Origin of the sequence: Sphingobium sp. TKS (assembly GCF_001563265.1) — a bacterium.
Taxonomy (GTDB): domain Bacteria; phylum Pseudomonadota; class Alphaproteobacteria; order Sphingomonadales; family Sphingomonadaceae; genus Sphingobium.
The window spans coordinates 120001-350686 of sequence record NZ_CP005084.1 but is presented as its reverse complement, the minus strand read 5'-3'; the positions used below and the strand labels follow the sequence as shown (position 1 = coordinate 350686).

Here is a 230686-nt window from a genome sequence, read left to right as displayed (position 1 = left end):
ACCGGAAAAGGTTTCTGGTGGCTGCGTCGACAACTGCCAGGCGGAAAGAAGCGTGAATGAAATGCGTCAACCTTGCGCGAGAGCATAAAAGACGGCTCGTGGCCTATTTGGGCGCCATGCGGATGGCGCCGTCGAGGCGGATGGTTTCGCCGTTCAGCATGGGGTTGGCGATGATCGATTCGACCAGCATCGCATATTCCTCCGGCTTGCCCAGGCGGCTGGGATGCGGAACCTGCTTGCCGAGCGAATCCTGCGCCGCCTGAGGCAGTCCCGCCAGCATCGGCGTCCAGAAAATGCCCGGTGCGATGGTGACGACGCGGATCAGCGACTGCGCGAATTCGCGGGCGAGGGGAAGCGTCAGGCCGACCACGCCGCCCTTGGATGCGGCATAGGCGGCTTGGCCGATCTGCCCGTCGAAAGCCGCGACCGACGCGGTGTTGACGATGACGCCGCGTTCCTCACCGATCGCTTCGGCCCGTTGCAGCCGGGCGGCAAAGCGCGAGGCGATCAGGAATGTGCCGGTAAGGTTGATTTCCACCGCCTTGCGGAAACTGTCGATCGGATGGGGGACGAATTCGCGCCCGACCGCCTTGATGGCAGGGGCCACGCCCGCGCAATTGACGGCTATGCGGGCAGTGCCATGGGCGGCCTCCGCCGCGTCGAGGCCGGCATTGACGCTGTCCTCGTCGGTGACGTTGACGCGCTGGAACAGGCCGCCAATGTCGGCCGCGATTTTCACGCCTTCCTCTTCGTTGAGGTCGAACAGGGTGACGCGGGCGCCCCTGGCGGCGAGGGCGCGAGCGGTGGCGGCGCCCAGGCCGGATGCGCCGCCGGTGACGATGGCGGCCAGTCCTTCGATATTCATATCCGTTCCCCCTTACAGGACTTCCAGGGCGACCGCCGTGGCTTCGCCGCCGCCGATGCAGAGCGCGGCGACGCCTTTCTTCAGGCCGCGAGCCTTGAGAGCCGCGATCAGCGTGGCGATGATACGCGCGCCGCTCGCGCCGATGGGATGGCCCAGCGCGGTGGCGCCGCCATTGACGTTGATCTTGTCATGCGGAATGCCCAGGTCGCGCATCGCGATCATGGCGACGGCGGCGAAGGCTTCATTGACTTCGTAGAGATCGACATCCCCGGCTGACCAGCCCGCCTTTTCCATCGCCTTGCGGATCGCGAAGACCGGGGCGGTGGTGAACAGCGCCGGAGCGTGGGCGTGGGCGGCGGTGGCGACGATGCGGGCTTCCCGCGTCAGGCCCAGCTTCTCCGCCACATCGGCACGGGTCAGCACCAGCGCCGCCGCGCCGTCCGAAATCGAGGCGGAGGATGCGGCCGTGATCGCGCCATCCTTGGCGAAGGCAGGTTTCAGGGACGGGATTTTCTCCGGCCTCGCATTGCCCGGCTGTTCGTCCTTATCGATCTGGACTTCGCCGTTGCGGGTCTTGACCGTGACGGGCGCCACTTCCCCCGCGAAGGCGCCGCTGCTGATCGCGGCATTGGCGCGGGCGAGACTCTCGATCGCATAGGCGTCCATCTCTGCGCGGGTGAACTGATAATCGCGGGCCGTATCCTCGGCAAAGGAACCCATCGGCTTACCGCGATCATAGGCGTCCTCCAACCCGTCCATCATCATCGTGTCGATGACCCGGTCATGGCCGATGCGCGCGCCGGACCGGTGCTTGGGCAAGGCATAGGGCGCGTTGGTCATGCTTTCCATGCCGCCCGCGACGACGACGTCGACGGAGCCTGCGGAGAGCGCTTCGGCCGCCATGATCGCCGCCTGCATGCCGGACCCGCACATCTTGTTGACGGTGGTGGCCTCGACCGATTGCGGAAGGCCCGCGCCCAATGCCGCCTGGCGTGCAGGAGCCTGGCCCAGAGCGGCGGGGAGGACGCAACCCATATAGATGCGGTCGATGGCTTCGGGCGCGACCCCGGAGCGTTCGACGGCCGCCTTCACCGCGACGGCGCCCAGTTCGGTAGCGGACACGCCGGAGAGCGCGCCCTGAAAACCGCCCATCGGGGTTCGGGCATAGCCCGCGATGATGATGTCCCGGTCGTGTATATCGGTCATATCTTTCTCCTCAACGGGTGCCCGGGCCACCGACCGCCTTGGGCGGGGTCATGCCCATGAGGCCGAGTCCGGCCATGCCCCGAATCGCAATCTGGATTTCCGTCGGCATCGTGCAGCCTCTTCCCCTATCGCGGAGGCACGTGCAACGGTCAGCGCTCTTGATCCCGGGCAGCGGAACCGCGGCGGTTGGGCATGGCGAGACAGAGGCGGATGAGAGTGGTGACATAGGACGTTGGCCAACATGGCCATAATATCCGCCAGAGGCGCCGCCGTTCCATCGGGAGCGCCAAGCGGCGCGAGAGACACCCAGCGCGGGCGGCTCAGCGGTCGTTGGTGTCGGAAGGGATGTGCGCGATCAACCTGTTGACCCGCATATCGTTTTCCGCCGTGCAGGCGAACAGCCGACAGATCCAGTCCATCCAGCGCGTCAGAATAGCCATGACCCTCTCCCTTATTTTGTCGGATGATAGCAGTTTGGGGAGGTGAAGAGAAGTCTAACCATGGTAGCGCCGCCGCATATTTCCGTGCCGCGGCGTCAGGAAAGACCATGCCTTTCTACCCCCCTTGCGATGGGACGACGGGGTCTTTATCAGCATCGGCGCGACAGGTTCCCCGAAAGGGGATGAAAAGGGAAGTCGGGTGGAAGGCTCGCGCTGCCCCTGCAACTGTAAGCGGCGAGCGATCCGGCCATCACGCCATTGGGACAAGGTTCCGAGAAGGCGGCCGGGAAGCATCGACCCGTGAGCCAGGAGACCTGCCTGACGCAGTCGTTCTTCGACCGGACAGGGTGCGCCGGCCGAACGGGGTTTTCCCTCGCGAAGCGACAGCCATCGCCTTGCCGGCGTGATCGAGCAGGGGGGAGTTTTGTCGCCTGTCCGGTGTCGGCCTGTCCTCCTCTGCCTGGTTTCCTGGCCGGGCATTTGCCGTCGGGCTGGAGGAAGCGGAATGACTGATATGTGGAGCTGTCGCTGATGTTGCGGGCCGTCGGGCGCGGGGCGTCGGTGGTGGTCTGTTCGACCTGCCGTCTGTCGGCGGAGAGCAGGGAGGATGAGTATGGTCGGCGTGGCGGCGCATTGCTGACCGAGGCGCTCCAAAAAATGCAGGAGAGCGACCCCGCCTATGCGGCGGTCGCGGTGCAGGACATGCCCTGCCTCTTCGCCTGCCAGCGCCATTGCACGGTGCATATCCGGGGAACCGGCAAGATCGGCTATGTGCTGGGCGACTTCACGCCGGACGAGGAGGCCGCCCGCGCCATATTGGATTATGCGGTGCGCCATGCCGCAAGCGAGGAGGGCGTGGTGCGCTATGCCGACTGGCCGCAGGGGGTGAAGGGGCATTTCATCGTCCGTACGCCGCCCGAAGGCTTCGTCTGCTCATGATCCGTTTCGATGATCGTGCGGCCTTTGCCGCCGCGCTGGCGGATTTGCCCGTGCGGGACGAAAGCGCCGTCGCAGCGGCGGCGGCGCGGCAGGCGGTGCTGACGAAGCCCGCCGGATCGCTGGGGCGGCTGGAAGAGATCGCCCTGTTCATGGCGGGCTGGCAGGGCCGGGAGCGGCCCCGGGCCGAGCGCATCCGCGCCGCGATCTTCGCGGGCAATCATGGCGTGGCGGCGCGGGGGGTCAGCGCCTTCCCGGCAGAGGTCACGGCCCAGATGGTCGCGAATTTCCGCCATGGCGGCGCGGCGATCAATGCTTTGGCGCAAGCCTGCGGCGCGGAGCTGACCGTGGTGGCGCTCGATCTGGAACGGCCGACTGGAGACATTTGCGTCGAAGCGGCGATGAGCGAGGCGGACTGCCTTGCCGCGATCAATGCCGGGGCGGCGGCGGTCGAACCAGGCCTCGACCTGCTGCTGCTGGGCGAGATGGGCATTGCCAACAGCACGCCAGCGGCGGCGCTTTGCGCGCAGGCCTTTGGCGGCGCGGCGGCGCATTGGGTCGGGCGCGGCACGGGCGTGGACGGCGATGGACTGGCGCGCAAGGCCGAAGCGGTGGCGCAGGCGCTGGCCCTGCACGGGGCGCATTGCGCCGACGCGTTCGAAACGCTGCGGCGGCTGGGCGGGCGCGAGATCGCGGCGCTGGCCGGTGCGGTGCTGGCGGCGCGGATGCTGCGCGTGCCGGTGATGCTGGACGGCTTCATCGGCTGCGCGGCGGTCACTCCGCTGGCGAAGGACAGTCCGGTGATCGTCGGCCATTGCCTGGCGGCGCATATGTCGGCCGAGGCGGGGCATGAGCGCCTGCTGGCGGCGCTGGCGCTGGACCCGCTGCTGCGGCTGAACATGCGGCTGGGCGAGGGCAGCGGCGCTGCGGTGGCGACGCAGATCGTACGGTCGGCTCTGGCTGCCCATGCCGGCATGGCGACCTTTGCGGAAGCGGCGGTGGCGGGCGCCTTGTGAGCACTTTCCCGCTCCACCTGATGCGCCATGGCGCGCCGCAGCTCGCCGGGCGGTTGCTGGGGCATCTGGACGCGCCGCCGGAAGCGGAGGGCATCGCGCTTTGCGTCGAGCGCGCGCGAGGATTGGACTTTGCGCGGGTGGTGACGTCCGACCTTGCCCGGGCGCGGGCGCCGGGCGCGATCATAGCGGCGGAGCGGGGCGTCGGCCATGGCGTCGACAGCCGTTGGCGGGAACTGCATTTCGGACGTTGGGAGGGGGCCGACCCGGCGACTCTTCCTTCTGCCGATCTGGCCCGCTTCTGGGACGATCCGGACGGCTTTCCACCGCCGGAGGGCGAAAGCTGGACCGATCTTTGCGGCCGGATACGGGACGGGCTGGGCGACCTTGGCGAGCCGGTGCTGGTGATTTGTCATGCCGGAGCGATGCGGGCGGCGCTGGCTGTCCTGTGCGGCTTCGACGTGTGGCAGGGTTGGGCGGTCGACCTGCCCTATGGCGCGGTGCTGAGTCTGCAGGTCTGGCCCGGCGAGCAGCCGTCGGCGCAGATTACAGGGCTGATGCCATGAAGCGGCTGGTGCTGGCCCTGCAATTGATGACGCGCTTGCCCTTGCCCGCGCTGGACGTCGATGAAGCGGATTTCGCTGCCGCGATCCGTTGGTTTCCCGCCACGGGGATCGCCGTGGGCCTGATCGTCGCGGGTGCCACCGGTCTTGGCCTCCGGATCGATCCATGGGCGGGCGCCTTGTGCGGCCTGCTGGCCTGGGTCACTGTTACTGGCGCGCTGCATCTCGACGGATTGGGCGATATCGCGGATGCGGCGGGCGCCGCGCATGGCGACCGGTCGCGCCTGTCCGCCGTTCTGGCCGATCCGCATATCGGCAGTTTCGGCGTGGTCGCCATCGGCCTGCAATTGCTGGCCAAGCTGGTGCTGCTGCGGCTGTGGGTGGAAATTTTCCCGCTGTGGATGCTGGTTCCCGTGGCGATGGCGGCGAGAATCGGCCCGCTGGTCTGGACGCGATGGCTGCCGCCACTGCACGAAGGGCTGGCGAGCCGATTTCGAGCAGGCTGGCGGGCGGCACCCCTTATCCTCTGGATGGCGCTGGGGCTGCTGCTGGGTTTCTGGGTGCCTGCCTTATGGGCGGCAGTCATATTGATTCCGCTCTGGGGGCTGTGGCTGCGGTCGCGGATCGGCGGCATTTCCGGGGACGGACATGGCGCTGGCATCGAACTGCTGGAAAGCGGCATGCTGGCCGTTATGGTGCTGGCGCGATGAGCGGCTTCACCTGGCATGGCGGACGACTGGCCGAGGCGCGGGCGGTCTATGGCGGTGCGGACTGGATCGACCTGTCGACGGGGATCAGCCCTCTGACATGGCCGGGGGCCGATCGCATCTCCGTGGATTGGCGATGCTTGCCCGACCCGCATGATCTGACGGTGCTGGAAGCGGCGGCGGCGGCGCATTTCGGCGTCGATCCCGATCATCTCTGCACTGTGCCGGGCAGCGAAGCGGGTTTGCGGCTGGTGGGCCGGATGCTGGACATGCCCGGCCGTTGGCGGATGCCGAGCTATCGCACCCATGGCGAGATTTTCGCGCAGGGCCGCCCGATGGCCGCCGGGGAAGATGCGTCTCGGGAAGCGGTTGCGCTGCTGTTCGCCAATCCCAACAATCCCGATGGCCGCATCCTGCCGCCTGCCCGTCTGCTGGAATGGCTGTCGGGATTGGAGCGGGCCGGGGGATGGCTAATCATCGACGAAGCCTATGCCGATGCCATGCCGTCATGCAGCCTGGCGGATGCGGTCGGGGACGAGCGGCGGCTGATCCTGCTGCGATCCTTCGGCAAGTTCTTCGGGCTGGCGGGCGTGCGGCTGGGCTTTCTCATCGGGCCGCGGGCGATCGTCGCGGAGGCGCGGCGGATGCTGGGGGAATGGCCGGTCTCTGCTGCGGCGATCGCGTTCGGGCGTGCGGCCTATGATGACCGGGCATGGATCGAAGAGGCGATTGCGGCTTTGGCGGAACGCGCGGCGCAACTGGATGAAGTGCTGGCGCGGCACGGACTGGCGGCGCGGGGGGAATGTCCGCTGTTCCGGCTGGTGGAGGTGGAGGATGGACCGGCCCTGTTCGACCGGCTGGCGCGGCGGGCGATCCTGACACGACCTTTTGAGGAAAATCGGCGCTGGCTGCGGCTTGGTCTGCCGGGCGATGCGGCTGCGCTGGCGCGGCTCGACCGGGCCTTGGCGGATGGCTGAGCCGGTGGCGCTGGCTGCGCTGATGCTGGACGTGGCTCTGGGCTGGCCGGTCTGGCTATATGCGCGGATCGGGCATCCGGTGGGTGGTTTTGCGCGGATCATCGGCGCGGTGGAACGGCGGTGGAACCAGGAAGCCTGGAGCGATCCGACCCGGCGATGGGCCGGAATTGCCCTGCTGTTGCTATTGCTGGGCGTTGCGGGAGGTTCCGGTCTCGCGTTGGAATGGGCGATCCGCAGGTGGGCCGGGGATATGGCGTGGATCTGGCTCGCGCTGGCGGCCTGGCCGGCGCTGGCGCAGCGCAGCCTCTATGCGCATGTGGCGCCTGTGGCGCGCGCGCTGGCGAGGGGAGAGCTGGATGCCGCGCGGCAGGCGGTGGGCCGGATCGTGGGACGCGATACGGATTCGCTGGACGAAGCGGGCGTTGCCAGGGCCGGGATCGAGAGCCTGGCCGAAAGCTTCTGCGATGGAATCGTCGCGCCGCTGTTTTGGCTCCTGCTGTTGGGGCTGCCGGGAATCTGGGCCTATAAGGCCGTGAACACCGCCGACAGCATGATCGGGCACAAGGAGGCGCCTTTCACGGATTTCGGCTGGGCGGCAGCGCGATTCGACGATCTGCTGAACTGGGCGCCGGCGCGGCTGGCGGCCTTTGTCCTTTGCATCGCGGGCGGCGGAGGATGGGCCGTGATGTGGCGGGACCATGGACGCCATGCCTCGCCCAATGCGGGTTGGCCCGAGGCCGCCATGGCCGGAGCGCTGGGGATAAGGCTGGCCGGGCCGATCCGCTATGACGGCGTGCTGCATGACAAACCATGGATCGGGACGGGTGGCGAAGCGGATGTCCGTGCCCTGCGGGCCGCGCTTCGGATCTATTTATGGGCCTGCCTGATGTTGTGGGGTCTGGCCGCGATCGGGGAGGGAATCGGATGACGACATTGCTGGTGCTGGGCGGATGCCGCTCCGGCAAGAGCCGCTATGCACAAGAGCGGTGCGAAGCCGTTTCAGACGGCAGCCTGGCTTATATCGCAACGGCGCAGGTCTTCGATGCGGAAATGGAGGAGCGGATCGCGCGCCACCGGAGCGAACGCGGCAGCCGCTGGCTGACCATCGACGCGCCCATAAACCTGGCTGAGGCGCTATCCGAAGCCGCAGGGAGGGCGGACGCGATCCTAATCGACTGCCTCACCCTCTGGCTTTCCAATCTCATGCTGGCGGAGGCGGATATTTCGGCGGCCCGGGCCGCTTTGGCGGGTGCTGTCGTCGCTTGTCCCATCCCCGTCACATTGGTGGCCAATGAAGTGGGACTGGGCATCGTGCCCGACAACGCCTTGGCCCGGCGATTCCGGGACGAGGCGGGGTGGCTCAACCAGCAGATGGCGACCCTGTGCCGGGAGGTCATATTGCTGGCGGCGGGGTTGCCCTTGACGTTGAAAGCTTAATATTGCACCATGGTATAGAATTTTAGTGATCCACCGATGGAATTGCAAGCTGATCGCCATTCTGTGGGTGAACAGAAACGCGACCTAGACGGGGGGATAAGAAAACTTCGTTGCGCAAAATGCCGGTGTAATATTTGGGTTCGTGCGTCTTGCCTGCTGCCATCCGAGGCAATAAGGGCGGAGACGGCTGAAAAGCTGTGGAGGGGTTTATGGAAGGCGGCTGGTCCGGCAGGGGGCATGAGTGTCGTAAACGCTACCACCAATTATTATTGGCTGAATATGATGGGCGGCATTTTCGCTCGGTTTCATGCCTGCTCAATCAGGGGGATGGTCTGTGAGTTCGCTTAATCCCGATTATTTGTTCGTGTTCATATTGGCGGCCTTTGTGGGTTTTCAGTTGATCAAGAAGGTATCGCCGCTGCTGCATTCGCCGCTGATGTCGCTGACCAATGCGATTGCGGCGGTGGTGGTCGTGGGCGCAATCACGATCACGGGGGAGGAAGGCGCGACGCCGCTGGCGAAGACGCTGGGCTTCATCGCGGTGTTCTGCGCCACGGTCAATCTGGTCAGCGGTTTCATGATCACCGACCGCATGCTCAAGATGTTCAAGCCGCGGGGGAAGTGAGATGAACGCATTCGTGCCCTTTGCGGCGATCCTCTCGTCCTCGCTGTTCATCCTGGCGCTCATGTGGATGAGCCACCCATCGACCGCGCGCCGGGGCGTGCGGGCAGGCGAGATCGGCATGGTCGTGGCCATTATCGGCGCGCTCGTGCAGCATGAGGTGGTCGATTATAATCTCATCATCATCGCGATGATCGCGGGCGCGGCCGCCGGTATCCCGATGGCGCTGCTGATGCCGATGACCGCGATCCCGCAGCGGACCGCGATCAGTCACGCTTTCGGCGCGCTGGCGGTTGGTCTGATCGGTGCGGCGGAATATTACAAGCATGCCCATGCCGAATATGCCGGCGGCTTCATCATGTGGGCGCTGATGTTCGAGATGCTGCTGGGTTTCCTGACCTGCACCGCATCGGTCATCGCCTTTGCCAAGTTGCAGGAGATCATGGGCAGCCGACCGGTGTCCTTCGTCGGTCAGCGCGTGCTGAACGGCGGCGTGGCGCTGGCGACGGTGGTGATCGGGGTCATGCTGGCGATCGATCCGACGCAGACCTGGCTGTTCCCCGCCTTCGTCGCGCTGGCTCTGCTGTTCGGCGTGCTGCTGGTGATCCCGATCGGCGGCGCGGACATGCCGACCGTCATCGCGCTGCTCAACAGCTATGCGGGTCTGGCGGCGAGCGCCATGGGCTTTGCCCTGGGCAACAAGCTGCTGATCGTGGCGGGCGCGCTGGATGGGGCGTCGGGCTTCATTCTGGCGGTCATCATGTGCAAGGCGATGAATCGCAGCTTCGCCAACGTCATGTTCGGCGGCTTCGGCAAGGTCGTGGCGGGCGCGGCGGGCGGCAAGGACGACCGGGTGGTGCGCTCCGCCTCTGCCGAGGAAGCGGCGATGCAGCTCGAAAATGCCAGTGTCGTGGTGATCATCCCCGGCTATGGCATGGCCGTGGCGCAGGCGCAGCATAAGGTGAGCGAGCTGTATCAGGCGCTGACCAAGAAGGGCGTGGACGTGAAGTTCGCGATCCATCCCGTGGCGGGCCGCATGCCAGGGCATATGAACGTGCTGCTGGCCGAGGCCAATGTGCCCTATGAGCAGTTGATCGAGCTGGACGACATCAACCCTGAACTGCCGCAGGCGGATGTCGCGCTGATCATCGGGGCGAACGACACGATCAACCCTTCGGCCCGCGACGATCCGCAGAGCGCCATTGCGGGCATGCCGATCATCGAGGCGGATCGCGCCAAGTCGGTGTTCGTGATCAAGCGCTCCATGAATGCGGGCTTCGCCGGGATCGACAATCCGATCTACTATAACAGCAATACCCAGATGCTGTTCGGTGATGCCAAGGACATGGTCGGCTCCATCGCCAAGGAACTCGCAGGCGGGGGCTCAGGGCTGCATTGAGGGCAAGTTGACAGAAGCTTGAACAGAAAAAGCCCGCCGGACATGTTCGGCGGGCTTTTTTGTGGACGGCGGCCTATCGTCCGCTCGCGAAATCCGCGCCAATGACCCGGTAGAGCAGGATGCGGTTCCGGATCAGTGTCAGGTTCGTCGCGATGGCGCTTTGTTGAGCATTGTAGAGACTGCGCTGGCTGGTCAGGCTGTTGAGGAAGGTATCGATGCCCGCGCGATAGCGTTCCTCGGCCAGTGTGTAGCTGCGCTGGCTGGCAAGGACCAGACGTTGCTGGGCAGCCTGCTGGTCGTCGATCGTGCCTTCGCGGGCTAGGGCGTCGGACACTTCCTGAAAGGCCGTCTGGATCGCCTTTTCATATTGGGCGAGGCTGATGTCGCGCTGCGCCTTGCTATAGTCAAGATTGCCGCGTGCGCCGCCACCGAAGATCGGCATGGTCGCAGATGGCGCCGCGGACCAGGCAAAGCCCCCGCCGGTGAAGAGCGAGGACAGCGCCGAACTCGCCACGCCGATGGCCGCGGTCAGGCTGATTTTCGGAAACATCGCCGCCCGCGCTGCCCCGATATCGGCATTGGCGGCCTTTAGCTGATGTTCGGCCTGCAACACGTCCGGGCGCTGGAGTAGCACGTTGGAAGAAAGGCCTGCGGGCACCTTTGCGACGCTGCCGGTCAGCTCTTGCAGCGATTGGGGCAGCAAGGCGTCCTCGACCGGGGCACCGACGAGAAGATCAAGCGCATTCCGATCCTGAGCGACCTGAGTGATTGTCGCGGCAATATCGCTGCGCGCCTGCTCCACCGTGGTTTCGGCCTGATGCACGTCGAGCTTGCCGATCAGGCCCGCACTATTGAGAGACCGGGTGAGGGCCAGCGTGCGTTCCGTGCTGGTCAGTGTCTGGCGGGAAAGTGCCAGCAATTCCTGGTCGGCGGCCAGGGTGGCATAGGCGCTGGCCGTCTCCGCGATCAGGGTGATGCGGGTCGCCCGCGCGCCCTCCTCCGTCGCGAGATAGGATTCGAGCGCCGAGCGGGTGAGGTTCTTCACCCGGCCGAACAGGTCGATCTCGAACGCGCTGAAACCGATGTCGGCACTGTAGCTGTTCTGGCGGTCATCGTTTCGCCGGACGAAGCTGGCCGCCGCCTCGCCCGTGACGGCGGGAAGCTGGGCGGCGCGCTGGACCCGATATTGGGCGCGGGCAGCCTCCACATTGGCGAGCGCGGCGCGCAGGTCGCGATTATTGGCGAGGGCGCGTTCGATGACCGTCCTGAGGCGTTGGTCGCCCACCAAGGCGGTCCAGGGCAGGCCGGGCTTTTCCGTGGCGACCGTCGGCGCATAGGCCTGGCCGCTGGGGAAGCTGGCGGGCACGGGCGGCGCGGGGCGGACATAGTGGGGCGCCATGTTGCAGGCCGACAATGCGGCGGCCGAGGTCAGGGCGAGGAGGGCGCGCTTCATGCCGGAACCTCCGTAGCGGGGACGGCAGCGGGCGGCGGATTCTCGCGGTTGAAGATGCGCATGATCGTCAGGAAGAAGAGAGGGACATAGAAGATGGCGAGCACGGTCGCGGTCAGCATGCCGCCGACCACCGCCGTGCCGATGGCGATGCGGCTCTGCGCGCCCGCTCCCGTGGCGATGGCCAGGGGGATGACGCCCGCGATGAAGGCCAGCGAAGTCATCAGGATCGGGCGGAAGCGCAGGCGCGCGGCCTCCAGAGCGGCGGCCGTGGCGTCCTTGCCCTGCAGATAGGCGAGTTCCGCGAATTCGACGATCAGGATCGCGTTCTTGGCGGCCAGACCCATGGTTGTGAGCAGGCCGACCTGGAAATAGATGTTGTTCTCCAGCCCGCGCAGCGTCACCGCCAGCACCGCGCCGATCAGGCCGAGCGGGATGACCAGCAGCACCGCGAGCGGGATCGACCAGCTTTCATAGAGCGCGGCGAGGCACAGGAATACCACCAGCACCGACAGGCTATAGAGCAGCGGTGCCTGCCCGCCGGAAAGCTGCTCCTGATAGGACAGGCCGCTCCAGGCATAGCTGGTGCCGGGCGGGAGCTGCTTTTGCAGCTTCACCATCTCGTCCATCGCTTCGCCCGAACTGGCGCCCGGCGCGGCCTGGCCCTGGATTTCATAGGAGGACTGGCCGTTATAGCGCGAAACGGTGGTCGGCCCCATCGTCCAATGGGTGGTGGCAAAGGCGGAAAAGGGCACCATTTCGCCGGTGGTGCTGGACCGCACCTGCCAGTTGTCGAGGTCCGTCGGCAGCGCGCGATATGGCGCGTCGGCTTGCATATAGACGCGCTTCACCCGGCCACGGTCGACGAAATCGTTGATATAGGTGCTGCCCCAGGCGGCGCTCAGCACATTGTCGACGCTGTTTTGGGTAAGGCCGAGGACGGCGAGTTTCTCGGAATCAACGTCGACCTTGAGCTGCGGCGTGTCCTCCAGCGTGGCGGCGCGCACGCCCGCCAGCTTCGGGTCGTTTGCCGCGGCCTTCATGAGCTGGTTGCGCAGCGCTAGAAAGCGCTCGCGGCTGAGGCCGCCGGTGTTCAGCAGCTCGAAGGTGAAGCCGTTGGACTGGCCCAGGCCGCGAATGGAGGGCGGGGTCATCGCCAGCGCCTTCGCATCGCGGATCGCGGCGAGCTGCTTGGTGGCGCGGTTCGCGATCATCGTCGCGCTGTTGGCCGCCCCCTTGCGCTCGTCCCATGGGGCCAGGTTGATAAACCCTTGCGCGGTATTTTCGCCCTGTCCCGCGAAACTGAAGCCCTGGGTGACGAAGGCGAAGGCGACATTGTCCTTTTCATCGCTCATGAAATAATTCTGGACGCGCTCCACCGCGGCAGCCGTGCGGGAGGATTTTGCGCCGGCGGGCAGGGTGATCTGAACCATCACCTGCCCCTGATCCTCCACCGGCAGGAAGCTGGTCGGCAGGCGGACGAACAGCAGCCAGAGCAGGGCGAGGATGACGGCATAGCCGATCCAGAAAAAGGTCCGGCGGCCGATGAAGCCGTTGAGCCGCGTCATATAGCCGTTGGTGACGCGGCTGAACCAGCGGTTGAACCTGCCGGTCCAGCCGCGTTCGCGATGCTCCTCGGCTATGGGTTTCAGGATCGTGGCGCAGAGCGCGGGGGAGAGGATCAGCGCGACCAGCACCGAAAGCAGCATCGAGGAAACGATGGTGATCGAGAATTGGCGATAGATGACGCCCGTCGACCCGCCGAAAAAGGCCATGGGCAGCAGCACGGCGGACAGGACAAGGGCGATGCCGATCAGGGCGTTGCCGATTTCCTCCATCGACTTGATGGTGGCGTCACGCGGGGAAAGTCCTTCCTCCTCCATGATGCGTTCGACATTTTCGACCACGACGATGGCGTCGTCGACCAGCAGGCCGATCGCCAGCACCATGCCGAACAGGGTCAGCGTGTTGATCGAATAGCCGAACAGCGCCAGCACGCCGAACGTGCCGAGCAGCACCACCGGCACGGCGATGGCGGGCACCAAAGTGGCGCGCCAGCTTTGCAGGAAGAGGAACATCACCACCACGACCAGCCCGACCGCTTCGATCAGCGTCTGAACGACTTCCTCGACCGATAGCTTGATGAAGGGCGTGGTGTCGCGGGGATAGGTGACGGTGTAGCCGTGCGGCAGGTTGGTCGACAGCTGCGCCACTCTGGCCTTGACCAGCTCCGCGGTCTTGAGCGCGTCGGCGCCCGGCGCGAGCTGCAGCGCCATGCCTGTTGCCGGATGGCCGTTCAGGCGGGCGGAGGAAGTGTAGCTTTCATTGCCCAGTTCGACCCGAGCCACGTCGGACAGGTGGACGACCGAACCGTCGCTCTGCGTCTTGACGATGATATTGCGGAACTGCTCGGGCGTTTGCAGGCGGGCTCGGGCGGTGACGGTGGCGTTGAGTTGCTGCCCCTCCGGCGCGGGATCGGCGCCGATCTGGCCTGCCGACACTTCGACATTCTGGCTGGCGATGGCGCTTTGCACGTCGGACGGCATCAGCTTGACCGTCGCCAGCTTATAGGGGTCCAGCCAGATGCGCATCGCATATTGCGATCCGAAGATCTGCGAGGAACCCACGCCGTCGACGCGAGCGATGGGATCCTGGAAATTATTGACCAGATAGTCGGCAATATCAGCCTGAGACGCCGTGTCGGTCCGGTCGTAGAGGCCGACCACCATCAAAAAGTCGTTCTGCGATTTGGTGACGGTCAGACCCTGTTGCTGCACGGCGTTGGGCAGGCGACTCAGCGCCTGCTGCACTTTGTTCTGCACCTGCACCTGCGCGGTGTCGGGATCGGTGCCCTTCTTGAAGGTGACGGTGATCCGCGCCTGACCGTTGGCGGTCGACGAGGAGGAGAAATACATGAGGCCGTCTATGCCGGTGAGTTGCTGCTCGATGACCTGGGTGACGCTGGTCTCGACGGTTTCGGCGGAGGCGCCGGGATAGTTGGCGCTGATATTGACCGACGGCGGGGCGATGTCGGGATATTGGGCGATCGGCAGGGTCAGCATAGCGCCCAGGCCCGCCATCATGATGCCGATGGCGATGACCCAGGCGAAAATGGGCCGTTCGATGAAAAAGCGGCTGAGCAAGGTCTCGACCCCTTATTTCGCGGCCTGATCGACGGGCACGGGTTTCACAGCGTCGCCGGGCTGCACCTTGTCGGTGCCTTCGACGATCAGCCTGTCGCCCTTTTTAAGCCCGCTGGTGATCAGCCATTTGTCACCCACGGCTTGCGCGGCGGTGACGATTCGGCGTTCGACCTTGCCCGACTTGTCCACGACCAGAGCGGTGGCGTTGCCCTTGGGGTCGCGGCTGATGCCCTGTTGCGGCACCAATATGGCGTTAGGAACGACCGATTGCGGGGCGACGACGCGCACGAACATGCCGGGCAGCAGCAGGCTGTCGGGATTGGGGAAGCGGGCGCGCAGCGTGACGGTGCCGCTGTCCGGATCGACGATCGGCTCGGCAAATTCGATGCGGCCTTCGAGCGGATAGTCGGTGCCGTCGTCCAGTTTCAGCCGGATCGTGGCGCTGGCGGGCAGCGCGTTGCCGGCGGCGAGGGCGCGGCGCAATTGGAGCAGCTTTGCGCTGGACTGCGTCACGTCCACGAAGATCGGGTCAAGCTGCTGGATGGTGGCGAGCGCTGTCGTCTGGCTGGCGGTCACCAGCGCACCGGGCGTGACTGAGGATCGGCCGATGCGCCCGCTGATCGGGGCACGGACCTGGGTGAAATTGAGGTTGATGCCCGTGGTCTGGAGCGTGGCGCGGGCTTGGCTCACGGCGGCAGCGGCCTGGCGGGCGGTGGCGATCACATCGTCGCGATCCTGCGCGCTCACTGCCTCGCTCTGGCCAAGGGCGCGGTAGCGATTGGCCCTGGCCTGGGCGGCGGCGGCGGTCGCCTGCGCGCTCGCCAGGGTCGCCTGCGCCTCGTCGCGGGAGGCGCGGTAGAGCGAGGGATCGATCTGGTAGAGCGGCTGGCCCGCCGTCACATAGGAGCCTTCGGTGAAGAGGCGCTTCTGGACGACGCCTGCCACCTGCGGCCTGACCTCCGACATCATGGTGGAGGCGGTGCGGCCCGGCAATTCGGTGGACACCGTTACATTCTGCGTCGTCAGCGTCACCACGCCGACCTCGACCGGCCCTTTTTTCGGCGGTTCCCTGTGACCGCAGGCGGCGACCAGCGCACAAAGCGCGATGGGGGCGATCCGGAGGGCAGAAAGGCGGCTGGGCATGGTCGGCGGACGGGTCCAAATGACGAGAGGGATCTTCGCCCGGCGCAGGGGGAGGGGAGGGACGCGCCGGGCGAAGGTCGGCTCCGTCATCCGGCGCCGACCTTGCCCTCATGATCGCTTGGCGCGCATCATTCCAGCGCGACTTATTGTCCCGATGGTTCAATCTGTAGCGGATTGTATCTTTATGTATCTGCGCGGGCGGCAGGCGCAGACTTGGCGCGAAAATGCGGCTAGAAGACGCCCATGCCCGATCCGTCCCGTCCGCCCCGCGTGATTGTCGTCGATGATGATGAGGATATCCGGGATCTGATCGTCGGTCAGCTTGCGCAGGAACGCTATGAGGTGCTGGCGGCAGGGAGCCTTGGCGAACTGCAAGCGCTGATGGCGACGCAGGCGGTCGACCTGATCGTGCTCGACCTCAACCTGCCCGACGGCGACGGGCTGTCGCTGTGCCGGGAATTGCGGGCGCAGGGCAGCGGCGTTCAGATCATCATGGTGACGGCGCGGGGCAGCGCCATCGACCGGGTGCTGGGGCTGGAGCTGGGCGCCGACGATTATCTGACCAAGCCGTTCGAGCCGCGTGAACTGCTGGTGCGTATCCGCAACCTGTTGCGGCGATCGCGGAACGAAGAGCCGGCGCGGCAAAAGACGGCGCGGATCGTGCGTTTCGGACCCTGGCGGCTGGACCTGTTCCAGCGCCGCCTGATCGCCAGCGACGACCGGCTGATCATGCTGTCCTCCGCCGAATTCCGCCTGCTCTCCCGCTTCATCGAGGAGCCCAATATGGTGCTTTCCCGTGAGGCGCTGGTGCCCGAGCGGCGGGCGACGGCGGCGTTCGATCGGTCGATCGATCTGCAGGTCAGCCGGTTGCGGCAGAAACTGGCCGACAGCCCCGGCGGCGACGGCCTGATCCTGACGGTGCGCGGCGAAGGCTATGTCCTGGCGAGCACGGTGACATACGAATGATGGTTCCGGTCGTGGCGCGGGCGCGCAATTTCTTCCGGTCGCTGGTGGGGCAGATCTTCCTGTTGCTGACGGTCGGCATGATGACCGCCGCTATCCTGGCGCTGCTGGTCGCGGAGCAGGCCCGGCATCTCGATTTCGAACGCTGGCGCCTGCAGCGCGTGGTGGCGAGCGCCGTCGACATCGCGCAGCGCCTCAGCCACGATCCCGTCCGGATCGAGGCGATGCTGAGCGACCAGCAGATCATGGGCGCCAGAACGGCGCCAAGTGGAATCGCCCTGACCGATCCGGACCCGGCCTTGGCGCACGCGCTGGAGGCGCGTTTCGGGCCGCATTCCAACCCGGAGGCGGGGCAGGTGCCTGCGGGGCTTTGCTTCCCTGCGAGCAAGGCTGATCCGAACAACCGTGCGGCCGGACTGATCGGCGCGCCCCGTCCCGATTGCTGGGTCGTCCGCTTTACCGATAGCACGGGCGAGCGGCGGTCGCTCGCGCTCTATCTGCCGCGCCTGGTCAAGCCGCCCAGCAATCTCGCCAAGCCGGTCTATCTGCTGCTGATCTTGCTCTCTTCGGCGGGCCTGGCGATCGTCGTCGCGCGCTTCGTCGCCAAGCCGCTGCGCCGGCTGGAACGGGCGGCCGAGGCCTTCTCCGTATCGATCGACCCGGAGGAAATTCCCGAACGCGGGCCGGAAGAGGTGCGGGCGGCGCTATCCACCTTCAACCTGATGCAGCGCCGGGTGCGGGCGGGCTTTGCCGAGCGGACGCAATTGCTTGCCGCGATCAGCCATGACCTTCAGACGCCGCTCACCCGCCTGCGCCTGCGGTTGGAACTGGTCGAGAATGAGGAATTGCGGGCGCGGCTGTTGCAGGATCATCAGGCGATGATGACGCTGGTGCGCGAGGGGCTGGACTTGGCGGCGAGCACGGAAGCGCAGGAGGACTGGTCGGTGATCGACATCGATTCGCTGCTCACCAGCATGGCGGAGGACGCGCAGGATCTGGGATCGCCGGTCCGTTTCCTGGCGGGCTGTGGCGGGACCGTGCGGGTCAAGCCGAATGCGCTCACGCGCTGCATCAGCAATCTGGTGAACAATGCGGTCAAATATGGCGGCAGCGCGGACATCAGTTGCGCACGGCAGGCGGGGCGCGTGCTGATCGAGGTGCGCGACCATGGGCCGGGCATAGCGCCCGATCAACTGGATCAGATGTTCGAGCCCTTCACCCGTGGAACGGCCGGTCAGCCGGGCGGCCGGCCGGGGACGGGAATCGGCCTCACCATAGCGCGGTCGCTAGCGCTGAGTTTCGAGGCGTCCGTGCGGTTGGCCAATGCGCCGGATGGGGGGCTGGTGGCTAAGATCGATATGAAGGCCTGAGAGTCTGTTTGGAAATGCGCCTTTGGACGCATAGCCGCACCGGCGCTAAAATGCGCTCTTCCGCGCGTTTCCAAACAGACTCTGACCGATCGACCCGGACTCAGGGCGGGAGAGCGCAATGGAACCAATGCAGCCTTGCCGAGATTATCTCCATTACCCTCTTCCCTCTCAAGGCCTCAGGTGACACTATGCATTAGATCGCGGCGGGGGAACGTCGCGCCGATTTGAAGATGCTGCATGACGGCGGCGCGGTAAGGTCTTGCCGGTCGCAGGATGACCGTCGTGCAAATGCCGGAAATGCTTTCGCGTCGCCGGACGAGCATCGTGCGTTCTTTTTTATAGAACTATGCAGATTAACTTTCGGACAGATTTGAATTTTTTACTCTATCATCCTTCTATTACACTGTTTTTACGGACCATATGGGTCTATATACATTCCATGGCTACTTTAGCGGGAGTCGCCAGTGACAAAAAATGAGCTGTTTTCCAGCTTTACGCGGAAGTTCGATGATCGGCGTCAGGCCGAAATGTCCGTCGAAGATTATCTGCTGGGGTGTCGCAACGATCCATTGATGCATGCATCAGCGCCGGAGCGATTGCTGGCGGCGATCGGTGAGCCGGAGATCATCGACACCTCGCGCGATCAGCGGCTGGGCCGGATCTTCATGAACCGGACGATCCGACGCTATAAGAGCTTCACCAATTTCTATGGCATGGAAGGGACGATCGAACATATCGTCAGTTTCCTGCGCCATGCCAGTCAGGGATTGGAGGAGCGCAAGCAGATACTCTACCTGCTGGGTCCGGTCGGCGGCGGCAAGTCGTCGCTGGCGGAACGGCTGAAGGCGCTGATGGAGGTTCATCCCATCTATGTGCTGAAGGCGGGGGACGAGATCAGCCCGATCTTCGAAAGCCCGCTCGCGCTGTTCGATGCCGAGCAGCATGGCGATTTCATCGAGGAAAATTACGCCATCCCCCGGCGGCGGCTGACCGGCATGATCAGCCCCTGGTGCCGTAAGCGGCTGGACGAGTTTGGCGGCGACATCTCGCAGTTCAAGGTCGTCAAGATGATGCCATCGCGCATGCGGCAGGTCGCCATTGCCAAGACCGAGCCGGGTGACGAGAACAACCAGGACATTAGCTCGCTGGTCGGCAAGGTCGACATCCGCAAGCTGGAGATGCTCTCTCAGAACGATCCCGATGCCTACAGCTATTCGGGTGGCCTCAACCGGGCGAACCAGGGGATGCTGGAATTCGTCGAGATGTTCAAGGCGCCGATCAAGATGCTCCACCCGTTGCTGACCGCGACGCAGGAGGGCAATTATATCGGCACGGAGAATATCGGCGCCATTCCCTATAACGGCATCATCATGGCCCACTCCAATGAATCGGAATGGGCGAATTTCAAGAATAACAAGAATAATGAAGCCTTTATCGACCGCATCTATGTCATCAAGGTGCCTTATAGTCTGCAGTCCACTGAAGAACGGCATGTTTACGAGAAATTGCTGAGGGAATCCGATCTCAGCAAGGCGCCCTGCGCGCCGGGGACTTTGGACATGTTGGCGCGCTTTTCGGTGCTGACCCGGCTGCGCGAACATGAGAACAGCAATCTCTATTCCAAGATGCGCGTCTATGACGGTGAAATGCTGCGGGAGATCGACCCCAGGGCCAAGAGCTTGCAGGAATATCGCGATGCCGCGGGCGTGGATGAGGGGATGTCAGGCATTTCGACCCGCTTCGCCTTCAAGGCGCTTTCCGCCACGTTCAACCATGACACGATCGAGATCGCGGCCGACCCGGTGCACCTCATGTATGTGCTGGAAGGCATGGTGCGGCAGGAGCAGTTCCCGGCCGAGGTCGAGGCGCGCTATCTGGAGTTCATCAAGGGCGAGCTGGCGCCGCGCTACGCCGAGTTCATCGGCAATGAGATTCAGAAGGCCTATCTTGAATCCTACCATGATTATGGGCAGAATCTGTTCGACCGCTATGTCGCCTATGCCGACGCGTGGATCGAGGATCTGGACTTCAAGGATCCCGACACCGGGCAGTTGCTGGACCGGGAAATCATCAACCAGGAACTCTCCAAGACCGAGAAGCCCGCAGGCATCGCCAATCCCAAGGATTTCCGCAACGAGGTCGTGAAATTCGCGCTGCGCATGCGGGCGAGTAATGACGGGCGCAATCCGTCCTGGACTTCTTACGAGAAGATCCGCGAAGTCATAGAAAAGCGGATGTTCAGCCAGGTCGAGGATTTGTTGCCGGTCATCAGCTTCGGGTCGAAGAAGGATGGCGACACCGCGAGCAAGCATGACGAATTCGTCGCGCGGATGATCGAAAGAGGCTATACTGAGCGGCAGGTCCGGCGGCTTGTCGAATGGTATATCCGCGTGAAACAGGCCGGTTGATGGAGGGCGCATAAGCCACCATGCACATAGTCGACAGACGGCTGAATCCAGGAGGCAAGAGCCTGGTCAACAGGCAACGCTTCCTGCGGAGGGCAAGAGCCTATGTGCAGCAGGCGGTGCGCGATAGTCTGAAGGATCGCAGCATCAAGGATCTGGACAAGGAAGGCCAGATTTCGATCCAGCGCGACGTCATCCACGAACCGACGCTGCATCGCGCCGCGCAGGGCGGCAATCGCGAACGGGTGTTCCCCGGCAATCACGACTATATGGAAGGCGACCGGATCAAGCGGCCCGATGGCGGCGCGGGTGCGGGATCGAAAGCCGGGCAGGGCGAGGGGAATGACGATTTCCAGTTCGCTCTCAGCCGGGAAGAATTTCTGGACCTGTTCCTGGACGATCTGGAGCTGCCGGACCTGGCCAAGCGGCGGCTGATCGGCGGGGCGGTCGACGGAATTCGGCGCGCTGGCTATTCGACGGCCGGCAATCCGTCCAACCTGTCCGTGCCGCGCACCATGCAGAAGGCGATGTCGCGGCGGCTGGCGCTGCGTCGTCCCAAGGGCGCCGATCTTGCGCGGATCGAGGAAGAGATTGCGCTGATCGAGGCACGCGATCCCGCCTTGCCCGACGACGCCGTGCGGCTGGAGGCCTTGCGGGAGGAGCGCTCGACGATCATCCGGCGGCGCAACCTGATCGCCTATATCGATCCCGTCGACCTGCGCTACCGCCGGTTCGAAACGGTGCCCAAGCCCGTGGCCCAGGCGGTGATGTTCTGCTTGATGGATGTATCCGGCTCCATGACGGAGCATATGAAGGATCTGGCAAAGCGCTTCTTCGCGCTGCTGCATCTGTTCCTGACGCGCTGCTACGAGCATGTCGAGGTGGTGTTCATCCACCATACCGACCGGGCGGCGGAAGTGGACGAGCAGACCTTCTTCTACAGCACGGTGACGGGCGGGACTTTGGTATCGAGCGCGCTGGAAAAGCTGATCGAGGTGGTGCAGGAACGTTTCCGGCCGGACGATTGGAACATCTATGTGGCGCAGGCGTCGGACGGCGACACCATGCAATCCGACAATGGCCGGGTGGTCAGCCTGATGCAGCAGGAAATCCTGCCCTTCAGCCAATATTTCGCCTATCTGGAGGTCGGGCGCGAGGAATTCGCGGATATAGAGACGGTCGGCACGGCGACGGGGCTGTGGCAGGCCTATGCGCCGGTCAGCGAGGCCCACCGCAATTTCGTGATGCGCAAGGTGCATCACCGGCGCGAAATCTATCCCGTTTTCCGCGAATTGTTCCAGCGCAAGGGCGTGGCGGAGCGGAGTTCATGATGGTGGAGTTGGCATGACGGGCGCTTTGGCACCGGCCCCGCTGTTCACGGGGAGCGATTGGGACTTTTCGCTCATCAACCGCATCCATGATACGATCGAGCCGATCGCGCTCAAGGATATGAAGCTGGATATCTATCCCAACCAGATAGAAATCATCAGCGCGGAACAGATGCTGGACGCCTATTCCTCCATAGGCATGCCGCTTTTTTACAAGCATTGGTCCTTCGGCAAGCAGTTCGTGACCAATGAAATGATGTACCGCAAGGGGCTGCGGGGCTTGGCCTATGAACTGGTCATCAACTCCGATCCCTGCATCAACTATCTGATGCAGGAAAACAGCGCGACCATGCAGACTTTGGTCATCGCGCATGCCGCCTTCGGGCATAATCATTTCTTCAAGAATAATTATGTCTTCAAGCAATGGACCGATGCGGAAGGGATTCTCGACTATCTGGAGTTCGCCAAGCGCTATATCGCGCAATGCGAGGAGCGCTATGGCCAGTTGCCGGTCGAGCGGGTGCTGGATGCCGCCCATGCGCTGATGAACCAAGGCGTGCACCGCTATCCTCGCGTCCGGCCGAGAGACCTCAAGGCCGAGGCAGCGCGGGAAGCGGAGCGTCAGGCCTATCGCGACCGGATTTATGACGATCTGTGGCGCACGGTGCCCACAGGAGCCAAGGCCGACGCGATCCCCAGCGACGCAAGGCGCGCAGCCCTTGGGCTGCCGCAGGAGAATATCCTCTATTTCCTTGAAAAGACCGGCCCCCGGCTGGAAAGCTGGCAGCGGGAAATATTGCGGATCGTGCGGCTGATCGCGCAATATTTCTACCCTCAGCGCCAGACCAAGGCGATGAATGAGGGATGCGCCACCTATACCCATTATCGTATCATGACGACACTGCATGAACGGGGTTGGATCACCGACGGTTCATTCATGGAATTCCTGCAATCCCATACCAATGTCGTCTATCAACCTACTTATGATTCAGGACATTTTGGTGGATTCAATCCTTATGCGCTGGGTTTCGGCATCATGTCGGACATTGAGCGCATCTGCCGCGAGCCGACGGAGGAGGACCGGCAATGGTTCCCGGAAATCGCCGGATCGGGCGACGCGATGGAGGTATTGAAGGATATCTGGGCCAATTATCGCGATGAAAGCTTCGTTTCGCAATTTCTGAGCCCCCATCTGATCCGGCAATGGCGGCTGTTCAAGATTCTCGACCGGCAGGGCGAGTCGGAGTTACGGGTCGACGCCATTCATGATGAGCGCGGTTATCGGCGGATTCGGCGCTCTTTGGCGCGGGAATATGAAATCGGGCGGCAGGAACCGGACATCCAGGTGGTCGATGTCGACCTGGCCGGCGACCGCAAGCTGATCGTGGAGCATGCGGTGCTGGATGGCGTGCAACTGGACGCGGGCGATGCTGCCATGGTCTTGCAAAACCTCGCAAATCTCTGGGGTTACGAAGTGCTGTTGACGGAGGTCGACTCCGAAACGCGCAAGGCGTTGAAGAGCCACAGCGCGCAGCCCACCGCAGGGTGGTTGCGCTAAGCCGGTGCGCGGGGCGGACGGGTGCTGGGCGCAGGCAAGATTCCGTTTCCAATCCGTGTTAGGAACGGCTAAGTTGACCGCCGGTTTTTCGTGGGCGAAGTTTGATCTGTCGCTCTGCCAAGGCGATGGAGAGGATGAGCCCCCGCGACAGGCAGGAGTTCGATTCATGACGAATGCTCTTACATCAGAAGAGTGTCTTGACCGGGCAAGGATGCATGAACAACTGGCGGCGACGACCGCCGATGCCTCGGCGCGCATGATGCATCAGGCCATGGCCGCTGAATTTCGCCGCCGGGCCGAAATGGCGGTCGACGGCGTGCGCCAGGTAGCCAGCAGGCCCATCATCGAATTGATGCCCAACGTCGCTTGATGGCTTCAGGGCCGTTGGGCTCGATCGCGCTTGCGTAAAAGATAGATATCCATGATCCAGCCCTGTTCCTTGCGGAGCATGGCGCGGCGTTGGATGATATCTGGTCCGGTCATGGCCAGCGGGCCATGTGCCAGCGTCTCTTGCGGCATGCCCAGATAGGCGCCCCACCATATGTCGATGCCTTCGGCCGCCAAGGTCTGGAAGGCGCAATCGCCGTCCAGCATGACGACAAGGCTGTCGGCACCGTCCGGCCAGCCCTGTTCGCGAAGGCGGCGGCCGGTGGTGATCAGCACGGGCTCTGCCAGATCGTTGAGGCAGATGCCGTGGGCGGCGGTCAACGCCTGGATGCTCGTGATGCCGGGGGTGACGCGGACCCTGACGTTCGGCAGGCGCGCGGCGATGCGAAGGCTGCTGTCGTAAAGCGATGGATCGCCCCAGACCAGCAGCGCAAGCGTGCCGCCGTCGGGAAGGTATCGGGCGATCTGCTCCATCCAGAGCGCGGCGATAGCGTCGTGCCAGTCGAGGACGGCGTCGACATAATCCTGTCGGTCAGCGCGCCGGGGCATATCGAATTCCACGATCCTGACCGGATTGGTCAGCAATTCGGCACAGATCGTCCGGCGCAGGTCGATGAGGTCGGATTTCTCCTCGCCCTTGCGGGGCAGCAGGATGAGGTCGGCCGCGTTCATCGCCTTCACCGCCGCGAAAGTCAGATGGTCGGGATTGCCCGTGCCGATGCCGATGAGGTGGAGGGTGATCATGTCAGGCTTCCGATGCGGGGGCGATGAGGTGGAAGAAACTGCCCGTAACGAGGCCGCGATGCGATCCGCTGGATGCGACGGTGTTACCCTCCGCATCCGTCACGCGCGCCAGCGGGCTGTCGGGCTGCTCGACGATGGTGGAATAGTGAAATTCATGGCCGTTCAGCATCGCATCGGTGGGCATGCCGCCCATAGGCGCGAGCAGGCGTGCCCGGCGATAGCCCAGATGCAGGCGCCGCTCCGCAAAGCTGGTAACCAGGCCGAGCAGGCCCGCCATGGCGTGCGCCTGGCTCTGTGCATCGATCAGCGCTTGGCCCAAGACCATATAGCCGCCGCATTCGCCATGGACGGGCCGGTCTTGCGCATGGCGGCGCAGGCCGGACAGGAAATGGTGCGCATGGGCGATGCGGGCGGCGTGCAGTTCAGGATAGCCGCCGGGGAGCCAGATGGCGTCGGCATCGGCGGCGGGCGCTTCGTCGGCCAGAGGGGAAAAGGGCAGGATTTCCGCCCCCGCGCTTCGCCAGTCCGACAGGAGGTGCGCGTAGGTGAAGGAAAAGGCCTCGTCCTGGGCGATGGCGATGCGTTGGCCGGGGGGCATCGACCGGACTGCGCGACGGTCTTGTATCGCCGGACAGGCAGCCTCGCGGATCGCGTTCAGGTCCACATGAGCGGCGACGATGTCGGCCATGCGATCGATGATCCGGTCGAGATCGGTCTGTTCGCTGGCCTGGACCAGTCCGAGATGCCGTTCCGGCAAGCCGAGTTCGGCGGAGCGTGGGATGGCCCCGAGGGCGACTATGCCTGCCTGCGCCATTGCTGCGCGGATCAGCCTTTCATGGCGCTCGCTGGCGACATGGTTGAGGATCACGCCTGCCATGGCGATATCGGAACGCAGGCTCCGGAAGCCGCTGGCGATGGCGGCGGCGGACTGGCTCTGGCCCGACACGTCCATGACGAGAACGACCGGCCAGCCGAGCAGGGCGGCGATGTCGGCGCTGGAGCCCGTGCCGGCTTCTCCGCTGGCGGGCGCTCCGTCGAACAGGCCCATCACGCCTTCCGCCAGGATAAGATCGGCATCCGGCCCGGCCGCGATGGCGGCGATCCGCGTGCGGGACATCGCCCAGCTATCGAGGTTGAAGGACGGGCAACGGGCGGCGGCCTGCTGAAAGGCGGGGTCGATATAGTCGGGGCCGGACTTGAACGGCTGAACCCTGAGCCCCATGCGAGTGAAGGCGCGCAGCAGGCCGAGCGTGACGGTCGTCTTGCCCGATCCGGATCGAGGTGCGGCTATGAGCAGGCCGGGCGTCATGGCTTGTCGATGAAGACGGAATCGGCGCTGGCCGGACGGAACCGGCGGTCATAGCCGGGCGCGTAGAGGCTGCTTTCGATGAAATCCCCGTTACCCAGTACCGGGCCGACCAGAATGATGGCGGTGCGTTCGGGGCCATCGGCGGCGGCTTGCGCGATGGTGGCGAGCGTGGCGTGGACGATCCTCTGGTCGGGCCAGCTTGCGCGCCAGACCACGGCCACGGGGCATTCGGCGCCATAAAGAGGCATCAGGTCGCTCACCACCTGAGCGAGATTGTGGATCGAAAGGTGGATGGCGAGCGTGGCGCCGGTCGCGCCGAAGGCGGCAAGGCTTTCGCCGGGCGGCATGGCGCTGGCGCGACCGGGGGTACGGGTGAGGATGAGGGATTGGCTGAGTTCGGGCAGGGTCAGCTCAGCACCGATCGCGGCGGCGGCGGCGGCGAAGGACGGGACGCCGGGCGTGATGCTGGTGGGGATGCCGAGTGCTTTCAGGCGCCGGAGCTGCTCCCCCATGGCCGACCAGACCGACAGGTCGCCGGAATGGAGGCGGGCGATGTCCTGCCCTACTTCATCGGCCTCAGCCATGATGGCGATGATTTCGTCCAGGGTGAGTGGCGCGCTGTTCACGATCCGCGCACCCGGCGGGCAGTGATCGAGCAAGGCGGCGGGCACCAGCGATCCGGCGTAGAGGCAGACAGGGCAGCTCGCGATCAGGTCGCGCCCGCGCAGGGTGATGAGGTCGGGCGCGCCGGGGCCTGCGCCGATGAAATGGACGGTCATGGGAGGAGGCTTTCGGCAAGGGCGCAGCTCGCCCGGCGGTCGGGCGAGAAGGCGCGGGGGGCAAGAAGGCGCGCATTGGGGGCGAGGGCGGCGAGAGCGGCGGCTTCGGCCACGCTGCCGGTGCCATAAGCGGCGATGCTGGCGGGAGATCGCGTGAGCGTCCGTTGATTGGCCAGACGGTCCGCTGTGATGGCGATGAGGGGGAGGGACAGCTTGTGCGCCAATGGGGCGAGCTGGTCGGCTTTGCGATCCAGCGTGGCGAGCGCATCCACGGTAATCTTGGCGCCCGTCGCCTCTTCCAGCGCGGCTTCCAGTGAGGCGAGGGAGGCGCTGGTCCGGAAGCCGAAGCCGGCGACGATCATAGCGTGACGCTCCACTGCACCAGCGGATAGGCGGAACGCCAGCCGCGACGGGTGCCGAGGGGCGCTGCCTGCGCGAGTTCGATGCGGAGCAGCTCGCCGCCCTTGGCGGCATGCCATTGGGCGAGCAGCGTTTCGGATTCCAATGTAACGGCGTTGGCGACGAGGCGCGTGGGTCCGCCGGGCAGGGCGAACAGCGTTTCAAGCAGAGCTTGGCTGAGACCCCCACCGATGAAGACGGCGTCGGGGCGGGACCGGCCGCCCAGAATGTCCGGGGCTCTGCCTTCGATGACGGTCAGGCGGTCCACCCCCAATGCCAGGGCATTGGCGCGGGCGCGTTCGGCGCGTTCGGGATCGGCTTCGAAAGCGACCGCATTCGTCAAGGAATGGGCGAGCAGCCATTCTATGGCGATCGAGCCGGACCCTGCCCCTATGTCCCAAAGCGTTTCACTGGGGCGGGGCGCCAGCGCGGACAGGGTCAGGGCGCGGGCGGGGCGCTTGGTGATCTGGCCGTCATGGTCGAACCAGTCGTCGGGGATACCGCTGGAGCGGGGGAGTGTCCGGCCTTCGCCCGTCATCGACAGGCCGACCGCGACGGGATGGGCGATGTCGGCAAAGTTCAGCGTTTCCGCCGTGCTTTGGCGGATGCGCTCGCGCGGGCCGCCCAGCGCTTCCAGCACATGGATCGTCGAGGTGCCGAATCCTTGCTCTTTCAGCCAGGCAGCCAGTTCACTCACCGCCGGGCCGTCGCGCAGCAGCAGGATGGCGCGGCGGCCCGGCACGAGGCTTGGGCGCAGCCGTGTCAGCGGCGCGGCATGGAGACCGTGGCATTCCGTATCCTGAAGCGGCCAGCCGAGTCGGGCGGCGGCGAGGGCAAAGGTGGACGGTGCGGGGTGGGCCGTCCATTCCTGCCGCTCCAGATGCCGCGTGACGCTGGCGCCCGCGCCGAACCAGAAGGGATCGCCCGAGGCCAGCATGACGGTGGGTTTGCCACGCCGGGCCAGCAACGCCCGAACGCCCTCTTCGAACGGGACTGGCCAGCTCAGGGTTTCCGCCTTAAAGGCAGGCAGCAGCGCGAGGTGGCGCGGCGCTCCCATGATGAGCGCGGCGTCCTCCAGCGCGTCGCGGGCGGCGGACGACAGGCCATCCAGGCCGTCTTCCCCGATCCCGACGATCGTCAGCCATGGACCGTCAGGCCAGTGACCTTCAGGAGCTTCGGGCATTTCCAATATCCTCATATTGGGCGGGACGACCGAGGCCAGCGCACTCGCTACGGCACTGGCCGAGCGACGCGCGCCCGCTGTGTTGAGCTATGCCGGGCGGACGGACAAGCCACGGGCGCAACCGGTGCCGGTGCGCGTCGGCGGCTTTGGCGGCATCGCGGGGCTGGTTCGCCATTTGCGGGACGAGGGCATCACCCATCTGGTCGATGCGACCCATCCCTTCGCCGCGACGATGAGCGAGCATGCCGTGACGGCTGCGCGAGAGGCCGGAGTGGAGCATATCATGCTGACCAGACCGCCCTGGGTTGCGGCGGAGGGGGATCGCTGGACGCATGTACCGGACATTGCCGGAGCCGTGGCGACGCTGAACGGCCCCGCCCGGAATGTGATGCTGGCGTTGGGACGAATGCATGTCGACGCTTTCGCCGTACAGCCGCAGCATCATTATCTGTTGCGCTTTGTCGACAAGCCGGAACACCCACCGGGACTGCCGCGTCATAGTCTGATCGTCGACCGGGGGCCTTTCACCACCTATGGAGACATAAGGTTGATGCGCGATCATGGCATCGACTTCGTCGTTTCGAAAAATGCGGGGGGCAGCGGCGCGCAAGCGAAGCTGATCGCGGCTCGGTCGCTGGGGCTGCCGGTCGTGATGATCGACCGCCCCCCCTGTCCCGCCGCGCGGGTGACGCATGAGGTCGTCGGGGTGCTGGAATGGCTGGGTCATGCGGCAGAGCGCGGGGTGTAGAGGATGGGCTGGCCGGGCCGCTCGATCAGGCGGGTGCGGCTGGACCCGACGATGACGATGGTGCGCATGTCGGCCATGTCCGGGGTGGCCCGGCTCAAGGGGACGATATGCAGGCTCTCTTCCGGCGTCGAGACGGCGCGGGCGAACAGGATGAGGCGATCCCCGCCGCATTCCTCGCGCAAGACATTCAATGCGCGTCCGAAGCCTTCAGGGCGAGACCTGGAGCGCGGATTGTAGAAGGCCATGGCGAAATCGGCCTGTACAGCGAGGCGCAGGCGGCGCTCGATCAGCGGCCAGGGCTTCAGATTGTCGGACAGGTTGATGGCGCAGAAATCATGGCCGAGCGGCGCGCCCGCCTTCGCGGCGGCGGCGAGCATGGCGGTGATGCCGGGGAGAACGCGGATGTCGAGCGTGCGCCATTCCTTCGGGCCTGCTTCGAGCGCCTCGAACAGGGCGGAGGCCATGGCGAAGACGCCGGGATCGCCAGAGGACACGATCGCAACCCGCTTCCCTTGCGCGGCGAGGGTCAATGCGTGGGTGGCGCGATCCAGTTCGACGCGGTTGTCCGTGGCATGGAGCGTCAGGCCGGGACGTTCCGCAATGCGGGCGACATAGGGGATATAGCCGATAACGTCGGTCGCCTCCGCCAGTGCATCCGATACCTCCGGCGTGATAAGCGCGTCCGCTCCTGGGCCGAGGCCTGCTATAGCGATCCAGCCCGTCATGGACGGCGGCCCTGCCCGTGGATCAGCAGGATCGAGAAATAGGCGGTGACGTCGGTTGCCTCCGCCAAAGGCGTGATCCGCTGATCGGCCATGGTCGCATATTCCACCAGCCAGGCGCAGCCCTGCTTGCCGGCCGCTTCGACGGCGCGGCGGAGCTTGGGGAGGTTGCGGCCGATCTTCATGACGACCAGCGCATTGGTGTCATGGATGCGGCGGGCCAGTTCCTCTTCGGGCAAGGTAGCCATCAGCACCGTCGTCACATCGTCGCCCCAACTGATCGGTATGCCGCTGGCGGTCCAGGCGCCGGACATGCCGGTGATGCCGGGGACGATCTTTACCGGCGCCGAGAGACGGCTGTGCAGGTGCATGAAGCTGCCGTAGAAAAAGGGATCGCCTTCGCAGAGGACCACCACATCCTCGCCAGTGGCGGAAAGCCCGTCCAGATGGGCGGTGCAATCGGCATAGAAGCCGGACAGGACTTCATTATATCGCGGGTCGGACAGCGGGATTTCCGTCGTCACCGGATATTCCATCGGATATTCGATGGCGTCAGGACGCAACATGCCCTCCACGATCCGGCGGGCATGGCCGGATTTTCCCCTTTTGCGGAAATAGGCGACGTGGCTGGCTTCGCGGATCAGGCGGTCGGCGCGGACGCTCATCAGGTCCTGCGCGCCGGGGCCCAGGCCTACGCCATGGATGATGCCGTTGGTCATTCTGCCGGGCTCGCTATCGCATTGATCGCCGCGACTGTGATGGCGCTGCCGCCCAGACGGCCCTCCACGATGCAGCAGGGGACGGGCTGGCTCTGCCAGAGCGCTTCCTTGGACTCCGCCGCGCCGACGAAGCCGACCGGGCAACCGATGATCGCGGCGGGGCGGGGACAGGCGGGATCTTCCAGCATATTGAGCAGATGGAAAAGTGCCGTGGGCGCATTGCCGATGGCGACCAGCGCTCCCCCCAGATGTGGACGCCAGAGTTCGAGCGCAGCCGCCGAACGGGTGTTCGACATTTGCGCCGCCAGCGTTGGAACCTGCGGATCGTTCAGCGTGCAAAGGATTGGGTTTTGGGCAGGCAGGCGCCTTGTGGTGACGCCTTCGGACACCATGCGCGCATCGCACAGGATCGGCGCCCCTGCCTCCAGCGCAGCGATGGCGGTCCGGGCGAAGGTGGAGGAAAAGCGGATGTGGGAAGCCAGGCCGACCAGCCCCGCCGCGTGGATCATGCGGACCGCGATGCGTTCCTCCTCCGTCGAGAAGCGAGCGAGATCGGCCTCGGCACGGATGGTGCGGAAGGATTGCCGGTAGATGGCGGCGCCATCGGTTTCGTAGATATGGGGCATTAGTGGCTTCCGAAGAGGGCGAGAATCTGGTCGGGGGCAAGACTGGCCTGGTCGGGCGGCGATCCGGCGCGGGCCTTGCGGGAAAGGTCGAAGCGGCCCCGATTGCCGGTGAGGACGATGTCGGCGGGCCTTGGACGCGCGCAGCCCTTGGCGCAGCCGGAAACATGCAGCGAGCCGTCGACAAGGGGTGCAAGCCGGGTGGCGAGGCCGCGGGTCGCGACGCTGGCCTGCGGACAGGCTGGTGCGCCGGGACATGCGTCGATGCGGAGCAACGGGTCGGTGAAGGCGTGATCGGGGCTGGTCGTGCCGCCTTCGAGAATCAGGCCGCGCCATGGGGTAAGGCGCAGCGCGACAACGCCTTGCTGTCCGGCCAGAGCGGTGAGGCCGTCGGCGTCGAGCCGCCCGAAGGGGATGCCGTGAAAGGGACCGGGAGCCTGGGTGAGAAGCTGCGGAATCGGGCGTGCCGCAGCGGGAGCGACCTTGGGATGTGCTGGCAGCGAGGCTTTGTGCCGCGCCATGCGGCCGGAGGTGGCTCCGTCTGTTGCGAGGAACCAGCGGGTGAGCGCGATCAGGTCCTGGACGGCCGTTTCCGCAGTGGTGGGCGTGCCGAGGGCGTGTCCTTCGGCGCGGAGCAGCAGGGTGCCGGCTGAGCTGCGTTCGAAACGGAAATCGGCCGGTACGAGGGTCAGGCAGGGAGCAGGGCCGGTGTCGATGGCAATGCCGATCTTGGGAGGAAGGTCGGGCAGGTCGTCGAGACGGGCAAGCAGATTTTGGGCGATGTTTTCCGTGCCGTCTCCGGCGGACCAGTCGGGAGCGAGCAGGAAATTGCGGCGCGCCTCGCGGGCCGGATCAGGATCGGTGAGGCCGAGTGCGACAAGCTGCCCGAGCAATGCGGGGTGGCTTTGTTCCGTCACGCCCCGGACCTGAAGCGCGGCGCGGTTGGTGAGGTTGATCTGGCCGTTGCCGTGGCGGCGGACGGCATCGCTGAGGCCGATAGCCTGGGCCACCGTCATGCGGCCGAACGGAGGGCGCACGCGCACGAGCAGGCCATCGCCCGCCATCATCGGGCGCCATGCCGTCGGACACCAGCCGCGAATGGCGGCGGATGATGCGCTCTGCGCGTCTGGCACCGGACTTCACCTCCCACGTCGCAACGACGACTGGAGGATGCTTCCCCAGCCGCTTATCCGTCGCTCGTGCGGAAAACCGAGCCGCGACCATCCCCTGGGTCATGGCTAGAGCGACCTTTGCGTTCGGCAGGTCTCCTGGCTTGCGGGTCATAGCCTTGGCAGGGGGCCTTCCCGGATTGCTCCAGTGGCTGGCCGTCCCGGGTTGATGGGGGTTGGCCGGTCCTTGCCTTGCTCGCCGCTCACAGTTGCAGGGACAGCCACGGATTAGGGAGTTTCATCCCGCACCGCGTTCCCATTTAAGCCCCTTGCGGGGCACCGACGCGATCGATGGAGCGAACATATGCCCGCTCCGGATGCGGTTCATACGCGCAGAGTGGGGGAAAGGGAAGTGGGGAGAATTTGCTCCCTTACGCGGGCGGGAGGGGAATGGTCAGCGAGTCACGATCGCGGAATGCCAATCGGTGCGATGCTCCCAGCCGCGCCGTTCCAGTTCCGGCGTCGCTTCCTCGCTCACCGGATAGCCGAGGCACAGCAGGCCGAGGCAGCGCCAATTTTCCGGAATCTCCAGCATCGCATCGACTGTGGGACGATCCAGGATCGACACCCATCCCATGCCGATGCCACGCGTGCGGGCGGCCAGCCAGACCGTGTGAATCGCCATCACGCAGCTATAGCGGCGTGCCTCCGGCATGGTGATAGCGCCCAGCTTATGGCCGGTTTCGGTGCCTTCGTCGCAATAGACGGCGAACAGCACCGGCGCCTCGCGCAGACCGTGCAGTTTCAGGCTGCGGTAGAGCCTGTCTTCATCGCCTTCATAAATCTTGCCCGCCTTGATGATCTGGGCGTCGACATGGACGGCGAGATCTTCGCGCAAGGCGGGCGTGGCGATCCGGACGAAGCGCCAGGGTTGCGACAGCCCCACCGAGGGAGCGCTGTGCGCGAGGGCGAGGAGTCGTTCGACCTCATGTTCATCCAGCGGATCGGTCAGAAAATGGCGCACGTCGCGACGCAGGTGCACCAATTCCTCGAAAGCGGCGATGTCGAAGGCAGTGTGTGTCAGAATTCGATTCCTGGCTGAGCCTTCACGCCGCTGCGGAAGGGATGTTTGACAAGGGTCATTTCGGTGACGAGATCGGCCGCCTCGATCAGCGCTTCGGGCGCGTTGCGGCCGGTGATGAGGACGTGTTTCATTTCGCTTCTGGCGGTCACGGCTTCCAGCACCTCTTCGACCGGCAGATAGTCGTAGCGCAGGACGATATTGAGCTCATCGGCAAGGACCATATCATAGGCCGGGTCGGCAATCATGCGTCTGACTTCATCCCATGCTTCACGGGCAAGGGCAATGTCCCGCGTACGGTCCTGCGTGTTCCAGGTAAAGCCTTCACCCATGGACTTGAACTCGACATGGTCGGGAAACGCATCGAACACCGTTTTTTCTCCGGTGGTCATGGCGCCCTTCACGAATTGGACGACGCCCACTTTCCTGCCATGGCCGATGGCGCGGACGACCATGCCCAGAGCTGCCGTCGTCTTGCCCTTGCCCTTGCCGGTGTGGACGATGAGAAGGCCCTTTTCCTGGGTCTTGGTCGCCATGATCTTGTCATGGGCGGCCTGTTTCTTCTTCATCTTTTCGGCATGTTGTTCGGGAGTGCGTTCGATCATTTCTAGGCGTCCTTGAGTTGGGTTAGGAGCATGGCGGCGCTGTTCGACCTGGGTTTCCAAAGCGCGCGGTCGAGCGCTTCGTGGAGGCGGGCGGCGGTTTCGCGCAGGGCTGCCGGATTGGCCTCCGCCATGAAGGCGCGAACCGTCTCGTCCTCAATGAAGGCGGCGTGGACGGCGTCGAAATGATGATCCTTCACCGCATGGGTGGTGGCGGCGAAGGCGAAGAGATAATCGACCGAGGCGGCGATCTCGAACGCGCCCTTGTAGCCGTGGCGCATTATGCCCGCGATCCATTTGGGGTTGGTGACCCGCGCTCTCACGATGCGGCCGATCTCATCCTCCAGCGTGCGGATGACCGGCCGTTCCGGGCGGCTGTGGTCATTGTGATAGCTGAGCGGCTTCCTGCCGGACAGATGTTCGACGGCGGCGGCTATGCCCCCTTCGAACTGGTAGTAATCGTCGCTGTCGAGCAGATCATGTTCGCGATTGTCCTGGTTCTGAATCAAGGCGTCGGCCTGAGTCAGTCGCTCCGCGAAGAGGTTGCGCTCGGCTTCGCCTTCCACGCCGCCGCCATAGGCGTAGCTGCCCCAGTCGAGATAGACGTTCGCAAGGTCGGCGCGGTCGTGCCAGATCTTCTCGTCGATCATGGCTTGCAGGCCTGCGCCATAGGCTCCGGGTTTTGAGCCGAAAACGCGGCTTCCAGCGCGGCGCCGGGCAGCTTTCTCCGGCGTGCCCTGCGCGATCAGGGCGGCGGTTTCGGCGCGGTGACGGGCAGCAGCGGGATTGTCTTCCTCCGGCTCGTCCAGCGCCATGACGGCGCGGGCGGCGCTGTCCAGCAGGTCGATCTGTTCGGGGAAGGCATCGCGGAAGAAGCCGGAGACGCGGAAAGTGACGTCCACGCGGGGGCGGTTCAGTTCCGCGATCTTCATCACCTCGAACCCGATGACCCTGCCGGAAGCCCAGTCCCAGCGAGGGCGCACTCCCATAAGGGCGAGGGCCTGCGCGATGTCATCCCCGCCGGTGCGCATATTGGCCGTGCCCCAGGCGGAAAGCGCGATGGCGCGGGGATAGTCGCCCTCTCGCTGGAGATAGTCCTGCACGATGAGATCGGCGGAGCGCTGGCCGAGATTCCAGGCGGCGATCGTGGGCACGGCGCGGGTGTCGATCGAGTAGAAATTGCGGCCCGTGGGGAGGACGTCCGGGCGGCCTCTCGTGGGCGCGCCGGAAGGACCGGGAAGGACGAAATTGCCGTTGAGGGCTTGGAGGAGGGCCGTCTTTTCAGCATCGCCGCAGGCGGTGACGCGGGGGGCGAGGTCGGTTTCGATAGCGTTCAGGACAGCGGCGCTTTGCGGGCCGGGAGCTGGATCGCCGCTGTCGAGCAGATGGATGGCGTAGAGTTCGAGGCGCTCCACCGTGTCGCCGGTGGTGCGCCATGGGGCTTGGGTCAAGCCTTGGAGCGGTTCCGGGCGGGGACCGGTCCAGGGGGTGCCCATAATGCAATCGAGCGGGTCGAAATTCAGGGCCAGGTCAGCGGCAAGCGCGCGCAGGAGGGATTGCTGGCTTTCATGATCCATGCCTCTGGGACAGCGGGCAAGGGCTATGAGCAGATCACGGCGGAGGTGACCTTCAGGGCTTTGGGTAAAAATATGCAGGCCATCACGGATCTGCATTTCCTTGAGGTCGCACAGATAGTTATCGATCGCAGCTAAAGCATCTTCTCCACTGCCTTGAGCGACTGCATCCTTATCCAACCCCTGAGAAGCGGCGAGCGCGAGTATGTCCTTGCGCAGCGTTTCCAAACGGCGCGGGTCCATGCCGGCGGCGAGATAATATTCGTCGACCAACGCCTCCAGTTCCTTGAGCGGACCATAGGTTTCGGCCCGGGTAAGGGGTGGCGTCAGATGGTCGATGATGCAGGCGCCGATGCGGCGTTTGGCCTGCGTGCCTTCGCCGGGATCGTTGACGATGAAGGGGTAGATTTGCGGGATCGGCCCGGCGCAGATTTCGGGGAAGCAGTTTTCGGATAGCGCGATGGCCTTGCCGGGGAGCCATTCGAGATTGCCGTGCTTGCCGACATGAACGACGGCATGGGCGCTAAATTCCTGCGCCAGCCAGATGTGGAAAGCGAGATAGGCGTGCGGCGGCGGCAGGGCCGGGTCGTGATAGCTGGCCTTGGGATCGATATGATAGCCGCGCGATGGCTGGACCGCGACGGCGATGTTGCCGAAGCGGTGGACCGGGAGCCGGAAGGCGCCCTCCTGGAAGAAGGGGTCGGCTTCGGGCATGCCCCAACGGGTCTGAATGGCTTCGCGAGCGGCTTCGGGCAGGACGGCGAAGGCGGATTGATATGCGTCGAGGAGGAGCGAGACTTCGGCGGGACGATCGGGGGAGGCGTTCGTGATGCCTCCCGTCATGAGGCGCATCAGGGTGGCCCCATCGGCGGGAGCGTCATGGGTGGTGTAGCCGGATTCCCGCAGCGCGTTCAGGATAGCGGTGGCACTGGCCGGCGTGTCGAGACCGACGCCATTGCCGATGCGGCCATCCTTGTTGGGATAGTTGGCGAGTACCAGTGCAACGCGGCGATCTGCAATGAGGGATTTACGAAGTTTTGCCCAATTAACAGTGAGTTGGGAAACGAATCTAACACGATTTTCCAATATGCGGGGCACGATGATGCTGCATTCCGTGCGCTCGTCGAAGCGGGCAGCAGCCTTGAAGGCGACGGCGCGGGTGAAGAGGCGGCCATCCACTTCGGGAAGCGCGATATGCATGGCGAGGTCGCGGGGGCCAAGGCCACGAGCGCTCGCTTCCCAGGCGCCTTGTTCGGCGCTGGCGAAGATGGTTTGCAGGATCGGGCAGTCCGCCTGCTCCAGGATCGAGCGCGTGCGTGGTTCTCCCGGCGCGCTCGCGGCAAAGGCGGTGGCGTTGAGGATGACGTCAGGCGCGGTCCCTTCCATCAGGCCTTGCAGGAAATCCTTGGCGAAGGGTTCGCGCAGGGCGCGAACATGGACGGGGAGGACGTTGAGGCCTGCTGCTTCGAGACCTGCGATCATCGCGTCGACGGCTTCGAGTGTGCCCGCAATCAGCAGGGCGCGGTAGAAGACGAAGAGCGCTGTCGGTTGGCCTGCGGCCCAGCGGGCCTTGACCTGTTCCAATGTCGGACGGTCGGTACAGGGAAGGTAGAGACCGGCGTCGGCTATCGGAATCGGGGCATCGGGCATTCCTGCATCGAAACCCGCGAGACGAGCGGCGGTCTTGAGGAAGGCGATGGCATTGGGAATGCCGCCTTGCCGGAGATAGTCGCGCAGATAGTCGCAGGTTTCTGCGGGCAGGGTTGAGGCGGCGCGCAGTTCCGGATCATCCTCCCGACCATCGGCCAGGGCGGCAAAGGCTATGCCTTTTTCGCGGGCAATATTGGCAATTTCATCAATGCCATAGGGCCAATAGCTCTTACCGCCCAGAAGGATCACGCAGACGAATTTGGCGTGGGCGATCACCTTTTCAACATAGAGATCGACGGAATAGGGATGCTTGAGCTGGAGGAGATTGGCGAGGCGGATTGTTGGGCCTGCCTCGCCCAAGGCTGCGGCGGCGCTGGCGAAGCAGGCGAGTTCGCTGTCCGCCACGGTCAGCAGCACGATGTCGCCCGGCGACTGGCCAAGGTCGATCGCTTCGTCGCCGTTGGAGACGGTGCCGGGCGTGGCGGTCAGCAGGTGCATCAGGCGGGGACCGTCTGCACCTTGAGGGTGGTTTCGATGGCGGCGCAATCCAGGCCCGTCTGGCCGATCACGACAAGGCGGGAGGAGCGTTGCTCGCTTGCCTGCCATTGGCGGTCGTAATGATGCTGGATGCGTGGACCGACGGCCTGGACGACCAGACGAGCCGGGCGGCCTGCGATGGCGAGGAAGCCCTTCACCCGCAACAGGTCGTGGGTGGCGATGGCGTCCGCGAGCGCCGCCAGCAACGGTTCGGGCGTGCCCAGTTCGCCAAGATTGATGATGAAGCTCTCGAAATCATCATGATCATGCTCCTCCTCATTGTCGTGATGGGAGGGGCGGGCATCGATCTGATCTTCCACGCCTGAGTCCAGGCCGAGCAAGACAGCGGCATCGATTTCGCCCTTTGACGTGCGGATGATGCTGACGCCGGGACGGGTTTCCCGGGCCAAATCCCGTTCCAGACCCGCCAGTGTGGCGGCATCGACCAGATCGGTCTTGTTGAGCAGGACGAGGTCGGCGCAGGCAAGCTGATCCTCGAACAATTCCTCGATCGGGCTGTCATGATCAAGTGTCGGGTCTGCGGCGCGGGCGGCGGCAAGCGCGACCTCGTCATGGGCGAAGCGGCCTGCCGCCAGTGCATCGGCGTCGATCAGCGTGATCACCCCATCCACCGTGGCGCGGGTACGGATGTCGGGCCATTGGAAGGCCTTCACCAACGGTTTGGGCAATGCAAGGCCCGAGGTTTCGATGATGATGTGATCGGGGGGCGTCGGGCGGTCGAGCAGCTTTTGCATGGTCGGCAGGAAATCGTCCGCGACAGTGCAGCAGATGCAACCGTTCGCCAGTTCGATAATGTCCTCGTCCGGGCAGGCTTCGTCGCCGCAGCCCTGCACCAGCGCGCCGTCGACGCCGACATCTCCGAACTCGTTGATGATGAGGGCGAGGCGGCGGCCGCCTGCATTTTCGATCAAGTGACGGATCAGCGTCGTCTTGCCCGCGCCGAGGAAGCCGGTGATGACAGTGGCCGGAATTTTTGAGGCGGGAACCTTTTTCATGCGGGATTTCCTTGCGGTTCGAGAGTGACTTCGATCTCGTCGAAGCGTTTCCAGCGGTAGATGGCCCAGCTCGCCAGCCAGCAGGCAGCGAACAGGCCGATGATGAAGAAACCCAGGCTGTTGAAATGTTCGCCAAGGTCGGCGGCAAGTGTCCAGATGCCGCCGGTCAGGCCCAGCTTGTCGCCCAGCAGCGCCGCAGCCTCGATCCCGCCGATGAGCAGCGCGACCAAGGCGGACACCAGCGTGATGGTGATGTTGTAATAGAGCTTGCGGATCGGCTTCACGAAGGCCCATTGATAGGCGCCCATCATCAGCGCGCCGTCCGCCGTGTCGATCAGCGCCATGCCCACCGCGAAGAGCAGCGGGAAAATGAGGACGGTCGATATCGAAAGGCCGCTCGCCGCCTGGCCAGCCGACAGGCCGAGGATCGCGACTTCGGTGGCAGTGTCGAAGCCAAGCCCGAAGAGAAAGCCGAGCGGGGCCATATGCCAGCTCCGCGTTATCAGCCGGAAAAGCGGGCGGAAGATACGGGCCAGAAAACCACGTGAACCAAGCAGGATATCCATATCTTCATCGATATAGAGCCCACCGTTGCGAACATGATTGAAGGTCTTGAGAACCGATCTCAGGATGATCAGGTTCATCGCGGCGATGGTGAAAAGGAAGGTCGCGGAGGCGATTGTTGCAATGGTGCCGCCGATCGCGCCCGCCGCTTCGACACGGCTCAGAGCATTGGCGGCAATGGCGATGGTGACGGCGGCGATCAGAACGATGCCGCTATGACCGATGGCGAACCAGAAGCCGACGGTCAGTGGGCGCTGGCCGTCCTGCATCAATTTACGGGTCACATTGTCGATGGCGGCGATATGGTCGGCATCAACCGCATGGCGCAGGCCCAGGCTCCAGGCCAGCAGCGCTGTGCCCAGCATGACCGTATCGCCCGCGAAGATCGTGAAGGCCCATGCCCATGCGGCCAGATTGGCGGCGATCAGCGCGGCGAACATGGCCGTGGCACGGCGGCGCAGCAGGCCGGCCGATTCCATCGGGCTGGAACGGGCCAGTGCATTCAAAACAGGTCTCATCAGGGCGATCCCCCGTCGGCGTCAGCGAAACCGGACGGGACCTGCCTTCATGCCGGACGGACGCGCTTGCGCCCGGCATGCGGACAGCAGCTCCCGCTGCGTAAAGCGTCGCTCAGACGGAGTACCGTGCCGCGGCCATCCCCTGGACCAAGGCAAGAGCGACCAGACGCAGGCAGGTTTCCTGGCTCACGGGTCTCGGCTCGACGCATGGCCTTCCCAGGCCTCGCAGGATTTAGCGTCCGGCCCAGTGGCTGATTCTCCGGCGGTCCGAAGAATCGATATGCGTCTCGCTCACCGCTTACAGTTGCAGGGACAGCCGCGGATTCATCACCGCATTCCCTATTAAGCCCCTTGGGAGGGCACCGGCGCGATCAGTGAAAGCTGGCCGAGGCTGGCTTTCGCCGGACTGCATAGAGGCTGGCGTGGAGAATTGGAAGGGGGCGACGCGCTATGCCGGCTCAGGCGCCGTTCCGGTCTCCGCCGCCATGCGTTCTTCGAGCAGGGTCTTGAGGAAGGCCTGGCCGGTCGGCGACAAATCCTCATTGTGGATCAGCCAGAGCGAACTCATGACCGGCACGTCGAAAGCACGGTGGATCACATTGTCGACGTGCAGCCGCGCCATGGACTGAGCGATCACAGTGGGGCCGAAGCCCGCCGCGACCAGTCCAAAAAGGGTCGCGAGGCTGCGGGCCTCATGGGAGATTTTGGGTGCGAAGCCCGCCTTCTCGCACAGGGCGAAGAAATGCTCGGTAAAGCCCGCGCCATTGGGCGCGCCGTACAGCACCAGCGGTTCGTCGGCCAGGTCCGCAATGCTGGGCGGGGCCGACCGCAGCGCCAGCGGATGATCGGTGCGCAGGGCCAGCACCATCTCTTCCGTGAGCAGGCATCGCGACACCATGCCTTCGGGCAGGACCGGCGGCTCGTAGTTGCGCACGATGCCGAGATCGAGCTGTCGACTACCGACGCTTTCGACCTGCTCGTCACGGCCCTGTTCGCGCAGGATCAGCTCGACATTGGGATAGGTTTGGCGGAAGCGGTAGAGCGCGCGCGCCACAGGGGGCACGAAGGGGCCGGACGTGGTGAAGGCAAGGCCAAGATGACCGATCTCGGCCCGCTGCGCCATGCGGGCGATCTGGGCGGCGCGTTCGGCCTGGGCGAGGGTCTGGCGGGCCTCCGGCTCGAACAGCCGGCCCGCTTCGGTCAGGCGTACACGGCGGCTGGTGCGGTCGAACAGGCGGACGCCAAGCTCATCTTCCAGAGCGCGGATCTGCTGGCTGAGCGGCGGCTGTGATATGCCAAGGCGCAGCGCGGCGCGGCCGAAATGCATCTCTTCAGCGACGCAGAGAAAATAACGCAGATGGCGCAGGTCCATAAGATCATGTCGTTCAAGCTATCGATCATGCCATATTATATATTAGACGCAGAATGTCCAAGGGCGCATGGGCAAGTTCGAATGTGGCGGTATCTCCATAGTCCTTCGGTGGATGTGCGCGGGTTATGCCCCCTCATTGCCGCAGCACTCTGCTCAAGGCCGGAGACGCCGTCGCATTCTAGAGTATTTTCAAGTTGACCTTTAATGGTCAACGGCTCCGAAAATGCTGCAACCAAAAGGAGCGCATTTCCTGGCGCGCTTCGTCTCTAGTCCCAGGCGGCGAAAGAGGCGGCCTGGAGGGTCTGAGGCGGTCCCTGTTGCTGCGAAGGAAGGAACTTAGTTCACACATGAGAACTGGGCTCCTGCCTTCGCAGGAGCACGCTACTTTTCAGTTTCGGCGGATGATCAATGCACCTCCGCCTTCATCCGTTCGACCAGCTTTTCGATCTCCCAGGGTTCCAGCACCCAGGTTCGCGTCTTGCGGCCTTCGCGGTGGACGGGCTGGGTGAGGAGGATGCGCGCCTGTTCCTTCGCATGGGGCTTGAAGATCGCGAAATGCTGGGCGCAATCGCGGATCGTGCCGATGAGCGGCGCCTTGCCGTCAAGGTCGATCATGGTGGCGGGCTGGTCCCAGGGGATATTGAGCATGACGTCTTCCCGTTATTGAAATTCAGCGGCCCGGTTCGCGGATGATGCAGCGGAAACCGATATGGCTGGTGGAACTATCCACCGCCTGCGGGTGGCGGGCGGCGGGGCGGTAGCGCTGGCAATAGCTTGGCGCGCAGAGATGGGAACCGCCCTTCAGCACTTTTCTTGGAATCGGCACATGCGGACTGACGGGATCAAGGCTTTCCCGCTTCGTGCCGCCGCGTGGGTTGGATGGGACGCAGCAGCTTCCCTTTGCCTTGCGCTCGACCCTGGGCTGGGCATACCAATCAGTCGTCCATTCCCAGACATTGCCGATCATGTCGAACAGGCCATAGCCATTGGGCGCATAGGTTCGCACCGGCGAGGTTCGCTCATAGCCATCCTCCAGCAGATTGCTGTAGGGGAACATGCCCTGCCAATAATTGGCGAGCATGGCTCCCTTGGGCGCCAGTTCATCGCCCCAGGCATAATCCGCGCCGTCAAGCCCGCCGCGCGCCGCAAACTCCCACTCCGCTTCGGTCGGCAGCGCCTTGCCCGCCCATTTGGCATAGGCCTCCGCATCCTGAAACACGACATGGACCACCGGATGGTCCCAAAGCTCATCCAGATGGCTGTCGGGGCCATGGGGATGGCGCCAGTCCGTGCCGAAGCTGAAATGCCACCATTGGCTGAAATCGCTGAGGTCGACGGGCGTCGCCGTACGCTGGAACAGCAGCGAACCGGCCCGCGCCATTTCGGGCGGCATGCCGGGATAATCTTTGGGGTCGGGCGCAATCTCAGCAAAAGTGCGGTAGCCGGTCGCCTCGACAAATTCCGCGAACTGGCGGTTGGTGACAGGCGTTTCGTCGATCCAGAAGCTATCCACGCGGACTTGCCGCAACGGGGCTTCCTCCGGATAGAAGCGGTCGGAGCCCATGGTGAAGGCGCTGCCTTCGACGAAGCGCATCTCTTGCGCGATGGCATTCTCGGTCTCGATCACCGGGCGACCATAGCGACGGATCGGCCCGGTGTATTGCCCAAAAATAAGGACGCCGGAAGCGGTTTGGCTTCCGGCGTCCCGTGTGATTGGGCTTTAGAAGTCCTTGCGGACGGTCACGCCGATCTTGCGCGGGGTGCCGATATTATAGCCGAGCCGGCCCCGGCCGCCGCGCTCGCGGTCCAGCGAATAGAGCGCATTTTCGTCGAACAGATTGTTGACGTAGAGTGTGACCGACAGACCGCTGTCCCAGCTCACGCCCGTCGACAGGTTGACCAGATTATAGGCGCCAAGCTTGTAGGAGCCGAAGTTGAACGCGCCGGTGCCATAAGCGCCCGTGGCCGGGTCATAATAGATGGAGTTGGTAAAACTGCCCTTGCCCGGCTCCTGATCGTCCAGTTGGGTATAGCGGTCGCCCACATGCTGGTAGCTGGCGGTGAAGGACCAGTCGGTCTCCGCCGCGATCTCCATCGTATAGGTCGCTGCCGCCGCCATCTGGAACTTCGGCACGGTGGGCAGGCGGTTGCCCTTGCGGATGCCCGCGATGATCGCGCCGCCTCCGTCGGTGACGTTGCTATCGATCTTCGAATCGATATAGCTGCCGCTCAATGACAGATCGAGGTTGGGGGAGACGCGGGCGCTCAGTTCCGCTTCCAGGCCCGCCGTATGCGCCTTCGGCACGTTGAAGAGGATGCGCGAGGAACAGCTTCCCGCATCCGCCGTGACCTGAAGATTCTTGATGTCGTTGTAGAACACCGCCGCGTTGAAGGTGATGCCGCTGCCCGACGCCTTCACCCCGGCCTCATAGTTCCACAGCGTTTCGTCGTCGAAGGTCGGACGGTTGCCATAGGTCGCCGCGTCCGGCCCGGTCGCGCCGCCATTGCAGAGCGGCAGGTTTAACGGATCGTTGACGCCGCCCAGGCGGAAGCCCTTGGACGCCTGAACGTTGAAGGTCAGATCGCGATTGGCTTCATAGCTGGCTATGAAGCGGGGGGAGAAGCCGGTCGACCCGGTCTTGTCGCCCACGCGGTTGTCGCCATTGGGGAAGACGCCGCCGGTCTTGAAATCGCGCTCTTCCTTGAAGTCATAATAGCGCCCGCCTGCGGTCAGTTTGAACTGGCCGAGCTTGTAGCTCGCCTCGCCAAAGGCGGCGTATTGCTTGATGATATAGGGAATGTCGGCATTGTAAGGCGAGTTGAGCGGGAAGCCGTTGGCGGCTCCAGCCGACGCGCCCGGACCGAACGGCGCGGGTGCCGCGTCGATGAAGGCGTCATAGCCGGGGGTCGGCAGACGCTGGGCATAATCGCGATCGACATGGCTGTAAAAGCCACCGAACACCCATTGGAACGGCCCCGCGCCGGTCGAGGCGAGGCGCAATTCCTGCGTCCATTGCTTGAGCTTGGTCGTATCGCGCAAGTTCGATGGCAGATTGGCGATGGCGGGGTTGACGCCGAAGGTCATGACAAAAGGCGTCACCGAAACCGATCCGGTCAGCGCCGAAGCGTCGCGGCTGACCAGAATGTTGCGGTGGATATAGGTGGTGATGGAGGTCAGCGCGACGTCGGACCCGATATCGATGTTGGCCGTGAAGTCCGCCAGCGTGGTCTTGTCGCGGAACTCCTCGCGCAGTTTCAGATATTGGGTGCGTTCGGGCAGAATGTCGAAGGGGCTGATCAGCTCGTTATAATAGAGATGATAGCTGTCCTCCCGGTTAAAGCCGTTGGTGCGGATATCCTGATAGATGATGCGCGGCGTCAGCTTGATGCCCGGCGCCGGTTCCCAGAGCAAGCTGAGCCGTCCGCCATAGCGGCGGCCGTCATTGATGTTCTTGCCAGCGGCCGGGCCGATGGCGTCGATGAACCCGGCATAATGTTCGGCATAGCCAACCGCGCGGATCGCCGCCGTTTCGCCCAGGGGCAGGTTGATCGCACCCTTGCCCGAATAGCCGACATCGCCGCCCTTCAGGACATTGGCGCCCGCCTCCACCGTGCCTTCGGTCTGGCCGAGCTTGGGCTGCTTGGTGATGTAGCGGACGGTGCCGCCCTCGGACCCGGAGCCGAACAGCGTGCCCTGCGGCCCGCGCAGCGTTTCCACGCGGTCAAGGTCGAACAGGTCGAAATCCGGCGTGAACAGCGACATGGAGATGACGGATTCGTCGAGATAGACGCCGACCTGTTCCTTGACGCCCGGCTGGTCGCGGACCACCTGGCCCGCCGACACGCCGCGCACAGACACCTGGCTCTGGCCCGGCCCCAGATTCTGGACGGTCAGGCCAGCGACGCTGCGCGACACGTCCTCGATCGAGGTGGCGCCCATGCGCTGCATCGCTTCGGCGGTCTGCGCATTGATGGAAAAGGGAACATTCTGGATGGATTCATTACGCTTAGTCGCAGTGACGATGATTTCGTTGCCAGACCAATCGGACGCGCTGTCGGTTACTTGAGCGGAAACACCAGTAGAGAGGCCCGATAACGCCAAAACAAGGCATGACGCGGACAGGCGCAATACGGAATCGTAGCGGGGAAATCGGTTCATTTCATCCTCCCTGTAGTGAACTTCCTGTTATGTTTATTCGGATAAGCTGACGTTTATCTTGTCTTATCGGTCGGTATTCACTCAAGGCTAATCTAGATCATGTCTTTTGCCCGATGCAATGAAAATTGCGTGCAAGAGATTGAATCTTACTCAACTGTAGCTTCCTTGCCTCACTCGATTGGGGAGCGAAGGCTTCGGGAATCCGTGATCCGCGCCTTTCGCCTTGCGGCGCACCATCGGGCGGCGTTATGACTGCGCCGGGTTATGGCTAAGGGGAAGCTTTGCACGGAAAAATCCGGCAAGCTTTGGGGGATAAGCCTTTGAACGCTTTGGGGAAGTTGGTTTTCAGGCTCGGCGGTTGGGGCGTCTTGAGTCTGTCCGTCGTGGCGCATGCGCAGGGTGTGGATGACCGCCCGCTGCTCAGGGACAGTTTTCGCATCGGCAGCGAGGGCGGCGCCCTGTGTCAGGCGCAGAGCGCGAGCGGAGATCCCACCGCGCGCACCATGTTCGATCGCGCCTGGACGCTGGTATGCCGGGATGCGGCGCGTCCGGTCGGGCAGATCTATGCGTTGCGGCGCGGCTCCGGCGATCAGGATGCCGCTTTGCTGGAACGGTTGGCGGCTTCGCGCAAGACGGCGGTCGAATGCGGCGTGCCGGGGGGCGTCAGCCTGCCCGACATCGGCGCGGCGGTCATGCGCAACTGTACCGGCGCGGTCGGCGCCTATCGCATCCTGACCGTCGAGCGCGGCAAGACGATCTACGTCGCCCAGGGCTATGCGGCTTATGCGAGCGCCCTCGACCTGGGGTTGCGGTCCGTCATGTTGGGGCGAACGGTGCCGGGCAAGGTCGACATCGCGACGGTCGGCACTAACGAGGCGGGCTTTGCACGGTTGCAGGCCGCGACGCTGGACCCGCAAACCGTGCTGGCCGAGGGCTATCGGCGCAATGCGTCGGGCAATTATGCCGAAGCGGCGGAATTTTTCGACAGCCTGACCGACCGGCTGGCGCGCGATCCGGACGTTGCAAAGCTGACGCCGGCGGAGCGGGCTGGGCGGGCGCATGAATATCTGGTCAATCGTGGCCTGCAGCTCTCCAATCTGGGGCTGTTCGATCAGGCCGATGCGGCTTTTGCCCAGGCACGCGGTATCGCGACCGCCGATCCCGTGCAGCTCCGCCTTCGCCGCAATTTCGAGGCGATGCATCATATCAACCGGCAGGATCTGAGTGGGGCGCTGGAGATACTGGATCGTCCCCTGGGCGGTGACACGGGCGCGGTGACCGGCGAAGACGGCGCGCTATTCCTGCCGCCCGAGGTCGCCGCCGAAATGAGCAGCGCGGCGTCACCGGCCCGCGCTCTGGGCGTGCGGCAGGATACGAGACTTGCCCCTGCCGAGCGGGCGGCGATCATCGACGCGCAGGCGCAGCAGTTGCGGGGAACGATCCTGCGGCTGTCGGGGCAGCCGGGACCGGCGCGGGACATACTGTCGCAGGCGTTGGCGAGCGCGGTCGCGATCCGCGACGGGCGGGTCACGTCGATCACCCGCCTGCGCGCCCAATTGCTGGGCGAGATCGCGCTTACCTATGAAGCGCAGGGCGATTTCGGGCAGGCCGAGCGCAATCTGAATCAGGCGCTGGTGCTGCTGGGCGCGCAATATCCCGAAACGGTGGCGCTGAACGGGGCGCGGGCGCGGCTGGGCGCCTTCCTCGTCCGGCGTGGTCGCAATGAGGACGCGCTGAAAATCTATCGCGGCATCATGGCCTCGACCATGGAAAATCGCGCGACGCTGACCGGGATGGCAAACCAGCTTCAGCCTTATTTCAACCGGTTGGCGCAGGAAATTCCCAATCGGCCGGAACTGACGGCCGATCTGTTCGCCGCGTCCCAGATGCTGCTGCGGCCCGGCGCGGCCGACACGCTGGAACAGTTGAGCCGCGAACTGTCCGCCGGCAATGGCGAGGCGGCGCGGCTGTTCCGCCAGTCCGGCTCCCTTTCCCGCGACATCGAGCGCGGGCGGATCGCGCTGGCGCAGTTGCGGCAGGCGGCGGAGGTGCAGAAGGCGTTGCTGCCGGACGTCATGCAGGCGCAGGCGGACATCGACCAACTCGCCGCCGACCAGGCGAATACGCTGGCGGCGCTGGCGGCCTATCCGCAATATCGGGCCGTTAGTCCCCAGGGGCTGACGCTGGCCGAGATGCAGGCGACGCTGAAACCCGGCGAGGGCTATTATAAGCTCGCGCAGCTTGGCGACGCGCTTTACGCCCTGTGGATCGACGGCGCGGGCGCGACCGGATACCGGCTGACAGCCAGCGCGACCGAGGTGGCACGAAAAGTGGCCGCTCTGCGCGAGACAATCTCCATCGACGTGAACGGCGCGCAGACCACCTATGCGCTGGACGTGCCGGTGGCGCGCAGCCTCTATCTCGAGCTGTTCGGGCCGGTGGAGCAGCGGCTGGCGGCGGTGCGGCATCTGATCTTCGAACCTGATGGCGCGATGCTGCAACTGCCGGTCAATCTGCTGATCGCGGGTCAGGCGGGCGTCGATGCCTATGAGGCGCGCGTGGCCAAGGGTGGCGACGAGTTCGATTTTCGCGGCATCGACTGGCTGGGCCGCGACCATGCGGTGAGCACCGCCTTGTCGGCGCGAGCCTTCCGTGATGCGCGGGCGGCGGCGCCCTCCGGCGCGGTGCAGAGCTATATCGGCTTTGGCGACAATGCGCCGCTGGCCGGGCCGGTGCTGGCCGCCTCCACCCGCGGAACCCTGGCCAATGGGGCGGTGGATGATTGCGGCTGGTCGCCCCTCCAGTGGAACCGGCCGATTCCCGCGACCGAATTGCGGGAGGCCGCGCAGGCCATTGGCGGGCAGGGCAGCGAACTCATCACAGGCGCGGCCTTTACCGACGAAGCGGTGATGGCGCGCAGCGATCTCGACAAATTCCGCATCCTGCATTTCGCGACCCATGGTCTGGTGACGCCGCCGCATCCGGGATGCCCGGCGCGGCCTGCTTTGCTGACCAGCTTCGCGCCTGACAGGGCGTCGGACGGGTTGTTGCAGTTCAGCGAGATTTTCGATCTGCGCTTGAATGCCGATCTGGTGGTGCTTTCGGCCTGCGACACGGCGGGCGCGGCAGGCGCGGAAACGACGCGGGCGGCGGGCCTTTCGGGCGGCGGCGGGGCGCTGGACGGACTGGTGCGCGCCTTCATCGGTGCGGGAAGCCGGGCCGTCATCGCCAGCCATTGGCCCGCGCCGGAGGATTATCACGCGACCGAAAGGCTGATGAGCGGTCTGTTCGCGGCTGGGCAGGATCAGCCCGTGGCCGAAGCGCTGCGGGAGGCGCAGGTCAAGCTGATGGACGATGCGGAGACTTCCCATCCCTTCTACTGGTCCGGCTTCGCCATCATTGGTGATGGTGCGCGCCCGCTGATCGCGCGCCGCTGAACGCCATGCCGACGCGGGGCCTGCTGCGCCGCGGTGCGCGTCTGGTGCGGGATACGGGGCGCTGGCGGCTGGCTGCGACCGGCGTGCTGCTGCTGGTGGCGCTGTTCCTGGCGGGGTGGGACTGGAACCGGCCGCTTGGCAGCGGCGCGGCGCGTGAAATCCCGACTGCCGACGCGGAGCGGGGGCTCTATGACTGGCGGGCCGCGACCTTCGCGCCGCGGGTGGGACAGGACCAGCGCATCCTGATGGTGGTCTATGACGACCAGACGTTGATCGCCACGCGCAAGCGGTCGCCATTGGACCGTGGACTGCTGGCGCGGGCGCTGCGCAATATCGACGCCATGGGGGCCAAATCGATCGGCATCGATATATTGTTCGATCAGCCCCAGGATGAGGACGGCGAACTGCTGTCCACCCTCCATGCGATGCGGACGCCGGTCTGGCTGGGTTACGCCAATCTGGGCGACAATCAGGAACAGATCATCTTCGAACAGCAGCAATTTCTCGACCGTTTCATGAAGGAGGCGCGGACGGACAGGGTGCGTCCGGCAAGCATCCGGCTGGAAACCGATGCCGACAATGTCGCGCGGAGCTGGCCCGCGCCAACGCCCGGCCAGCCGCCGCTGCTGACGCTGGCGATGCAGCCGTCTCCGTCTTTCAACGGCTATCGCGGGGCGATCCGTTTCCGTCTGCCGCTCCGCCAGGCGGATGGGTCAGAAGAGCCGGTGATCCCCAGTCTCCAGATCGATACGCTGGCCGATCCCGCCATGGCGTCCGCTCTGGCGCCGATGGTGCGCGGGCGGCATGTCCTGATCGGCGGCGATATCGTCGATATCGATCAGTTCGAAACCCCACTGTCGGGGCGGCAGGCGCGATCGACCATGATCGGGCTGGAAGTGCATGCGACGATGCTGGCGCAACTGCTCGATGGAGCGCGGCTGCCTTCGGTGCCCGAAGTGTGGCGCTGGCTGGCAGCCTTGCTGGTGGTCGGCGCGGCGGGGCTCACCAGCCTGGCGGAGTTGCGCTGGTTCGCGCTGGTTCCCGCGCTGGCGGTGCAGGTGGGGGCGATCGCCGGTCTGCCGATCTGGCTGCAGGCGCGGGGCTGGGATAGCAAGGGTTTGCCCGCCGTGGGATGGGTGCTCGGCTGGGTGTTGGCCTTCACCGCCATCGGCGTCGCGGCGCGAGCGGTGACGTCGCAGCAGCGGCGCTTCGCACAGGCGGCGCTGGGCAAATATCTGCCCCGCGACATCGCCGCGCAGATCCTGGCGGAGCCGGAGAAGTTGGCGCTGCATGGCGAAAAACGGCAAATCTTCACCCTGTTCACCGACCTGGAAGGTTTTACCAAGCTCAGCCACGCCATCTCCCCGGAAATGGTGGCGCAATTGCTGAACCGCTATCTCGACATGCTGAGCGATGTGGTGCTGGCCCATGGCGGGACCATCGACAAATTCGTGGGGGATGCGGTGGTGGCCTTTTGGGGCGCGCCGATCGCGCGGCCCGATGACGGGCGCAATGCGGCGCTGGCGGCCTTTGCGATGTGGCAGGCGGGGGAAGCGTTTCGCCGTGACCTGCCGCCCGGCGTGCCGCCGATCGGGCGAACCCGCGTGGGGCTGCATCATGGCGAGGCCATTGTCGGCAATTTCGGCGGTGAGGGGCGCATCCAATATACCGCGCTGGGCGACAGCATGAACACAGCATCGCGGCTGGAGGCGGCGAACAAGGCGCTGGAGACGAGCGTGCTAGCGAGCCGGGAGGCGATGCTGCTGTCCGGGCTGGACTGGTGGCGGCCGATGGGGCGCGTGCGGCTGCGAGGGCGATCCACGCCGGTCGACCTCTTCGAGCCTGCACCCGATTTCCCGGCGGAGGACGCGGCGGCTTTAAGCGAGATATTGGCAGCGTTCGACGGCGAGGATGCCGGTGCGCAAGGTGCGGCACGGGAACGTCTCAAAGAGATGATTAACCATCATCCAGATGATGCGGCGATCGCCAATCTACTATATCGTTATGAGTATATCGGGGAAGGAGGAACCTATGGTCTGGGTTAAGCTTGCCGCGCGGTGCGCGCTGGCCGGATGGATGGTGGCTGGCTTTGGCGCGCAGGCCTGGGCCGAAACCATGGTGGTCCGTGCGACCGGCCCTTCCGCCGCCACTTACAAACCGGGGAGCAAGTTGGCCGATGGCGGGGCGCTGGTCCTGAAGGCGGGCGACGTGGTGACCCTGCTGGATGCGAAGGGCACGCGGACCTTGCGTGGGCCGGGAAGCTTCAGCGTGGCGGCTTCGGCCAGCGCCGTGCCCGCCAATAGCGTGATGCTGTCCGCCCTGCTGGATACCAAGCGGGTGCGGCGTGCCCGGACCGGGGCGGTACGTGGGAATGTGGGCGAAGCGCCTGCCGCGCCGCCGCGCCGGCCCAATCTCTGGATGGTGGATGTCGCGCAGTCCGGCACACTCTGCGTTGCCGATCCGGCTGCGGTTCGCCTGTGGCGCGCCGATGCAGCCAAGCCTGCGACGGTACGGATCAGTGGCGAGGGCTTCCAGGCTACAGCGAATTTCGGACCAAACGAATCAGTGGCCGCCTGGCCCGCCGCCGCGCCGGTGCGCGAAGGAGCGGCCTATCGCCTGAGCGACGGGGCGCATGCCGTCGATGTCCGCTTTGCGCTGGTCGGCACGGTGTCGCCGGGGCTGGACGGCATGGCATCCAGCCTGTTGGCGCATCAATGCACGGCGCAGCTCGATCTGCTGGTGGAAACGGCGGCGCTGACGGACGGGCCAGCGCGGAATTGATTGTGGCGGCGCCTGTGCGCTGTTAACCGCAGCGGGTCGCGCCGAAGGGAATGACGGGCCAAAAAGGCCTGCATGTCCGAAAAGACAGGGAATGGTGGCCTTGGAATGGGCCGTCTGACGGATTGGGGACGTCTATGGGGGTGAAGGGGCAGGTGCGGGCTTCCGGTTTCGGACGATCGTCGGCTTTGGCGCTGGCGATGCTGATGCCAGTGGCCGCCATGGCGCAGGTCACGCCGCGTGCGCCGACGCGCGAGGAATTGTCGCCCGGCCAGGTGGCGGGCGATGCTGCCCGGCAAAGCAGCCGCCTGACGGTTGTCGGCGGGGTCGAACGCGCGCCGTGCCCGCTTGCCGATCCGCGCTATGCCGGTGTGACGGTCAATTTTGCGGATGTCCGGTTCGACGGGCTGCGCATCGTCGATCCCGCGGTGCTGGAGGATAGCTGGCGCGAGTTCGCGGGGCATGAAGTGCCAATCGCCAGCCTGTGCGAAGTGCGCGACCGGGCGGCGACGGCGCTGCGGCAGATGGGCTATCTGGCTGCCGTGCAGGTGCCGCCTCAGCGTATCGAGAAGGGCGGGACGGTCCGCTTCGACATCTTCATGGCGCGGCTGGTCGCGATCGAGGTGCGCGGCGACGCAGGCAATAGCGAAAGGCTGATCGCCGCCCATATGGAGGCGCTGAAAGGTCAGCCGGTCTTCAATGTGCGCGAGGCGGAACGGCATTTGCTGCTGGCCCGCGACCTGCCGGGCTATGATGTCCGGCTGGCGCTGCGTCCGGCGGGGACGGCGCCCGGCGAAGTGGTGGGCGAAGTGCAGGTGGTGCGCCAGCGGGTCGAGCTGGACGTCAATGTCCAGAATTTCGGCAGCAATGCGGTCGGGCGCTTCGGCGGGCTGGCGCGGGTGCGGTTCAACGACATGACCGGGCTGGGCGACAGCACGGTGTTCAGCATTTTCAACACCGCGCAGCCCAGCGAGCAGACGGTGCTCCAGGTCGGGCACAGCATGGCGTTGGGCAGCGACGGGATGCGGTTGTCGGGCGACCTCACCTATGCGTGGAGCAAGCCGGGGATCGATGGCGTGCCGCTGTCGTCCGAAACGATGATTGCGACGGCGGCGCTCGCCTATCCGCTGGTGCGACGGCAGGTGCATACGCTGCTGGCCACCGGCGGGCTGGATGTCGTCAACCAGGATCTGCGCTTCGGCACGGGGACGCAAAAGGTGCCGTTGTCGCGCGACCGGCTGCGCGTGCTGTTCCTGCGGCTGGAGGGGGAACTGATCGATCCGGACAGCGTCGTCAGCACCACCGGCTATTCGGGGATAGAGCCCAAATGGCGCCTGGGCGGCATGGTGGAGCTGCGCCAGGGCATAAATGGGCTGGGCGCGAGTCAGGCTTGTGGGGCGGCGTTTGCCAACTGCGCCTTTCCCGCCGTGCCGATCAGCCAGTTGGACGGCGATCCCTCAGCCTTTGTTGTCCGGACGGGCGTGCAAGCGGAATATCGGCCAGTGCCAAACGTGACCTTAGCCCTGTCGCCAAGGGCGCAATATAGTCCGGACGTGCTGCTCTCCTATGAGCAGATGAGCGCGGGCAATTACACGGTCGGGCGCGGTTATGATCCGGGCGTACTGACCGGCGACAGCGGCGTCGGCGTCACGGCGGAGCTGCGTTACGGCAGGATCATGCCGCGTGGACCGGGGGGCTTCGCCTTCCAGCCCTTCATCTTCTTCGACGCGGCATGGATGTGGCACGAAAGCGCCAATTTCGCCGGGCTCGATCCGCAGAAGCTTTATTCGGCGGGCGGCGGCGTGCGCGCGGCCTGGGACAATCATGCCCGGCTTGACCTGACGCTGGCGACGCCGCTGCGCAAGGCCGGTTTCCAGACCGAACGGGGCGGCACGCGGCTGCTCTTCTCGATCACCACGCAGCTTATGCCGTGGAGGCGATAATGATGGACAAGTCCCGCACCCGTTCGACGCCAAACCGCTCCGCCCTGGCCCTGCTGGGCGGTTGCGCCAGCGTGATCGCCCTTGGCTGGAGCATGCCCGCCGCCGCGCAGACCGGCTTTCAGGGCAATTATTCGGTGGTGTTGGGGTCGGCATCGATCACGCGGGGTACGACCGACACCATCGCGGTCGACGGCCCGGAAACCGTCATCAACTGGACGCCGAGCGACACCAGCGGAACGGGAGCCATCGACTTCTTGCCGACGGGGCGCACCGCGCAATTCACCGTCAATGTCAGCGCGCCGCTGACCGATTATACGGTGCTGAACCGCATCCTGCCGGTCGACGGCAGCGGCCTGCCGGTGTCGCGCATCGTTGCTCTCAACGGCACGGTCCAGTCCGACCTGTTCGGCAGCACCGGCGGGAAGGTCTGGTTCTACGCGCCCGGCGGGATCATCGCCGGGCCGACCAGCGTCTTCAATGTCGGGTCGCTGGTGCTGACCAGCAATGATATCGACCTGAGCGGCCCTAATGGCGGCAGCCTCTACGGACCCAAGGGCGAAATCCGCTTCCGGGGCGTGGCGGGCAGCAGCGCGGCGGTCGAGGTTCAGGCGGGCGCGCAGATCAATGCGCTGGCGGCGGGCAGCTATGTCGCGCTGGTGGCGCCGCGCGTGGTGCAGGCGGGGACCGCGACGGTCGATGGTTCGACGGCCTATATCGGGGCGGAAGCGGCCGACATCACGATCAACGGCGGGCTGTTCGACATATCGATCACCGCCGGAACGACCGATGCCAATGGCGTGGTGCATAGCGGCACGACGACCGGACCGACATCGACCGGAAGCGGAGATCCGCAGCGCATCTTCATGATCGCGGTGCCGAAGAACAACGCGCTGACCATGCTGCTCTCGGGCAATGTCGGATATACGCCCGCAGGGACAGCGACGCCTGACGGGAGCGCGATCATACTCTCGGCGGGCTATGATGTCGCGGGCGGGAGTCTCGTCCCGACGCGCAACACCACGGCAAGCGCGGACGCCGGTTTCAACGTGGGATCGGGCGACTGGCAGAACGACCTGACCGGCGCGGCGACCGGCGGCATCGTGGTCCGGCCCACCGCCACCACGCATTTTCTGGGCAATGTCGCGCTCTCCGCAGATCGGAGCATCGCGTTCCAGGCCGACCAGTCGGGCGCGATCACCGCCGACAAGGATGTAAATCTGACCGCCGGGATGGGCGCTGTGGGCGGTCGTATCGACTTGCTGGCTTTTGGCGGCAGCGGGGCAGCGGCATCCAACGGACTGATCGACGTCACCGGCAATCTGACGCTGAGCGCCATCGGCAATGGCGAGGCTGGCGTCAGCGCGCCGCCGCTGATCGGCGCGGACGCCAGCGGCGGCACGATCAACTTGATCGCCACGGGCGGCTCGATCGAGGCGGCGAGCCTGATCGCCAATGCCGCGGGCTATGCCGGTTATGGCAGCGACCGTTCGGGCAATGCGACGGGCGGCGCGATCACCCTGTCGGCGCTGACCGCCGCTGGACCGTCCGGGACGGAAGGGGGGACGCTGCGCTTCGGCAGCACGTCGCTCGACGCTTCGGCGGGCAGCGCCTTTCAGGTTTCGGTGCCGCCTGTCGATGGCGGCAATGCGCTGGGCGGCAGTATCTCGATCACCGGGACATCGGGCGTCGCGATCATGGGCGGGCTCGATCTGGGGACGGTCAGCGCCAGCGCGCAGGCGACGGCCGGTGTGGCGAGCACCGGCACCGCAGGCAGCGCGACCGGCGGCAATATCGGCGTGACCATATCCAGCGGCACGCATCAATGGGCGAGCCTCTTTGCGGACGTCAGCGCAGCCCCCGGCTACGCGACCGAGGGCGGCAGCTATGGCGCGGTGATCCCCGGCGCGACCGGCATCGACATTGATATCGGCGGAACGGGCAAGCTCGACATATTGAGTTCGGTTTCGCTCTATGCTGATTCGCGGGCCTATGGCGGCGGCGCTACGGGCGGCGTCTTGCGAGGCGGGCGGATCAATGTCTCCGCGCATGACGGGGGTAACTTCTCGATTGCGCAGGATCTGTTCGCCAGCGCGGATGCCTACAGCTATCCGGCTTTTGCGGGGACGACCTTCCTCTCGCCCCGAACGGCGGATGTCATTGGCGGGACCATCAGCATCGGCGCGGCGGGCGGCAGCTTCAGCGCTGCCGGGCTTTATGCCAGCGCCAGCGGTTCGGCAGGCGACGCGCCCGGCGTGGCGGGCAGTGGATCAGGTGGCAGCGTGACGCTGTTCGCCAGCGCATCGGGCGGACAGCGGGGCAGCTTTTCGCTGACCGATTGCGTCAGCTATCTTTGCCGCGTCTATGCCGATGGCCGGGGTGCTGCGGGCGCTGACGGTTCGAACGGCACGGGCGGCTCAGTCCTGCTCTATGCAAGCGACGCTGATTTTTCGGCGGTGGCCGACCTTTCACTGCATGCCGACGGCACGGGCGGCGGCGCGGCTTCCGACGGGATTGCGGGGCGTGGCGGCGACGGGCTGGGCGGGACCGTGACGGTGGAAAGCCGCCTTGGCGCGGCAGGAACTGGCGACCTCGCATTCGGCAATCTTTTCCTTTCGGCGGAGGGAGGTTCGGCCCCTTCGATCGACGGCATGTTCTTCAATGGCGGCGATGCCGGCAACGGCACGGGCGGCACGGCCAATATCAATATATTCGGCGGCACGCTGACCGCCGGGCTGGTGGATGCGCGCGCGACCGGCTTTGGTGGAGCGGCTGGTGAAAACTGCCTGACCTGCGAAGGTGGCGGGACGACGCCGTTCCAGGCGGGCAGCGGGCAGGGCGGGTCTGCCGGTTTCCTGATTTCGGGCGGGATGGCGACCGTCGGCACGTTGACGCTGGACACGCAGGGGACAGGCGGCGAAGCGGACGGAGCGAACGGTCCCCAATCGGTTGCGGCGCTTGCCGGTGCCGGGTTGGGCGGCAGCGCGTTGCTGGAATCGCGTGGTGGGACGCTGCAACTGGCGACGCTTACCATCGATGCGAGCGGCGCGGGTGGTGCGGGTTATCCGGTCTTTCAGGCGGACGGCGCCGATGGCGGGACGGGCACGGGCGGCAATGCGGCATTGCTGATGACCGCCGGGGGCAGCGGGCAGATCAGCATCGATGGAGACGCCATCGTCCGGGCACTGGGCAAAGGCGGCAATGGGGCGGAAACAGGTTCCGACGGCCCCGGCAATTATCGCGCCGGTTCAGGTGGCGGCGGCACAGGCGGCATAGTGGATGTGACACTGGCCGGGGGCCGGTTGAGCGCGCCTTCGCTGCTGATTTCGGCGGAAGGCATTGGCGGGGCAGGCGGCAATAATGGCAGTGACGGCGCGGGCGGCAATGCCGGCGACGGCACGGGCGGTTCGGCGCGCTTCTCCTATCTGTACGAAGGCCATGCGATCGACGCGATCCTGGTCAAGGCCGATGGACAGGGTGGTCAGGCGGGCCATAGCGGCTTCAGCAGCTTCGACACCAACGGCAATCCGACCTTCTTCTATGGCACGGGCGTTGGCGGGACAGGGGGCCAGGGTTTCGGCGGCAGCGCCTCCATGCTGGTCGATGTCGACCCGGTTTTCGCGAGCCTGACCGTCAGCGCCGATGGCATCGGCAGCATGGGTGGCGGGGGCGGCACCGGCAGCGCGGGCGGTACGGGAACGGGGGGCACGGCGACGCTCAACCTGGCGTTCGGGGCGACGACGGTAAGCGGCGCCTTGCGCGTGACGGCCTCCGGTTTGGGCGGCCTGGGCGGAACGGGCTATGACAATAGCGGCGGACGGGGCGGCGATGCCTTGGGCGGCATCGCGACATTCGGCCTGGCGGGATCGTCGACCGTGCTCGATGCGGGCGATATCGGCGTGCTCGCCGAAGCGCTTGGCGGCGCGGGCGGCCAGAGCGGCCTGCGTAGCGGTGCGGGGCTTGCCGGTGCGGACGGCGGCCATGCGACCGGCGGCACGGCGCTGTTCGACCTCAGCGCAGGCGCGAGCGCGATAACGGGCGCTGCCTTGCGGGTCAGCGGCAATGCAACGGGCGGTGACGGAGCTATTGGTACGGCTGGGCCGATCGGTGGCAATGGCGGTGCGGGCGGCAATGCCGTCGCGGGCTCCGCCACCCTGCGGATCAACGACGCGCATATGGCCTTCAACAGCGGCCTGCCCAAAGCGCCCGGTTACAGCATCACGGCGGTTGGCCAGGGCGGGCTTGGCGCCGATGGCAGCACGGGCAGCAATGCAGGGCTGAGCGGCGGGCTTGGCGGTCGCGGCGGCGACGGCGCGGGCGGGGTCGCGGCGTTCGATGCGATCAATGGAGACTATGTGCTCGGCGGCATCACGCTGCTGGCGGATGGGCTGGGCGGCCTTGTCGGGATAGGCGGAACCGGGCCGGGTGGCGCTTCGGCCGGGGGAGCGATTGGCCTGGGCAGCGGCGACACCGCCAGCTTCGGCAATGGCGACAGCGGGGCGCTGTTGCCGGGTGCACAGCGGCTGATCGACTCGCTCTTCATGAGCGCGAGCGGCGACACCAGCGGGCGCGTCCTCTTTACCGACAGCAGCACGGCGGTTGGCGGCGGCCTGCGCGTCAGCGGATCGATCGCGCTGGCCAGTCTGGGTACGCCGGTTGGCGGCTTCTCCGGGATTTCCGTCGCGGTGAGCAATGGCGTGCAAATTGGCGGAGGCGCCGACTTCACCAGCGACGGGCCGCTCTCCTTCGCCTTTGCCGGGGCGGGCGGCATATCGGTGACCGGCGCGCTGACGGGCCTGTCGGGCACGCGCATCGACCTCAGCCATAGCGGGCGGCCTGCGGGCACCGACAGCCTGTCCGCCGACAGCATCATGTTCACGACGCCAGGGGATGTCAGCCTGCTCTCCGCAGGTGCGCTGCGGGCGGTGGGCGCCCTCACGATCCTGAGCGCGGGCGGCAATATCAACCTCGCCAGCGGCAGCGCGCTGAATGCGGGCGGCGACGTGCGCCTCTTCGCGCAGGGCAGCCTCAATGGAACGGGCGCTGCCGTGCGGGCGACCGGAACGGCGGCGATCGGCCTGGGTGGAGCGGGCGATATCCTGCTCGGGGATCTGGCGTCGGGCACCTTGCTCGACATGGTCGATGCCAGCGGCAATCTCCTGGGGACGGGTGGAATTGCGATCGGGGGCGACTTCGCCGTCTCGGGCTTGCTGGACATCGGCGCGGGCAGCGGCACCCTCTCCGCCGCTACGATCGACATCGGCACCCTGGCTGCCGACACCCAGCAACTGACAGCATCCAGCGGCACGATCCGGATCGGCACCGCGCTGATGAGCGGCGACCTGATCGCCCATTCCAGCCTGTCGCTGGGCAATGCCGATATTGCCGGGCTGTTGCAGGTGCGCGCGCCCGGACCAGCGGGTCTTGCGCAGCTTACCGGCGCGGTGGCGGCGGGTGCGATCGACATCGACGCCGGAGCCATCGCCAGCAACGGACTGACGGCGCGCAATGGCGGCATAGTGCTGCAATCCGCCACCGATCTGGCGGTGATCGATGCGCGGGCGACCGGGGCGGTCGTCATGACCGCCAATGGCGGGGCACTGACGATCGGCAATGCCGTGGCGGGTGGCAACCTGACTCTGTCGGGGCTGGGGATCAATGCCCAAAGCCTGACAGCCGGTGGCCAGAGCCTGTTGAATGCGGGTGCGGGCAGTCTGGTGGTGAGCGACATCGCATCGGCGGGCGCGATCACGGCCAATGGCGGCCTTGTCAGCCTCGGCGCTACTGGCGGCATGACCATCGCGCAGGCCAATGCTTCGGCGGGACCGCTGACGTTGAATGCGGGCGGGGCTCTTGCCATCGTCGATGCGAGCGCCGCGGGCGACATGACGCTGAACGGAGGAACGATTGCAGCGACGACGCTCAATGCTGGAGGATTGCTGACCGCCACTGCGACCGGGGATGCAAGCTTCAATAGCGTGACATCACAGACGGGCGGCATCATATTGAATGCGGGAGGTGCGCTCTCCGTCTTCAACGCCAATGCTGCGGGCAGGCTGACGCTGAGCGGCGGCGCGATCACCGCAACAACGCTCGATGCGGTGGGATCGCTGACCGCCACTGCGGCGGGAGGCGCCAACTTCGGCACCGTGACTTCGCGAACGGGCGATATCCTTTTGAATGCCGGTGGCCTGCTCGGTCTGTCGGGTTCGGCCAACGCACGGACGATCACCATCGGGTCCGGAGATATCGTCATCGGCAGCGCAGCGCAGATCGGCAGCCTGACCGGGACAAGCAGCATCACCTTCAATGCGGCGAACCTGCAACAGCCCGCTTATATCGGCGGCAATGACGTGGCCGGAACTTACAGCTTGTCGGCAGCGGAACTGATGCGGATTGCGGCGGCGGGTATCGCTGTCAACGCCCCGGCGCGCGGTATAGCGGGGATACCGGACATCATCGTGCAGGATCTGACGCTCGGCACAACCAATCTGGCGAGCGGCGGCGTGCTGGCGATCGGCACCGCCGGGCATCTACGCGTTCAGGGCGCTGTAAGGCTGACCGGTCGTTCCGGACAGGGTGGACTGACCCTGTCGGCGGGCCGGGCGCTGGAAATCATCGCAGGCTCCGGTCTGATCGACATCAGCGACGGCAATGGCGGCCTGGGCGGCGTTCTGACGCTCGACAGCCCCAGCATCATCGCAGCGACCCTGTCGGCCATCGCGGATGTCGCGGCGGCCGGTTCACTCAACGCACGTGAATTGCGCCTGGCGCAGAATGACGGGCTGGTGAACGATGCGGGCATATTGCGCGCTGGGTCGATCCGGGCGAATGCAGCCCAGGCCTTCTTCATCCAGAATAGCGGTATTTCCAGCACGATCCTGGAACGGCGCGGCTTTACGGCCGCTGATCTGGTGATCGGCTCGCAGGGCACGGCGCTGCAGATCGCCATCAATGGGCAACTGGCTCTGTCGACCGGGAGCTTTGCGCGGGGATTGGAAACCATACCGCTGGTCGCGGTCAACGGCTCCTATGCCTTGGGATCGAAGGTCAACGGCTGTTTGATCGGCAATCCCGCCGCCTGCCTCAGTTCCGGTCTGGACAGCCGGGATACGTGGAACGGCGTGCTTGACCCTTCGGTGCAGGTCCGGCGCATCTTCACCCTGTCCCTGATCGAGTTGCGAGACATCGTGGCGCAGGGCTATCCGCCGCTGATCGACGAGCCGGTGACGGGCGCGGGCAATGAGGATTTATGGGAACGGTCCTGCGGCGGCCCTGATGAACCGGGCTGCGACAGGCCTTGATGAATGATCTCAGGCAAAACGGGATTGAAACAACGGGTTGAACCCGTAGAGAGAAACGCGCGGTGGACGCAGGGGAAAGCGTCCGAATCAACCGGCACGGGGGCGTGACGAATGGGGGGCGGTAAGGGCAGGGCGATCGGCAGATCCTTGGGCGGCATGGCATTGGGTGTCATGCTGCTAGGGGTGCTGTTGCTGTGCGGCTTGCCCGGCGGCGGATCGGGAGCGGCGGATGCGGCTCCGGCGGCCAGAACCTATGTCGGCGTCGCCTCTTGCGCCGGATCGACCTGCCATGGACGGATGGAGGGCGACGGCAAGGTCGTGCGTCAGGACGAGCTGATGCGCTGGCAGGAGCCTTCGACGCCGGGCGGCGCGCATAGCCGGGCCTTCGCGGTGCTGAACGGCGCCCGCGGGCAGCAGATTGCAGCGACTTTGGGGCTGGGCGATGCGGCTTCGGCGCCTGCCTGCCTGGGTTGCCATTCCACTCCGGCGGGGGCTCGCGGGGCACGTTTTCTGACGCAGGATGGCGTCGGTTGCGAAGCCTGCCATGGCGCGGCGAGCGGCTGGATCGCCTCGCATTATGCCGTCGGGGCGAGCCATGCCGCCAATGTCGCGGCGGGCATGACGCCGCTCGACCGGCCGCAGGCGCGCGCATCGGTCTGCCTCGACTGCCATTTCGGCAGCGCGCGGGACGGGCAGTTCGTCACCCACCGGATCATGGCGGCGGGGCATCCGCGCATTTCCTTCGAATTGGACCTCTTCTCCTCGATGCAGGCGCATCATGACGAGGATGCCGACTATGCGCAGCGCAAGGGGCGGACGGATAGTCTGAAGCTCTGGGCCGTGGGGCAGGCCATGGCGGTGGAGCGGGCGCTGACCCTTTATGCCGGGAGCAAGGGGACGGAGGGGGCTTTCCCCGAATTTTATTTCTTCGACTGCCAGAGCTGCCACCGCCGCATCTATGACCAGGCGGAACGCAGCAAGACTTGGGAAGCCAATCCGGGGCGGCCGATCCCGGCGGGCATGCCGCCCTTCAATGACGAGAATATGATCCTGCTGTCGGCGGCGGCGCGGGTGGCCGCGCCGGGGCTGGCGGGGCGCTTCGATGCCGACAGCCGGGCGTTCCATGCGGCGATCGCAAGGGATCGGCCTGCGGCGATCGCGGCGGCGGGCAAGCTTGCGCAAAGCGCTCGCGCATTGGCCGACGGTTTTGCGGCGGGCGGGATGCAGGGCGGCATGGCCTTTGCCATCGTGCGCGAGATAGCGGGGAGCGCGATATCGCCCCGCTTCACGGACTATGAAGGATCGGTGCAGGCGGTGATGGCGGTCGACACGCTACTCAACAGTCTCGTGAAATCCGGGCGCGTGACCATAGGGGCGGCGGCGGGCATCCGGGCGGACATCAATCGCGCTTATGCGGCGGTCAAGGAGCCGAACGGCTATCGGCCCGGCGATTTCCGTTCCGCCTTGGGCAGCGCGGCGCGCAGCATCGGAGCGCTCCAGTGAGAGGAAGACACCACCGGCTGAGCGCGCTGACGGTCAGTGCAGCGCTGATCCTGTCCTCCTGCGGCGGCGGGGGAGGGAGCAGCGGCGGCACGCCGACGCCCAGCCCGACGCCGACACCCACCCCGACCAGCCTTTATACGGCGCCTGCGCAGGAATCGCTGACGGTCGCAGATGTCGAAACGGTCGTCGCCCACGCCGTGGCGGAGGCCCGCGCGCGGAATCTACCCGCCGTCATCGCGGTCACGGACCGGGTGGGCAATGTGCTGGCCATATTCCGCATGACTGGCGCGCGGGCGAACGCGATCACCAGCGCCGCGCCCAATGGCGACAATATCGACGCCCAGAACCTGACCGTCCCGGCCGAGGCCGGCGCCATCGCCAAGGCGATTACCGGCGCCTATCTGTCGAGCGGCGGCAACGCCTTTTCGACGCGCACGGCGAGTATGATCGTGCAGCAACATTTCCCGCCTGCGCCGACCACGGCGGGGCTGGAGAGCGGGCCGTTGTTCGGCGTGCAGTTCAGCCAGTTACCCTGTTCCGACCTGGCGGCGCGCTTCGTTTCATCGGGCGCGACGGCAATGATCGGGCCGAAGCGTTCGCCCCTGGGGCTGGCGGCTGATCCGGGCGGTTTTCCGCTTTACAAGAACGGCGTGGTGGTGGGCGGCATCGGCGTGATGGCGGATGGAGTCTATGGTTCCGACACCAACGTCCTCGACGATGACAATGATCCCGAGGAATATATTGCGCTCGCCGGGACGCTTGGTTTTGAGGCGCCCGAGGGCATTCGCGCCAATCGCATCACCGTGGACGGCACGTCGCTGCGCTATTCCGATGCGGTCTATTCTGGTCTGATCGCGACGGGTCCGGTGAGCTTTGCCGCCATCAACGGCAGCGGGGGGGCGCTGGTCGCGGTGCGCGGCTATTATGGCGATCCGGCGCCGATGATCCTGGCGGGGGTCGCTTATGGCACCGAAGCATCGGGCGTACGGCGGGCGCGAACCGCCGAATTTTCCAAATCCGACGCCTTCGTCCTGACTGACGGATCGGGCAATGACCGTTTTCCGATCCGCGCCGCGACCGATGCGGGCGATGTGGCGCAGCCGCTGACGGCGGCGGAAGCGACCGCGATCCTCGAAGAAGCCTTCACCATCATGAGCCGGGCGCGGGCGCAGATTCGACAGCCGTTAGACAGCCGGGCGCAGGTGACGATCAGCCTGGTCGACACGCGGGGTCAGACATTGGGCATCGTCCGCTCGCCGGACGCGCCGATCTTCGGCACGGATGTGAGCTTGCAGAAGGCGCGGACGGCGGCCTTCTTCTCCGGCTCCCATACTGCATCCGATCTGCTGGCGAGCAGCAGCGCCGATGTTGCGGCTTTCGTAGGCAAGGCCAGGACTTTCCTCAACGATCCTTCGGCTCTGACCGGGCGTCATGCGTTCAGCGACCGGGCAAATGGCAATCTGTCGCGGCCCTATTTCCCGGATGGAGAGGTGGGGCGACCCAATGGCCCCTTCTCGCGACCCATCGCGCAGTTCAATCCCTTCTCCACCGGATTGCAATCGGCGCTGGTGGTGGGCGATCTCGCCGCGCATCTCGCCTATGTGACCGGCGCCAGCGCGGCGGATACGCCGCAGCGTTGCTCGGCGGTGCCGACTGTCTCCAATCAGAACCGGGTGCAGAACGGCATTCAGATCTTCCCTGGTTCCGTGCCCATCTATCGCAGCAATATGTTGGTTGGCGCGATCGGCGTGTCGGGTGACGGCATCGATCAGGACGACATGATCAGCTTCCTCGGGCTCAACAATGCCGGGGCGCGCGTGGGTGGGATCGGCAATGCGCCGGCCGCGATCCGGTCCGACCAGATCGTCGTCGACCTGGGCAATGCGACGGTGCGGCTGCGCTATGTGAGCTGCCCCTTTGCGCCTTTCCTCGACAGTTCGTCGCAAAATGTCTGCGCGGGGCTGTAGGCGATGGGTCTGGTTTCACTCCTGCCGCTGTTCGCACTGGTCCAACCGGGCGAGCCGGTTCCGCCGCCTCCGCCGGAAAACTGGCAGCAGATATTGGACGCCGACCAGCAATCCATAGAGGGCCGCCGCCGTCCCGGCTATGAAGCGCCGCTGCCGGACGCCGTGACCCAGGACAATAAGGGCGCCGTCCGCGCGCCCCCGCCCGAAGCATTTCCGACCGACCAGGTGCCGATCCCGGATCGCTGGCGCTTGATCGAGAGCCTAGGCGTGGTGAAGGAGCGCTGGTTCGATCCCTATGGCCAGAACACGCTGAAGGGCGACCGGCCCATCGACCGCGAGAAGGTCAAATGGCTGCCGATCAAGGGCGAGGATTGGTTCTTCGTCGCCAATGCGGTGAGCGACACGGTGCTGGAGCCGCGCACCTTCCCGATCCCGGTCGGCGTGCAGACGACCGAGCGGCCCGGCAGCCTCGACGTCTTCGGCAAGGATGCGAGCGTCGTGCTGAGCCAGACTTTCATCGGCGGCGTGGCGCTGATCAAAGGAGCGACCGCGTTCAAGCCGCCGGAGATCGAATATCGGCTGACGCTGGCGCTCAACGTCAATCATGTGAATGTGCCCGAACGGCGCGTGCTGTTCGTCGAGCCGTCCAAGCCCTCGCACCGCACCGACCATTTTCTGGGCGTGCAGGAAGCCTTTGTCGACTATCACCTCGCCAACACGTCGGACCGCTATGATTTCCGGTCGGTGCGGGTGGGTATCCAGCCGTTTCAGTCGGATTTTCGTGGTTTCCTGTTCAACGACCAGCAGCTTGGCATCCGACTGTTCGGCAATCGCGACAATAACCGCTTCCAGTTCAATCTGGCGGCCTTTTGGCGATTGGAGAAGGATACCAATAGCGGGTTGAATTCGGTCGTGCAGTCGCCGCGCAACGATTGGGTATTTATCGCCAATCTTTATCGGCAGGATTTTCTGGTTCCCGGCCTCACCAGCCAGATCACGGCCGTCTATAATATGAACCGCGAAAAGCGGAACGTGGAGATAGACGATAACGGCTTTCCGGTGCGCCCTGCCCTGCTTGGCGACTTGCGGGGGCGGGAATATGATGTCGTCTATCTTGGCTATAATGCCGATGGGCGGGTCGGGCGGCTGAACCTGACGGCTTCGCTCTATGGCGCGCTGGGGGAGGACCGGAACAGCTTTTTTACGTCGAAACCCGCGCAAATCCGGGCTTTTTTCGCGGCGGCGGAGGCGAGCTACGACAAGGACTGGATGCGGCTTCGCCTGTCGGGCCTTTATGCCAGCGGCGATGGCAACCCTCATGACAATCGCGAGAACGGGTTCGATGCGATTTTCGAGAATCCGGTCTTTGCGGGCGCCGATACGAGCTATTGGATCAGGCAGTCCATTCCCTTTGCCGGGGGCGGGCGGGTGATCGGCATCAACGGCCGTAACGGCATTTTGAACTCGCTGCGTTCGTCCAAGGAGCAGGGGCAGTCGAACTTCAACAATCCCGGCACGATGCTGTTGGGGGCGGGGGCGGATTTCGACCTGATGCCGCAACTGCGCCTGTCGGCCAATGCCAATCATCTCTGGTTCCAGAATACGGCCACGCTCCAGGCACTGCGCAACGAAGGCAGTATAGCCAAGTCGATCGGCTGGGATTTGTCGACGGCGGCGATCTGGCGACCGCATGCGACGCAGAATATCGTCTTTCGCCTGTCGGGCGCGACTTTGCTGCCGGGGGCAGGATTTCGTGACCTCTTCACCAATAGCGAGCGCAACCGGAATTATTATTCGGTGCTTGCCAATTTGATTTTGAGCTATTGATGCGCGCGCTCTTCAACACTCTTTCGTCATTCCCGCGAAGGCGGGAATCCATCTCCGACGGTGCGTCTAGGCGAAAGGCTGGGAGATGGATTCCCGCCTTCGCGGGAATGACGATCTTGGGCGTCGGCATTTTGGTGCTAGCGGCGTTGCTGTTGCCCGTCGCCATCCTCCACGCCTCCGACGCGGAAAAGCCCGTCGAGCGCCATTACACCCCCGCGCCGCCCGCGCCGATGAGCCAGACCGCCGATCAGGTCGCGGCCAAATCCGACGGCTGCTATAGCTGCCATACCAAGACCGACGAGCCATCCATGCATGCGACGCCGGCGGTAATGCTGGGCTGCACCGACTGCCATGGCGGCAATGCGGCGGTGCGCGGCGATCCGGCCCTGGGTTTCGACGACCCCGCCTATGTCGCGGCGCGGGAGAAGGCGCATGTGCTGCCCCGCTATCCCAAAAGCTGGCACTATCCCTCCTCCGCCAATCCGCAGCGGACCTATACGCTGCTCAACCGGGAGGCGCCCGAGTTCGTCCGCTTCGTCAATCCCAGCGACTATCGCGTAGCGCGGGACGCCTGCGGTTCCTGCCATATGCAGGTGATCGAAGCGGCGGAGCGCTCGCTGATGGCATCGGGCGCGATGCTGTGGGGCGGTGCGGCCTATAATAACGGCATCGTTCCCTACAAGAACTACATTTTCGGGGAAGCCTATACCAAGGACGGCAAACCCGCGAAGATCGTCTCGCCCGGCAGCCCGCCCGGCACGCTGACCGCCGAGCAGAAGACACGCGGCGCGTTGGCCGAGCTTTATCCACTGCCGCAATGGCAGGTGGTGCCTCCAGGCGACGTCTTCCGCGTGTTCGAACGCGGCGGGCGCAATATCGGCACGCAGTTCCCGGAAATCGGCCTGCCCAATCCAACCGGCTCCATCCAGCGGCTGGAGGAGCCGGGCCGCCCCGACCTCAAGCAATCGAGCCGTGGCCCCGGCACGGGCCTGCGCGTCGCGATCCCGGTGCTGAACCTGCACAAGACCCGCCTCAACGATCCCTATATGTGGTTCATGGGCACCAACGATCAGCCGGGCGACTATCGCCATTCGGGCTGCTCGGGCTGTCATGTCGTCTATGCCAATGACCGCGAGCCGCGCCACAGCCTGATCTATGCCCAATATGGCCGCGACGGGCAGACCGCCACGGTCGATCCCACCATCGCGAACAAAGTCAGCCATGGCGGGTTGAAAGGCTCCCATGGCGAAACGATCGAGCCCGATCACTCTGTCGGCGCCGTCAAGGAAAGCGGTCATCCGATCCGCCACGCATTCACCCGCGCGATCCCGACCGCGCAGTGCATGAACTGCCACATGCATCAGCCCAATATCTTCCTGAACAGCTATCTGGGCTATACCATGTGGGACTATGAGTCCGACGCGCCGCTGATGTGGCCGGAAAAGCAGAAATATCCCACCGCCGCTGAAGTTCACCAGACTTTGGAACGCAATCCCGAAGGGGCGGGACCGCGCGGCAAATGGTCGGACCTGGATTTCCTGCGCAATGTCTATGATCTGAACGACAAGGCCAAGGATACGCAGTTCGCTGACTATCACGGCCATGGCTGGAACTTCCGCGGCGTCTTCAAGCGGGATCGCGAGGGCAATCTGCTCGACGCCGACGGCAAGGTCGTCTCGCCCGATGATCCGGAAAAGTGGCGCAAAAAGGGGGAGGGCAAGTTCGTCCAGCCCGGCGCCAACCCCGGCAAGGCCGTGCACCTGATGGACATCCACGCCGAAAAGGGTCTGCAATGCGCAGACTGCCATTTCGCGCAGGATAGCCACGGCAATGGCTTCATCTATGGCGAGGTGGCGAATGCGATCGAGATCGGCTGCAAGGACTGCCATGGGACGGCGGATGCCTATCCGACCCTGCTGACATCCGGTCCGGCGGCGCCGCCCAAGGGCACGAACCTGGCGCTGCTCCGCAATCCGGATGGCAAGCGGCGTTTCGAATGGTATTTCGACGCCAGCGGCCGGCAGCGGCTGATCCAGCGGTCGATTGTCGACCCGAAGCTGGAATGGGAAGTCAGCCTGGTGAAGGATTCGGTCGATCCGGCCAATCCGCACTTCAACGCCAAGGCGGCGCGGGCCAAGCTGATGAGCCGGTCGGGCGCGGAGGATGGCAGCTTTACCTTCGGTCCCGGCGTCGCGAAGGAAGATCGCGCCCATGGCGACGACAATATGGCCTGCTTCACCTGCCATTTGAGCTGGACGACCAGTTGCGGCGGCTGTCACTTGCCGATCGAGGCGAACTGGAAGACGACGCTCCACCATTATGACGGGGAGGAGACGCGCAACTTCGCGACCTATAACCCGCAGGTCGCGCGCGACGAGATGTTCCAACTCGGCAAGCATATGACCACCAAGGGCAATGAAACCGCCCCGGTCCGGTCGACATCGGCGCTGATCTTGTCCTCCACCAATATCAACCGGGAGCGCATCTATATCCAGCAGCCGCCGGTGTCCGGCATCGGCTTTTCGTCTCAGGCGTTCGCACCCCATTTCCCGCATACGGTGCGCCGGACCGAGACGAAGACCTGTTCCGACTGCCATTTGTCGGCAAAGGATGACAATAACGCGATCATGTCGCAGTTGCTGCTGCTCGGCACCAATTTCGTGAACTTCGTGGGGCTGAATGCCTGGACCGGCCTGGAAGGCGGGTTCGAGGCGATCCGCGTCACCGAATGGGATGAGCCGCAGGCGGTGATCGGCAGTTATCTCCAGAAATATGCCTATCCCGACTATTGGAAGCTGCATGTCGATCAAAACAAGCGCGAACTCAAGAATTGGGTGCGCGGAAAGTTCTTCGACAAAAAGGCTTCGGGTGAAACGCATGCCGTGGAAGAATTCCGCAATGTCGTGAAGGGCACGGCGGATCGCGTCGGCTGCCTGCAACTGCGCGGCGAATATATGTATGTGGCGGAGGGGAAGGGCGGTTTCCGCGTCTATGACGTGGCGTCCATCGCAAACAAGGGTTTTTCAGAGCCGATAGTGAGCGGGCCGTTCTCGAAGCTCGGCCATAATGCGGGCGTCCCTTCGAAAAACGCGACCTGCATGGCGCTGGCCACGAACCAGCCGATCAATCCGCTCCGCAACACCAAGGAACTACGCGAGATCAACCAGGAGCAGCCGTTCCTGCCGATCTACAGCTATGCGGCGGTGACGGACAGTGTCGAGGGTCTCATCATGGTCAATATCGAGACCATGGCCGATGGCGAGTTCCGCAACAATTTCCTGAAGCGGGCCGTCACCTGGAACCCCAATGGCGTGCTGAACGGCGCGCGGCATATCCAGTTGGCGGGGCAGATCGCCTATATCACCGCCGATGCCGGGCTGGTGGTCGTGGACCTTGGCGATCCGTTGCATCCGCGTCTTGCCGCCGTGCGTCCGTTGAAGGATGCACGGGCAAGCGCGATCCAGTTCCGCTACCTGTGGGTCACGGACGCCGAAGGGTTGAAGCTGTTCGACGTGACGCGCCTCACCGATCCGGTGGCAGTGCCTTCCGCGACCGTGAAGCTCGCCGATGCGCGGCGCATCTATCTGGCCCGCACCTATGCCTATGTCGCGGCGAAGGCGGAGGGGCTGGCGATCATCAATATCACCAACCCGCTACGACCGTCCGTCTATGCCAAGGAGACGTTCGGTGGGCAGATGACCGATGTGGAGGATGTGATCGTCGGCACGACCAATGCGTCGCTGTTCGCCTATGTCGCGGACGGGCGCAACGGGATGAAGGTGATCCAGCTCACCAGCCCGGCGAGCCAGCCCAATTTCTACGGCTTCTCGCCCGCGCCCAAGCCGGAACTGATCGCCTGGGCGCGGACGCCTTCACCGGCGCTGGCCTTGTCGAAAGGGCTGGATCGGGATCGGGCGGTGGATGAAACGGGTGGACAGATGGCGGTGTTCGGACGGCTCGGCTCACGGCCCTTCACCCGGCCGGAGATGGAACGGCTGTTCCTGACGTCCAAGGGGATTCCCTACAAGGTCAGTGACGAAGTGGATATGAAGGGATGGCGCCCGCCCCTGAAGACGCCGATGCGGTAAGATCCCGGATTCTGTCGCCCGGATGACCTAAAATTCATTGGCGTTGCGCATTGATCCAGCCCAGATCTGCCTGACGTTCAAAGGGTCGTCCGATGGAACTCGAAGTCAGTGCCGAAGCCAAGGACAAGACACTCAACCGTCGGGTGGCGATGACTGTCGTCATCCTCTCGGTCGCCATGGGCCTGTGCAACATCAAGGACGGCAATATCGTTCAGGCCATGCAGCAGGCCAAGGCTGACTCTGTCGACCGCTGGAGCGAATATCAGGCGACCAGAACCAAATGGCATATCGCCAGGACGGCGCAGTCCGAAATTGCCCTGATCTTCGATGGAAAAACTTCCCCCATGGCCGCGACGACGCTGGTTTCACTTCAGGGAGAGATTGTCAAATATCAGGCGGCGGCGCCGCTTCTTGCCCGGCAGGCGCAGCAATTTTCGGATCGTTATGACGCGCTCAATGTGCATGACGATCAGTTTGATGCGAGCGATGCGCTGATATCGACCGCGATTTCGATCGCCGCGGTTGCCGCGTTGGCGGAAAGTTCAGGCGCGCTGATCGCGGCATGGCTGTTCGGCGCGATGGGGCTTTTCATGGGCCTGTGCGGCTTTGCGGGCTGGGCCTTCCACCCCGATATCCTCAGCAACCTCCTCGGTTAGCACGGGCGGACCGTTCAAGACGGTCGTTCGTCGATCAGCGTTCGCACCAGCGGTTGCATGGCCGCATCGAATTTGGCGAGCATCACATGATCGTCCGCCGTTTCGAAATGGGTGATAAGGCCATGGTCGGTCCAGCGATGCAGCGCATAGGCGGGCGGGTCCGCGACGATCATCGGGCGGTTGTCGGGTGCATCGGGGTCCATGGGCCGCATATCGAGCGCGAGTTGCGGCGCGGTCGATGAGCAGATGGCGATGGTCGTGCCGTTCCACGGTGCGGTGATGGCGCGGTGAATATGACCGCAAATGATCGCCTGAATATTGGCCCGGCCCGCGACAGTCGCCGCGAAGCGCTGAACCCAGGGTTCTTCGGGATGGGTGTTCATCCAGTCGATGCCGACCTCGACCGGAGGATGGTGCATGACGATCAGCGTGGGCGTGGCGGCATCCTCGTCCAGCCGGGCGGCGAGCCACGCCGCGCGGCGCTCGCAAAAGGCGCCGCCGTGGCGATCTGGCTCCAGCGTGTCGAGCATGATGATCCGCCGTCCCTCCAGCGGGATCACATAATGGACGAAGCCGTCTTCCTGCGGAATGTGCGGGAAATGCTGGGCGAAATTGGCCCGGCCGTCATGATTGCCCATACAAGGCCAGACCGGAAAATCGCACTGGCTGAAGGCATTGGCAAGGCGGCGATAGCTGTCGGCGTCTCCCCGATCGGTCAGGTCGCCGGTCGCCAGCAGCAGGTCGGGCCGGTTCGGGCCGTCGTTCAAGGCCCGAAGCACCTGGTCCAGCCGCTTGCGGTTGAACTCCGCGGGATTGTCGGGATCGAACCCCAGATGGATGTCCGTGACCTGCGCGATCAGCATGGCCTTTGCTCCCCCTTTATATTTCGCGGCCCGTTCCTGGAGCACGTTGTGGACTGAGGCGGTCGAGTTCCTTCGGCCTGTCTGCCCCATCCCTTTTAACCGAGCGGTCGGCGGGCATCCATGGGGCGCCGTCACCGACATGATAGCTATGGCACATGGCGCAGCCCGACGGCACGTCCGCCTTTGCCTTTTCCCCGCCATGGCAGGTGCGGCAACTGTCGATACCCGGCAGCAGCAATTGTTTGGCGTCATGCGATTTCGGCGCGGCGTGGCAGCTTTCGCATTTTTCCGTGCGGTGCGCGGCATGGTCGAACCAGCCGTTCATCATATAGCGCATCGGCTGATGCACCGGCAGAACCTGCCAGTTCGCATTGCCGTCCGCGCCGGGCGGCGTGACCGTATGACAGTCGTAGCAGGCGCCGCCCTTGGAGAAGGCCGCGCGAACGGCCTCGTCCGCGCGCGAAGGCCGGGCCGCCACCGCGCCGAAATAGGCATGGTAGATCTGGCCCTGCGCATAGTTGCCGGGCCGCCGCCGGGCTATGCCGCCCAGAGCGATGGGTTGGGCCGGGCCGGTCGAGCGGTAATAGGCGCGCAGGTCCGCGATCACCTGATCGGGGCGGCCGTGGCGCAGCGTACGCAATGTGCCGCCGATCGTCTCGAAGGCAAGGCTGTGGCACATCTGGCAATCGCGCTCCATATTGACCGGCAGGAAGCGGACGCCATCGGCGGTCGGCTTGTGGCAATCCTTGCACGCGAGAGTGTCACCGAAACCATATTGCGTCTTCATCGTCCGTGCCATTTTGGCGACGCCGCCGGTTGCGGACAAATGCATGTCGTGCGGGAATTTGAGGCCGCTATCGTCCATGGGTTTGCCGTCGAGTGAGGCGTAGGAGAAGCGGGGATGCCTGCCCGGCACAGTCTGGACCAGGGCCGAGAATTGCGGATGGCTGGTGCCGAAATCAGCGGCATTGCCGAGTTTGCTATCCTTCAGGCGATCCTTCAATGTGCCGTGGCAGTCGGTACAGAAGGCTTGCGGGGCGGGCTGCATCGGGCCTGCGCCTTCATGTTCGCGGTGGCAGTCGACGCAGGCGCCCTCGGGCGGCTTGCCGAAAGCCGATGCGACTCCTGCCAGCAATTTGCCGCCAAGGCCCGGTTCGGCGCGCGCCATGGCGATGCGGGCGGCTGGCGCGTGGTCGTGCACGTCCTTGTGACAGGTCTGGCAGGCAGAATCGCGGACCGAGACGAAAGCCTTCTGATGGCAGGTTTCGCAGCGGCCTTCGAGCGCATGGTGCGCCTGACTGAGCGGACCCGACGACCAGGCCTTGTCGCCCACCATTTTGTAGATGCTGCGCGTGTCGTTCGCCGGGCGGCCGGCATAGCTCCAGATCGGGATAGCGAGAAAGCCGATCAGGATCGCCAGCGCCATGCCCCAGGCCGTCAACCGCTTGCCCGGCAGCAGGCCGCGCAAGGAGAAAACCTTGGTCTCCTCCTTTTCCTCCGAAGCCTCCGACACGGCGTCGACACGGCGGATGGAGAGGATGGTCGCGCCATCCTCCCCCTGCGACACGGTGATGCGATGGCCGCCGAAGCGCAGTTCCGCGCCGTTGGCAGGGTGGATTTCGGCCCGCAGGACGGTGCGGCCTTCAAGATCGAAACCCAGCGTGCCGGTGGCGCGGACGCGGATGGTGCGTTCGTCGACCTGCTCTATCCGGGCGTGGTCCGGCTCCAGCGCGAGGTCGGGGAGGTGGATGTCATTCTCCGCCGCGCGGCCCAGCGAAAGCTGGGGCTTGGGCAAGGTCGCGGCGCGGACGATTTCGCGGCCATCGGCGGTGAGGCTGATCTGACGGACTAGGAAGCTCATCTCATGCTCACCAGTAGAAGAAGACGCTGACGATATGCGCGGTCAGCGCGGCCAGCAGGGCAAAGGTGGCGGGCACATGGACGTAGAGCCAGATTTCCAGCAGCGCTTTCAATCTCAGATGCCGCCGCAGCCGCGCCAGCATCGCCTGCTTGCGTTCCAGCAGGGCGTCGATGCGTTCCAGCGGATCGTTGCCGGTGTCGGGCTTGTCCCCGGTCCAATAACGTAACGCCGCCTGTGCCCTGGCCGTGGCGCAGCGGGGGTAACGGCCAGACAGGCGGGCGATCAGGCTGCCGCCGAACGGATCCTGCTCCAGCGACTGGCGCACCAGGGCGGCCTTGTCGTGGGGCAGGGGCTGGGCGGCATCGTGCAGTTGCCGGTCGATGGCGCGCACGGCGTCCAGCATCTGCACCTGGGTCATTTCGGCGCGATTGTTGCTGAGCGCGGCGGGCAGGGTCGCATAGACGGTGATGCCGAACAAACCGGAAAAAATCACCAGCATCATCAGAACATAGGCCAGCGTATGGACATTCCATCCGAGCTGGAACCCCGTGTGCAGCGTGGCGATGACGATCAGGCTGATGCCGAGATAGACATGGGCGGAGGTCCAGGCCTTGAGCGACCAGCGGCCCCGCGTCATCGCCCGCTTGCGCAAGCCGAGCAGCGTCAGCCACAGGATCAGCAGCACGCCGATCGTGCCCATGGTATAGCCGTACCAACTGCCGCCATTATGATGCGGGGTGACATCCACCAGCATATAGCTGGCGATCGATAAAACGCAGATCAGCGTGGCGATCTTCAGCCAGCGGAAACCGGCATGGCGCAGGAAACCGTCGTGCAGCACTTCGCCCTTGGCACGGCGGGTACGGACAGGCGCGCGCGTGGCCATCAGCGCGCCTCCTCATCGAGGCGGGCGACGGTCAGGAAATCTTCCGGCGCGACGCGGATCGCGGCGCCGGTGGGGCAGGCGCGCACGCAGGCGGGGCCGCCGTCAATTCCGGAACACATATCGCATTTGATCGCTCTTTTGGGCTTCTCGACGCCGGGTTCAGCGTTCTTGTACCGCCATTTCTTGGATGGTTCGCCAGGACCCGGGCCTGCACCCAGGAACATCCAGCTCAGCAGTCCCGGCTTCTTGGGCGGTACGCTGTCCATGCGGATCACGCCATAGGGGCAGTTGCGCTGGCAATTGCCGCAGCCGATGCAGGTGTCGTCGATGAAAACCTCGCCGTCCGGGCCGCGATGGATGGCGTTTGGCGGGCAGTCGGCCATGCAGTGCGGATGCTCGCAATGGCGGCAGCTCGTCGGAACGTGGAGATGGGCGTAGGTGCGTCCTGCTTCCCGGTCGAGGCGGGAGAGGCCGTCATGGCTGTCGGCGCAGGCCTTTTCGCAATTGTCGCAGCCGACGCACAGATGCTCGTCGATCAGCAGTACGTCGGTCGCTTCGCCAATGCCGTTGTCGATCAGGAATTTCGCCGTCTCCGAATACATGTCGACAACGGTGGAGAAACTATCCTTGCGGCTTTCGATGAAGGCGTTGACGTCCTGCCGGGAGGCCATGTCGCGGCGCGCGCGCTCCAGCAAGGCAGGCTTGGCCGCCATCAGCCGGGCGAAGGCCTCGCCTTGCAGCTTGATGACTTCGGACTTGACGGTCGCCTTGACTGTGGCGGTGCGCGGGCCGCCAGTGATCAGCGCCATTTCGCCCACATAGCTGCCGGCGGGAAGATAGGATAGGAAGACATTCTTCCCGCCGATCTTCTTCTCCACGATCATGGAGCCGACGCGAATCACATAGATGTCGTTGCCCAGGTCGCCTTCGGTGATGACATGCTCGCCCGCCTTGACCGTCTGGATTTCCGCCGTGTCGAGAACTTCGCTGAGGTCCGCCGGAGTTAGGCCCGCGCCGAAGAGTTGCAGCAATTGCCGTTCGGTCGAGATGCGGGTGATGGCGCGCTTGGCCGGCGGGTTGGAGGACATGAGCTTCAGCGCCGCCGTGCGCGACACTTCCACCATGATCGAATCCGCGCCCGCGCGGACCGTGGCGCCACGGCGGCGGCCGGAGATCAGGCCGACCTCCCCGAAGATCGAGCCCCGGTCGATGGGGACGTCGAGCGTAGGGCTGACCTCCACCAGCGCCTGGCCCTGCGCCACACCGAAAAGGGATGAGCCGGAATCATATCGCTCGAAGATCAGATCGCCCTTGCGATAGGGGCGCACTTCGCTGTCGAGCATGAACTCGCGCATCTGGAGCGGCGAGAGACCTTCCAGGATAGAGACGTTGCTGCGGAGGAACTCCAGCCACTCCGCGACGCTCTTCTTTTCCGGCAGGCCTGCGAATTTGGCGGCCAGGATCGGTTCGTCGGCAGGTTTCAGATCCCGATTGCCATTGATGAACTCGACGACGTCATAGCCCTGGTTCATGCAATGCTTGATCAGCGGATAGCCTGCCAGCGCGCCGATGACGAAGATGCCGGGCGCGGTGCTTTCAAAGACCGGCGACAGCTTGGGAAAGGCCAGCCGGTCGCCGCTGGTGAACTCGATGCCGCAGCTTTCCACGAAGGCGCGGGGCGGGGCGGAGCCCATGCGCGCAATGATGCGGTCGCATTTCAGCTTCACCTCGCCGTCGCGGCTGTCGAGTGTGATGAACCCCGGCTCGATCTTGGCCGTCGTCGCCTCCGTCATGATGGAGAGGCGGCCCGTTTCGGCGGCGGTCATCAGCGCCTTGACATTTGCCGCCTTGGCGCTGGCGAATTCGGTCGAGCGGTTGAGGATGGTGACGGCATTGCCCTGCGCCTCGTCGGCGGCGAGGCCGAGGGCGTTTTCGATGCCCGCATCGCCGGTGCCGACGACGAAAATATGCTCGTCATTATAAGCGGCTGGATCGTCCAGTTGATATTGGACATGAGGCAGATCGGCGCCGGGCACGCGCATCAGATTGGGGTTGCCCTGCGTGCCGATCGCCATGATCACAGCGTCGGCTATGACCTCGCGGCCGTCGCTCAGCGTCAGGCGATAGGGCGGGGCGAGGCGCTGCATTTCCTTGGTATCGGTCGTGCCGTCACGCTTGCGCTCGACGATCTTCTGGATGCTGCCGGGGATGGGATCGCCCGTGCCGGTAATCGCCTTCACCTCCGCCTGATAGGCGACGTTGACGCCCTGTTCGGCCGCCTGCGCGTTCCAGCGGTCGAGAATCGATTCGCGCTTCCCTGCCTCGAAATCGCAGTCGGAACGGAGCACGAGCTGGCTGGGCGTGGCCATCACATGCTTGCCCTTCTGATATTTGAAGATGGTGTCGGACAGATGGTCCGTCTTCTCTATCAGCAGGTGGGAAAGCCCCAGTTGCGCGGCGCGCGCAGCCGCACTCAGCCCCGCCGGCCCCGATCCGACGATCGCGATACGCACGCGGTCAGTCAATGATTATCCCCCAAAATACCCCTGTGCTCCGGATCTTACCGGATGCCTGTACCGGACGGCACTCTATCATTTCCGCAGCGTCACGCTAGAGAGGATCGGCGGAGATAAGCCGGGGAGTGAAAGAATAATGGGTTGGAGTTGGGGGCGTGTCGTGTTGATGGGCGCAGTCGGCATTGCCGCCGTGTCGATCGGCTATAATATGACGCACAGGCCCGACGAGGCGAAAGCGCCCGCTGCTCCACCAACGCTGACGGGCGATCAGGCGAACGATCCGGAAGCGGTCATTCGCGCGCTTCAGGACCGGGTCGGCGCCAATCCCAACGACGCCGAAGGCTGGCAGAGGCTGGGCTGGGCCTATTTCGAAGGCGGGCGCCATGCCGATGCGCTGCGCGCCTATCGCCATGCGACGAAGCTGGTGCCGGGCAATGCGACCTTCTGGTCATCGTTGGGCGAAGCCGCGGTGATGGCGAGCGAGCATGATCCCATGCCCAAGGAGGCTTCCGACGCTTTCGACAAGGCGATCGCGCTTGACCCGAAGGAGCCGCGGGCACGCTATTTCCTGGCGGTGCGCAGGGATCTGGCCAAGGATCATGAAGGCGCGATCCGCGATTGGCTGGCGCTGCTGCGCGATACGCCGCCGGGCGCGCCGTGGGAGGCCGATCTGCGCCGGACCATCGAGCAGGTGGGGAAGATTAACAAGATCGACGTTGCCGAGCGGCTGGCGGCAGTAAAGCCTGTCGCACCGCACCCGCCAATGAGTGATGGCATGTCGGTCGCGGCGGCGGCGATTCCGGGGCCGAGCCGGGAGCAGATGCAGGCGGCGGCGCAACTTCCCAAAGGGCAGCAGGATGCGATGGTCGAGGGGATGGTTTCCGGGCTTGAGGCGAAGCTGAAGGCCAATCCAGCCAATGTCGACGGGTGGATCATGCTGATGCGCAGCCGAATGACGCTGGGCGAAACGGCAAAGGCGGGTGCAGCTTATCAGGAGGCCAAGGCGGCCAATCCGGCGCAAGCGGGGCGGATCAGGGATGAGGCGCGGATTTTGGGCGTACCAGGGGCTTGAAGTGCACTTGCCGTTGAGCGATTCCGTGCTTCTGGGAAGGCACAGGAGCGAAACGAGCAGTTCGCGAATGTCATCTGCGACACTTTACCGGTTCGCGCTAAAGTGTCACGAGTGAATCTTTGCAGGATAGGGTTCCACTGACTGGAATCAGCGGCGCCTCTTGCTTCAACCATTCGGCTGGTCCTTCACCGCCTTACCGGGCGTGAACATCAGCTTCTTCGATGCTGGGACTTGGAAAACCGTTCAGCGACACTTTCTGGCCTTTGGCATATGCTTCCTCTGTTAGAGTGCGATGCGTAGGACAGAAAATGGCTGGCCGGAAAACGGCATTTGCCCCGAAAACCCTCGCTCCGGCTCGGTAAAGTGTCATCCGTGCTTTTTGTTAGAAGCGGCTGCAAAGGGGGATTCACAGAGACTCAGCATGTGCTAGATTCCTGATATGTTCTATCAACCTGATCTTTTCGAGCAACCGCAGATGCCACGGATGGTGGCGGCCGAACTCCCCGACCTGGTCGAGCGGATTTCGATCGTGTCGAAGCGTCCTCGCTATGCATTGTTGGTTCTCAAACTGATCGCCCAGGAAGCGGGCAACGATGGCAGCGTTGGACCTTATGTCCGGAGCGCGAAGGGGAGGGTGCCTGTCCGTGACTGGCTTTGCCAGGCGCTGGCGCCGCTGGCGCACCGGGATTGCCGGCGTCGCGCGATGATCGAAGCCGTCCGCTCTGGACTGGTGTCGAATGCGGACAGTGCAGACGATCCGGAAGAAATGGAACGGCGGCTTGAAGCGGAAGTCCAGTCGCGGATATTACGGTCCGGTCGGACGAATGTGAGCAGGGTTGTCTCGGACCTGGTCCGCGCTGGACTCCTTCGCCGTCATTATCAGGGCTACCGGATCGACCATCTCAATCGTGGTGCGCAGCGAGAGGCGGTTTATACGATCACGCCCGAGGTCAAGCGGGCACTCCAACGCCATTAACTGACGTTGGAGTGGATTTTGTTGTGGAAATCTCATTGGCAAGCGCTTCAGCCGTGCGCTAGATGAGGCCGGTGATCACCCCCAGGCCGCCGGTATTGGAGACACGGACGCGAGTTCGGCTAGGTGCATGCCGCCCTGAATGAACGGCGTGTCGATGGCGACGAGTTTGAGGAATCTGGTCGGCGACACGCCCCACCCTGGATGGCAAAATCTATCCGGCCTTGAGAATGGCGATTTGCGAGGCGTCCGGTTAAGGCGATCAACCACCTTGTCCGATAGGAGCCCGATGTACCCAGGGCGCCACCAACCGATAAATGTACCGCCGCTCGTCTAAACCCAGATGCTGACAGCCGTTCATCGCGTGCCTTCCTGGAAAGGGGATCAAACCCCTATAAATACTAGGATTTCGTATTTCGATCTAAATCCACCGCCAGGCATCCGTGTTCCTGCCGGATAGAGAAGACACTTTCTGTCCCCGATAGAAATGACACCCTTTGAGGACAGCAGGGGCTGCGTGGAGCCATCGGCTTAGCGCAGCGCAGACCCTGCTGATGGCGTGACATGGAGGAGAAGGGCATGGACCCGCTGCGCAGGCAGCGGGCTCGGTCAAAACCGGTCGAACAGTCTCAGCGGACTTTCACAAACTCCAGCGTGCCGCGCGCTTGCAGCTCGGCCCGGCTGAGCCGTGGACCGCGCTTGAGTTTTGGGCCGCCCAGGCGACGGCGATCAACCTTTACCGGCGCTTCGGGCTCGGGAAAGAGATGGGCGGGCTGATCACGGCGGGCAGGGGCATTATTGTTGCGCTGCCGGTGATGCGGCGCAATCGCCTGGATCTGCTTCGCCAGCAGCAGCGCTGCGTCCAGATGCTTGTTGTCGACAATGGCCGGTTGATTGATCCGGGGCATCTTGTCGAACAGGCGATAGGGAAGGACCTGCCCCTCATGACGGATCTCGATCTTGCCGTCAGGATATTCGCAGATGTGGACACGCTTACCTACCAGAGCCTTGCTGATCGCAGTAGGCTCCAGAATGAACAGAACCTTGTTGTAATGCAGCGTCAGTGCCTTTGAAATCTTCCGCTTTTCGCGCCAGACCATGATCGCGCGTAGATCGTCCTGCGGTGCCAGAGGGCGATGCAGATCACGACTGTCTGCCGCTGGGCGGGCAAAGCGCCGATTGTGCCGAACCATATAGCTTGGCAGAAAGACGTTCGCTTCTTCGATCGACGAGATGCCCTCCAGCCGCATCGCCTTGACCAGCCGGTCCTGCAATGTGCCGTTGGCTCGTTCGACCCGGCCTTTGGCCTGTGGCGAGTTGGCGCAGATGATCTCGATGTTCAGCGCATCCAGCGCGCGGCCGAAATGCGTCATGCCATCGCCCTTCGCCGTCGCCTTGGCGTTGCGGAAGACCGAGTGCTTGTCGGAATAAAAGGCCACCGGCTTGCCGTGCCGCTCGATATACTCGCGCGTCGCTTCCATATAGGAAAAGGTGCTTTCGCTCTCGACCATCTGGAGATGCAGCAGCTCGCTGGTCGCGTCGTCAATGTAGACGAGCAGCGTGCATTTCGGGCCACGCTCCTCGAACCAATCATGCTTCGAACCGTCAATCTGGACCAGCTCCCCACGACAGTCCCGCCGGTGACGCGGTTGATAGGGGCGAGAACGACGGGCGGCGCGATCCTGCCAGATTCCCGCCTCGATCATCATCTGCCGCAGCGTCTCACAGCCCACCGAAATGTCGTGACGTTCCGCCAGATATTCTCGGGCCAAGGTCGGTCCGAAATCCGCATAATGCGTGCGGACGATCGTAAGGACGCGCTCGCGAAAGGCATCGCTGTGACGCCGGTTGCTCGGCCGACCACGCTTGCGCGACACCAGGCCTGAAGCGCCTTCGGCGCGCAGACGTTCCAACAATCGGAAAATCTGCCGGCGCTTCAAGCCCAGCAGCGTGACCGCATCCTCAACCCGAAGCGCGCCGCGCTCCACGCGCATCAATGTGTCAAACCGCGAAAGCTCGCCATGGCTCATCGCCACCACCGTCATAAGCGCGTCCTCCCGAACTGCCAGGAGGACCATGCCACCGAGCTCTGCTAAGGACGCCCAAGGGTGTCATTTCTATTCAGCAGAGGGGTGTCATTTCTATCCGGCGCTTACAATCCGATAGTTCGATAATAAGGATTATGTTAAATTCAATGCCGCAATTGTGCATGCTTGGCATCGTTTCCCGAAGATCGGTGCACGCAGAGACCTTGAGACGCTTCCCTTGGCTACGCCACCTGTTTGATGATGGCAGCTATTCGGGCAGCAAATTCAGGGATGCCTTGAAGCGCAGGAATGCATGTGGACGGCGATTTCCGGCAACGGCAGCTCCGGCCGGGCGAACATCGCGTCAAATTCCGGATTTTTCCGGTGATCCGCGAACAGGGGACGAATCCAACGGGCATCCTTCATTTCGTGCAGCGTCTTCGCATTGGCCAGCGGATGCCCCTTTCGGCCTATAAGGTCGAAGCGATTATCGAACAGCTTCTCGATCAAAAGCGGCGACTTGACCGGAAAATCATGGACCGGGCCAACATAGAAGTCGATTTCGCCCGACAGTATTTGAGGTTCGATCGGAGCGAAAAGCAGGCTCTCGGCGAATTTCAAAACAATCTTCGGATATTCCGCCTGAAATGTGCGCAACATCGTGGGCATCAGCGCGATCGTTGCCGCAGTCGACATCGCCACCGAAATCTGGCCGGTCGCCTCGCCCTTCTCCTGTTCGATCGCTTCGAAAATATGACGGATTTCGGACTGGATGGCCGTCGCATGCTGCACGAAGACCTGGCCCATGCGCGTCAAGGTCACGCCATGGCCATGGCGGGTGAACAGTGACACGCCGAGTTCGCTTTCAGTGTCGCGAATGCTGCGGCTCATCGATGGCTGCGTGATGCCGAGCTTGCGGCTTCGGCAACCGCCAATATATCCCGGATGTTGCTCAGTTTCATGCGAGACACGGTCCTGACATCAAAGGGCTGGCGGCCCCCGCATTCCCGGTGTAGGATGACATCATTGGCCATGAGGCGCTCCCTCATGCCGAGAGATGCTCGCCCCGAAAAGGCGCGCATGTCCCGACAGAGGACCAAAGCAGAGCAAAGCGCATTATGGCGTTCGGTCAGGAGGGCGAACCATGGCAATTGCTCACCCGTCCCAGGCGGCGTCCGCGGGGCAAGATATTTCCATCCGCACTATCGGTTTCGACGATCTGCGTATCGCCCTGCGTCAGGGCTGGGACGATTTCCTCGCCAAGAGGGGCGATCTGGTGTTCATCGGCTTCATCTATCCGGTCATCGTCGCGCTGGCGATTATGTCGGCCGGCCAGATGTCGATCCTGCCGCTGATCTTTCCCCTGGTGGCCGGTGCGATCCTGCTGGGACCGGCTTTCGCCAGTGGTTTCTACGAACTGGCCCGGCGACGCGAGGCGGGACTGGATGCCCGCTGGCGCCATTTCCTGGACGTGATCCGCAAACCGGGCGGCTCTGCCCTGTTCGACCTGACCTGCGTGCTGGCGTTGCTGTTCATGGCATGGATGGCGACGGCCTGGTTCATCTATCATGTGACGCTGGAAAATATACCCGGGTCGACCGCCTCCGTGGGCGCTTTCTTCTCCGCGGTGTTCGGCACGTCCGAAGGCTTGCAGATGATCGTGCTCGGCAATCTGGCGGGCTTCTGCTTTGCCCTGCTGACGCTGGCAGTCAGCGTCGTCTCCTTCCCCATGGCGGTCGACAAGCCGGTCAGTTGGGGTGTCGCGCTGCGGACATCCTGTCGTGTGGCTTGGCATAATCCGGTGACGGTCGCGGCCTGGGGTCTGATCGTCGTGGCGTTGCTGGTGCTTGGCTCGCTCCCCGCGCTGGTGGGTCTTGCGGTGGTGCTGCCGGTGCTGGGATATGCGACCTGGCATTTGTACACGCGGGCCGTGGTGCGCTGACATCCATGTCATGCCCGTAAAGGCGGGGCACCAAGCTGCGCCTAAGGCAATCCATCCCCTGAGCGCTCCACCCGGAGCGACTTAGGGGAGTTGGATTTCCGCCGGCGCGGGATCACGCTTTCAAGGCGATCCGTAAAAGCGCGCGCAGCGTCGGCTCCTCATCCGCGCGACGCCAGGCCAGCCCGGTTTCCAGAACCGGCACGGCGTCGGCCAGCGGCAGGTAACGCACGCCGGTCCGCGCCAGATTCTGGAGCGAGGCCGGCACCAGCGCCATGCCCATTTCCGCCGAAACCAGGCTGATGATGGTCTGCATCTGGATCGCCCGCTGGCGGATATGCGGTGTCCGCCCCTTGGCCCGATAATGGTCGAGAACCAGGTCGTGAAAAGTCGGAGATACATGGCGCGGAAAGAGCAGCAGCGGCTGGTCCAGCCAGCTTTCGCCCGCCAGCTTGCCCTGTTCCATGTCGAGGACTCCCTCCGCGACCCAGGCTTCCGGCACGGCCGCGACCAAAGGCTCCCGGAGCAGCGGCCGGTAATCGATCACCGACGGCAGGCCCGAAGCCGGAGGGATCAGGATACCGGCATCGATCCGCCCTTCGACCAGCGCCTCGATCTGAACATCGCTGGTGGCCTCGGCCAATGTCATCTCGACATCGGGAAAGGCGATGGAATAGCGCCGGACCAGCGACGGCAGGATGCTGTAATCGGCGGAACTGACGAAGGACAGCGCCAGCCGTCCCGCCGTCCCTTCCCGCAGGCGCCGCGCCATGGGGGCGAGGTCCGCGATCGCACCCACCGCCGGGCGGACATGCGCCAGCCATTGCTCGCCAAAAGAGGTGAGCGCGACATGGCGCTTGGTCCGCGTAAAGAGCGGCGCCCCCAGTTCGCGTTCCAGCGCCATGATCGACTGGCTGAGCGGCGGCTGCGTCATGCCCAGCCGTTCCGCAGCCCGACCGAAATGCAATTCCTCCGCGACGGCAAGGAAGTGATTGAGTTGCCGCAGGTCCATCACTTATTCGTAATACGACCTTATTGAACGCTTTCAATATATTTCACAACCTGCGTGCAAAAGCGTAGAGAGCTTCCGAGAGGAATTGAGGAAATATCATGCCCCATTATCGTTCACGCACCAGCACCCATGGCCGCAACATGGCGGGCGCGCGCGGCCTGTGGCGCGCCACCGGCATGAAGGACGAGGATTTCGGCAAGCCGATCATCGCCATCGCCAACAGCTTCACCCAATTCGTGCCGGGGCATGTGCATCTGAAAGATCTCGGCCAGCTCGTCGCTCGCGAGATCGAGGCGGCAGGCGGCGTCGCCAAGGAATTCAACACCATCGCGGTCGACGACGGCATCGCCATGGGCCATGACGGCATGCTCTATTCGCTGCCCAGCCGCGATCTGATCGCGGACAGCGTCGAATATATGGTCAATGCCCATTGCGCCGACGCGCTGCTGTGCATTTCCAACTGCGACAAGATCACGCCCGGCATGTTGATGGCCTCCATGCGGCTCAACATCCCGACCATCTTCGTGTCCGGCGGGCCGATGGAAGCGGGCAAGACCGTGCTGCGCGGCAAGACGGTCGCGCTCGATCTGGTCGACGCCATGGTCGTCGCGGCGGACGAAAATTACACCGACGAGGAAGTGAAGACGATCGAGCAGGCCGCCTGCCCGACCTGCGGCAGCTGCTCGGGCATGTTCACCGCCAACTCGATGAACTGCCTGACCGAAGCTTTGGGCCTGTCGCTGCCGGGCAATGGCTCGACGCTGGCCACCCATGCCGACCGCGAAAAGCTGTTCCTGGAGGCGGGCCGCACCATCGTCGACCTCGCTAAGCGCTGGTATGAACAGGAAGACGCCTCCGCCCTTCCCCGCAACATCGCCAGCTTTGCCGCGTTCGAAAACGCCATGAGCCTCGATATCGCCATGGGCGGTTCGACCAACACAGTGCTGCACCTGTTGGCCGCCGCCTATGAAGGCGGGGTGGACTTCACCATGGCGGACATCGACCGGCTGTCGCGCCGCGTCCCCTGCCTCTGCAAGGTCGCGCCCGCCAAGCAGGACGTCCATATGGAGGATGTCCACCGCGCCGGCGGTATCATGTCGATCCTGGGCGAGCTGGAGCGCGCCGACCTGATCGACGCCAGCCTGCCGACCGTTCATGCGCCAACGCTGGGCGACGCGCTCAACCGCTGGGACATTGGCCGCACCAATAGCGAAGAGGTCCGCAATTTCTTCCGCGCGGCCCCCGGCGGCGTCCGCACCACCCAGGCGTTCAGCCAGAATGCCCGTTGGGAGGAACTGGACACCGACCGCGAAAACGGCGTCATCCGCAGCGCGGAGCACCCCTTCTCCAAGGATGGCGGCCTCGCGGTTCTGTACGGCAATATCGCGCCCGAAGGCTGCATCGTGAAGACGGCTGGCGTGGACGAATCGATCCTGACCTTCCACGGCACGGCCCGCGTCTATGAAAGCCAGGACGCGGCGGTCGCGGGCATATTGGGCAATGAGGTCAAGGCGGGCGACGTCGTCGTCATCCGCTATGAAGGGCCGAAGGGCGGCCCCGGCATGCAGGAAATGCTCTACCCTACCAGTTATCTCAAGTCGAAGGGGCTGGGCAAAGCCTGCGCGCTGATCACCGACGGGCGCTTTTCGGGCGGCACGTCGGGCCTTTCCATCGGCCATGTCTCGCCCGAAGCGGCGGAAGGCGGACTGATCGCGCTGGTTGCGACAGGCGACCCGATCGTCATCGACATCCCCAACCGCGTCATCAAGCTGGACCTGGACGACGCGGTCATCGCGACGCGCAAGGCGGAGATGGAAGCACGCGGCGTCAAGGCCTGGAAGCCGCTCGGCCGCAAGCGCAACGTCTCCCCCGCGCTGCGCGCCTATGCGGCGCTCACGACCAATGCCGCGCGCGGTGCGGTGCGCGATGTGAGCCAGATCGAAAAGGATTGATTCTTACAGGGCGTGCCGCGTTCAACGGATGCGGCGCGCCCATTCGGACGCTCGTGGCAAGAGCGAATCAGTTGAGCAGGAGGTAAAGCGTGCCGGTCAACGCCAAGGCCGACGCGCTGCACAAGGTCAGCAGCCCGATGCTGCATTGACACATGCTGTAATGCATACGCTCCATCACACACTCCCCTGCCGCCGGGCTTATGCCGGTCGACCGGGCGATAATAACAGAGAAAATGGCGCGAATCAAAAGGTCAGCCGTTCGCCATCCTCTTCAGCAATTTTTGCAGCGCAGCATGAAAATGCTCCCGCTCGGACGCGTTCAAGGCGCCCAATGCCTGTGCCCCGAGCTGACGGCGCAGGGGTTCAGTCACGGCCACCGCGGCCTCCCCTGCGGGGGTGATGGTCAGCCGCTTGACCCGCCGATCTTCCCTATCCGGCATCCGTTGAATCAGCCCATCGCGCTCCAGCCCGTCCAGCGCCTCCGTCACCGTTCGCGGCGCAATCCCCATTATTTCGGCAATATCCGCCGCCCGCGCCGTTCCCGGCAGCTCCTTTATGCACATCAGAACCTTTGTCTGCGCCAGCGAAGCGCCCTGCTCCGTCATCGCCCGGTCGAAGAAACGGCGCATCAGCGTGATGACGCGAAACAGGTCCGTCAGTAGCTGCTCGTCGGAGATATCCATGAGGTTCCTCAATAAATGGTATTGCGCCATAGTGCAAGAGCGAGCATAGGAAGCAGGATTGAGATCAGCGGTTTTTTCATGAGTTCAGACGATATGGCCTCTTCCTCCGCATATGCCGACGACTCGGGCCAGCGCCGTTCCTCCCCGCTCAAAAACCCGCGCGTCCGCCTGATCCTGTTGCTGGGGGCGTTGGCGCTGATCGTTGGCGGCGTGCTGTGGTTCATCCGCTTCGAAAGCTTCGGCAAATTTCAGGAATCGACCAACGACGCCTATATCCAGACCGATTCGATCACCGTCGCGCCGAAGGTTTCGGGCTATGTCGACCGCGTCTTCGTCGATGAGAATCAGGATGTGAAGGCCGGGCAGCCGCTGGTGCAGATCGACCCGCGCGATTATCGGGCGCAGGCGGCCCAGTCCGTGGCGCAGATCGACGTGGCCAAGGCCAATGTCGCCGGGGTGACAGCCCAGATCGCTGAGCAGCGCGCCGCCATCGACCAGGCGGACGCAGAGTTGAGCGCCGCCAAGGCCAACGCCGCCTTCGCCGCGAGCGAAGTGGAGCGCTATCGCCCGCTGGCGGCCAGCGGCGCCGAAACCCGCGAGCGCTTGTCGGAGCTTCAAAATCTAGCGGTGCAGGCGAGAGCCAGGGCTGCCGCCGCCCAGGCGACGCTGGCCAGCGCGCAGAAGCGGGTCGCCACATTGGAAGCGCAGGTCAGGCAAGCGCAGGCGCAGGGAGAGGCCGCGCGCGCCCAACTATCCGCCGCCAATACCGACGTGGAGGCCACCATATTACGCGCCGCCGTCGATGGGCGGATCGGTGACAGGAGCGTGCGGCAGGGTCAGTTCGTGCAGGCGGCGGCCCGCCTGATGACGCTGGTTCCCAAGGCCAGCCTCTATGTCGAGGCGAATTTCAAGGAAACGCAGTTAGGCCTGATGCGCGTCGGCCAGCCCGTGAGGATCGAGGTGGACGCGCTGCCCGGCGTCGATCTGCCCGGCCGGGTGGCGAGCATCGCGCCCGGCACCGGCGCGCAATTCTCCGTCCTGCCGCCCCAAAACGCCACGGGGAATTTCACCAAGATCGTCCAACGCATCCCCGTTCGCATCGCCGTCAGCGCCGGCCCTGAAACCCGCAAGCTGCTGGTCCCCGGCATGTCGGTCGAAGTGTCCGTCGACACCCGTTCGGCCAAGGACGCCGCGGCGCAAATCCGCCGGGAGCAGGAGCGGCATAACGCGCGGATCGGCCAATGACCGCTACCGCCTCTTCGGCCCCGGCATCCATGCCGGAACGCGCCGACACCGCCGCCTGGCTGGCGGTCGCGGCGGGCAGCCTGGGCGCGATGATGGCGACGCTTGATATTTCCATCGTCAATTCGGCCCTGCCCACGATCCAGGGCGAAATCGGTGCCAGCGGCACGGAGGGAACCTGGATCGCGACATCCTATCTGGTCGCGGAAATCATCATCATCCCGCTGGCGGCGTGGCTGGAACGGCTGCTGGGGCTGCGTACCCTGCTGCTGGCCGCGGCTTTTCTGTTCACCGGCTTTTCGATGCTGTGCGGCGTGGCCGACAATCTGACCACCATGATCATCGGCCGCGTCGGCCAGGGCTTTACCGGCGGCGCGCTGATCCCGACGGCGATGACGATCATCGCCACGCGCCTGCCCCGTTCGCAGCAGCCGATCGGCAATGCGCTGTTCGGCGTCACCGCGATCCTTGGTCCGGTCCTGGGCCCGCTGGTCGGCGGGTGGCTGACGGAGAATATAAGCTGGCACTATGCCTTCTTCCTGAACCTTCCGGTGGGCATCATCCTGATCACCCTGCTGCTGGTGACGATGCCGCATCAAAAGCCGCTGCTGAGCGAATTCTGGCAGGCCGACTGGCTGGGCATTGCAGGCATGGCGCTGGGGCTGGGCGGCCTCACCATCGTGCTGGAGGAAGGGCAGCGCGAACAATGGTTCCAGAGCCGGGAAATCGTCCTGATGTCGATCGTCTCGGGCATCGGCTTCATCCTGTTGTTCGCCGGCCAATATTTCGCGAAAAGGCCGGTCATCCGGCTGAAGCTTCTGCTCGACCGCCAGTTCGGCGCGGTCGCGATGATGGGGCTGGTGATCGGCATGATGCTCTATGGCACCGCCTTCGTCATTCCGCAGTTCCTGGCCGCGATCGCCGGTTATGACGCGCTGCAATCGGGCCGGATCGTCCTGCTGTCGGGCATTCCCAGCCTGATGCTGATGCCGCTGACGCCGCTGCTGATCCGGCATCTGGACATCCGCATCGCGGTCGGCGCCGGGCTGCTCGTCATGGCGACGAGCTGCTGGATCGACACGGTGCTGACCAACCAGGCGGTCGGCCATGATTTCATCGAATCGCAATTGCTGCGCGGGGTCGGCAGCGTGTTCGGCTTCCTCTTCCTCAATCAGGCCGCCATCGCTTCCGTCCCGCGTGAGGATGCGGGCGACGCCGCCGGACTGTTCAACGCGGTCCGCAATCTGGGCGGATCGCTGGCGCTGGCGGGCATCGCCACCATTCAGGACCAGCGAACCTGGTTCCATAGCCGGCGCATGGAAGAAAGCCTGAGCGCCAATAGCGGCCAGGTGCAGGACTATATCGGCGGGCTCAGTCATTCGCTGGGCGGTCATGAAGCCGCCCTTCGGTCGTTGGCGGGCACGATCCAGAAAGAGGCGCTGGTGATGACCTATAACGATATTTTCACGATGCTGGCGGTCGGCATCATTGCCGTGCTGCCGCTGGTCCTGTTCCTGCGTCCCTTGCCCCATGGGCAAGCCGTCGCGATGCATTGAGGCCGGTTTCCATGCGTTTCCCCTTGATTGCCTTCCCCCTGCTTAGCCTGGCCGCCTGCACCGCCGGGCCGGATTATCGCGGACCGGAAACGTCCAAGCCGGTCAGCCCCGGCGCGCAATTCGCGCGGGCACCCGACGACACCCGCGCCCAAGCGCCAGCCGCAGCCGCATGGTGGACGGCCTTGGGCGATCCGGTGCTGGATGCGCTGGAGACCCGCGCGCTCGCGGCCAATCCGGGCGTGGCGGTGGCCGAAGCACGGGTCCGGCAGGCTCGCGCCTCGCTGCGTTCGGAACGCGCCAATGCCCTTCCCAGCGCCAATGCCTCCGCCCTTTTTGTCCACGCGACTCTGCCCGGTGTCGACCTTGGCAATTCCGATGAGAGCGACCAGTCCGGCGGCGGCAGCCAGTCGCTCAACTTCTACAATCTGGGCTTCGACGCCAGTTGGGAGGTCGACCTGTGGGGCGGCAAACGGCGGGGGGTCGAGGCGGCACGCGCCCAGTTTGACGCGGCGCAAGCCAATGTCGCGGACGCGCAGGTCAGCCTGACGGCCGAAATCGCGCAGGCCTATGTCAATCTGCGCGACCGCCAGCAGCGCATCGTCTTGGAGCAGGAGGCGCTCACCCGCCAGCGCGAGATGCTGCGCCTGACCGAACAGCGCCACGCCCAGGGCACCGCCTCCGCACTGGAGCTGGAGCAGCAGCGCAACCAAGTGGAGCAGGGCGAAGCCGCCCTGCTGCCGCTTAGCGCCGAGCGCGACGCCTATCTGAACGCGCTGGCGACGCTCGCCGGGGAAGCGCCCGGCGCGCTCGACGCGATGCTGACGGCGCCCGCTGCCGTGCCGCTGCCGCCGGCGGAGGTCGCGGTGGGTGATCCCGCCGCGCTGCTCAAACGCCGCCCCGATGTCCGCGCGGCGGAGCGCCAGTTCGCCGCCGCCACCGCCAAAATCGGCGTGGCGGAGGCGGCGCGCTTCCCCAGCCTCAGCTTCATGGGCCTGATCGGTATCGGCGGCACCAACCCCGGCGATCTGGTCGATCTCGACCAACTGGCAGCCATCGCCATGCCCCGCCTGAGCTGGAGCTTCCTCGATTTCGGCCGTAACGCCGCCCGCGTCGAGCAGGCGAAGGGCGCGCAGGACGAAGCTGCAGCCCAATATCGCCAGGCCGTCCTCACCGCCCTGCGCGACAGCGAGGACGCCCTGTCCCGCTTCGGCGCCCGGCGGCTGAGCGTCGCCAGCGCGGCCCGGTCCAAGGCTTCGGCCGACCGCACCGCCGCGCTGATGCGCCAGCGCTTCGAGGCGGGCGCCGCCACCCGCATCCAGCTTCTCGACGCGGAACGGCAGAGCCTGTCGGCGGCACAGACGCTCTCGCAGGGGACGGCGGCCATGACGGCGGACTATATCGCCTTGCAAAAGGCGCTTGGCCTGGGCTGGCGATAAGGGCCGCGACGATCCCGTTTTAACCTTTTTGCAAGGCTTTGGGGGCGAGATGCAGCCTCTATTCGGGGCCGCAAAATGTTGAAAAGAATCCGTACCCAGGACGTCGAGTTGGGCATGTTCCTGCACAAGATGGAAGGGTCGTGGTTTTCCCATCCCTTCTGGAAAAGCAAGATGTTGCTGGAGGATGCCGATCAGTTGGAAACGCTGAAGGCCAGCAAGGTCGAATGGGTCCAGATCGACACGTCCCGCGGCGTCGATCTGAAGCCGAAGGAAGAGCCTGCTCCTTCCCGCGCTCCGGACCCGCGTGATCGTCCGTTCGGCCGGGCCGGAGCCACGATCGCCCGGCGCGCGGCGCCCGCCCCCGTCAGCCGTCCGTTCGACCCGCTGTCGAAAGACAGGCTGCCAGCCAAGGCCGAGATGGTCCATGCGAACCGCCTGGCCCGCAAATCCGTGCGCGCGATGCAGAAGATCTTCGACGATTCCCGCCTGGGCAACGCGATCAAGCTCAAGAAGCTAGAACCGATGATCGAGGAGATTTCCAGCTCCATCCAGCGCAATCCCCATGCTTTCATGGCGGTGACGCGGCTCAAGAATACGAATGAATATCTCTATCTCCACGCCCTGTCGGTTTGCGCGCTGATGATCAGCCTGGCCCAGCAGCTCCGCCTCTCCCCGGAGGAGGTGCAGCAGGCCGGGCTCGCCGGGTTGCTGATGGACGTCGGCATGGGCCATGTGCCGCAGGAAACCTGGGACAAGGACAGCCCGCTCACCCCCGAAGAATGGGAGGTGGTGAAAAGCCACACCACGCTGGCGCATGAATTTCTGGCGCTGGGCGGCGAAATGCCCGAGGCGGTGCTGGACGTCTGCCTGCATCATCATGAGCGGCTGGACGGCAGCGGCTATCCCCATGGGCTGAAGGGCGAGGAGATCGGGCTGTTCGCGCGCATGGCGGCGATCTGCGACACTTATGACGCAATGACTTCCAACCGCATCCACCGCCATGGCGAAGACCCGTCCCGCGCCCTGCTGATGCTGGACGAGGCGCAGACGCTCTACGACCCGGAGATTTTCCAGGCGTTCCAGCGGGCCGTGGGCATCTATCCGATCGGATCGCTGGTGCGACTGCGCTCGCATCGGCTGGCGATCGTGGTCGAGCAGAACAGGGACGATCTGACCCTGCCCGTGGTCCGCCCCTTTTATTCGCTGGCCGACCGCGCCTTCGAAAAGGGCGAGGATATCGACCTTTCCAACTGCTTCGGCGCGGACCAGATCATGACCCGCGAAACCCCCGAAGGCTGGGACATGACGGAGTGGCCCACGCTCAGCGCGAGGTTGCTGGCGGCAGCGGGTTGAGAGCCGATACTCCTGCGCAAGCCGGAGCAGGTATCACCAAAACCGTTTGCCACCGAAGGCCAATCGACCGATAAAGCCGCATGATCGTGCCGAAGCTTCCCCCGACCGCGGCGGACGTTGCGGTTCATTATGACGAACTGGACCTTGCCTATCGGCGGATATGGGGCGAGCATGTGCATCATGGCTATTGGCGGACCGGCCGGGAAAGCCCGGCGGAGGCGGCCGATGCCCTTGTCGCGGAAGTCGAAGCGCGGCTGGCGCTGGAACCGGGACAGACGCTGTGCGACATAGGCTGCGGCTATGGCGCGACCGCTGCACGGATTGCGGCGCGGCATGATGTCGGCATCATTGGCCTTACCCTTTCCGCCGCGCAGGAAAAAATCGCCAATGCCCGCCCCTCGCCGCGCTTCACCTGCCTGCGCCGGGACTGGCTCCACAACGACCTGCCCGACGCCAGCTTCGATCGCGCCTATGCCATTGAAAGCTCGGAACATATGGTCGACAAGGCGCGCTTCTTCGCGCAAGCGGCGCGCGTGCTGCGCCCCGGCGGGCGGCTGGTGGTCTGCGCCTGGCTGGAGGGAGAGGGCGCGCGCGCCTGGGAAATCCGCCATCTGCTCGAACCCATTTGCCGCGAGGGACGGCTGCCCGGCATGGGCAGCCGGGCGGATTATGTGAACATGGCCGCCGATGCCGGCTTTTCCCTGCGCGACTCTGAGGATGCCAGCGCCCGCGTCCGCCGCACCTGGACGATCTGCCTGCGACGCTTCGCCGGAGCCATGATCAGCGATCCCGCCCTCCGCCGGCTGGCGCTCAGCCCCAGGACGCGGAACCGCAGCTTCATCCTCAGCTTGCCGCGCCTGATCCTTGCGCTTCGCACCGGGGCGATGCGCTATGGGATTTTCCTGTGGGAGAAGGCCGGTCCGCTATAGCGGTTTGCGATCTGATTGCATCAGATCAACCGCTCTATTCCTTTGTTTTACCGCGATTTCTTAACCAGCGATCAATTCAGATCGCTTGGAAATCGCTCTATTGCACCCGCGTCCAACGCTGCGACTGGCAGATGAACAACACGCACCCCGTCACCTTGAGCGACCCGTCCGGGTTCAATCCCAATGTCGCCCGATAACTTCGCCCCGATTTGGGATCATAGGCCCGCCCGCCCTTCCATGCCGCGCCAGCCCGATTGAAACCCCATAAGGTCAGCAAACCCAGGATCGGCTGCCCACGCAATTTCGGATCGGGATTGTTGATGTCGGTCGTCGGCACGTCAGGCCCCTTATTGAGTACCCGCACGATCCGCCCGCACATCTGCCCTGCGCAGGGCGCGATCCGCACCACACCCTTCCGGTCGTCGGTCAGCCAATAGCCCTCTACACCCGCCGATGGCGCACCGGCCGCCAGCAACAGGAGCGCGGAAAAATATCCCATGGCGTCACCTCTTTGGGCACGAGAATAACAAGCCTGCCATGCTATGAGGATAGGAAAGAAGGGAGTGCATCATGGCCGACCTTTCAATCCGATCGCGGCAGGAAGAACAGATGGACGCGCCGGGGCTGGACCCGGCCATCTATGAGCGCGTGCTGCACGACCTCGCCCGGGTCAATCGCTGGACCTTCACCGCCTGGCCCGCCATCGCCTTCCTCAACCGCGCCATCGGCTCGGCCCGGCATTTCCGGCTGCTCGACGTGGGCTTCGGAGACGGCGACATTTTGCGCGCCATCGCCCGCTGGGCCAGGAAACGGGGGATCGAGGCCGAACTGATCGGCGTCGACCTCAACGAGAAAAGCCTTGCAGCGGCCCGCCATGCCACCCCGCCGGACCTCCGCATCGACTATCGCGCCGGGGATTATCTCGACCAGCCGGAACGGTTCGACTTCATCATTTCCAGTCAGGTGACGCATCATATGACCGACGCGCAACTGATGACCTTCCTGCGCCATATGGAGGCGAATGCGCGCATGGGCTGGCTGATCTGCGACCTGCATCGTCATGGCTTTGCCTATTGGGGCTTTCCCCTGCTGGCCCGTCTGCTGCGCGTCCACCGCATCGTGCGGGAGGATGGCCAGCTCTCCATCGCTCGCGCCTTCCGGCCCGGCGACTGGGAGGCGCTGTTGCCGCAGGCGGGCATCAACCCGGATGACGTGCGGATCGTGCGCCGCTTTTCCTTCCGCCTGTGTGTCGAGCGGATATGCGGGTAAGCAGCGCGGCCTGCGCGCCAAGCCCCGGCATCCAGCGCAGCAATTGCATCAGCAACCCTCGCCCCACCGGCCCCGCCGCGCCATGGCGCAGCGCCTCGGCCACGCCCAGCGGGCGGCGGCTCCGGCGGCGCATGTCCCTTTGCCAGTCTATCGCCGCGTCGGGGCCGCCGCTGAGATAGGCCTGCGCCGCGCTCATCCCGCTGCTGAGCGCGATGGCAATCCCATCCCCCGCCAAAGAGGCGATCACCGCCCCCTGATCGCCCATGCGGAAGATGCCGGGCAATGTGCTGTCCGCCCGCCAACCATAGGGTACACCGGCAACCGCCTCGAAATTTGCGGGGATGTCACCCTCCATCCGTTCAGCGAGACATGGCGCCTCCGCCATGATCTGCGCCATCAGCGGCGTCACGCCTTGCCCCAACCGCTCCCGGTCGACGGACAGGCAGAGATTTGCGGTTCCATCCTCCTGCAACAGCAGTCCCGCATATCCCCCATCGAACAGATGCAGCTCGATCATTCCAGCCAGATCGCGCGAGCGGACCGCACTGGCGGGCAACACCGCCCGCAAGCCGGCCGAAGGCGCCTCCTTCCGCCCGCCAAGATCACGCGCAAGCCCCCGCAACTCATGCTTGCCGGTCGCGAGGAACAAGGCCTCGCCCGCCCATTGCTCGCCATCGTCGAAGCGAACGGACCGGCCCGCCGGATCGGCGGCCCGCACCGCCCGCCCCCGCATGAGAACCGCGCCGGCATCCTCCGCCAGCCCGATCAGCGCTTCATCCAGCACCCGCCGTGACAGCCCCGCGGCCCGATGCGGCAGCGCCAGTTCGACACGATGCTCACCCGCCACCAGTCGCAGCCGCTCGATCGGCCGCGCTCCCAAAGCCGCCACGTCAACACCCAGAACATCCAGTTCCGCCAGCGCATCCCAGCCCAGAAAGCCGCCGCAGACGCTATCATGCGGCCCGGCATGCCGATCGACCAGATGCGCCGTCACGCCCGCCCGCCCGAGCATGATCGCCGCCGCCGCACCGGCTGGCCCGCCGCCGACGATCAGCGCTGGTACGCTGCGCATCATGCGATCCCTTCGAACCGGAATCCTTCCGCCGCCAGCCCCGGCCCAAAGGCCAGCGCCACCCCGCGCCGCGCCTGGCTCAGCATGTCGCCCAATATGAACATCAGCGTGGACGAGGACATGTTGCCGAAACGGGCCAGCACGCGCCGCGAGGGCGCCAGCGCGGTTTCGTCCAGCCCAAGCCCATGCTCCACCGCATCCAGGATCGACCGACCGCCCGCATGCACGGCCCAATCGTCGATCAGGCCGGGATCGTCACTCCCCCACATACGCTGCCTGATCTGCGGATCGCTAAGCGCCGCCTGGATACGCCCGGGCACCTCACCCGACAGATGCATCACGAAACCGCTGTCGCCAATGTCCCAGCGGATCAGCTCCGCCGAATCCGTCAGGTTGAACGAAAAGGGCCGGTCGATCGCCACCCCGCCGCCCTCCGCCGTCACCAAAGCCGCCGCCGCGCCGTCCGCGAACTGGAGCATCATCAACAGGCGTTCGATCTGCCGCTCCGGCTGAAAATGGAGGGAGGACAGCTCGACCGTCACCACCAGCACCCGCGCCTCCGGCTCCGACCGCACGATATGCCGCGCCGTGCGCAAGGCCGCGACCGCCGCATAACAGCCCATGAAGCCGACCAATGTCCGCTCGACATTCTCCAGCCCCAGCCGTTCGGCAATGATCTGGTCGATGCCCGGCGCGACGAAGCCGGTGCAGCTCGCCACCACCAGATGGCTGATCCGGTCGATCGCGACCTGCTCCTTCAGCCGCGCGATCGCCTCCAGCGCCAAAGCCGGGGCATAATCGGCATAGCGCCGCATCCTGAGCGAAGTCGGCGGCATCTCCCCGGCATAGAAACCGCCCGGATCGACCGGCGATCCGCCTTCGACAGTCGATGGCAGCACGCACCAGCGATGGTCGATGCCCGACCGTTCGGCCATGCGCAGGAAAAGCTGGCGGTGGCGTGGATCGTCCAGTTGCCGGGCCGCCCATTGGATGAAGGGAGCGTGCATGTCCTGCTCGGGAACGGCGCAGCCGATGGCGTTGATGCGAGCGCGCGTATCGGTCATCGGGTTCCTTATCTCATCGGCCTTATGAAACGTCCCAATCATGGGAAATGATCCTGAACCCAGGCTTGCAGTTTCAGTGCCTTAACAAATGCAAATGGTTCAAGGGGTGGACGCCAAAATCTCTAGAGCGTTTTCTAAGCAGATAGAAACGGCAGTTCGGCGAAGCCAATCATCTGCTGACTCGGAAAACGCGGCAAAACAAAGGTCTAGAGCAGCCGATCCGATGCAATCGGGTAGGATTCTGCTCTAGTCCCAATTCATACGCAAATACTATGGCTTACCAATCCCCCGTCTCTCGCATTCAAACGCGCCGCTGCCCTAATTGACGAGCGGCAGACGAATCGTCCCGCACCCCGCGCGACATCCTCGCCTGCGGGAGTTTTCATATGCAGGACATCTTCTGGATCGGCCTGATCCTCATCCTGTTGACGGCCAGCCTCGGCTATGCCGCGCTTTGCGACCGGGCATGAGGGGGGCTGTCATGACCATCGATCTCTGGCTCGCCGCGCTGACCATGCTTGGCCTTCTCCTCTATCTGATCGCCGTGCTCGCGCGGCCTGAACGCTTTTAGAAAAGGCTGTCCATGACCTTTCAGGGATGGCTGCTGATTGCCGCCTTCACCGGCATCCTGTTGGCCCTCGTCAAGCCGGCCGGCCTCTGGCTGTTCGCGCTCTATGAAGGACGCCGTACGCCGCTTCATTCCATATTCGGACCCATCGAGCGCGGCTTCTACCGCCTCTCCGGCATCGATCCCGAAGAGGAGCAAGGCTGGCGCCGCTATGCGGTGCATATGCTGATCTTCAACACGGCGCTGCTGCTTTTCACCTATGCCCTGCTGCGGATGCAGGCCGCGCTGCCTTTCAATCCCCTGGGCGATGGCGCGGTCGGCGCGCATCTCGCCTTCAACACGGCGGTCAGCTTCACCACCAACACCAATTGGCAAAGCTATGCCGGGGAATCGACCCTGTCGAACCTCAGCCAGATGCTGGGGCTGACGATCCATAATTTCCTCTCGGCCGCGACCGGCATCGCGCTCGCCTTCGCGCTGTTCCGGGGCTTCGCCCGGCGCAGCACGACCGGCATCGGCAATTTCTGGGCCGACATGACGCGGGTGACGCTCTATCTGCTGCTGCCGCTCTGCATCGTCTATGCGCTGTTCCTGATCGCCAGCGGCGTGCCGCAGACGCTGGCGGGATCAGTCGACCTCACAACTCTGGAGGGAGCAAAGCAGACCCTCGCCCTCGGCCCGGTCGCCTCGCAGGAAGCGATCAAGATGCTGGGCACCAATGGCGGCGGTTTCTTCAACGCCAACAGCGCCCACCCGTTCGAAAATCCGACCGGGCTCACCAATTTCGTGCAGATGCTGTCGATCTTCCTGATCGGCTTCGGCCTGACCTATTGCTTCGGCAAGGCGGTCGGCAACGTCCGGCAGGGCTGGGCCATCCTGGCGGCGATGCTCACCATCTTCCTGATCGGCGTCACCGTAACCTACTGGCAGGAAGCGGCGGGCAACCCCATCCTCCACCATCTGGGCGTCCCCGGCGGCAATATGGAGGGGAAGGAAGTCCGCTTCGGAATCGCCCCCTCCGCCCTTTTCGCGGTCGTTACCACGGCCGCGAGCTGCGGCGCGGTCAATGCCATGCATGACAGCTTCACCGCGCTGGGCGGCATGATCCCGCTCATCAACATCCAGTTGGGGGAGGTCGTCGTCGGCGGCGTGGGCGCGGGCATATACGGCTTCCTGCTGTTCGCCATCCTCGCCGTCTTCGTCGCTGGGCTGATGGTCGGTCGCACGCCCGAATATGTCGGCAAGAAGATCGAGAGCCGCGAAGTCAAGCTCGCCGTCCTCGCCATCGCCGTGCTGCCGCTCATCATATTGGGCTTCACCGCCATCGCCTCGGTGCTGCCCGCAGGGCTTGCCGGGCCGCTCAACAAGGGGCCGCATGGGTTCAGCGAAATCCTTTACGCCTTCACCTCCGGCGTCGGCAATAACGGCTCGGCCTTTGCGGGCCTGACCGCCAACACCCCCTTCTACAACGGCATGCTGGGGGTCGCGATGTGGATCGGGCGGTTCTTCATCATCATTCCGATGCTGGCCATAGCGGGCAGTCTGGCGGCGAAGAAATACACGCCGGAAACCGCGGGAAGCTTTCCCACGACGGGGCCGCTCTGGACGGGCCTGCTGGTCGGCATCGTGCTGATTATCGGCGGCCTCACCTTCCTGCCCAGCCTCGCCCTTGGCCCCATTGCCGATCATCTCGCGATGATCCGTGGCCAGCTTTTCTAAGGATCACGACATATGGCTCGATCCGCCCAGAAATCCCTCTTCACCGCCGATCTGATCGTTCCCGCGATTGGCGATGCCTTTCGCAAGCTCAACCCCAGAGAACTGATCCGCAATCCGGTGATGTTCACCACCGCCGTCGTCGCGACATTGCTGACAGTCCTGCTGGCAGTCGGACAGGACCAACTTGGCATGGGGTTCAAGCTGCAACTGGTGATCTGGCTCTGGCTGACCGTTATCTTCGGCACCTTTGCAGAGGCTCTGGCTGAAGGGCGCGGCAAGGCGCAGGCCGCCTCGCTGCGCGCCACCAAGGCGGAACTGACCGCCAGGCGGCTGAAGGGCGACAGTTTCGAAACCGTTCCCGCCAGGGCGCTCAAACTGGGTGACGTGGTGCTGGTCGAAACCGGAGACCTCATCCCTTCGGATGGGGATGTCGTCTCCGGCGTCGCCTCGGTGAACGAGGCTGCCATCACCGGCGAATCCGCCCCGGTAATCCGCGAAGCGGGCGGCGACCGTTCGGCGGTGACGGCGGGCACTCGCGTCATATCCGACCAGATCCGGGTGCGGGTGACGGTCAATCCGGGCCATGGCTTCCTCGATCGCATGATCGCTCTGGTCGAGGGCGCAGAGCGGCAGAAGACGCCGAATGAAATCGCGCTGACCCTGCTGCTGGTCGGCCTCACCATCATCTTCCTGATCGCGGTCGGGACCATTCCGGGCTTTGCCAGCTATGCGGGCGGCGGCGTGCCGGTGGCGATCCTCGCCGCCCTGCTGGTCACGCTGATCCCGACGACCATCGCCGCGCTGCTGTCGGCCATCGGCATTGCGGGCATGGACCGGCTGGTGCGCTTCAACGTCCTCGCCAAGTCGGGCCGAGCGGTGGAGGCGGCGGGTGATATCGACACGCTGCTGCTCGACAAGACGGGCACCATCACCGTAGGCGACCGGCAAGCGACGGAGTTCCGTCCCGTCGGCGGCGCGAGCCCGGCCGATCTCGCCGAAGCCGCCCTGCTCGCCAGCCTGGCCGACGAGACGCCGGAGGGGCGCTCCATCGTCCTGCTCGCCCGCGAGAAATTCGGCCAGACTGCGACCGCTTTGCCGGAAGGTGCGCAGGTCATCCCCTTCACCGCCCAGACCCGCATTTCCGGCGTGCAATGGAACGGCAGCATCATCCAGAAGGGCGCGGTCGACAGCATATTGCGCGCCAATCCCGGCCTCGACAAGGACGCGCCCACACAGGAATTGCGCCGCATCACCGACGAGATCGGGCGCGCAGGCGGAACCCCGCTGGCGGTGGCGAAGGACGGCAGACTGCTCGGCGCGATCTTCCTCAAGGATATTGTGAAAGCGGGCATCCGGGAACGCTTCGGGGAACTACGCCAGATGGGCATCCGCACGGTGATGATCACCGGCGACAATCCGCTGACCGCCGCCTCCATCGCCGCAGAGGCCGGGGTGGACGATTTCCTGGCGCAAGCCACGCCGGAGGACAAGCTGGCCCTGATCCGCAAGGAGCAGCAGGGCGGACGGCTGGTCGCCATGTGCGGGGACGGAACCAATGACGCACCTGCCCTTGCTCAAGCCGATGTCGGGGTGGCGATGAACACCGGCACGCAGGCGGCGCGCGAAGCAGGCAATATGGTGGACCTCGACAGCGATCCGACCAAGCTGATCGAGGTGGTGGGTCTGGGCAAGCAATTGCTCATGACACGCGGCGCGCTCACCACCTTTTCGGTCGCCAATGACGTCGCCAAATATTTCGCGATCATCCCGGCCATGTTCGTGGCGCTTTATCCGGGGCTGGGCGTGCTCAACATCATGGGCCTCGCCAGCCCGCAAAGCGCGATCCTGTCCGCGATCATCTTCAACGCGCTGATCATTCCCTGCCTTGTGCCGCTGGCGCTGAGGGGCGTGACCTATCGGCCGATCGGCGCCGGGCCGCTGCTGGCACGGAATCTGGCCATTTACGGGCTGGGTGGGCTGGTCGCTCCGTTCGTGGGGATCAAGATCATAGACCTCGCAGTCATCGGGCTTGGCCTCGCCTGATCTGCCAACGGAAGGAACAGTCATGTTCAACGACCTCAAAACCTCGCTGCGTCCAGCGCTGGTCATGACGCTGCTCTTCGGCCTGCTGCTGGGCATCGCCTATCCGCTGGCGCTCACCGGCATCGGGCAGGCGATCTTCCCGTCCCAGGCCAATGGCAGCCTGATCGAGCAGGACGGCAGGCCCATCGGCTCCGCCCTCATCGGCCAGAGCTTCGCCAGCGCCCGCTATTTCCATTCCCGCCCCTCGGCGGCGGGCAAGGGCTATGACGGGCTCGCCTCCTCCGGGTCCAACCTTGGCCCCACCAGCAAGGCGCTGGCCGACCGCGTGACCACGGACATTCAGTCTCTGCATTCACCCGGTCGCCCCGTTCCGTCCGATCTGGTGACAGCCTCCGCATCGGGGCTCGATCCCCATATCAGCCCCGATGCGGCCTTTTATCAGGTCGACCGGATCGCCAGGGCGCGCGGTCTCTCCCCAAACCGGGTCCACGCGCTGATCGAACGGAGCATAGAGCAACCGATCCTCGGCTTTCTGGGCGAACCGCGCGTCAACGTCCTCGAAATCAATCGACGGCTGGATGGGATCAGCGCTAATCAAAGCCGATGAACGAGCCGGACCGCCGCGATCCCGAAGCCTTTCTGCGTCAGGCAGCGCAGGAAGGCCGCGGCCGTCTGAAAATCTTCCTCGGCGCGGCACCAGGGGTCGGCAAAACCTATGAAATGCTGACCGACGGCATGCAGCGGCTGAAATCGGGCGTCGACGTGGCGGTCGGAGTGGTCGAGACCCATGGCCGCCACGAAACGGACGCTTTGCTCTCCGGTCATGAAGTCATTCCCCGCCGCGAAATCGACCATCAGGGCCACAAGCTGGCCGAAATGGATATCGACGCCATATTGGCTCGCCATCCCCAACTGGTTCTGGTGGACGAACTCGCCCACACGAACGCGCCGGGCAGCCGTCATCCCAAGCGCTATCAGGACATAGAGGAGCTGCTGAACGCCGGGATCGACGTCTATTCGACCGTCAACATCCAGCATGTCGAGAGCCTCAACGACATAGTCGCCTCCTTCACCCGCGTCCGGGTGCGCGAGACGGTGCCGGACTCCGTGCTCGAAATGGCGGAGATCGAGGTCGTCGACATCCCCCCCGACGAGCTGATCGAGCGGTTGAAGGAGGGCAAGGTCTACATCCCGGCCGAAGCCAGCCGGGCGCTCAACCATTTCTTCTCCAAGTCGAACCTGACAGCGCTCCGCGAAATGGCGCTGCGCCGCGCAGCGCAGGCAGTCGACGCGCAGATGCTGGACTATGTCCGCGCCCATGCGCTGGCCGGGAGCTTTGCGGCGGGCGAACGCATCGTCGTGGCGATCAGCGAACTGCCGAGCGCACAGGGGCTTGTCCGCGCCGCCAAGCGGTTGGCCGACGCGCTGAAGGCGCCCTGGACCGCGGTGCATATCGAAACCCGGCGCAGCCTTCAGTTCACGGCGGAGGAGCGCGCCCATCTGGCCGACACCATGGCGTTGGCGTCCCGGCTGGGCGCCACCACCGCGACCATCCCCGCGCCCGGCGTGGTCGAAGGGTTGCGCCAATATGCGACCGACGCCCGCGCCACCCAGATCGTGATCGGCAAGGCGGCCCGGAGTTGGTGGTTCGAGCTGCGTCACGGGTCGGTGGTGGACCGGCTGGTCCGGGACATGGGGGACGTGGCAATCCATGTCCTGCCCGGCGACGATGGAGGGCATCTCCGCCGCGCCACCCTCGTGACGGCCGGACCATGGGGGACGCCCACCGACTATCTCTGGTCGACGCTGATGATCGCGCTGATGACCACGATCGGCAAGCTGCTGGTCCAGACCATCGCGCTCGGCAATATCGCCCTGCTCTATCTGGTGCCGGTGATGTTCGCCGCCGCCTCCTTCGGCCTGCGCGCGGGGCTGTTCGCGGGCCTGCTCTCCAGCCTTGCCTATAATTTCTTCTTCTTGCCGCCGACCGGCACGCTGACCGTCGCCAATCCGGAAAATGTCATCAGCATCCTCGTCCTGCTGGGCGTCGCCATCGTCACCAGCCAGTTCGCGGCCCGCGTCCGCGCCCAGGCCGACCTCGCCCATGGCAGCGCTCGCCAGAACGCCGCGCTCGCCGGTTTCTCCCGCCAGCTCACCGCCGCCGCCAGCCAGGACGAGCTGATGCATGCGATTTGTGCCGAAGTCGGCCGCCTGTTCGACGTGCGCACCGTGCTCCTGCTCCCCTCGCCCGACGGCCCGCAACTGCGCGCCGCCGTGCCGCCGGAGGATCGCCTCGAACAGATCGAAAAGGCCGCCGCGCAATGGGCGATGGACAATGAGCAGCCCGCCGGACGCGGTTCCTCCACCCTCACCGCGTCGGACTGGCTGTTCCATCCGCTGCGGACGACACGCGGGGTGCTGGGCGTGCTGGGCCTGGCGCGGGAGGATGCGGGGGAGCCGTTGCGCTCCGATCAGGTGCCCTTGCTGATGAGCCTGCTCGATCAGGCCTCCATCGCCTTCGACCGCATGGCGCTGGAGGAGGAAATGCTCGACGCCCGCCAGATCCGCGAGCGCGACCGGCTGCGCTCGGCGTTGCTCTCCTCGGTTGGCCATGATTTGCGCACGCCGCTCACCACCATCATCTCGGCCGTGCATGAACTCAAGCAGCAACATCCCTCCGAGCTTGCCGACACGGTCGAGGCGGAGGCGCAGCGTCTCACCCGCTTCGTCGCCAACCTGCTCGATATGGCGCGGGTGGAGGCAGGCGCGCTTCCCCTGAAAGTGGAACCCATCGACCTGTTCGATGCGGTCGCGGGCGCCGTCCACGACACCCGCCAGTCGCTGGCCGGGCATGAGGTCAGGGTCGACATATTGCCCGACATTCCGCTGGTGCGCGTCGATCCGACGCTGCTGCACCATATCCTCATCAACCTGCTCGACAATGCGGGGCGCTATGCCGATCCCGGCACGCCCGTCACCATAAGGGGTCAGCGGCTACCCGATGCCATAACCCTGTCGGTGGTCGATCAAGGCCCGGGCATCCCGCCGGGCGGTGAAAGCCGGGTGTTCGACACCTTCACCCGCCTGGAGGGATCGGACCGGGCCAAGCATGGCACCGGCCTCGGCCTCGCCATCGTCAAGGGCTTTGCCGAGGCGATGGGGCTTGGCGTATCCGCCGCCAACCGTGACGATCCTCCTGGCGCCTGCTTTACTTTGACCTTCCCGCAGACGCTGATCCTATCCCCTCTGCCCGATGAGGACATCATATGAGGAACTGGGCATGACCACCCGTTCATCCGGCCGCCACAAGGTTCTGATCATCGACGATGAACCACAGATCCGCCGCCTGATCCACGTGGCGCTCACCCGCGCCGACTATGCCACGGTGGAGGCCGCCAATGCGCGTGAGGCATTGGAGAAACTGCGCGAGGAACGGCCAGACATCAGCCTGCTCGACCTTGGCTTGCCCGATCGCGATGGGCTGGAACTCGTGCCGCTCATCAAACAGCATTCGGACACCAGCCTGATCGTCATATCGGCGCGTGACGCCACCGAGCAAAAGGTGGCGGCGCTGGATCTGGGCGCCGACGACTATCTGACCAAGCCCTTCGATACCGACGAACTGCTCGCCCGGGTGCGCGTGGCGCTGCGCAACCGGATGACCAAGGATGGCGGCATGTCAGCGGTTCGCGCGGGCGACGTGGCGATCGACCTGATGGCGCGGATCGTCACCAAAGCAGGGCAGGAAGTCCACCTGACCCCCAAGGAATATGGCGTGCTGGCGCAACTGGCGAAATATCCGGGGCGGGTCATCACGCATCAGCAGATCATGGCGCAGGTCTGGCCCAAGGAGCATGAGCATCATGTCGAATATCTGCGCGTGCTGGTGCGTACGCTAAGGCAGAAGCTGGAGGATGATCCGCAGCGGCCAAGGATCATCGCGAATGAATTGGGGATCGGTTATCGGTTGAAGGAGGGGGGTGGCGGTTAAACTACTAAATCTCCACCTGCGATCCCAACTCGACCACCCGGTTCGTCGGCAGCTTGAAGAAGTCCATCGGCGTCACCGCATTGCGCATCATCCAGGCGAAAAGCTTCTCGCGCCAGATCGCCATGCCGGGCTTCTCGGACGGGATCAGTGTCTGGCGGCTGAGGAAATAGCTGGTCTGGCTGACATTGATCGGCCCGCCGCAGCCATCCACCGCCTTCATCGCGGCGGGAATGTCGACCTCCTCCATGAAACCATGGCGCAGCACCACGCGGTAGAAGCCCGCGCCCAGATCGTTCACCTCGGACCGTCCGATCAGCGGCAGATGCGGCACCCCCTCCGTCCGCACGGTCAGGATGATGACGCGCTCATGCAGAACCTTGTTATGCTTCACATTGTGCAGCAGCGCCGGAGGCACCCCCTCGACACGGGAGTTGAGGAAAATCGCCGTCCCCGGTACGCGTTTCAGGGAACCGGAGACGGACTGGATGAACAGCTCCACGTCCATCGCGCCTTCCATCAGATAGAAATTCATGATCTTCCGACCCGTCGACCAGGTTGTGAGGATGATGAACACAACCGCCGCCACCAGCAGCGGGAACCAGCCGCCATCGGGTATCTTGGTCGCATTGGACAGGAAATAGGCGCCGTCTACAGCCAGGAACAGCCCCGTCACCGCACCCGCCAAGAGCCGGTTCCAGCGCCACACGCTGAAGGTCAGTACCGCCATCATGCAAGTCGTGATGACCATGGTGCCTGTAACGGCAATGCCATAGGCCGCCGCCAGATTGCTCGAAGACTGGAAGCCCAGCACCAGCAGCACGACCAGAAACAGCAGCGCCCAATTGACCATCGGCACATAGATCTGCCCCGCCGCCGAAGCGCTGGTATGGGAGATTTTGAGCCGCGGCAGGAAGCCAAGCTGCACCGCCTGCTGCGTCACCGAAAAGGCGCCCGAAATCACCGCCTGGCTGGCGATGACCGTCGCCAGCGTCGCCAATATCACCAGCGGCAGCCGCGCCCATTCCGGCGCGAGCAGGAAGAAGGGATTTTCCGCTGCTTCAGGAAGGTCCAGCAGCAGCGCGCCCTGCCCCATATAGTTGAGCAGCAGACAGGGAAAGGCGGCATAGAGCCAGGCGATACTGATCGCCTTGCGCCCGAAATGCCCCATATCCGCGTAGAGCGCCTCCGCCCCCGTCACTGCCAGCACGACTGACCCCAAGGCCAGAAAGGCGAGTTTCGCGTCCAGCGCGAAGAAATGCACCGCCCACATCGGATTGATGATGCCGATAATTCCCGGATGCCGCACGATGTTGAGGATGCCCAGCGCCGCCAGCACCAGGAAATAGACCACCATGACCGGCCCGAACAGCGCGCCCACTCGCGCCGTGCCATGTTTCTGGATCAGGAACAGACCGATCAGGATGACGATGGCGATGGGGAGGATGAAGGGCGCGAAACCGTCATTCACCGTCTCCAGCCCCTCGACCGCCGACAGCACGGACACGGCCGGGGTGATGATGGCGTCGCCATAGAAAAGCGCCGCCGCCAGCACACCCAATATGGCGATGGTCGGCGTCCACCGGCTCTTGCCCAGCTTGCGGGAGATCAGCGCGAGAAGCGCCATGCTGCCGCCCTCGCCATGATTGTCGGCACGCATGATGATGAACACATATTTGACCGTGACGATCAGCGTCATCGTCCAGAAGACCAGCGAGAGCACGCCGTAGATATGCGCCGGATCGACCGCCAGCGGGTGGTGACCGACAAAACTTTCCTTCAACGCATAGAGCGGCGAGGTGCCGATGTCGCCGAACACCACGCCCAACGCACCCAGCGCCAGAATGGGCAACTTCCCTTGCGGATGGCTATGACTCACCCCCTCACCCGCTTGATCCGTCATCCGTACCGTTACTCGCTGTTACCAGGCCGCCCATTGCACAGAGCCCCATTATATTTCCAGTGGAGCTTTATGCGATCGACATAGGATTCGCATAGGAATGCCGGAAAGCTCCGGCAAATCCTATGCATTTTCAAAGGAAAAAAGCGCTTGTCCATCTCAAGGATCAGGGTAGCTGACATGGGTGGCGCGCTGCCGCGGCGATGATTGGGAATCTTGCGACGTCGATACGTCGCTCTCCTCGCCAGACCGGAGTGTATTATCTCTCGTCACAACCTGCGCCCCAACCGGCGCAAGAGGGATTTGGATCGCGGGTGCCACGCGACGCCAGCATGAGATGAGGCGGTTGCAGCACGCCCGCATCGCGATAGCGGTAGGTGGTGAGTGGCGTATGCGAAGCTGCATGATGCCTTAACGCATCAACCCGGCGGCGCGCAGCGCATCCTCGATCACCTTGCGCACGCCCGTCGCGACTGTGAGTCGAACCGTAGCGCGCTCCTCATGGCTGCGCGGGGATGACGAAGCCTGCAGCGATGCAATCGACGGGACAAGCGCCCGCTTTGCAGGCGGTGTCTCGATCTCATGGGCCCGCTCAACGGCATCCCCGGTCAGGCTCCAGAATCGACAGATGCGGTGGGTCGAGGAAATGCCGGTTTCCAGCATATAGGCACCACTTCGTCCGCAGCCATCTTCGCCTGCGGTGTCAAGCGGCGTGCCATGGCCCATTCCCGCGATACTATATTCCTCGATCACGTCACGGCCCTTTGCATCCGACCAGGTGCGCCGGACATAATCATCCCTCCGCTCGATCCGGCTCGGATCGGCTTCAACATCGTGCAAGGCGCGCCATTGGGCAGCGATCGCCCCGGCATTGGACGGATGCACGGTCGCGTCCGCGCTTCCGTGCCAAATGGAAAGGGTCGGCCAAGGACCGGCGTGGTCGGAGGCGCCCCGGACCAGCGCGGCAAGCTTGGCTTCGGGAGGAACGCCATGGCCGCGCATAAGGTCGAAGGCTGCTGGAATGGTGCGGGCACAGCCATAGGGCACCCCGGCGATGATCGCGCCGCCCGCAAACAGCTCGGGATAGGTCGCCAGCATGACAGCCGTCATGGCGCCGCCTGCCGACAGGCCGGTCACGAATATCCGCGTGGGGTCGATCCGATGGCGCACGGCCATCGCCGCGATCATCTGCCGGATCGAAAGAGCTTCGCCCGAACCTCGCCGGCTGTCCTCCGGGGAGAACCAGTTGAAGCAGAGATTGGGATTGTTCTGCCGCTGCTGCTCAGGAAAAAGAAGCGCAAAACCATGGCGATCAGCGACTTCCGACCAACCCGATCCGATATCATATCCTCCCGCCGTCTGCGTACAGCCATGCAGAACGACCACCAGCGCGGCCCCGTCATCGAACTTTCCGGGAATATATGTCCGCGCCCGAAGAGCGCCGGGGTTCGATCCGAAATCCGTCAGCGCACTCAAGCGTCCGGGGTCGTCGGACATATGGCCGGGAACGAGGCGAAGCGCCGCAAGACGGGAGATCGTGTCCGAGAGGGGCCGCATTGCAGTATCCTTTGATGGAGCGAGCCTGCACAGGCGTGGCTATAACCATCTTGCTGCACTGCACAATAAGTAGGTTTTGATTCTCCATTGGCAAGACCGGCTTTCTCCACTCATCGGCAAGCATGGATGACGTCCCGCCATAATCATATTGAGCGAAGTTAATTACGCGCTTTGTCGGGGATCTATGGCCGACGATCGCGAGTTCCATGAGACGCGTCTTCGCGCTCCCCCTTCTCAGGAGAATGAATATGGCTTCACCCCAGACCGCTACGAAATCCCGTCAAACCAAGCCCGGCTCTAAACCGGCCCGCAAATCGGCACGCGCTGCGTCGCGATCCCCCGACGCCATCAGCCTGCTGAAAGCCGATCACAAGGAAGTGAAAAGCTATTTCAAGCAATATGAAGGTCTGGAGGATGTGGCCGATAAGCAGGCGCTGGCCGACAAGATCTGCCGGGCGCTGACGGTTCATGCCCAGATCGAGGAGGAAATCTACTATCCGGCCGCCCGCGCCGCGATCGACGACGATGATCTGCTCGATGAGGCGGAGGTGGAACATGCCAGCGCCAAGCAGTTGATCGCCGAAATTCAGGCCATGACGGCCGCCGACCGGCTGTTCGACGCCAAGGTGACGGTGCTTGGTGAATATATCGACCATCATGTCAAGGAAGAGGAGAAGGAGATGTTTCCGGAAAGCCGCGCCAGCGACCTCGACCTCAAGGCGCTGGGCGCCCAGCTTGCCGAGCGCAAGGCCGAATTGATGGCGAAGGCCCACTGAATATCCTGGACTGTCTTGTTATCGGCGGTGGCCCGGCGGGTCTCACCGCCGCCATTACACCATGTGGACACCGGACTGGCCTAGTATGATGATGGCCGGCGTCACCGTGGCGCGTGAAGGAAAAATCCACAACATCGCCAACTGAAATTTCGAGTCCTTGATTGAGATAAATCAAGATGCAGGCGCAACCGGTCGCGTATATTCCTCTCGACGCTTATGGCCGATGCCGGCTCCTAGCGGTAGGAATATCTCAGCCGGAGCAATTCAGCATGTTTATCGCAATTTTTATCGCGAATTCTCTTGAGTTGGCTAATCGGCAAGCTCGCAAAAGCCACGGAAATCCGTGGCTTTTGGCTGGTCATCCAGTGTCGGCCTGAGTCAGGATGATGTGGACCTTTCATCCCTACCTGCTCGACCGGCCCGTGCCGCGCTACACCAGCTATCCCACCGCCGCGCAGTTCAGCGGCGATGTCGGCGCGGCGGAGCTTGCCGCCCGGCTGGACGGGGTGGAAAGGGACAGCGCGCTCTCGCTCTATGTCCATATCCCCTATTGCCACGACATCTGCTGGTATTGCGGCTGCAACACGGGCGCGGCGAACCGGGTCCAGCGCCTCGCCGCCTATGTCGAGTCGCTGGAGCGGGAAATCGCGACCGTCGCCGGGCGGCTGAACGGCAAAGGCCGGGTGCAGCGCATCGCCTTTGGCGGCGGCAGCCCCAACAGCCTGCCGCTGGTCGATTTCGTCCGCCTGCTTCAGCAATTACTGCTCTGTTTCGATGCGCATCATGCCGAATTGTCGGTCGAACTCGATCCCCGGCGTCTCGACGGGCAATGGATTTCGACCATGGCCGCCATGGGCGTCGACCGGGTCAATCTGGGCGTGCAGACCTTCACCCCGCATGTCCAGGCGCGAATCGGCCGCATCCAGCCGCTCGACATGGTGGAGCGCGCCGTCGACCAGCTTCGCGCCGCCGGGATCGCGACCGGTTTCGACCTGATGTACGGCTTGCCCGGCCAGACGGCGGACGATCTCGCCGCCACGCTGGAGGCCGCCATTGCGATGCGGCCCGCCCGAATCGCCCTGTTCGGCTATGCCCATATGCCCCGGCTGCTGCCCCGCCAGCGCCGCATCGACGCCAGCGACCTGCCCGATCTCGCCACCCGCTTCGCCATGGCGGCGCAGGGATATGAAATGCTGACCGGCGCGGGCTATGCGGCGATCGGTTTCGACCATTTCGCCCTGCCGGAGGACGGCATGGCCCGCGCCGCCCGCGAAGGCCGGCTGCGCCGCAATTTTCAGGGCTTCACCGACGATCCGGCGGAGATATTGCTGGGCCTGGGCGCTAGCGCGATCAGCCAGTTCCCCGATCTCATCGTGCAGAATGAGAAGCAGGCCGGCCCCTGGCGCGAACGGGTGGACGCAGGGCAATTATCCGCCACCCGCGGCACTTTCCGCTCAGCCGAGGACCGCCGCCGCGGCCGCATCATCGAGGCTTTGCTCTGCCAGGGAGAGGCGCATGTCGGCACGGCCCTTCCCATGCCCGACTTCAGCCGCTTCGAGCGGCTGGGTCTCGTCCGTCTGAGCGAAGGCCGCATCGCGCTAACGCGGGATGCGCTGCCTTATGCGCGCAGCATCGCCGCCTGTTTCGATGCCTATCTGGAACCGGCGGAAAAGCGGTTCAGCCATGCGGTCTAGCGCGCTGGCGTTCCTTGCCGTCATCCCATTGACGGCCGTCCACGCGCCCGCCTCCGCCACGCAAAGCCCCTGGTTCTGCGGTTCGGCGCCGCCGGGCTGGACTCCGCCCTGGCAGCGCAAGCCCGCTGCGCCGGACGACAAGAACGCGCCCTGCCATTTCATCCCCTGCGACAGGAAGAAGGTCCGAACCTGCTCCACCGCCGCGGATTGAGCGGCCGCCCCTTCAAGCCAGCGCCAGCACACTCGTCAAAATATTCCGCACCAGTTCCGCCTGCCCCCGCGCCCCGGTCTTGGCGTAGATCTTCTTCGAATAGTTGCGCGCCGTCTCCAGCGTCAGCCCCAGATCGTCCGCCGCTTCGCTGATCGACATGCCCTGCGCGATCGCCCAGGCCAGCCGCGCCTCGCTGGGCAGCAGGCCGAACAGGTCGACCAACTGGTCGCAACGGTCCGCCTGCGACCAACGATCGCCGCTGATATAAGCGATGGCGACCGGCGGCGACTGGGCGGACAGGGAACGGTCCCGCATCGGACGCACCAGCATGTCGAGCAGCGGATCGCGGCTGAGATTGATCGCCTTTGGCCGCCCCTCCGCATCCTCCGCAAAACTTTTGACCAGGGCGGTCAATTCCCGGTCCACGGCCGGGGATGCGGGCATCAGCCGATCGTAGCGGCCCCGCCGCAGCACGCTCGATCGCTGGAAAAGCTGCTCCAGATGCGGGGTCATGTCGACGATGCGGCAGCGCGCATCCAGCATCAGCCAGCCGAAATTGAGCCGCCCGAACGCCTCCGAAGTCACGGACGAGCGGAATTTTTCCCGTTCGAACGCGACGAAGCTGCGCAGCGCGATGCGCAGATGCGGCACCAGCGCAGTCAACAGGGCGCCGACGGCGGACCCTACTTCACGACCGCCCGCGCAGGTCAGCCATGCGTCCATGCCGCTCGGCTCCGTGACACGGACCGAGCGGATATTGGTGATGCCCAGCGGCTCCAGAAACTCCGCGCGATAGCTTTGCTGCACAGCGTCGCCGGGGTCGAGCAGTTCGTCCAGCGTATAGACCCGCGCTTCGCGCATCCGCCGGTAGGGCAAGGGGTCGCGCACATATTTTTCGTTGAACAGCCTATCAAGGTGCAGCGGCGTGGGCGGCCCGGCATAAAGTTCGACGATCCGCTCCTCGTCCACCGGGCGGAACGCCAGGCTGACATAGGCGGCGCCGGAGCGGGCGCGCAGCTTTTCAAGGAACCCATGCCAAAGGGGTTGCTCGAACATACCCTCATGGAGAGCCGCCAATAATCCACCGTCGTCCAGTCGCATGGCTAATATGTATATCCTCCCATATGGGAGGTCCAGTCTTTCCCCGCTTCTGTCATGTGAGCGTCACGAAACAAGGCGGTGAACGATGATCGATTCGAAAAGGCTGACGCATTTGGAGCGATTGGAGGCGGAGAGCATCCATATATTGCGCGAGGTTGTGGCGGAGGCCGAGAAGCCTGTGATGCTGTACAGCGTCGGCAAGGATTCGGCGGTGATGCTGCATCTCGCGCGCAAGGCCTTTTATCCCTCGCCGCCGCCCTTCCCGCTGCTGCATGTGGACACGACCTGGAAGTTCAAGGCGATGTACGAGCTGCGCGACCGCATGGCGCGCGAGAGCGGCATGGAACTGCTGGTCTATCATAATCCCGAAGCGCAGGAACGGGGCATCAATCCGTTCGACCACGGCCCGCTGCACACCGACATGTGGAAGACGGAGGGCTTAAAGCAGGCGCTCAACCTCTATGGCTTCGACGCGGCGTTCGGCGGGGCGCGGCGCGACGAGGAAAAGAGCCGGGCCAAGGAGCGCATCTTCTCCTTCCGCACCGCCTCGCACGGCTGGGATCCCAAGAACCAGCGGCCCGAACTGTGGAACCTCTACAACGCCCGCAAGAACAAGGGCGAGAGCATCCGCGTCTTCCCGATCAGCAACTGGACCGAGCTGGACATCTGGCAGTACATCCATTTGAACGACGTGCCGATCGTGCCGCTCTATTTTGCCGAGGAGCGCCCGACCGTGGAGCGCGACGGCATGCTGCTGATGGTCGATGACGAACGCTTCCCCTTGAAGCCCGGCGAGGAGCCGGTGATGCGCTCGATCCGTTTCCGGACGCTGGGCTGCTATCCGCTGACCGGCGCGGTGGAGAGCCAGGCGAAGACCCTGCCTGATGTCATCCAGGAAACGCTGCTCACCACCACATCGGAACGGCAGGGCCGCGCCATCGACAAGGATGCTGGCGGCGCCGGCATGGAGAAGAAGAAGCAGGAGGGTTATTTCTGATGTCGGACGCAGATGTCATCTACAAGACCGACGCCCTCATTGCCGAGGACATCGACCAGTATCTGGAGGTGCACCAGCACAAGACGATGCTGCGCTTCATCACCTGCGGCTCGGTGGACGACGGCAAGTCGACGCTGATCGGCCGCCTGCTCTATGACAGCAAGATGATCTTCGAGGATCAGCTCGCCGCGCTGGAGGCCGACAGCAAGCGCGTGGGCACCCAGGGGCAGGAGATCGACTTCGCCCTTCTCGTCGACGGCCTGGCCGCCGAGCGCGAACAGGGCATCACCATCGACGTCGCCTATCGCTTCTTCGCCACCGAAAAGCGCAAGTTCATCGTCGCGGACACGCCGGGGCATGAACAATATACGCGCAACATGGTGACCGGCGCGTCCACCGCCGACCTTGCCGTCATCCTGATCGACGCGCGCAAGGGCGTGCTGACGCAAACCCGCCGCCACAGCTATCTGGCGCATCTGATCGGCATCAGGAATATCGTCCTCGCCATCAACAAGATGGACCTGGTCGACTATGACCAGGCGGTCTATGACGGCATATTGAAGGATTATACCGAGTTCGCCCACTCGATCGGCATCAAGGCCTTCACCCCGATCCCGATCTCCGGCTTCAAGGGCGACAATATCACCGGCCCGTCGGAAAACACCCCCTGGTACAAGGGGCCCGCGCTGATCGAGCATCTGGAGACGGTCGAGGTCGACCAGGTCTCCGACCAGCTCAAGCCCTTCCGCATGGCCGTCCAGTGGGTCAACCGCCCGAACCTCGACTTTCGCGGCTTTTCCGGCCAGATCGCGACCGGCACGGTGCGCAAGGGCGATGCGATCCGCGTCCTGCCCTCGGGCAAGACCAGCACGGTCAGCCGCATCGTGACGCTGGGTGGCGATCTGGACATCGCCGTCGCGGGCCAGTCGGTCACGCTCTGCTTTGCCGATGAGGTCGACTGCTCGCGCGGCGACGTGATCGCGGCGTCGGACAATCCGCCGCAGGCCGCCGACCAGTTCGAAGCCACCATCGTCTGGATGGCGGATGAGGAGATGCTGCCCGGCCGCCCCTATTGGCTCAAGATCGGCACGCAAACGGTCACGGCAACGATCCAGCAGCCCAAATATCAGATCAACGTCAACACGATGGAGCATCTGGCGGCCAAGACGCTGGACCTCAACGCCATCGGCATCGCCAATCTGTCGACCGACAAGCAGATCGTGTTCGAACCCTATGAGACGAACCGCACGCTGGGCGGCTTCATCCTGATCGACAAGATCACCAACGCCACGGTGGCGGCGGGGATGCTGCACTTCTCGCTGCGGCGGGCGCAAAATGTCCACTGGCAGGCGACCGATGTGTCCCGCGACTTCCACGCGGGCCTCAAGAACCAGAAGCCGGCCGTGCTGTGGTTCACGGGGCTGTCGGGCGCGGGCAAGTCGACGATCGCCAATCTGGTCGAGAAGAAACTCGCCAGAATGAACCGGCACACCTTCCTGCTCGACGGCGACAATGTGCGTCATGGGCTGAACAAGGATCTGGGCTTTACCGATGCCGACCGGGTGGAGAATATCCGCCGCGTGGGCGAAGTCGCCAAGCTGATGACCGATGCGGGGCTGATCGTCATCACCGCCTTCATCTCGCCCTTCCGCGCCGAGCGCGAGATGGTGCGGCAGATGATGCAGCCGGGCGAGTTTGTCGAAGTGCATATCGACACGCCGCTGGCCGAGGCCGAAGCACGTGACGTCAAGGGCCTTTACAAGAAGGCGCGCACGGGTCAGCTCAAGAACTTCACCGGCATCGACAGCCCCTATGAAGCGCCGGAAGATCCGGAGATCCGCGTCGACACCACCGCCATGACGGCGGAAGAAGCGGCCGAAGCGATCGTCGCGAGGTTGATCCCATGAGCGAGCGGATCGACATCGCGACATTGAGCGACGCCGACCTCGCGGCGCATCTGGCCGAGGTCACCGGGCGCATCCTCGTCAATGTGCGCGAGAGCGGGCTGTTCAGCGCCAAGGCGCTGGGCAAGGCCGGGGACCAGACCGCCAACCAGTTCCTCTGCCACGCCCTGCGCGAGACGCGGCCCGAGGACGGCCTGCTGTCGGAGGAGGAGAAGGACAATCCCGACCGGCTCGCCATGAGCCGGGTGTGGATCGTCGACCCGGTCGACGGCACCCGCGAATATGGCGAGGAACGTGCCGACTGGGCGGTGCATGTGGGGCTTGCCATCGACGGCCAGCCCGCCATCGGCGCGGTCGCGCTGCCGGGTCTGGACGGCGGCACGCTGCTGCGCTCCGACCAGCCCCGCGCCCTGCCCCCGGCGCCGGACAAGCTGCGCATGGTGATCAGCCGCACCCGCCCGGCCAAGGAAGCGGTCGCGATCGCGGAAAGGCTGGGTGCGCAACTGGTGCCCATGGGGTCCGCCGGGGCCAAGGCCATGGCCGTGATATTGGGTCAGGCCGACATCTATCTCCACTCGGGCGGTCAATATGAATGGGACTCCATGGCCCCGGTCGCGGTCGCGCTCGCCCATGGCCTCCATTGCTCGCGCATCGACGGATCACCCCTCGTCTACAACCAGAGCGACGTCTACCTGCCAGACCTCCTCATCTGCCGGAAGGAACAGGCCAGCCAAATGCTCGCCATGATCGCGGAGCTGGCGCAGGCCGACGGTTGATGCGATGCGTCCCTTCCTCAGAGGGGACGCGACGCCCAATATAGATGGCAGGGCGGCACGTTCCGCCATTCAAAGCCCGTCGCGACCTTCGCGAAACGACCCTCCAGCAGCGGCCCGACGGCCTGGCGCATCTGATAGGCCAGAAACCTTCCCTCAGGCGCCAAGGCCCGCCCGCTCACCCGCATCAACCCCTCCCCCCGATCCCGCGTCAGCGTCGAAAAAGGCAAGCCGGAAAGGATGCAATCCGCCTCGTCCAGTCCATGATCGGCCATGATGTCCAGGACAGCGTCCGCTGAGCCGCTCACGGCGATCAGGCGCCTGTCCGGGGTCGCATCGCGCAAATGATCGATGAACGCCGCGCTGGTGTCGATGGCCAGCAACCGCGCGTGAGCCGGTAGGCGATCCAGCAAGGCGCGAGTGAATATGCCGGTGCCCGGCCCATATTCGACGACGCAATTCAACCGGCTCCAGTCGACGGGAGAAAGCATGGTATCGACCAGGAAACGCGAAGCTGGAAAGGCGGAACCCACGGCCAGAGGATTTTTGAAGAACTCCCGAAAGGCGAGAGCCAGGAATTCCGGACCGCGACTTTCATTCAGCCGGTCTTGAACCACCCTGTCTTCGAACGATGCCGCCACGATTACTCACTTTCCCATCACCCCTACGCACGAGAGGCTTTTCGGGGAAACCCGTGGAGCCTGCACCGGGTTCCTGGAAAATCGGCTGACATGGATCAAGACATGCTCGCGGATCGGCGCAAGAAAGGTGACAGCCACCGATATTCAGCTATCCCATGGATCGGCCTTCCGGATTCAACTGGAAGCAACGGAGAACATCGAAATGCAGCAGATCAATCCGATGACGGTTGCACTGGGCTATTGGAGCCTCGGCCTGGAAGCCGCCATGGTGATCAGCCTGCGCATGCCGAAGCTGCTGGCCGGCAATCCGGCGGCGGCAATCGAGGTGCAAAGGATGGTCTCAGAGAAAATCGAAGCCGTGGCCCAGTTGCAATGGAAGGCGATGACCGGCGCCCTGGGCACGACGCCGCTTTCCGTCATGCAGGCATCCACCGCGCATTATCGCAAGGCGGTGGGGAAGAACCGCCGCCGCCTCGCCCGGCATTAGCTTACCTTCAGGCAAGAAAGTCCATCACCGCCAACCGGGAGCCGCTCATCAGCTTGACGAGCGCTTCGCTGTGCGGCGGCGGCGCGGCCGTTTCGGGGTGGAAGGCAGGGCTGCCGACAATCTTCCGCATGAAAAGCCTCCTCCTCAAGCCACAGCGCGAGCCCGTGCCGAAAAAGCTTCTTCGCTGGAAGCATCGGCCTTCTGGAGTTCGAAATCGAAGGCGATGGTGGCGGTGTCGCCCTGCCGGTTTGGGACGGGCAGCAGGCCTTCCCGTGTGCCGAAGGCGAAATCGTCCGCCGCGAACGGATCGTCCCCAAAGTTGATCTGCGTCGTCAGCATGCGATAGCCGGGCGCCTCGATGAAGAAATGGACATGGGCCGGGCGATTGCCGTGGCGGCCCAGCGCCTGCATCAGCCGGTCGGTCGCGCCGCCCGGAGGCACGCTGTAACCGTTCGGCATCTTCGAATGGAAGGCATAGCGCCCGTCGCCGCCGATCCTGATGCGGCGGCGGTTGTTGAAAGGGGTCTGCTCGCCGGTCGGGTCGAAATGGGAATACCAGCCTTGGGAATTGGCGTGCCAGACATGCAGGATCGCGCCGTTGACCGGCTCGCCGTCCGGTCCCTTGATCACGCCGCTCATATAGAGCGTGCCGGTGTCGTCGGCATCGTCGGTCAGGTTGACGTCGCCCTCCACCAATGGCGCGCCCGCGACATAGAGCGGCCCTTCAATGGTGCGCGGCGTGCCCCCGGTCCTACCCGCTTCGGCATCCTTGGCGTCCATGAAAAGGTCGATGAAATGTTCCAGGCCGACGCCCGGCACGATCAGGCCGAATTCAGCCGCACCATTCTGGAAATATTGGATCGCGGCCCAGAATTCGCTCTCTGTCACGTCATGGCGCACGATGGTCTTCATCACCGCTTCCACCAGGTCGCGGGTGATGGCCTTCAACCGCTTGTCGCCACCCTCTGCATCAAGGCCGCTGGCACGATCCAGCAGGGTCTGGACCGCCGGGGAATTCACGAAATCTTCGGTCATCATGCCTCTCCAAATGGTTGAATATCAGCGATCATCGTCATGAATGGAGGAAGGATGGCGGCAGAGCGCCGTCACCCAGCAGCGGCGTCACGGGTTTTCCGCTCAGCTCCGATTTCATGCCGAAAAGCTATCGGGCGCGCCCGGATCGATGCTTTCGACGCGCTGCATCAGCCGGGCGGCCATGGACGAGCGGACCGGGCGGCCCGCAATGACCTTGCGCCAGCTATTGTAGCTGATGCCGAAACGCGCGTTCAGCGCCTCATCGGTCCTGCCGGTTTCCAGATGCAGCATGCGATCCACCACATCCTTGCCGATGACGATCAGGCCGGACCTCTTCGCCCCATTCATGTGGATCACGCCAGCGGGCCATATTGCTGGCGCACCAGTTCGGCCACACCCATGCGCTCCAGGATCGGCGTCGGGCAAAGGAAAGTGACCCGAACGACGCCCGGCAGACGGCTGATCTCGATCGATCCCGCGATCGTCGCCCGGTTCAGGATTTCGTCATAGGGCAATCCCGTCACCTCGGCGGCGCGGGCGAGGCCGTTTTTGGTAGCGTCGTTCAGCGTCGGTCCCGAACCGATGAAGGTGATCGGCCCATTATCCTCGATCCTCTTCTGGCCGTAGCGTTCGGCCAGACGCCCGACCGCCGCGCTTTCCTCCCGGCTCATCGGCTGCGCCAGGAAGGGCAGGTCGTCGCGATGCTGCAACAGGATCGGGCCGTCCAGTTTCAGCCCCTTGATCACCTTCACTTCCAGTTCGACCACGCCCGACACGTCGGTGGCGTGCCCCGCAATCTCGCCATTGCCCTGCTGCGCATGCATGTCGCCCATATAGACGCCGCCGCCCGGCACCTTGACCGGGCAAATGAGAATCGCGCCCTCGCGCACCGAATTGGTGTCCATATGGCCGTCGGTCTTGTGCTGGTCGAGTTCCTCCTGCGTGAAGCTGTAGCCATGGGGCGCATCGATCAGGAAGGAACCGAAATCCCCCGCATTGTGCGAATCCGGTAGGTCGCGTGACGGCACCGTGCCGATATTGCCGAGGAAGGGCCGCATGCGGCTGGCGAGACCGGCGATATCCGCCCGCGCCAGGGCAAGGATGGAATGCTGGTGCGACTGGTCCGGCATGGCCGCGATAGTGCGGGCATCGCCAGCGATCCGTTCCGCAACATCCTTGCCGACGGTCAGGGACACGTTGTTTTCCCGGTCCAGCACGATGACATAGCCGTTGGAAAAGCGGAACGCGTTCACTTCCGCGCCGCAATTGTCGCACCGGACCGCCTCTTCCCCGATCCCTTCTATATGGCTGGACGGCGCGGTCGTGCCGCAGCTCGGGCAGAGCTTCGCGACGAAGGGATCACCCACATAGCGCCCCTCGACAAATTCCATGACGCCCGAGGAGGTGGCGAGCGAAGTGACGCGCACCGTCTTCAACTTGATGGCGATGGCGTCTCCCACCTCCGCGCCCTCGACCAGCACCGGGCGGGTGACTTCATGGCCGCCCTGGAATTTCGGCGTGATCATCGGCCCCCAGCAGCCCGGCGGCGTGCCGGTGCGGATCGTGCCGCCATCGCGAACCGTCCCGGCCGGTTCGATGCCCGGCCCGACGATCCCGCCGCTATAGTCGTAAACCTCGATATGCGAACGTGCATCAGACATTGGAATTACCCTTGCTTTCTGTGGGAACGCTCAGAGCGCGGCATCGCCATCCATGCGCACGAACCGCCTGGCGTCGAAGCTGAAGGGAACGGCGCTGCTGCCGCTGTAAAGCTCATGATGGGGCGAGGCTTCGGCAAAGGCGCAGGCCAGCAGGAAGAGATTATGGACATCCTCCGGCATGCCGGTGGCGGGATGGTCCGACAGCAGGCGCAATATCTCATCGAGGCGCGGCATCATCGCATCGTACAGCGCCTTGAAATCGGCGGCGGTGGCGGTCCAGCGGATTTCGCTGCGTTCATTCTCGCTCGGGCGCGCCCAATGGGCGGCAAGCGGCGCCAGATCGGCAAAGGGCGCGGGAAGGATGGGGTTCGTCATGCTATGGTTCCTCAGGCCGCGAGATAGGTGTCGAGCGTGCGCGCCGCGTGGCGGATCAGGAATTCCTGGTCCATCAATTGCATCGCATCGATCGATCCGGACATGATGCCGGCGAAAGTGTCTTCCATGGTGGCGGTGTCTTCCAGCCAGGCGTTGCGGTGCAGCGCGTTCACATGCTGCTGCGCCACCTGTTCCGCCGCGGTCTGGGCTGGCCGGAAATAGTTGATGCCTTCCCACAGCGTCCGCCCATGATCGAGCGGCCAGAACTGATGGGTGAAAAAGGACATGCCCGGATAGCCGCAGCCCGACGCCAGATGGATGATGAAATTGGGAAACAGATTGGGCAGCTCGAACTGGAAATCCGCCCGCCGTTCCGGGTTGATCGCGGGCGGCAACTGATCGGGGCGCGGGCGGTGGCGCTCGGTCGTGCTCAGCATCGATGCGAAGGCCAGCGTAGAGGGCGCGGTGTCCATGCCCGCCCCATAGATGGTGGAGGAGGCATGCGGCCCCATCAGCTTGAAATCGCTATGCTCCACCCCCTTGAAGCCCGGCAGCGACCCCGCATGGATGGTCGGCACATGATAGCCTTCGCTGAAGGCATAATGCGCGACCTTCCAGTTGCAGTTCAGCACGGTCGAATAGCGGAAGGCAGTGGTCGATTCCGCATAGGGATAGCCGCCGAACAGCTTGCCGAAATCGCCCAGATATTCGGTCAGCGTCTGAGCCGGTTCGGCGTCGAAATTGATGAAGACGAAGCCTTCCCAACTATCGCAATGGATTTCGCGCAGGCCAAGGCATGCCGTGTCGAGCTTGCCGAATTTTTCCTTCATCGGCACCGACCGCAGCGGTCCATCGGTCGAGAAGACCCAGCCGTGGAACCGGCAGGTCACCACATTGGCGCGCGACCGGCCGAAGGTTTCGAAACCGCTGGTCGGAACCACCTTGTTCCCGCGATGGGTGCAGACATTGTGGAAGGCCCGGATCTGGCCGTCCTTGCCGCGCACGATCAGCACGGACGCATCGGCCACGGGCAGTTCCTTGACCTTATAATCGCCTATGTTCGGAATCTCCCAGCTTGTCGCGACCTTCAGCCAAGTCTTCCGGAAGATCTTTTCGCGTTCCAGCTCGTAAATGGCCGGATCGCTGATCGCCCGCACCGAAACCGGATCGATGCCGAGTTCGTCGCGAATGTCATCGACGCTGCGATTGATATGGCGCAGATCTCCCGCCGTGCATGTCCTAGTCATGATTCTCTCCGAAAATTCCAGTGAAGTCTGCCGCTTCTTATCGAGCAGGCGCTAGGACCAGAGGGCAGCCATCATCCCCTGGCCGCAATCAAACGCATGGCGGATCATGCATCGGCCAAAGCGGCGGGTTTCTCACGCCAGCCATCGGGATAATGGGATATGAGATCGGCCCGCAATTCCAGCGCGCTGAAGCGCCAATTTCCCTCCCTCTTCCGCGCTTCCGCGACATAACGCCCGCCAATCCAATAGGCCCGCCCGCTTGCCGAAGTGGCGACTTCCCACAGCATGAAGTCGACGGCGGCCCGGTCATGGCCGGGATCGAGCGTCACCTTGGGCGAAACCAGATAATGCAGGGTCCATTTGAAGCCCTGATCGGCATTGCCAGCGACCCCCTGCGCGATCGTCTCGCCGCCCGATAACGTGCCATATCGGTCGATCTGGAAGACCGCATCCTCCGTGAACAAGGGCCGCAGCATCTGAGCCGACGGCCCCGCATCGAACGCCCGCGAAAGATCGACGATCAGCGTGTCGATATCGCGCAGCGCCTCCAGACGTTCGACCTTGCGTTCCAATGTTTCCGGCATGGCATCCTCGCCCGGTAAAGGGGCGCCGGAACCCAGCGCCCGCATGATTTCAGAAGGTCCGGCGCGCGCTCAGGAACCATTCGCGGGGACGTCCGAACGCGCCCTCGGTGATCCCGCCGAAGGAATCCACGAAGCCGGAGCCGAGATAGACCTCCTTGGTCAGATTCTTGACGCCCAGCGTGATCAGCCAGCTTTCGGGCTCGTCGCTATAGCCGATCGACGCGTTCACCAGATGATAGCCCTTCTGGATCAGCAGCGGGCTGTTCACCGCGTCATTATAGACCTTCGAACGATAGGACCAGTCGACCCGCGGCGTGAACTTGCCCACGCCATCCACCCGGATGTCGTAGGACACGCCAGCGCTCAGCGTCCACTTCGGCGCATTTTGCAGATGAGAATCCTTGGTCACGCCGCTGTTGAGGGCGCGGATGTCCACCTGACGATATTTGGCGTCAAGATAGCCGAGCCCCGCCTCCAGCCTGAGCGCCTCGGTCGGGCGCGCCTGCAATTCGAGTTCCAGACCCTTGATCCGCGCCTTCGCGGCGTTCTGGATGATCGGCGCGAAGCCCAGGCGCGGGTCGTTCACCGTGATCTGCAGATCGTCATAATCGTTGACGAACGCCGCGCCGTTCAGCCGCAGCCGCCGGTCGAGCAGGTCGGACTTGAAGCCGACTTCATAGGTGGTGCTCGTCTCCGGCCGGAAGGACGGGATATTGGCGAAGGGCGGGAAGACGCGCTGGGTGAAGCCGCCGCCCTTGAACCCTTGCGAATAGGATGCGTAGGTCAGGAATTCGGGCGACCAGCGATAGGAAAGGCTGGCCATCGGCGTCCAGGCGCGGTCCTTGATCGTCGTGCGTCCGGGCGGACCCATCAGCGGATCGCCGTCCTGAAGGCCCGAACCGTCAGGATTGAAGGGCTGGCCGGTCAGGAAGCCCGCCGCCACGACATATTGGTTGCCATTGTCGAAAGTCTTCCTGTCCTCGGTCCAGCGTATGCCGCCCGTCAGGCTGAGATTATGGACGATCTCGAACGTCGCCTGACCGAAGGCGGCAAGGCTTCGCCCATCGAGTATCGCACCGCTCATGAAGACGGCGTCGACAATATTGACCAGATCCTGATGATTGCCGCTTTCCTTGGAATAATAACCGCCGACAACCCAGTTCAGGCGGTTGTCGAGGGCGTCACCGATCAGTTGCAGCTCTTCGGAGAACTGATCCTGCTTCCAGTCGCTCTTGGTCTGGACGATGCTGGCGGGGCTATGATCGGAATCGCGGGTCCAGAAACCCGTCACCTTGCGATAGGCGGTGATGGACTTGGCCGTCACATTCTCGCCCAGCCGCCATTCCACCGTGCCGGAAACGCCCCAGATGTTGAGGTCGGACGCGGATTGATAGCGGCGCTTGCCGAAATTGTCGAAGGTGCTGGACACCGCCCGGAACGTGCCGCCATGGCGATAGGGCGCCTGCGCCCACTGGCTGTTGTAGCAGCGCGTGTCGGAAAGCCGGGCCGGATTGGAAAGATCGGTGCAGATGCTGGCCGCGCCGGAATAAAGGCCGTTCCAGACCTGCGCCGCAGGGGCGTTCTCATCGACCGCCAGCATGACGTTGGGCGCGGTTTCCTCCCGCGAGCGCGTGCCGTCGACGGCGATGTTGATGGAAAGCTTGCTCGTCGGTTCAAGCCGAACCGCGAAGCGGCCCGCCATCGTATTGGTGTCGCCCAGGTCCGGCGCCAGCGGCACCGTGCCCTTCACATAGCCTTCGCGCAGATGATAGAAACCGGAGAAGCTGGTATAGACCCCCTCCGCCAACGGCACGTCGATCGATCCCTTGATCTGCACCCGGTTGTAGCTTCCCGTGGTCAGTTCCAGGCTGGCGCCCAGATCGTCGGCGGGCTTCTTCGTCACCACGCTCACCGCGCCGCCGATGGTGTTGCGGCCGAACAGCGTGCCCTGCGGACCTCGCAGCACCTCGATGCGCTCGACATTGAGCACGTCGAGGACATTGCCGACGCCGCGTGAAATATAAACGCCGTCGAGATATAGTCCTACGCCCGGATCGGCGGAGAGCTGATAGTCATTCTGCCCGATGCCGCGAATGAAGATCGCCGCCGTGGCGTTGCTGGCGGAAACGGGAACCGAGCTGTTGAACTTCACATTCGGCGTGAAGTCACCGATCTGGGTGACATTGTCGATGCCGCGTTGCGCCAGACCTTCCGACGTCACGGCCGAGATGGAGATCGGCGTGTCCTGAAGCGATTCCGCCCGGCGGCGGGCCGTGACCGTGATTTCCTCGATACCGGCGCTCTGGTTCGCTGCCGGATCTTCCGGCGCCTGCTGCGCCAGAACGGGCGTTCCGGAGGCCAGCGCCAGGCCAGCCATCAGCGCGCGAAACGAACCGGACTGCAAGCACTGGGCAGCACGGCCGGATGATATGGGTTTGCAGGTTTCAGCTTCCATTTTTTTGACTCCCCGTCTCGATTGGCATTTTGTTTTTCTGATACCGCCCAGTCCCCGAAAGGTGCGGTCACCGCCCTTGCTGGACGCCCGCCTCTAATCGAACCCAGATCGGCCAGGCGCGCTAGCCTGATCCTGCGACGTTCGACATCTGAGCGCGACGGAGTGCAAAGCGGCGAAAAAAGGCGTTTCTTCCCGCTCCCGATCCATCGCGCCTTTGATGCGCCCCCAGGCTAAGGTGCACCGGAACGGGCTAGCGGGGCAAGGCGCGCGCCGACATCATCCATGCCGAATTCACGCATTCGGGAAGCGGCGGACGCGGCGACCGATCGCAACAGCAAGGACAGGATGATGAACGAAGCGCATCGCTGGTTACACGAACATCCCGAACTGGGATCGGGTCCGATCTCCATCGAACCCTATATCGACCCGGACTGGTACGAACTGGAGCGGGCGAAGATATTCAGGAAGGTCTGGCTGTGCGTCGGGCGCGTCGACGAAATCCCCAACAAGGGCGACTATAAGGTCAAGCGCCTCGCCGCCGCCGACACGTCGATCATCCTGATGCGCGGCAAGGATGATGTCGTGCGCGCCCACCACAATGTCTGCGCGCATCGCGGCAACACCGTCGTCACCGAAACCGGCCCGGAAACCTTCGGCCGCAGCAGGGCGGCCATCGTCACCTGCCGCTTCCACGGCTGGGTCTATGGCGCGGACGGCGCGTTGAAGCATGTGCCGAGCGAAGAACGCTTCTACCAATGTTTCGACAAGCGGAAGAACGGCCTGTCCCCGATCCACACCGACTTCTGGGAAGGGTTCATCTTCGTCAATCTGGCTGAAACGCCGGACAACAGCCTGGCGGAATATCTGGGCGATTATGCCGCGCATTTCGCCGGATTCCCCTTTGCCGAACTCAGCTATCAGTTCACCTATCACACCGAACTGGAATGCAACTGGAAGGTCGCGCATGACGCCTTTGCGGAGGCCTATCATGTCGACACCATCCACGCCGGGTCGTTCCCCAACACTTTCTCGACCGGGCTGCAAAATGTGAAGCTGATGGGGCCGCACCGGAGCTGCGCGGTCTGCCTCACCCTGGGCGCGAAGCCGACGCCGGTGGCGGGCATCGCCAATAACATCGCGGGCGCCTCCCTCGTCACGCAGCGCGCCGAAACGATGCTGCCGCCCGCGATCAACCCCGACAAGAGGGACGATTTCGCGTTCGAACTGAGCGTGCTTTTCCCCAATACGCTGATCCATGTGTCGGAAGGCATCTGGTTCACCCACCAATTCTGGCCGATCGCCCATAACCGGACATTGTGGGAGGGGCGCTATTATGTCCGCCCGCCCAAGACCAATGCCGAACGCTGGGCCATCGAACATGCGATGACGCTTCAGCGCAACGCCTGGCTGGAGGACACCGCCACCATGGAGGATACGCAACGGGCGATGCAGTCGCGCGCCAAGCTGGTCCAGAACCTCCAGGACGATGAAATCCTCATCCGCCACAGCGCCGCCGTGGTCGATCAATATGTCAATGCGTGAGGGGGAAGTGACCATGACGCAAACCATACTGCCCACCGGCTTCGAAGACCTCTCCCTTTGCCTCGGCTGGAACCTGCCGACCGCCGACGAGCGGCAGCGCAAGCGGCAGGGGTCGGGCGCGGCGGAACTGCGCACCTTTTACGACCGGATGCTGCCGCGCCTTTCCGACGCGCTGGCGGAGGTCGACCGTTTCCCGCTGGGGGCGCTGCCGGAGAGCCATCACGCGCTCTACAATCTGGCGCTGTCGCTTGCCGAGGTGGCGCCGCATATCGAGCTTTATTCCGGCTCGCCCGGCGTCCCCTATGCGTTCGAGGAGGCGCGGTTCGTCGCCGTCCATGGCGGGCAGGAGACGTGGCGCGGTCTCAGCCCGATGGCAACCGCCTGACCATGGCGAGGACGGCCCATCTCTCCGTCGAGGAACGGCTGTTCCGGATCGAGGCGCGCCAGGAGATAGAGGATCTCGTGGCGCGTTACGGCCATGGCGCGGACCGGAAGAACGATCCGGCGATCATGCAGCCGCTATTCCATGCCGACGCCATCTGGTCGGCGGAGGGCTTCGCCACCTTCCACGGCTCCGGCGCGATTGCCGAAGGGCTCGCCCACATCGCCGCCGAGGCGGTGCTGTGGTCGATCCACTATATGGTCGCCCCCTATGTCGAGTTTGCGGAGGACGGCCGGTCGGCGCGCTGTCGATGGTATCTCTGGGAATTGTCCACCATGGCCGGGGACTCCGGCCCGGAAGATCGCTGGCTGGGCGGCTGGTACGACAGCGTTGCAAGATATGAGGAAGAAGAATGGAAATTCGCGTCTGTGAAGCTGGATCTCAGGGTTCAGGGGGTGGCCACGCCGCCCTGGATGGTCAAGAAGGCGTTCGATCAATGATCCGGCTGTGCGCGGTGGAGGATTTGAGCGAAGACGAGGTTCATCGGGTCGAGCTGGACGGCGACCATGGGATCGCCGTCTACCTGCTGGACGGCGAAGTATTCGCGACCGACGACCTGTGCACCCATGGCGAAGCGTCGCTGGCGGAGGGAGAGATCGAGGACGGCAAGATCGTCTGCCCCTTCCACCTAGGCAGTTTCGACATAAGGACCGGCGCGGCCTGCGCCGCCCCCTGCTCGATCGCGCTCAAAACCTACACTGTGGAGATTATCGACGGCGCGGTGCATATCGCGGGCTGAGAGAGTCTGTTTGGAAATGCGCCGTCCGGCGCATAGCCGTACCAGCCCTCTCCCCCACCCGGTCAGCCCTTCAGTTGCCGCAGGGTGGCTGAAGGGCGTTCGCCAAAGCGCTCCGCATAGTCGCGGGCGAATTTGCTGAGGTGGCTGAAACCGCAGGTCAGGGCGACATCGGTGACGCTATGCCCCTCCTCGACGCCGCCCAGCAACATCTTGCGCGCGAGGTCGAGCCGGACATTTTTGAGATAGACCATCGGCGTGACCCCGCGGAAACGGCGGAAACCGGCGTGCAGGGAGCGCGCGCTGACGCCCGAAATCTCGATCATGTCAATCAGCGAAATCGCCTCGCACGCATGGCCCCGGACGAAATCCTCGACGCGCCGGACATAATAGGGCGCAGGGCCGGATGGGACGGAATCGAACAGGTCGGAATGGTTGTGCGGCACCGCGGCGAGCAGCAGGCGCTTGAGCGCATCCTCCACCGCTCCGCTGGCGCGGGGATGGGTATAGCCGGTCAGGCCATAGTCGATGTCGTCGCAGATGGTGCGGACGAGATGGGCGAACGCCTGGGCGGCGCCGACCAGCGGCACGGGCCGGGTCGAAAAGACCAGATCGTCCGGCCGGAAGCCCAGCTCGTTCGCCAGCACCAGTTCCAGGTCGGCCTTCGGGATCTTGATGGTGAAATGCTTGTAACCCGCGTCGAACGTCTGCCGGAAATGCGAATTGGGGGCGAGCACGCACATCTGGCCGGGCGCAAGGCTGAAACTGTCCTTGTCATGGGTGATGAAGGAGGTGCCCGTCAGCGAAAATTGCACAAGATAGCTCTCGCCCATCTGGGGCACGTCGATGGAGATGCGGCCGAAGGGATTGCCATAATCCTGCGCATTGAACGTCAGCGCCTTGAGCTGGGCCTGATTGTGGCGAAAGTCGATCGGCGGGCGCCCGCCCTGGACATCCAGCCGATGGGGGCAGAACATCCGGCTCATATGCGCTTCGACATCGCCGGCGTCGGTGCTGCTGAACCTGTTCCACTGCACGAGCGGAAGCGCCTCTCCATTCCAGAAGCGGTTCGGCGTGGCCATTTGAGTCAGCATGCTCGTCCCTCCCGGCGCGTTTCCGGCGCAGATGCGGACATATTCCCCCTGATGCGACGGATCATTGACGCAGCCCTCCCTTCGCCTTTTCATGATGACACTCCGATTACAAGGCCGGGTCAAGCCTGGCGCGCCAAAAGGCCGCATTATGGGGGCAGCGCCTGCGGTAACGGGATAGTTGCCGGACAGATTATCGCCCAGATTCCCCGAAACGCCATGAAAGACGGCGCGGCGTGTCCCCCGGTCACGCATTTGGGAGAATCGAGTTGAACGATCAAATCGCCGTGGACGTCCTCATCATCGGCGGCGGGCATGCGGGCGCGCATCTGGCCATTTCGCTGCGGCAGAAGGGCTTTGCCGGAAGCATCGCGATCGTCAGCGACGAACACAGCTTGCCCTATGACCGCCCTCCCCTGTCCAAAGCCTATCTGATCGGCAGCATGCAGATCGACCGGCTGCTGCTGCGGGACAGCGATTATTGGGCCGAGCAGCAGGTGCGCTTCGAACTGGGGTGCAGGGTGAGGTCGCTCGATCCCGCCGGCAAGCGGGTCGAACTGGACGATGGCCGGATCATCCGGTTCGGGTGGTGCGCGCTGGCGACCGGCGGGAAAGTGCGGCACCTTCGCTGCCCCGGTTCGGAGCTTGCGGGCCTCTATTATCTGCGCACCGTCGCGGATGTGGATGCGATCCGCGAGGGGCTTCGCAATGGCGGGCGCATCGGCATCATCGGAGCGGGATATGTGGGGCTGGAGGTCGCGGCGGCGGCGCGCGAGATGGGGCATGAGGTCGTCGTCATCGAAGCGCAACCCCGCGTCCTCCAGCGCGTCACCTCACCTGCAGTGTCCGACTTTTTCGAACGCCAGCATCGCAACCGGGGCGTCGAGCTGCGCCTGGGCGAGCAAGTCGCGGGCTTTTCCGGCGAGGATCGCGTGTCGGCCGTCAGATTGGGATCGGGCGAGGAAATTCCCGTCGATCTCGCGATCATCGGCATCGGCATCGATGCCGACACGGCGCTGGCGGAAGAGGCGGGCATCGCCTGCGACGGCGGCGTGCTGGTCGATGAATATTGCCGGACGTCGGCGGAGGGCGTTCTGGCCATAGGCGACTGCGCCCGGCATCCCAATCCGTTCGCCGGGGGCTTGTGGCGGCTGGAATCCGTGCAGCATGCGATGGACTCCGCGGCCATCGCCGCCGACACCATCATGGAGGCGCCGACCGAATATCGGGCGCTGCCGACATTCTGGTCCGATCAGTTCGACCTGACGCTGCAATCCGCCGGGCTCAACAAGGATGCCGACGACATCGTCCTGCGCGGCGACCGGGAAAATGGCCCGTTCACCGTCATCTACTTGCGGCAAGGCCGCGTGGTGGCGGTCGATGCGATCAATAATGCGAAGGATTTCATGGGCGCCCGCGCGCTGATCCTGAAGGGGGTTGCGGTCGACCGGGCGAAGCTGGCGGATATTTCCGTCCCCCTGAAGATGGCGGCGCAGACGGATCGGGTCGCGTCATGAACGCCCTCTGGAACGCAGCAGCCACCAGAGAATAGCTGCCCAGAAGGACCAGCATTCGCAGTCGGCCCGATATCGCAGGCCGCAAGCATGGGGTTGGCCTACCTCCTTCGCCCGCTCACCGGTACGGGGCTGTGGCCTCTCGCTGGCGGCTGGTCCGGATCGGCGCATCAGGGGCAAGGACCGTCTAAGCAGCATGACGGCGGCCCGGCGCGAGGCGCTGATAGGCGGAAAACAGCCTGCCGAAATGATCGTCCATGGTCATGACCGACGGCGCCAGGGCAGAGGCGCGGCGGCGCTGTTCGGCGGGGCCGCCATTCACGAAATCGACGATGGCGGCGGCCAGGCTGTCGGCCTGAGCGGCGCGATAGAGCAGGCCACCACCGCTGCGGGCCTGGTCCGAAGCGCCCCCTTCGTCGGGCACGATGACCGGCAGGCCGCTGGCCCGCGCTTCCGCCGCGACCATGCAGAAAGTCTCCGCCTCGCAGCCATGGACGAGCGCGTCGGCGCTGGCGAGCAGTTCGGCCAGCGCGGGCCGGTCGTGCATCGGCGCCAGAAGCTGGATATGCGGATTATTGGCGGCAGCGCGGCGGACCCGCGCCCGTTCCCGCCCGTCACCCACCAGCACCAGCCCGACCGGCGTGGCAAAGCCCGCCGACGTGACCGCCTCTATCACCATCGGCCAGCGCTTTTCGGGCGCATGGCGGCCGACCCCCAGCAGCAGCGTCGCATCGGGGCCGAGGCCACAGCGCTCCAGCAGCCGGGCGCGCAGCCGTTCGTTGCGCCGCGTGGGGCTGAAATGGCCGGGCTCCACGCCCATGGGCAGGGTCACGACGCGCTTCAGGCGCCCCGCCTCCAGCCGTTGGGACAGGCTGTTGCTGGCGCTGACGACCATGTCGAAACTCTCGTCCAGCCGCCGCAAATGCCGCCAGAACCAGTCGAAGCCCCGGTCAATCCGCTCCCGGCTCAGCACTTGGCCGAACCAGCGATAGGCATAGGCGGACAGCGGATCGGCATGCATGATGAGGGCGCGGGGCGCATCCCCCCGCCAACGCGCCACCATCGCGGCGCTGCCCCAGGGCGAGGACGCCTCGACCAGATCGGGTTGCAGCCGGTCGAGCATGGCGTGGAGCGACTGTTCATCATCGAAATAGGAATAGCGCCGGTCCAGCGGGAAACGCCGCGCGGGCAGCATGACGATCTTGCCGCCGCCCGCCTCCACCACCCGGTCGCTGTCGGACGGGGCCAGGATGATGATCTCATGCCCCGCCTGCGCCCCGGCGCGCAGCTTGCGTTCCACATAGGTCTTCACCCCGCCGCCGCTGGGCGCGTAGAAGGCGCAGACATCGACGATGCGCATCGGATTATTTCTCCGCTGGGCCGAAGGAAAAAAGTCCCCGGCGATAATTGACGGTGATTGTGATGCGCGTGGGGCCGCTGCCCACGGGCGCGCTGGCAGCGGCGGCATGGGGCTTGGACCAGCCGATCTTCGGATTGCCCGCAAAGCCGATGCCGTCGATCGACAGGGAAAAGCGGCGATTGGCGTCGCGGTCATGCAGCAGGCTGAGCGCATAGCTGCCGGGGCCGGGTGCGCGAATGCACAGCTCCACCGGGCCGGATGGCGGCACCGGCTCCTCAACGCGGCGGAACGGCTTGCCCGCGGCGATCAGAATATTGTCGTCCGCCAGGAAATCCGCGTCGTTCGCGGGATAAAGTTCCAGCTTCAACCGCCCCTTGCGGTCCTTGAGGCCCGCCACCTCGACCAGATAGGCGGAGCCTTTTTCGTCCGGGCGGCATTGCCCCTCGGCCTTGCCCAGATCAGGCGTGGAGGGGATCGCCACGCTGGCGAGGAAGAGGGTTGCGATCATTGCGCCCGGCTTTCCCGCAGCAATCCGGTCGCCCCCAGCGTGATGCCGACCAACAGATGCGCCGCCAGGATCAGCGACGCCATCAGCGCCATGGCCGACACGATCTCGCTGTCGCGCCCGATCAGAAATGCGGCCATGCCTGCGAACACCACATCCTTGTTCGGCAGGAAGGGCAGGCGCGAGACCAACTGCCGCAGCGTGCCGAGTAAAATCCACCAGCTAAGCGCGATGTCAGGCAGCAGCATGTGCCACATCATCGCCGCCAGCACCGTCGTCGCGACGATGCGCAGCAGATGGATCGCCGCGACCATCCACAGCGCCTTGCGCGGCAGGGTGAACAGCCGCTTGCGCAGCAGCATGGCGACCAGCGACGTCGCCAGCACGAAGAGTATCGACCCGCCCACTTCCCATGTGTTGAGCCGCGCATCGACCGCGCCCAGCAGCGGCACGGCGAACGCCACCATCACCAATGTCACGCCATTGCCCACCAGCGCGGACAGGATCGTCACATCCTTGATCGCGCCGAAGGGGGCGGTGGTGATCTTCGCATGGCGCCGGGCCCAGGCGTAGAAATAAACCTCCCCCAGATAGCCGAGCAGGATTTCATTGCTGACCAGCTTGCGCAGCAGCGCGGCGAAGCCGTCCGGCGGGATCGACCAGAGGCGGCGGAAGATCACCCATTCGGACAGCGGCCCGGCCAGATAATAGAGCGCGAAGGCGGCCCAGAAGGCGATGCCGCCCGGCACCAGCGCCCAGAGGCTGGCGGGGTCCAGCCCACGGAACTGGTGCAGCGCGACCACGAGGATCAGCACCGAAACCAGCGGCCCGGCCCAGCGGGTCCAGTTGCGGCCCGACTGGATCAGCGGCCGGGGATCGAGCAGAGCCGGGTCGATCGGTGCGGTAGGCGGCGGCATAAGGCCTGTGGAACTGTTGCCGGTCATGAAAGGCTCGTCATCATTGGCGGGATGGGGTCGCGGCGCGGCTGACCAAGCGCCTCAGTCGGGCATGAGGCGCTTTTGGCGCTTGTCATCGCCGCGAAGCTGTCGAGATAGGCGGCGGAGGCGGCCTCCAGGGTGAAGCGGCGCGCTTGGGCGAGGCTGGCGGCGCTGTCCTGCGGCAGGGGCGCATCGGCCAGAGCGGCGGCAAAGACGTGGGCGTCGCCCACCGGGAGGAGGCGGCCGAGCGCGCCGTCGCCAAGCAGCGACCGCATCGCCGCGCTGCATTGCGTGGCGATGACGGGAAGGCCGACGGCCAGCGCCTCCAGCAGCGCGGCAGGCACGCCTTCATAATCGGAGGACAGCAGGAAGGCGTCCGCCTGCCCGATCTGCAGGGCCGGATCAGGAACATGACCCATGAAACCGACGCGATCAGCGATGCCGAGGCGTTGCGCCCGGCTTTGCAGCGCCTTGCGTTCCGGGCCGTCTCCGAAGATCAGCAGGCGGTCATCGGGCCGCGCCGCCTGGGCGAAGGCTTCGAGCATCAGCGGAAAATTCTTCTGCCGCGCCAGACGGCCGATGGCGACGAACAGACGTCCTTTGCGCCCCTCATCCGGCTGGCGGGCGGCGCGCAGCCGGTCGATCTGCGCCCGCGACAGGGCGGGATCGGGGACGATGCTGATCGCCTGTTTCACCGGGCGCACAAGTTCGGCTATTTCGCACTCCAGACCCGGTGCCATGGCGACGAAATGATCGATGAACCGGCCCTGGATGCGCAGCCATAGCCGGTAGGCCATGCGCGCCGGCCAGATCATGTCGCGCCGTTCGAGATCGTTGCTGATCTTGGCCAGGACCGGCGGGCAGGCGCGGCCCAGCAGCAGCTTCATCGCCACGGCGACCACGGCATAGCTGTTGCCCGCGCAGAACAGGGCGTCGGGCCGCGTCCGGCGGATGAAGGCGGGCAGCGTCGCGATCATCCAGAGCGTTTCGAGGCCCGCAACGGAGAAAGACGGCTGGCGCGGGACATGATGGTCGAGGCCGTCGCCCAGCTCCGCCCGCATGGCGCCGTCGATGCGGCCCAGAAACAGCGGCGCGTCGACGCCCTGCTCCCGCCAGCGCCGTACCAGCCGCAGCGCCACGCGCTCGACCCCGCCCGGCTCGAAACTGTGGAGGAAGGTCAGGATGCGCATGGATCAGCTCGCCAACAGGTCGCCATAGCGGGCGGGCCGGTGGGTGCGCCCCAGCCGCCACAGCACGCGATCGATGCTGGCGAGCAGCGCGGGGACATGCGCGTCGCCCGGATGCACGGCTACTCGCGCCACGGGCGCATGGCGCAGCACCGGCGGCAACACCCGCGCCGCCAGCAGAGAGGATGCGATGCGCGCCCGGCTGCGGCTGGCCCAGGTGATGACCGGGCCACGCGCCAGCACCTTGCCCGATGGCGGATGCCAGACCTTCATATGATCCTCCGCCAGCGCGAAACCGCATTGCCCCAGCGCATCGAGCGCAGGCGCGCCATAAAGCCAGGCGGGCGCGACGAACCCCGCCACCGGACGGCCAGTGATCTGTTCGATAAGGTCGCGTCCATCGATCATGCGCCGCGCCGCGGTCTCGCCGTCCAGGCCCAGAAATTCGCCCTCTCCGGCGGTCATGTGGCGCGCCTTGAACCGCGCGACGGGCTGATCGTGAACGGTCCTATCCTGGTGGAACCAGCCATGGGCGAACATGCTGATCCCCGCATCCGCCCATGCGCGCAGCCGCACCGCGAAAGGGGAACCCACCGCCAGAGGATGCCGTCCCCAATGGTCGGGCACGACCAGCATCGCCAGTTCGGCGGGACCGGCATGGCGCGTCATCCGATCCAGCAGCAGGTCCACTTCCGTTTCGAAACGGGGACCAACATCATGAATGGAAAGAAGAAGCCGCTTCATGACAGGTCAACGCCCCCCCGGAACCCTGTGCATTACCAGCGGCCCTATGATTGTCGGGGATGACGGCATTATTACAAAGTCGATCACAAGCGCTCTTTCACTCTCGCAATGGAGACGCCATGGCCGGAAAGTAACGCAGTTCCTTGCCCGAATATTTTTTTCGACTTGCGACAACTGAGGTAAGAACCCCGTCCCGTCGTCTTCCCGCCATCGCGGCAGGAGAAGAAGCGTGCGCATTTTCGGATATGCCCTGCGGACGCTCGCTGTCGCGGCGCTGATCGCGGCGGCGCCGTCGGCCGATACCCGCGATCCGCCGGCCCCCGCCGGCCCGGCCCGCTTCGACGGCGACCTGTCGGTGATGACCTATAATATCCACGGCCTGCCCTGGCCGATGGCTTGGGACCGTCCCGCCGATTTCGCCCGGATCGCCGCGACATTGCGGACGCTGCGTTCAGAGGGGCGCAACCCGCAGATCGTGCTGCTGCAGGAGGCCTTCACCAGCGACGCCCAGGCGATCGGCCGCGCGGCGGGCTATCGCTACATCGTCGATGGTCCGGGGGAGGACGCCGCCAGCCCGCAACCGCCAGCCCCTGCCGACTTGCGATTCGCGGCGGCGCAAAGCTGGTCCCATGGCGAGGGGATCGGCAAATGGGTCGGCAGCGGCCTTCAGATCCTGTCCGATTTCCCCATCTCCGGCGTGCATGCGATGGTCTATCCCGGCTATGCCTGCGCGGGGTTCGATTGCCTCGCGAACAAGGGCGCGCTGCTGGTGCGGATCAGGCTGCCCGGCGGGGGCGATCCGGTGGACATCGTCACCACCCATCTCAACAGCCGGCGCGCTTCCGATGTGCCGGACGAACGGTCGAACCATGCCCATGACCGGCAACTCGCCTGCCTGACCGCCTTCATCCGCCGCTTTCACAACCCCCGCGATGCGCTGATCGTGGCGGGCGATTTCAATGCCGGGCAGACCCAGGCGCGGCGCAGCGACCTGATCGAACAGGCAAGAGGCTGGAGCAGGAGCACGCCCGTGAACAATGCCTATGCGGCGGCGGAAAGGCTTCGCCTGCCGCTGTCCGCCGATGCGCGGCTGTCGGAATGGCGCGGCCGCGACTGGGAATTTTTCGCGCCGGGCCGGAGCACAAATGTCGCGCTGCGCCGGATCGAGGTGCCATTCGGCCATGCCGCCGACGGCAGCATGCTGTCGGACCATGTCGGCTATGCCGCCGTCTTCGCGCTCCAGCGGCGGCCTGTCACCACGACCTTGTGAAACCCACCGTCCATTGCCGGGGGCGCAACGGCGTATATTGCGGCCCCTTGCCCAACGAAAAGGGATTGCCGAAGGCGAAGCTGTCCGCCCTGCAATCGAACAGGTTGCTGCCCGCCATGCGGATGCCCCACGTCCCCTTGCGCAGCAGCAGATCCACATCGGCCAGCGCATAATCGCCCATCTGGCGGTCCAGCCCCGGATCGAAGCTGAGCCGGGAGCGGCTGAGATAGTTGAGGCGCACCCCGGCGCTGCCGTTCCAGCCCCCAAGCTCGAAGGACCGGCTCAATCCCCATCTTGCCGTCCAGCGCGGAATGACGGGAAGATGCCGGTCCTCAATCTCCGTCCCGTCGCTCGTCTTTGTCAGCAGGGCGCTTTGCACCACCAGCCCGGCGCTGAGCGCCCAGTCGCGCGCGGGCGCCCAGTCGACCGACAATTCCGCCCCATGGATGCGCGCATCCCCGACATTGCGGGTGCCGATCAGCCCGTCCGACAGCAGATAGTCGGATTGCAAATGCGACCATGTCGTCAGAAAAGCGTCGGCATTGATCGTCAGTCCCGCTGGATTGCTGTGACGCCAGCCCGCTTCGAAGGTCTGCAATTCGTCGGAATCGAAACGCTCCGCCGATCCCGTGCCGGTTTGCGAAAGCCCGCCCGGACGCAGCGCCCCGGCATAGCGCAGATAGAGGAAATCCCTGCCCCCAGCCTGCCACGACAAGGCGAGCGATGGGGTAAATCCGCTGCGCGACACCGAAACCTCGACCCGCGCCCTTTTCGCGCCCCGTTCCTCCTCGGTCCGCGAATGGAACAGGCGGCCGCCGATATCGAGCGACAATGTGCGGGACAGCGGCACGCGAATGTCACCGAAGGCCGACAGTTCGCGCACCCCCTGAGTGCCCGTCGCGACCGTGACGTCGCCCGCCTCGTTGCTGATCGTGCCCAGCAGATGGTTGCGCACGTCCATGAAGGACAGGCCCGCCAACCACGACAGGCCGCCGCTGCCGGTATGGGACAGGCGGATTTCCTGATCGAACAGGCGGTTCCGTCGCTGCTCGACATAAAGCGCCGGAGCCGGAACGCCGAAGGCCGACGCCGACAGCGCGCTCGCATCCAGCGTGCTCGACACGTCATGGTCGACCCAGTTGCCCGCATAGACAAAATCCGCATCGCCCAGCTTCCCCGCCACGCGCAGGGCGGCCATGGCGAAGTCATTGTCATGCGGCTCGGCAGGCTGCGCGGGCCGCTCCAGCCGGTGCCGGGCATAGACATATTGGCTGTCCGCGACATCCTGCATCTGCACCATGCCGTTCAGGTCGACGGTCCAGTCCCCCGGCAGCGCGCGCAGGGCGAGGCGAAGGCCGCTGACCTCCCCCCGGTTCGCATCGCCGCGCCCGGCGGTGTCGATCCAGCCCGGCTCGCGCGCCGCATAGGCGACGCCGCGCAGTGCCAGCCGGTCCGCGACCAGCGGCAGGTTGACCATCGCCTCCACATCGCCGCCGGCATCGCCATGCGCCGCGATGGAGCCGCCCGCGCCCGCCATGGCAGCGAACCGCCCGGCATCAGGCGGACGGGTCACGATATGGAACACCCCGCCCAATGTGCCCGTGCCGTACAGCGACCCCTGCGGCCCCTTGAGCAATTCCACCCGCTCGACATCGACCAGCCGCAGGTCGGGATCGGGCGCATTATAGGTGGCGCGGGCGTCGTTCACCAATATGGCGACGGTCGACTGGCTGCTGCCGTTGAACGGGCTGTCCGCCACGCCCCGGATGAACTGCCGGTTGCGCCCCGGCCCCAAATTGGTGAGCGTCAGCCCGTCTAGCTGCCGCGCCACATCGGCGGTGCCGGGCAGCGGCGTTCCGGTCCGCTCACCCGGCGCCTCCGCAATGGCGACCGATATGGGCAGGCTTGAAAGCGGCTCATCCCGCTTGGTGCCGGTGACGATGATGTCCACATTGCCGCCAGGCTGCGGCGGAAGCCGATCCGCCGGACGCCGGGGCAGCGGCCGTTCGGCGCGGACCAGACGAAATGTCGTAGGCGTCAGGCGCTGCGCCTTCAGCCCCGTGCCCTCCAGCATCGTCGCCAAGGCCTGCCGCGCCGTCAGCCGTCCGCTGACCGGCCGGGACCGGACGTCCGGCAAGCGCCCTTCGAAGCCGACCGCTATGCCCGTTTGCCGCGACAATTCCGCCAGCGCGGCGGACAACGGCGCGGCGTCGATGCTGATCTGCCGGGACTGCGCCCAGGCGCTGCCCGGCGCGGCGAGTTCAGCCGCCGCCAGCGCGCAGCAGGACAGCGCCGTCCTGCCGCCCAGCTTCGCGCACGATCCGAAGGTCCATAAGCTGCGCCACTTCACCGACAAGACCCGATCCGTCCCCCACGATCAACACGCCGGAAAAGCGCCGGCCGGCGACGTCCGCCCCGGCCCTGACAGGCACCCCTGCATAGCGGCTGATGTCGGACGCGACCAGAGACAGCGGCACGCCTTCATAAACCAGCCGTCCCTGCCGCCAACTGCCGATGGCGGCGGGCGCGACCGCGCTGATCTCGCCTTGGTGCGTGGTCCGGTCGATGACCATCTGCCGTCCGGCGGAGAGGCGGACCGCAGCATTGTCCGCACCGGCCGGCTTGAGCGCGATCACGCCCTCCGCCACCGCGACGCGCATCGTCCGGGTGTCGGCCAAAATGTCGAACCGCGTGCCGATGTCGCTGATTTCCTGCCCGCCCGCCCGGATCGTCATCGTCCGGCCGGGACGATGGGGAATGTCGAACAGCGCGCCGCCCTCCAGCGCCAGCTTGTCCTGCCCCTCCCCCTCCACCCGCAAATGGCTGGAGGCAGCAAGGGTGATCCGCGATCCGTCCTTCAGCGCGATGGTGCGGCTCTGCCCGGCGCCGGTGCGATAGTCGGCCGCCGACGGCGCAGGCGACAGGGACAGGAAAGTCGGAACGGCGACCGCCAACGCCATGGCCGCCGCGATCCCGCCACCGGCCCAGAGGCTCCAGCGGCGCGGCGACGCGACCGGGTCTTCCATGGCGGGAAACGCCACCGGCACAACCTCAATGGGCGGCAACAGCGCGGCCAGGGTAGGACGATGATCGGCAATCCGGTCATCCAGCAGCGCGATCTCATCGAAGGCAAGGCGATGCGCGGGATCGGCCTCCAGCCACAGCGTAAAGCCGTCCCAGTCGAAATCCGCATCGTCCTGCGCACTGTGCCAGGCAATCGCCCGGTCGATGATCGTCTCCGTCATGGTTCCGTCCCGTTACGGTCCCTTGGCCGGGCATAGCCGCCCGTCCACGCCGTTCTGTCTCCTCTGTGACGTTACCATTACAGCATTGCCTCAGTCCTCGCTCAACGCGCGGCGCAAATATTTCATCGCGACCGCCATATGCTTTTCGACGCCGCTTTTGCTGATGCCCAGGCGGGCCGCGACCTCGCCATGGGGCAACCCCTCGACCTTGTGCAACTGAAAGGCGCGCCGCGCGCCCGGCGGCAGATTGGCGATGGCGGATGCAAGCCGGGCCGCCTCCTCCCGCGCGGTCATCTGTTCCAGCGCATCGGCATGGGGATCGACGGGATCGGCGTGCCGCATGTCAGCGCCGGATGCCAGTTCCATCCAGGCCCGGTCGCGCACTTCGCGCCGTTTCGTCTCGCGCAGTCGGTCGAGCACCAGATTCTGCGCGATGCGATAAAGATAGGCCCGGGGATTGGCGATGGGACCACTGCCCCCCTCCCCGATGCGCAGCCACATGTCGTGCAGCACATCCTCCGCTTCGGCGGCATTGCCGGTGCGCGCGATCAGGAACCGCAACAGCTCGCCGCGAAGCGCGTGATAGACAGTTTCCAGCCCGCCTTCCATTCTGGCGCCCTTCCGATCGACACACCCTCATTCTCCCAACCGGCGGGCTTTGCAATTTAATTGCCTGTAATGTTGCGGTAAGAAGTGCCGCATGCTCCTGCGAAGGCAGGAGCATGCGGCACTTCACATAAAACAACCTCCTTACAACCGCTCCCGCACCGTCCGCGTCACTTCCTCCAGGAAATCGGCTGCCGCCCGCACCCGCGGCAGCCTTTGCAGATCGGCATGCATGACCAGCCAATAGCTGCGCCATACCTCCATCGACTCGGGGAAAAGCTGGACCAGCCGGTCATCCTCCGCCGCCGCGAAGACGTGCAGCACGCCCAGGCCCATGCCCGCCGCCACCGCCGCATGCTGCGCCGCGCTGGAACTCGCCCGGAAGACGATGGCCGCGCCGGGCAGCAACTGGTCAAGGGCGATCATCTCCGCAAATCCGGCCAGTTCCTCGATATAGGACACGAAGACATGGCGGTTGAGATCGGCCCGCGCCGCCGGTTCACCCTGCCGTTCCAGATAGGCCTTGGAGGCATAAAGGCCGAGGCGATAATCGGTCAGCTTGCGCGTCACGAACCGGCCCTTGGGCGGGGGTTTCAGCATCACGGCGATCTCCGCCTCCCGCCGGGACAGGCTGGCCGCCTTACTTTCGGAGGCCAGTTCCAGCGTCAGGCGCGGATGTCGCTCGCGCAACTCCGCCACACGCGGCGCGATCAGATGGCTGGCGAAGGCCTCCGGCGTGGCGAGGCGCACCGTCCCCTCCACCTCCCGGTCGCGCCCGGCGACGCTGCTCATCGCGGCGAGCAATTCGCTCTCGATCCGCTCGGCATGGGGCGCCAGCGCGAAGGCGGCGGGCGTCGGCGTGACGCCACGCGGGCTGCGGTCGAACAGGCGGGCGCCCAGCGTCGTCTCCATATTGGTCAGGCGCCGGGCGACCGTGCTATGATCCACGCCCACCCGGCGCGCGGCGGCCAGCATATTGCCCTCCCGCATCACGGCCAGGAACAGGCGCAGTTCGTCGGAATTCAGCATGGGCAAATCCGCACAACCAATGTGTCCACATACCCGTATATCTGCAAAGCTGACCCGTCTATACCAAAGCCATCCCACCGGCAGGAGAGGAACCGGAAAAATGCGTTCAATTACTCATTTCATTCATGGGCAATCCGCCCCGCTGGCGGGCGCGCGTCTGGCCGACGTGCTTAACCCCTCGACCGGCGCGGTGCAGGCGCAGGTTGAACTGGCCACCGCCGCCCATCTCCAGAAGGCGGTCGATTCCGCGCTTGCCGCCCAGCCCGAATGGGCCGCGACCAACCCGCAGCGCCGCGCCCGCGTGATGTTCCGCTTCAAGGAACTGATCGAGCAGAATATGGACGAACTCGCCGTCCTGCTCTCCTCCGAACATGGCAAGGTGGTGGCCGACGCCAAGGGCGACATTCAGCGCGGCCTGGAAGTCGTGGAATTCGCCTGCGGCATCCCCCATCTGCTGAAGGGCGAATATACCCAGGGCGCAGGTCCGGGCATCGACGTCTATTCGATGCGCCAGCCGCTGGGCATCGCAGCGGGCATTACGCCCTTCAACTTCCCCGCGATGATCCCGCTGTGGATGAGCGCGATGGCGATCGCCTGCGGCAATGCCTTCATCCTGAAGCCCTCGGAGCGTGACCCGTCCGTGCCGGTGCGTCTAGCTGAACTGGCGATCGAAGCGGGCATGCCGGCGGGCATCCTGAACGTCGTCCATGGCGACAAGGAAATGGTCGACGCCATTCTCGACCATCCAGCCATCAAGGCGGTCAGCTTCGTCGGATCGTCCGACATCGCCAATTATGTCTATGCCCGCGGCGCCCAGAACGGCAAGCGCGTGCAGGCGATGGGCGGCGCGAAGAATCACGGCATCATCCTGCCCGACGCCGACATGGATCAGGCGGTGGCCGATATCGTCGGCGCTGCCTATGGCTCGGCGGGCGAGCGCTGCATGGCGCTGCCGGTGGTCGTGCCGGTGGGCGAGGCGACGGCGGACGCCTTCCGCACCAAGCTGATAAGCGCCATCGAGACGCTGCGCCCCGGCATCCCGACCGATCCCGACGCGCAATATGGCCCGCTCGTCACCAGCGTGCACAAGGCGCGGGTGGAAAGCTATATCCAGATGGCCGCCGATGAAGGCGCGGAAATCGTAGTCGACGGGCGCGGCTTCTCGCTCCAGGGCTATGAGGAGGGCTTCTACCTCGCCCCGACGCTGATCGACCGGGTCACGCCGGAAATGAAGAGCTATCAGGACGAGATTTTCGGTCCGGTGCTCCAGATCCTGCGCGCCCAGACCTTCGAGGAAGCGCTGAGCTATCCGTCGAAGCATCAATATGGCAATGGCGTCGCCATCTTCACCCGCAATGGCGACTATGCCCGCAAGTTCGCCGCCGATGTCGAAGTCGGCATGGTCGGCATCAACGTGCCGATCCCGGTGCCGGTCGCCTATCACAGCTTCGGCGGCTGGAAGCGTTCGGGCTTCGGGGATCTCGACCAATATGGCATGGATGGCGTGCGCTTCTACACCCGCACCAAGAAGATCACCCAGCGCTGGCCCGACGGCGGCGCGGTGATCGACCAGAGCTTCGTCATCCCGACGATGAAATAAGCCTCAAAGGAGGGAAGGGCGTGCGCGCCCTTCCCGTCGCCTTACGTCATGGCGGGGCGGACCGGCGGTTTCCGGACGGCCCGTGCGGAGCGCCTGAACCAGAAGGTCCAGACCGTCAGCGTCCCGAGCAGCGTCATCGCCAATCCGGACAGGGTCATGATCAGCTTGAACGCCAAGCCACCGACCTTCGCCGTGTGAAGCGGGTAGAGCAGATTATAGCCCTGCACCGCCATCGGCAGCGCGGCCGCATCGCGCGCGGCGACCAGCGCGCCGCTGTCGGCCGCGAACCATAAAGTGGTGCGGCCATTGGGCAGCCATTCCTGCGGCCGCCGCATGCGGATGGTGATCAGCCCGCTATTCTTGCGCGGCAGGGTCAGGCCGCGCAGCTCCGCGTCGGGGAAGCGCGCCTTCGCCGCCATGACCATCCCCGCCCAATCCAGTTGCGCGGCAAGCTTGGCGTCACGCGGCGGCAGCGGTGCCAGAGCCTTTTCGATCTGGGCAGGCGCCCCCGGTCCGAACAACAGCGCCGCCATCGGGCGGAACACCAGCACCGCCCCCGTCACCAGCGACAGCAGCAGCAGCGGCGCGACGATCACGCCCAAATCGCGATGATGCCGCACGATCGCCGGTCGGCTCATCCGCGCAGGCCACAGCCGCCACTCAAAGGTCCGCCGCGTGCGCCACCAGAGGATGAGGCCGGTCACGACGAAAAACAGCCCGCAAAGCGCGGCAATGCCGATCGCCCAATCGCCCGCCTCGCCGGAGAAAAGATGGTGGTGGAAATCAAACAGCCACAGTTCGGGCCGTTCCCACTGGCTGCCCCACCGCGTCACCACGGCGCCGCGCTGATCCGCATAGGCGCCGCCACCACCCTCGAACAGCAGCTTCAGCAGCCCAAAATCGTCGGACGCATAGCTGATCGACAAAGGCCGCGCCGCCGGATCAGCCATGATGCGCTGCGTCACCTGGGCCAGTTGGCGGACATCCTCCACCCGCGGATCACCCGCATGGGGCGCCAGCGTCCAGGCATTTTTATGCACCAGCAGCGCGCCGCTGAGGCCCAGCAGGGCCAGCAGCAGCCCGATCAGTCCGCCGGTCCAGCGGTGCAAAGTGTCAATCAGCTTCACTTGAGTCGATAGTCCCAGGAAAGGGTGAAATTGCGTCCGCGCCCCGCGAAATAATGGGCATTGTCGTTGGGCCGGACGGTCGGCTGTAATAGTCGATATAAAAACTGTCGAAGATATTTTGCACGGCCAGCGTCAGTGCCCCCGAACCGGGTCTGGTAACGCAACGACAGGTCGCGATCAGTCGCTGTTCGGTCAGGTCATAGGGTGCGTCGAAGCCCGGCATGGCGCGCTCATGGCTAATCTTGCAGCCATATTTGCGATGCGGTTCTATGAGATCACTGTCGGTCATATGTGTAGAGGCGATGCTTAGCCTGCCTAGCTTGACCAACAAAGAGAGATCGGCCACCACTCAAGCGTCTCGTTGATGATATGAAAAAAAATCCTAATTCCCGCCGCGAAACCTGGTGCAACATGATTATGTGCGACGGATGAATTGTTGCCTTGCCCGGCGCGCCATCGCCGCGCGAGCATGCAGGCACGACAAGGAATGAAAATGACGGCTCACCTGAATTACCCTGCGCTTGAACTGCCGGCGATTGGTAACGGCAGCGCGACTGGAATTGCAGACGGAGTCCTTTGGCTGCGGATGCCGATGGGCGGCAGCTTGGAAGCGATTAATCTTTGGGCGCTGGCTGACGGCGATGGCTGGACCATCATCGACACGGGCCTGCGAACCACCGAAACCACTGCGGCGTGGCGCCAGGCGTTCGCTTCGACCTTGGCGGACCGGCCGGTGCGGCGCATCATCGTCACCCATCTCCATCCCGACCATAGCGGCATGGCAGGCTGGCTGGCGCAGAAACAGCCCGCTCGGCTCTGGATGACGCGGCTGGAATATCTGACTCTTCGCGTTCTTGCCTCCTATACGGGTCAAGAAGCGCCTGAGGAGGCGATCCGATTCTACCAGACCGTTGGCTGGGAAGAAGATGCTCTCGATCACTATCGGGCGCGGTTCGGAGATTTCGGTAAGATGCTCTATCCCTTGCCCGACAGTTTCCGTGCGCTGGAGGATGGCCAACGGCTCATCATCGGGGGCCGTGAATGGGTGATCGTCGTCGGCAAAGGGCATTCGCCCGAACATGCCATGCTCCATTGCCCCGAGATGAAGTTGCTGATTTCGGGAGATCAGGTGCTGCCTGAAATCTCATCCAATGTTTCGGTTCAGCCTTTGGAACCGGAAGCCGATCCCCTCACCGATTGGTTGGAGACGCTCAAGGCGATCCGTCAAAGAGTGCCGGATGACGTGCTCGTCCTTCCCGCCCACGGCAAGCCGTTCCATGGACTGCACGCCCGCATCGGCGCCTTGATCGCCGGGCATGAAGCGGGCCTTGCTCGTCTGCTCACACTGGTTGAAACGCCGAAACGGGCAATCGACGTCTTTCCGGCTTTGTTCAAACGCCAGATCGATCGGTCTGTTCTGGGCCTTGCTACAGGGGAAAGCCTGGCCCATCTCGCCTGCCTTCGAAGCCGAAGGCTTGTGACCGAAGAGGTCGATGCTGCCGGTATCAGATGGTGGCGCGCCCTGGGCACAGTCTAATGGGATCGCGGTCGATCCTTATCGACAACTGGTCGCCTTTTCGAACAAGTTGACCTGAAACGAAGGAACAGCCGGTTCCCCCGGTAGGCGACGCCTCGCTTGTGCCCGGCTCAAATAGCCATAGAGGTAGAGCTTGAGCAGCATGGGAATGAGACGCAGTTTTCCCGGCGGTTCAGGTATCAGTTCCCTTTAACTCCGCGCTTACCCTTGCAATCTCATGGCTGAACTGGTCGGGGCCGTGCGCCGGCACGAATGCGCCAAGTCGATCGTCAATCTCCGGCCAGCGGGCCAGGATCGCATCGGCAGCATCGGCTCCGTCCACCACCAGCCCTTGCGTCAACAATATCCTCGCGCTCTCATAGCTGCCTGCGCCCGCGCACAGGATCGCGCCATTGGGCGCATCGGCCGCCGAGAGAGCTACGACGGCGGGCGCGACTAGCGCCGGGTCGAGCTGCAGCAGCTCGCTTGCCTCATATAATCCATCGGTCATGCGCGTTGCCGCGGATGGCGAGAGGCAATTGACGCGGATGCCATATTTCTCACCTTCCAGGCGAAGGGTTTGCATGAGGCCTACCAGCGCCATCTTCGCGGCGGCATAATTGGCCTGCCCGAAATTGCCGAACAGGCCCGATGAGGAGGTGGTGAAGATGATCCGTCCATGCCGGCGCTCGCGCATGCCGTCCCAGACCGCCTTGGCGCAATGGACCGATCCCATCAGATGGACCTCGATCACCGCGCGGAAATCATCCATCCCCATCTTGGCAAAACTTCTATCGCGCAGGATCCCGGCATTGTTGACGAGGATATCCACGCCTCCCCATTGATGCTCCACATTGGCCACCATCGCGCGCACGGAAGCAAGATCCGTGATGTCCGTTCCATCGACGATCGCCTCGCCACCGCGCGCGGCGATCTCGTCGGCCACCGCGCGTGCGCCTCCAACATCGCCGCCAAGGTCATTCACCACCACCCTTGCGCCATGTGCTGCCAGCGCCATTGCGTGGGCACGGCCAAGCCCTCCTCCTGCGCCGGTCACGATCGCGATCCTGCCCGTAAGGTCGATCATCGCCATGTCTGTCCCATCCTGCTTCGTCATTGCCTAACAGCGCTTACTCACGCAGAACCGGAGCCGGAAATCGCTTCGCCCTATGTCGATCATAAGTCCAAAAGATAGGCAATCCTCCGCCGGATTTGCCATGTAGGATGAAGGAAAGCGGCAGTTGCATTGAAATGATCCAGCAGAGGATGGACTTGAGGCACAATGGCTAATCTCAACCGTTTCGACTTCAATCTGCTTCTCGCGCTCGACACGCTCCTGTCCGAGCGGAGCGTCACGCGGGCGGCCGATCGGCTGTGCGTGACCCAGCCGGCGCTCAGCGGTTCGCTGCAACGGTTGCGCCAGCATTTTGACGACCCGCTCCTCCTGCGCGTCGGGCGCGAGATGGAACTGACGCCCAAGGCGCGCGCCCTCATCGAGCCGGTTCGCACCGCCCTGTTGCATATCAACGCCGCCCTGGAAACGCAGGCGATCTTCGATCCCGGAACATCGGAACGGACCTTTCGCGTCGCGATGTCAGACTATTGCGTCCACGTTTACCTGCCAAAGGTCGTACGCATCCTCGCGGCCCGCGCGCCGCAACTCAGGCTCATGATCGAGAATGTGTTCGGGCCAAGCTTTTCGAGACTCGAGGGCGGGGATATCGACATGGTGATCACCCATGGCGACCGCAGCCTGTTCGGTCGCGAGGGGCGCGACGTCGACCTTCTGACCGCTGACCTGTTCACGGACAGCTTCGTATGCGTCGTCGCGCGCGATCATCCCATCGGGGAGACGATGACGAAGGACGACTATCTGTCCTATCCGCACGCCCTTGCCTTCTTCGGCGCCAATGTGCGCACGGTCGAGGAAGCCGAGATCGAGCGGCGCGGGATTGTGATCAAGGAACTGCTGCACGTCCCGACTTTTGCAGGATTATTGCAGATGCTGCCCGGCACGGAGATGATTGCCACGGTGCAGAGCAAGCTGGCGGAGCAGTTGGCCGACACGGATAAGGTCCGCGTATTGCGGCCGCCGATCAACCTTGGCACCCTTCAGGAGACACTCATCTGGCATAATCGCAGCGATGATGATCCAGGTCATATCTGGCTTCGCAAAGTGTTGAAGGAGGCAGCGGCGGAACTGGGCTGAACCATTGGCGCCGCGCCTCCTTTCCTCGATCAGAGGAAGACCGCCAGGTTCGGGGTCTGGAGAATCGTCTCAGCCAGAATGATCGTGCGCCGCACCAGACGGCATTTTCCCTCGGCATCGATGCGGATGCGATCGATCCGGCGTGCGGGAATCCATTCATAGGCCCGGTCGATGGCGCGCTGGCGATAGAGGGAGAGCGCGCTGTGGACCCGATAGAGACCATTGCCCTTATCCTCCTCGACGAAGATCGATCCCACCGTCCGCACAGTCCGCGAGGCAGGGTCTTCCGCCCAGTTCTCGCTCGTGCCCATGCGTTCCAGGCGCTTGCGGATCATCGCCATGTCCTCATGCATGCGGAAGGCGCCCTTGGGGAACTCGTCCTCCCGCTTGCGCGCGCTGATGCGCAAGGGAATCTCGTAAAGTATCTCCTCGGCGAGGAGGCCGACCCAGTCCTCGAGCCGGCCATTATCGAGGAGCATGGCCTCATGGCCCAGGAACTGGCGGATGGCGAATTCCACATCAGGCGTGATCGCGCTCATTTGCCGGTCTCCACCATCTGGCTCAGCCAATGCTGGTAAAAGGCGCGCTGGCTCGGCTCGCCGGGTCCCGGACGCCAGGCTTCTCCCGGTCCTTCCCAGCTCTCGTCCAGCGTCTGCTGCCCCATGCCATCCATGCCCATCTGCATGTTGAACGATATGTTCTCCTTGCGCGCCCAGACACTGCGGGCTGCTTCGGGGGCTCCTTCCCATACTACAGTATCGTCCTGTTCGAAGATACCTGCCGAACTGAAACCGAACTGGCCTGCGGCATAGCTGTCGGCGGCCTGTTGCTCGTCCATGAAGTTCCACTTGAGCTGCCAGGACCACAGTTCCATTTCCCCCGGCCCCGAGGGTTGCCACTGACGCCAGGATGTGTAGACCGCAGGCGGCTTGCCCGGCGAGGGCGGGCCGAAGAAGCGCAGGAAGGACAGGTTCGGGAAGATGGTGCCCACGATCGGCGGGTTCTTCTTCACCACGTCCTGCAGCAGCGGATCGATGCGATCGAGATCGAAGTGCTGCTGGATGTCGGGCGGATAGTACCAGACATGGCCATCCGGACCGAACATGCTGTCGAAATCATGCCCAAGGAAGCTGTGTCCGCCCGGGATCACATAGTGCGTCGAATAATTATTGAGGACGTCGAACCCCTGCGCGAGCTGGATCGTCTGGACCGAGCCATGTGCGACGCCGACATGATAGCCGTCGCCGCCGAAATTTTCCGAGCCAGTTTTCCAGTCGCCGCGTACCTTGTAGCGGTCCGGCGGCCCCATCGGACTCATGCCGCCCGGATGCAGGTCCATCAACCCGCGCATGAACCATGCGGCGCCACCCAGATAGTCCATGAGCGTAGGGGCATCGGGATCGAGCGAGGCGAAGATCATCCCAAGGAAGCTCTCGACATGGGGAGCCTTGAGCAGCCCCCAATCCTTTGGGTCGAGTCCCTTATAGGCCTTGCTCTTGTCGGGCGCGCCGATCCAGTCGCCATTATTCTTGAAGACCCAGCCGTGATAGGGGCAGCGGAAATGGCTCTGGTTGCCGACATCGGTCTGACAGAGTTTGGTCCCGCGATGGCGGCAAAAATTCGCCAAAACGTGGATTTCATTCTTTGCGTCGCGCGTCACGATCACGCTGTCGCGCCCGATCCGGCGCTGCATGAAATCGCCCTTGTCGGGGATTTCGGACTCGAAGCCGAGGAACACCCAGCTTTTCGCGAAGATGCGTTCCATCTCGGCGTCGAAGATGTCGGCATTGGCGAAGATGTTGACGGGGACCAGACCCCGATCCAGTTCGCCGCGGGTCCGGGCGAGGATGTCGTCCAGACGCTCGCTGATACCGGGGCGCGATTGCGCTGCGTGCATGACCATGATCGCGTCCTTCCTCAGCGGGCAGAGATGATCGGGCGATTGGCGAGACCCTGATCGGCCATGATGATCTCGCCCGTCAGGATGCGTTGCCTGGGATCGGCGAGGAGCGCGTAGGCCGGGCCATATTCCGCGCCGGTGGGCAAGTGATCGAGCAGCGTGACCTTGCGGATCATCGCCATGAAACTGTCCTTGGGGATGTCGTTCTGGCTTTCGCCCTCCAACCCCAGAGCGCCGGGGCCGCGCAGGTCGGAGTCCGCGATGCCGCAGGGCGAAACCGCATTGACCCGGATGTCGGGCGCAAATTCGAAGGCCAATTGGCGCACGACGCCCAGCACCGAATGTTTGGACGCGGTATAGAGCAGTCCGCCGCCGTCTGCGCAGTAGGAGGCATTGGAAGAGGCCGTCAGCGTGATCGATCCGTTGCGCCTTGCCAGTTCTTCGCGGAACACCACGGCGGACAGGATATAGCCCAATACATTGATCCGCATCACTTCGTCGAAGGCGGCGGGAATCTTCTCCAAAGGCAGCTCCGAAATCGGCCGATTGCCGTCGAAGATACCCTGGGCGCCGACGAGGCAGTCGACCCCGCCGAACCTGGCGACTGTGGCGTCACGAAACCTCTTCAGAGCCTCAATGTCACGCACGTCGCCTTCCATGACGAGCGTATCGTCGCCAAAGGCCTGCTGGAGCGCGGCAACCTTCTCGGACGAGATATCCAGCAGGGCCAGCTTCGCGCCCAAGGTCCGGAAATGTTGGGCCAGCCCGAGCCCTAGGCCAGAGCCGCTGCCGGTCAGCGCAACGACGGCGCCTGTAAGATCGGTCATGTTGTTCCCTACTCCCATTATATTCTCACGCGACTGTCGCGTAATCAGATCATTTCGGCAAATCTGTCATGGATCCAGTCCGCGATATAGCTGCGGACAGGTTCCATATTGTCGGCGCTGCAATGCTCGACACCACCTTCGCGGGCCGTGAAGACCTTGAGGTCCGCACGCGGGCTGCGCACGGCCTGATCGTGCGAGCGATAGGCATATTCGACCGGGATCTGCCGGTCATTTTCACCATGCACGATCAGGAAGGGCACATCGATATGCTCGACCACGCCAGTGAGCGTGATCCGCTCCGACATCGTCATGAAGTCGTCGAGGCGTTGCTGGCCCCAGACCCACATGACATGGGCCCAGTAATGCGGCACGGGATTCTCGCCTTCATTGCGCCGGCGGCGCTGCTGCACCAGACCCCATTCATGGTTGGCGCCCCAGGCGACGCACAGCTTGAACCGTTTCTCGAAGGCCGCGGCACGCGGGGCATAATAGCCACCCAGCGACCAGCCCATCATCCCGATCCTGTCGGAAGCGACATCCTTGCGTGTCTCCAACCAGTCGACCGCCCTGCCGGCCCAGACTTCGGTCTCGACAATTGCGGGCAGCTTGTTGCGGCGGAGCGCACCGCCGACGCCAGGCTGGTCGACGACGAGGCAGGAGATGCCGCGCGCGCGCAAAGCCGCGGGCAACCCCACCAGGAACACCATCTCCTTCACGCTGTCGAGGCCGTTGCAGAAGACCATGCAGGGCGGCGTGGGATTGTCCTGGGTGGCCGCCGAACAGAAGAGCGCGGGATAGTGGCTGCCGGCATAGGGAATCTCGACCATCTCGCAGGGCTCGCCGCTGCATTCGACATAGCGCGCGAAGGTCGAAAGCATGTCGGCATAGGCCTGCTGGCGCGGCGGATAGTCGCTCGCCTGCATGCGTTCGGCCGTGATGAGATAGGCACAGGCGCGACGATATTTCGCCGCTGCGCTCTCCAGATGCCCGGCAGCGTAATCCGCATCCGCCATGTCCTTCACCCGCGCCGCCATGGCGAGCCACGTATCGAAGAAGGCGTCGACCCCGTTGTCGCCAGCCGTCGCGGCCTGAGCGGTCGCGCGATTGGCGCTATCGATCTCACCGATCGATCCCCCCATTTCCAGCGCGAGATTGATGGACAGGTTCCAGACATAGTTGGTGGGAAAGGGCTCAAACATGATCGATCCCTTCGGCGACCTGCGCCTCGGTCAGATATTTGAAGCTCCATTCCGGCTCCGTCTCAAGGAAGGGCGGAACATTGTGGGTGAAGTGGCTATATCCAAAGAGCGGCACGTCGAATTCGCGCGGCACCCAATTGTCGTCCACATAGTCCGCGTCGGTGCCATATTCGGCTTCTCCGCCGGCAGGACAGGGAAGATAGTAGAAAAGCGCGGAGTCGATGCGATGCCGGCCAAGCCCGATGTCGGACGGCTGCCAGCCGCGGCGCACCATGTAGTTGGCCCCGACCATCAGCTCGTCAATATCCTCGACACCATAGTTGGCGTGATCGAAACGCAACTGGCCATCGCAGCCGGGAAAATGGGCGTTGGCGTTGAGGAAGAGCAGGTTGTGATGGTTGTTGCTGCCGCTTGCGCGCAGATAGTGGCCAAAGCCGGTCTGCACGTCGCTCAGCCGGAAGCCAAGCCGCGCGCGCATGAAGCGCCCCGCCTCGATATAGTCGGGAAGCCGAAACACGACATGGTTGATCACCTTGGGCCGCGCGCGGCGACGCCACTTGCGATGGGTATTGAGACGTCGCACCACGCCGGGCGCATTGACCGGGTCGGGCGCATTGGCGAACTGGCGGGGCGTCCACAGGACGAATGAGAATGGCACACCGAACAACAGAGCGCGAAACCCGCCCTCAATCGATTCCAAGGCATGGTCGCGGCCCAGATTGTCGGCAAGGGCACCAAGCGATACCTCGTCATCGATGCCCCAGGAAACTTCATGGACCCCATCGCCAACGATCTGCGAGGATGGAAGTGCCGGGTCGCCGGAAGGCAGGATTTCGACCTCCGATCCATTAGCGAGAGTGTAAAGGCCCGGCGCATCGCCGCCTGCCGGACTCAAACCGAAATCAGCGAAAAAGCGCCGCGCAGCCTCTGTGTCAGACACAGAGTAACGCAGCCGCTTGATCCCGATAATAGCCATTTCTCGATCCCTCCCGTGCCCGTCCCGGGCTGCTCGAGGCTGTCCGTCAGACCGGCCATGCCTTGTTGAGATCCGGGGTAATATGCCCTGGCCGTCCGCAAAAATCGTTTGTCGGTATGCGTGGCATAATCGCTGCCTATCCACGCCTCATGCCGATCAGATCGGCTTATCCGTCATATAGGGTAAAGTGATTTCCCGTGCGCTCGACGATCTGGAAGCTTGGCCATCAAACAAGTCGATGGAAGGGATGACGGATGCGCAAGGTGATCGTGACATGTGCGGTAACGGGCGGGATCCATACGCCCTCCATGTCGCCGCATCTGCCGGTAACGCCCGAGGAGATCGCCAGCTCTGCTATCGAGGCGGCCCGCGCCGGCGCGACGATCGTACACCTGCATGCCCGGGATCCCGAAAATGGCAGGCCGACGCAGGATCCGGATGTCTATGCCCGCTTCCTCCCGGTAATCGCGGACCGCTGCGACGCGATCATCAACATCACCACCGGAGGATCGCCGGTCCTGACGCTGGAGGAGCGACTGGGGCCCGCCCTGTCCTTCCAGCCCGAAATTGCTTCGCTCAACATGGGCTCGATGAACTTCGCCTTCTATGAGATGCTACAACGCTTCACCTGCTTTGAACATGCATGGGAAGAGCCCTATGTGCGCGGCAGCGACGACTATATCTTTCGCAACACTTTCCGCGACATCGCCTACATTCTCGAAAGCTGCTCGGCGCAGGGCACGCGGTTCGAGGTCGAATGCTATGATGTAGGGCATCTCTACTCGGCAGCCCATTTCGCCGATCGCGGCTTGTTGAAGCCGCCTTTCTTCATCCAGTCTGTGTTCGGCATCCGTGGCGGCATCGGCGTCCATCCCGAAGATGTCGCCATGATGCGCCGCACGGCGGACCGCCTGTTCGGTGACGATTATGTCTGGTCGGTGCTGGGCGCAGGGCGGCACCAGATGCCGATCGCAACCATGTCGGCGGCGATGGGCGGCAATGTGCGCGTTGGTCTGGAGGATTCGCTGTGGGGCGAACCGGGACGCCTTGCCAAGTCCAATGCCGAGCAAGTCGAGCGCATCATCACGGTCCTCCACGGCCTGTCGCTGGAGGTGGCGACCCCGCAGGACGCTCGCGAGATATTGCAGCTCAAGGGCGCCTCCGAAACGAGGATCGCGGCGTGACCCTTATCCTGCAGGGACGTGGTCCCAACCCCCTCAAGGGCTTTCGCGTGGAAGACCAGATGCTGCGCTTTATCGGTCGGGATCTGCAGCGCCCGGAATGCATATTGGCCGATCGCGAGGGCACCCTATGGTCAGCCGATGCGCGCGGCGGCGTAATGCGGATCGCGCCGGACGGCACCCAGAAGCTGATATGCCAGAACGCCGACGCTCATTTCGACCTCTCGGGCGATGCGGAGCAAAGCCTCGTGTCCGGCACGCTCCCCAACGGCCTTGCCTTCGGGCCGGACAACTCGATCCTGATCTCCAACTTCGGTACCGACCGGCTGGAGATCATGGATCGCGAAACCGGCGCAACCCGCGTGCTGCACGACCGGATCGACGGCAAGCCGATGGGCAAGGTCAATTTCGTGCTGCGCGACAGCAAGGGGCGTTTGTGGCTCACCATATCCACCATGGTCAATCCTTGGACCGACGCGATCACGCCATCGATCCGTGACGGCTATGTCGCGCTGGTCGACGATCGCGGCATTCGCGTGGTGGCGGACGGTTTTGCCTTCACCAATGAAGTCCGCCTCGATGCCGCCGAGGAATGGCTCTACGTCGCCGAAACCACCGGCAAATGCGTAACCCGCCTGCGCGTCGGCCCGGACGGTTCGCTGAGCGACCGCGAGGTCTATGGCCCCTCGACCCTGGGGCGCGGCGTGATCGACGGCATCTGCTTCGACGCCTATGGCAATTTATGGGCGACGATGATCTTCGCCGACCGGCTGGTCGCCATCACCCCCGATGGCGATTGCCTTGAACTGGCCGAATTCGGCAGCAGCCAAGCGACCGATCGGTTCGAGGAGGAGTTTGGGAGCGGCGCGCCGGTTTCCTTCGAGACCTTGGCGGCCTGCGGCGGGACGATCGCCCCCTGGCTGGCGAGCGTGACCTTTGCCGGGCCGGACCTGCGCACGGCCTGCCTGGGCTCGCTGCGGGGCACCAACATCCCCGCCTTCACCTCCCCTGTTCCGGGCTTGCCGATGGCGCATTGGTAGGAAGCGTGCCGCCGATATCCCGCCCTTATGTTTCACATCAGCAAGGACAATTGGATACGCCGGGCAGAGCGAAATAGGGATGAAGGCAAGGAAGGGCGCGACGAAACGACGCCTTCCAGACATGCAGAGGAGAAGGCATTGTCTACACGGGTTCACCATCGCAGTTACCCGCTTAATGCCTGGTACATGGCCTGTTGGGCCGATGACCTTGCAAGCAATCGCCTGTTGGCGCGAACCCTGCTCGATCGACCGGTCGTCCTCTTTCGCGATGCGAACGGCGCCCCTGCCGCGCTGGACGACATGTGTCCGCACCGGTTCGCTCCCCTCTCCAGGGGCCGCGTTCAGGACGGTATAGTCCAGTGCGGATATCATGGCCTGCGGTTCGACGCATCAGGCGCATGCCTGGGCAATGCCTCCGCCTACAGCAGCTTTCCGCCGGGCACGTGCGTGCAATCCCATCCCGTGGTCGAGCGGCACCGTGCGATCTGGATATGGCTGGGCGATGTCGAACGAGCCAATCCGGAGCTGATCCCCCTGCTTTCGCGGATGCCCGAGCCTGGAGGCCAAGAGAATATCGGCAACTATCTGCACGTCCATGGCAACTGGCTGCTGGAAACCGACAATATCATGGACCTGACGCACGTCCATTATCTGCACGACGGTTCGCTCGGCAATGAAAGCATGCGCACAGGTGAAATGACCGTGAGCGAGAAAGACGGCGTGATCCGCGCCGAATTATGGATGCCAGGTACGACCTGCCCCTTCGGACCGCTGGAAGGCAAGCTCTGCGACCAGTGGAACAATGTCGAATGGCACGCGCCTTCAGCCATGATCCTCGACTTTGGGGCAGTGCTTCCGGGCGAAGCTGCCGTGCAAGACGAGGGTGGTTATGCCTTCCACATCTTCACGCCCGAGACCGAGCGGACCACCCATTATTTCTTCGGCAGTTCCGGCTCTTATGCTGAAGAGGACGCCTCGCTGCCGCGCATGATCGGCGCGCTGCAGAACCGCATCTTCCTCGAAGAGGACAATCCGATGATCGAAGCGATCCAGGAAAGGATGGCCGGTCGCGACTTCTGGGAGATGCGCCCGGCGATCCTGTCGAGCGATGCCGCCGCCATCAGGGTGCGGCGCAAGATCGCCAAGCTTTGCAGGGAAGAGGTCAACGCCGCGGACTGAACCACGGTACTGGCTCCTCAAGAAACAATGAAAATGCGACAATTGGGAGGAAATATGACTTATCGACACTTGCGCAGCGCGGCTCTCTCGAGCGTAGCGGCAATCGCGGTCGCCGCATCTCCGGCTCTCGCCCAGGTGAATGCTCCACAGGGTGGCACAGCTACTGCCGCTGCCGACACAACCGGCATCGCCGACATTGTCGTGACCGCGCAAAAGCGTGCGGAATCCGTTCAGGATACCCCGATCGCGGTGTCCGCCATTGGCGGCGCGGCGCTGGCCCAGCGTGGGGCGACCGACCTGACAGCGATCGCCTCCACCGTCCCCGGGCTCAACGTTTCCGAACAGGTCGGACAGGCGCGGCTGACCCTGCGCGGGATCGGCGTCGACAATATTTCGACTGGCGCGGAAAGCAGCGTTGCCTTCAATCAGGACGGTGTGTTCTTCTCCCGCTCGGCAGCGGCTCTGGCGTCCTTCTATGATGTCGAACGGGTCGAAGTGCTGCGCGGACCACAGGGAACCCTCTATGGCCGCAACGCCACGGGCGGCAGCGTCAACATCATCACCAACCGCCCCACTTTCAACACCAAGGCGGGCGTCAGCCTGACATATGGCAATTATGACGCAATCAATGCAGAGGCCCACTATTCGACGGGCCTGAGCGACAAGGTGGCCATGCGGCTGGCGGGCCAGATCCAAAGTCATTCCGGCTATGGCGAAAATCGCGTCACGGGCGCCGACGTCGACAACAAGCATTCGCAAGCGGTCCGCGGACAGTTGCTGTTCCAGCCGACCGAACGCCTGACGATCCTGCTGGGTGCCGATTATTATCACCAGAAGGACAGGTCGAACATCTATCACTATTTCGGTCCGGCGGGTTTCACCGCATCGGGCGATCCGGTCACGCCGACCGGCCTGCTGCTCGGCGGTTTCGACCCTGGCCCGCGCAATGTGGCAAGTGTGCGTGATCCGTCCAATAAAGCGGAATTCTGGGGCGCGCGCGCAGACATTTCCTATGAACTTAGCGATACGCTCTCGCTGCGTTCGCTCACCGCCTATCGCAGCAGTTCGTTTCTGGTGAAATCGGACCTCAATCCGCTTGGTCTTGATCTTTTCCAGATCGATTTTGGCGAGACGTCGGACGAATATACGCAGGAACTACAACTCAACCTCGACACAGACCGAAACAAGCTGGTCGTCGGCGCCTTCTACATGCACGAGCAGATCGACGGGTTCATCAAGGGGCCGTTCAATCTCCTTGCCGTGGGCAGTCCGGACTTGTTCGTCCAGGGCTTTTACTCGGGCGGACGCCTGAAGACCGACGCTGCCGCCATCTTCGCGCAGGACAGCTATTCACTCACCGACGCCTTGCGCCTGACACTGGGCGCCCGCTACAGTTGGGAAAAGAAGAAGGTCGCCGACCAATCCGACTTCAACTTCGCTGATCTTTACGATCCAGCAGCCGGTCCCCGCTTTCCGGCAAACAGGGACAGCAAGACCTTCAAATCCTTCACGCCCAAGATCGGCCTTGATTTCGACATTGCACGCGACGTGATGGTCTATGCCTCCTATTCCAAGGGCTTCAAGGCGGGCACTTTCAACCTGGGTTCGACCGGCCCCGCGCTCGATCCGGAGAAAGTCGATGCTTATGAAATCGGCCTGAAATCGACGGTGCTCGACGGACATCTCCGGGCGAACCTGTCCGGCTTCTACTATGACTATTCCGACCTTCAGGTGGGCAAGGTCCAAGGGCAGCTTCTGGTTCTGGAAAACGCGGCGGCTGCCGAAATCTACGGCCTGGAAGGGGAGTTCACCCTCGAGCCGGTGCGCGACCTCATCGTCACGCTCAACGCCAGTTGGCTGCATTCGCGGTTCAAAAATTACGTGACGGCGGATCAGGCCCGGCCCGCCGGGGACGGCACGACGCTGGACGAGAACGGCGTGCCCGCCTTCGACCTTTCAGGCAACAGGCTGCCGCAGGCTCCCAGATATACGATCGACCTGTCGGCCCAATATAGCTTCGACGTGCCCGGCGGCTCGCTGACGGTCCGGGGGGAAAGCAATTGGTCGGATAGGATTTATTTCTCGCCCTTCAACCTCAATCATGTCTCGCAGCCCGCGTTCAACACCCAGAACGCCTTCGTCACCTACCGCACGGACAAGGGGCTGCGGATGACGGGTTTTGTGCGCAATATCGGCAATGAAACCATTCGCGCATCCGGGCAGGTCGCAACAACACTCCTTGGCTCGCCGGTCATCGGCTTTGTGAAGCCGCCGCGCACTTATGGACTGACAATCGCCTTCGATTATTGAGCCGATCTCGAACGGCAAAGCATAGCGGCCACATCTGTTGAGGATCGACATGGCAAGCAATCCAACATCTGCGCGACCCGTTTCCTCGCGTCGGCAATTCTTCTCAACGGCGGCCGGCGCGACCGTCGGCGGAGCGCTGGGCCTTGCTGCGGGCGCGACCATGTCGCGCCCGTCGGGAGACGCGTTCGACTGGGCGCAAGAGACCGACATACTGATTGTAGGAACGGGAGCCGCCGCGCTTTCGGCAGCCGTTGCGGCCGTGAACCAGGGCGCTTCGGTCATCATGGTGGAGAAAGGCCCCACCTATGGCGGGACATCGACCAAGTCGGAAGGGGGCATGTGGGTTCCGAACAACCGCTTCCTGCGTGCCAAGGGCAAGGTCGACAACCGTGATGACGCCTTGCGCTACATGGCGCGCTGCGCCCGGCCGCATCTCTATCGCAGCGGCGCGCCCTTTTTTGGCATGCCGGAGCCCGAATATCGGCTGATGGAGGCATTTTACGATAATGCATCCAAGGCGTTCGAATATATGGAAAGCATCGACGCGCTCAAAACCACGCAGATATTGCAACTGCCCGATTATTATGAGGGGCCTGAGAACAAGGTGCCGCTCGGGCGTCAGATCATGACGCAAAAACCTGATGGAAGCTATGGCCTCGGCGTCGAACTCGTGCGGCAGCTCAAGGCCTGGCTAGACGCGCGGAAGGTTGTGTTTCTCCTCAAGCACCGCGCGCAGACGATCCTGCGTAATGGAAAAGGGGAAGTGGTGGGTTTGGAACTGGCCGCGCCGGATAAGACGACCGTGCGGCTGAGGGCGCGCAAGGCCGTGATCTTCGCCACCGGCGGTTTTGCGCATAACAAGGATATGATGCGCAATTTCCAGCCGGCGCCGATCTATGGAACCTGCTCGGTCCCCACCAGCGAAGGCGATTTCGTCACGATGGCGCAAGCCATCGACGCGAAGCTCGGCAACCTCAACAATGCATGGCGCATGCAGGTCGTGATGGAACACACGCTAGATCTGCCGAGCGTCCCCAGAGGAATTTGGCAACCACCGGGCGATAGCATGGTTATTGTCAATAAATATGGCGAGCGCGTGGTCAATGAAAAGCATAATTATCATGACCGGGCGAAGGTTCATTTCACATGGGATACAAATAGGGAAGAATATCCCAACCAGTTTCTGTTCATGATCTACGACCGGCGCGTCACCCAATTGTTCTCCGACAATTTTCCTCTGCCGCCCGCCGGCGCACAGGCCTCTTACATCATTGAAGCCGACAACCTGGCCGCCTTGGCCCCGGCGATCCAGGCGCGCCTGGACCGTCATGGCGACCGTTGGGGAGAGGTTCGCATCGACGGCGGCTTCTCGGCGAGCCTCGCCAAGACGGTCGCCCTGTTCAATCAATCTGCCGAGACCGGCACCGACGCGCAGTTTCGTCGCGGCGCGTTCCAGTGGGACAGGGACTGGCTCAGCTACACCTCGATTCCGCGTGAAGGAACTCCCTGGAAGACTGGGGAGATGCCCAACGCCACCATGCATCCGTTCCAGGCGCAAGGCCCCTATTACGCGATCATCCTGGGATCAGGCGTGCTCGACACCAATGGCGGGCCGGTCATCAATCCCAAGGCGCAGATACTGGATACGTCTGATGCTCCGATTCCCGGTCTGTATGGCGCCGGCAACTGCATTTCGTCCCCGGCTGGGCAGAGCTATTGGGGCGGCGGCTGCACTCTCGGTCTGGCCATGACCTATGGCCATCTGGCTGGGATGAACGCGGTCCAGGAACCCGTGAAAGACGCCGCTGATGTAAAACTGCCTGCGGCTGCCTGAGGGTAATGAAATGACAGATATGCGATGGGCGGCCGCCCGGCGGCGCGCACGGATTTTGATCTGCCTTTCGATGTTGATGATCTGCGCCTGCTCTCAAGATGGGAAGCGGGAGGCCGACAAGGTGCAGGAGCCATCCAGCGGCCCAAGCTTCAACCAGGAAATTCAGCCGATCTTCGACGGCAATTGCGTAGCTTGCCATCAGGCCCAAGGCGCTTCGGGCAATCTCAATCTTGAGATTGGTACGGCTTACGGGGCAATCGTGGCAGTTAAAAGCGGCGAGAGTCCCCTTTCCTACATCGCGCCGGGAAAACCGGAACAAAGCTACCTCATCCGCAAGGTGGAGGGGACGCATGTCCAAGCCGGTGGCTCGGGCGAACGCATGCCCCTGACGGGACCCTTGGATGCTCCATCGATCGCCAAGTTGCGCGACTGGGTGAAGGCTGGGGCCAAGGCGGACTGACGATGGAAAGGGGATGTCGGCCCGTTTACGTTCCGACACATCCAAGCATCGCCGCATAAGCAAGGACAAATGATGAACGAGGAATCGACATTCGATCTGGTGGTGGTCGGTTCAGGGGCAGCCGGTCTCACGGCCGCGGTCGTGGCGGCGCATCGGAGCCTTTCCGTGCTCGTGATCGAGAAGGCGGAGACGTTCGGCGGCACGACGGCGCGTTCGGGCGCGGTGGCCTGGATACCGAACAATCCGCATATGGCATCCGCTGGCTTGTCCGATAGTCCGGAGCAGGCTGACCACTATCTTCGCGACCTGATGGGCAATTTCTATGACGAGGGAAAGGTCGGCGCCTTTCTGCGGCATGGCCCGGAAATGGTCGGCATGATGGAGGCGAACAGCGTAGTGCGCTTCGACAACTGGCACAGCCTCGATTATGAGCCGTGGCGCAAGGGCGCAGCGCGCGGGCGCAGCATCGGTGCGGCCGAATTTGATGGCCGGCGGCTCGGCAAGGATCTCGCGCGGATCAGCCCCGGCCTCCCCAATCTCTCCATATTGGGCGGCATGCAGGTCGCCTATGCAGATGTCGCGCATTTTGGGGCGGCGTTTCGAAATCGCGCTGCTTTCCTGTACACCGCGCGAAAGATTGGCCGCTATGTCCGGGATCTGCTGCTGCACGGCCGTCCGACCCGCCTGGTCGGGGGTAATGCGTTAATCGGCGCGCTGCTGCTCACGGCGCGGGAAAAGGGCGTCACTCTGTGGCCGTCAACGCCGATGATGCGGCTACAGTTCGACCAAGGCGCGGTGCGCGGCGTGATCGTGCGTCGTGACGGCAGGGAACAGGTGGTTGTCTCGCGACGCGGGGTCGTGCTGGCAAGCGGCGGCTATGGCGGCAATGATGCGATGCGGCACGCCTATCTGCCGCTCGCGGGCGCGGGTTGCTCTTTGCAGCCGGAAACGAATGTCGGCGATGGTCTCCATGCCGGCGGGCAAGCAGGCGGACATGTTGTCACCGACAATGTCGCCAATGGCATATGGGCGGCATTGTCGACTAGGGTCGATCGCAGCGGCAGGCGTCTCCATCATCCACACATCTTCCGCGATCGGGCGTTCCCAGGCTTCCTGTTGGTGGATCGGCATGGACGGCGTTTCGTCAATGAAGGCGCTTCCTATCAGGAATTGGGCAATGTGATGATCCGTAAGGACATCCAGTCCGCCTGGCTGATCTGCTGCCATGCCGCCTTGCGCACCTACGGCATGGGACATGTCAGACCTGGCCCGCTCCCCTACAAAAACCATATCCGGAACGGCTACCTCAAAACGGCGGCGACTATTCCTGCCCTTGCCCAACGGCTGGGGATCGATCCGGCTGTTCTGGATGCGACAGTGGATCGCTTCAATGGCTTCGCCCGCGATGGCCACGACTCTGATTTCAACAAAGGCGAAGACGCCTATACCGCTGAACAGGGCGATCCCCAGCACCAGCCTAATCCCACGCTAGGGCCGGTGGACCCAGGTCCCTTCTACGCCGTGGAGATCAGGCCAGGCGAATTCAGTACGATCAACGGTCTGGAAACCGATGCGTCAGCCCGCGTGCTGAATGCAACGGGCGAGACCATAGCGGGGCTATATGCCATCGGCGTAGACGCCAATTCAGTTTTCCGCGGCGCCTATCCAGGAGGCGGTGCCAGCATCGGCCCCGGTATGACATTTGGCTATATCGCGGCCATGCACGCAGCAAGTAATTGAAGAGCCTTTTCAAGATCGCGACAATCGAAGAAGCGATGATATGGGAGCGGTCTCCGGCTTCGCGAGCGTCTTTGAAAGACACGTAACGCTCGACCGTCCAGAATTTCGAGACCACGTCAAGGGAAGTAAATTCAAGTACGGCGATGCGGTCTACGTCCAGGTCGCCTTCCAACCGATGAGGCTCTCTTCCTCCAGCGATGACCCGCCGCCATATTTGGCGATCAACGCCGGCACGGTTTGGAAACAGCCGGTAATCCAAGGAGGATCGTCGATCTTCATGTAGACGACCATGATCGCGGCCATTTCCAATCCTTCCCGTTCAGAAGCCGAAAAATGGGGATGGCGCAGCGTACAAGTGCGACATCCCCAAGGGAGAGTTAGTAACGGTAGCTTACCGAAAGCCCGTAGGTTCTGGGCTTGCCGGTCTGGCGATAGGTGTATTCCGCAAGATAGTTGGCGTTGGTCCAATAATATTTGTCCGTCAGGTTGCGGACCCAGAGCTGGCCGCGCCACCTGTCATCGCGATCCCGAATGCCGACCCGCAGATCGATCAGCGTGTAGGGATCGATCGCGAACAGCGGATCTCCCCCGTAACCGCCGTGCTGACGGCTCTGATAGTTTACGTCGACGCCGGCAAACGCATTCACTTTGTCGCTCACCGGAGTGTCGTAGGCGATCGTTCCGCTGGCTGCCCACTTAGGCGTGAGCTCGAAAGACTCGCCCTTCAGATTGATGGGCGCGCCAGTCGGCGTAAGACCCGGATAATCCGATTGGACCTTGGAGTCCGCATAGGTCACGTTCACCTCGAAGGTGAGGCCGGGAGCAGGCGCTGTGAGAATCTGCAGCTCAGCACCCTGAACGCGCGATTTGGGAATGTTGATCAGGGCTTCGCCTGTACCCAGGACTGGATAGATGAACTTTCCGCGCAGTTGCTTGTCGCTATAGTCGTAATAGAAGGCCGAAGCGTTAAGTTGCAGCTTGCGGTCCAAGAGCGAGAGCTTCGTCCCGATCTCATAGGCGAGAAGGCTTTCCTGGCGCGCCGGGATATATTGCGTGCTTAGACTCGCACCCAGGGTTGGAAAGCTGCCTTGCTTGTAACCCCGGCTGACGCTCGCATAGATGAGAGCGCCATCGGCCGGCTTGTAGTTGATGGCTCCGCGCCAGGAAATATTGTCTTCGTTTAGATCGTCGCCCTGAAGGCCGATGACGCCCGTCGCGGGATTGATCGTCGTGCACTGCCCGACGCCCAGTGTAGTGCCGTAAAGGTACGAGAACAGAGCCGCCCAGCGACCCTCGCCAATCGGGCCCGGGTCGCCCAGGCAGCCAGTGAAGCTACGGTCCTGCTTCGTATAGCGGATGCCACCCTGAAGGTTGACGCCTCGGGATAGTTCATAGTCGATGTTCGCAAAGCCCGCATAGCAGGCCGTTGACGAAGTCGGCGGTGGCTGATTCAGTGCGGCAGTGGGATTGTCTGGCGGGTTAGCGGCGATGGCGATGGGGCGTGATAGCGAGGTCCAGTCCGATTTGATCGTGACGTGGGCGGAGATACCGCGTTCACCGGGGCATGTTTTCTACGACAAGCTCCAGAAGCTGCTGGCCGAGGCGGGCTTCGATGGCTTTGTCGAGAAGACGTGCAAGCCCTATTATGCGCCGCGGATGGGAGCCCCGTCGCTGCCGCCGGGCCGCTATTTCCGCATGCTGCTGATCGGCTATTTCGAGGGCATCGACAGCGAACGCGGGATTGTCTGGCGCTGTTCGGATTCGCTGTCGCTGCGGGAGTTCCTGCGACTGTCGAGCCGCGACAAGGTCCCTGATCATAGCTGGTTGTCGAAGACGCGGAGCCGCCTGCCGCACGAGGTACATGACCAGATCTTCGGCTGGGTACTGGCCCTCGTCGCCGGGCACGATCTGGTGAAAGGCGAGCGGATCGGCGTCGATGGCTCGACCATGGAGGCGAACGCCGCGCTGCGTACCATCGTGCGGCGTGACAATGGCGAGACCTACCGCGAGATGCTGGTGCGCATGGCGCAAGAGAGCGGCATCGACACGCCGACGATCGACGACCTTGTCCGGCTCGATCGCAAACGCAAGGGCAAGAAGCTGTCGAATGCGGACTGGGCGAGCAAGACCGATCCCGACGCGAAGGTCGCGCGGATGAAGAACGGCTCGACGCGTCTGGCCTACAAGCCCGAACACGCGGTCGATCTCGACACGGGTGTTATCGTGGCAGCGCCGATCCACCCGGCCGACAAGGGCGACACGACAACGCTCGACGCCACGCTGGAGACGGCAGCACGCAACCTCGCCGACATTGGCCTGGCGCCGACGTCCGGGGATCCCTGCGATCTTGTGACCGATAAAGGCTATCATTCGCGCGAGCTCCTCAAGGGTCTCGACGGCGACATCTGGAAGACGCGCATCGCCGAGCCGGCACCGCCGAATGGATATCTGCGCTGGCACGGCGACGAGGCTGCCCAGAAGGCCGTCTACGCCAATCGGTCTCGCCTGAAATCCGCCGTCGGACGCAAGGCGATGCGCAAGCGTGGTGAGATGGTCGAGCGTAGCTTTGCCCACGTCCTGGATCGCGGCGGCATGCGCCGCGCGTGGCTGCGCGGGCGCGAGAATGTTCACAAGCGTTATTTGATCCACGTCGCCGGGTTCAATCTTGGCATTCTCATGCGCGCCCTGTTCGGTTGCGGCACTCCGAGGGGCGCCAGGGGCGCATCCAAGGCATTCTTGTTCGTAGTTCAGACCGATGTTGCGCTCGTCATCGCCCTCGTCGCCGAGTTCGACGGAGAAAGGGCCATGCTCCTCATCGTTTTTACCCCTGAAGGCGCTGACAGACCCGGCTGAAAACCGACTTCGTCACCGCGCTGATAGGTATCGGCCTTCTGCTTCGTGTACGTCCGCGCATAGCGGAAATTCAATCCCTGCGCTCGCAATCCGTTGGCCTGCGATCCATCGGCCACGATGTAGAGCGTGTCGTCGAAGATTGTATCGTGGGAGTAATTCGCCCCCACGACATATTTGATCGGGCCCGCTTCGCCCTGCAAACGCAATTCTTGGGAAAATGACTTGATATAGCCGGACTGGTTGCTGTCGGCCGCTTCGGCATTCGTGCCGTCCGCATCCGTGGTCTGATCCTGCTTGAAGTGCTGATAGGCGGTGATCGCGATCAAATCCGCGCCGCCGAGCGAATAGGTCGTTTTCAGCGCAGCCTGATAATACCAGTTGTTTCGGCGATATTCGCGGTTGGCACCCCAATCGGCCAGACGGTTGCTGCCCGGCGATGTAAGAACGGCCGCAAGCTCCGCTGGCTGTACCGACGTTGGATCGTTCGGCGAAAAACTTGCCGCGGCCAGCGCCTGGGTGTCCGACCTGTCGATAAAGCCGTTCAGGTTGAGCTCGAAGGTCAACGCGTCGCTTGCATCCACGTCGAGGAGGAAACGTCCCATCGTGACACGGGTCGCACCCATGGTGTCTTCCCTCGAGACGCTCTTCTGCCAATCACCGCTCTGATGCGTTCGAAGGGCAAGGCGAGCCCGAGCGGAGTCGCCCAACGGCCCGCTGACGAAGCCCTGGACATCGGTATCCATGAAGCGCCCGAGGCTCGCGTCGAAGCCAGCCTTGATCTCATCCGTAGGCTTGTTTGCGATGAAGTTGATGGCGCCGCCGGTCGAATTCTGGCCATAGAGCGTACCCTGCGGCCCCTTGAGCACTTCGATGCGCTGGATATCCAGCGAGGTGCCGGCCGCCATTCGAGTGTAGGGAAGCGGAATTTCATCGACATAGGCTGCCACGGGGGAGCTGCCAGCGAGGCTGGACTCGTAGAAGCCGACGCCGCGCAACGTCAGAACGGGCGTGCCGTAAGGCGTTTCAGTTGCGGTCAAGCCGGGAACGAGCTTCGCAAGATCCGCGGTGCTGCTTACGCCTTTCGCCAGCAGAGCGTCACCGCTGGCAGCGACGACCGAGATGCCGACGTCGTTGAGTTTTTCGGAGCGTCGCTGCGCCGTGACGACGATGTCGCCTATACCTGCGGATTCTCGCACCTGCGAGGCCGGATCCGCACCGGCCGTCTGTCCGATTGCGGGAATGACTTTCATCAAGGCCGCCAGGGAAAGCCCAGCAAGCAGGATGCGCTTCGTGTGTTGACTGCAAACGGCCATAAGAATCCCCTCCGGATCTCCATATTCCATGCTTCCGCGTCTCTCCGCACGGTTCTGAATGAATATTCAGTCTTATTGCTTTAGGATTGCATAGCCCTTCCTGTCAAGAGATTTTGAGGAAATCCTCAATAATGCTGCAATTGGTGAAAATCCGGGGATTCTTTCCATCGGCGTCGTGGTGGCGACTCGCCAATATGAAGTGCTAACGTTCGCAAAGGAATGGCATGAAGAAAGCTGGAAGTTGCTTGGCACATAACCCAATGGGTGAAGTGCGCCGAATATGACCCGCTCCTCCAGACTAGGAAAGCACTTATGCGACGGGAAACGTTGCGCTGCCGCTCTGGACGTTTATAGATATCTGACGAATCGATCAGAAACCGACTATCACCCCCGCGCCCCGGGCCGATCGCAACGGCAAAGGCCAACCGGCTACGGTCGCTCGCCTTCCGGCTGCACCGGCGCGCGGCATTCTCAAGGACAGGATATGACCCACACCAAGATTTTAATCGTCTTTTATTCGCGCGCCGGGTCGACCGAAGCGCTCGCTTTGGCGGTCGCCGCGGGCGCTTCGGCTGCCGGCGCCGAAGTCAGAATTCGGCGAGCGCGCGAAATCGTAGCGCCGGAAATCATGCAGGCCGTTCCGGGGTGGACCGAGCAGGCCGAGCGCATGAACGCCAATTACGAAAGCCCGAGCCTCAATGACGCCGAGTGGGCAGACGCGATCATTTTCGGAACGCCGACCCGCTTCGGCTCCGTCGCATCGGAAGTCAAAGCCTATATCGACGGACTCGGCGGATTGTGGGCAAAGGGGCGCCTGGACGGAAAGGCTGGCTCCGTATTTGGTGCGACCTCCTCAACGCACGGCGGCAATGAGTCCACGCTTCTCTCGCTATACAATCCGTTGGCGCATCTGGGGATGGTGATAGTGCCGCTCGGCTATGGAGATCCGGTGATGTTCGCGGCGGGAACCCCTTATGGCGCGACCCACGCCTCCATGGGAGACAGCATTCTCCCCGACGAAGCTCATCTTGCGGTCGCCCGCTATCAGGGGCGGCGCGTAACCGAGGTAGCCCGCGCTCTTCGCTGCTCGCCACTCTCGGCTGTTGAATCTGTTTCCACGAATTAGAAGGGAAGACACATGCTGATACGATCGGGAACATGGGAAGGGCAAGCCCAGCCTGGTACAGAGAGCAAATTGCGCGCAGGAATTTAGAGCGGGTTGCTGCGCGCCAGCTGCCCGGCGTCGAAAGCGCACAGCTCTTGTGGCCAGTCGGCCGGGAAGGCCGACATGCCGACTCATTCTACCTGATCCCGATAATCTGACGAGATGCGGCCGGGATGGACGCAATGATGGCAGCCCCGGGACGCGCGCTGGTACGTAAGGAAATGAAGCGCCTTCCGGCACTTTTCGATGGCGGCATCGGTCATGTGGCGGTCGAAGCATAGATCGCTAGGCAAAATCAGCCAACGCCTGCATCCGTGTGGCAACGTCGTGTACCGGCATTCGGGACTGGTGTCGACAGCAATGGGGAAGTAGACAGGCAGGCGCTTGCAAGCACCCGCCTGCCATCCCGGCAAGGCAAAGGTTCCCCGGAAATTAGGCGGTTTCGGTCTCCGCTTTCTTCAGAAGCGGGGAATCGGCATAGTCGACCTGAACATGCTCGACGACGTTGTTGATGCCGTACATCCCGCCGTCGACGATGATGTCCTGAGCGTTGATGTAATGCGATTGCGGCGAGGCGAGGAACAGGGCCACGTTGGCGATTTCGTCGGCCTGTCCCATCCGGCCCATCGGGATTTTCGAGACGAGCAGGTCGCCGACGACCTTGTCTTCCTTCTCATAGCTCTGCGAAACCGGCGTCAGGATCAGACCGGGGCTGATGGCATTCGACCGGATGTTGTCATTGCGGCCTTCCGCAGCGAACATTCTTGCAAGGGCCGACACGCCAGCCTTGCACGGACCGTGCGCGGCGGAACGGAACGGCGGCAGCTCGACATGGCCGCATAGCGACGCTGTGCTGATGATCACCCCGCCTCCACGTGCGACGAGATAGGGCCAGACCGCTTTGGTGGATACGTAGACGATCGTAAGCTCATACCGTAGCGTGTCGTTCCATTGTTCCAGCGTCGAGTCGATGAACGGCCCGAACGCACGCAGCGATGCGCCGTTATTGTAGAGGATGTCGATGCCGCCGAACGTGTCGACAGCGAACTTCGCCCAGCGCTCAGCATGCTCAGGATTGGAAGCGTCGATAGGCGCAACCGATTCCATGATGCCACCCGCTTCCCGGACCATCCGTACCGTTTCCGCATCATTTTCGGCATTGACATCGCAGCCGACGACTTTCGCACCCGCCTGCGCAAAAAGGAGAGCGGCAGATCGCCCCATACCGCCGCCCGTCCCCGAAATCAGGGCGACTTTTCCTTCAAGAACCTTCATGCTCTTTCTCCTAGTGAATCATCTTTGGCGTGAGGAATCGGGCGAACGCCTTGCGGCCGACAACCGCAGCGCGGGCTGGAAAAGGCCACGGCACCATGGTCCACCGAGGTCATCCTTATCGCTGGAGAGCATTGAGCCGGGAGCTTCATACATTCTCTCGCGACCGCCGCTGACTCCCCAGCGATTCGCTTGCTTAAACTGAGGGAATAATCAGTCAATAAAAATTTTACAAGAAACTAAAATCTTTCGAAATGCTTGCAACAAGGCATTTCCATTTGACCTCGTCCCGCATCCATGTTCATATATTTGAGGATATCGTCAGATAATTTATAGGCGATATGCCCACCCCATTCTGAACATAGGAGACAGGATATGAGCCTGGAGGGCAACAAGAAGGTCGCGCTCGAATTCTTTGACGCTGTTGCAAGCGGCGACACAGCCCGGATGGGCGCACTCATGACAGACGATGCGACTTGGTGGGTGATCCCGTCGACGGTATTTTCCGGCCTGCATCAGAAGAACGATTTCTTGGCGATCGTGCCGCAGCTCTTTGCCGAAGCGGACGGCCCCTTCACCTTTCGCTTCGACGACATCACGGCTGAAAACAATCGCGTCGCGATCACCGCCAAGGGACATATTCTCATGAAGAGCGGCAAGGCCTATTCGAGCGACTATCATTTCCTGCTGTTTTTCCGCGACGGGAAGATATCCGCCGGCAAGGAATATATGGATTCCGCTCATGTGGGCGAGGTGTTCGGCTTCCCCGAAGCCACCGTCGCGGCCTAATCGGAACGGCTTGAGGACGCGAATTCAGCATTCGAGCGCGGCTTGTCGCCTTTGAGAGCGCAATCCCGTGCGCCCCGAGTCCGCTTGTCCGGCCATCTCCTGCTCAACCTCCAGAAAGCACAGGATTGAGGACGAGCCTCCCCATGAAAGCGAACAGTCGCCGTATAATTTGAGTAATTATTCACTTTTTTTGGCTTTTATCAAGCCATAACAGGCCAGGAAGAAGGGAATTCCGGCTCCCATCCTCCAATGAAAGCAAGGCTTCCAAATAGCCCATCCTTCATTGATTGGCCGTATCCGGCAATCGATTCGTGGGAGAAATTTATTTATATATTTTTGAAATTTCAACATAATTTATCTATTTTCATTACTTCGCAGAAGAACGGACCCGACTGAAATCGCTCCGGACGCGCCGGCACTTGACATCATACCGCAGAAATTCGATATAAAAGACTGAGGATTCATTCAGTTTTCTATTCCACCCTTAGGAGAGATATCATGGTCAACGACGGCATCGTACTCGATATCAAAAAACCGGTCAGTCGCGACCGCGCCAAATTGCAGGAAATCCGCGACACCCGTCGGGCGAAAACGACGGTAGCGCGCTTGCATCACCATGCGTTGCGGACCAACAAGATGGAAGAAACCCGGCACTTCTACGAGGATATTCTCGAGATGCCGATGGTGACCGCTTTTAAGGAAATGATCGATCCGACGCGCGGCCTTCCCACTCCCTATCTCCATTGTTTCTTCGAGATGAAGGACGGCAGCTGCCTGGCCTTCTTCGAGTTCGCGAACAATGCGCGCGGCGAGGCGCCTAAGACACCCCAGGATGCGTTCGATCATCACGTCGCGGTGTCCGTTCCGGATTTCAGGGACATTGACCGCTTCATGAAGAAGCTCGAAGGGGAAGGTTATCCGATTGCGGGCATCGACCATGGATTCTGCTACTCGGTTTATGTCCGGGATCCGAACGGCATGCTGATCGAGCTTGTCACCGATCCTGAAAACGAGATCGAGATCAACGAGGAATATGCACGGGTCGCCCATGAGGAACTCGAGCGCTGGAACCGCGGTGATTACTCGGCGAACAACGAAGAGCGCAATAGCGGTGTATACCCCCTTCCCACCTCCTCGTTCGACGATCTTATGAAGGTTCTTCCCGACGATCGCCCGCAATAAGCCGACGGAGCGCAGCGAAGGCCGGGACCGCCGATCAATCCCGGCCTTCTTGGAACGATGAGAATTAAGCGCAGATTCCGTTGCCGGACAATATTCGCGCCGCCTCGTTCGCGGTAACGACATCTATGGCGGCCGAGCGCTCGGCATATTCCAGTATCTCGCGCAGAGCTTGACTTCTCTCCTCCGTTTCGCAGGAGACGAAGGCGTGGAAGATAAAGGTTTGAAACCCGCCATCCTCCTCGAGCTTGCGCAGCTTTCCGAGAAAATTTTCCTTCATCTGCGCAGGAGACTGCGGACCAGCCGGATGCATGGCATAATGGAAATAGTCGATGGACGACCATTGCCAGGGCAGGTTCGGAAAATCGCCCTCCAATATGTGCGGTGCTGGCGCCAGAGCGTCTTGCGGATCATCGAACCCATGTTCGACGCTGCTGTCATACAAAAGGCCGAGACGACGCAGGATGGGCAAAACATGAGGCCCGCGCCATCCCCCAGGAGCTCGGAATCCGAGGGGCGTAATGCCGATGCGCCTGAACGCCGCATACGCATCCAGGAGAACCCGCTCGACGTCAACCTGTTCCAGGGAGCCGATCGCCTCATGGACCCACCCGTGCATGGCGACCTCGTGCCCTGCCTCGACCAGCCGCCGCACGGCTTGCGGGTTGTGCAGGGCGTTCCAACCTTCGATGAAGAAGGTTGCCTTGAGGCCAGTCTCCGACAGAAGGGCGATGGCCTCGGGATATCCGGCCGGTCCGAGGTCGTCGGAGCCGGGGCCCGCGGCCTCCCTTTTGCCGACGGCCTGGGCGCTGCCCATATTGTCGAAGGTGAGGCAGAGGATAGCCTTGGTCATCGCCCGTACCTCACGATGAAAGGCGCGTGGTGAGGATCCCAAGGCCTGCGATCTCGGCCCTCACTTCATCACCTGGTTTGAGATAAGTCCCGGATATGAGGCCGACCCCGGCCGGCGAGCCGGTGAACAGCATGTCGCCGGGTTCGATCGTCATGTGCCGGCTTATCCATTCGATGAGTTCGGGAATCGACCAGATCATCTGATCGGAGTTGGAGTCCTGCTTGAGTTCTCCGTTCACCCAAAGTTTCATGCCTAGGTTCGAGGAGTCCACGAACTGGGCCGGCACGAAAAGCGGACCCACCGGGCTCGCTCCGTCGAAAGCCTTGCCTGCGAAGAGATCGAACTCACGCATGTGGCGCTTGCTGTTCTGCCAATCGCGTGCTGACAGGTCGACACCGACGGCATAACCGGCAATGTAGTTCATCGCTTCTGCGCGAGGAATGGCGCGGCCGGATTTACCGAATATCACGACAAGCTCGACCTCCCAATCGAGCTGCTGGGTTTGGATCGGGAACGCCAGTTCCTGCCCGGATGCGGCCTGGGCACCCTGATGCTTGAGAAATAGAAGAGGATCGAGCGACTCTTTGTCGAAATCGGTAATCCCCAGATCGATGCGCAGATGGTCGTAATAGTTCAGACCCGCGAAGATGAGCTTCGAGGGGTGGGTGACGAGGCGCTGGAACGCCCCGTCGTCCGGTTTGGGCAAGGCAGCCTGATCGCAACCCGCCAGCGAAGCTGCTATGTCATCGAGGATGGTGGTCGACCTGTCCCAGTTCTGGAGCAATGACAGAATGCCGCCAGATGCGTCGACCTGAAGGTCGGGCGCCGCTTTGGACAGATCGTAGAATGCGCCGCCGGTCTCCAGCGCAACCACCGGCCGACCGCCGCTCTCGACCACCGACAATGCATAATTGGTCATGATGCTTTCCTTGTCCTTATTAGGCCGCGACCTTGGGCCGGATGCCGGCCAAGGTCTCACGTCCTGCAAACGGTAGCTCCGCTGCCGCTTCGATGCGAAGCAGCTGATTATATTTCGAAAGGCGCTCGGAGTTGCGGGTGGACCCGATCTTGATCTGACCGGCTCCCGATCCCACGGCCAGATCGGAAATGAAGGCATCGTCGGTCTCGCCCGAGCGGGCAGAGACGATCGTGGAATAGCCAGCGGCCCACGCTGCCCGCATCGCCGCGAAAGTCCCGCTCAGCGTGCCGTTCTGATTGACCTTGATGAGGGCCGCATTGGCGACGTTTTCGACAGCGCCGCGCGTGATCCGTTCAGGATTGGTGGCGAAAAGATCGTCACCCAGCAGTTGGATGTTACCCAGTTTCGAGGTGATCTGCGCCCAGTGGATCCAGTCGTCCTGATCGAGCGGATCTTCGATCGAAACGATCGGATAGTTGTGGGCGAGCTTGACGATATAGTCGACCATCTGGACACCGGAATAAGTTTCACCCTGGCGGGCGAGATTGTATAGACCTTCCTGACACAGTTCGCTCGATGCTACATCGAGTGCGATGGCGATATCAACGCCCGGTTCATATCCAGCCGCCTTGAAGGATTCGACCATGAGGTCGAGAGCTTTCTCGGCCGTTTCCAGGCCCGGGCTCAAGCCGCCCTCGTCGGCGAGAAGAACCGGCAGGCCATGACGGGCGGAGAGTTGTGCCGCGGTCGCGCGCACCTCGTTGACCATCGTCAGTGCTTGCGCATAGTTGTTCGCGCCGATGGGGATCGCGAGGAAGTCCTGGATATCCATGCCGCGGCCCGCGTGCGCGCCACCGCTAAGGATATTCGTCATCGGTATGGGCATCGACAGCGGGCGATCGCCGAGCAGGTCGTTGATGTAGAGATGAAGCGGTCGGCCGGCGGCGATGGCGCCCGCTCGACATATGGCGAGCGATGTGGCCAGTACGGCATTGCCGCCCAAGCGGCTGAAATTCGATGTTCCGTCAAGATCGGTCATCGTGGCGTCGATGCCGGCCTGGTCGTTCACGGCGAAACCCTTGAGGGCCGGAGCGATCTCGTTGGCGACATTCGTTACCGCCTTCGCGACGCCGAGCCCGGCGAACTGGAGAGGATCGCCGTCGCGCAATTCTACCGCTTCGTGGCGGCCTGTTGACGCGCCCGACGGTGCGCACGCCCGTCCGACCGTGCCGTCGCTCAGAATGACATCGGCTTCGATAGTTGGACGACCACGCGAATCGAGTATCTGACGGGCGACCACCTGTTCGATGAGGCGGGAAGAATCAGGCATCAACATTCTCCAGATTTGCAAAGAAGGGGAGAGAGCGGGCGTTCGCATTTCCCCGCACCAGTTCCTTCGCCAGCATAGCCGTCGCGAGGACGTCGATCTGATCGAGATAGTCGATCGGAGACGGACCGAAGAGGCGAGTGGTCATGAGGCAACCCACGAGAGTGACGAGATCGCGGTCCCACGGTCCCGGATTTTCGGATCGATAGGCATCGGCGAACGCACTGGCTGCCTCGATGAACGCGTCGTGGTCGGCGCCCTGGCGGTGCGCCTTCAAAATCAGGTGCGAAAGGCAAAAGGCGATATCGAAGCGGGGATCGCCCCAATGGGCCACCTCCCAATCCAGGACTACGATATCCTGGCCGTCGGTTAGCAGATTCTTAGGGCTATAGTCGCCATGCACCAGCGCTTCGCGACGCTTGCGCATGCCCTCTGCGGCCGAAACTATGTCGTCGGCGATTTCGGGGCAACTTGCGGCGGTGCGCGCGAAGAAGGGCTCGATCCGAAGTTCTTCGAAATTCGTGACATCGTCAAACCTGCCGCGAATATCGTCGCGACCGGCAGAGTTCCTATGCATCCGCGCAAGGATGCGACCGGCCTGGGCGGCAACGGCGGGACAGACGTTTCCTGAGAGCAACTCCCCTTTCCAGTTCGTGAAGGGCGGGCCTACGAATTCCATCGCGAAGCTGTTATGCTCGGCATCGCTCCAGAGGATCTTCGGAACGGCGGCAGCTCCCATCAGCTCGGCGGCCGCTTCGAGGGCGGCGACTTCCGTATTCGACCGGTTCGGATCTGAGAACCAATCCGCTTTGACACGCAGCTTCGAGAGCGCATGTTTGATGACGATGGGGCCATATCCCTCGTCGATAACACGAATATCGCTTGCCACACCCCCTTCGAGGGCCGTCCCCGGTTCATTGCAGGGATGAGCTGGCTTCTCGCCTTGCAGGGCGCGAACGACATCCTCGCAGGCCCGTCTGCGCAACTCGACGAGCGATGCCGTCGACGAGAACGCGACATGGGGCGTCGCGATGATGCGAGGATCCTTGAGCAGTTCCGACGGGGGCGACGGCTCTCCTTCGATGACGTCCAATGCCGCCCCCGAAATCCAGCCCTCCGCCAGAGCGGCCAGAAGAGCGTCGTTATCGACCAGGCTGCCCCGACTGACATTGATAATAAGCGGCGTCCGCCGACAGGCCTTCAGGAAATCCCGATCGACAAGGTGATGCGTTTCGGCCGTCAAAGGCGCGTGAATGACGATCGCGTCGCACTCGGCCTGAATACGCTCGTGCGTCGCGGCCTGAGCGAACTCGTCTCCCTGGAAACTGCGCGATTGCCCCAGCACGGTGCAACCGAACGACGCCAGCTTGCGAGCAGTTTCGCGGGCGATCCTGCCATAGCCGATGAGCCCGACGATCAGATCGGCGGTGCGACGCAGATCCGCCTTGTCCGGCGACCATTCGCCCGCTTTCGTCGCGCGATCGAAAACCGAGATCCCCCGCGAATATGCCAGGAGCAGGGCGATCGCATGGTCGGACACTTCGCCCACGCAATAGTCCGGAACATTCGAGACCCACGCCCCGCGATCCGTTGCGGCCTGAACTGCGATGTTGTCGAGCCCAATACCGAGCCTCGTCACGATAGTGAGCCGTGTGGGATTGCTGATGGCCTGAGCCGACACCTGCGCCCAGCAAGTCATGATTGCCTGGGGATTGGCATCAGCGATCATGCGCTCGACCTCTTCCGGCGCCGGAGCTGTGACCGGCCCGGCGACGAGATCGATGTTCGCTTGGGCGAAAATCTCGGTTTCGATCGCCACGTCGGGCCACGGGTGATCGGTCAGCACAACCGTAGGCCGGCTATCGGACTTTGCAGGCACGTCTTCTCTCCAAAAATTTGCGCTATCGATAGCTCGATGTCTATGCCAAGTTTCTGAGTGAAGTGTCAATCAAATATAGACCGAACGAAGGCAGTCTTCGGATCCGAGGAACATGGGGAAGGAACCGGGCATGGTGGGCGCGAAGGAAATTGCAGCGATGCTCGGACTGTCGATCTCGACGATCGGACGCGCGCTTGCGGACGACCCCAGAATCAGTGCGGAAACGAAAGCGCGAGTACGCAAGGCCTGCGACCAGATGGGCTATGTCGGCAACCTGCCGGCACGGATGATGCGCGGCGGATCGAGCAACTTCATCGGCTTGGTTCTTCCGGACATCCGTAACGACTTCTACGCCTCAATCGCCCAAACTCTCTCCGAATGTTGCGATCGTAACGGGTTCCATGTCGCGCTTTCGATCACCAGCGACAATCGCGAAACCGAATATCGCCATCTTCGCGATCTGGTGGGCGCTCGAGTCGCAGGTACGATCATCGTACCTACCGCCGCCCCGCGACGCGATAGCGTGGCGCTGCTGAAACGGGCTCCTCATGTCCAGATGTTGCGGAAACTGCCCGGCGTGGGCGGCGCGTGGTTCGGGATCGATGACGAAGCGGCGCTTTACGACGCGGCAGATCATCTTCTCAGGCTGGGGCACCGGCGAATCGCCTACATAGGCGTGTCCGACCGGCGATCGACATCAATGGACCGACTGCGCGGGGTTAGGCGCGCTTATGCGGCGCATCGGGCGGACGCGGAGCTGCTGAGCGTATATCTGGGTCCGTCGAACGCAGAGGCAGGCGAGCAGGCTTTCGAACAGATCTTGAACGCTTCGCCCCGTACCTCAGCGATACTCTCAGCTTCCGTTCATGTTACGCACGGCGTGCTTCGGGCCATTCGGTCGCGCAACATAGACATCCCCGGCGAGATGTCATTCGTGGGTTTCGGCGATCCTGAATGGTATTCTTGGTGGGGTCCGGGTCTGACCACCGTGCAGTTGCCCGTACAATCCCTCGCAACCAGTTGCGGACTTTGGTTTCTGGACACGCTGCGGGAGGGTTCGGAACAAGCCTTACAGGCCGATCACCAGTCGACCAGCGCCGCCCAACTCGTAGTCCGCGGATCGACAGGCCGACGCTAGCTCGCCGGCCCATCCCCGCGGTCGTCCAGTTCGTTTCCGTTCAGCAATGCCACGTGAAGCATGTTCGTGGAACCGGGAATGCCGAACGGAACCCCGGCCACGATCACGATACGGTCGCCCCCCTTCGCCATCCCGCAGCGCAAAGCCATGCGTTTGGCCTTGGCGATCATGCTTTCGAAATTTTCGACGTCGTTCGTCTGGACGGCATGAACGCCCCACAACAACCCCGCCCGGCGGGCCGTATCTCTCTTGGGGGTGAGGACCAGCAAGGGTACTGGCGGCCGCTCCCGAGAAATGCGCCGAGCTGTCGAACCGGAAAGGGTGAAACATACGATGAGCGAGGCATTGACGGTGCCGGCGATCTGCGATGCACCCGCGGCGAGCGCGTCCGCGGTGGTCGCATTGGGCAGGGTCCGGATAAAGTGAAGCCTTCCGGCATAGCCATGGTCGCGCTCGACGGCCTGGGCGATGCTATCCATCATTCCGACGGCCTCGCGCGGCCATTGCCCAGCCGCCGACTCGGCCGACAGCATGACAACGTCAGCGCCGTCGTAGATTGCGGTGGCCACGTCCGAGACTTCCGCCCGCGTGGGCGTGGGTGCAACGATCATCGATTCGAGCATCTGCGTCGCGACGACCACCGGTCGTCCCAATATGCGTGCCGTTTCGACGATCTTTTTCTGCATGCCGGGAACAAGGTGGGGCGGCACTTCGACCCCTAGATCGCCCCGCGCCACCATGACGGCGTCGGAGAGCTCCAATATCTCTTCGGCGCGCTCGACGGCCGCCGGCTTTTCGATTTTCGCCATGAGGGAAGCCCGGCCCGCAATGAGCTTTCTCGCTTCGGCGATATCCTCGGGCCGCTGCACGAAGGAAAGCGCGATCCAGTCGGCCCCCTGTTCGCATGCGAATTCCAGATCGCGACGGTCTTTGTCCGTAAGAGCCGTCATAGGAATGACGACGTCAGGAACGTTGAGACCTTTGCAGTTGGAAAGGCGGCCGCCGGTTTCCACGACGGTGTCGGCGCGCGTCGCATCGCAGGCCTCTACCCGAAGGGCCAGCTTTCCATCATCCAGGAGGAGCCGCGCACCAGGAACAAGCGCCTGAAGTATCTCGCGATGGGGTAGGTGCACCCGCGTTTCGTTCCCCGATGCCGGGTCACTGTCGAGGACGAACTTGGCACCTTTTTCGAGGAGGATCGCGCCATCCTGGAAATTGCCGATCCGCAATTTGGGGCCCTGAAGGTCGAACAGGATCGTCGTCGCACGCCCGTGCGTCTTCTCAATGCCTCGGATCGCCGCAACGATCGCGACTTTATCCTCTTGCGTACCATGGCTCATATTGATCCGGAATGCGTCCGCACCCGCTTCGAACAGTTCCGTAATTATTTCCGGAGTCGCGCTCGCCGGACCGAGGGTTGCCAGCACTCTCACATTGCGAAACCGGGGATTGGCTCGATGTTCCATCATCATTCTCCATCGGGCGTAGCCCGCCGCCCCGCACCGATCCCGGCGGAGGCGAGCGCCTCGCTTGCGGCAGACCGGATCAGCTGCTCGAGGCTGAGCGCGTCATGCTTTCCGAACTTGGCATGACCCCATCCGACGATAACTGGTTCCATTTCTGCATTCCTCTCTGCCCCTCGGGGTCAGCATAGGTTTGAAACGATTTGCCCCGTCGGATCGGTGTGCAGCCCGAACCCGACGAGACCCCGCATGCGCAGCGGGTTTCCGGGATCGGTCAGCCCTCCGGCACGACTCGATGTTTCTGCTTTCCAAGATCGTCCACGCCTAACGCAACTATGTCCCCGGGCCGAAGATACATGCGCGGATCCATGCCAAAGCCCACACCCGCCGGCGTTCCGGTGAGGATAACGTCGCCAGGAAGCAAGGTCTGGAACTTGCTTATATGTGCGATGCATTCAGCGACGCTGAAGATCATCTCGCTCGTCGAGGCATCCTGGCGAATGTCCTGATTGACCGTAAGCCAGATGTGAAGCGACTGCGGATCGACTACATCTTGCGGCGTCACCAGCCATGGTCCAAGGGGGGTAAAGCTGTCGTAGCTCTTCCCTTTATTGTGCAGCCCACCATGACTGAACTGCCAATCCCTTTCGGAGATGTCGGCGGCCACCATGTACCCGCCAATATAATCGTAGGCGTCTTCGAGGGCGATGTGACGGCCACGCTTCCGTACGACTACGGCAAGTTCCGCTTCCCAGTCTAGCGCTTCGGCCCCTTGGCCCAGAAGAATGTCATCATATGGACCCGATATGGAGCCTAGAGCCTTTTGGAACAGCATCGGGAAATCGGGAATGGCCATATTTGCCTCGGCTGCATGATCCCGGTAGTTGAGTCCTATACCCAGAAGCTGGGATATTCCGGATATCGGTGCGGCAATTCGAATGTCTCCGTCCACTTTGGGCAGCTTTGCCGGGTCGAGGGCAGCGAGAATATGCTGCCATTCGTCCGACAGATGCTCGACGGTCCAGTCGGTGACCAAGGGCGAGATAGCGCGAAGATTGCCTTCGCCGTCAACAATGCCGGCCTTCTCTCGTCCCGGCTCTCCATACCGCACCAACCGCATATCCGTCTCCATATTTCTGAATTAATCCTCAGTATTACCTCGATCGCATTTTGTCCAGAGCCAGCCGCCCTCTTCGTGTCGTGTTCTGATTGAACCTTCATTCCGATCTTGCTAGGGAACATCGGAACACGGAACCGAGGGGGCGTATGGCCAAGGCAAAACCGATTGCAGCAGTGTCCGCAGAGCCGACGAACGAACCACGCCGAGCGAAGGGTGGCAGGAAGCTGACGGCGAGGCGCAAACTCATCGACGCCGCATATCGCGTCATGCGCACAAAGGGTCTTGAAAGCTCGACCATTGCGGAAATCGTCGAGGAAGCGGATGTCGGAGTCGGATCTTTCTACAACCATTTCACCTCGAAGGAAGAGCTTGCGCAGGCGGTCTTTTCGACGGTCGTCGAAGAATTCGGAGCGGCCCTCGAACAGGTCACTCGGAAACAGCCGAATGCGGCAATATCGACATGTTTCGCAATCCGGCGCCTTATCGAACAGGCAGAACGTGACCGCGCCTGGGCCGCATTCATCATTCAGCTCGAACCATCGTTGCAGATGCTCGACCGTTTGCTGCGCGATCATGCTCGCGTCGGCGTTCAGATGGGTGTCGATTCCGGAATGTTCCGCGTAGACGACGTCGAGTTCGCGATCACGGCGATCCACGCCGTCACCATCGCGATCGTGAAGGCGACGCTCGAAGGACAGATCACACACAAAGCAGCCCATCGCGCATCCGCTTTGCCGTTGCGTATGGTCGGCGTGTCGGAGGAAGAGGCCAACCGTCTTGCCGCGCTTTCGATGACGGCGCTGCGCAAAGAGGCGAGAACTACGGGCGGGAAGGATAGCCAGCCAAAGGAAGACAAGGCTCGCTGACTATCTTCTTGGTCACATCGGCTGGTGGGCTTCCTGTCCGCGATGCTATCGAGCGACGCCAAGGAGGTGCCCGCCGGTCGCCGTCAGCCGCGCTTCGTCGCTCATTGCTGGTCGGCATCGGGCTGGACGGAAGGATGCGCCGCCGTAAAGGCATCCAGCGCCCGCGCTTTTTCCCCCGCCGCGACCAGCGCGGGAAAGGGCGAGAGATCGACCTTGAACCGCTCCGCCGAATAAAGCTGCGGCACCAGATAGCAGTCCGCCAGCCCCGGGCGGTCGCCAAAGGCAAAGCCCCGGCCATGCCGCGCCACCAATATTTCCAGCGCGGCGAAACCATCCTCGATCCAGCGAGCTATCCATTTGTCCAGCGCAGCCTGATCCGCGCCGAAATCACCTTTCAGCGCCTGCAACACGCGCAGATTGTTGAGCGGATGGATGTCGCAGCCGATCAGCGCGGCCATCGAGCGTGCAATCGCCCGCCCTTCCGCATCCGGCGGCAACAGTGGCGGTTGCGGCCAGCGTTCCTCGATCCACTCCAAGATCGCCGGGCTTTGCGTAAGCGCAAAATCGTCCGTCTCCACTGCCGGAACCAACCCTTGCGGCGCCAAGGCACGATAGCCCGCCTCGCGTTGCGCGCCGGTGCGCAGATCATGCGTCACCTGTTCATAGGCCACGCCCTTCAGGTTCAGCGCGATCCGCACGCGATAGGCGGCGCTCGACCGCCAATAGCCATGGAGTGTCAGCGCGCTCATCGGGCCGGCTCGATCACGGCCCGGCATTCCCCGAAGCCGATGGACACATAGCCGTCCGCCCGCGCCACCGCCTTGAGTGCCAGTTCGTCGCCATCCTCCAGAAAGGCCCGTTCCTCGCCGGTCGGCAGGACGATCTTCGTCTTGCCGCCCTCGGTCAGTTCCATGAGACTGCCATAGCTGTCCGGCGTCGGTCCGGAGAGCGTGCCCGTCCCCAGCAGATCGCCGGGATTGAGGTTGCAGCCATTGGAGGCATGATGGGTGACGATCTGCTGCGCGGTCCAGTACATGGACGAAGCTGGCCCGCGGGAAAGCCGCATCGGCGCCAGCCCCTGCGCTCGCATGCGCGCACTCGACAGATGGACCTCCAGTTCGATAGCCAGCGCGCCATGGGCCTGATCCCCCTCATCCCACAAATAGGGCAAGGGTTGCGGATCGCCCTCAGGCCGCTCTGGCTGGGCGATGCGGAAGGGCGCCATGGCCTCCGCCGTCACCACCCAGGGCGAGATGGTCGACTGGAAATTCTTGGCGAGAAACGGTCCCAAAGGCACATATTCCCACGCCTGAAAGTCCCGCGCCGACCAGTCGTTGAGCAGGCAGAAGCCCGCAATATGATCCGCCGCTTCGGCAATCGGCACGCGTTCGGCCAGCGCATTGCCCGCGCCAATCCAGATGCCCAGCTCCAGCTCATAATCCAGCCTTTGGCTTGGCCCCACAATGGGCACATCAGCATCGGGCGCCTTGCGCTGACCCTGCGGCCGCACCACCGGCACCCCTGAAGGACGGATCGAGGACGCCCGTCCATGATAGCCGATCGGCACATATTTATAATTGGGCAGTAATGGATTGTCGGGCCGGAACAGCTTGCCGATATTGGTCGCATGGTGAATGCCGACGTAGAAATCGGTATAATCGCCAATCGCGGCGGGCAGATGCAGCGCACAATCCGCCGTCCGGTGCAACAGGGGTTCAACCGCGTCCCGCTGCCCCGCATCGCTGAACAGCGCACTCAACCAGCGGCGCAGCGCCACACGGTCAGCCACCGGGAGCGCCATCAGCGCGTTCAGCGTCGTTCCGCCCAATGCGGACACCGCACCAGCGGGCAGCAATCCGGCCTCCGCAGCGGCGCGCAGATCGAATATCCGATCCCCGATCGCCACGCCGGCCCGCGCATCCCCGCCGGGCGGCGAGAAAATCCCGTAGGGCAGGTTCTGCACGGGAAAATCGGGATGCCCATCGGCCCCTTCCACCCAGCTCGACCGGGCCGGATCATGGGTTTCGTCGATCTGCGGAAAACTCATGCCCCCTCCTCGTCTCTTGAACCGGCCCCTTGCGGCAGTTGCGCCTTTGTGAAGCCCGACCAGCAATCATCATAGTCCAACTGGCAAAGCGGCGTTTCCATCGCGAAGCGGGTCGGATGGAAAGCGAAGCGGCTTTCGAACATGAAGGCCATGGTGTCGCTGATCCGATGCGGCCTCAACTCGGCGGCCACCGCGCCCTCATAGCTCGCCCGGTCCGGCCCATGTCCCGCCATGCAATTGTGCAGCGAAGCGCCACCCGGCGCAAACCCGCCCGCCTTGGCATCATAGACGCCGTGGATCAGTCCCATGAACTCGCTCATCACATTGCGGTGAAACCATGGCGGGCGGAATGTATCCTCCGCCACCATCCAGCGCGGCGGAAAGATCACGAAGTCGCAATTAGCCGTGCCCGCCCGGTCGCTGGGGGATGTCAGCACGGTGAAGATCGACGGATCGGGATGGTCGTAACTGACCGTGTTCATCGTGTTGAACCGCCGCAGATCATAGCGGCACGGCGCCAGATTGCCATGCCATGCCACCACGTCGAAGGGCGAATGGTCCTGCGTCGTCACCCATAGCCGTCCGGCGAATTTCTGGACGATCTCATGGGGCGTATCGTCATCCTCATACCAGGCGACGGGCGTTTCGAAATCGCGGGCATTGCCGAGCCCATTGGCGCCGATCGGTCCGAGTTCAGGCAGGCGGAACAAGGCGCCGTAATTTTCGCAGACATAGCCCCGCGCCGCGCCATCGGGCAGGTCCACCCGGAAACGCAGGCCACGTGGAATGAGCGCGATCTGTTCCGGCGCGACATCCATCACGCCCATTTCGGTGACGATGCGCAGCGTGCCCTGCTGCGGCACGATCAGCATCTCGCCATCGGCATTATAAAAGGCCCGCTTTTCCATCGAGCGGTTCGCGACATAGAGATGGACGGCCAGGCCTTCGCCACCCGCTGCATCGCCCGCGCCGCAATAGCTGGTCAGCCCGTCAATGAAATCCAATGGCCGCTCGGGCAGCGGCAGCGGATCCCAGCGCAGGCGGTTGGGCGTCGGCGGGACTTCATCAAACGGCCCGCTGCGCAACAGGCTCTCATATTCATAAGGGCGATAGGGCGGATGATTGGCCGCCGGGCGCAGGCGATAGAGCCAGCTCCGCCGATTCTCGCCGCGCGGCGCGGTGAAGGCGGTGCCGGACAATTGTTCGGCGTAAAGCCCATAGGGCGCATGTTGCGGCGAATTGCGGCCGACCGGCAGCGCGCCCGCCACCGCCTCCGTCGCGAAATGATTGCCGAAGCCCGCCATCATGGCTGCGTCGGGACGCCCGTGCTCCTCCATCCTTCACGACTCCAATGGTATCAATTGTTACCATCATAGCGCTTTGCCGATGAAGTATCAAATGTTACCATTTGGGCATGACCGCCAAGACGCTGCGCCTCGACCAATTCCTTCCCTACCGCCTCTCCTTCACGGCGGCGCTGCTAAGCGACACGATCGCGCAAAGCTATGAAACGCTGTTCGGCATCACCATAGCCGAATGGCGCGTCATCGCCTGGGTTGCGGAAAGGGGCAGCATCACCCAGCAACAGATTTGCGCCCAAAGCCGCATGGACAAGGTGACGGTCAGCCGCGCCGCCATCGCCCTGACGGAGCGAGACCTGCTCCATCGGCTGCCCAATCCGGAGGACCGCCGATCCCATCTGTTGGCACTCACGGCGGAGGGGCAGCGGCTTCACGCAGCCATCGCCCCCAAGGCGCTGGAACTGGAAAGCGGAGTCTTCTCCCATTTCAGCGCGGAAGAAATCGACGCCTTTACCACCATGCTCCGCCGAATCGATGCTATCGTGCTTGGCGAGCGGGAGGGAGAATGATTGGGGATTTACCCCTCGCTCCGTCCTGAAATATCCCGCGCCACGGTCAACACCGCCTGCGCCAGCGGGCCCAGCGGCGCCCGATCGGAGACGATCACGCCGATCCGGCTCCCTTCCTCCGCATCGGGCAGCGCGAAGGTCCGCACCCAATCCAGCCCGTCCAGCAGCATCGCATGGCTATCCGGCACGATCGAACAGAGCCGCCCCTGGCGCACCAATGCAAACAGCGCGACATAGCTGTCCGCCGTCACCACCGGCCGCAACGCCAGCCCGCGCTCCCCCAGCCGCGCATCCAATATCCGCCGGTTCTGCATCCCCTGATGCAGCAGGCACAGCGGCAATCCAGCCACATCCTCCCAGTCCAACACCCGCTTTTCATCCAGCACGCCCTGCGCCGCCGCCAGCATGTAACGCTCGACATAAAGCGGCACCGCGAGCATGTGCGACGGCGGCTCGAAATCCAGATAAGTGAGGCCCGCATCCAGTTCGAATGCGGTCAATTCCCGCTCGATCTGGCGCGACGTCAGCGCCCGTACGGATATGTTCAGCCCCGGATGCCGCTCCAGCAGCGCCCCGACCAGCGGGCCGACGGCCGGCATCGCCGCCGGGATCGCCCCCAGTCGCAATTCGCCCTGCAACGGCCCCTTGGCGACCGCCGCCGCCTGCATCAGATTGTCCGCCGCCGCGACCAGTTGCTGCGCCCAGGGCAGGATCGCCAGCCCCTCCTCGGTAAGCCCGGCATAGCGGCGGTTACGCAGGATCAACCGCTTGCCAAGCTGCGCCTCCAGCGCGGAGATGCCCGCCGACAGCGTCGGCTGCGACACATGGCACGCCGCCGCCGCCCGCGCGAAATGCCCTTCCCTCTCCAGGGCCAGGAAATATTGAAGAAGACGGGTCTGCATGCGCTTCGCTCTCTTTTCCCGGCTGATAGGATAAAGTGATGCCCCATGTAACCCGGCTCTGGACGCTGGGCGCAAGCTTCACTATATACCGCTCGGTATGGAAACACAGACGCAGACAGCAAGGGGACGCCCGCGAGAGTTCGATCCCGAAGAAGCGCTCAGCGCCGCGCTCACCGTCTTCTGGCGGCGTGGCTATGAGGGTGCGTCCATGGCCGAGCTGACCGAGGCGATGGGAATCACCAAGCCCAGCCTCTATGCCTGTTTCGGCAACAAGGAATCGCTGTTCCGCAAGGCGCTCGACCTCTATGAGCGCGACAAGCTTTGCTACATGAAATCCGCGCTGGACGCGCCGACGGCGAAGGGCGTGGCCGAACGGCTGCTGCGCGGTTCGCTGGCGATCCAGACCGGCACGACCGATCCCCATGGCTGCCTGGGCGTCATCAGCGCCGTGGCCTGCACCACCCATGCGGATTCGATCCGCGACGATGTCATCGCCCGCCGCGCCTCTTCGGACGCGGCGCTCCTGGCGCGGATGGAACGCGCGCGGGATGAGGGCGACTTCCCCGACACGATCGAGCCGCAGGCGCTGGCCACCTATCTGACGACGGTGATGCAGGGCATGGCCGTGCATGCGAGCGCCGGAATGCCGCGGGAACGGCTGGAGCAACTGGTGGAGACCACGCTGGCCGTCTGGCCAGGCAAGTGACGGAAATCAGACATTTCCTGTATTAAATACCAAAAAATTACCAATCGGTACAAAAAGATTCTTGACCCCACTGCTGCACCGCATTATATACCAATCAGTATTGAATAGACCTGCTATCCAAAAGGGGTCATATGATGCGGACATTTCTTAAACTCTGTCGTCACTGACGACCTGAAGCGGCCAGCCCAACAGGGCGCCGCGACCTGACCATCATCCTATCGCTTGACGCGCGGCCATGGGTTGCGCGGCGGAGAGGTTTTTTCACGTTCGGCCGGGATGGCTCGCGGCGGACGGCATCATGTCGGCCCGAACCCCCGGCTGTGCATCGTTGACAGGGGAATAGCCATGGCATTTCTGCAACTTGCCACGCTTGCCGAAGATGGCGGGGCGATTGGCGCCACAAGGGCAGCAAGCTCCAGCTTCGCGCCCATCGAATGGCAGATCATCCAGTTGGCGCGCCGGGACGGACTGTCGTCCTTGCGCGCGCCGGACCGCTGGGACCGGCTGAAAAGCTGGATATTCGGGGAGCGCGCCAATCCGCGCCTCGCCAACAAGCGGCTGGAAAGCCTGCGCCGCCTGGCGGTCGACGCCTGGCATCGCGGATACACCGTCCGTCCCTCCTTCCTGAAGGCCTTCCTCCAGGCCGGTTTCAATGAAGGCCAGCTTGAAACGCTGCTGGCCAGCATCAGCGCGCAAAGGCGCTTTCAAGGTTCCCGGAGCTGACACTCATGAACATGCATACACCCATCGACGTCGACACCCGGTCGGCCACGCCCCTCGCCCGCTGGCGCAAGCGCCATGTTTCGCTGGGCGTGATCGCGCTGGCCATCGTCGGCGGCGTGACCTGGAAGATCGTCGACAGGCCCGAAGCGCAAGCCGCCGCCACCCCGCTGGTCACCGTGGGCGTCTCCGTCCCGCTGACCCGCACGGTGACGCAGTGGGACGAATATGTCGGCCGCTTCGCCCCCAGCCAGACGGTCGAAATCCGTCCCCGCGTGTCGGGTTCGGTGACCGCGATCCACTTCAGGGACGGCGATTATGTGCGGCAGGGGCAGTTGCTCTTTACCATCGACCAGCGGCCCTTCCTGGCGGCCCTGGCCGAAGCCCGCGCCAGTACCGCCAGCGCCCGCAGCGCATTATTGCTCGCGCAGAACGATTATAGCCGCGTCCAGCGCCTGACCGGCGATGAAGCCGTTTCCGCGAGCGAGGTAGACTCGCTCCGGTCCCGCCTGCAGGCCGCTCAGGCAGCCCTGGCGGGGGCGCAGGCCCGCGAGAGGCAGCGCGCGCTCGACATGGAGTTCACGCAAGTCCGCGCACCGATTTCGGGCCGCGTTTCCGACCGTCGCGTCGATATCGGCAATCTCGTCTCCGCAGGCGAGGGTGCGGGCGCGACGCTGCTGACCACGGTCAACAAGCTCGACCCCATTTATTTCAACTTCGACGCGTCCGAAGCGCTGTACCTGAAATCGCAGCGCGACAAGGGCAATGGCGGGGCAGTCGAGGTTCGGTTGCAGGACGAAGCGGATTACCAGCACAAGGGTCGTCTGGACTTCACCGATAACGGGCTCGACCCGCGTTCGGGCACGATCCGGGTGCGCGCTGTGTTCGACAATCCGGAGATGTTCCTGACGCCGGGATTGTTCGGAAACATGCGCCTCGCCAATGGCGGCAAGGTCAATGCCCTGCTGGTTCCGGATGAGGCCATCCAGTCCGATCAGGCGCGCAAAACCGTGCTGGTGGTCGGAAAGGACGACAGCGTTACAGCAAAGCCAGTCGAACTGGGGCCGGTGGTGGACGGGCTGCGCATCATCCGCGCGGGGCTGGCGCCCGGCGACCGGGTGATCGTGTCGAACATCCAGGCCGCCATGCCCGGCGCCAAGGTCGCTACGCGGCCAGCGGCGATCGAGGCGAGCCCGGCGCCGGTCAAGCCGACGGATGCGGCGGCGCCGACGGCGGCGCAGGCGACCTTCGCTCGCTGACCCAACCCCTTGGGACAGCACGGAGAATTATCCTGCGATCCGGCACTCCCCACCGGATCGCGTACCCCTTTTCACGCCATCGAGGAATTCGTCCGATGCGCCTCTCCCGTTTCTTCATCGACCGGCCGATCTTTGCCGCCGTGATCGCGGTGATCATCACCGTGGTCGGCGCGATCGCCTTCGTCGGTCTGCCCGTCTCGCAATATCCCGACATCGTGCCGCCCACGGTCACGGTCTCCGCCCAATATCCCGGCGCCTCGGCCGAAACCGTCGCGTCCACCGTCGCCGCACCGATCGAGCAGGAAATCAACGGCGTCGACGACATGCTCTATCAAAGCAGCCAGTCGACCGGCGACGGCAAGGTTACGATCACCGTCACCTTCAAGGTCGGCACCGATCTCGATGCCGCACAGGTGCTCGTTCAGAACCGCGTCGCCGTGGCCATTCCGCGCCTGCCCGAAGAGGTGCAGCGCCTGGGCGTCGTCACGCGCAAGACGACCCCGGAATTCCTGATGGTCGTCAACCTCCAGTCGCCCGACGGCACGTTCGACCGCAACTATATCTCCAACTATGCCCTCACCCAGGTCCGCGACCGGCTCGCCCGTCTCGACGGCGTGGGCGACGTGCAGCTTTTCGGCTCGCGCGACTATGCGATGCGCATCTGGATCGATCCCGACCGCGCCGCGGCGCTCAACCTGACGGCGGGCGAGATCGTCCAGGCTCTGCGCGCCCAGAATGTGCAGGTGTCCGCCGGTTCCATCGGCCAGCCGCCTTATGATAGGGGCGAAGCCTTCCAGCTCGGCGTCGAGATGCAGGGCCGCCTGACCGAACCTCAGCAGTTCGCAGACGTCGTCATCCGCACCGACGCCGATGGCCGCCAGGTGCGCGTGGGCGACGTCGCCCGCGTCGAACTGGGCGCGCAGGACTATGGCGTCAACACCTATCTGTCGAACAAGCCCACCGTCGTCATCGCAACGATGCAGCGCCCCGGCTCCAACGCGCTCGACGCGGCGGAGAAGGTGAAGGCGGAGATGGAACAACTGTCCAAGCGCTTCCCCAAGGGGCTGGAATATAGCGTCATCTACAATCCGACCGAATTCATCAGCCAGTCGATCGACGCCGTCTATCACACGCTGTTCGAAGCGGTGATCCTCGTCGTCCTGGTCATTCTGGTCTTCCTCCAGAACTGGCGCGCCGCCGTTATCCCGATCATCGCCATCCCGGTCTCGCTGATCGGCACGGCGGCGATCCTGGCGGGCCTTGGCTATTCGCTCAACAACCTGTCGCTCTTCGGGCTAGTGCTGGCCATCGGCATCGTCGTCGACGACGCCATCGTCGTGGTCGAGAATGTCGAGCGCAATATCGAGCATGGCATGTCCCCGCTGGAGGCCGCCCGCGTCTCCATGGACGAAGTCTCCACCGCCCTTATCGCCATCGTCCTCGTCCTGTGCGCGGTGTTCGTGCCGACCCTGTTCATCACCGGCATTTCGGGCGCCTTCTACCAGCAGTTCGCCGTCACCATCTCGACCGCGACGATCATCTCGCTGATCCTCTCGCTCACTCTGTCTCCGGCTGCGGCGGCGCTGTTGCTGAAGTCCAAGCATGGCGCGCATGATCTGGACAACGCCCCGCGCTGGCGCCGGATCGCGGCGCAGGCCGCCGACCGCTTCAATCGCGGTTTCGACCGGCTGAGCGCAGGCTATGCCCGCCTCACCCGCTTCCTCGTCGCGCGGCCCAGGAAGATGCTGCTGACCTATTCGGGCCTGATCGCCGCCACCATCGCCCTGTTCTGGGTGACGCCCGGCGGCTTCATCCCCGCGCAGGACCAGGGCTATTTCCTTGCCGTGGTGCAGCTTCCCTCCGGCGCATCGCTGGAACGCACCGACAAGGTGACGCGGGAGGTCGCGGCGAAGATCCTGCCCATCAGGGGGCTGCGCGGCGCGGTGATGTTCGCCGGTTTCCACGGCCCCTCGCAGACGCAGGCGCCCAACAGCGCCGCCATCTACTTCCCGTTCAAGACCTTCGCGGAACGTCGGCAAGAAGGCGCCACCTATGCCGGGATCATGGAGCAGGCTAACAAAGCCGTCGCCGGTTATGACAAGGCGCGCATCCTGCTCGTGCCGCCGCCGCTCATCCAGGGCATCGGTTCGGCGGGCGGCTATCGCCTGATGGTGCAGGACCGCGAGGATCATGGTTATGCCGAACTGAACAAGGTCGCGCAGGATTTCATCGCCAAGGCCAACAAGATGCCCGGCCTCAACATGGTCTACACCCTGTTCGACGTCGGCACCCCCCGCGTTTACGCGGATGTGGACCGCCGCAAGGCCGACCTGCTCGGTGTGCCGCCGGAACGCGTGTTCGAAGCGATGCAGGTCTATCTGGGCTCCGCCTTCGTCAACGACTTCAACCTGCTCGGCCGCACCTATCGCGTGACCGCGCAGGCCGATGCCGACCATCGCGGAACGGTGGCGGATATCGCCAATCTCAAGACCCGTTCGAACAGCGGGCAGATGGTCCCCATCGGTTCCGTCTCGACCTTCAAGGACAAGACCGGCCCCTATCGCGTGGTGCGCTACAATCTGCTCCCCGCAGTGGAGATCGACGGCGACACGGCGCCGGGCACCAGTTCCGGCCAGGCGCTGATGACCATGGAAAAGCTGGCCGACTCCACCCTCCCCGACGGCTATGGCAAGGAATGGACCGGCGTCGCCTATCAGCAGGTGATGGCAGGCAATACCGCAGGCATCGTCTTCGCCATGGCGGTCTTCTTCGTCTTCCTGGTGCTGGCGGCGCAATATGAAAGCCTGACGCTGCCACTCTCGATCATCCTGATCGTGCCGATGTGCCTGTTCGCGGCCATGCTGGGCGTGAACCTGCGGGGCATGGACAACAATATCCTGACGCAGATCGGCCTTGTCGTGCTGATCGCGCTGGCGGCGAAGAATGCCATCCTCGTGGTCGAATTCGCCAAGCAGGCCGAGGAAGAACAAGGCCTCTCGCCGGTCGACGCCGCCGTTCAGGCTGCCCAGACCCGCTTGCGTCCGATCCTGATGACCAGCTTCGCCTTCATCCTGGGCGCGGTGCCTCTGGTGATCGCGAGCGGTGCGGGCGCCGAACTACGGCAGGCGCTGGGTACGGCCGTCTTCTTCGGGATGACCGGCGTGACGGCGTTCGGCCTGCTCTTCACCCCCACCTTCTATGTCGTGTGCCGCGCATTGGGCGACCGCCTTTCCCACAAGGGGAAGGGTCAAGCTTCCGCCGCGCTGCAACCCGCCGAATAAGGAACGGCAAGATGATAAAGACCCTCCTCCCCCTTCTGCTGGGCGCATCGGCCTTGACCGCCTGCGCCGCAGGGCCGGACTATAAGGCTCCGGCCACCCCCACCACCGCTGCCGGAGCCTTCATCGGCACCGCCAGCCCGGCGGTCAGCGCCGCTGAGGCCGACGATCATTGGTGGCGGCTCTATAACGACGCGATGCTGGACGGGCTGGTGCAGGATGCGCTGAAGGCCAATACCGACATCCGCGTGGCTGTCGCCCGGCTCGAAAAGGCCCGCGCCCAGTTGCGCGGCGCCCGTTCCGACAAGCTGCCGCAGACGAGTTTGAGCGGTTCGCCCAGCTATGGCCGGGCCTCCGCAGCCCAGACCCTGCCGGGAGCCGACCGCGAGAACTGGACCGTCGATGCGGGCCTGAACGTCGCCTATGAGATCGACCTGTTCGGCCGCGTCAAGCGCAGCATCGAAGCCGCCAAGGGCGATCTCAGCGCGGCGGCGGGCGATGCCGACGCGGTGCGCGTGGCGGTGGCGGCGGACACGGTGCGCGCCTATGTCGACGCGACCAGCTCGGCCGAACGCCTCGCGGTCGCGCAGCAGACGGTGGCGCTGCTCGACAACAGCATCCGCATCACCAACGCCCGGTTCGAGGTGGGCCGATCCGACCGGCTGGACGTGATCCGGGTGACGGCGCTGCGCGACCAGCAGGCGGCGATCATCCCCAGTCTGATCGCGGACCGGGATGGTGCGCTCTTCCGCCTTGCGACCCTCACCGGCCGCACGCCGCAGGAGCTGCCCGCCACCATCCGCGACCAGAAGACGACGCCCGGCCTCAGCCAGCCCATTCCGGTGGGGGACGGGCGCGCCCTGCTCGCCCGCCGTCCAGACGTGCGCGCCGCCGAGCAGCGGCTCGCTGCCGATACCGCGCGCATCGGCGTGGCGACGGCGGACCTCTATCCACGCATCACGCTGGGCGGATCGATCGGCACGACGGCGATCGGCGGCGGCGATATATTCGGCGGCGGCCCGTTCCGCTGGCTGCTGGGGCCGCTCATCAACTGGGCCTTCCCCAATCAAGAAGCCAATCGCGCCCGTATCGCCGCCGCCAGGGCCGATGCAGACGGCTCGCTCGCGACCTTCGACGGCACGGTGCTGCGGGCGTTGGAGGAAACGGAGACGGCGCTGTCGGTCTATGCCCATGCGCTGGAGCGCCGCGATACGCTCAAGGCCGCCCGAGAAGCCGCCGACCGGGCGGCGCGCATCAGCCTTGCCCGCCAGCGAGAAGGGCAGATCGACTTCCTGACGGTGCTGGATGCGCAGCGGACGCTGGCGGCGGCGGAGAGCGATCTGGCGACGGCGAACCGCGCGGTAGCCTTCGCGCAGGTCGATCTGTTCAAGGCGCTTGGGGGCGGGTGGACGATAAGCTAGGCCGTAAACTCATTAATGTCGCGTTCGAGGTTTGAGGCAAAAAGGCCCAGCACAAGGAGAGAGGGCGCAGGAATATGTCGATATTTCAAGCCCTCTCGACGCCGGGATGGGCCTTTTTGGTCAAATCCGCAGGACGCCAAAATGGCTTCCATCTCGAACCGAAATGCGCTTGCAAAGGTGTCCAACCTTCGCCGCGCGCATTTCGGCCCGATATGTTCGCCGTTTTGGCGCCTCGAGCGCGCCATTTATGAGTTTACGGCCTAGAAACGTGCCGACACCCGTCCATAATAGAAACCGCCGCTGAGCCCGAACGGCGCGAAATTGCCGTACGCGCCCGAACCGTCATAAGCGATTACGCCGTTGCGGTCCGGATAGGTGTCGAACAGGTTATTGGCGCCGACCGACAATGTCAGCCGATCGCTGATGTCATAGCCGACGTCCAGATCCGCAATCCATTTCGCGCCGAATTTACGGTCGCCGCTCGCGACATTGCTCGATTCCACATAGCCGCCGAAGCGGGTCAACCGCGCCAGTGCATGCAGCGGCCCCAGCGACCAGTCGTTCGTCAGCACCAGCTTCGTACGCGGCGTCGCGGCGACCAGATCGCGCTGCGCCTGACGGCCGAACAGGGTGACCTTGAGCGCGGCGAGTTGCTGTGGCGTGTCGATGACCTGGGTAATCTTCGTGCGATTATAGCTGTAGGCGGCATTCAGGCGGAAACTGCCGAGCCCGCCGGTGCGCAGCGTATATTCGGCCACGACATCGACGCCGCGCGTCCGGGTGTCGATGGCGTTGGCGAAGAATTGCGCGCTGTCGACATCATCGATGCCGTTGGCGACCAGGATCGCGCGGATGGTCGACCCGCCATTGGACGCCGTGCCGAGGAATTCGGTCTTGACGATGCGGTCGTCCACCTTGATCTGATAGGCGTCGACCGTCAGGCGGAACGGCCCGCGCTCGAAGGAAAGGCCCGCCGTGTAGTTGAGCGACTTTTCGGGCTTGAGCGGACTGGCGCCCAGCGCTTGGGCGGCGACGCTGCCGACCGGCAGGAATTTCGAGGTGGTGCTGACCCGCTCATTGCCGATGATCGTCGCCGTGTTCTGCGTGGTCGAAAAGCCGCCCTGCGCCAGCGAGGGTGCGCGGAAGCCGGTGTTGACGCCGCCGCGAAGGGCCAGGCCGGGCGCGAATTCATAGCGGGTGGAGAATTTGCCCGATACCGTGTCGCCCGCGCTGTCGTCATAATGTTCGAAGCGCCCGGCGACGCCGACGAACCAGCCCGGCGTCACGTCCGCCGACAGGTCGACATAGGCGGCCAGATTGTTGCGGCTGAGCGTCGCCTCGTCCGCGGGGGAGGTTCCGGTGAAGGACACCAGTCCCGGCGAAGGCGACCGGCCGCCATAGGCGTTGCCGAATGGCGTTCCATCGGCGGGGATCACATAGCCGCCGTCGCGATAGCTGTCCGGTTCCCCGGCGCGGTTGCGGAATTTTTCCCAGCGATGCTCGAACCCGATCGCCACGTCCAGCGGCTGGGCGGTGCCGATGTCGTAGCTGCGGGTGAATTCCAGATTGTTGACCCAAAGATCCTGTATCTGCTTGCCCATGAAGAAACTTGTCGGGCTGGCAGGGCCGAGCGAGGGATTGAGCGTGCCTACCGCCCCCAGCTTCACATGGTCGCGGCCATAGCTGGTGGAAAGATCGAACGACCATCCCGCCGTCAGATCGCCGCGCAGCCCGACGGCTGACTGCCAATCCCATTCCCGGATGCGCCGCCGCGCCTGAAAGCCCGAAGGGTAAATGCCCGGCAGGGACGTCTGTCCCTGACCATTGGTCTGTCCCCCATAGCCGGTCTTTGCCGGGACAATGGCCCCGCGCTTGTCGTCGATGTCGCGGTAGCTGAGGGTGGAGAAGCTGTAGGCGGTCAGCGCCGCGCCAACGGGCAGTTCGGCATTCAACGATCCGTTGACGATCTTGTCGCGGTTGGAGCGGCCATAACCGCCCGCGATCAGATGATCGGCATTGGCCTCGCGCGGGTCGGGCGCGCCGTTCACCAAGGGATAGACATAGGGCACAGGTTCGGCCGAACTGTCGGCGCGGTCATGATATTTCCCCTCCACCGCAAGGCGGATGAACCCATCGCCGCCGATGCGCGTGCCATAGCTCAGCCCCTGCTGCACCAGCGCGCCGCCCTTTTCATAAAGCTGCCCGGCGGTGGCGGAGAAGGAACCGCCCTCCGGCGCGTCGTCCAGCAGGATGTTGATGACGCCGGAAATCGCGTCCGACCCATATTGGGCGGCGGCGCCGTCGCGCAGCACCTCGATCCGGCCCACGGCGTTGGTGGGGATCAGGTCGATGTCGACCGGCGTCGAGCCGCCCGATATGCGCGAAAGGTTATTGATAAGCGCCGTCGTGTGCCGCCGCTTGCCGTTGACCAGCACCAGCAGATAGTCGCCCGACAGACCCCGAATGGAAATGGGGCGCACGCTGGCCGATGTGCCGCCGCCGCCCAGCGCCGGCATGGTGAGCGAGGGGATGATGTTGCCCAGCACTTCCTTAAGGCCGGTGCGGCCGGTGGCCTGCAATTCCTGGGGGCTGATGACGTCGATCGGCACCGGGCTGTCGGCCACCGTCCGTCCCCCGCCCCGGCGCGTACCGGTGACGACGATCGCTGATCCCGCCTCCGCATCGTCGGCAGCGGCGGGCGGCACCGCGCCAGGCTCCTGCGCGAAGGCATAGGACGGAAGGGCGGCGCCGGACAGGGCGGCACCCGCGAGCAGCAGGCTTTTCATCGGGATTCCTTCGAAATGGTAAAAGGGGGTTCAGTCCCGCCGGGCCAGGGTCGTGGCGTTGAAGGAGGGATCATAGGCGCCGCGAATGTCGGGCAGCGCGGGGATGATGCCGGCGCGGCGGTATCGGGCGAAGATTTCGGTTTGTTCGCGGACCAGCGCATCGTCGATCGGCTCTGCCGTGCCGATATAGGCGGAGATGGAAAAGCGGGCGACCTTGAAGGGCAGGCCCGTCTCCCGCGCCAGCGTCCGGGCAAAGGCGTCGGGATGCGCCGCGGCCCAGCGCCGCGCCCGATTGAGCCGCGCGAGGAAATCGCCCAGCACTGCCCTCTTACCCTGGATCGCTGCATCCGATGCCGCGAAGAAACCGGCCTGGGTGGGCAGGCTGCTGGCGTCCCCCAGCGCCCGGTCGCCATTTTCCATGACCGCGATGCCGACATAGCTGCCCCAGGTCGACCAGGCGTCGATCGCGCCGCTTTCCAGCGCAGCCTTAGCGGCGCCGTTGTCGAGATAGGTCCAGCGGATATCGGACGGCGCGAGTCCCGCCTTCTCGATCAGGCGAAGCGCCAGATCCTGCCCGACGGACCCCCGGACGGTGGCAAGCCGACGCCCCTTGAGCTGCGCCAGGGACCGGATCGGAGAGTCCTTCGGCACGACGATGGCGGAAGCGCGACCGACATGCGCGCCCTGAGGGCGATAGGCGAAGACCGCCTTGATCTTCGCGCCGCCCGCATAGGCAAAGGCAAAGGGCGGTCCCCCCACGCCGCCGACATCGATCGCCCCTGCCCCCAGCGCCTCCAGCAAGGGAGAGGCGGCCGGAAACTGCGCCCATTCGATCCGATAGGGCACATCGTCCAGTTCCCCGGCCGCGCGCATCAGCGCCTGCGCGCCGCCGCGCTGGTCTCCGATCTTCAGGACCGGCCGAACCTGATCGGCCCCGCCGTGCTGACGAAACGAGACGAGGCCGATCGCCACCGCCGCGATCAGGGCGGCTAGGGCAATCCAGGGAAGAACCCTGCGCCGGGAGGAGGGATTGCGAGTCATGGCGTCTCCGCGACCGGCCAGTCAGGGATCAGAGGTTCGCGTAGAGCGGCTCGTCCGCAATCAGGATGCGTTCAAGAACACGCGGGAAATCGCCATAGTTGCGCACAGCATAATGGACCGCAGCGCGATTGTCCCAGAAGGCGACCGAATTGGGACGCCAGGAGAAGCGCACCTGATATTCGGGCCGCTTATACTGGCGGACGATCTCGTCGAGCAATTCGCGGCTCTCGGCAAGCTCCACGCCCAATATCTGGGGCCGCTGGGTATAGTTAACCCAGAGAATTTTCTGGCCGGTTTCGCGATGGGTGCGCACGACAGGATGCGCGACGATCGGATAGTCGTGACCCGCGCCGGTCAATGCTTCCCGGAAGTCATGGGTGACATGCAGCCCCGCCAGCCGGGCCTTCACATCGTCGGACAGGCCTTCATAGGCGAGATGGGCGTCGACCCAGATGGTGTCCCCGCCAACCTCAGGCAATGTGACGGCGCGCAGCACCGCGCCCCAGGTCGGCACCAGCCGCCAGCTCGTGTCGCTGTGATAGCCGTCGCCCGGCTTCACGTCGCGATGGATGCGCTTTTCATATTTGGCCGCATCGGCTGCGGCGATCTTGTGGATCGGCGCGATCTTGGGATCGGCGGTGTTGCTCGGGTGGGTATAGAGCGGACCGAAAGCACCCGCGAAGGCAGCATGCTGATCGTTGGTGAGCGGCTGGTCGCGGAAGAATAGCACCTTGTAGCGCAACAGCGCGGCGCGGATGGCGTCGCGCTGTTCCGGGGAAAGCGGCCTGCTGAGATCGACGCCGTCGATTTCGGCGCCGATGGTCGGTTGCAGGGGGCGGATGCCGATGATCCCGTCGGCACGGTCCAGAATATCTGCTGCTGCTGAGGACATATCATCACCTCTCAAGTCGCCGGACAATTCCGCGACGGACTATTGCTAAGGGAGGATTGCGCCGCGCGGTTATGACGATTGGGCGGCGATGCTTTGAATATCCGAATATTATTGGCAATGCTCATCCATGGAGAAGATTGGATCACCCGATAGCAATCCATGTTCAGGATCGATTTCCATTCTTCCTATTCCAATCCTTCATAATCCTCACAGTAGAGACAATAATTATTCGGTGGCCAGACCATGTACATAGACCGGGAGGGGTGTCGCCGCGCGCCGATCGGGAGCGCGGAAACTGCCGGGAAACCGGAGAGTGGAGATGGCGCTGATGGATTATGTCACGATCGATTTCGAAGCGAGCTGCCTGCCGCATCACGGCCGGTCCTTTCCCATCGAAGTGGGAATTGCCGACGCGCAAGGAGCGCGAGCCTGGCTGATCCGTCCCATCGCTGAATGGCGCAAATGGGACTGGACGCAGGAGGCGTTGGAACTGCACGGCATCGGCCCCGAGCGGCTCGAACGGGAGGGAATGCCGCCGCATCAAGTATTTGCCGAACTCAACCGGGCCATCGGGAGCCGGCGCATCATCGCGGACAGCAGGATCGACGGCTATTGGTGGCGCCTGCTGGCCGGCGCCGCGGGCGAGGTCCGCGCCCGTCCGATCGAACATGTCGCGAGCGTCTTGGACGCGCTTGCCGTGGCGAGCGAAGATATATTTTCGGCGCAGAAACATGCCGATCGCCTCTGCCCTGCGCGGCATCGCGCGGCGGACGATGCGCGGTGGCTCTGGACGTTGCTGGCGGAGTTGGAGCGGCGCGTGGATGCCATGTCCTACCCGGCCCATTTGCCGTCCGATCCGGCGCGCGAGTCACGCTCGATGGTTTTGCAAAATCCATAAATGACCGATCATTACGCATTGGTCGGCGCGCATCCCGGCGCTTAAATCCTGTTTTGCAACTCATTCAGCGAGACATCGATCATGCCCCAACAGCGTCATATCAAGCTCGGCTTCATCCTGCACGGCGTCGGCCGCACCTGGAACGACTGGCGGCATCCCGGCCGCGACGTGAACGCCAGCACCAGCCTGGCCTATTATCAGAAGCAGGCCGCGACGGCCGAACGCGGCAAGTTCGATTTCCTTTTCGTCGCGGACAGCCTGTCGATCACGGAAAAATCCAGCCCGCATTATCTCAATCGCTTCGAGCCCATCACCATCCTCTCGGCGCTGGCGGCGACGACATCGCGCATCGGGCTGGTCGGGACGCTGACGGTCAGCTACTCCGAGCCGTTCAACGTCGCGCGCCAGTTCGCCTCGCTCGACCATCTGAGCGGCGGCCGGGCGGGATGGAACATCGTGACGTCCTGGCTGGGCGACACGGCGGCCAATTTCAGCAAGACCGAACATCCGCCCCATGCCGTGCGCTATCGCATCGCCGGGGAATATCTCGACGTAGTCCAGGGCTTGTGGGATAGCTGGGAGGAGGACGCCCATGTCGCGGACAAGAAGAGCGGCCAGTTCGTCGATCCCGATCGGCTCCACCGGCTGGACCATAAGGGCGAATTCTTCCAGGTGCGCGGTCCGCTCAACATCAAGCGGACACCGCAGGGCCAGCCGGTCATCTTCCAGGCGGGCGCATCGGACGACGGACGCAATTTCGCGGCGAAGCGGGCGGAGGTCATTTTCACCCATGCCGAAGACGAGGAAGCCGGTCAGGCCTATTATGCCGACGTGAAAGCGCGGGCCAAAGGCTTCGGTCGCGATCCGCACCAGCTTTTCATCCTGCCGGGCATCGCCCCGATCGTCGGGGAAACGGATGAGGATGCGGAGGCGCGCTATCGCGAGCTGGCGGCGCTGGAATCGATTGACACGGGGCTCGGCTTCCTGTCGCGGACCTTCAACGATCATGATTTCCGCCAATATGATCTGGATGCGCCCTTTCCCGATGTCGAACATATCGGGCTCAACAGCCAGCAGAGCGGAACGCTGCGCATATTGGCACAGGTGCGCGCCGAAAATCTGACCTTGCGGCAAGTGGCGGAGCGGCTGGCGACGCCACGCGGTGTCTTCGTCGGCTCGCCCGAAACCGTGGCGGATCGCTTGCAGCAATGGTTCGAAAACGGCGCCGCCGACGGTTTCGTGGTGTTCGAGCCGCTTCCCGGGCAGCTCGACCTGTTCGTCGACAAGGTGGTCCCGATCCTTCAGGCGCGCGGTCTGTTCCGTACCGATTATGAGGGCGCCACCTTCCGCGAGCATCTGGGCCTCGCCCAGCCGGACAATCGCTACAGCAGCAAAGCTGCCGAAAAGAGCGCGGCGTAATTAGTCGACAAAACCAGTGGGATATATTCCGCACCGGCCCATCCATGACGAAACTGGATCGTCACAATAATCTACCGATTTTAGCAGATAAATGGCCACCGGAGTGGGATAAAGCCATATCCCGCCGGGTGGACCTGCGACAATCATCAGCGGCCGATTTCGGTCCTGAACGACGGCAAAGGGTGTGCGCCGTGCAAAGGCGGCACTTTCTAGCGGGTGAGAGGCCCGCCCGGCGATGCTCCAGCCGGAAGCAACCGGGGCAGGCATGGAGGTGACAAAATGTCTGAAGCCCCCGGATAACGGTCACGTAGGTGATCGTGCGAGCGTGCAGGCCGTAATGTGAGTGAACGCTGAGCAATCCTCGAAAATGTCGATGTGCAGGCCGACCCGTTAACCCTTACGGGGAAGGTTGATATGGACGGGCGAGTTTGAGCGACGTTGGAGCCCGTCTGCTGCACCGGGGTAGTGGCGACAGCATGTACGCAAGGAAAGTGCACGCAACACGGGAAGCCCCATCACGTGCCGAGGGATCGGCAACCGGACGCCCGCGAGGGATGGGAAGGGCGCGATGGGGTGGCGGAGAGGCCCGTAGTACCGAGGAAACCGGGTAATGCCGGTGGAGGGAAGGAGCCTCAGTTCAAGACGAACGCAACAAGTGGTGAGGGGCAGGAGATTGGGAAACCTATCAACTCCGAAAAGCGTCCAGAAACTGCAGAAGGCGTTGCACGCGAAAGCGAAGGCAGAAGTCGGCTATCGTTTCTACGCGCTGTACGACAAGATCAGCCGCGATGACATTCTGGCCCATGCCTATGCCCAGTGTCGCTCCAACAAGGGCGCGCCGGGTGTGGATGGACAGGACTTTGCGGACATCGAGGAATATGGCGTCGAGCGGTGGCTGGCGGAACTGGCGCTTGCGCTCAGGGAGGAGACGTACCGGCCGGAACCGATCAGACGTGTCTACATACCAAAAGCCAACGGCAAACTCAGGCCGCTGGGCATTTCCACCGTGCGGGATCGGGTCTGCATGACAGCAGCGATGCTGGTGCTTGAGCCGATCTTCGAAGCCGACCTTCCACCGGAACTCTACGCCTATCGAGCTGGGCGAAATGCCCAGCAGGCCGTGGTCGAGGTGGAGGAGCAGCTGTTCCGTGGCCGTCCGGATGTCGTAGACGCCGACCTTGCCGACTATTTCGGCACCATCCCACACTTGGAGCTGATGAAATCAGTATCGCGCCGGATCGTCGATCCACGCGTGCTGCATCTGATCAAATCCTGGCTGGAATGCGCTGTCGAGGAAACGGACGACAAGGGCCGGAAGAAGCGAACGACGCAGGCGCGTGATCAGCGATGCGGCATTATGCAGGGGTCACCCATCTCACCGCTACTGGCGAATGTTTACATGCGCCGGTTCGTGCTGGGATGGCGGAAGCTCGGCCTTGGGAAACGCCTCGGCTCGCGACTCATCACCTACGCCGATGATCTCGTGATCCTGTGTCAGAAGGGCAAGGCGGAAGCCGCGCTCGATCAGATGCGCGGGCTCATGGAGAAGCTGAAGCTGACGGTGAACGAGGAAAAGACACGCATCTGCAAGGTGCCGGACGAGACGTTCGACTTTCTGGGATACACGTTCGGTCGGATGTACTCCGCGACAACCGGCAAGGCCCGTATAGGCTACCGGCCATCAAAGAAGAGCATCCAGAGGCTGGTCGACACGATCCACACTCTCACAGACCGGGCAGGTACTTGGCAGGATACCACATATCTGGTGGCCAAGATGAACCGGGTGCTACGCGGATGGGCCAACTACTTCTCGGTTGGAACTACGAGCAGGGCATACCGTGCCGTCGACAGCTACACAGCGGTGCGGTTGCGTCGGTGGCTGCGCGCCAAATACAAAACCAGACGACGGCGAGAGGGAGCCTATCACACCCCCGAGCTATACGAGCGCTTTGGCCTCGTGCGTCTGGCGGACTTGGCCGCAGCCCGCCGTGGGTGAAGGCGTGATGTCTTGTCCGAGAGCCGGATGCGGGAGATCTGCATGTCCGGTTCGATGAGCAGGGAGTGGAAACGGACCGTCTGGCAAGCCCCACAGGCGCGCCGCACGACACCGCGCCACTTCCTGACTCTACCGAACTCAGCAGACTACGCCTCCGCGAGCGCTTCCATTACTGCTTTGAGGTCGCCCTTGACGACGATGTAATGTCCCTTTTCGAAATTAATGGCGCTGGCTTGATCAGTTCCCCTGTACCGCCGAACGAAACTGACACGGTCCGCATTGATGGCAAGGACATCGCCATCGGGCGTTTCGAATTTCACATACCCGTTCATGGAATTTTCGCCTGGGAGCCGGATGGGTCAGATGCGGCGCCTTTCTTGGCTTTATGCTTCGCGAGCAATTCGTCCAATTCCGCTATTCGGATGCGCTCCGGAGTATCCTTTGCAAGACCTTTCAACCTGCATTCGGCCCACAGGCTTCGGCGTTCCGACTCCAATGCTTTCTGATACAAATCGGCCATGCGTTCTCCAGAATTGGGATGCTCAAAGGTTCGGCTGTGGATCAGCAGCCGACTTGGGCAATGCGCTCTTAGGGCGCTGGGGCGTGTTGACCATGATAAAGCCGTGGCACGCCAGCATTAGCTATTTATTTGCGAGCTTTGCGCGCAGCGTAGCGAGCATCCCGCGCAGCCTTCATTTCAGCGGCGCTGGCGGGGGTCAGCCTGGCGGCCTTGAGTGCCGCCGCGGCGGCGGCGGCGGCTTGTTTTTCGGCTTCCGCCGCCTGCTCGGCCGCTTTGCGTTCCGCCTTTTGAGCCTTGGCCAAAGCAACCGCCTCAGCCTTGGCCGCCCGCTCGATCGCAATTGCCTGATCCCGCGCTTCGCGCGCCTGGCGTCGTTCCGCCATAAGAGCCTCGTCGACGGGTGGCTTGGCTCTCAGCGCATCCAGAGCCTTCTGTTTGGCCAATCCTGCAGCGGCAATACGATCTTGGAAGGAGGGAGCTTTATAGGAAGGCAATGTTTATCCTTGAACGTTCAATATCGATGACGCGGTGTGGTGCAACTGCAACGCTCGTTTAGCGTTGAGGCCGCAGCCATTAACAAAGAATCTTCCTGATCTCAAGGTCGCCCGATTGCGCGGTACGAACGTCATCCTTGCGGTCAGTCCGCACGGGCGCTTCATGACCTCCCATCCTCCACCGTCTCAGGTCCGCGGACAGCGGCCGATTATTCACCACATCCATTGCTTTTGCGCAGCTTCGCCCGGTTGGGAGAAGGTGAGGCTCCGGTCGCGCATGTAAAAGATCATGCGCTGTCCGACGGATCGGCGGCCGGAATGCCCATCCGGAATTTCGTTAGGCGCGGATCATAAAATGCGCGCGAAACTGGCGACGCCCTGTCTTTTCCTCGACGGGAAAGACGATGTCTCAACAGGCGTCGGCTGCGGAGTTCCCATCCCTGCGAAAATGGCTTCGATATTGCGGACGCACAAAGCGACGCTTTCATCGGCCAGCATATACCAGACCTGCTTGGCTTCCTTGCGGGTCTGAACGAGCCCGGAGCGGCGCAGTTCACCCAGTTGCTGGCTGAGCGCGGGCTGCACAAGTCCAGTGATCTCTGCGATCTCGCCGACATTGCGTTCACCGCGCAGCAGGCAGGACAGGATCATCAGCCGTTGCGATTGCGCAAAGACCTTGATCTTTTCCGCCGCGACTCCCGCAGCATCGCGATCCTCATAGAGCGCCTTCATGCGCGATCCTCGAAACGGCAGAACCAATCCCGATCGCCGTCCGCCTGCTCCGCCACGGGAAGCAGCAACCGCTGGCCATCGTCCCAGCCTTCCGGCGTCAGCACATCTGCGCCGTCGACGCACTGCAACGCGCGCAGCAGACGCAGCATCTCCTCGACGGAGCGGCCGACATTGTGCGGATAGCAGGTCGTCGCGCGAATGATTCCTTGGGGATCGATGAAGAAGGTGTAGCGCATGGTCATGCTGTCGGAAGCCGCATCGTCGATCATGCCATAGGCGCGGCCCACCACCATGCTCGGATCCTCGATGATCGGGAAGCCGATGTCGACGCCGAACAGATCCTTGAGGGCACGCACCCAGGCGAGATGGGCATAGAGGCTATCCACCGAGAGGCCCACCAGCTTGCAGTTCAACGAATCGAAAGCCGCCTGACGACGGGCCAGTTCGGCAAATTCCGTACTGCACACCGGCGTGAAATCCGCCGGATGGGAAAAGAAGATCACCCACTGTCCGCGCAAGGTCGAAAGCCGGAAATCCCCCTTCGTGGAACGGGCCTGAAAATCGGGCGCCTGATTGCCGATCCGCACCGAACCGGCTGTCTTCATCATCTCAACGTCCATGCCGCATTCCCTGCGATCGCTCGCCGCATATGGCAAGCCCTTGACGATTTCAAAATATATAAATACATAGTTTTTGTAAATATGAAATTGAAAGAGAGTCGCATGTCCGACGACGCACTCGCCAAGGCTGCCGTGCAAATTGCTGCCGCACGGAAGGGCGCACCCATCATCAAGGCGTTCTTCGATGTGCCGACCTTCACGATCACCTATGTCGTGCATGATCCGGAAACGCGCCGTGCGGCGGTCATCGATAGCGTGCTGAGCTATGATCCAGCGTCCGGCCGGACGACATTCGAGGCCGCCGGTCCGATCATCGCCTATGTCGCCGAGCAAGGATTGGCCCTCGATTGGCATCTGGAAACCCACGCCCACGCCGATCATCTGTCGGCCGCGCCCTATCTCCAGCAGAAGCTGGGCGGCAAGATTGCGATCGGCGCGCACATCTGCGAAGTCCAGCACACTTTCGGGAAGCTTTTCAACGCGGGCACCGAATTTGCGCGGGACGGCTCCGACTTTGACCATCTCTGGGCCGATGGCGACAGTTTCCAGATCGGCAACCTGTCGGTCACCGTGCTGCATGTGCCGGGCCACACTCCGGCCTGCGTCGCCTATGTGATCGGCGATGCCGTCTTCGTGGGCGATACCATGTTCATGCCGGACTACGGCACCGCCCGGGCCGACTTCCCCGGCGGCGATGCCCGCACGCTGTTCCGGTCGCTGCGCCGTCTTCTCGACCTGCCGCCCCAAACGCGCCTGTTCATGTGCCACGACTATCTACCCGAAGGTCGCGATCATTATGTCTGGGAGACGACCGTGGCCGAGCAGCGCCGGGCGAATGTTCACGCTCATGACGGGGTCAGCGAGGACGAATTCGTGGCCATGCGCGAAGGCCGCGACCGCACGCTGGCCATGCCGCGGCTCATCCTCCCTTCCGTGCAGGTCAACATGCGCGCCGGCCATCTGCCGCCTGCGGAGGACAACGGCGTCGTTTATCTCAAGATCCCGGTGAACCAGCTATGATCGCCGCCGCCTTTCCTTATGCGCAGCCCGGCGCCGGCTTGGTTGGTGGGCTCATGATCGGCCTGGCCGCCGCGATCATGCTGCTGGGCCTGGGCCGGATCGCCGGGGTGAGCGGCCTCACCGCGCGCGCGACCGGCATCGCAAACAGTGGGACTCCGCGCGGAATCGCGATCGTCTTCATCCTGGGCCTGCCTCTTGGTGCGTTCATCGTCGCATCCCTGACCGGCGGCGTCGCGGCGACCTTTCCCGCGCCGGCCCTGCTCATCATCGCCGGGCTGATCGTCGGGTTCGGCACGAGACTGGGCTCCGGTTGCACCAGCGGTCACGGCGTATGCGGACTGTCGCGCCTGTCGCGCCGCTCGATGCTGGCGACCGGGCTATTCATGGCCAGCGGCTTCGCGACAGTGGCGGTGATGCGCCTTGCGGGAGCGCTGTGATGCGGATCGTCATTGCCCTGCTATCAGGCATGCTGTTCGGAGCCGGGCTGGCCATTTCCGGCATGGCCGATCCGGCGCGGGTTCGCGCCTTCCTCGATCTCTTCGGTCGCTGGGATCCCACTCTGGCTTTCGTCATGGGGGGCGCGATCATGCCGATGGCACTTGCCTGGCTCGTCCAGAAGCGGCTCGAGCAGCCGCTTGCGGACACGGCCTTCAACCTGCCTGAAACGCGCAGCCTTGATGGCAGACTGGTGCTCGGCGCGGTGTTGTTCGGCATCGGATGGGGCATCGGCGGGCTGTGCCCCGGCCCGGCCATAGCCAGTCTCGCCCTCGCCCCCGCAGCGGTCGCCCCCTTCGTTCTGGCCATGCTCGCCGGCATGGTTCTGCACCGTCTCACGACACGATAATCACGCGATGCCGACAAGGAGCATCCCCATGGACATCAAGCCGCTGACACCCCGCCTTTCCGTGTCCCCCCAACGGCTTCCGCAGGATATGCAGGAGATAGCGCGCGCTGGCTTCCGTTCGGGACTTGCCGCTGCCGCGAGCAACGCCCTGGCCGCGCTCGACGGCAAGGCGCCGGTGGCCGCCTATGACGGCTATGGCAGTTGTCCGCTGACCGTCGTGGCAGGCCAGCCGTCATGATGGAGCCGATCCAATATGCCCTCGGCGCCTTGTCCGGCGGCCTTGTCGGCTTCGTGCTGGGTCTGGTCGGCGGTGGCGGCTCCATCCTAGCCGTGCCGCTCATGGTCTATCTCGTCGGCGTCCCCAATGCCCATGTCGCGATCGGGACGAGCGCCCTTGCCGTCGCCGCCAATGCGGCTGCCGGACTTGCCGGCCATGCGCGCGCCCATCATGTCAAATGGCGCTGCGGCGGCATCTACGCCGCCGCCGGTATCGTCGGCGCGCTCGCCGGCTCGACCTTCGGCAAGATGGTCGATGGCGAAAAGCTGCTGTTCCTCTTCGCGCTGGTCATGCTGCTGGTTGGCGCCCTGATGCTCAAGGGGCGCGGCAATCCGGGCGATCCCGGCGCGGAATGCAACCGGGAGAAGGCGCCCAAGGTGGTCGCCTACGGCCTCGGGTCGGGCGTGTTCTCAGGCTTTTTCGGCATCGGCGGCGGCTTTTTGATCGTTCCGGGGCTCGTCGCATCGACGGGCATGCCGATGTTGATGGCAGTCGGCACCTCGCTCGTCGCGGTCACGGCCTTCGGGCTGACGACGGCCGCCAACTACGCCTTTTCCGGGCTGGTCGACTGGCCGCTCGCGCTGGTCTTCGTGCTGGGCGGCGTGGCGGGCAGCATCGGCGGCACATGGCTTGCGGAACGACTGGGTGGAAAGACCGGGCGACTGACCATGGTCTTTGCCGGCCTGATCTTCATCGTCGCCCTTTACATGCTCTGGCGCAGTGCAGCCGCATTTCTGCCGGGCATGACAATCTGACCCATCACGCTGATCGCGCTGGCCTGCTAAAAGGCGGGTGAAAGGACATGACCATGTTCGATGCCGTTGACGCCCTGTTGCTGGCCCGCGCGCAATTTGCCTTCACCGTCAGCTTTCATTTCCTGTTCCCCGCCTTTTCGATCGGGCTGGCCAGCTATCTCATGGTGCTGGAGGGATTGTGGCTGGCGACAGGCAAGGGCGTCTATGCCAATCTCTATCGCTACTGGCTCAAGATCTTCGCCATCGTCTTCGCCATGGGCGTCGTTTCGGGCATCGTCATGTCGTACCAGTTCGGCACCAACTGGTCGGTCTTCTCTGACAAGGCCGGTCCCGTCATCGGGCCACTCATGGCTTACGAGGTGCTGACCGCCTTCTTCCTGGAAGCAGGATTTCTTGGCGTGATGCTGTTCGGCATCAACAAGGTAGGGCGCAAGCTGCACTTCGCGGCCACCTGCGCCGTCGCGATCGGCACGTTCATCTCCGCCTTCTGGATCCTGTCGGTCAACAGCTGGATGCAGACGCCGACCGGTTACGAAATCGGGGCCAATGGCCAGTTCCTGCCTGGTCCAAGCTGGATCGCGATCATCTTCAACCCCAGCTTCCCCTACCGCCTCGTTCACACCGTGCTGGCGGCCTATCTGACCACCGCCTTCGCGGTCGGCGGGGTGGGCGCATGGCATCTGCTCAGAGACCGAACCAATCCCGGCGCGCGGACCATGTTCTCGATGGCGATGTGGATGGCCGCGATCGTCGCGCCCATCCAGATCTTCGCGGGTGATATGCATGGCCTCAACACGCTCGCGCATCAGCCGGTCAAGGTGATGGCGATGGAAGGCCATTACGACAGTCATCCCGATGGCGCACCGCTGATCCTTTTCGGCATCCCGAACAGCGTCACGAAGCGGATCGACTATGCCGTCGAAATTCCCAAGGCATCCTCGCTCATCCTGAAACATGAGCTGAATGCGCCGCTCAAGGGGTTGGACAGCGTTTCCGACGGCGATGAACCGCCGGTCGGCATCGTCTTCTGGGCCTTTCGCGTGATGGTGGGCCTGGGCTTCGCGATGCTGGGGCTGGGTGCCTGGAGCCTGCTCGCTCGCGCACGGGGCAAGCTGAACGACTGGATGTGGCTTCATCGCGCGGCGCTCATCATGGGACCATCCGGGTTCGTCGCGGTTCTGGCGGGGTGGATCGTCACCGAAGTCGGACGGCAGCCTTTCACGGTCTATGGCCTGCTGCGTACGGCGCACAGCGCATCCCCGCTCGACGCGCCTGCCGTGGCGAGTTCTTTGCTGGCTTTCGTCATCGTCTATTTCAGCGTCTTCGGCATGGGCATCTGGTATTTGCTGCGTCTGATGAAGAGGCCGCCGCAGGCGCATGAAACCACCCTTGACGGCGCGCCAATTCGTACCGCTGGCATCACACCGGCGCCGGCCATCGAAGGAGGGCAATGACGATGTTCGACCTTACCGTCATCTGGGCCGCCATCATCGGCTTCGCGATCGTGGCCTATGTCGTCATGGATGGCTTCGACCTCGGCATTGGCATCCTCTTTCCGCTGCTCAAGGTGGGCAAGGACCGGGACACCGGCATGAACAGCATCGCGCCAGTGTGGGATGGTAATGAGACCTGGCTGGTGCTGGGCGGCGGCGGGCTGCTCGCGGCCTTTCCTCTGGCCTATGCCATCATCCTGCCCGCGCTCTACGCACCGCTGATCGCCATGCTGCTGGGCCTGGTCCTGCGCGGCGTCGCGTTCGAGTTCCGCTGGCGCGATCCGGCGCACCGGGCGTGGTGGGATCTGGCCTTCACCGGCGGATCGGGAATCGCGACCTTCGCGCAGGGCGTGGCGTTGGGCGCCCTGCTGCAGGGTATCAGCGTATCGGGACGGGCCTATGCGGGCGGATGGTGGGAATGGCTGTCGCCCTTTTCCATCCTGACCGGATCAGGGTTGATGATCGGCTATGCACTGCTGGGGGCATGCTGGCTGAACTGGAAGACGGAAGGCGCTCTGCAGCGGCAGGTCGCGACCTATGCGGGACGCCTGGCAATCGCCTTGTTGGCTGTGATTGGTGCGGTCAGCCTCGCCACGCTCACGCTGGAGGCGAGCTACCAGAGTCGTTGGCTCGGTTGGCCCGGCGTTCTGGCCACCGCGCAGGTGCCGCTGGCCACGCTCATCGTCACGGCGCTGTTCTACCGCAGTCTTTCACGCCGCAAGGATGCCCAGCCATTCTTCTGGGCGCTTGCACTATTCGGGCTGTGCCTGCTGGGCCTGGGCATCTCGATCTGGCCCTACGTGATCCCCGCGCGGGTCACGATCTGGGAAGCGGCAGCGCCCTATCGCAGCCAGTTGTTCATGCTGATCGGCGGTGGCGCGCTGGTGCCGGTGATTCTGGCCTATACGGCCTGGGCTTACTGGGTATTCCGGGGCAAGGTTGGCAGCGAGGGCTATCACTGATGCGCGCCACTCTGGTTCGCATGGGCTGGTTCGTCGCGATCTGGGCGATCAGCGTCGCCGCGCTAGGGCTATTGTCTCTCCTTATCGGCAGCTGGCTGTCATGATAGCGGAATGCCCGAGACGATCCGCGATACCCTGCTCTCCGATCTAAAATTGGCTGGCTTCCTGCGATAACGGGGAGCCAGGTCCGTTAGGGTGCCGGTAACGCACCAAATTCAGTCGCGCCGTCTGAAAATATCTTCCTCAAACCTGCCATGCCTTCAAACGGCGTGTCGCAAACGACGAGAGCGATGCCGTCCGCCACCAAAAAAACCGGCCGGGACCAAAAAAATCCGTCCGCCAACTGAGGAAGAAGATTCGGCCTGCCGTCTCATCCGCAAATGCCGAGGTATTGCTGATGATCGAGACGAATTCGAGCAATCTGATACGACGCAGATATTCGAGTGTTCACGGCGCACGGGCGCAACCCTGCTTTTCCAACATGCTCGACGTTGCGCGAGCCGGGGCGCCAAGGGCAGTGCTGGGATACCGCCGCGCAGGCAACGAACCACTGTTTCTGGAATGTTATCTTGATGCGCCGGTGGAGGACTGTCTGACGGCCGCATTGGACCGGCCCATCGTGCGCAAGAGCGTGATCGAGATCGGCAGCCTTGCCGCCGACGATGCCTTTGCGATGGTCTCGCTCTGGGCAATGGCCGCAAACGATCTTGGAGGCGAATGCGAAATTGCCGTCGCGACCCTGACCGCGCCCTTGCGGCAGATGTTCAGGCGCATGGGCGTGCCATTGCATACGCTCGCCCCAGCCAGGGCGGACCGGGTCGGCGATCCGGAAATCTGGGGACGTTATTATGATAGCGATCCCTTGGTCTGCGCCGGACTCATAGCCGAGGGGCAGCGCGCGATCGGCGCCTATCTTTCCGCGCGCCGGAATATTGCGGCATGACCCGCCTGCTTCCGAGCATCCGCAGGCATGCTTCCGCGCAACCGGGCGGCATCGCGCTCGATCCCGTGGTCGGGCCGCCCGTGACATGGGCCGAGCTTGCAGAACGGGTCGCGTCCGAGGCCGTTCGCTATCGCGCGCAGCGGCACGGCGTTCCTGCGGTCCTCAGCCTCGACCATGGGGTCGAAGCCGCGGTGCGCGAACTGGCCCTGCTGGAAGCTGGCGTCCCCGTGCTGTCTCTGCCGACATTCTTCACGTCCGATCAAGCGAACCATGCCTGCTCCGCCTGTGGTGCGACAGGCGAACCCGCGGCGCCACCAAAGCCTGGGCCGTCCCTGCTGCCCGAGGGAACGGCCCGGATCACCTTCACTTCCGGATCGACCGGCGCGCCCAAGGGCGTATGCCTCTCAGCCAGCCACATGCTGAACGTTGCAGGCGCGGTGGTGGAAAACGTCGGGTCAACCCATGCGGGCCGGCACTGCGCGCTACTGCCGCCGGGCATCCTGCTGGAGACGGTGGCCGGCTTCTTCGCCACCATGCTGGCCGGCGGCACCTATGTCTGCCCGCCGCAGCAGGCGCTGGGGCTGGCCGATCCGTTCCGCCCCGATTTCGGCCGCATGGTGCGCATGATTGCCCAATGGCGCATCACTTCGCTGATTCTCGTGCCCGAATATCTGGCCGGCATTGTCGTTATGCTCGAGCGAACCGAGCTCCGCCTGCCGGACCTGACACTCGTGGCGGTGGGCGGCGCGCGCGTTGCGCCCGAACTGCTTGCGCGCGCCCGGCGAGTCGGGCTTCCGGTGCGCCAGGGCTATGGACTGACCGAATGCGGTTCGGTGGTTTCGCTTGAATCCGGTGCAGACGCGGCCAGCGGGTCCGTCGGGCGGCCACTGGGCCACATGCAGGCCTGGGTCGCGGAGGATGGCGAGATCATGCTGGAAGGCGAGATGTTCCTCGGCACCATCGGCGAACCGCGCCTGCCCGGTCCCTTCGCCACCGGCGACATCGGACGGTTGGACGAGGCGGGGCGGCTGTGGATCGAGGGGCGCAAGTCCGCCCTGATCGTCACCAGCTTTGGCCGCAATATCTCGCCCGAATGGGTCGAGACGCAGCTGACGGCACAACCGGCAATCCTGCAGGCGATGGTCCATGCCGACGGGCTGCCAGCGCCAGAAGCGCTACTGGTTCCAGCGTTGTCCGAAGCGGACCTTGCCGCCGCGATCGAGGCCGCGAATGCGGCGCTGCCGGCCTATGCCCGCGTGGCGCGATGGCGCGAGGTTTCCCCCTTCACGACCGACAACCGCATGCTGACGGGTAACGGCCGCCTGCGCCGCAAGGCGATTGCCGAGGCATGGCTGGAACGCGATCCACCCTTCTTCGACGAACTGGAGGCGGCGACCTTTCGCGACCGGCTGCGTTTCCTGACGATCCCGCAGGTCCGGGCGGGGCTGGCGGGCGCCATCGGGCGCCGCGCCTATATCGACTATCTGGGACAGGCCTATCATCATGTGCGCCACACCGTCCCGCTGATGCAGGCCACCCGCGCCCGCTTGCTGGACCGCCCCGAACTTGTCGCCGCGCTCGACGACTATATCGAGGAAGAGACGGGCCATGAGGAATGGATCCTGTCCGACATCGCCGCCGCCGGTGGCGACGCCGATGCCGCCCGTAACAGCGAACCCCATCCGGCGACCCGCGCCATGGTGGAACATGCCTATGCCCGTATCGCATCGGGCAACGCGGCCGCCTTCTTCGGCATGGTCTATGTGTTGGAAAGCGTCAGCGTGGCGCTGGCCCAGCGCGGCGCGAACGCGGTGGCGGAGCGGCTTGGCCTGCCCCCGGAGGCCTTCACCTATCTCACTTCTCACGGTGCGCTGGATCAGCATCATATGGCGTTCTTCGCCGGGTTGGTGAACGGACTGCCAAACGAGGACCGGGATGCGATCCTGTCCATGGCGCGCGAGATGTTCGGCCTGTTCGGCGCCGTTTTCGCCAGCATTGAACTGGAGGATGCACAGCATGTCGCGGCATGAAGCCTCAAGGCTCGACGGTCTGCGCGTCATGATGACGGGTGCGGCAGGCGGGATCGGCACGCCGGTCGCCCGGATGCTGGCCGAGGCGGGCGCGCATATTACCGGCATCGACCGCAGCGAGTGTACCGCGTGCCATGCCAGCATCGTCACCGACCTGTCCGACGATAGCGCCCTGACGGCACTGGCGCAGCGGCTGGAAGATGAATGTCCGGACATTCTGGTCAATGTCGCGGGCGTGATGCGGTTCGGACTGCATGAAAGCCAGCCGATCGAGGCGCTGGCCCTGTGCTACCGGGTCAACCTGCTGGTGCCCGCGGTGCTGGCTCGCGCAGTCGCGGCGCCGATGCGGGCGCGCGGATCAGGGCAGATCGTCAATGTCGGCTCCGTGCTAGGGGCGATCCCCTATCCCTGGTTTGCCGCCTATTCGAGCAGCAAGGCGGGCCTTGCCGCGCTGAGCCAGGGGCTGCGCCGCGAACTGATCGGCAGCGGCGTCACTGTCACGCACGTCAACCCGCGCGCGGCGCGCACACCCTTCAACAATGGCGAGGTGAACCGCTTCCTCGCGCTTACCGGCATGAAGGCGGACGAGCCGGAATGGGTCGCACGACGCATTGCCTCTGCCATCGTCGAACGACGGGAGACTGTGAGCATCGGTGTGATGGAACGGGTCTACGCGGCCCTGAACGCCATCGCGCCAAGGATCGTCGACAATGGCCTTGCCGGGCAGATCCGCAAGGCCCGCGCCGAATTCAGCTGATCGTCCGGGCAGAACCCGGCACCATCGTGAAGGAGAGAAGTCCATGAAAATCCGCACCGCCCTTACGGCCCTGGTCCCGCTGCTCGCCATGCTCGCGCCCACCGCCGCCTTCGCCGACATGGCAAGCGACGTGAAGGCCGTGAACGACGGCTGGGCACATATCGCTTACGAGGTGCAGGGATCGAGCACCCAAACCAAGGCGCTCGATCAACTGGCAAAGCAGGCCAACACGCTCGTCGCACGCTATCCGGGCAAGGCAGAGCCGCTGCTGTGGGCCGGAATCGTCACCAGCGAACAGGCCAACCGCGCCAACTTCTTCCACAAGCTTGGCCTTGCCACGCGGGCGCGCGACCTGATCGCCAAGGCCTATGCCATCGATCCGCGCGCGGCCGACGGCGGCGCGGCGCTAAGCTTGGGCGTCCTTTATTACAAGGTGCCCGGCTCGCCGCTCGCCTGGGGTGATGGCGACCGGGCGGTCAAGCTACTGAGGCAAGCGCTGGCGATCGATCCGGACGGCCTCGATTCCAACTATTTTTACGGCGACTATCTGCTCGATCGGGGCGACAAGGCCAGCGCGCGCGCCTATCTGCAAAAGGCGTTGCGCGCGCCGCATGACGCCAGCCGCCCGGTCTGGGATGCAGGCCGTCGCCGCGAAGTGCGCAACCTGCTCGCCAAGGCGGCCTGAGCGGAAGGCGACCCTTCATGAGCTTCGCTGGAAGCCTGGCCCGGCAACTCGCCCATCCGAGGGGCAGTTCAGGACGCCTGCTCGGCAGCGCAATGGATGTGCTCAACCGCCGGCCGATGCGCCTTGCCCTCGACATGCTGGCGATCCGGCCCGGCGAGGACGTGCTTGATGCCGGATGCGGCACGGGCGCGGCTCTGGCCGAGATGCGTTGGGCCGGTCCGGCATCGCTAACGGGCATCGACCGATCCGATGTCATGCTGAACATGGCGCATCGATCGCTCGGCGGCACAGCCACGCTGATAGCGGGCGATCTGGGGGCGCTGCCGCTGGAGGACCGCTCCATGGACGCGGCGCTGGCGCTGAACATACTGTATTTCGATGGAAGCGACCACGGCTTCGTGCGCGAATTGCATCGCGTGCTGCGGCCCGGGGGCCGGATGGTCGCCTACGTCACACATCGCGGCACGATGGAGGGCTGGGCCTTCGCCCGGGAGGGGCTTCATCGCCTGTACGACGCCGATGATCTGCGCGCAGCACTCATCGCGGGCGGGTTTGCGGAAACAGAGGTGGAGGTGCATGAAGTGGCGGTGACTCGCTCGGTCCGGGGACTTATTGGCCGGGCCCGACGCGGATCGTGATCGCCGCGGAGAAACGGATGGGGGCAGGTCAGGACGAACCGCAGGGCGCGGGTCTTGCCAGGCTGCTCGAAGTGCACCGGGCCGAACTGCTGCGCTTCCTTTGCGGGCGATGCGGATCGCGGGACGAGGCGCAGGACGTCATGCAGGATCTGTGGATCAAGGCGCGCGCACAACCCGCCGGGCCGATCGGCAATCCACGCGCCTATCTGTTTCGCATGGCCAACAACATCGTGCTCGACCGCCTGCGGGCCGCGCAGAGGGCAATGCGGCGCGAACGGGCCTGGCTTGAAGAGGATCATGGGGGCGTGGCCGAAGCACCGGAGGTGCGGATCGACGCCACCGAGCCTGTCGATGAAGCGATTGCCCGTCGGCAGGAAGCGGAAATCCTGCGATCGGCCATCGCCGGCTTGCCCGAAGGCGCGGCGCGCGCCCTGCGTCTCTATCGGTTCGAGGGGATGGGTCAGAGTGAAATCGCGCAAGTTCTTGGAATTTCTCGCAGTGGCGTGGAAAAGCATCTGGCGCTGGCGATGAAGCATTTGCGGGCGGCTCTGGCGAACTGCGGATCATTTGCAGCGGCGGCGTCGCAGGATCATGGGGCAGACGACGGCGCAAAGCCGCGAATGGAACAGGGACGATGAACCGCGAGAACCAAGCCAATCTTTCCGATGCGATGCTGTCCGAAGCCGCGGAGTGGCACCTGCGCTGCGTGGACCAGCAGGCGGACGCGATCAACTGGGACGCCTTCACCGCCTGGCTTGAAGCGGACCCGCGCCACCGGGTCGCGCTCGACCAGATGGCGCTGACGGCCGATGCCCTCGATCGCCATGGAGATGCGCTCAGCGTCGCCGACGGTAGCGAAGCAGCTCCCACGCCGCGTCGGCGCCGGGCCTATTGGCGCTGGGGCGGGCTGGCGGTCGCCGCCTCGCTCGCCATGATCATCGCCGTGCCGCAATTCATGACGCCTGCACCAAGCGTCTACGTGACGGACGCCGGCAGCCGGCGCATCGCCCTGGCGGATGGATCGTCCGTCCTGCTGGCGCCCCACAGCCGCCTGGCCGTGGATGGGCGCGCGCAGGATCGCATCGCCATGACTGGCGGCGCCACGTTCGACATCCGCCACGATCCCTCACGCACGCTGACGATTTCCACCGGAGACGTCAGCATCAGCGATATCGGCACCCGGTTCGACGTGCAGCAACAGGACCATGTGGTGCGCGTCGCCGTGGCCGAGGGCAAGGTTCGGGTCCACGCCGAAACGATGGCGCAGCCCGTCTCGCTCAGTGCCGGGAACGAGCTGACCTTCGATATGGATGGCGGGATCTCGGTGGTTGCTCCGGTAAAGGCGACCAATGTTGGATCCTGGCAGGATGGGCGGCTATCCTATGATAACGCCGCGCTCCCTCTGGTCGCAGCCGATCTGCGCCGTTATGCCGGGGTCAGGGTGGAGGTGCCGGCTGCATTGCGCTACCGGCGCTTTTCGGGGACTCTGATTGTCGACGATGGCGAAAAGGCTTTGCGCGATCTGGTCGAGCTCATGGATCTGCGTCTGAGCGGCCATGTTGGCGCCTGGCATCTGGAACAGCGCTGAGGCTCGCGAGGCAGGCACGCTGGCGAAAAAGAAATCGGGCGGCGATCTCTCCGATGCGTTGAGCGAGTTTGCCCGCAAACTGCGGATTTCCATCGGCGACGACACTAAATCGTCAACGTTGAGCGGTCGCTATCAACGCGGTCGAAGGGATGGCAAGCGTAAGTCGGGTTCCAGCCATCTGCCGCGCTTCGGCAATGACTGCCTCTTTCTCCCTATCGTTCAGGCTGCTCCAATCGGGTGACATACCAAATAAGGTGTCGGGATCGCCAAGGGCCGACACATCAAGTTCATAGTCATGCGTGACATATTCGATCTGGGGATCGCGATATCCGGCAGCGATCAATTCGCGGGAAAAATCCTCCGGTTCGCTCAGTGCCTTCACGCCTTCTGGCATTGTCATGCCTTCGCGTTCGGGGAAGAGCTTTCGGCGGATCTGGCCAAGCAGCAGAAAGGTAGCTGCGCCGCGGTCCTGCCATGTGGCGATGACTCCGTAGCCGCCGGGACGGGTTACACGCGCCATTTCCGATAATCCCTTGCGCCAGTCGGGAAACATGATCACCCCAAAGATAGAGAAAACCGCATCGAACGCCGCATCAGGAAGCGCGAGCGCCTGTCCATCCATGACGCGCGTCTCCACATTGGACAGGCCATGGGCTGCGATGCGGGCAACCATGCCCGGCGAGAAGTCGGTCGCCAGAACCTGCGCTCCGGTTCGGGCTGCGGCCAAAGCAAGTGCGCCTGTACCTGCGGCGACGTCCAGGACGCGGCTCGCAGGCGTCAGGAAAACCCGCGCGAGCGCCGCGTCGGCATAATGTGCCGTAAAAGGGTGGGCGGTTTTCTCATAATGCAGGGCGGCAGTGTCCCAATGATCAGGGCTTTCGAACTCTCTCATATCTTCACTCCGTGAATCATGTAACATAATAAGTATCGTGATTGATCGCTCTTGCCAATTGCGGCGCACATGCGAAGGATCGTCCCGTGCGAAACGACAGCCGCCTTTCCCGGATGCTTCATGTCCTGCTCCATATGGCACGGCAGGACGGACCCATGACATCGGAAGAAATCGCGCGGATGCTCGGCACCAATTCGGTGGTGATCCGCCGTACCATGGCGGGATTGCGGGAAGCGGGTTATGTGCTCTCGGAAAAGGGCCATGGCGGCGGCTGGGTAATCGTAACCAACCTGGAAAAGATTTCCCTTCTCGACGTTCACCGCGCGGTTGGCGGCCCACGCATCTTCGCGATAGGCAACGAGCGCCAGAACCCGGACTGTGCGGTCGAAAAGGCCGTCAACTCAGCCTTGGAAGGCGCATTGGCCGAAGCGGAGGCTTTGCTGATTGCCAGGCTGGGGGCTGTCAGCCTCGCGGAACTGGCCCGGAATTTCAATGCGCGATGTGATGTGAAAGGTGCAAAAGCGCATATCCGATGATCCGGCGACGGACAGAGATATGTCGATCAAGCAGGTCTGCGCGATGCAGCCCTGCGACTGGCTCGACATGCCCAGACCAGCATCAGCGCATTGCAGCACCCTCATTCCGCAGGAAAGCGGCATCATTTCATCAGTCACGATTCTGGTCGACATGGCGCAGGACCGTGTCCGCTTCCGGGCGATCCAGCCAGTCGGGACTGACCTGCAACCAGCGCACGACGCGTCCGGCGCCAACGAGCAGGAAAGCGGGCTGGGGCAATTCCCAACTGCCCGTGCCGGTCACTTCACCGATCCAGCCGGACGGCGGCGGCGACGGGCGGTGATCGGGCTGGAAGCTGATATGCAGCAGCCGCGCCAGGCCATTGTCGGCATCGGTCGCGACATGGAAGGGCAGATCATGCCGCGCCTTGATTTCGCGCAGGAGAAGGGGCGGCTGCGGACTCAATGCCACGAGTGGGATGCCCCGTTGTCTCAAGGCAGGAAACAGCGCTTCCGCATAATGGGGCAAAGCGATGTTGCAGGCCGGGCAACCCGCATAGCGAAAGAAGACGAACAACGCAGCGCCATCAGCGGTGAGCTCGTCCAGGCTCAGCGTGTCGCCGTCCACCTCCACGAAGGACAAGGGTGGCAACACCGTACCGGGTTGGGCCACGGCGGCGGGATCGAAACGTTCCAGCAACTGGTTGCGCTGCCGCGCATTGCCCTCAAGCTGAGCGGGGGGCCAGCTCCTCTCGCGCTCCGCCTGCAGGGCGGCATAGCGGGACTTGAGCGTTTCGTTGACTGTGGTGGCCATGATGATCTCCTTCGCCGTGCAAGCCCTTTTTGGCGGCGGCCGCCGGGCGCCGCCAATGAGACTTGGCCCGTCAATCACGAAGAATGATCATAGATCCATTTTTCAAGCGGTAGCCACACTGTAAGGCGCGACGGGGTCGAACACGTTCACATCTACGGAAATGGTGGGCATTTTCGTCACTCCTTCATTCCGTTCCCCGAACGGCCTTACAGCGCCCATGGGAGACGACGGACTCACCACCCCGCTAAGCGATCATGGCGAGTAGCGTTTGATGGCGCTCGGGAACTGTACTGGTGGTGCGGATCGGCTGCATTGGATCGTTGGTGCGGATCACGAACTGGGGCATGCCGGTTACGCGTCGCTCCTGAAGGGCAACCGAATAGGCATGATCGAATGAAGGAGCGCAGCCCGTTTGGCGGACAGCGCGTGCGGGATTGGATGCGTGGACATGAGGAAACACCCTTCATGGATAATCATGGGTCGGGAAAGACAGGCAGGTCAGGCATGGATGGCTCGTCGCGATCGAAGAGAATCCAGGATGCATCCGATTCGAACGCGGCGGTCAGGATCGCCCAGAACTCTGGGGATATATGAGAAGTCCTCTCGTCCCCACGCATGACGACCTCGGTGTGGACGAAGAAACCATAACCATGAGGTTCTATGATCAGGTCTGGATGCGCAACCTCGATCCGCCCACCGGCATTGCGGGGCGAGTTGGCGATGATCCTGTCGATTTCTTCTCGTTCGGCGACGGGCAAGTGCGCAGTCGAACAGACAAAAATGGTGGTACGGCGCATAGCGGCCTCCCAATATACAAGGAATTCGAACGGACGACCGGCGTCAGCCGGAAGCGGGCGTCACCGCGACCGTCTCCTTGCTCGCCGTCAACGGGAGAGCGTGGGACCATGGCGGGACATCTTCATGATCAGCGCGTCGCCGACCGCCTGGATGCCATTGTCATGGGATTGGGATTTCTGACGCATGGAGGCCATTTTCCGGCCACATCAAATCCCTACCCCCTCCCCTCAGCAGGATACGATGGGCGCAAGTGGATGAGCGCCGCCACCGGCTGGATATCGATTCAATCGACAGGGAGCGGCTAGGCTCTCTTGCCCGATCGATACATAAGGACTCGTCCAGTCGGCACGAGTTGAAGAAGGAGATCGAACTCGATGATATTACCCGTGACGACGGTAAATCCGAGCTTTTGCGCTTGGAGGAACAGGGTGCAGTCTTGCAGCGCCTTGAGCCGTTGATGCCGCGCATAGCCTTGCAATCGGCTCAGCATGCCCGCGAGCAAGGCAGCCCGCCCCAGAATCTCGGCATCGGGTGTGAAAACGCGGTGCGCGGGCATGGCTTCGATCTGCTTGCGGATGATAGTGATCACCGGACCTGTTCGTTTATCCTTGGGATCGAGCGCACCAGCCGAATGCATGAGTTCCTGGATGGCGACCGTCGAATGATTGACCTGCCGCGTGTCGATCAGACGCTCAACGACCGAAGGCGCGTGGCCCTGCATCTGGTCGATATAGACGCAGGTATCGAGCAACAGCGGCTGGCCGACCAGTTCCTCTTCGCTGGCGAAGGGGAGTTCGCTGTCCGCCCGCCGCGCAAGCGTCCTACCCGGATCGAACCGGGCCCAGCGCAGCGCGCCCGCAATATCAAATGCCACCACGTCAGAAACCCAGCTTCAGATCCGGGTCCACTTTGCCCCGAGCAGCCTTGAAGGCCTCGGAGAATTTGTCTTCGAGCGCGAGGTTCGCGAGGGCGAATTCAATGAGGTCGGTATCCGTCTGGATGCCCGTTTGCGCCTTGGCCTGCCTGACGAGCGCGGCACTCACACGGCCACCGATACGACCGCCCTTCTCCTTGAGGAGGCCCGAACGTTCGGCGGCCGCCATCACGGCTTCGACCCGCACATTCTGGGCGGAGACGATCACGTCGGCGGCGCTCCGCGCCTTGCCCCGAACTTGCTTTGCGGAGAGTGGCTCCGATCCATGCGATTTTGCCATAATGTCCAACAATATGAAATTTTGTCTAACGTAACGCAGCGGTGCTCTCAGATCAAGACTGGCCGTGGTCGGCCGAGGTTGAACTATCATCGCGCCCAGAGGCGATGGCCGGACCGTAAGGGTCCGACCAGTCGATATTGTCGAGAATCCATTGCGGCACGAAATCCCAATCGAAGCACATCGGATAATCATCTTCCACACGCCGCTAGGCCTCATCCCGTATCAGGCATATCGGGCCGGTTCTCCCCCAATTGTCCAGGAAATCACCGCCATGCAACGCCTTCATAGACGCCGGCCGGGCGCTGCGGTTCTGGCCTCGCGAACTGGCAGTCGACCTCGACGCGCAGCCCTTGGCATGACCTAACGGCGAAGCGGCGTTCGCCGGGCGAGATCGTTGCGGATCGTAGTCGCGGCGACGCCGCCTTCGCCCATCGCGTGACTGATCTGGTCCAGACCCAGCACCACGTCGCCGGCCGCGTAAAGCCCCGGAACATCGGTCCGTTGATGCGCATCGACCGTGAGGCATCCCTCAATCGAAAGATGGGCGCCAACCTGGGTCGCCAGCTCGGAACGGATATCCGAACCCAGCGCCGGGTACAGCGCATCGAAGACGAGCGTGCCATCCGCCATTGTGAGGATGAGGCTCACCCAGATCCTACGGGAACGCTGGACCGATCTCCTGCTGCTGATGGCCGAGCAGGCGCTCGCATCCGGCTCGCCCGGCAACAACCCGAGAGTTCCGGACAGCGAGACCATCCAGACTCTTTATCGCGAAGCCTGGACATGACGAACAGCCGTTCCCAACGCGTAGCCCCCGGTGCCGGACGCGGCACCGGGCAAGCTATCGCAAGTACGCTTGCATAGCGAGGGGCAGTCGATCATCACTGTCCCGGGGCTGCGTGGATGATCTCGCTCGGAAGCCGCCGGTCGTCCCGCAACGACGACCGGATCAGACCCGCTCGACCGCCAGCGCCAGACCCATTCCCACGCCGATGCACAGCGTCGCGATGCCGCGCCTGCCCCCCGTTTTCTCCAACTGGTGGACCAGCGTCATCGCCAGCCGCGCGCCGGACATGCCGAGCGGATGACCCAGGGCGATGGCGCCGCCATTGGCGTTCACGTGCGGTGCATCGTCGGGCAAGCCCAAACCGCGCATCACCGCCAGGCTTTGACTGGCGAAGGCTTCGTTGAGTTCGATCGCGTCGAAATCCCCGATGCCGAGGCGGAGGCGCGTCAGCAGCTTCTGCGTGGCGGGAAGCGGGCCGATCCCCATGACCCGCGGCTCCACGCCGGCCGACGCCATGCCCAATATGCGCGCGCGGGGCGTCAGCCCATAGGTTCTGGCCGCAGCTTCGCTCGCCACGATCATGGCAGCGGCGCCGTCGTTGATACCCGATGCATTGCCCGCCGTGACGGTGCCATGGGGGCCGAAAAGCGGCTTCAGCTTCTGAAGCGCGTCGATGCCGGTGTCGGCACGGGGATGCTCGTCGACCGCGAACTCCATTGTCTCGCCGCCTTTCCTGCCCGGCACGGAAACCGGCATGATTTCTTCGGCAAGAAAGCCGCTCGCCTGCGCAGCACCGGCGCGCTGCTGGCTGCGCAGGGCGAAGGCGTCCTGATCCTCGCGGCTGATGCCATGATCCTGCGCCACATTCTCGCCCGTGCGCGGCATCGTCTCCGTGCCGTAGAGCGCATCGAGCGCCGGGTTGACGAAGCGCCAGCCCATCGTCGTATCCTCCAGCTTCTGGGCGCGGCCGAAGGCGCTGTCCGACTTGCCCATGACGAAGGGCGCGCGCGACATGCTCTCGACGCCGCCCGCGACGGCAAGGGCCATTTCGTCGCTGCGGATCGCCCGCGCCGCCGCACCCACCGCTTCCAGGCCGGACGCGCACAGGCGATTGAGCGTAACGCCCGGCACTGTATGAGGCAGGCCTGCCAGCAGCAGGCTCATGCGGGCGACGTTGCGATTATCCTCGCCGGACTGGTTGGCGCAGCCATAGAAGACTTCCTCGATGGCCGAGGCGTCGAGACCGGGATTGCGCTCCAGCAGCGCCTTCATCGGCATCGCCCCCAGATCATCGGCGCGAATCCTGGCCAGGCCACCGCCATAGCGGCCGATGGGGGTGCGGACGGCATCGCAGATGAAGGCTTGCGTCATCCGAAAATCCTTTCAGGCGGAGAGATCGAGCGACAGGCCGGTGAGACGGCGCAGCTCTTCAAGGGTGAGACCATCGACCAGTTCGGTCGCGCGCGCGCCCTGCGGACCGACGTCGAAGACGGCAAGGTCGGTGTAGACCCGCGACACGCAGGCAAGGCCGGTGAGGGGGTAGGTACAGCGTTCGACCAGCTTGGGTTCGCCCTGTTTGGTCAGCAGTTCCATCATGACGAAGGTCTGCTTGGCGCCGATGGCAAGGTCCATCGCCCCACCGACGGCGGGAATCGCGTCCGGCTCTCCGGTGTGCCAGTTGGCAAGGTCGCCGTTGACGGAAACCTGGAACGCCCCCAGCACGCAAATGTCGATATGACCGCCGCGCATCATCGCGAAGCTGTCGGCATGATGAAAGAAGGCGCCGCCGGTCAGCAGGGTCACGGCCTGCTTGCCCGCGTTGATCAGTTCCCAATCCTCCTCGCCGGCGGCGGGTGCCGGCCCCATGCCGAGCAGGCCATTCTCGCTCTGCAGGAATATCTCGCGTTCCTGCGGCAGATAATTGGCGACCTTGGTGGGGAGACCGATGCCAAGGTTCACATAGGCGCCCTCTGGAATGTCGCGCGCAACGCGCTGCGCCATCTGGTCACGATTGAGACGGTTCATGGAATATCTCTCCGGTTCAGGCTGCATCGGCATGGACGGTGACGGAATCGATCTGGACGACGCGCTGGACGAAGATGCCCGGCGTCACGATCACTTCCGGGTCGAGCGCGCCCAGCGGCACGATCTCACTGACCTGCGCGATGGAGGTGCTGGCGGCCATCGCCATGATCGGGCCGAAATTACGGGCCGTCTTGCGATAGACGAGATTGCCCCAGCGGTCGCCCCGCTGTGCCTTGATCAGCGCGAAATCGGCGTGGATGGGATATTCCAGCACATGGTTGACCCCATTGATCTCTCGGGTCTCCTTGCCCTCCGCCAGCAGCGTGCCGTAGCCGGTCGGGGTGAAGATCGCGCCCAGCCCCGCACCGGCAGCCTGAATACGCGCGGCAAGATTGCCCTGTGGCACCAGTTCCAGCTCGATCCTGCCTGCGCGATAGGCCGCGTCGAAATGGTGCGAGTCAGACTGGCGGGGGAAGGAGCAGATGATCTTCCTCACCCGGCCTTCACGGATCAGCGCAGCGACACCCTGCTCGCCATTGCCCGCATTGTTGTTGATGATCGTCAGATCGCCCACGCCGCGCGCGATCAGCGCGTCGATCAATTGGTCGGGCATCCCCGCCGTGCCAAAGCCGCCGATCATCACGGATGCGCCGTCGAAAATGTCGGCGACCGCCGCCTGTGCCGACTCGATGCTTTTGTCGATCATGATCCTCACTCCTGATGGCGGGGATGTGCGACTGGACAGGAAGAGCGTCAACCGATAAACGATCATATAACCGATAATCGGTCAATATATGGAGGACGGACCATGGGCGAATTCGGCGAACTGGATCGATCCGGAGACCCGGAATTCATGGCATCGCTGGCCCGTGGCCTGGCGGTCATGCGCTGCGTCGCGGAGGCGCAGCGGCCAGTCACCATCGCCGATGTCGCGCGGCGCACGCAGCTCAGTCGGGCGTCGGTGCGCCGCTGCCTCTATACGCTCGCGATGCTCGGCTATGTGGGACAGGACGAGCATGGCTATGCCGTCCGGCGCAAGGCGCTGGTGCTGGGCCATCCCTATCTTTCCCTGAACGCGCTCGCCGCGCGGGCGCAGCCGTTGCTGGATGCATTGCGCGACGAACTGGGCGAGTCCTGCTCGCTCGGCATCATGGAAGAGGATCAGCTTTATTATGTGGCGCGCGGCGAAGCGATGCGCATCATGTCGGTCGGCCTGCGGGTCGGCAGCCGCCTGCCGCTTTATTGCACCTCCATGGGCCGCGTGCTGCTGAGCGGCCGGTCGGACGAGGAGCAAGAGGCCTATCTGGCCCGCACGGACATCAAGGCGCTGACACCGCGCACCGTCACCGATCGCGCGCGACTGCTAATCCTGTTCCGCAGTGTGGGTCGGGAAGGCTATGCGCTGGTCGATGAGGAACTGGAAATGGGTCTTCGTTCGATCGCGGTCCCGGTGACGGATCGCGGCAAGGTGGTCGCCGCGCTGAATATCGGCACTTCAGCGCAACGCATTTCGGTCGAGGAGATGCGGCAGCGCTTTCTGCCGGCATTGCAGGCGACCGCTGAACGATTGAGGTTGTGAACGACGCTTCGCAAACCCCATTCCGCCCTCTGCGGCGGCGATACTTTTTGTCCGCTTGTGTCCTTCAGGCATCGAAGCCGGGCGATTGGCGCTCCGCCTTGCGAAGCGCCGCTTCCCAGACGATGTCATAGTGCGGCTTGGCACCCTCGGCGGGCTTGCGTTCGCGGCTCATCTGGCGGCGGACTTCCTCCTGAGCGGCTTCCGGGGCGATCAGCACCTTGTCGCGGCCGGCGGCAAGGCTGCGGACCTGCGCCTTGCAGGCTTCCTCCAAATGATAGATGCCGCTGAACGCCTCGCCCGGCGTCGATCCCAGCGCCAGCGTGCCGTGATTGCGCAGCAGCATGACCTTGGTATCACCCAGATCGGTCACCAGTCGTTCCCGCTCGTCCAGGTTGAGCGCCACGCCCTCATAATCATGATAGGAGAGACGCGGGATAAGGCTGAGCGCCCGCTGGTTGAGCGGCAGCAGCCCTTCGGCATGGGCCGACACCGCCACGCCGTCGGCGCTGTGGAAATGGGCGATATAGTGCGCATCTTCCCGTGCGCCGTGGATCGCGCTGTGGATCACATAGCCCGCATAGTTGATGCCGTAATCGCTCTCCCCGATGACATTGCCGTCGAGGTCGACCTTGACCAGGCTGGACGCCGTGATCTCATCGAACATCAGGCCGAAGGGGTTGATCAGGAAATGATGTTCCGGCCCCGGCACGCGGGCGGAGATGTGGGTGTAGATGAAATCGTCCCAGCCATAGAGGGCGGAAAGGCGATAGAAAGCGGCAAGATCGACGCGGACCTTCCATTCCGCTTCGCTGATGCCCGACTGGCGGAAACGGTCATCCTTCAAGACTGTAGCCATGGCGATGCTCCTTTGCGCGGGATTTTAGGGAAGCGGCAGGGCGCCGCCCAATGAGAATGGCTGATGAATGGATTGGCGCTGCTCATACCGGGAATATGCCCGCGTCCACGATCGAGGCGACATCGATATGGGCGGGCAGTTCGCCATCGGCATGGAAACGATCGACCACCCGTTGCAGCAGCTTCACCACCGCCGCGTCGGGCGCGATCAGCAGCGGGTTCTGTCGCTCTACGATCAGGGCGGCGAGCTTCGGGTCAACCTTCGTCTGCCGCGCGAAGAGGCAGGCATAGTCGGCGGGATGCGCCCGCGACCATCGGCCCGCCTTGCGGAGGCGGCCAAGGACGTCGCGCAAGGCTTCGCGCTTCGCCGGGTTGTCGAGCGCGGCCTGGGACGCGGCGATCAGGGTCAGGCCGCTATTGATCCCCTCTCCGTCGCGCAGCACCCGAGCGCCGCGTTGTTCCGCGGCAAGCTGGTAGGTGCCGAAGGTCGCCCAGGCTTCGATCCGCCCGGCGGCAAAGGCGGCGGCGGCGTCATTGGGCAGCATGAAGCCGATATCGACCTTCCGCCGGTCGAGCTTCGCTTCCTTGAGCGCTTCGAGCAGCAGATAATGGGATATGCTGCCCCGCGCGCTCGATACGATCACGCGCTTGCCCGCCAGCCCGGCAACCGATCGGATCGGAGAGTCGGCGGGGACGATGATGGCGATATCCTTGGTCGACGAAATCGAGCCCGCAATGATCTTCAGCGGCACCCCTGCCGAGGCCGCCAGCACTACCGGCAGGTCGCCTGCCGGAGCGGTATCCACCGCTCCCGCGTTGAGCGCCTCCAGCAGCGGCGCGGCGCCAACGAAATTCGCCCACTCGACATCATAGGACAGGCCGTTCAAGGCGCCTGCCGCCTCCGCCTTCGACTGGAGGAGGTGGACCTGATCGCCCAGCACCAGCTTGGTGCGCCCGCCCTGCCCCGCGCAGGCGGTCAAGCTAAGCGCAGCGGCTCCAGCAAGGAAGGTACGGCGATCAGAAAGCAAGCGCGATCCGTCCATAATAATAGCCTCCCGCCGGATTGAAGGGCGACGGACCATAATAGCCCTGCCCCGTCTGGGGATTGCCCGGCCCGTTGGTTTCGGGGCGGACGTCGAACAGGTTGGTGGCACCGGCCGAAAGCGTGGCGAACTTCGTCACTTTGGCGCTGATGCTGGCGTCGGTGATGATCTTCGCGCCGAAATGCCGGTCGTCGCCCGCCGCCGTGCGCTGCGTATATTTGCCATAGCGGGTGGCGGTGAGGCTGAGGCCGAAAATGCCCTTGCTCCAGTTGAGCGTACTGACCAGCTTGCTATGCGGCTGGAGCACTTCCAGTTCACCGATCTTGTCGCCGCCGAAGAAGACCGATCCCGCGCCCAGCAACGAAGCGCCGGTGGGGCCGAACAATTGCGACGGGGTGGCGACGACATCCGTCACCTTCGTCTTCGAATAGTTGAAAGCGAGGGTCAGGCCCAGCTTGCCCAGATCGCCAAGGCTCTTCGAATAATCGGCGACCAGATCAAAACCCTTGGTCGTGGTGTCGGCGGCGTTGATGAAATATTCCGCCTGCTCGATGTCCGACAGACCGTTGGCGGCAAGGATGGCGGAAATGCCCGTGCCGAACAGGCGGCCGGTACGCTCGATCCGGTTCTTGATGCGGATATAATAGCCGTCGAGCGTCACCGACAAGGACGGCGCAGGCGTGAAGACGAAACCCAGCCCTGCATTCCAGGTCTTTTCCGCCTTCAGCGGCTTGGCGCCGAGCAATTGGCCGACGGTGGAATCCGCCGTCACCAGCTTTGCTACGGTGGGCCGCAATTCCGTCTGGCCAGTCGCCGCGTTGAAGAAGGAAGAGGTGCGCCCATCGGTCTGGGCATAGCCGATCTGCGTCAGCGACGGCGCGCGGATCGCGGCGCCGATATACCAGGCGTCGAGCGGATAGATTCCGTGATCGATATAGCCCGCATAGACTTTGCGGCTGATGTCGGCTTCATCGGCGGGCGACAGAACAATCGCCCCCTGCACCACGGGCGAGGCCGTGACGCCGACATTCCAGTCATATTGCTGGTCGCCGGGCCGGAAGCTGTAGGTCGCCGGTTGATAGGCCAGCGGGTCGCCCGCAAAGGTACGAAAACGGTCGAGCCGATATTCGCCGCCGATGGAGATTTGCAGCGGCTTGGCCAGACCGATTTCGACTTCCCGGTGCAGATCGACATTGTGGGTCCATTGCCGGGATACTAAATTTCGACGCACATGGTTGAAGATTAAAGATTTGCAAAATTCTAAAATTTGCAGATCCAACAAGATTACCAACAACCTTATGGAACCTACTTCGACTTCTATAAATCCCTTGGTTCTTTGGGTCAATACCAACAAATTTTCGTTCTTGTCGAGGTGATGGACGAATCCCGAATTTAGACCTAACTTCCAAGCCGGGGGACTTGATGCCGAAGATCTAAATCTCGGAAGGCTATGCCCAACAGACCAGCTAGACCGCTTTGAATGAAACGCAGCTGGCGCAACGATACTCGCCCGTCGCGATCTCGATTGGACTTTCCCGGGCCGGGCCACATCGTCAACCCGATGGAGCGCTAAGTGCCTCATGCACTTGGTCGGCTGATGATCAGTACGCTCATCGATCCGATCTGGCGCGGAACATAGACATCGTCGACATAGACGGCCAGCACCGGTTCCTGGATCGGGTCGCTTTCGCCCACGCTGGTGAGATTGCGCTGCTCCAGCAAGTCGGGCGTGAAGGCCGAAATGGCGATAGCTGTCTTTTGCAGATCAGTCGCCCGGCGTTCAGCGGTGACGATGATTTCACCCCTGGCATGAGCATTGTCTGTGGGCTGTAGCTGGGCTTGGGAGGTTTCAAGGACCATAGGAAACAAGACACATAGGGTGCCCGCCAGAAGAAGCTGATCGGAAAATTTCATACTTTGGCCTGCCAAAGCTGCCCCGCGCAGCACAATTTATCTACTATATTAATAGACAATTTGGTCAAATGATTCGTGGCGGTTCACCCATAAGCTACGCTCAAGGTTGCGCGGGTTAGCCGATGCCTTCGCCATTCTTGGATTTAATGTAATTTTGGTCCCTAGCAAGCGACCGATGATGTTTTTCGCGTGAGCGCAAATTTCTAGGAGTGACGGTCAGCTTAGGCTTCCCTCGCGCGCAAGCGGAGGTCGCGCTCGTTCGTGATAAACGGTCAGTCATAGGTGGAACGCAAGACCGCAGCCGAAATCGCGAAATTCACTAAATCTTAGAGACGAATTTCCGCTACTGGCTGGGAACGCAAAGTCTTCCGCACAATTGCAGGACGGCGAGACCGTATGCCAGCGACTGGGCAGCGATGTGGCTGAAACAACAGTATTAGACTTCCTGAAACGTCTTGAGACGGGGGCAGGATTTGAACCTACGACCTTCAGGTTATGAGCCTGACGAGCTACCGGGCTGCTCCATCCCGCGACACTAGAGATCGCTGCGGAGGCCGCATACTGGGTGTGAATGGGTTGTGTATGTTTTCAAAGCGCGAGCTGCAATGCCTGGCGACGCCCTACTCTTCCGGGGCTTGAGCCACAGTACCATCGGCGCAGACTGGTTTCACGGCCGAGTTCGGGATGGGATCGGGTGGGTCACAGACGCTATGGTCACCAAGCAATGAAGCTTGCGCTTTGGGTTTCAATCGATGCCGTGCATTTTACGGTAGATATATCTGGCTTGAGGTTGATCACCACGTTCGATGAGCGACGCTGGGATTATCCAGCACTGTCATTGATGGTGGGACTCTCAGGCGCGATCAGAGCAATTAGGACCGGTTAGCTCCATATGTTACCACACTTCTACATCCGGCCTATCAAGGTCGTGGTCTACGACCGCTCGAAGAAATCTTATCTTGAGGGAGGCTTCCCGCTTAGATGCTTTCAGCGGTTATCCCGTCCATACATAGCTACCCTGCTGCGCCCTTGGCAGGACGACAGGTACACCAGAGGTATGTTCAACCCGGTCCTCTCGTACTAGGGTCAACTCCTCTCAAATTTCGACGCCCACGGCAGATAGGGACCAAACTGTCTCGCGACGTTCTGAACCCAGCTCACGTACCACTTTAATTGGCGAACAGCCAAACCCTTGGGACCTGCTCCAGCCCCAGGATGTGATGAGCCGACATCGAGGTGCCAAACGATTCCGTCGATATGAGCTCTTGGGAATCATCAGCCTGTTATCCCCGGCGTACCTTTTATCCGTTGAGCGATGGCCCTTCCACGAGGGACCACCGGATCACTATGACCGACTTTCGTCTCTGCTCGACTTGTCAGTCTCGCAGTCAGGCGGGCTTATGCCATTGCACTCTAACAGACGGTTTCCAACCGTCCTGAGCCCACCATCGCGCGCCTCCGTTACTCTTTAGGAGGCGACCGCCCCAGTCAAACTACCCGCCACAGAGGGTCCCTGCACCGGATAACGGTGCGAGGTTAGACATCAGAAAACAACAGGGTGGTATTTCACCTATGGCTCCACGACAACTGGCGTCATCGCTTCAAAGCCTCCCACCTATGCTACACAGTTCTTTCCTAATGCCACTCTGAAGCTGCAGTAAAGGTGCACGGGGTCTTTCCGTCTAACCGCGGGTACTCCGCATCTTCACGGAGAATTCAATTTCGCTGAGCATATCCTGGAGACAGTGGGGAAGTCGTTACGCCATTCGTGCAGGTCGGAACTTACCCGACAAGGAATTTCGCTACCTTAGGACCGTTATAGTTACGGCCGCCGTTTACCTGGGCTTCAATTCAGTGCTTGCACACCTCCTCTTAACCTTCAGGCACCGGGCAGGCGTCAGGCCCTATACGTCGTCTTGAAGCCGACTTAGCAGAGCCCTGTGTTTTTGCTAAACAGTCGCTACCCCCTGGCCTGTGCCCCCCACAAGTGCTTGCGCATATGTGGGGCCTCCTTCTTCCGAAGGTACGGAGGCAATTTGCCGAGTTCCTTCAGGATACTTCTCTCAAACGCCTTGGTATACTCTACCATTCCACCTGTGTCGGTTTAGGGTACGGTCTATACGGAGGGGCTATTTCCTGGGACAACTTCCCTGCCTGGACCAATCCAATAAGGCCAGACAAGTTACGCCATCCGTCACACACCTCCAGGCCCACGAATATTAACGTGGTTCCCATCGACTACCCCCTTCGGGCTCGTCTTAGGGGCCGGCTTACCCTGCTCAGATTAGCTTTAAGCAGGAACCCTTGGAATTTCGGCGACAGTGCATCTCACACTGTTAATCGCTACTCATGTCTGCATTCGCACTTCCGATACCTCCACCACCCATTACCAGATGGCTTCAACGGCCTACGGAACGCTCCGCTACCGCTCAGATCAAAGATCTGAACCCTAAGCTTCGGTGCACGTCTTGAGCCCCGTTACATCTTCGCCGCAGAACCTCTTATTTAGACCAGTGAGCTGTTACGCTTTCTTTAAAGGATGGCTGCTTCTAAGCCAACCTCCTGGTTGTTTTGGAAGTTCCACATGCTTTCCCACTTAGACGTGACTTGGGGACCTTAGCTGTAGGTTAGGGCTGTTTCCCTTTTGACGACGGACCTTAGCACCCGCCGTCTGTCTGCCGGACTAGACTCGTTGGTATTCGGAGTTTGGTTAGAGTTGGTAGATCTCGCGACCCCCGCATCCATCCAGTGCTCTACCCCCAACGGCAATCATCCGACGCTCTACCTCAATAGATTTCGCGGAGAACCAGCTATTTCCCGGCTTGATTGGCCTTTCACCCCTAAACACAACTCATCCGATAATTTTTCAACATTAAACGGTTCGGCCCTCCAGTGCGTGTTACCGCACCTTCAGCCTGGTCATGCCTAGATCGCCGGGTTTCGGGTCTAATGCATCATACTCAATCGCCCTAT

The 230686-nt window shown here is 63.7% G+C and carries 199 protein-coding genes, 1 tRNA gene, 2 rRNA genes, 2 pseudogenes and 3 riboswitches (2 of these 207 running past the window's edge); of the genes and pseudogenes, 99 read left to right on the top strand and 105 right to left on the bottom strand.

Annotation, left to right across the window (positions count from 1 at the left end):
• Positions 1–56, top strand: the 3' end of a protein-coding gene (locus K426_RS22480) for a cation-translocating P-type ATPase (RefSeq protein WP_066562559.1). It extends 2506 nt beyond the left edge of the window; 56 of the gene's 2562 nt are visible here — the last part of the coding sequence; its start codon lies off the left edge, out of view; the stop codon is at positions 54–56.
• Positions 57–103: 47 nt separating this feature from the next.
• On the opposite strand, the gene K426_RS22475 is transcribed toward K426_RS22480, so the two are convergent.
• Positions 104–865, bottom strand: a complete 762-nt coding sequence (locus K426_RS22475; RefSeq protein ID WP_066562557.1) for an SDR family NAD(P)-dependent oxidoreductase — start codon at positions 863–865, stop codon at positions 104–106.
• Between the two features lie 12 nt (positions 866–877).
• Positions 878–2071, bottom strand: a complete 1194-nt coding sequence (locus K426_RS22470) for an acetyl-CoA C-acyltransferase (protein WP_082749006.1) — start codon at positions 2069–2071, stop codon at positions 878–880.
• Positions 2072–2659: 588 nt separating this feature from the next.
• Positions 2660–2847: riboswitch (cobalamin riboswitch) on the top strand.
• A gap of 195 nt (positions 2848–3042) precedes the next feature.
• Between K426_RS22470 and K426_RS22465 the strand changes: the two genes are divergently transcribed.
• The 9 genes from K426_RS22465 (at position 3043) to K426_RS22425 (ending at position 10165) form a co-directional block, all read left to right on the top strand.
• Complete coding sequence (locus K426_RS22465) at positions 3043–3450, top strand: DUF1636 domain-containing protein (RefSeq protein WP_066563811.1); 408 nt, start codon at positions 3043–3045, stop codon at positions 3448–3450.
• Positions 3447–4463, top strand: coding sequence for a nicotinate-nucleotide--dimethylbenzimidazole phosphoribosyltransferase (gene cobT / locus K426_RS22460; RefSeq protein WP_066562555.1), 1017 nt, complete (start codon positions 3447–3449; stop codon positions 4461–4463). The genes K426_RS22465 and cobT overlap by 4 nt, the downstream gene beginning before the upstream one ends.
• Positions 4460–5026, top strand: coding sequence for a histidine phosphatase family protein (locus tag K426_RS22455; RefSeq protein WP_066562553.1), 567 nt, complete (start codon positions 4460–4462; stop codon positions 5024–5026). Before cobT ends, K426_RS22455 begins: the two co-directional genes overlap by 4 nt.
• Positions 5023–5733: an adenosylcobinamide-GDP ribazoletransferase gene (locus K426_RS22450; RefSeq protein ID WP_066562551.1), complete on the top strand. Its 711-nt coding sequence runs from the start codon at positions 5023–5025 to the stop codon at positions 5731–5733. The genes K426_RS22455 and K426_RS22450 overlap by 4 nt, the downstream gene beginning before the upstream one ends.
• Positions 5730–6707: an aminotransferase class I/II-fold pyridoxal phosphate-dependent enzyme gene (locus K426_RS22445; protein WP_066562550.1), complete on the top strand. Its 978-nt coding sequence runs from the start codon at positions 5730–5732 to the stop codon at positions 6705–6707. Before K426_RS22450 ends, K426_RS22445 begins: the two co-directional genes overlap by 4 nt.
• Entirely contained in the window at positions 6700–7635 is a 936-nt protein-coding gene (cbiB, locus tag K426_RS22440; protein WP_066563818.1) for an adenosylcobinamide-phosphate synthase CbiB, read from the top strand. Before K426_RS22445 ends, cbiB begins: the two co-directional genes overlap by 8 nt.
• Positions 7632–8144 carry a bifunctional adenosylcobinamide kinase/adenosylcobinamide-phosphate guanylyltransferase gene (gene cobU, locus K426_RS22435; protein ID WP_197672823.1) on the top strand — a complete coding sequence of 171 codons (513 nt, stop codon included), beginning with the start codon at positions 7632–7634 and terminating at the stop codon, positions 8142–8144. Before cbiB ends, cobU begins: the two co-directional genes overlap by 4 nt.
• 334 nt (positions 8145–8478) lie before the next feature.
• The gene (locus tag K426_RS22430; RefSeq protein WP_082749005.1) at positions 8479–8769 is read left to right on the top strand and encodes an NAD(P) transhydrogenase subunit alpha; all 291 of its coding nucleotides are present in this window, start codon (positions 8479–8481) and stop codon (positions 8767–8769) included.
• A gap of 1 nt (position 8770) precedes the next feature.
• Positions 8771–10165 (top strand): NAD(P)(+) transhydrogenase (Re/Si-specific) subunit beta, encoded by a 1395-nt coding sequence (locus K426_RS22425; RefSeq protein ID WP_066562547.1) that lies wholly within the window; start codon positions 8771–8773, stop codon positions 10163–10165.
• A gap of 73 nt (positions 10166–10238) precedes the next feature.
• On the opposite strand, the gene K426_RS22420 is transcribed toward K426_RS22425, so the two are convergent.
• The 3 genes from K426_RS22420 to K426_RS22410 are packed head-to-tail and all read right to left on the bottom strand — an operon-like array spanning position 10239 to position 15901.
• The gene (locus tag K426_RS22420) at positions 10239–11618 is read right to left on the bottom strand and encodes an efflux transporter outer membrane subunit (RefSeq protein ID WP_066562546.1); all 1380 of its coding nucleotides are present in this window, start codon (positions 11616–11618) and stop codon (positions 10239–10241) included.
• Positions 11615–14758: an efflux RND transporter permease subunit gene (locus K426_RS22415; RefSeq protein WP_066562545.1), complete on the bottom strand. Its 3144-nt coding sequence runs from the start codon at positions 14756–14758 to the stop codon at positions 11615–11617. The genes K426_RS22420 and K426_RS22415 overlap by 4 nt, the downstream gene beginning before the upstream one ends.
• Before the next feature lie 12 nt (positions 14759–14770).
• The gene (locus K426_RS22410; protein ID WP_066563809.1) at positions 14771–15901 is read right to left on the bottom strand and encodes an efflux RND transporter periplasmic adaptor subunit; all 1131 of its coding nucleotides are present in this window, start codon (positions 15899–15901) and stop codon (positions 14771–14773) included.
• 243 nt (positions 15902–16144) lie between these two features.
• Here K426_RS22410 and K426_RS22405 point away from each other — a divergent pair, with 243 nt between their 5' ends.
• The 6 genes from K426_RS22405 (at position 16145) to K426_RS22380 (ending at position 23895) form a co-directional block, all read left to right on the top strand.
• Positions 16145–16867: a response regulator gene (locus K426_RS22405; RefSeq protein WP_066562543.1), complete on the top strand. Its 723-nt coding sequence runs from the start codon at positions 16145–16147 to the stop codon at positions 16865–16867.
• On the top strand, positions 16864–18234 hold the full coding sequence (locus K426_RS22400; RefSeq protein WP_066562541.1) for an ATP-binding protein: 1371 nt from the start codon (positions 16864–16866) through the stop codon (positions 18232–18234). The genes K426_RS22405 and K426_RS22400 overlap by 4 nt, the downstream gene beginning before the upstream one ends.
• A gap of 464 nt (positions 18235–18698) precedes the next feature.
• Positions 18699–20642 carry a PrkA family serine protein kinase gene (locus K426_RS22395; RefSeq protein ID WP_066562540.1) on the top strand — a complete coding sequence of 648 codons (1944 nt, stop codon included), beginning with the start codon at positions 18699–18701 and terminating at the stop codon, positions 20640–20642.
• Positions 20643–20662: 20 nt separating this feature from the next.
• On the top strand, positions 20663–21970 hold the full coding sequence (locus K426_RS22390) for a YeaH/YhbH family protein (protein WP_066562538.1): 1308 nt from the start codon (positions 20663–20665) through the stop codon (positions 21968–21970).
• A 13-nt stretch (positions 21971–21983) separates the two neighbouring features.
• The gene (locus K426_RS22385) at positions 21984–23525 is read left to right on the top strand and encodes a SpoVR family protein (RefSeq protein ID WP_066562536.1); all 1542 of its coding nucleotides are present in this window, start codon (positions 21984–21986) and stop codon (positions 23523–23525) included.
• Positions 23526–23598: 73 nt separating this feature from the next.
• A complete protein-coding gene (locus K426_RS22380; protein ID WP_237230150.1) occupies positions 23599–23895 on the top strand; it encodes a hypothetical protein in 297 nt (98 codons plus the stop codon).
• 5 nt (positions 23896–23900) lie between these two features.
• Here the strand turns inward: K426_RS22380 and cobF are convergent, their stop codons facing one another.
• The 5 genes from cobF to K426_RS22355 are packed head-to-tail and all read right to left on the bottom strand — an operon-like array spanning position 23901 to position 28326.
• Complete coding sequence (gene cobF, locus K426_RS22375; protein WP_066562532.1) at positions 23901–24656, bottom strand: precorrin-6A synthase (deacetylating); 756 nt, start codon at positions 24654–24656, stop codon at positions 23901–23903.
• Position 24657: 1 nt separating this feature from the next.
• Positions 24658–25965: a cobyrinate a,c-diamide synthase gene (locus K426_RS22370; RefSeq protein WP_066562531.1), complete on the bottom strand. Its 1308-nt coding sequence runs from the start codon at positions 25963–25965 to the stop codon at positions 24658–24660.
• Positions 25962–26744, bottom strand: coding sequence for a precorrin-4 C(11)-methyltransferase (cobM, locus tag K426_RS22365; RefSeq protein WP_066562526.1), 783 nt, complete (start codon positions 26742–26744; stop codon positions 25962–25964). Before cobM ends, K426_RS22370 begins: the two co-directional genes overlap by 4 nt.
• Positions 26741–27106 (bottom strand): cobalamin biosynthesis protein, encoded by a 366-nt coding sequence (locus tag K426_RS22360; RefSeq protein WP_066562520.1) that lies wholly within the window; start codon positions 27104–27106, stop codon positions 26741–26743. Before K426_RS22360 ends, cobM begins: the two co-directional genes overlap by 4 nt.
• Positions 27103–28326, bottom strand: a complete 1224-nt coding sequence (locus K426_RS22355; protein ID WP_066562519.1) for a bifunctional cobalt-precorrin-7 (C(5))-methyltransferase/cobalt-precorrin-6B (C(15))-methyltransferase — start codon at positions 28324–28326, stop codon at positions 27103–27105. Before K426_RS22355 ends, K426_RS22360 begins: the two co-directional genes overlap by 4 nt.
• Here K426_RS22355 and K426_RS22350 point away from each other — a divergent pair.
• Positions 28325–29074 (top strand): cobalt-precorrin-6A reductase, encoded by a 750-nt coding sequence (locus K426_RS22350; RefSeq protein WP_066562517.1) that lies wholly within the window; start codon positions 28325–28327, stop codon positions 29072–29074. The two genes, K426_RS22355 and K426_RS22350, sit on opposite strands and share 2 nt — an antisense overlap.
• On the opposite strand, the gene cobJ is transcribed toward K426_RS22350, so the two are convergent.
• The 13 genes from cobJ to K426_RS22285 all read right to left on the bottom strand — a co-directional run bounded on the left by cobJ (position 29050) and on the right by K426_RS22285 (position 45320).
• A complete protein-coding gene (gene cobJ, locus K426_RS22345; RefSeq protein WP_066562512.1) occupies positions 29050–29799 on the bottom strand; it encodes a precorrin-3B C(17)-methyltransferase in 750 nt (249 codons plus the stop codon). The two genes, K426_RS22350 and cobJ, sit on opposite strands and share 25 nt — an antisense overlap.
• Positions 29796–30515 (bottom strand): precorrin-2 C(20)-methyltransferase, encoded by a 720-nt coding sequence (cobI, locus tag K426_RS22340; RefSeq protein ID WP_066562510.1) that lies wholly within the window; start codon positions 30513–30515, stop codon positions 29796–29798. Before cobI ends, cobJ begins: the two co-directional genes overlap by 4 nt.
• The gene (locus K426_RS22335; protein ID WP_066562509.1) at positions 30512–31141 is read right to left on the bottom strand and encodes a precorrin-8X methylmutase; all 630 of its coding nucleotides are present in this window, start codon (positions 31139–31141) and stop codon (positions 30512–30514) included. The genes cobI and K426_RS22335 overlap by 4 nt, the downstream gene beginning before the upstream one ends.
• Complete coding sequence (locus K426_RS22330; protein WP_066562508.1) at positions 31141–32205, bottom strand: cobalamin biosynthesis protein CobG; 1065 nt, start codon at positions 32203–32205, stop codon at positions 31141–31143. Before K426_RS22330 ends, K426_RS22335 begins: the two co-directional genes overlap by 1 nt.
• Before the next feature lie 173 nt (positions 32206–32378).
• Positions 32379–32606, bottom strand: a riboswitch (cobalamin riboswitch).
• Positions 32607–32701: 95 nt separating this feature from the next.
• A complete protein-coding gene (gene bluB, locus K426_RS22325) occupies positions 32702–33271 on the bottom strand; it encodes a 5,6-dimethylbenzimidazole synthase (protein ID WP_066563806.1) in 570 nt (189 codons plus the stop codon).
• A 56-nt stretch (positions 33272–33327) separates the two neighbouring features.
• Positions 33328–33933 carry a cob(I)yrinic acid a,c-diamide adenosyltransferase gene (gene cobO / locus K426_RS22320; protein WP_066562507.1) on the bottom strand — a complete coding sequence of 202 codons (606 nt, stop codon included), beginning with the start codon at positions 33931–33933 and terminating at the stop codon, positions 33328–33330.
• A 2-nt stretch (positions 33934–33935) separates the two neighbouring features.
• Positions 33936–37652 (bottom strand): cobaltochelatase subunit CobN, encoded by a 3717-nt coding sequence (gene cobN, locus K426_RS22315; protein WP_066562506.1) that lies wholly within the window; start codon positions 37650–37652, stop codon positions 33936–33938.
• Positions 37652–38707 carry a cobalamin biosynthesis protein CobW gene (gene cobW, locus K426_RS22310; protein ID WP_066562504.1) on the bottom strand — a complete coding sequence of 352 codons (1056 nt, stop codon included), beginning with the start codon at positions 38705–38707 and terminating at the stop codon, positions 37652–37654. The genes cobN and cobW overlap by 1 nt, the downstream gene beginning before the upstream one ends.
• Positions 38704–39789 carry a HoxN/HupN/NixA family nickel/cobalt transporter gene (locus K426_RS22305; protein ID WP_443018230.1) on the bottom strand — a complete coding sequence of 362 codons (1086 nt, stop codon included), beginning with the start codon at positions 39787–39789 and terminating at the stop codon, positions 38704–38706. Before K426_RS22305 ends, cobW begins: the two co-directional genes overlap by 4 nt.
• Before the next feature lie 154 nt (positions 39790–39943).
• Positions 39944–40171, bottom strand: a riboswitch (cobalamin riboswitch).
• A gap of 66 nt (positions 40172–40237) precedes the next feature.
• On the bottom strand, positions 40238–41161 hold the full coding sequence (locus tag K426_RS22300) for a LysR substrate-binding domain-containing protein (RefSeq protein ID WP_066562500.1): 924 nt from the start codon (positions 41159–41161) through the stop codon (positions 40238–40240).
• A 405-nt stretch (positions 41162–41566) separates the two neighbouring features.
• Positions 41567–41809 carry a hypothetical protein gene (locus tag K426_RS22295; protein WP_066562498.1) on the bottom strand — a complete coding sequence of 81 codons (243 nt, stop codon included), beginning with the start codon at positions 41807–41809 and terminating at the stop codon, positions 41567–41569.
• 22 nt (positions 41810–41831) lie between these two features.
• The gene (locus tag K426_RS22290; RefSeq protein WP_066563804.1) at positions 41832–42755 is read right to left on the bottom strand and encodes a formylglycine-generating enzyme family protein; all 924 of its coding nucleotides are present in this window, start codon (positions 42753–42755) and stop codon (positions 41832–41834) included.
• A gap of 126 nt (positions 42756–42881) precedes the next feature.
• Positions 42882–45320: a TonB-dependent receptor gene (locus tag K426_RS22285; RefSeq protein ID WP_066562496.1), complete on the bottom strand. Its 2439-nt coding sequence runs from the start codon at positions 45318–45320 to the stop codon at positions 42882–42884.
• Positions 45321–45688: 368 nt separating this feature from the next.
• Between K426_RS22285 and K426_RS22280 the strand changes: the two genes are divergently transcribed.
• The 10 genes from K426_RS22280 (at position 45689) to K426_RS22235 (ending at position 70820) form a co-directional block, all read left to right on the top strand.
• Positions 45689–48757: a CHAT domain-containing protein gene (locus K426_RS22280; RefSeq protein ID WP_066563801.1), complete on the top strand. Its 3069-nt coding sequence runs from the start codon at positions 45689–45691 to the stop codon at positions 48755–48757.
• A gap of 5 nt (positions 48758–48762) precedes the next feature.
• The gene (locus K426_RS22275; protein WP_066562494.1) at positions 48763–50802 is read left to right on the top strand and encodes an adenylate/guanylate cyclase domain-containing protein; all 2040 of its coding nucleotides are present in this window, start codon (positions 48763–48765) and stop codon (positions 50800–50802) included.
• Entirely contained in the window at positions 50789–51538 is a 750-nt protein-coding gene (locus K426_RS22270; protein WP_066562493.1) for a hypothetical protein, read from the top strand. Before K426_RS22275 ends, K426_RS22270 begins: the two co-directional genes overlap by 14 nt.
• A gap of 134 nt (positions 51539–51672) precedes the next feature.
• A complete protein-coding gene (locus K426_RS22265) occupies positions 51673–53478 on the top strand; it encodes a ShlB/FhaC/HecB family hemolysin secretion/activation protein (RefSeq protein WP_066562491.1) in 1806 nt (601 codons plus the stop codon).
• A complete protein-coding gene (locus tag K426_RS22260) occupies positions 53478–60779 on the top strand; it encodes a histidine kinase (RefSeq protein ID WP_066562489.1) in 7302 nt (2433 codons plus the stop codon). Before K426_RS22265 ends, K426_RS22260 begins: the two co-directional genes overlap by 1 nt.
• A gap of 111 nt (positions 60780–60890) precedes the next feature.
• Positions 60891–62282 carry a multiheme c-type cytochrome gene (locus K426_RS22255; protein ID WP_066562488.1) on the top strand — a complete coding sequence of 464 codons (1392 nt, stop codon included), beginning with the start codon at positions 60891–60893 and terminating at the stop codon, positions 62280–62282.
• A complete protein-coding gene (locus K426_RS22250) occupies positions 62279–64249 on the top strand; it encodes a heme-binding protein (protein ID WP_066562487.1) in 1971 nt (656 codons plus the stop codon). Before K426_RS22255 ends, K426_RS22250 begins: the two co-directional genes overlap by 4 nt.
• A 3-nt stretch (positions 64250–64252) precedes the next feature.
• Positions 64253–66076 carry a hypothetical protein gene (locus K426_RS22245; protein ID WP_066562486.1) on the top strand — a complete coding sequence of 608 codons (1824 nt, stop codon included), beginning with the start codon at positions 64253–64255 and terminating at the stop codon, positions 66074–66076.
• 107 nt (positions 66077–66183) lie between these two features.
• Positions 66184–70164 (top strand): multiheme c-type cytochrome, encoded by a 3981-nt coding sequence (locus tag K426_RS22240; protein ID WP_066562485.1) that lies wholly within the window; start codon positions 66184–66186, stop codon positions 70162–70164.
• Between the two features lie 92 nt (positions 70165–70256).
• Complete coding sequence (locus tag K426_RS22235) at positions 70257–70820, top strand: DUF4337 domain-containing protein (protein WP_066562483.1); 564 nt, start codon at positions 70257–70259, stop codon at positions 70818–70820.
• A gap of 14 nt (positions 70821–70834) precedes the next feature.
• Here K426_RS22235 and K426_RS22230 read toward each other — a convergent pair whose 3' ends face one another.
• Genes K426_RS22230 through K426_RS22215 form a run of 4 tightly spaced genes read right to left on the bottom strand, consistent with a single transcriptional unit; the run spans position 70835 to position 76955 of the window.
• On the bottom strand, positions 70835–71683 hold the full coding sequence (locus K426_RS22230; protein ID WP_066562481.1) for a phosphodiesterase: 849 nt from the start codon (positions 71681–71683) through the stop codon (positions 70835–70837).
• 16 nt (positions 71684–71699) lie between these two features.
• Complete coding sequence (locus K426_RS22225; protein ID WP_066562479.1) at positions 71700–73544, bottom strand: cytochrome c3 family protein; 1845 nt, start codon at positions 73542–73544, stop codon at positions 71700–71702.
• Positions 73545–73551: 7 nt separating this feature from the next.
• Positions 73552–74430, bottom strand: coding sequence for a hypothetical protein (locus K426_RS22220; protein WP_066562477.1), 879 nt, complete (start codon positions 74428–74430; stop codon positions 73552–73554).
• Entirely contained in the window at positions 74430–76955 is a 2526-nt protein-coding gene (locus K426_RS22215; protein WP_237230149.1) for a cyclic nucleotide-binding domain-containing protein, read from the bottom strand. Before K426_RS22215 ends, K426_RS22220 begins: the two co-directional genes overlap by 1 nt.
• A 157-nt stretch (positions 76956–77112) precedes the next feature.
• Here K426_RS22215 and K426_RS22210 point away from each other — a divergent pair, with 157 nt between their 5' ends.
• Positions 77113–78018, top strand: a complete 906-nt coding sequence (locus tag K426_RS22210; protein ID WP_066562473.1) for a TPR domain-containing protein — start codon at positions 77113–77115, stop codon at positions 78016–78018.
• A 439-nt stretch (positions 78019–78457) separates the two neighbouring features.
• A complete protein-coding gene (locus K426_RS22205) occupies positions 78458–78994 on the top strand; it encodes a hypothetical protein (RefSeq protein ID WP_066562471.1) in 537 nt (178 codons plus the stop codon).
• 626 nt (positions 78995–79620) lie between these two features.
• Here the strand turns inward: K426_RS22205 and K426_RS22200 are convergent.
• Positions 79621–81036 carry an ISNCY family transposase gene (locus K426_RS22200; protein WP_066563799.1) on the bottom strand — a complete coding sequence of 472 codons (1416 nt, stop codon included), beginning with the start codon at positions 81034–81036 and terminating at the stop codon, positions 79621–79623.
• Between the two features lie 267 nt (positions 81037–81303).
• A complete protein-coding gene (locus K426_RS22195; RefSeq protein WP_066562469.1) occupies positions 81304–81909 on the bottom strand; it encodes a LysR substrate-binding domain-containing protein in 606 nt (201 codons plus the stop codon).
• A 253-nt stretch (positions 81910–82162) separates the two neighbouring features.
• Between K426_RS22195 and K426_RS22190 the strand changes: the two genes are divergently transcribed.
• Positions 82163–82960 (top strand): DUF2189 domain-containing protein, encoded by a 798-nt coding sequence (locus tag K426_RS22190; protein WP_066562467.1) that lies wholly within the window; start codon positions 82163–82165, stop codon positions 82958–82960.
• A 112-nt stretch (positions 82961–83072) separates the two neighbouring features.
• Here K426_RS22190 and K426_RS22185 read toward each other — a convergent pair whose 3' ends face one another.
• The gene (locus K426_RS22185) at positions 83073–83969 is read right to left on the bottom strand and encodes a LysR family transcriptional regulator (RefSeq protein WP_066562465.1); all 897 of its coding nucleotides are present in this window, start codon (positions 83967–83969) and stop codon (positions 83073–83075) included.
• 98 nt (positions 83970–84067) lie between these two features.
• Between K426_RS22185 and ilvD the strand changes: the two genes are divergently transcribed.
• On the top strand, positions 84068–85921 hold the full coding sequence (ilvD, locus tag K426_RS22180; protein ID WP_066562463.1) for a dihydroxy-acid dehydratase: 1854 nt from the start codon (positions 84068–84070) through the stop codon (positions 85919–85921).
• Between the two features lie 251 nt (positions 85922–86172).
• Here ilvD and K426_RS22170 read toward each other — a convergent pair whose 3' ends face one another.
• The gene (locus K426_RS22170) at positions 86173–86604 is read right to left on the bottom strand and encodes a MarR family winged helix-turn-helix transcriptional regulator (protein ID WP_066562459.1); all 432 of its coding nucleotides are present in this window, start codon (positions 86602–86604) and stop codon (positions 86173–86175) included.
• A 93-nt stretch (positions 86605–86697) separates the two neighbouring features.
• On the opposite strand from K426_RS22170, the gene K426_RS22165 reads away from it, so the two are divergent.
• The 5 genes from K426_RS22165 to K426_RS22145 all read left to right on the top strand — a co-directional run bounded on the left by K426_RS22165 (position 86698) and on the right by K426_RS22145 (position 93120).
• Complete coding sequence (locus tag K426_RS22165; RefSeq protein WP_066562457.1) at positions 86698–87849, top strand: HlyD family secretion protein; 1152 nt, start codon at positions 86698–86700, stop codon at positions 87847–87849.
• Positions 87846–89402 carry a DHA2 family efflux MFS transporter permease subunit gene (locus K426_RS22160; RefSeq protein ID WP_066562455.1) on the top strand — a complete coding sequence of 519 codons (1557 nt, stop codon included), beginning with the start codon at positions 87846–87848 and terminating at the stop codon, positions 89400–89402. The genes K426_RS22165 and K426_RS22160 overlap by 4 nt, the downstream gene beginning before the upstream one ends.
• An 11-nt stretch (positions 89403–89413) precedes the next feature.
• Positions 89414–90838 (top strand): efflux transporter outer membrane subunit, encoded by a 1425-nt coding sequence (locus K426_RS22155; protein WP_066562453.1) that lies wholly within the window; start codon positions 89414–89416, stop codon positions 90836–90838.
• A gap of 75 nt (positions 90839–90913) precedes the next feature.
• Positions 90914–92191: an HD-GYP domain-containing protein gene (locus K426_RS22150; protein WP_066562451.1), complete on the top strand. Its 1278-nt coding sequence runs from the start codon at positions 90914–90916 to the stop codon at positions 92189–92191.
• An 80-nt stretch (positions 92192–92271) separates the two neighbouring features.
• Positions 92272–93120 (top strand): class I SAM-dependent methyltransferase, encoded by an 849-nt coding sequence (locus tag K426_RS22145; protein WP_066562449.1) that lies wholly within the window; start codon positions 92272–92274, stop codon positions 93118–93120.
• A 97-nt stretch (positions 93121–93217) separates the two neighbouring features.
• On the opposite strand, the gene K426_RS22140 is transcribed toward K426_RS22145, so the two are convergent.
• Positions 93218–93619 (bottom strand): DUF2147 domain-containing protein, encoded by a 402-nt coding sequence (locus tag K426_RS22140; protein WP_066562447.1) that lies wholly within the window; start codon positions 93617–93619, stop codon positions 93218–93220.
• A gap of 71 nt (positions 93620–93690) precedes the next feature.
• Here K426_RS22140 and K426_RS22135 point away from each other — a divergent pair, with 71 nt between their 5' ends.
• Positions 93691–94389, top strand: coding sequence for a methyltransferase domain-containing protein (locus K426_RS22135; RefSeq protein ID WP_066562445.1), 699 nt, complete (start codon positions 93691–93693; stop codon positions 94387–94389).
• Here the strand turns inward: K426_RS22135 and K426_RS22130 are convergent.
• Both K426_RS22130 and K426_RS22125 read right to left on the bottom strand, forming a co-directional pair.
• A complete protein-coding gene (locus K426_RS22130; protein ID WP_066563796.1) occupies positions 94319–95461 on the bottom strand; it encodes an NAD(P)/FAD-dependent oxidoreductase in 1143 nt (380 codons plus the stop codon). The two genes, K426_RS22135 and K426_RS22130, sit on opposite strands and share 71 nt — an antisense overlap.
• Positions 95461–96525: a type III polyketide synthase gene (locus K426_RS22125; RefSeq protein ID WP_066563794.1), complete on the bottom strand. Its 1065-nt coding sequence runs from the start codon at positions 96523–96525 to the stop codon at positions 95461–95463. Before K426_RS22125 ends, K426_RS22130 begins: the two co-directional genes overlap by 1 nt.
• 481 nt (positions 96526–97006) lie before the next feature.
• Between K426_RS22125 and K426_RS22120 the strand changes: the two genes are divergently transcribed.
• Genes K426_RS22120 through K426_RS22095 form a run of 6 tightly spaced genes read left to right on the top strand, consistent with a single transcriptional unit; the run spans position 97007 to position 104846 of the window.
• Complete coding sequence (locus K426_RS22120; RefSeq protein ID WP_066562443.1) at positions 97007–97096, top strand: potassium-transporting ATPase subunit F; 90 nt, start codon at positions 97007–97009, stop codon at positions 97094–97096.
• 12 nt (positions 97097–97108) lie between these two features.
• Entirely contained in the window at positions 97109–98812 is a 1704-nt protein-coding gene (gene kdpA / locus K426_RS22115) for a potassium-transporting ATPase subunit KdpA (protein ID WP_066562442.1), read from the top strand.
• 12 nt (positions 98813–98824) lie between these two features.
• Positions 98825–100855: a potassium-transporting ATPase subunit KdpB gene (gene kdpB / locus K426_RS22110; protein ID WP_066562440.1), complete on the top strand. Its 2031-nt coding sequence runs from the start codon at positions 98825–98827 to the stop codon at positions 100853–100855.
• Positions 100856–100877: 22 nt separating this feature from the next.
• On the top strand, positions 100878–101462 hold the full coding sequence (gene kdpC / locus K426_RS22105) for a potassium-transporting ATPase subunit KdpC (RefSeq protein WP_066562437.1): 585 nt from the start codon (positions 100878–100880) through the stop codon (positions 101460–101462).
• The gene (locus tag K426_RS22100; RefSeq protein ID WP_066562433.1) at positions 101459–104125 is read left to right on the top strand and encodes a sensor histidine kinase; all 2667 of its coding nucleotides are present in this window, start codon (positions 101459–101461) and stop codon (positions 104123–104125) included. The genes kdpC and K426_RS22100 overlap by 4 nt, the downstream gene beginning before the upstream one ends.
• 10 nt (positions 104126–104135) lie before the next feature.
• On the top strand, positions 104136–104846 hold the full coding sequence (locus K426_RS22095) for a response regulator (RefSeq protein WP_066562432.1): 711 nt from the start codon (positions 104136–104138) through the stop codon (positions 104844–104846).
• Between the two features lie 4 nt (positions 104847–104850).
• Here K426_RS22095 and K426_RS22090 read toward each other — a convergent pair whose 3' ends face one another.
• On the bottom strand, positions 104851–106746 hold the full coding sequence (locus K426_RS22090) for a potassium transporter Kup (RefSeq protein WP_066562430.1): 1896 nt from the start codon (positions 106744–106746) through the stop codon (positions 104851–104853).
• 408 nt (positions 106747–107154) lie between these two features.
• On the bottom strand, positions 107155–108300 hold the full coding sequence (locus K426_RS22085; RefSeq protein WP_066562428.1) for an extracellular catalytic domain type 1 short-chain-length polyhydroxyalkanoate depolymerase: 1146 nt from the start codon (positions 108298–108300) through the stop codon (positions 107155–107157).
• Between the two features lie 248 nt (positions 108301–108548).
• Here K426_RS22085 and K426_RS22080 point away from each other — a divergent pair, with 248 nt between their 5' ends.
• The 3 genes from K426_RS22080 (at position 108549) to K426_RS22070 (ending at position 110981) form a co-directional block, all read left to right on the top strand.
• Positions 108549–109076, top strand: a complete 528-nt coding sequence (locus K426_RS22080) for a hemerythrin domain-containing protein (protein WP_066563790.1) — start codon at positions 108549–108551, stop codon at positions 109074–109076.
• 386 nt (positions 109077–109462) lie between these two features.
• Positions 109463–110770, top strand: coding sequence for an oxygen-independent coproporphyrinogen III oxidase (gene hemN / locus K426_RS22075; RefSeq protein WP_066563788.1), 1308 nt, complete (start codon positions 109463–109465; stop codon positions 110768–110770).
• Complete coding sequence (locus K426_RS22070; protein WP_066562426.1) at positions 110760–110981, top strand: hypothetical protein; 222 nt, start codon at positions 110760–110762, stop codon at positions 110979–110981. Before hemN ends, K426_RS22070 begins: the two co-directional genes overlap by 11 nt.
• 12 nt (positions 110982–110993) lie before the next feature.
• Here the strand turns inward: K426_RS22070 and K426_RS22065 are convergent, their stop codons facing one another.
• Positions 110994–112082: a helix-turn-helix transcriptional regulator gene (locus K426_RS22065; RefSeq protein WP_237230147.1), complete on the bottom strand. Its 1089-nt coding sequence runs from the start codon at positions 112080–112082 to the stop codon at positions 110994–110996.
• A gap of 85 nt (positions 112083–112167) precedes the next feature.
• Between K426_RS22065 and cysD the strand changes: the two genes are divergently transcribed.
• From cysD to K426_RS22050, 3 genes are read left to right on the top strand one after another with little or no spacing between them, the layout of a single operon-like run.
• Positions 112168–113079: a sulfate adenylyltransferase subunit CysD gene (gene cysD, locus K426_RS22060; RefSeq protein ID WP_066562423.1), complete on the top strand. Its 912-nt coding sequence runs from the start codon at positions 112168–112170 to the stop codon at positions 113077–113079.
• Complete coding sequence (gene cysN / locus K426_RS22055) at positions 113079–114986, top strand: sulfate adenylyltransferase subunit CysN (protein WP_066562421.1); 1908 nt, start codon at positions 113079–113081, stop codon at positions 114984–114986. Before cysD ends, cysN begins: the two co-directional genes overlap by 1 nt.
• Positions 114983–115759 (top strand): 3'(2'),5'-bisphosphate nucleotidase CysQ, encoded by a 777-nt coding sequence (locus K426_RS22050; RefSeq protein ID WP_066562419.1) that lies wholly within the window; start codon positions 114983–114985, stop codon positions 115757–115759. Before cysN ends, K426_RS22050 begins: the two co-directional genes overlap by 4 nt.
• Before the next feature lie 17 nt (positions 115760–115776).
• On the opposite strand, the gene K426_RS22045 is transcribed toward K426_RS22050, so the two are convergent.
• Positions 115777–116397 carry a class I SAM-dependent methyltransferase gene (locus tag K426_RS22045; RefSeq protein ID WP_145907585.1) on the bottom strand — a complete coding sequence of 207 codons (621 nt, stop codon included), beginning with the start codon at positions 116395–116397 and terminating at the stop codon, positions 115777–115779.
• A 202-nt stretch (positions 116398–116599) separates the two neighbouring features.
• On the opposite strand from K426_RS22045, the gene K426_RS22040 reads away from it, so the two are divergent.
• A complete protein-coding gene (locus K426_RS22040) occupies positions 116600–116884 on the top strand; it encodes a hypothetical protein (protein WP_066563784.1) in 285 nt (94 codons plus the stop codon).
• Positions 116885–116891: 7 nt separating this feature from the next.
• Here the strand turns inward: K426_RS22040 and K426_RS32880 are convergent, their stop codons facing one another.
• The 8 genes from K426_RS32880 to K426_RS22005 all read right to left on the bottom strand — a co-directional run bounded on the left by K426_RS32880 (position 116892) and on the right by K426_RS22005 (position 124241).
• Entirely contained in the window at positions 116892–117014 is a 123-nt protein-coding gene (locus tag K426_RS32880; protein ID WP_257721825.1) for a hypothetical protein, read from the bottom strand.
• 14 nt (positions 117015–117028) lie between these two features.
• On the bottom strand, positions 117029–117919 hold the full coding sequence (locus tag K426_RS22035; RefSeq protein ID WP_066563782.1) for a dioxygenase family protein: 891 nt from the start codon (positions 117917–117919) through the stop codon (positions 117029–117031).
• 114 nt (positions 117920–118033) lie between these two features.
• Entirely contained in the window at positions 118034–118267 is a 234-nt protein-coding gene (locus tag K426_RS22030) for a hypothetical protein (protein WP_066562417.1), read from the bottom strand.
• A gap of 5 nt (positions 118268–118272) precedes the next feature.
• Complete coding sequence (locus K426_RS22025; protein WP_066562414.1) at positions 118273–119580, bottom strand: acetamidase/formamidase family protein; 1308 nt, start codon at positions 119578–119580, stop codon at positions 118273–118275.
• Positions 119581–119610: 30 nt separating this feature from the next.
• Positions 119611–119955, bottom strand: a complete 345-nt coding sequence (locus K426_RS22020) for a hypothetical protein (protein ID WP_066562412.1) — start codon at positions 119953–119955, stop codon at positions 119611–119613.
• Positions 119956–119966: 11 nt separating this feature from the next.
• Positions 119967–121202: an aromatic ring-hydroxylating oxygenase subunit alpha gene (locus K426_RS22015; RefSeq protein ID WP_066562411.1), complete on the bottom strand. Its 1236-nt coding sequence runs from the start codon at positions 121200–121202 to the stop codon at positions 119967–119969.
• 104 nt (positions 121203–121306) lie between these two features.
• Entirely contained in the window at positions 121307–121786 is a 480-nt protein-coding gene (locus K426_RS22010; protein WP_066562410.1) for a nuclear transport factor 2 family protein, read from the bottom strand.
• Positions 121787–121835: 49 nt separating this feature from the next.
• Complete coding sequence (locus K426_RS22005) at positions 121836–124241, bottom strand: TonB-dependent receptor (protein ID WP_082748999.1); 2406 nt, start codon at positions 124239–124241, stop codon at positions 121836–121838.
• Between the two features lie 282 nt (positions 124242–124523).
• Here K426_RS22005 and K426_RS22000 point away from each other — a divergent pair, with 282 nt between their 5' ends.
• The 4 genes from K426_RS22000 to K426_RS21985 are packed head-to-tail and all read left to right on the top strand — an operon-like array spanning position 124524 to position 126964.
• Positions 124524–125783 carry an aromatic ring-hydroxylating oxygenase subunit alpha gene (locus K426_RS22000; protein WP_237230146.1) on the top strand — a complete coding sequence of 420 codons (1260 nt, stop codon included), beginning with the start codon at positions 124524–124526 and terminating at the stop codon, positions 125781–125783.
• Between the two features lie 13 nt (positions 125784–125796).
• The gene (locus K426_RS21995) at positions 125797–126168 is read left to right on the top strand and encodes a hypothetical protein (protein ID WP_066563778.1); all 372 of its coding nucleotides are present in this window, start codon (positions 125797–125799) and stop codon (positions 126166–126168) included.
• Entirely contained in the window at positions 126135–126665 is a 531-nt protein-coding gene (locus K426_RS21990; protein ID WP_145907582.1) for a nuclear transport factor 2 family protein, read from the top strand. Before K426_RS21995 ends, K426_RS21990 begins: the two co-directional genes overlap by 34 nt.
• On the top strand, positions 126662–126964 hold the full coding sequence (locus tag K426_RS21985; RefSeq protein WP_066562408.1) for a non-heme iron oxygenase ferredoxin subunit: 303 nt from the start codon (positions 126662–126664) through the stop codon (positions 126962–126964). Before K426_RS21990 ends, K426_RS21985 begins: the two co-directional genes overlap by 4 nt.
• A gap of 62 nt (positions 126965–127026) precedes the next feature.
• Here K426_RS21985 and K426_RS21980 read toward each other — a convergent pair whose 3' ends face one another.
• Positions 127027–128055, bottom strand: a complete 1029-nt coding sequence (locus K426_RS21980; protein WP_066563774.1) for an AraC family transcriptional regulator — start codon at positions 128053–128055, stop codon at positions 127027–127029.
• 266 nt (positions 128056–128321) lie between these two features.
• On the opposite strand from K426_RS21980, the gene K426_RS21975 reads away from it, so the two are divergent.
• Entirely contained in the window at positions 128322–129569 is a 1248-nt protein-coding gene (locus K426_RS21975; protein ID WP_066562404.1) for an NAD(P)/FAD-dependent oxidoreductase, read from the top strand.
• Positions 129570–129753: 184 nt separating this feature from the next.
• Here K426_RS21975 and K426_RS21970 read toward each other — a convergent pair whose 3' ends face one another.
• Genes K426_RS21970 through K426_RS21950 form a run of 5 tightly spaced genes read right to left on the bottom strand, consistent with a single transcriptional unit; the run spans position 129754 to position 134300 of the window.
• A complete protein-coding gene (locus tag K426_RS21970; RefSeq protein ID WP_066562402.1) occupies positions 129754–130926 on the bottom strand; it encodes a glycosyltransferase in 1173 nt (390 codons plus the stop codon).
• A 4-nt stretch (positions 130927–130930) separates the two neighbouring features.
• On the bottom strand, positions 130931–131434 hold the full coding sequence (locus K426_RS21965) for a DUF2141 domain-containing protein (RefSeq protein WP_066562400.1): 504 nt from the start codon (positions 131432–131434) through the stop codon (positions 130931–130933).
• Positions 131431–132375, bottom strand: a complete 945-nt coding sequence (locus K426_RS21960) for a hypothetical protein (RefSeq protein WP_176392212.1) — start codon at positions 132373–132375, stop codon at positions 131431–131433. The genes K426_RS21965 and K426_RS21960 overlap by 4 nt, the downstream gene beginning before the upstream one ends.
• Positions 132372–133559 carry a glycosyltransferase gene (locus tag K426_RS21955; protein WP_082748994.1) on the bottom strand — a complete coding sequence of 396 codons (1188 nt, stop codon included), beginning with the start codon at positions 133557–133559 and terminating at the stop codon, positions 132372–132374. The genes K426_RS21960 and K426_RS21955 overlap by 4 nt, the downstream gene beginning before the upstream one ends.
• 3 nt (positions 133560–133562) lie before the next feature.
• Entirely contained in the window at positions 133563–134300 is a 738-nt protein-coding gene (locus K426_RS21950; RefSeq protein ID WP_066562399.1) for a polysaccharide deacetylase family protein, read from the bottom strand.
• Positions 134301–134529: 229 nt separating this feature from the next.
• Here K426_RS21950 and K426_RS21945 point away from each other — a divergent pair, with 229 nt between their 5' ends.
• Positions 134530–135570 (top strand): endonuclease/exonuclease/phosphatase family protein, encoded by a 1041-nt coding sequence (locus K426_RS21945; RefSeq protein ID WP_066562397.1) that lies wholly within the window; start codon positions 134530–134532, stop codon positions 135568–135570.
• On the opposite strand, the gene K426_RS21940 is transcribed toward K426_RS21945, so the two are convergent.
• From K426_RS21940 to K426_RS21925, 4 genes are all read right to left on the bottom strand, one after another.
• Complete coding sequence (locus K426_RS21940) at positions 135554–137920, bottom strand: TonB-dependent receptor domain-containing protein (RefSeq protein ID WP_237230173.1); 2367 nt, start codon at positions 137918–137920, stop codon at positions 135554–135556. The two genes, K426_RS21945 and K426_RS21940, sit on opposite strands and share 17 nt — an antisense overlap.
• Complete coding sequence (locus tag K426_RS21935; RefSeq protein ID WP_066562392.1) at positions 137832–138815, bottom strand: FecR family protein; 984 nt, start codon at positions 138813–138815, stop codon at positions 137832–137834. Before K426_RS21935 ends, K426_RS21940 begins: the two co-directional genes overlap by 89 nt.
• A gap of 90 nt (positions 138816–138905) precedes the next feature.
• On the bottom strand, positions 138906–139424 hold the full coding sequence (locus K426_RS21930; RefSeq protein ID WP_066562390.1) for an RNA polymerase sigma factor: 519 nt from the start codon (positions 139422–139424) through the stop codon (positions 138906–138908).
• 141 nt (positions 139425–139565) lie between these two features.
• Positions 139566–140450, bottom strand: a complete 885-nt coding sequence (locus K426_RS21925) for a LysR family transcriptional regulator (protein ID WP_066562388.1) — start codon at positions 140448–140450, stop codon at positions 139566–139568.
• Between the two features lie 100 nt (positions 140451–140550).
• Between K426_RS21925 and K426_RS21920 the strand changes: the two genes are divergently transcribed.
• Positions 140551–142050 (top strand): CoA-acylating methylmalonate-semialdehyde dehydrogenase, encoded by a 1500-nt coding sequence (locus tag K426_RS21920; protein WP_066562381.1) that lies wholly within the window; start codon positions 140551–140553, stop codon positions 142048–142050.
• A 41-nt stretch (positions 142051–142091) separates the two neighbouring features.
• On the opposite strand, the gene K426_RS21915 is transcribed toward K426_RS21920, so the two are convergent.
• Both K426_RS21915 and K426_RS32950 read right to left on the bottom strand, forming a co-directional pair.
• Positions 142092–143177, bottom strand: coding sequence for a PepSY-associated TM helix domain-containing protein (locus tag K426_RS21915; RefSeq protein WP_066562380.1), 1086 nt, complete (start codon positions 143175–143177; stop codon positions 142092–142094).
• Positions 143164–143526: a hypothetical protein gene (locus K426_RS32950; protein WP_169575600.1), complete on the bottom strand. Its 363-nt coding sequence runs from the start codon at positions 143524–143526 to the stop codon at positions 143164–143166. Before K426_RS32950 ends, K426_RS21915 begins: the two co-directional genes overlap by 14 nt.
• A gap of 144 nt (positions 143527–143670) precedes the next feature.
• On the opposite strand from K426_RS32950, the gene K426_RS21905 reads away from it, so the two are divergent.
• Positions 143671–144714, top strand: a complete 1044-nt coding sequence (locus tag K426_RS21905; RefSeq protein WP_066563767.1) for an MBL fold metallo-hydrolase — start codon at positions 143671–143673, stop codon at positions 144712–144714.
• A 172-nt stretch (positions 144715–144886) separates the two neighbouring features.
• On the opposite strand, the gene K426_RS21900 is transcribed toward K426_RS21905, so the two are convergent.
• Positions 144887–145810: an SDR family NAD(P)-dependent oxidoreductase gene (locus K426_RS21900; protein WP_237230143.1), complete on the bottom strand. Its 924-nt coding sequence runs from the start codon at positions 145808–145810 to the stop codon at positions 144887–144889.
• Positions 145811–145975: 165 nt separating this feature from the next.
• Between K426_RS21900 and K426_RS21895 the strand changes: the two genes are divergently transcribed.
• The gene (locus K426_RS21895) at positions 145976–146902 is read left to right on the top strand and encodes a LysR family transcriptional regulator (RefSeq protein WP_066562378.1); all 927 of its coding nucleotides are present in this window, start codon (positions 145976–145978) and stop codon (positions 146900–146902) included.
• A gap of 29 nt (positions 146903–146931) precedes the next feature.
• Here the strand turns inward: K426_RS21895 and K426_RS21890 are convergent, their stop codons facing one another.
• Genes K426_RS21890 through K426_RS21870 form a run of 5 tightly spaced genes read right to left on the bottom strand, consistent with a single transcriptional unit; the run spans position 146932 to position 151804 of the window.
• Positions 146932–147441: an aromatic-ring-hydroxylating dioxygenase subunit beta gene (locus tag K426_RS21890; protein WP_066562376.1), complete on the bottom strand. Its 510-nt coding sequence runs from the start codon at positions 147439–147441 to the stop codon at positions 146932–146934.
• Positions 147438–148805 carry an aromatic ring-hydroxylating oxygenase subunit alpha gene (locus K426_RS21885; RefSeq protein WP_082748993.1) on the bottom strand — a complete coding sequence of 456 codons (1368 nt, stop codon included), beginning with the start codon at positions 148803–148805 and terminating at the stop codon, positions 147438–147440. The genes K426_RS21890 and K426_RS21885 overlap by 4 nt, the downstream gene beginning before the upstream one ends.
• Positions 148806–148819: 14 nt before the next feature.
• Complete coding sequence (locus K426_RS21880) at positions 148820–149629, bottom strand: SDR family oxidoreductase (RefSeq protein WP_066562375.1); 810 nt, start codon at positions 149627–149629, stop codon at positions 148820–148822.
• 44 nt (positions 149630–149673) lie between these two features.
• The gene (locus tag K426_RS21875) at positions 149674–150828 is read right to left on the bottom strand and encodes an alpha/beta hydrolase family protein (protein ID WP_066562374.1); all 1155 of its coding nucleotides are present in this window, start codon (positions 150826–150828) and stop codon (positions 149674–149676) included.
• Positions 150821–151804 (bottom strand): glyoxalase, encoded by a 984-nt coding sequence (locus K426_RS21870; protein WP_066562373.1) that lies wholly within the window; start codon positions 151802–151804, stop codon positions 150821–150823. The genes K426_RS21875 and K426_RS21870 overlap by 8 nt, the downstream gene beginning before the upstream one ends.
• A gap of 254 nt (positions 151805–152058) precedes the next feature.
• Here K426_RS21870 and K426_RS21865 point away from each other — a divergent pair, with 254 nt between their 5' ends.
• The 7 genes from K426_RS21865 to K426_RS21835 all read left to right on the top strand — a co-directional run bounded on the left by K426_RS21865 (position 152059) and on the right by K426_RS21835 (position 161548).
• Positions 152059–152988 (top strand): 3-keto-5-aminohexanoate cleavage protein, encoded by a 930-nt coding sequence (locus K426_RS21865; RefSeq protein ID WP_066562367.1) that lies wholly within the window; start codon positions 152059–152061, stop codon positions 152986–152988.
• Positions 152985–154025, top strand: coding sequence for an SMP-30/gluconolactonase/LRE family protein (locus K426_RS21860; protein WP_066562365.1), 1041 nt, complete (start codon positions 152985–152987; stop codon positions 154023–154025). The genes K426_RS21865 and K426_RS21860 overlap by 4 nt, the downstream gene beginning before the upstream one ends.
• Positions 154026–154163: 138 nt before the next feature.
• The gene (locus tag K426_RS21855; RefSeq protein ID WP_237230141.1) at positions 154164–155204 is read left to right on the top strand and encodes an aromatic ring-hydroxylating dioxygenase subunit alpha; all 1041 of its coding nucleotides are present in this window, start codon (positions 154164–154166) and stop codon (positions 155202–155204) included.
• Positions 155205–155258: 54 nt separating this feature from the next.
• Positions 155259–157514 (top strand): TonB-dependent receptor, encoded by a 2256-nt coding sequence (locus K426_RS21850; RefSeq protein WP_158511764.1) that lies wholly within the window; start codon positions 155259–155261, stop codon positions 157512–157514.
• A 49-nt stretch (positions 157515–157563) separates the two neighbouring features.
• Positions 157564–159348, top strand: a complete 1785-nt coding sequence (locus K426_RS21845) for an FAD-dependent oxidoreductase (protein WP_066562357.1) — start codon at positions 157564–157566, stop codon at positions 159346–159348.
• Between the two features lie 10 nt (positions 159349–159358).
• A complete protein-coding gene (locus tag K426_RS21840) occupies positions 159359–159808 on the top strand; it encodes a c-type cytochrome domain-containing protein (protein WP_066562355.1) in 450 nt (149 codons plus the stop codon).
• 69 nt (positions 159809–159877) lie between these two features.
• Positions 159878–161548 (top strand): FAD-dependent oxidoreductase, encoded by a 1671-nt coding sequence (locus tag K426_RS21835; protein WP_066562353.1) that lies wholly within the window; start codon positions 159878–159880, stop codon positions 161546–161548.
• A 97-nt stretch (positions 161549–161645) separates the two neighbouring features.
• On the opposite strand, the pseudogene K426_RS33145 reads toward K426_RS21835, so the two are convergent.
• The 3 genes and pseudogenes from K426_RS33145 to K426_RS30515 form a co-directional block, all read right to left on the bottom strand.
• Positions 161646–161720, bottom strand: a pseudogene (locus tag K426_RS33145) (hypothetical protein); the annotation flags it as partial.
• The gene (locus tag K426_RS31855; protein ID WP_158511762.1) at positions 161699–161851 is read right to left on the bottom strand and encodes a hypothetical protein; all 153 of its coding nucleotides are present in this window, start codon (positions 161849–161851) and stop codon (positions 161699–161701) included. The gene K426_RS31855 and the pseudogene K426_RS33145, both read right to left, overlap by 22 nt.
• Positions 161852–161925: 74 nt before the next feature.
• Positions 161926–163038, bottom strand: coding sequence for a TonB-dependent receptor (locus K426_RS30515; protein WP_237230172.1), 1113 nt, complete (start codon positions 163036–163038; stop codon positions 161926–161928).
• On the opposite strand from K426_RS30515, the gene K426_RS21825 reads away from it, so the two are divergent.
• Positions 163037–164401, top strand: coding sequence for a transposase (locus tag K426_RS21825; RefSeq protein ID WP_013039168.1), 1365 nt, complete (start codon positions 163037–163039; stop codon positions 164399–164401). The two genes, K426_RS30515 and K426_RS21825, sit on opposite strands and share 2 nt — an antisense overlap.
• Here the strand turns inward: K426_RS21825 and K426_RS21820 are convergent.
• Positions 164296–165744: a TonB-dependent receptor gene (locus tag K426_RS21820; RefSeq protein WP_066562349.1), complete on the bottom strand. Its 1449-nt coding sequence runs from the start codon at positions 165742–165744 to the stop codon at positions 164296–164298. The genes K426_RS21825 and K426_RS21820 overlap by 106 nt on opposite strands.
• Positions 165745–166198: 454 nt before the next feature.
• Here K426_RS21820 and wrbA point away from each other — a divergent pair, with 454 nt between their 5' ends.
• The gene (gene wrbA, locus K426_RS21815; RefSeq protein ID WP_066562348.1) at positions 166199–166840 is read left to right on the top strand and encodes an NAD(P)H:quinone oxidoreductase; all 642 of its coding nucleotides are present in this window, start codon (positions 166199–166201) and stop codon (positions 166838–166840) included.
• 471 nt (positions 166841–167311) lie between these two features.
• Here wrbA and K426_RS21810 read toward each other — a convergent pair whose 3' ends face one another.
• On the bottom strand, positions 167312–168154 hold the full coding sequence (locus tag K426_RS21810) for an SDR family NAD(P)-dependent oxidoreductase (RefSeq protein ID WP_066562347.1): 843 nt from the start codon (positions 168152–168154) through the stop codon (positions 167312–167314).
• Positions 168155–168526: 372 nt separating this feature from the next.
• On the opposite strand from K426_RS21810, the gene K426_RS21805 reads away from it, so the two are divergent.
• Positions 168527–168940 carry a nuclear transport factor 2 family protein gene (locus K426_RS21805; protein WP_066562346.1) on the top strand — a complete coding sequence of 138 codons (414 nt, stop codon included), beginning with the start codon at positions 168527–168529 and terminating at the stop codon, positions 168938–168940.
• Positions 168941–169438: 498 nt separating this feature from the next.
• The gene (locus K426_RS21800) at positions 169439–170122 is read left to right on the top strand and encodes a VOC family protein (RefSeq protein WP_066562344.1); all 684 of its coding nucleotides are present in this window, start codon (positions 169439–169441) and stop codon (positions 170120–170122) included.
• A 64-nt stretch (positions 170123–170186) separates the two neighbouring features.
• On the opposite strand, the gene K426_RS21795 is transcribed toward K426_RS21800, so the two are convergent.
• From K426_RS21795 to K426_RS30510, 4 genes are read right to left on the bottom strand one after another with little or no spacing between them, the layout of a single operon-like run.
• A complete protein-coding gene (locus K426_RS21795) occupies positions 170187–170972 on the bottom strand; it encodes a polysaccharide deacetylase family protein (RefSeq protein WP_066562343.1) in 786 nt (261 codons plus the stop codon).
• Between the two features lie 10 nt (positions 170973–170982).
• Positions 170983–171891: a fumarylacetoacetate hydrolase family protein gene (locus K426_RS21790; RefSeq protein ID WP_066562341.1), complete on the bottom strand. Its 909-nt coding sequence runs from the start codon at positions 171889–171891 to the stop codon at positions 170983–170985.
• 19 nt (positions 171892–171910) lie between these two features.
• Positions 171911–173221, bottom strand: a complete 1311-nt coding sequence (eno, locus tag K426_RS21785) for a phosphopyruvate hydratase (protein WP_066562340.1) — start codon at positions 173219–173221, stop codon at positions 171911–171913.
• Complete coding sequence (locus tag K426_RS30510; protein WP_082748984.1) at positions 173214–175097, bottom strand: NAD(P)-dependent oxidoreductase; 1884 nt, start codon at positions 175095–175097, stop codon at positions 173214–173216. The genes eno and K426_RS30510 overlap by 8 nt, the downstream gene beginning before the upstream one ends.
• A gap of 112 nt (positions 175098–175209) precedes the next feature.
• On the opposite strand from K426_RS30510, the gene K426_RS21775 reads away from it, so the two are divergent.
• The gene (locus K426_RS21775) at positions 175210–176235 is read left to right on the top strand and encodes a LacI family DNA-binding transcriptional regulator (RefSeq protein WP_197672822.1); all 1026 of its coding nucleotides are present in this window, start codon (positions 175210–175212) and stop codon (positions 176233–176235) included.
• On the opposite strand, the gene pyk is transcribed toward K426_RS21775, so the two are convergent.
• The 3 genes from pyk to K426_RS21765 all read right to left on the bottom strand — a co-directional run bounded on the left by pyk (position 176232) and on the right by K426_RS21765 (position 178830).
• Positions 176232–177701, bottom strand: coding sequence for a pyruvate kinase (gene pyk, locus K426_RS21770; protein ID WP_066563757.1), 1470 nt, complete (start codon positions 177699–177701; stop codon positions 176232–176234). The genes K426_RS21775 and pyk overlap by 4 nt on opposite strands.
• 2 nt (positions 177702–177703) lie before the next feature.
• Complete coding sequence (locus K426_RS31850; RefSeq protein ID WP_158511761.1) at positions 177704–177853, bottom strand: hypothetical protein; 150 nt, start codon at positions 177851–177853, stop codon at positions 177704–177706.
• A gap of 119 nt (positions 177854–177972) precedes the next feature.
• Entirely contained in the window at positions 177973–178830 is an 858-nt protein-coding gene (locus tag K426_RS21765; protein ID WP_197672821.1) for a fumarylacetoacetate hydrolase family protein, read from the bottom strand.
• A gap of 254 nt (positions 178831–179084) precedes the next feature.
• Between K426_RS21765 and K426_RS21760 the strand changes: the two genes are divergently transcribed.
• Positions 179085–179684: a TetR/AcrR family transcriptional regulator gene (locus K426_RS21760; RefSeq protein WP_158511760.1), complete on the top strand. Its 600-nt coding sequence runs from the start codon at positions 179085–179087 to the stop codon at positions 179682–179684.
• Positions 179685–179785: 101 nt separating this feature from the next.
• Here K426_RS21760 and maiA read toward each other — a convergent pair whose 3' ends face one another.
• The 3 genes from maiA to hmgA are packed head-to-tail and all read right to left on the bottom strand — an operon-like array spanning position 179786 to position 183035.
• Complete coding sequence (gene maiA, locus K426_RS21755) at positions 179786–180433, bottom strand: maleylacetoacetate isomerase (protein ID WP_066562338.1); 648 nt, start codon at positions 180431–180433, stop codon at positions 179786–179788.
• Positions 180430–181731: a fumarylacetoacetase gene (gene fahA, locus K426_RS21750; protein ID WP_066562337.1), complete on the bottom strand. Its 1302-nt coding sequence runs from the start codon at positions 181729–181731 to the stop codon at positions 180430–180432. Before fahA ends, maiA begins: the two co-directional genes overlap by 4 nt.
• On the bottom strand, positions 181728–183035 hold the full coding sequence (gene hmgA, locus K426_RS21745; RefSeq protein ID WP_066563754.1) for a homogentisate 1,2-dioxygenase: 1308 nt from the start codon (positions 183033–183035) through the stop codon (positions 181728–181730). The genes fahA and hmgA overlap by 4 nt, the downstream gene beginning before the upstream one ends.
• A gap of 110 nt (positions 183036–183145) precedes the next feature.
• On the opposite strand from hmgA, the gene K426_RS21740 reads away from it, so the two are divergent.
• Positions 183146–183601, top strand: coding sequence for a MarR family winged helix-turn-helix transcriptional regulator (locus tag K426_RS21740; protein WP_066562336.1), 456 nt, complete (start codon positions 183146–183148; stop codon positions 183599–183601).
• Between the two features lie 8 nt (positions 183602–183609).
• Here K426_RS21740 and K426_RS21735 read toward each other — a convergent pair whose 3' ends face one another.
• On the bottom strand, positions 183610–184503 hold the full coding sequence (locus K426_RS21735) for a LysR family transcriptional regulator (protein WP_066562331.1): 894 nt from the start codon (positions 184501–184503) through the stop codon (positions 183610–183612).
• Positions 184504–184600: 97 nt separating this feature from the next.
• Here K426_RS21735 and K426_RS21730 point away from each other — a divergent pair, with 97 nt between their 5' ends.
• The 5 genes from K426_RS21730 (at position 184601) to K426_RS21710 (ending at position 191887) form a co-directional block, all read left to right on the top strand.
• Entirely contained in the window at positions 184601–185209 is a 609-nt protein-coding gene (locus tag K426_RS21730) for a TetR/AcrR family transcriptional regulator (protein WP_066562329.1), read from the top strand.
• Between the two features lie 345 nt (positions 185210–185554).
• Positions 185555–185932: a hypothetical protein gene (locus tag K426_RS21725; protein ID WP_066562327.1), complete on the top strand. Its 378-nt coding sequence runs from the start codon at positions 185555–185557 to the stop codon at positions 185930–185932.
• A 5-nt stretch (positions 185933–185937) separates the two neighbouring features.
• A complete protein-coding gene (locus K426_RS21720; protein ID WP_066562321.1) occupies positions 185938–187188 on the top strand; it encodes an efflux RND transporter periplasmic adaptor subunit in 1251 nt (416 codons plus the stop codon).
• A 95-nt stretch (positions 187189–187283) separates the two neighbouring features.
• Positions 187284–190469, top strand: coding sequence for an efflux RND transporter permease subunit (locus K426_RS21715; protein ID WP_066562319.1), 3186 nt, complete (start codon positions 187284–187286; stop codon positions 190467–190469).
• An 11-nt stretch (positions 190470–190480) separates the two neighbouring features.
• Positions 190481–191887, top strand: a complete 1407-nt coding sequence (locus K426_RS21710; RefSeq protein ID WP_066562317.1) for an efflux transporter outer membrane subunit — start codon at positions 190481–190483, stop codon at positions 191885–191887.
• A 260-nt stretch (positions 191888–192147) separates the two neighbouring features.
• On the opposite strand, the gene K426_RS21705 is transcribed toward K426_RS21710, so the two are convergent.
• The 3 genes from K426_RS21705 to K426_RS21695 are packed head-to-tail and all read right to left on the bottom strand — an operon-like array spanning position 192148 to position 196606.
• On the bottom strand, positions 192148–194673 hold the full coding sequence (locus K426_RS21705) for a TonB-dependent receptor plug domain-containing protein (protein WP_066562316.1): 2526 nt from the start codon (positions 194671–194673) through the stop codon (positions 192148–192150).
• Between the two features lie 30 nt (positions 194674–194703).
• Positions 194704–195714 (bottom strand): ABC transporter substrate-binding protein, encoded by a 1011-nt coding sequence (locus K426_RS21700; RefSeq protein ID WP_066562315.1) that lies wholly within the window; start codon positions 195712–195714, stop codon positions 194704–194706.
• A 28-nt stretch (positions 195715–195742) separates the two neighbouring features.
• Positions 195743–196606 (bottom strand): TauD/TfdA dioxygenase family protein, encoded by an 864-nt coding sequence (locus K426_RS21695; RefSeq protein ID WP_066562314.1) that lies wholly within the window; start codon positions 196604–196606, stop codon positions 195743–195745.
• Between the two features lie 319 nt (positions 196607–196925).
• On the opposite strand from K426_RS21695, the gene K426_RS21690 reads away from it, so the two are divergent.
• The 3 genes from K426_RS21690 (at position 196926) to ltrA (ending at position 200919) form a co-directional block, all read left to right on the top strand.
• Positions 196926–197504, top strand: a complete 579-nt coding sequence (locus K426_RS21690; RefSeq protein WP_237230139.1) for a 3'-5' exonuclease — start codon at positions 196926–196928, stop codon at positions 197502–197504.
• Positions 197505–197585: 81 nt separating this feature from the next.
• Positions 197586–198923 (top strand): LLM class flavin-dependent oxidoreductase, encoded by a 1338-nt coding sequence (locus tag K426_RS21685; RefSeq protein ID WP_066562312.1) that lies wholly within the window; start codon positions 197586–197588, stop codon positions 198921–198923.
• 673 nt (positions 198924–199596) lie between these two features.
• Positions 199597–200919, top strand: a complete 1323-nt coding sequence (gene ltrA, locus K426_RS21680) for a group II intron reverse transcriptase/maturase (protein ID WP_066562310.1) — start codon at positions 199597–199599, stop codon at positions 200917–200919.
• A gap of 146 nt (positions 200920–201065) precedes the next feature.
• On the opposite strand, the gene K426_RS21675 is transcribed toward ltrA, so the two are convergent.
• From K426_RS21675 to K426_RS21655, 5 genes are all read right to left on the bottom strand, one after another.
• A complete protein-coding gene (locus K426_RS21675; protein ID WP_066562309.1) occupies positions 201066–201251 on the bottom strand; it encodes a hypothetical protein in 186 nt (61 codons plus the stop codon).
• The gene (locus K426_RS21670; RefSeq protein WP_066562308.1) at positions 201248–201439 is read right to left on the bottom strand and encodes a hypothetical protein; all 192 of its coding nucleotides are present in this window, start codon (positions 201437–201439) and stop codon (positions 201248–201250) included. The genes K426_RS21675 and K426_RS21670 overlap by 4 nt, the downstream gene beginning before the upstream one ends.
• Before the next feature lie 125 nt (positions 201440–201564).
• Positions 201565–201933 carry a DUF6481 family protein gene (locus K426_RS21665; protein ID WP_066562307.1) on the bottom strand — a complete coding sequence of 123 codons (369 nt, stop codon included), beginning with the start codon at positions 201931–201933 and terminating at the stop codon, positions 201565–201567.
• Between the two features lie 348 nt (positions 201934–202281).
• A complete protein-coding gene (locus tag K426_RS21660; RefSeq protein ID WP_066562304.1) occupies positions 202282–202665 on the bottom strand; it encodes an ArsR/SmtB family transcription factor in 384 nt (127 codons plus the stop codon).
• A complete protein-coding gene (locus K426_RS21655) occupies positions 202662–203273 on the bottom strand; it encodes a peroxiredoxin (protein ID WP_237230137.1) in 612 nt (203 codons plus the stop codon). Before K426_RS21655 ends, K426_RS21660 begins: the two co-directional genes overlap by 4 nt.
• A gap of 114 nt (positions 203274–203387) precedes the next feature.
• Here K426_RS21655 and K426_RS21650 point away from each other — a divergent pair, with 114 nt between their 5' ends.
• The 15 genes from K426_RS21650 to K426_RS21585 all read left to right on the top strand — a co-directional run bounded on the left by K426_RS21650 (position 203388) and on the right by K426_RS21585 (position 215277).
• Positions 203388–204305: an MBL fold metallo-hydrolase gene (locus K426_RS21650; protein WP_066562300.1), complete on the top strand. Its 918-nt coding sequence runs from the start codon at positions 203388–203390 to the stop codon at positions 204303–204305.
• Complete coding sequence (locus tag K426_RS21645) at positions 204302–204742, top strand: YeeE/YedE family protein (protein ID WP_066562299.1); 441 nt, start codon at positions 204302–204304, stop codon at positions 204740–204742. Before K426_RS21650 ends, K426_RS21645 begins: the two co-directional genes overlap by 4 nt.
• On the top strand, positions 204742–205149 hold the full coding sequence (locus K426_RS21640; RefSeq protein ID WP_197672820.1) for a DUF6691 family protein: 408 nt from the start codon (positions 204742–204744) through the stop codon (positions 205147–205149). Before K426_RS21645 ends, K426_RS21640 begins: the two co-directional genes overlap by 1 nt.
• A 28-nt stretch (positions 205150–205177) precedes the next feature.
• The gene (locus tag K426_RS21635; protein WP_066562297.1) at positions 205178–205387 is read left to right on the top strand and encodes a hypothetical protein; all 210 of its coding nucleotides are present in this window, start codon (positions 205178–205180) and stop codon (positions 205385–205387) included.
• A complete protein-coding gene (locus K426_RS21630) occupies positions 205384–206181 on the top strand; it encodes a sulfite exporter TauE/SafE family protein (RefSeq protein WP_066562295.1) in 798 nt (265 codons plus the stop codon). The genes K426_RS21635 and K426_RS21630 overlap by 4 nt, the downstream gene beginning before the upstream one ends.
• Before the next feature lie 53 nt (positions 206182–206234).
• Positions 206235–207635 carry a cytochrome ubiquinol oxidase subunit I gene (locus K426_RS21625; protein WP_066563748.1) on the top strand — a complete coding sequence of 467 codons (1401 nt, stop codon included), beginning with the start codon at positions 206235–206237 and terminating at the stop codon, positions 207633–207635.
• A gap of 2 nt (positions 207636–207637) precedes the next feature.
• Complete coding sequence (cydB, locus tag K426_RS21620; protein WP_066563745.1) at positions 207638–208636, top strand: cytochrome d ubiquinol oxidase subunit II; 999 nt, start codon at positions 207638–207640, stop codon at positions 208634–208636.
• Positions 208636–208740: a DUF2474 family protein gene (locus K426_RS31485; RefSeq protein ID WP_145907578.1), complete on the top strand. Its 105-nt coding sequence runs from the start codon at positions 208636–208638 to the stop codon at positions 208738–208740. The genes cydB and K426_RS31485 overlap by 1 nt, the downstream gene beginning before the upstream one ends.
• Before the next feature lie 293 nt (positions 208741–209033).
• Positions 209034–209579, top strand: a complete 546-nt coding sequence (locus K426_RS21615) for a thermostable hemolysin (protein WP_066563742.1) — start codon at positions 209034–209036, stop codon at positions 209577–209579.
• Complete coding sequence (locus tag K426_RS21610; protein WP_066562293.1) at positions 209576–211609, top strand: AMP-binding protein; 2034 nt, start codon at positions 209576–209578, stop codon at positions 211607–211609. Before K426_RS21615 ends, K426_RS21610 begins: the two co-directional genes overlap by 4 nt.
• Complete coding sequence (locus tag K426_RS21605; protein WP_066562291.1) at positions 211596–212366, top strand: SDR family NAD(P)-dependent oxidoreductase; 771 nt, start codon at positions 211596–211598, stop codon at positions 212364–212366. Before K426_RS21610 ends, K426_RS21605 begins: the two co-directional genes overlap by 14 nt.
• 43 nt (positions 212367–212409) lie before the next feature.
• Positions 212410–213051 (top strand): tetratricopeptide repeat protein, encoded by a 642-nt coding sequence (locus K426_RS21600; protein WP_066562289.1) that lies wholly within the window; start codon positions 212410–212412, stop codon positions 213049–213051.
• 17 nt (positions 213052–213068) lie between these two features.
• Complete coding sequence (locus K426_RS21595) at positions 213069–213689, top strand: class I SAM-dependent methyltransferase (protein WP_066562287.1); 621 nt, start codon at positions 213069–213071, stop codon at positions 213687–213689.
• Positions 213690–213706: 17 nt separating this feature from the next.
• On the top strand, positions 213707–214327 hold the full coding sequence (locus K426_RS21590) for an RNA polymerase sigma factor (RefSeq protein WP_066563739.1): 621 nt from the start codon (positions 213707–213709) through the stop codon (positions 214325–214327).
• The gene (locus K426_RS21585) at positions 214324–215277 is read left to right on the top strand and encodes a FecR family protein (RefSeq protein WP_066562285.1); all 954 of its coding nucleotides are present in this window, start codon (positions 214324–214326) and stop codon (positions 215275–215277) included. Before K426_RS21590 ends, K426_RS21585 begins: the two co-directional genes overlap by 4 nt.
• Before the next feature lie 112 nt (positions 215278–215389).
• On the opposite strand, the gene K426_RS21580 is transcribed toward K426_RS21585, so the two are convergent.
• Positions 215390–216238: a class I SAM-dependent methyltransferase gene (locus K426_RS21580; RefSeq protein WP_237230136.1), complete on the bottom strand. Its 849-nt coding sequence runs from the start codon at positions 216236–216238 to the stop codon at positions 215390–215392.
• A 17-nt stretch (positions 216239–216255) separates the two neighbouring features.
• On the opposite strand from K426_RS21580, the gene K426_RS21575 reads away from it, so the two are divergent.
• A complete protein-coding gene (locus tag K426_RS21575; RefSeq protein WP_066563737.1) occupies positions 216256–216705 on the top strand; it encodes an Rrf2 family transcriptional regulator in 450 nt (149 codons plus the stop codon).
• 130 nt (positions 216706–216835) lie between these two features.
• On the opposite strand, the gene K426_RS21570 is transcribed toward K426_RS21575, so the two are convergent.
• The 6 genes and pseudogenes from K426_RS21570 to K426_RS31475 form a co-directional block, all read right to left on the bottom strand.
• Positions 216836–217498 carry a peroxiredoxin-like family protein gene (locus tag K426_RS21570; protein ID WP_066562282.1) on the bottom strand — a complete coding sequence of 221 codons (663 nt, stop codon included), beginning with the start codon at positions 217496–217498 and terminating at the stop codon, positions 216836–216838.
• Between the two features lie 473 nt (positions 217499–217971).
• On the bottom strand, positions 217972–218295 hold the full coding sequence (locus tag K426_RS21565; protein WP_066562280.1) for a DUF5983 family protein: 324 nt from the start codon (positions 218293–218295) through the stop codon (positions 217972–217974).
• Between the two features lie 302 nt (positions 218296–218597).
• Positions 218598–219173 carry a type II toxin-antitoxin system VapC family toxin gene (locus tag K426_RS21560; RefSeq protein WP_066562278.1) on the bottom strand — a complete coding sequence of 192 codons (576 nt, stop codon included), beginning with the start codon at positions 219171–219173 and terminating at the stop codon, positions 218598–218600.
• 1 nt (position 219174) lies between these two features.
• Complete coding sequence (locus tag K426_RS21555; protein WP_197672819.1) at positions 219175–219438, bottom strand: hypothetical protein; 264 nt, start codon at positions 219436–219438, stop codon at positions 219175–219177.
• 124 nt (positions 219439–219562) lie between these two features.
• The gene (locus K426_RS32875) at positions 219563–219691 is read right to left on the bottom strand and encodes a hypothetical protein (RefSeq protein ID WP_257721824.1); all 129 of its coding nucleotides are present in this window, start codon (positions 219689–219691) and stop codon (positions 219563–219565) included.
• Between the two features lie 179 nt (positions 219692–219870).
• Positions 219871–220131, bottom strand: a pseudogene (locus K426_RS31475) (FAD-dependent oxidoreductase); the annotation flags it as partial.
• 16 nt (positions 220132–220147) lie between these two features.
• On the opposite strand from K426_RS31475, the gene K426_RS31470 reads away from it, so the two are divergent.
• Positions 220148–220297 carry a hypothetical protein gene (locus tag K426_RS31470; protein WP_197672818.1) on the top strand — a complete coding sequence of 50 codons (150 nt, stop codon included), beginning with the start codon at positions 220148–220150 and terminating at the stop codon, positions 220295–220297.
• A 162-nt stretch (positions 220298–220459) separates the two neighbouring features.
• On the opposite strand, the gene pcaF is transcribed toward K426_RS31470, so the two are convergent.
• The 3 genes from pcaF to K426_RS21535 are packed head-to-tail and all read right to left on the bottom strand — an operon-like array spanning position 220460 to position 223028.
• Positions 220460–221668, bottom strand: coding sequence for a 3-oxoadipyl-CoA thiolase (gene pcaF, locus K426_RS21545; protein ID WP_066562275.1), 1209 nt, complete (start codon positions 221666–221668; stop codon positions 220460–220462).
• Between the two features lie 12 nt (positions 221669–221680).
• The gene (locus tag K426_RS21540) at positions 221681–222322 is read right to left on the bottom strand and encodes a 3-oxoacid CoA-transferase subunit B (RefSeq protein WP_066563732.1); all 642 of its coding nucleotides are present in this window, start codon (positions 222320–222322) and stop codon (positions 221681–221683) included.
• A 16-nt stretch (positions 222323–222338) separates the two neighbouring features.
• The gene (locus K426_RS21535) at positions 222339–223028 is read right to left on the bottom strand and encodes a 3-oxoacid CoA-transferase subunit A (RefSeq protein ID WP_066562273.1); all 690 of its coding nucleotides are present in this window, start codon (positions 223026–223028) and stop codon (positions 222339–222341) included.
• Positions 223029–223130: 102 nt separating this feature from the next.
• Here K426_RS21535 and K426_RS21530 point away from each other — a divergent pair, with 102 nt between their 5' ends.
• Entirely contained in the window at positions 223131–223901 is a 771-nt protein-coding gene (locus K426_RS21530; protein ID WP_066562272.1) for an IclR family transcriptional regulator domain-containing protein, read from the top strand.
• 64 nt (positions 223902–223965) lie between these two features.
• Here the strand turns inward: K426_RS21530 and K426_RS21525 are convergent, their stop codons facing one another.
• The 7 genes from K426_RS21525 to K426_RS21495 all read right to left on the bottom strand — a co-directional run.
• Positions 223966–224757, bottom strand: a complete 792-nt coding sequence (locus tag K426_RS21525) for a class II aldolase/adducin family protein (protein WP_066562271.1) — start codon at positions 224755–224757, stop codon at positions 223966–223968.
• Positions 224758–224839: 82 nt separating this feature from the next.
• On the bottom strand, positions 224840–225736 hold the full coding sequence (locus K426_RS21520) for an ABC transporter substrate-binding protein (protein WP_197672817.1): 897 nt from the start codon (positions 225734–225736) through the stop codon (positions 224840–224842).
• Between the two features lie 37 nt (positions 225737–225773).
• On the bottom strand, positions 225774–227030 hold the full coding sequence (locus K426_RS21515; RefSeq protein ID WP_066562266.1) for a TonB-dependent receptor domain-containing protein: 1257 nt from the start codon (positions 227028–227030) through the stop codon (positions 225774–225776).
• Between the two features lie 347 nt (positions 227031–227377).
• Positions 227378–227713 (bottom strand): hypothetical protein, encoded by a 336-nt coding sequence (locus K426_RS21510; RefSeq protein WP_066562264.1) that lies wholly within the window; start codon positions 227711–227713, stop codon positions 227378–227380.
• Positions 227714–228171: 458 nt separating this feature from the next.
• Positions 228172–228245, bottom strand: a tRNA-Met gene (locus tag K426_RS21505).
• Between the two features lie 75 nt (positions 228246–228320).
• Positions 228321–228435, bottom strand: a 5S ribosomal RNA gene (rrf, locus tag K426_RS21500).
• 130 nt (positions 228436–228565) lie between these two features.
• Positions 228566–230686, bottom strand: a 23S ribosomal RNA gene (locus K426_RS21495) (it continues 677 nt past the right edge of the window).

Bases quoted from the DNA above. Each gene is read 5' to 3' on its own strand.
- hemN (WP_066563788.1), top strand. From the start codon at position 109,463: ATGTGGACCTTTCATCCCTACCTGCTCGACCGGCCCGTGCCGCGCTAC.
- K426_RS21585 (WP_066562285.1), top strand. From the start codon at position 214,324: ATGAACCGCGAGAACCAAGCCAATCTTTCCGATGCGATGCTGTCCGAA.
- K426_RS22465 (WP_066563811.1), top strand. From the start codon at position 3,043: ATGTTGCGGGCCGTCGGGCGCGGGGCGTCGGTGGTGGTCTGTTCGACC.
- K426_RS21880 (WP_066562375.1), bottom strand. From the start codon at position 149,629: ATGACCGATCTTACAGGCGCCGTCGTTGCGCTGACCGGCAGCGGCTCT.
- cobT (WP_066562555.1), top strand. From the start codon at position 3,447: ATGATCCGTTTCGATGATCGTGCGGCCTTTGCCGCCGCGCTGGCGGAT.
- K426_RS21925 (WP_066562388.1), bottom strand. From the start codon at position 140,450: ATGCTGAATTCCGACGAACTGCGCCTGTTCCTGGCCGTGATGCGGGAG.
- kdpB (WP_066562440.1), top strand. From the start codon at position 98,825: ATGGCTCGATCCGCCCAGAAATCCCTCTTCACCGCCGATCTGATCGTT.
- K426_RS21655 (WP_237230137.1), bottom strand. From the start codon at position 203,273: ATGATGAAGACAGCCGGTTCGGTGCGGATCGGCAATCAGGCGCCCGAT.
- K426_RS21890 (WP_066562376.1), bottom strand. From the start codon at position 147,441: ATGAGCGCGATCACGCCTGATGTGGAATTCGCCATCCGCCAGTTCCTG.
- K426_RS22240 (WP_066562485.1), top strand. From the start codon at position 66,184: ATGACGATCTTGGGCGTCGGCATTTTGGTGCTAGCGGCGTTGCTGTTG.
- K426_RS22005 (WP_082748999.1), bottom strand. From the start codon at position 124,241: ATGGAAGCTGAAACCTGCAAACCCATATCATCCGGCCGTGCTGCCCAG.
- K426_RS32880 (WP_257721825.1), bottom strand. From the start codon at position 117,014: ATGCGGAAGATTGTCGGCAGCCCTGCCTTCCACCCCGAAACGGCCGCG.
- K426_RS22295 (WP_066562498.1), bottom strand. From the start codon at position 41,809: ATGCTCAATATCCCCTGGGACCAGCCCGCCACCATGATCGACCTTGAC.
- eno (WP_066562340.1), bottom strand. From the start codon at position 173,221: ATGCCTGATTCTTCCCGCCTCATCGAACAGGTGGTCGCCCGTCAGATA.
- wrbA (WP_066562348.1), top strand. From the start codon at position 166,199: ATGACCCACACCAAGATTTTAATCGTCTTTTATTCGCGCGCCGGGTCG.
- K426_RS21740 (WP_066562336.1), top strand. From the start codon at position 183,146: ATGACCGCCAAGACGCTGCGCCTCGACCAATTCCTTCCCTACCGCCTC.
- K426_RS22080 (WP_066563790.1), top strand. From the start codon at position 108,549: ATGGCTTCACCCCAGACCGCTACGAAATCCCGTCAAACCAAGCCCGGC.
- K426_RS21970 (WP_066562402.1), bottom strand. From the start codon at position 130,926: ATGCGCATCGTCGATGTCTGCGCCTTCTACGCGCCCAGCGGCGGCGGG.
- K426_RS21730 (WP_066562329.1), top strand. From the start codon at position 184,601: ATGGAAACACAGACGCAGACAGCAAGGGGACGCCCGCGAGAGTTCGAT.
- K426_RS22335 (WP_066562509.1), bottom strand. From the start codon at position 31,141: ATGCCCCATATCTACGAAACCGATGGCGCCGCCATCTACCGGCAATCC.
- K426_RS21810 (WP_066562347.1), bottom strand. From the start codon at position 168,154: ATGAAGGTTCTTGAAGGAAAAGTCGCCCTGATTTCGGGGACGGGCGGC.
- K426_RS22385 (WP_066562536.1), top strand. From the start codon at position 21,984: ATGACGGGCGCTTTGGCACCGGCCCCGCTGTTCACGGGGAGCGATTGG.
- K426_RS22370 (WP_066562531.1), bottom strand. From the start codon at position 25,965: ATGACGCCCGGCCTGCTCATAGCCGCACCTCGATCCGGATCGGGCAAG.
- K426_RS21985 (WP_066562408.1), top strand. From the start codon at position 126,662: ATGATCCGGCTGTGCGCGGTGGAGGATTTGAGCGAAGACGAGGTTCAT.
- cydB (WP_066563745.1), top strand. From the start codon at position 207,638: ATGTTCGACCTTACCGTCATCTGGGCCGCCATCATCGGCTTCGCGATC.
- K426_RS22040 (WP_066563784.1), top strand. From the start codon at position 116,600: ATGCAGCAGATCAATCCGATGACGGTTGCACTGGGCTATTGGAGCCTC.
- K426_RS22270 (WP_066562493.1), top strand. From the start codon at position 50,789: ATGGTCTGGGTTAAGCTTGCCGCGCGGTGCGCGCTGGCCGGATGGATG.
- K426_RS22300 (WP_066562500.1), bottom strand. From the start codon at position 41,161: ATGGACCTGCGCCATCTGCGTTATTTTCTCTGCGTCGCTGAAGAGATG.
- K426_RS21540 (WP_066563732.1), bottom strand. From the start codon at position 222,322: ATGAACCGTCTCAATCGTGACCAGATGGCGCAGCGCGTTGCGCGCGAC.
- K426_RS21605 (WP_066562291.1), top strand. From the start codon at position 211,596: ATGTCGCGGCATGAAGCCTCAAGGCTCGACGGTCTGCGCGTCATGATG.
- kdpA (WP_066562442.1), top strand. From the start codon at position 97,109: ATGACCTTTCAGGGATGGCTGCTGATTGCCGCCTTCACCGGCATCCTG.
- K426_RS31855 (WP_158511762.1), bottom strand. From the start codon at position 161,851: ATGGCCGCGATCATGGTCGTCTACATGAAGATCGACGATCCTCCTTGG.
- K426_RS21805 (WP_066562346.1), top strand. From the start codon at position 168,527: ATGAGCCTGGAGGGCAACAAGAAGGTCGCGCTCGAATTCTTTGACGCT.
- K426_RS22010 (WP_066562410.1), bottom strand. From the start codon at position 121,786: ATGCCGGAAACATTGGAACGCAAGGTCGAACGTCTGGAGGCGCTGCGC.
- K426_RS22305 (WP_443018230.1), bottom strand. From the start codon at position 39,789: ATGAGACCTGTTTTGAATGCACTGGCCCGTTCCAGCCCGATGGAATCG.
- K426_RS21675 (WP_066562309.1), bottom strand. From the start codon at position 201,251: ATGAACGGGTATGTGAAATTCGAAACGCCCGATGGCGATGTCCTTGCC.
- K426_RS21645 (WP_066562299.1), top strand. From the start codon at position 204,302: ATGATCGCCGCCGCCTTTCCTTATGCGCAGCCCGGCGCCGGCTTGGTT.
- K426_RS21695 (WP_066562314.1), bottom strand. From the start codon at position 196,606: ATGTCCTCAGCAGCAGCAGATATTCTGGACCGTGCCGACGGGATCATC.
- K426_RS22160 (WP_066562455.1), top strand. From the start codon at position 87,846: ATGACCGCTACCGCCTCTTCGGCCCCGGCATCCATGCCGGAACGCGCC.
- K426_RS21600 (WP_066562289.1), top strand. From the start codon at position 212,410: ATGAAAATCCGCACCGCCCTTACGGCCCTGGTCCCGCTGCTCGCCATG.
- cobW (WP_066562504.1), bottom strand. From the start codon at position 38,707: ATGAAAAAGGTTCCCGCCTCAAAAATTCCGGCCACTGTCATCACCGGC.
- K426_RS21765 (WP_197672821.1), bottom strand. From the start codon at position 178,830: ATGGAGACGGATATGCGGTTGGTGCGGTATGGAGAGCCGGGACGAGAG.
- K426_RS22155 (WP_066562453.1), top strand. From the start codon at position 89,414: ATGCGTTTCCCCTTGATTGCCTTCCCCCTGCTTAGCCTGGCCGCCTGC.
- K426_RS21530 (WP_066562272.1), top strand. From the start codon at position 223,131: ATGGGCGAATTCGGCGAACTGGATCGATCCGGAGACCCGGAATTCATG.
- K426_RS21610 (WP_066562293.1), top strand. From the start codon at position 209,576: ATGACCCGCCTGCTTCCGAGCATCCGCAGGCATGCTTCCGCGCAACCG.
- K426_RS22285 (WP_066562496.1), bottom strand. From the start codon at position 45,320: ATGAACCGATTTCCCCGCTACGATTCCGTATTGCGCCTGTCCGCGTCA.
- K426_RS22030 (WP_066562417.1), bottom strand. From the start codon at position 118,267: ATGAATGGGGCGAAGAGGTCCGGCCTGATCGTCATCGGCAAGGATGTG.
- K426_RS21660 (WP_066562304.1), bottom strand. From the start codon at position 202,665: ATGAAGGCGCTCTATGAGGATCGCGATGCTGCGGGAGTCGCGGCGGAA.
- K426_RS22035 (WP_066563782.1), bottom strand. From the start codon at position 117,919: ATGACCGAAGATTTCGTGAATTCCCCGGCGGTCCAGACCCTGCTGGAT.
- K426_RS21920 (WP_066562381.1), top strand. From the start codon at position 140,551: ATGCGTTCAATTACTCATTTCATTCATGGGCAATCCGCCCCGCTGGCG.
- ilvD (WP_066562463.1), top strand. From the start codon at position 84,068: ATGCCCCATTATCGTTCACGCACCAGCACCCATGGCCGCAACATGGCG.
- K426_RS21525 (WP_066562271.1), bottom strand. From the start codon at position 224,757: ATGGCTACAGTCTTGAAGGATGACCGTTTCCGCCAGTCGGGCATCAGC.
- K426_RS22020 (WP_066562412.1), bottom strand. From the start codon at position 119,955: ATGACGAACCCCATCCTTCCCGCGCCCTTTGCCGATCTGGCGCCGCTT.
- cobN (WP_066562506.1), bottom strand. From the start codon at position 37,652: ATGCACCTGCTGACCGCCACGCCCGGCACCGTCTCCAACGGCGACGAA.
- K426_RS22070 (WP_066562426.1), top strand. From the start codon at position 110,760: ATGCGGTCTAGCGCGCTGGCGTTCCTTGCCGTCATCCCATTGACGGCC.
- K426_RS21625 (WP_066563748.1), top strand. From the start codon at position 206,235: ATGTTCGATGCCGTTGACGCCCTGTTGCTGGCCCGCGCGCAATTTGCC.
- K426_RS22065 (WP_237230147.1), bottom strand. From the start codon at position 112,082: ATGCGACTGGACGACGGTGGATTATTGGCGGCTCTCCATGAGGGTATG.
- K426_RS31850 (WP_158511761.1), bottom strand. From the start codon at position 177,853: ATGGAACCAGTTATCGTCGGATGGGGTCATGCCAAGTTCGGAAAGCAT.
- K426_RS22140 (WP_066562447.1), bottom strand. From the start codon at position 93,619: ATGGGATATTTTTCCGCGCTCCTGTTGCTGGCGGCCGGTGCGCCATCG.
- K426_RS22445 (WP_066562550.1), top strand. From the start codon at position 5,730: ATGAGCGGCTTCACCTGGCATGGCGGACGACTGGCCGAGGCGCGGGCG.
- pyk (WP_066563757.1), bottom strand. From the start codon at position 177,701: ATGGAACATCGAGCCAATCCCCGGTTTCGCAATGTGAGAGTGCTGGCA.
- K426_RS22355 (WP_066562519.1), bottom strand. From the start codon at position 28,326: ATGCCCGAAGCTCCTGAAGGTCACTGGCCTGACGGTCCATGGCTGACG.
- K426_RS22120 (WP_066562443.1), top strand. From the start codon at position 97,007: ATGACCATCGATCTCTGGCTCGCCGCGCTGACCATGCTTGGCCTTCTC.
- K426_RS22165 (WP_066562457.1), top strand. From the start codon at position 86,698: ATGGCCTCTTCCTCCGCATATGCCGACGACTCGGGCCAGCGCCGTTCC.
- cysD (WP_066562423.1), top strand. From the start codon at position 112,168: ATGATCGATTCGAAAAGGCTGACGCATTTGGAGCGATTGGAGGCGGAG.
- K426_RS21760 (WP_158511760.1), top strand. From the start codon at position 179,085: ATGCGCACAAAGGGTCTTGAAAGCTCGACCATTGCGGAAATCGTCGAG.
- K426_RS22150 (WP_066562451.1), top strand. From the start codon at position 90,914: ATGTTGAAAAGAATCCGTACCCAGGACGTCGAGTTGGGCATGTTCCTG.
- pcaF (WP_066562275.1), bottom strand. From the start codon at position 221,668: ATGACGCAAGCCTTCATCTGCGATGCCGTCCGCACCCCCATCGGCCGC.
- maiA (WP_066562338.1), bottom strand. From the start codon at position 180,433: ATGAGCGCGCTGACACTCCATGGCTATTGGCGGTCGAGCGCCGCCTAT.
- K426_RS21825 (WP_013039168.1), top strand. From the start codon at position 163,037: ATGGCGATGGGGCGTGATAGCGAGGTCCAGTCCGATTTGATCGTGACG.
- K426_RS22225 (WP_066562479.1), bottom strand. From the start codon at position 73,544: ATGAGCTTCCTAGTCCGTCAGATCAGCCTCACCGCCGATGGCCGCGAA.
- cobM (WP_066562526.1), bottom strand. From the start codon at position 26,744: ATGACCGTCCATTTCATCGGCGCAGGCCCCGGCGCGCCCGACCTCATC.
- K426_RS21690 (WP_237230139.1), top strand. From the start codon at position 196,926: ATGGCGCTGATGGATTATGTCACGATCGATTTCGAAGCGAGCTGCCTG.
- K426_RS31470 (WP_197672818.1), top strand. From the start codon at position 220,148: ATGAGGCTCACCCAGATCCTACGGGAACGCTGGACCGATCTCCTGCTG.
- K426_RS22390 (WP_066562538.1), top strand. From the start codon at position 20,663: ATGCACATAGTCGACAGACGGCTGAATCCAGGAGGCAAGAGCCTGGTC.
- K426_RS21705 (WP_066562316.1), bottom strand. From the start codon at position 194,673: ATGAAAAGCCTGCTGCTCGCGGGTGCCGCCCTGTCCGGCGCCGCCCTT.
- K426_RS21820 (WP_066562349.1), bottom strand. From the start codon at position 165,744: ATGGAATATGGAGATCCGGAGGGGATTCTTATGGCCGTTTGCAGTCAA.
- K426_RS21800 (WP_066562344.1), top strand. From the start codon at position 169,439: ATGGTCAACGACGGCATCGTACTCGATATCAAAAAACCGGTCAGTCGC.
- K426_RS21565 (WP_066562280.1), bottom strand. From the start codon at position 218,295: ATGCGCCGTACCACCATTTTTGTCTGTTCGACTGCGCACTTGCCCGTC.
- K426_RS21685 (WP_066562312.1), top strand. From the start codon at position 197,586: ATGCCCCAACAGCGTCATATCAAGCTCGGCTTCATCCTGCACGGCGTC.
- K426_RS21870 (WP_066562373.1), bottom strand. From the start codon at position 151,804: ATGGCTATTATCGGGATCAAGCGGCTGCGTTACTCTGTGTCTGACACA.
- K426_RS21850 (WP_158511764.1), top strand. From the start codon at position 155,259: ATGACTTATCGACACTTGCGCAGCGCGGCTCTCTCGAGCGTAGCGGCA.
- K426_RS22200 (WP_066563799.1), bottom strand. From the start codon at position 81,036: ATGACGGTGGTGGCGATGAGCCATGGCGAGCTTTCGCGGTTTGACACA.
- cbiB (WP_066563818.1), top strand. From the start codon at position 6,700: ATGGCTGAGCCGGTGGCGCTGGCTGCGCTGATGCTGGACGTGGCTCTG.
- K426_RS22130 (WP_066563796.1), bottom strand. From the start codon at position 95,461: ATGCGCAGCGTACCAGCGCTGATCGTCGGCGGCGGGCCAGCCGGTGCG.
- K426_RS21980 (WP_066563774.1), bottom strand. From the start codon at position 128,055: ATGCTGACTCAAATGGCCACGCCGAACCGCTTCTGGAATGGAGAGGCG.
- K426_RS22255 (WP_066562488.1), top strand. From the start codon at position 60,891: ATGGGGGGCGGTAAGGGCAGGGCGATCGGCAGATCCTTGGGCGGCATG.
- K426_RS21535 (WP_066562273.1), bottom strand. From the start codon at position 223,028: ATGATCGACAAAAGCATCGAGTCGGCACAGGCGGCGGTCGCCGACATT.
- K426_RS21700 (WP_066562315.1), bottom strand. From the start codon at position 195,714: ATGACTCGCAATCCCTCCTCCCGGCGCAGGGTTCTTCCCTGGATTGCC.
- K426_RS21615 (WP_066563742.1), top strand. From the start codon at position 209,034: ATGATCGAGACGAATTCGAGCAATCTGATACGACGCAGATATTCGAGT.
- K426_RS21510 (WP_066562264.1), bottom strand. From the start codon at position 227,713: ATGAAATTTTCCGATCAGCTTCTTCTGGCGGGCACCCTATGTGTCTTG.
- K426_RS22245 (WP_066562486.1), top strand. From the start codon at position 64,253: ATGGGTCTGGTTTCACTCCTGCCGCTGTTCGCACTGGTCCAACCGGGC.
- K426_RS22425 (WP_066562547.1), top strand. From the start codon at position 8,771: ATGAACGCATTCGTGCCCTTTGCGGCGATCCTCTCGTCCTCGCTGTTC.
- K426_RS21735 (WP_066562331.1), bottom strand. From the start codon at position 184,503: ATGCAGACCCGTCTTCTTCAATATTTCCTGGCCCTGGAGAGGGAAGGG.
- K426_RS21895 (WP_066562378.1), top strand. From the start codon at position 145,976: ATGGCTAATCTCAACCGTTTCGACTTCAATCTGCTTCTCGCGCTCGAC.
- K426_RS22090 (WP_066562430.1), bottom strand. From the start codon at position 106,746: ATGACGGATCAAGCGGGTGAGGGGGTGAGTCATAGCCATCCGCAAGGG.
- K426_RS22145 (WP_066562449.1), top strand. From the start codon at position 92,272: ATGATCGTGCCGAAGCTTCCCCCGACCGCGGCGGACGTTGCGGTTCAT.
- K426_RS21955 (WP_082748994.1), bottom strand. From the start codon at position 133,559: ATGCGCATCCTGACCTTCCTCCACAGTTTCGAGCCGGGCGGGGTCGAG.
- K426_RS22100 (WP_066562433.1), top strand. From the start codon at position 101,459: ATGAACGAGCCGGACCGCCGCGATCCCGAAGCCTTTCTGCGTCAGGCA.
- K426_RS21725 (WP_066562327.1), top strand. From the start codon at position 185,555: ATGGCATTTCTGCAACTTGCCACGCTTGCCGAAGATGGCGGGGCGATT.
- K426_RS22470 (WP_082749006.1), bottom strand. From the start codon at position 2,071: ATGACCGATATACACGACCGGGACATCATCATCGCGGGCTATGCCCGA.
- cobO (WP_066562507.1), bottom strand. From the start codon at position 33,933: ATGATCGAACGCACTCCCGAACAACATGCCGAAAAGATGAAGAAGAAA.
- fahA (WP_066562337.1), bottom strand. From the start codon at position 181,731: ATGAGTTTTCCGCAGATCGACGAAACCCATGATCCGGCCCGGTCGAGC.
- K426_RS22330 (WP_066562508.1), bottom strand. From the start codon at position 32,205: ATGATGGCGGGCGATGGCCTGCTCGTGCGCGTGCGCCCTCCGTTCGGC.
- K426_RS22230 (WP_066562481.1), bottom strand. From the start codon at position 71,683: ATGCTGATCGCGCAGGTCACGGACATCCATCTGGGGTTCGATCCCGAC.
- K426_RS21650 (WP_066562300.1), top strand. From the start codon at position 203,388: ATGTCCGACGACGCACTCGCCAAGGCTGCCGTGCAAATTGCTGCCGCA.
- K426_RS21570 (WP_066562282.1), bottom strand. From the start codon at position 217,498: ATGGCCACCACAGTCAACGAAACGCTCAAGTCCCGCTATGCCGCCCTG.
- K426_RS22360 (WP_066562520.1), bottom strand. From the start codon at position 27,106: ATGATCGTCGCCGGCTTCGGCTTCCGGACCAGCGCCTCCCTCGCCTCA.
- K426_RS22025 (WP_066562414.1), bottom strand. From the start codon at position 119,580: ATGTCTGATGCACGTTCGCATATCGAGGTTTACGACTATAGCGGCGGG.
- K426_RS31485 (WP_145907578.1), top strand. From the start codon at position 208,636: ATGCGCGCCACTCTGGTTCGCATGGGCTGGTTCGTCGCGATCTGGGCG.
- K426_RS21865 (WP_066562367.1), top strand. From the start codon at position 152,059: ATGCGCAAGGTGATCGTGACATGTGCGGTAACGGGCGGGATCCATACG.
- K426_RS22290 (WP_066563804.1), bottom strand. From the start codon at position 42,755: ATGCGCTTCGTCGAAGGCAGCGCCTTCACCATGGGCTCCGACCGCTTC.
- K426_RS21930 (WP_066562390.1), bottom strand. From the start codon at position 139,424: ATGGAAGGCGGGCTGGAAACTGTCTATCACGCGCTTCGCGGCGAGCTG.
- K426_RS21885 (WP_082748993.1), bottom strand. From the start codon at position 148,805: ATGGTCATGCACGCAGCGCAATCGCGCCCCGGTATCAGCGAGCGTCTG.
- K426_RS22125 (WP_066563794.1), bottom strand. From the start codon at position 96,525: ATGACCGATACGCGCGCTCGCATCAACGCCATCGGCTGCGCCGTTCCC.
- cobF (WP_066562532.1), bottom strand. From the start codon at position 24,656: ATGATCACCCTCCACCTCATCGGCATCGGCACGGGCAATCCCGACCAT.
- K426_RS22475 (WP_066562557.1), bottom strand. From the start codon at position 865: ATGAATATCGAAGGACTGGCCGCCATCGTCACCGGCGGCGCATCCGGC.
- K426_RS21595 (WP_066562287.1), top strand. From the start codon at position 213,069: ATGAGCTTCGCTGGAAGCCTGGCCCGGCAACTCGCCCATCCGAGGGGC.
- K426_RS22235 (WP_066562483.1), top strand. From the start codon at position 70,257: ATGGAACTCGAAGTCAGTGCCGAAGCCAAGGACAAGACACTCAACCGT.
- K426_RS22095 (WP_066562432.1), top strand. From the start codon at position 104,136: ATGACCACCCGTTCATCCGGCCGCCACAAGGTTCTGATCATCGACGAT.
- cobJ (WP_066562512.1), bottom strand. From the start codon at position 29,799: ATGACGGGCTGGATCGCTATAGCAGGCCTCGGCCCAGGAGCGGACGCG.
- K426_RS21640 (WP_197672820.1), top strand. From the start codon at position 204,742: ATGCGGATCGTCATTGCCCTGCTATCAGGCATGCTGTTCGGAGCCGGG.
- K426_RS22405 (WP_066562543.1), top strand. From the start codon at position 16,145: ATGCCCGATCCGTCCCGTCCGCCCCGCGTGATTGTCGTCGATGATGAT.
- K426_RS22275 (WP_066562494.1), top strand. From the start codon at position 48,763: ATGCCGACGCGGGGCCTGCTGCGCCGCGGTGCGCGTCTGGTGCGGGAT.
- K426_RS21795 (WP_066562343.1), bottom strand. From the start codon at position 170,972: ATGACCAAGGCTATCCTCTGCCTCACCTTCGACAATATGGGCAGCGCC.
- K426_RS22185 (WP_066562465.1), bottom strand. From the start codon at position 83,969: ATGGACCTGCGGCAACTCAATCACTTCCTTGCCGTCGCGGAGGAATTG.
- K426_RS21710 (WP_066562317.1), top strand. From the start codon at position 190,481: ATGATAAAGACCCTCCTCCCCCTTCTGCTGGGCGCATCGGCCTTGACC.
- K426_RS21630 (WP_066562295.1), top strand. From the start codon at position 205,384: ATGATGGAGCCGATCCAATATGCCCTCGGCGCCTTGTCCGGCGGCCTT.
- K426_RS21965 (WP_066562400.1), bottom strand. From the start codon at position 131,434: ATGATCGCAACCCTCTTCCTCGCCAGCGTGGCGATCCCCTCCACGCCT.
- K426_RS22205 (WP_066562471.1), top strand. From the start codon at position 78,458: ATGTTCTATCAACCTGATCTTTTCGAGCAACCGCAGATGCCACGGATG.
- K426_RS22210 (WP_066562473.1), top strand. From the start codon at position 77,113: ATGGGCGCAGTCGGCATTGCCGCCGTGTCGATCGGCTATAATATGACG.
- K426_RS22220 (WP_066562477.1), bottom strand. From the start codon at position 74,430: ATGGCCACGCGCGCGCCTGTCCGTACCCGCCGTGCCAAGGGCGAAGTG.
- K426_RS22190 (WP_066562467.1), top strand. From the start codon at position 82,163: ATGGCAATTGCTCACCCGTCCCAGGCGGCGTCCGCGGGGCAAGATATT.
- K426_RS21845 (WP_066562357.1), top strand. From the start codon at position 157,564: ATGGCAAGCAATCCAACATCTGCGCGACCCGTTTCCTCGCGTCGGCAA.
- K426_RS21790 (WP_066562341.1), bottom strand. From the start codon at position 171,891: ATGACCAATTATGCATTGTCGGTGGTCGAGAGCGGCGGTCGGCCGGTG.
- K426_RS21960 (WP_176392212.1), bottom strand. From the start codon at position 132,375: ATGACCGGCAACAGTTCCACAGGCCTTATGCCGCCGCCTACCGCACCG.
- cobI (WP_066562510.1), bottom strand. From the start codon at position 30,515: ATGACCAACGGCATCATCCATGGCGTAGGCCTGGGCCCCGGCGCGCAG.
- K426_RS22000 (WP_237230146.1), top strand. From the start codon at position 124,524: ATGCCGAATTCACGCATTCGGGAAGCGGCGGACGCGGCGACCGATCGC.
- K426_RS21900 (WP_237230143.1), bottom strand. From the start codon at position 145,810: ATGACGAAGCAGGATGGGACAGACATGGCGATGATCGACCTTACGGGC.
- cysN (WP_066562421.1), top strand. From the start codon at position 113,079: ATGTCGGACGCAGATGTCATCTACAAGACCGACGCCCTCATTGCCGAG.
- K426_RS21775 (WP_197672822.1), top strand. From the start codon at position 175,210: ATGGGGAAGGAACCGGGCATGGTGGGCGCGAAGGAAATTGCAGCGATG.
- K426_RS21635 (WP_066562297.1), top strand. From the start codon at position 205,178: ATGGACATCAAGCCGCTGACACCCCGCCTTTCCGTGTCCCCCCAACGG.
- cobU (WP_197672823.1), top strand. From the start codon at position 7,632: ATGACGACATTGCTGGTGCTGGGCGGATGCCGCTCCGGCAAGAGCCGC.
- K426_RS21720 (WP_066562321.1), top strand. From the start codon at position 185,938: ATGAACATGCATACACCCATCGACGTCGACACCCGGTCGGCCACGCCC.
- K426_RS21670 (WP_066562308.1), bottom strand. From the start codon at position 201,439: ATGGCCGATTTGTATCAGAAAGCATTGGAGTCGGAACGCCGAAGCCTG.
- kdpC (WP_066562437.1), top strand. From the start codon at position 100,878: ATGTTCAACGACCTCAAAACCTCGCTGCGTCCAGCGCTGGTCATGACG.
- K426_RS22260 (WP_066562489.1), top strand. From the start codon at position 53,478: ATGATGGACAAGTCCCGCACCCGTTCGACGCCAAACCGCTCCGCCCTG.
- K426_RS21835 (WP_066562353.1), top strand. From the start codon at position 159,878: ATGATGAACGAGGAATCGACATTCGATCTGGTGGTGGTCGGTTCAGGG.
- K426_RS21715 (WP_066562319.1), top strand. From the start codon at position 187,284: ATGCGCCTCTCCCGTTTCTTCATCGACCGGCCGATCTTTGCCGCCGTG.
- K426_RS21840 (WP_066562355.1), top strand. From the start codon at position 159,359: ATGACAGATATGCGATGGGCGGCCGCCCGGCGGCGCGCACGGATTTTG.
- hmgA (WP_066563754.1), bottom strand. From the start codon at position 183,035: ATGGCGGGCTTCGGCAATCATTTCGCGACGGAGGCGGTGGCGGGCGCG.
- K426_RS22265 (WP_066562491.1), top strand. From the start codon at position 51,673: ATGGGGGTGAAGGGGCAGGTGCGGGCTTCCGGTTTCGGACGATCGTCG.
- K426_RS21590 (WP_066563739.1), top strand. From the start codon at position 213,707: ATGGGGGCAGGTCAGGACGAACCGCAGGGCGCGGGTCTTGCCAGGCTG.
- K426_RS22015 (WP_066562411.1), bottom strand. From the start codon at position 121,202: ATGACTAGGACATGCACGGCGGGAGATCTGCGCCATATCAATCGCAGC.
- K426_RS21950 (WP_066562399.1), bottom strand. From the start codon at position 134,300: ATGAAGCGGCTTCTTCTTTCCATTCATGATGTTGGTCCCCGTTTCGAA.
- K426_RS22410 (WP_066563809.1), bottom strand. From the start codon at position 15,901: ATGCCCAGCCGCCTTTCTGCCCTCCGGATCGCCCCCATCGCGCTTTGT.
- K426_RS21935 (WP_066562392.1), bottom strand. From the start codon at position 138,815: ATGACGGAGACGATCATCGACCGGGCGATTGCCTGGCACAGTGCGCAG.
- K426_RS32875 (WP_257721824.1), bottom strand. From the start codon at position 219,691: ATGTGCTTCGATTGGGATTTCGTGCCGCAATGGATTCTCGACAATATC.
- K426_RS21995 (WP_066563778.1), top strand. From the start codon at position 125,797: ATGACGCAAACCATACTGCCCACCGGCTTCGAAGACCTCTCCCTTTGC.
- K426_RS22135 (WP_066562445.1), top strand. From the start codon at position 93,691: ATGGCCGACCTTTCAATCCGATCGCGGCAGGAAGAACAGATGGACGCG.
- K426_RS22195 (WP_066562469.1), bottom strand. From the start codon at position 81,909: ATGAGCCGCAGCATTCGCGACACTGAAAGCGAACTCGGCGTGTCACTG.
- K426_RS22170 (WP_066562459.1), bottom strand. From the start codon at position 86,604: ATGGATATCTCCGACGAGCAGCTACTGACGGACCTGTTTCGCGTCATC.
- K426_RS22085 (WP_066562428.1), bottom strand. From the start codon at position 108,300: ATGCGGCCCCTCTCGGACACGATCTCCCGTCTTGCGGCGCTTCGCCTC.
- K426_RS21905 (WP_066563767.1), top strand. From the start codon at position 143,671: ATGACGGCTCACCTGAATTACCCTGCGCTTGAACTGCCGGCGATTGGT.
- K426_RS22050 (WP_066562419.1), top strand. From the start codon at position 114,983: ATGAGCGAGCGGATCGACATCGCGACATTGAGCGACGCCGACCTCGCG.
- K426_RS22450 (WP_066562551.1), top strand. From the start codon at position 5,023: ATGAAGCGGCTGGTGCTGGCCCTGCAATTGATGACGCGCTTGCCCTTG.
- K426_RS22400 (WP_066562541.1), top strand. From the start codon at position 16,864: ATGATGGTTCCGGTCGTGGCGCGGGCGCGCAATTTCTTCCGGTCGCTG.
- K426_RS21875 (WP_066562374.1), bottom strand. From the start codon at position 150,828: ATGTTTGAGCCCTTTCCCACCAACTATGTCTGGAACCTGTCCATCAAT.
- K426_RS22420 (WP_066562546.1), bottom strand. From the start codon at position 11,618: ATGAAGCGCGCCCTCCTCGCCCTGACCTCGGCCGCCGCATTGTCGGCC.